The 230,686-nt window shown below is 44.3% G+C and carries 209 protein-coding genes, 9 tRNA genes, 5 pseudogenes and 2 riboswitches (1 of these 225 cut by a window edge); of the genes and pseudogenes, 131 read left to right on the forward strand and 92 right to left on the reverse strand.

The features are described 5' to 3' along the window. The 5 genes from AC3RV5_RS07545 to AC3RV5_RS07565 form a co-directional block, all read left to right on the forward strand. Positions 1 to 664, forward strand: partial view of an ISAs1 family transposase gene (locus tag AC3RV5_RS07545; RefSeq protein WP_489728374.1) — the 3' portion only. 440 nt of this gene lie to the left of the window's left edge; the window shows 664 of its 1,104 coding nt (coding positions 441-1,104); the start codon falls outside the window, past its left edge; it ends in the stop codon at positions 662 to 664. Between the two features lie 42 nt (positions 665 to 706). Then, on the forward strand, positions 707 to 1,072 hold the full coding sequence (locus tag AC3RV5_RS07550) for an energy transducer TonB (RefSeq protein WP_489731327.1): 366 nt from the start codon (positions 707 to 709) through the stop codon (positions 1,070 to 1,072). 645 nt (positions 1,073 to 1,717) lie between these two features. Next, complete coding sequence (gene ltrA / locus AC3RV5_RS07555) at positions 1,718 to 3,007, forward strand: group II intron reverse transcriptase/maturase (RefSeq protein WP_489730469.1); 1,290 nt, start codon at positions 1,718 to 1,720, stop codon at positions 3,005 to 3,007. A gap of 120 nt (positions 3,008 to 3,127) precedes the next feature. After that, positions 3,128 to 3,460, forward strand: a complete 333-nt coding sequence (locus AC3RV5_RS07560; RefSeq protein ID WP_489731328.1) for a hypothetical protein — start codon at positions 3,128 to 3,130, stop codon at positions 3,458 to 3,460. Positions 3,461 to 3,565: 105 nt separating this feature from the next. Beyond that, the gene (locus AC3RV5_RS07565) at positions 3,566 to 4,123 is read left to right on the forward strand and encodes a hypothetical protein (protein ID WP_489731329.1); all 558 of its coding nucleotides are present in this window, start codon (positions 3,566 to 3,568) and stop codon (positions 4,121 to 4,123) included. A 68-nt stretch (positions 4,124 to 4,191) separates the two neighbouring features. Here the strand turns inward: AC3RV5_RS07565 and AC3RV5_RS07570 are convergent. From AC3RV5_RS07570 to AC3RV5_RS07580, 3 genes and pseudogenes are all read right to left on the reverse strand, one after another. Continuing rightward, positions 4,192 to 4,887: pseudogene (locus AC3RV5_RS07570) on the reverse strand (group II intron maturase-specific domain-containing protein); the annotation flags it as partial. Further along, positions 4,862 to 6,550 (reverse strand): recombinase family protein, encoded by a 1,689-nt coding sequence (locus AC3RV5_RS07575; RefSeq protein ID WP_489731330.1) that lies wholly within the window; start codon positions 6,548 to 6,550, stop codon positions 4,862 to 4,864. The pseudogene AC3RV5_RS07570 and the gene AC3RV5_RS07575, both read right to left, overlap by 26 nt. 315 nt (positions 6,551 to 6,865) lie before the next feature. Then, positions 6,866 to 7,546 (reverse strand): reverse transcriptase domain-containing protein, encoded by a 681-nt coding sequence (locus AC3RV5_RS07580; protein WP_489731331.1) that lies wholly within the window; start codon positions 7,544 to 7,546, stop codon positions 6,866 to 6,868. A gap of 662 nt (positions 7,547 to 8,208) precedes the next feature. Here AC3RV5_RS07580 and AC3RV5_RS07585 point away from each other — a divergent pair. The 6 genes from AC3RV5_RS07585 to AC3RV5_RS07610 all read left to right on the forward strand — a co-directional run bounded on the left by AC3RV5_RS07585 (position 8,209) and on the right by AC3RV5_RS07610 (position 11,184). Beyond that, complete coding sequence (locus tag AC3RV5_RS07585; RefSeq protein ID WP_489731332.1) at positions 8,209 to 8,589, forward strand: VOC family protein; 381 nt, start codon at positions 8,209 to 8,211, stop codon at positions 8,587 to 8,589. A gap of 74 nt (positions 8,590 to 8,663) precedes the next feature. Further along, a complete protein-coding gene (gene bla / locus AC3RV5_RS07590; RefSeq protein ID WP_489731333.1) occupies positions 8,664 to 9,377 on the forward strand; it encodes a subclass B1 metallo-beta-lactamase in 714 nt (237 codons plus the stop codon). 142 nt (positions 9,378 to 9,519) lie between these two features. Further along, the gene (locus AC3RV5_RS07595; RefSeq protein WP_489731334.1) at positions 9,520 to 9,810 is read left to right on the forward strand and encodes a type II toxin-antitoxin system RelE/ParE family toxin; all 291 of its coding nucleotides are present in this window, start codon (positions 9,520 to 9,522) and stop codon (positions 9,808 to 9,810) included. A 17-nt stretch (positions 9,811 to 9,827) separates the two neighbouring features. After that, positions 9,828 to 10,118, forward strand: a complete 291-nt coding sequence (locus AC3RV5_RS07600) for a HigA family addiction module antitoxin (RefSeq protein WP_489731335.1) — start codon at positions 9,828 to 9,830, stop codon at positions 10,116 to 10,118. 81 nt (positions 10,119 to 10,199) lie between these two features. Further along, positions 10,200 to 10,655: a GNAT family N-acetyltransferase gene (locus tag AC3RV5_RS07605; RefSeq protein WP_489731336.1), complete on the forward strand. Its 456-nt coding sequence runs from the start codon at positions 10,200 to 10,202 to the stop codon at positions 10,653 to 10,655. 109 nt (positions 10,656 to 10,764) lie between these two features. Next, positions 10,765 to 11,184, forward strand: coding sequence for a glutathione S-transferase family protein (locus tag AC3RV5_RS07610; protein WP_489731337.1), 420 nt, complete (start codon positions 10,765 to 10,767; stop codon positions 11,182 to 11,184). On the opposite strand, the gene AC3RV5_RS07615 is transcribed toward AC3RV5_RS07610, so the two are convergent. Both AC3RV5_RS07615 and AC3RV5_RS07620 read right to left on the reverse strand, forming a co-directional pair. Beyond that, positions 11,181 to 12,676 (reverse strand): IS3 family transposase gene (locus AC3RV5_RS07615; protein ID WP_489732115.1). Its coding sequence is split into 2 segments (ribosomal slippage): positions 11,181 to 12,256 and positions 12,256 to 12,676, totalling 1,497 coding nucleotides; the frame shifts between segments, so codons are not numbered across the junction. The two genes, AC3RV5_RS07610 and AC3RV5_RS07615, sit on opposite strands and share 4 nt — an antisense overlap. Positions 12,677 to 13,092: 416 nt before the next feature. After that, positions 13,093 to 14,049, reverse strand: coding sequence for an IS110 family RNA-guided transposase (locus AC3RV5_RS07620; protein ID WP_489731338.1), 957 nt, complete (start codon positions 14,047 to 14,049; stop codon positions 13,093 to 13,095). 889 nt (positions 14,050 to 14,938) lie between these two features. Here AC3RV5_RS07620 and ltrA (AC3RV5_RS07625) point away from each other — a divergent pair. From ltrA (AC3RV5_RS07625) to AC3RV5_RS07655, 7 genes are all read left to right on the forward strand, one after another. Continuing rightward, positions 14,939 to 16,228, forward strand: coding sequence for a group II intron reverse transcriptase/maturase (gene ltrA / locus AC3RV5_RS07625; RefSeq protein WP_489730469.1), 1,290 nt, complete (start codon positions 14,939 to 14,941; stop codon positions 16,226 to 16,228). Between the two features lie 144 nt (positions 16,229 to 16,372). Further along, a complete protein-coding gene (locus AC3RV5_RS07630) occupies positions 16,373 to 16,738 on the forward strand; it encodes a hypothetical protein (RefSeq protein ID WP_489731339.1) in 366 nt (121 codons plus the stop codon). A gap of 251 nt (positions 16,739 to 16,989) precedes the next feature. Continuing rightward, positions 16,990 to 17,643 carry an HD domain-containing protein gene (locus AC3RV5_RS07635; RefSeq protein WP_489731340.1) on the forward strand — a complete coding sequence of 218 codons (654 nt, stop codon included), beginning with the start codon at positions 16,990 to 16,992 and terminating at the stop codon, positions 17,641 to 17,643. Continuing rightward, complete coding sequence (locus AC3RV5_RS07640) at positions 17,640 to 17,822, forward strand: hypothetical protein (protein WP_489731341.1); 183 nt, start codon at positions 17,640 to 17,642, stop codon at positions 17,820 to 17,822. Before AC3RV5_RS07635 ends, AC3RV5_RS07640 begins: the two co-directional genes overlap by 4 nt. A gap of 11 nt (positions 17,823 to 17,833) precedes the next feature. Then, the gene (locus tag AC3RV5_RS07645) at positions 17,834 to 18,940 is read left to right on the forward strand and encodes a serine hydrolase domain-containing protein (protein WP_489731342.1); all 1,107 of its coding nucleotides are present in this window, start codon (positions 17,834 to 17,836) and stop codon (positions 18,938 to 18,940) included. 208 nt (positions 18,941 to 19,148) lie between these two features. After that, entirely contained in the window at positions 19,149 to 19,703 is a 555-nt protein-coding gene (locus AC3RV5_RS07650; RefSeq protein WP_489731343.1) for a hypothetical protein, read from the forward strand. 44 nt (positions 19,704 to 19,747) lie between these two features. Beyond that, entirely contained in the window at positions 19,748 to 20,731 is a 984-nt protein-coding gene (locus AC3RV5_RS07655) for a transposase (protein WP_489731344.1), read from the forward strand. A gap of 255 nt (positions 20,732 to 20,986) precedes the next feature. Here AC3RV5_RS07655 and AC3RV5_RS07660 read toward each other — a convergent pair whose 3' ends face one another. Then, positions 20,987 to 22,090: an ISAs1 family transposase gene (locus tag AC3RV5_RS07660; RefSeq protein ID WP_489728374.1), complete on the reverse strand. Its 1,104-nt coding sequence runs from the start codon at positions 22,088 to 22,090 to the stop codon at positions 20,987 to 20,989. Between the two features lie 193 nt (positions 22,091 to 22,283). Here AC3RV5_RS07660 and AC3RV5_RS07665 point away from each other — a divergent pair, with 193 nt between their 5' ends. From AC3RV5_RS07665 to AC3RV5_RS07680, 4 genes are all read left to right on the forward strand, one after another. After that, complete coding sequence (locus AC3RV5_RS07665) at positions 22,284 to 23,312, forward strand: IS110 family RNA-guided transposase (protein ID WP_489731345.1); 1,029 nt, start codon at positions 22,284 to 22,286, stop codon at positions 23,310 to 23,312. A 603-nt stretch (positions 23,313 to 23,915) separates the two neighbouring features. Next, positions 23,916 to 24,170: a type II toxin-antitoxin system HicA family toxin gene (locus AC3RV5_RS07670; RefSeq protein ID WP_489731346.1), complete on the forward strand. Its 255-nt coding sequence runs from the start codon at positions 23,916 to 23,918 to the stop codon at positions 24,168 to 24,170. After that, positions 24,167 to 24,508: a type II toxin-antitoxin system HicB family antitoxin gene (locus tag AC3RV5_RS07675; RefSeq protein WP_489731347.1), complete on the forward strand. Its 342-nt coding sequence runs from the start codon at positions 24,167 to 24,169 to the stop codon at positions 24,506 to 24,508. The genes AC3RV5_RS07670 and AC3RV5_RS07675 overlap by 4 nt, the downstream gene beginning before the upstream one ends. A 247-nt stretch (positions 24,509 to 24,755) precedes the next feature. Further along, positions 24,756 to 24,950 carry a hypothetical protein gene (locus tag AC3RV5_RS07680; protein WP_489731348.1) on the forward strand — a complete coding sequence of 65 codons (195 nt, stop codon included), beginning with the start codon at positions 24,756 to 24,758 and terminating at the stop codon, positions 24,948 to 24,950. Positions 24,951 to 25,094: 144 nt separating this feature from the next. On the opposite strand, the pseudogene AC3RV5_RS07685 reads toward AC3RV5_RS07680, so the two are convergent. After that, positions 25,095 to 25,617: pseudogene (locus AC3RV5_RS07685) on the reverse strand (IS110 family transposase); the annotation flags it as partial. A 209-nt stretch (positions 25,618 to 25,826) separates the two neighbouring features. On the opposite strand from AC3RV5_RS07685, the gene AC3RV5_RS07690 reads away from it, so the two are divergent. Beyond that, complete coding sequence (locus tag AC3RV5_RS07690) at positions 25,827 to 26,624, forward strand: PhzF family phenazine biosynthesis protein (protein WP_489731349.1); 798 nt, start codon at positions 25,827 to 25,829, stop codon at positions 26,622 to 26,624. Between the two features lie 103 nt (positions 26,625 to 26,727). Here AC3RV5_RS07690 and AC3RV5_RS07695 read toward each other — a convergent pair whose 3' ends face one another. Both AC3RV5_RS07695 and AC3RV5_RS07700 read right to left on the reverse strand, forming a co-directional pair. Then, positions 26,728 to 27,006, reverse strand: a complete 279-nt coding sequence (locus AC3RV5_RS07695; protein ID WP_489731350.1) for a type II toxin-antitoxin system RelE/ParE family toxin — start codon at positions 27,004 to 27,006, stop codon at positions 26,728 to 26,730. Further along, positions 27,003 to 27,287, reverse strand: a complete 285-nt coding sequence (locus AC3RV5_RS07700) for a damage-inducible protein J (RefSeq protein ID WP_489731351.1) — start codon at positions 27,285 to 27,287, stop codon at positions 27,003 to 27,005. The genes AC3RV5_RS07695 and AC3RV5_RS07700 overlap by 4 nt, the downstream gene beginning before the upstream one ends. A gap of 524 nt (positions 27,288 to 27,811) precedes the next feature. On the opposite strand from AC3RV5_RS07700, the gene AC3RV5_RS07705 reads away from it, so the two are divergent. After that, a complete protein-coding gene (locus tag AC3RV5_RS07705; RefSeq protein ID WP_489731352.1) occupies positions 27,812 to 28,078 on the forward strand; it encodes a ribbon-helix-helix protein, CopG family in 267 nt (88 codons plus the stop codon). Continuing rightward, complete coding sequence (locus AC3RV5_RS07710) at positions 28,075 to 28,362, forward strand: type II toxin-antitoxin system RelE/ParE family toxin (protein WP_489731353.1); 288 nt, start codon at positions 28,075 to 28,077, stop codon at positions 28,360 to 28,362. The genes AC3RV5_RS07705 and AC3RV5_RS07710 overlap by 4 nt, the downstream gene beginning before the upstream one ends. Positions 28,363 to 28,717: 355 nt before the next feature. On the opposite strand, the gene AC3RV5_RS07715 is transcribed toward AC3RV5_RS07710, so the two are convergent. From AC3RV5_RS07715 to AC3RV5_RS07725, 3 genes are all read right to left on the reverse strand, one after another. Then, a complete protein-coding gene (locus AC3RV5_RS07715; protein WP_489731354.1) occupies positions 28,718 to 29,155 on the reverse strand; it encodes a hypothetical protein in 438 nt (145 codons plus the stop codon). A gap of 145 nt (positions 29,156 to 29,300) precedes the next feature. After that, positions 29,301 to 31,037 (reverse strand): sodium:solute symporter family protein, encoded by a 1,737-nt coding sequence (locus AC3RV5_RS07720; protein ID WP_489731355.1) that lies wholly within the window; start codon positions 31,035 to 31,037, stop codon positions 29,301 to 29,303. Beyond that, on the reverse strand, positions 31,037 to 31,291 hold the full coding sequence (locus AC3RV5_RS07725; RefSeq protein WP_489731356.1) for a DUF4212 domain-containing protein: 255 nt from the start codon (positions 31,289 to 31,291) through the stop codon (positions 31,037 to 31,039). Before AC3RV5_RS07725 ends, AC3RV5_RS07720 begins: the two co-directional genes overlap by 1 nt. A gap of 321 nt (positions 31,292 to 31,612) precedes the next feature. On the opposite strand from AC3RV5_RS07725, the gene AC3RV5_RS07730 reads away from it, so the two are divergent. Together AC3RV5_RS07730 and AC3RV5_RS07735 are read left to right on the forward strand one after the other, a co-directional pair. Next, positions 31,613 to 33,490 (forward strand): putative nucleotidyltransferase substrate binding domain-containing protein, encoded by a 1,878-nt coding sequence (locus AC3RV5_RS07730; protein ID WP_489731357.1) that lies wholly within the window; start codon positions 31,613 to 31,615, stop codon positions 33,488 to 33,490. 10 nt (positions 33,491 to 33,500) lie between these two features. Beyond that, positions 33,501 to 34,175 (forward strand): exonuclease domain-containing protein, encoded by a 675-nt coding sequence (locus AC3RV5_RS07735; RefSeq protein WP_489731358.1) that lies wholly within the window; start codon positions 33,501 to 33,503, stop codon positions 34,173 to 34,175. A gap of 721 nt (positions 34,176 to 34,896) precedes the next feature. Here the strand turns inward: AC3RV5_RS07735 and AC3RV5_RS07740 are convergent. Then, positions 34,897 to 35,157, reverse strand: a complete 261-nt coding sequence (locus AC3RV5_RS07740) for a Txe/YoeB family addiction module toxin (RefSeq protein WP_489731359.1) — start codon at positions 35,155 to 35,157, stop codon at positions 34,897 to 34,899. After that, positions 35,154 to 35,405, reverse strand: coding sequence for a type II toxin-antitoxin system Phd/YefM family antitoxin (locus tag AC3RV5_RS07745; protein ID WP_489731360.1), 252 nt, complete (start codon positions 35,403 to 35,405; stop codon positions 35,154 to 35,156). The genes AC3RV5_RS07740 and AC3RV5_RS07745 overlap by 4 nt, the downstream gene beginning before the upstream one ends. Before the next feature lie 165 nt (positions 35,406 to 35,570). Here AC3RV5_RS07745 and AC3RV5_RS07750 point away from each other — a divergent pair, with 165 nt between their 5' ends. The 17 genes from AC3RV5_RS07750 to AC3RV5_RS07830 all read left to right on the forward strand — a co-directional run bounded on the left by AC3RV5_RS07750 (position 35,571) and on the right by AC3RV5_RS07830 (position 48,722). Then, complete coding sequence (locus AC3RV5_RS07750; protein WP_489731361.1) at positions 35,571 to 35,975, forward strand: YybH family protein; 405 nt, start codon at positions 35,571 to 35,573, stop codon at positions 35,973 to 35,975. 391 nt (positions 35,976 to 36,366) lie between these two features. Beyond that, the gene (gene aspS, locus AC3RV5_RS07755) at positions 36,367 to 38,145 is read left to right on the forward strand and encodes an aspartate--tRNA ligase (protein WP_489731362.1); all 1,779 of its coding nucleotides are present in this window, start codon (positions 36,367 to 36,369) and stop codon (positions 38,143 to 38,145) included. Positions 38,146 to 38,159: 14 nt separating this feature from the next. Then, on the forward strand, positions 38,160 to 38,639 hold the full coding sequence (gene nudB / locus AC3RV5_RS07760) for a dihydroneopterin triphosphate diphosphatase (RefSeq protein WP_489731363.1): 480 nt from the start codon (positions 38,160 to 38,162) through the stop codon (positions 38,637 to 38,639). Beyond that, a complete protein-coding gene (gene ruvC / locus AC3RV5_RS07765) occupies positions 38,636 to 39,157 on the forward strand; it encodes a crossover junction endodeoxyribonuclease RuvC (protein WP_489731364.1) in 522 nt (173 codons plus the stop codon). The genes nudB and ruvC overlap by 4 nt, the downstream gene beginning before the upstream one ends. A gap of 32 nt (positions 39,158 to 39,189) precedes the next feature. After that, positions 39,190 to 39,813 (forward strand): Holliday junction branch migration protein RuvA, encoded by a 624-nt coding sequence (gene ruvA / locus AC3RV5_RS07770; RefSeq protein ID WP_489731365.1) that lies wholly within the window; start codon positions 39,190 to 39,192, stop codon positions 39,811 to 39,813. Positions 39,814 to 39,900: 87 nt separating this feature from the next. Continuing rightward, positions 39,901 to 40,911: a Holliday junction branch migration DNA helicase RuvB gene (gene ruvB / locus AC3RV5_RS07775; protein ID WP_489731366.1), complete on the forward strand. Its 1,011-nt coding sequence runs from the start codon at positions 39,901 to 39,903 to the stop codon at positions 40,909 to 40,911. A gap of 610 nt (positions 40,912 to 41,521) precedes the next feature. After that, entirely contained in the window at positions 41,522 to 41,932 is a 411-nt protein-coding gene (gene ybgC, locus AC3RV5_RS07780; RefSeq protein ID WP_489731367.1) for a tol-pal system-associated acyl-CoA thioesterase, read from the forward strand. Further along, complete coding sequence (tolQ, locus tag AC3RV5_RS07785) at positions 41,922 to 42,635, forward strand: protein TolQ (protein WP_489731368.1); 714 nt, start codon at positions 41,922 to 41,924, stop codon at positions 42,633 to 42,635. The genes ybgC and tolQ overlap by 11 nt, the downstream gene beginning before the upstream one ends. Before the next feature lie 13 nt (positions 42,636 to 42,648). After that, on the forward strand, positions 42,649 to 43,071 hold the full coding sequence (tolR, locus tag AC3RV5_RS07790) for a protein TolR (RefSeq protein ID WP_489731369.1): 423 nt from the start codon (positions 42,649 to 42,651) through the stop codon (positions 43,069 to 43,071). Positions 43,072 to 43,081: 10 nt separating this feature from the next. Next, positions 43,082 to 43,975 (forward strand): cell envelope integrity protein TolA, encoded by an 894-nt coding sequence (gene tolA, locus AC3RV5_RS07795; RefSeq protein ID WP_489731370.1) that lies wholly within the window; start codon positions 43,082 to 43,084, stop codon positions 43,973 to 43,975. Between the two features lie 44 nt (positions 43,976 to 44,019). Continuing rightward, positions 44,020 to 45,333 carry a Tol-Pal system beta propeller repeat protein TolB gene (gene tolB, locus AC3RV5_RS07800; RefSeq protein ID WP_489731371.1) on the forward strand — a complete coding sequence of 438 codons (1,314 nt, stop codon included), beginning with the start codon at positions 44,020 to 44,022 and terminating at the stop codon, positions 45,331 to 45,333. Between the two features lie 50 nt (positions 45,334 to 45,383). Further along, on the forward strand, positions 45,384 to 45,941 hold the full coding sequence (gene pal, locus AC3RV5_RS07805; RefSeq protein ID WP_489731372.1) for a peptidoglycan-associated lipoprotein Pal: 558 nt from the start codon (positions 45,384 to 45,386) through the stop codon (positions 45,939 to 45,941). An 11-nt stretch (positions 45,942 to 45,952) separates the two neighbouring features. Continuing rightward, positions 45,953 to 46,687: a tol-pal system protein YbgF gene (ybgF, locus tag AC3RV5_RS07810; RefSeq protein WP_489731373.1), complete on the forward strand. Its 735-nt coding sequence runs from the start codon at positions 45,953 to 45,955 to the stop codon at positions 46,685 to 46,687. 245 nt (positions 46,688 to 46,932) lie between these two features. Next, positions 46,933 to 47,008 (forward strand) — tRNA-Lys (locus AC3RV5_RS07815). A 36-nt stretch (positions 47,009 to 47,044) separates the two neighbouring features. After that, positions 47,045 to 47,147 (forward strand) — tRNA-Lys (locus AC3RV5_RS07820). A 69-nt stretch (positions 47,148 to 47,216) separates the two neighbouring features. After that, positions 47,217 to 47,292 (forward strand) — tRNA-Lys (locus tag AC3RV5_RS07825). Between the two features lie 584 nt (positions 47,293 to 47,876). Then, positions 47,877 to 48,722 carry an HDOD domain-containing protein gene (locus tag AC3RV5_RS07830; protein ID WP_489731374.1) on the forward strand — a complete coding sequence of 282 codons (846 nt, stop codon included), beginning with the start codon at positions 47,877 to 47,879 and terminating at the stop codon, positions 48,720 to 48,722. A 17-nt stretch (positions 48,723 to 48,739) separates the two neighbouring features. Here the strand turns inward: AC3RV5_RS07830 and AC3RV5_RS07835 are convergent, their stop codons facing one another. Beyond that, positions 48,740 to 49,549: an acyl-CoA thioesterase gene (locus tag AC3RV5_RS07835; RefSeq protein WP_489731375.1), complete on the reverse strand. Its 810-nt coding sequence runs from the start codon at positions 49,547 to 49,549 to the stop codon at positions 48,740 to 48,742. Between the two features lie 246 nt (positions 49,550 to 49,795). On the opposite strand from AC3RV5_RS07835, the gene AC3RV5_RS07840 reads away from it, so the two are divergent. Next, positions 49,796 to 51,121: a spinster family MFS transporter gene (locus AC3RV5_RS07840; RefSeq protein WP_489731376.1), complete on the forward strand. Its 1,326-nt coding sequence runs from the start codon at positions 49,796 to 49,798 to the stop codon at positions 51,119 to 51,121. Between the two features lie 164 nt (positions 51,122 to 51,285). After that, positions 51,286 to 52,086, forward strand: coding sequence for an alpha/beta fold hydrolase (locus tag AC3RV5_RS07845; RefSeq protein WP_489731377.1), 801 nt, complete (start codon positions 51,286 to 51,288; stop codon positions 52,084 to 52,086). A gap of 58 nt (positions 52,087 to 52,144) precedes the next feature. Here AC3RV5_RS07845 and glgC read toward each other — a convergent pair whose 3' ends face one another. Beyond that, the gene (glgC, locus tag AC3RV5_RS07850) at positions 52,145 to 53,407 is read right to left on the reverse strand and encodes a glucose-1-phosphate adenylyltransferase (RefSeq protein WP_489731378.1); all 1,263 of its coding nucleotides are present in this window, start codon (positions 53,405 to 53,407) and stop codon (positions 52,145 to 52,147) included. Between the two features lie 236 nt (positions 53,408 to 53,643). On the opposite strand from glgC, the gene AC3RV5_RS07855 reads away from it, so the two are divergent. The 3 genes from AC3RV5_RS07855 (at position 53,644) to AC3RV5_RS07865 (ending at position 55,767) form a co-directional block, all read left to right on the forward strand. After that, the gene (locus tag AC3RV5_RS07855; RefSeq protein ID WP_489731379.1) at positions 53,644 to 54,594 is read left to right on the forward strand and encodes a helix-turn-helix domain-containing protein; all 951 of its coding nucleotides are present in this window, start codon (positions 53,644 to 53,646) and stop codon (positions 54,592 to 54,594) included. Between the two features lie 74 nt (positions 54,595 to 54,668). After that, the gene (locus AC3RV5_RS07860; RefSeq protein WP_489731380.1) at positions 54,669 to 55,211 is read left to right on the forward strand and encodes an SRPBCC family protein; all 543 of its coding nucleotides are present in this window, start codon (positions 54,669 to 54,671) and stop codon (positions 55,209 to 55,211) included. 136 nt (positions 55,212 to 55,347) lie between these two features. Next, a complete protein-coding gene (locus AC3RV5_RS07865) occupies positions 55,348 to 55,767 on the forward strand; it encodes a hypothetical protein (protein WP_489731381.1) in 420 nt (139 codons plus the stop codon). 82 nt (positions 55,768 to 55,849) lie between these two features. Here AC3RV5_RS07865 and AC3RV5_RS07870 read toward each other — a convergent pair whose 3' ends face one another. The 6 genes from AC3RV5_RS07870 to AC3RV5_RS07895 all read right to left on the reverse strand — a co-directional run bounded on the left by AC3RV5_RS07870 (position 55,850) and on the right by AC3RV5_RS07895 (position 62,886). Next, complete coding sequence (locus tag AC3RV5_RS07870) at positions 55,850 to 56,761, reverse strand: hydroxymethylglutaryl-CoA lyase (RefSeq protein WP_489731382.1); 912 nt, start codon at positions 56,759 to 56,761, stop codon at positions 55,850 to 55,852. A 5-nt stretch (positions 56,762 to 56,766) separates the two neighbouring features. Further along, on the reverse strand, positions 56,767 to 58,791 hold the full coding sequence (locus AC3RV5_RS07875; RefSeq protein ID WP_489731383.1) for an acetyl/propionyl/methylcrotonyl-CoA carboxylase subunit alpha: 2,025 nt from the start codon (positions 58,789 to 58,791) through the stop codon (positions 56,767 to 56,769). Further along, on the reverse strand, positions 58,788 to 59,591 hold the full coding sequence (locus AC3RV5_RS07880; protein ID WP_489731384.1) for an enoyl-CoA hydratase/isomerase family protein: 804 nt from the start codon (positions 59,589 to 59,591) through the stop codon (positions 58,788 to 58,790). The genes AC3RV5_RS07875 and AC3RV5_RS07880 overlap by 4 nt, the downstream gene beginning before the upstream one ends. A gap of 13 nt (positions 59,592 to 59,604) precedes the next feature. Continuing rightward, positions 59,605 to 61,212, reverse strand: coding sequence for a carboxyl transferase domain-containing protein (locus AC3RV5_RS07885; RefSeq protein WP_489731385.1), 1,608 nt, complete (start codon positions 61,210 to 61,212; stop codon positions 59,605 to 59,607). A gap of 112 nt (positions 61,213 to 61,324) precedes the next feature. Then, complete coding sequence (locus tag AC3RV5_RS07890; protein WP_489731386.1) at positions 61,325 to 62,494, reverse strand: isovaleryl-CoA dehydrogenase; 1,170 nt, start codon at positions 62,492 to 62,494, stop codon at positions 61,325 to 61,327. Beyond that, positions 62,491 to 62,886 (reverse strand): MerR family transcriptional regulator, encoded by a 396-nt coding sequence (locus tag AC3RV5_RS07895; RefSeq protein WP_489731387.1) that lies wholly within the window; start codon positions 62,884 to 62,886, stop codon positions 62,491 to 62,493. The genes AC3RV5_RS07890 and AC3RV5_RS07895 overlap by 4 nt, the downstream gene beginning before the upstream one ends. A 246-nt stretch (positions 62,887 to 63,132) precedes the next feature. On the opposite strand from AC3RV5_RS07895, the gene AC3RV5_RS07900 reads away from it, so the two are divergent. The 3 genes from AC3RV5_RS07900 (at position 63,133) to kynU (ending at position 66,490) form a co-directional block, all read left to right on the forward strand. Beyond that, positions 63,133 to 64,314 (forward strand): thiolase family protein, encoded by a 1,182-nt coding sequence (locus AC3RV5_RS07900; RefSeq protein WP_489731388.1) that lies wholly within the window; start codon positions 63,133 to 63,135, stop codon positions 64,312 to 64,314. A gap of 65 nt (positions 64,315 to 64,379) precedes the next feature. Continuing rightward, the gene (locus AC3RV5_RS07905) at positions 64,380 to 65,258 is read left to right on the forward strand and encodes an alpha/beta fold hydrolase (RefSeq protein ID WP_489731389.1); all 879 of its coding nucleotides are present in this window, start codon (positions 64,380 to 64,382) and stop codon (positions 65,256 to 65,258) included. Next, on the forward strand, positions 65,255 to 66,490 hold the full coding sequence (gene kynU, locus AC3RV5_RS07910) for a kynureninase (RefSeq protein ID WP_489731390.1): 1,236 nt from the start codon (positions 65,255 to 65,257) through the stop codon (positions 66,488 to 66,490). Before AC3RV5_RS07905 ends, kynU begins: the two co-directional genes overlap by 4 nt. 4 nt (positions 66,491 to 66,494) lie before the next feature. Here kynU and AC3RV5_RS07915 read toward each other — a convergent pair whose 3' ends face one another. The 4 genes from AC3RV5_RS07915 to AC3RV5_RS07930 all read right to left on the reverse strand — a co-directional run bounded on the left by AC3RV5_RS07915 (position 66,495) and on the right by AC3RV5_RS07930 (position 71,912). Then, positions 66,495 to 68,117: a response regulator gene (locus tag AC3RV5_RS07915; protein WP_489731391.1), complete on the reverse strand. Its 1,623-nt coding sequence runs from the start codon at positions 68,115 to 68,117 to the stop codon at positions 66,495 to 66,497. A gap of 275 nt (positions 68,118 to 68,392) precedes the next feature. Beyond that, positions 68,393 to 69,514: an acyl-CoA dehydrogenase family protein gene (locus tag AC3RV5_RS07920; protein ID WP_489731392.1), complete on the reverse strand. Its 1,122-nt coding sequence runs from the start codon at positions 69,512 to 69,514 to the stop codon at positions 68,393 to 68,395. 20 nt (positions 69,515 to 69,534) lie between these two features. Further along, positions 69,535 to 70,734, reverse strand: a complete 1,200-nt coding sequence (locus tag AC3RV5_RS07925; protein ID WP_489731393.1) for an acyl-CoA dehydrogenase family protein — start codon at positions 70,732 to 70,734, stop codon at positions 69,535 to 69,537. A gap of 26 nt (positions 70,735 to 70,760) precedes the next feature. Next, positions 70,761 to 71,912 carry an acyl-CoA dehydrogenase family protein gene (locus AC3RV5_RS07930; RefSeq protein WP_489731394.1) on the reverse strand — a complete coding sequence of 384 codons (1,152 nt, stop codon included), beginning with the start codon at positions 71,910 to 71,912 and terminating at the stop codon, positions 70,761 to 70,763. Between the two features lie 533 nt (positions 71,913 to 72,445). Between AC3RV5_RS07930 and AC3RV5_RS07935 the strand changes: the two genes are divergently transcribed. After that, positions 72,446 to 75,262 carry a TonB-dependent receptor domain-containing protein gene (locus AC3RV5_RS07935; protein WP_489731395.1) on the forward strand — a complete coding sequence of 939 codons (2,817 nt, stop codon included), beginning with the start codon at positions 72,446 to 72,448 and terminating at the stop codon, positions 75,260 to 75,262. 373 nt (positions 75,263 to 75,635) lie between these two features. On the opposite strand, the pseudogene AC3RV5_RS07940 reads toward AC3RV5_RS07935, so the two are convergent. Both AC3RV5_RS07940 and AC3RV5_RS07945 read right to left on the reverse strand, forming a co-directional pair. Continuing rightward, positions 75,636 to 76,010, reverse strand: a pseudogene (locus tag AC3RV5_RS07940) (transposase); the annotation flags it as partial. A 251-nt stretch (positions 76,011 to 76,261) separates the two neighbouring features. Then, a complete protein-coding gene (locus tag AC3RV5_RS07945) occupies positions 76,262 to 77,668 on the reverse strand; it encodes a hypothetical protein (protein ID WP_489731396.1) in 1,407 nt (468 codons plus the stop codon). Between the two features lie 464 nt (positions 77,669 to 78,132). On the opposite strand from AC3RV5_RS07945, the gene AC3RV5_RS07950 reads away from it, so the two are divergent. The 10 genes from AC3RV5_RS07950 (at position 78,133) to AC3RV5_RS07995 (ending at position 89,170) form a co-directional block, all read left to right on the forward strand. Beyond that, entirely contained in the window at positions 78,133 to 79,980 is a 1,848-nt protein-coding gene (locus AC3RV5_RS07950; RefSeq protein WP_489731397.1) for an acyl-CoA synthetase, read from the forward strand. Between the two features lie 9 nt (positions 79,981 to 79,989). Further along, on the forward strand, positions 79,990 to 81,189 hold the full coding sequence (locus AC3RV5_RS07955; RefSeq protein WP_489731398.1) for a 3-oxoadipyl-CoA thiolase: 1,200 nt from the start codon (positions 79,990 to 79,992) through the stop codon (positions 81,187 to 81,189). Between the two features lie 25 nt (positions 81,190 to 81,214). After that, positions 81,215 to 83,311 carry a 3-hydroxyacyl-CoA dehydrogenase NAD-binding domain-containing protein gene (locus tag AC3RV5_RS07960; RefSeq protein WP_489731399.1) on the forward strand — a complete coding sequence of 699 codons (2,097 nt, stop codon included), beginning with the start codon at positions 81,215 to 81,217 and terminating at the stop codon, positions 83,309 to 83,311. Between the two features lie 83 nt (positions 83,312 to 83,394). Further along, complete coding sequence (locus AC3RV5_RS07965; RefSeq protein WP_489731400.1) at positions 83,395 to 84,372, forward strand: NAD(P)H-dependent flavin oxidoreductase; 978 nt, start codon at positions 83,395 to 83,397, stop codon at positions 84,370 to 84,372. Between the two features lie 24 nt (positions 84,373 to 84,396). Next, positions 84,397 to 85,131 carry an enoyl-CoA hydratase-related protein gene (locus AC3RV5_RS07970; protein WP_489731401.1) on the forward strand — a complete coding sequence of 245 codons (735 nt, stop codon included), beginning with the start codon at positions 84,397 to 84,399 and terminating at the stop codon, positions 85,129 to 85,131. Between the two features lie 9 nt (positions 85,132 to 85,140). Further along, positions 85,141 to 85,557: a PaaI family thioesterase gene (locus AC3RV5_RS07975; protein WP_489731402.1), complete on the forward strand. Its 417-nt coding sequence runs from the start codon at positions 85,141 to 85,143 to the stop codon at positions 85,555 to 85,557. Between the two features lie 38 nt (positions 85,558 to 85,595). After that, complete coding sequence (locus tag AC3RV5_RS07980; RefSeq protein WP_489731403.1) at positions 85,596 to 86,033, forward strand: acyl-CoA thioesterase; 438 nt, start codon at positions 85,596 to 85,598, stop codon at positions 86,031 to 86,033. A 59-nt stretch (positions 86,034 to 86,092) separates the two neighbouring features. Beyond that, a complete protein-coding gene (locus AC3RV5_RS07985; protein ID WP_489731404.1) occupies positions 86,093 to 86,845 on the forward strand; it encodes an electron transfer flavoprotein subunit beta/FixA family protein in 753 nt (250 codons plus the stop codon). Beyond that, entirely contained in the window at positions 86,842 to 87,768 is a 927-nt protein-coding gene (locus AC3RV5_RS07990; RefSeq protein ID WP_489731405.1) for an electron transfer flavoprotein subunit alpha/FixB family protein, read from the forward strand. Before AC3RV5_RS07985 ends, AC3RV5_RS07990 begins: the two co-directional genes overlap by 4 nt. 601 nt (positions 87,769 to 88,369) lie before the next feature. Then, the gene (locus AC3RV5_RS07995; protein ID WP_489731406.1) at positions 88,370 to 89,170 is read left to right on the forward strand and encodes an IclR family transcriptional regulator; all 801 of its coding nucleotides are present in this window, start codon (positions 88,370 to 88,372) and stop codon (positions 89,168 to 89,170) included. 282 nt (positions 89,171 to 89,452) lie between these two features. Here the strand turns inward: AC3RV5_RS07995 and AC3RV5_RS08000 are convergent, their stop codons facing one another. The 4 genes from AC3RV5_RS08000 to AC3RV5_RS08015 form a co-directional block, all read right to left on the reverse strand. Next, positions 89,453 to 90,793 (reverse strand): TRAP transporter large permease, encoded by a 1,341-nt coding sequence (locus AC3RV5_RS08000; protein ID WP_489731407.1) that lies wholly within the window; start codon positions 90,791 to 90,793, stop codon positions 89,453 to 89,455. A gap of 3 nt (positions 90,794 to 90,796) precedes the next feature. Continuing rightward, positions 90,797 to 91,327, reverse strand: a complete 531-nt coding sequence (locus tag AC3RV5_RS08005; protein WP_489731408.1) for a TRAP transporter small permease — start codon at positions 91,325 to 91,327, stop codon at positions 90,797 to 90,799. Between the two features lie 24 nt (positions 91,328 to 91,351). Next, a complete protein-coding gene (locus AC3RV5_RS08010; protein ID WP_489731409.1) occupies positions 91,352 to 92,416 on the reverse strand; it encodes a C4-dicarboxylate TRAP transporter substrate-binding protein in 1,065 nt (354 codons plus the stop codon). A 471-nt stretch (positions 92,417 to 92,887) separates the two neighbouring features. Next, positions 92,888 to 93,769, reverse strand: coding sequence for a LysR family transcriptional regulator (locus AC3RV5_RS08015; protein WP_489732116.1), 882 nt, complete (start codon positions 93,767 to 93,769; stop codon positions 92,888 to 92,890). A 127-nt stretch (positions 93,770 to 93,896) separates the two neighbouring features. Here AC3RV5_RS08015 and AC3RV5_RS08020 point away from each other — a divergent pair, with 127 nt between their 5' ends. Next, positions 93,897 to 95,078: an acyl-CoA dehydrogenase gene (locus AC3RV5_RS08020; RefSeq protein WP_489731410.1), complete on the forward strand. Its 1,182-nt coding sequence runs from the start codon at positions 93,897 to 93,899 to the stop codon at positions 95,076 to 95,078. Positions 95,079 to 95,299: 221 nt separating this feature from the next. On the opposite strand, the gene AC3RV5_RS08025 is transcribed toward AC3RV5_RS08020, so the two are convergent. Both AC3RV5_RS08025 and AC3RV5_RS08030 read right to left on the reverse strand, forming a co-directional pair. After that, a tRNA-Val gene (locus AC3RV5_RS08025) sits at positions 95,300 to 95,375 on the reverse strand. 168 nt (positions 95,376 to 95,543) lie between these two features. Next, positions 95,544 to 95,619: transfer RNA gene (locus AC3RV5_RS08030), tRNA-Val, on the reverse strand. A gap of 542 nt (positions 95,620 to 96,161) precedes the next feature. On the opposite strand from AC3RV5_RS08030, the gene gltX reads away from it, so the two are divergent. The 7 genes from gltX to dusC all read left to right on the forward strand — a co-directional run bounded on the left by gltX (position 96,162) and on the right by dusC (position 100,876). Next, on the forward strand, positions 96,162 to 97,571 hold the full coding sequence (gene gltX, locus AC3RV5_RS08035) for a glutamate--tRNA ligase (RefSeq protein ID WP_489731411.1): 1,410 nt from the start codon (positions 96,162 to 96,164) through the stop codon (positions 97,569 to 97,571). 110 nt (positions 97,572 to 97,681) lie between these two features. Then, positions 97,682 to 97,757 (forward strand) — tRNA-Ala (locus AC3RV5_RS08040). Positions 97,758 to 97,912: 155 nt separating this feature from the next. After that, positions 97,913 to 97,988: transfer RNA gene (locus AC3RV5_RS08045), tRNA-Glu, on the forward strand. A gap of 524 nt (positions 97,989 to 98,512) precedes the next feature. Continuing rightward, positions 98,513 to 98,588: transfer RNA gene (locus AC3RV5_RS08050), tRNA-Glu, on the forward strand. Between the two features lie 526 nt (positions 98,589 to 99,114). Continuing rightward, the gene (locus tag AC3RV5_RS08055; RefSeq protein ID WP_489731412.1) at positions 99,115 to 99,492 is read left to right on the forward strand and encodes a hypothetical protein; all 378 of its coding nucleotides are present in this window, start codon (positions 99,115 to 99,117) and stop codon (positions 99,490 to 99,492) included. Positions 99,493 to 99,624: 132 nt separating this feature from the next. After that, the gene (locus AC3RV5_RS08060) at positions 99,625 to 99,837 is read left to right on the forward strand and encodes a DUF1289 domain-containing protein (protein WP_489731413.1); all 213 of its coding nucleotides are present in this window, start codon (positions 99,625 to 99,627) and stop codon (positions 99,835 to 99,837) included. 115 nt (positions 99,838 to 99,952) lie between these two features. After that, complete coding sequence (gene dusC, locus AC3RV5_RS08065; RefSeq protein WP_489731414.1) at positions 99,953 to 100,876, forward strand: tRNA dihydrouridine(16) synthase DusC; 924 nt, start codon at positions 99,953 to 99,955, stop codon at positions 100,874 to 100,876. A gap of 221 nt (positions 100,877 to 101,097) precedes the next feature. Here the strand turns inward: dusC and AC3RV5_RS08070 are convergent, their stop codons facing one another. Beyond that, complete coding sequence (locus AC3RV5_RS08070) at positions 101,098 to 101,274, reverse strand: hypothetical protein (protein ID WP_489731415.1); 177 nt, start codon at positions 101,272 to 101,274, stop codon at positions 101,098 to 101,100. A gap of 35 nt (positions 101,275 to 101,309) precedes the next feature. Continuing rightward, on the reverse strand, positions 101,310 to 101,981 hold the full coding sequence (locus AC3RV5_RS08075; RefSeq protein WP_489732117.1) for an arylesterase: 672 nt from the start codon (positions 101,979 to 101,981) through the stop codon (positions 101,310 to 101,312). Here AC3RV5_RS08075 and AC3RV5_RS08080 point away from each other — a divergent pair. Both AC3RV5_RS08080 and AC3RV5_RS08085 read left to right on the forward strand, forming a co-directional pair. Further along, complete coding sequence (locus AC3RV5_RS08080; protein WP_489731416.1) at positions 101,980 to 102,708, forward strand: ABC transporter ATP-binding protein; 729 nt, start codon at positions 101,980 to 101,982, stop codon at positions 102,706 to 102,708. The two genes, AC3RV5_RS08075 and AC3RV5_RS08080, sit on opposite strands and share 2 nt — an antisense overlap. A 3-nt stretch (positions 102,709 to 102,711) precedes the next feature. After that, positions 102,712 to 105,243, forward strand: coding sequence for an ABC transporter permease (locus tag AC3RV5_RS08085; RefSeq protein WP_489731417.1), 2,532 nt, complete (start codon positions 102,712 to 102,714; stop codon positions 105,241 to 105,243). 16 nt (positions 105,244 to 105,259) lie between these two features. Here AC3RV5_RS08085 and AC3RV5_RS08090 read toward each other — a convergent pair whose 3' ends face one another. Continuing rightward, complete coding sequence (locus AC3RV5_RS08090) at positions 105,260 to 106,162, reverse strand: TIGR01777 family oxidoreductase (RefSeq protein ID WP_489731418.1); 903 nt, start codon at positions 106,160 to 106,162, stop codon at positions 105,260 to 105,262. 19 nt (positions 106,163 to 106,181) lie between these two features. Next, positions 106,182 to 106,547, reverse strand: a complete 366-nt coding sequence (gene folX / locus AC3RV5_RS08095; protein WP_489731419.1) for a dihydroneopterin triphosphate 2'-epimerase — start codon at positions 106,545 to 106,547, stop codon at positions 106,182 to 106,184. A gap of 200 nt (positions 106,548 to 106,747) precedes the next feature. On the opposite strand from folX, the gene AC3RV5_RS08100 reads away from it, so the two are divergent. Beyond that, entirely contained in the window at positions 106,748 to 107,812 is a 1,065-nt protein-coding gene (locus AC3RV5_RS08100) for an AI-2E family transporter (protein WP_489731420.1), read from the forward strand. A 220-nt stretch (positions 107,813 to 108,032) separates the two neighbouring features. Further along, positions 108,033 to 108,362 (forward strand): ion channel, encoded by a 330-nt coding sequence (locus tag AC3RV5_RS08105; RefSeq protein ID WP_489731421.1) that lies wholly within the window; start codon positions 108,033 to 108,035, stop codon positions 108,360 to 108,362. Between the two features lie 146 nt (positions 108,363 to 108,508). Here AC3RV5_RS08105 and AC3RV5_RS08110 read toward each other — a convergent pair whose 3' ends face one another. Together AC3RV5_RS08110 and AC3RV5_RS08115 are read right to left on the reverse strand one after the other, a co-directional pair. Continuing rightward, positions 108,509 to 109,054 carry a hypothetical protein gene (locus AC3RV5_RS08110; RefSeq protein ID WP_489731422.1) on the reverse strand — a complete coding sequence of 182 codons (546 nt, stop codon included), beginning with the start codon at positions 109,052 to 109,054 and terminating at the stop codon, positions 108,509 to 108,511. 19 nt (positions 109,055 to 109,073) lie between these two features. Next, a complete protein-coding gene (locus tag AC3RV5_RS08115; RefSeq protein ID WP_489731423.1) occupies positions 109,074 to 110,081 on the reverse strand; it encodes a YHYH protein in 1,008 nt (335 codons plus the stop codon). A 618-nt stretch (positions 110,082 to 110,699) separates the two neighbouring features. On the opposite strand from AC3RV5_RS08115, the gene AC3RV5_RS08120 reads away from it, so the two are divergent. Further along, entirely contained in the window at positions 110,700 to 111,245 is a 546-nt protein-coding gene (locus tag AC3RV5_RS08120; RefSeq protein ID WP_489731424.1) for a type 1 glutamine amidotransferase domain-containing protein, read from the forward strand. Between the two features lie 61 nt (positions 111,246 to 111,306). Here the strand turns inward: AC3RV5_RS08120 and AC3RV5_RS08125 are convergent, their stop codons facing one another. Beyond that, on the reverse strand, positions 111,307 to 112,686 hold the full coding sequence (locus AC3RV5_RS08125) for a PQQ-dependent sugar dehydrogenase (RefSeq protein WP_489731425.1): 1,380 nt from the start codon (positions 112,684 to 112,686) through the stop codon (positions 111,307 to 111,309). Positions 112,687 to 113,029: 343 nt separating this feature from the next. Between AC3RV5_RS08125 and AC3RV5_RS08130 the strand changes: the two genes are divergently transcribed. Further along, complete coding sequence (locus tag AC3RV5_RS08130; protein ID WP_489731426.1) at positions 113,030 to 113,689, forward strand: YoaK family protein; 660 nt, start codon at positions 113,030 to 113,032, stop codon at positions 113,687 to 113,689. Positions 113,690 to 113,870: 181 nt separating this feature from the next. On the opposite strand, the gene AC3RV5_RS08135 is transcribed toward AC3RV5_RS08130, so the two are convergent. Next, the gene (locus AC3RV5_RS08135) at positions 113,871 to 114,059 is read right to left on the reverse strand and encodes a hypothetical protein (protein ID WP_489731427.1); all 189 of its coding nucleotides are present in this window, start codon (positions 114,057 to 114,059) and stop codon (positions 113,871 to 113,873) included. A gap of 157 nt (positions 114,060 to 114,216) precedes the next feature. Here AC3RV5_RS08135 and AC3RV5_RS08140 point away from each other — a divergent pair, with 157 nt between their 5' ends. Further along, positions 114,217 to 115,812, forward strand: coding sequence for an L-lactate permease (locus tag AC3RV5_RS08140; RefSeq protein WP_489731428.1), 1,596 nt, complete (start codon positions 114,217 to 114,219; stop codon positions 115,810 to 115,812). A 42-nt stretch (positions 115,813 to 115,854) separates the two neighbouring features. Here the strand turns inward: AC3RV5_RS08140 and AC3RV5_RS08145 are convergent, their stop codons facing one another. From AC3RV5_RS08145 to AC3RV5_RS08225, 17 genes are all read right to left on the reverse strand, one after another. After that, positions 115,855 to 116,139, reverse strand: a complete 285-nt coding sequence (locus AC3RV5_RS08145; protein ID WP_489731429.1) for a hypothetical protein — start codon at positions 116,137 to 116,139, stop codon at positions 115,855 to 115,857. A 66-nt stretch (positions 116,140 to 116,205) separates the two neighbouring features. Further along, on the reverse strand, positions 116,206 to 116,742 hold the full coding sequence (locus tag AC3RV5_RS08150; RefSeq protein ID WP_489731430.1) for a peptidylprolyl isomerase: 537 nt from the start codon (positions 116,740 to 116,742) through the stop codon (positions 116,206 to 116,208). 161 nt (positions 116,743 to 116,903) lie between these two features. Next, a complete protein-coding gene (gene lipA, locus AC3RV5_RS08155) occupies positions 116,904 to 117,866 on the reverse strand; it encodes a lipoyl synthase (RefSeq protein ID WP_489731431.1) in 963 nt (320 codons plus the stop codon). After that, positions 117,859 to 118,443 (reverse strand): lipoyl(octanoyl) transferase LipB, encoded by a 585-nt coding sequence (gene lipB, locus AC3RV5_RS08160; protein WP_489732118.1) that lies wholly within the window; start codon positions 118,441 to 118,443, stop codon positions 117,859 to 117,861. Before lipB ends, lipA begins: the two co-directional genes overlap by 8 nt. Positions 118,444 to 118,545: 102 nt before the next feature. Beyond that, the gene (ybeD, locus tag AC3RV5_RS08165) at positions 118,546 to 118,809 is read right to left on the reverse strand and encodes a DUF493 family protein YbeD (protein ID WP_489731432.1); all 264 of its coding nucleotides are present in this window, start codon (positions 118,807 to 118,809) and stop codon (positions 118,546 to 118,548) included. A gap of 19 nt (positions 118,810 to 118,828) precedes the next feature. After that, positions 118,829 to 120,001, reverse strand: coding sequence for a serine hydrolase (locus AC3RV5_RS08170; protein WP_489731433.1), 1,173 nt, complete (start codon positions 119,999 to 120,001; stop codon positions 118,829 to 118,831). A gap of 181 nt (positions 120,002 to 120,182) precedes the next feature. Then, on the reverse strand, positions 120,183 to 121,007 hold the full coding sequence (locus AC3RV5_RS08175; protein ID WP_489731434.1) for a septal ring lytic transglycosylase RlpA family protein: 825 nt from the start codon (positions 121,005 to 121,007) through the stop codon (positions 120,183 to 120,185). Further along, positions 121,004 to 122,038 (reverse strand): lytic murein transglycosylase B, encoded by a 1,035-nt coding sequence (gene mltB / locus AC3RV5_RS08180; RefSeq protein ID WP_489732119.1) that lies wholly within the window; start codon positions 122,036 to 122,038, stop codon positions 121,004 to 121,006. Before mltB ends, AC3RV5_RS08175 begins: the two co-directional genes overlap by 4 nt. Before the next feature lie 91 nt (positions 122,039 to 122,129). After that, positions 122,130 to 123,245, reverse strand: a complete 1,116-nt coding sequence (gene rodA, locus AC3RV5_RS08185) for a rod shape-determining protein RodA (RefSeq protein ID WP_489731435.1) — start codon at positions 123,243 to 123,245, stop codon at positions 122,130 to 122,132. A gap of 7 nt (positions 123,246 to 123,252) precedes the next feature. Further along, complete coding sequence (gene mrdA / locus AC3RV5_RS08190; protein WP_489731436.1) at positions 123,253 to 125,178, reverse strand: penicillin-binding protein 2; 1,926 nt, start codon at positions 125,176 to 125,178, stop codon at positions 123,253 to 123,255. A 2-nt stretch (positions 125,179 to 125,180) separates the two neighbouring features. Next, a complete protein-coding gene (rlmH, locus tag AC3RV5_RS08195) occupies positions 125,181 to 125,651 on the reverse strand; it encodes a 23S rRNA (pseudouridine(1915)-N(3))-methyltransferase RlmH (protein ID WP_489731437.1) in 471 nt (156 codons plus the stop codon). A gap of 59 nt (positions 125,652 to 125,710) precedes the next feature. After that, positions 125,711 to 126,028, reverse strand: a complete 318-nt coding sequence (rsfS, locus tag AC3RV5_RS08200; RefSeq protein ID WP_489731438.1) for a ribosome silencing factor — start codon at positions 126,026 to 126,028, stop codon at positions 125,711 to 125,713. 38 nt (positions 126,029 to 126,066) lie between these two features. Next, positions 126,067 to 126,726: a nicotinate-nucleotide adenylyltransferase gene (gene nadD / locus AC3RV5_RS08205; RefSeq protein ID WP_489731439.1), complete on the reverse strand. Its 660-nt coding sequence runs from the start codon at positions 126,724 to 126,726 to the stop codon at positions 126,067 to 126,069. Further along, a complete protein-coding gene (gene holA, locus AC3RV5_RS08210) occupies positions 126,723 to 127,745 on the reverse strand; it encodes a DNA polymerase III subunit delta (RefSeq protein ID WP_489731440.1) in 1,023 nt (340 codons plus the stop codon). The genes nadD and holA overlap by 4 nt, the downstream gene beginning before the upstream one ends. Next, a complete protein-coding gene (locus AC3RV5_RS08215; protein WP_489731441.1) occupies positions 127,745 to 128,272 on the reverse strand; it encodes an LPS-assembly lipoprotein LptE in 528 nt (175 codons plus the stop codon). Before AC3RV5_RS08215 ends, holA begins: the two co-directional genes overlap by 1 nt. Before the next feature lie 15 nt (positions 128,273 to 128,287). Then, a complete protein-coding gene (gene leuS, locus AC3RV5_RS08220) occupies positions 128,288 to 130,888 on the reverse strand; it encodes a leucine--tRNA ligase (protein ID WP_489731442.1) in 2,601 nt (866 codons plus the stop codon). Between the two features lie 219 nt (positions 130,889 to 131,107). Next, the gene (locus AC3RV5_RS08225) at positions 131,108 to 131,293 is read right to left on the reverse strand and encodes a hypothetical protein (RefSeq protein ID WP_489731443.1); all 186 of its coding nucleotides are present in this window, start codon (positions 131,291 to 131,293) and stop codon (positions 131,108 to 131,110) included. A gap of 206 nt (positions 131,294 to 131,499) precedes the next feature. On the opposite strand from AC3RV5_RS08225, the gene AC3RV5_RS08230 reads away from it, so the two are divergent. Further along, the gene (locus AC3RV5_RS08230; protein ID WP_489731444.1) at positions 131,500 to 133,887 is read left to right on the forward strand and encodes a Lon protease family protein; all 2,388 of its coding nucleotides are present in this window, start codon (positions 131,500 to 131,502) and stop codon (positions 133,885 to 133,887) included. Between the two features lie 70 nt (positions 133,888 to 133,957). Continuing rightward, positions 133,958 to 134,440: an FKBP-type peptidyl-prolyl cis-trans isomerase gene (locus tag AC3RV5_RS08235; RefSeq protein ID WP_489731445.1), complete on the forward strand. Its 483-nt coding sequence runs from the start codon at positions 133,958 to 133,960 to the stop codon at positions 134,438 to 134,440. On the opposite strand, the gene AC3RV5_RS08240 is transcribed toward AC3RV5_RS08235, so the two are convergent. From AC3RV5_RS08240 to yhbY, 4 genes are all read right to left on the reverse strand, one after another. Beyond that, positions 134,437 to 136,191, reverse strand: coding sequence for a GGDEF domain-containing protein (locus tag AC3RV5_RS08240; RefSeq protein ID WP_489731446.1), 1,755 nt, complete (start codon positions 136,189 to 136,191; stop codon positions 134,437 to 134,439). The two genes, AC3RV5_RS08235 and AC3RV5_RS08240, sit on opposite strands and share 4 nt — an antisense overlap. Before the next feature lie 47 nt (positions 136,192 to 136,238). After that, positions 136,239 to 136,436, reverse strand: coding sequence for a hypothetical protein (locus AC3RV5_RS08245; RefSeq protein WP_489731447.1), 198 nt, complete (start codon positions 136,434 to 136,436; stop codon positions 136,239 to 136,241). Between the two features lie 31 nt (positions 136,437 to 136,467). After that, the gene (locus AC3RV5_RS08250; protein ID WP_489731448.1) at positions 136,468 to 137,262 is read right to left on the reverse strand and encodes an SAM-dependent methyltransferase; all 795 of its coding nucleotides are present in this window, start codon (positions 137,260 to 137,262) and stop codon (positions 136,468 to 136,470) included. 233 nt (positions 137,263 to 137,495) lie between these two features. Further along, positions 137,496 to 137,792, reverse strand: coding sequence for a ribosome assembly RNA-binding protein YhbY (yhbY, locus tag AC3RV5_RS08255; protein ID WP_489731449.1), 297 nt, complete (start codon positions 137,790 to 137,792; stop codon positions 137,496 to 137,498). A 95-nt stretch (positions 137,793 to 137,887) separates the two neighbouring features. On the opposite strand from yhbY, the gene rlmE reads away from it, so the two are divergent. From rlmE to speB, 13 genes are all read left to right on the forward strand, one after another. Further along, complete coding sequence (gene rlmE, locus AC3RV5_RS08260) at positions 137,888 to 138,517, forward strand: 23S rRNA (uridine(2552)-2'-O)-methyltransferase RlmE (protein ID WP_489731450.1); 630 nt, start codon at positions 137,888 to 137,890, stop codon at positions 138,515 to 138,517. A gap of 53 nt (positions 138,518 to 138,570) precedes the next feature. Further along, a complete protein-coding gene (gene ftsH, locus AC3RV5_RS08265) occupies positions 138,571 to 140,526 on the forward strand; it encodes an ATP-dependent zinc metalloprotease FtsH (RefSeq protein ID WP_489731451.1) in 1,956 nt (651 codons plus the stop codon). Between the two features lie 99 nt (positions 140,527 to 140,625). Continuing rightward, the gene (gene folP, locus AC3RV5_RS08270; RefSeq protein WP_489731452.1) at positions 140,626 to 141,459 is read left to right on the forward strand and encodes a dihydropteroate synthase; all 834 of its coding nucleotides are present in this window, start codon (positions 140,626 to 140,628) and stop codon (positions 141,457 to 141,459) included. Continuing rightward, positions 141,452 to 142,792 (forward strand): phosphoglucosamine mutase, encoded by a 1,341-nt coding sequence (glmM, locus tag AC3RV5_RS08275; RefSeq protein ID WP_489731453.1) that lies wholly within the window; start codon positions 141,452 to 141,454, stop codon positions 142,790 to 142,792. The genes folP and glmM overlap by 8 nt, the downstream gene beginning before the upstream one ends. Before the next feature lie 96 nt (positions 142,793 to 142,888). Further along, positions 142,889 to 143,638, forward strand: coding sequence for a triose-phosphate isomerase (gene tpiA, locus AC3RV5_RS08280; protein WP_489731454.1), 750 nt, complete (start codon positions 142,889 to 142,891; stop codon positions 143,636 to 143,638). A 9-nt stretch (positions 143,639 to 143,647) separates the two neighbouring features. Further along, the gene (gene secG, locus AC3RV5_RS08285; RefSeq protein WP_489731455.1) at positions 143,648 to 144,019 is read left to right on the forward strand and encodes a preprotein translocase subunit SecG; all 372 of its coding nucleotides are present in this window, start codon (positions 143,648 to 143,650) and stop codon (positions 144,017 to 144,019) included. A gap of 6 nt (positions 144,020 to 144,025) precedes the next feature. Next, positions 144,026 to 144,110, forward strand: a tRNA-Leu gene (locus AC3RV5_RS08290). 102 nt (positions 144,111 to 144,212) lie between these two features. Next, positions 144,213 to 145,289, forward strand: a complete 1,077-nt coding sequence (locus AC3RV5_RS08295) for an ABC transporter ATP-binding protein (protein WP_489731456.1) — start codon at positions 144,213 to 144,215, stop codon at positions 145,287 to 145,289. Positions 145,290 to 145,504: 215 nt separating this feature from the next. Beyond that, positions 145,505 to 145,756, forward strand: coding sequence for a 30S ribosomal protein S16 (gene rpsP / locus AC3RV5_RS08300; protein WP_489731457.1), 252 nt, complete (start codon positions 145,505 to 145,507; stop codon positions 145,754 to 145,756). 31 nt (positions 145,757 to 145,787) lie between these two features. Then, positions 145,788 to 146,318, forward strand: coding sequence for a ribosome maturation factor RimM (rimM, locus tag AC3RV5_RS08305; protein WP_489731458.1), 531 nt, complete (start codon positions 145,788 to 145,790; stop codon positions 146,316 to 146,318). After that, the gene (gene trmD / locus AC3RV5_RS08310; protein ID WP_489731459.1) at positions 146,318 to 147,115 is read left to right on the forward strand and encodes a tRNA (guanosine(37)-N1)-methyltransferase TrmD; all 798 of its coding nucleotides are present in this window, start codon (positions 146,318 to 146,320) and stop codon (positions 147,113 to 147,115) included. Before rimM ends, trmD begins: the two co-directional genes overlap by 1 nt. Then, positions 147,108 to 147,479, forward strand: a complete 372-nt coding sequence (gene rplS / locus AC3RV5_RS08315) for a 50S ribosomal protein L19 (protein ID WP_489732120.1) — start codon at positions 147,108 to 147,110, stop codon at positions 147,477 to 147,479. Before trmD ends, rplS begins: the two co-directional genes overlap by 8 nt. Positions 147,480 to 148,109: 630 nt before the next feature. Then, positions 148,110 to 148,928 (forward strand): agmatinase, encoded by an 819-nt coding sequence (gene speB / locus AC3RV5_RS08320; protein ID WP_489731460.1) that lies wholly within the window; start codon positions 148,110 to 148,112, stop codon positions 148,926 to 148,928. A 16-nt stretch (positions 148,929 to 148,944) separates the two neighbouring features. Here the strand turns inward: speB and AC3RV5_RS08325 are convergent, their stop codons facing one another. Then, positions 148,945 to 149,325 carry a VOC family protein gene (locus tag AC3RV5_RS08325; protein WP_489731461.1) on the reverse strand — a complete coding sequence of 127 codons (381 nt, stop codon included), beginning with the start codon at positions 149,323 to 149,325 and terminating at the stop codon, positions 148,945 to 148,947. A gap of 93 nt (positions 149,326 to 149,418) precedes the next feature. Here AC3RV5_RS08325 and soxR point away from each other — a divergent pair, with 93 nt between their 5' ends. The 3 genes from soxR to AC3RV5_RS08340 all read left to right on the forward strand — a co-directional run bounded on the left by soxR (position 149,419) and on the right by AC3RV5_RS08340 (position 151,553). Further along, the gene (soxR, locus tag AC3RV5_RS08330; protein WP_489731462.1) at positions 149,419 to 149,880 is read left to right on the forward strand and encodes a redox-sensitive transcriptional activator SoxR; all 462 of its coding nucleotides are present in this window, start codon (positions 149,419 to 149,421) and stop codon (positions 149,878 to 149,880) included. Between the two features lie 107 nt (positions 149,881 to 149,987). After that, positions 149,988 to 150,947 (forward strand): 23S rRNA (adenine(1618)-N(6))-methyltransferase RlmF, encoded by a 960-nt coding sequence (rlmF, locus tag AC3RV5_RS08335; protein ID WP_489731463.1) that lies wholly within the window; start codon positions 149,988 to 149,990, stop codon positions 150,945 to 150,947. A gap of 18 nt (positions 150,948 to 150,965) precedes the next feature. Then, entirely contained in the window at positions 150,966 to 151,553 is a 588-nt protein-coding gene (locus AC3RV5_RS08340) for a sugar O-acetyltransferase (protein WP_489731464.1), read from the forward strand. A 37-nt stretch (positions 151,554 to 151,590) separates the two neighbouring features. Here AC3RV5_RS08340 and AC3RV5_RS08345 read toward each other — a convergent pair whose 3' ends face one another. Both AC3RV5_RS08345 and AC3RV5_RS08350 read right to left on the reverse strand, forming a co-directional pair. After that, positions 151,591 to 151,743, reverse strand: coding sequence for an SRPBCC domain-containing protein (locus AC3RV5_RS08345; protein ID WP_489731465.1), 153 nt, complete (start codon positions 151,741 to 151,743; stop codon positions 151,591 to 151,593). 178 nt (positions 151,744 to 151,921) lie between these two features. Further along, on the reverse strand, positions 151,922 to 152,308 hold the full coding sequence (locus tag AC3RV5_RS08350; RefSeq protein WP_489731466.1) for an ArsR/SmtB family transcription factor: 387 nt from the start codon (positions 152,306 to 152,308) through the stop codon (positions 151,922 to 151,924). Between the two features lie 82 nt (positions 152,309 to 152,390). Here AC3RV5_RS08350 and AC3RV5_RS08355 point away from each other — a divergent pair, with 82 nt between their 5' ends. Further along, entirely contained in the window at positions 152,391 to 152,987 is a 597-nt protein-coding gene (locus AC3RV5_RS08355; protein ID WP_489731467.1) for a DNA-J related domain-containing protein, read from the forward strand. Between the two features lie 46 nt (positions 152,988 to 153,033). Here AC3RV5_RS08355 and AC3RV5_RS08360 read toward each other — a convergent pair whose 3' ends face one another. Next, entirely contained in the window at positions 153,034 to 155,238 is a 2,205-nt protein-coding gene (locus tag AC3RV5_RS08360) for a M3 family metallopeptidase (RefSeq protein ID WP_489731468.1), read from the reverse strand. A 509-nt stretch (positions 155,239 to 155,747) separates the two neighbouring features. On the opposite strand from AC3RV5_RS08360, the gene AC3RV5_RS08365 reads away from it, so the two are divergent. Together AC3RV5_RS08365 and tyrA are read left to right on the forward strand one after the other, a co-directional pair. Beyond that, positions 155,748 to 156,839, forward strand: a complete 1,092-nt coding sequence (locus AC3RV5_RS08365) for a 3-deoxy-7-phosphoheptulonate synthase (protein ID WP_489731469.1) — start codon at positions 155,748 to 155,750, stop codon at positions 156,837 to 156,839. A gap of 11 nt (positions 156,840 to 156,850) precedes the next feature. Further along, entirely contained in the window at positions 156,851 to 157,978 is a 1,128-nt protein-coding gene (tyrA, locus tag AC3RV5_RS08370) for a bifunctional chorismate mutase/prephenate dehydrogenase (protein WP_489731470.1), read from the forward strand. Between the two features lie 113 nt (positions 157,979 to 158,091). Here tyrA and pheA read toward each other — a convergent pair whose 3' ends face one another. The 3 genes from pheA to yciH form a co-directional block, all read right to left on the reverse strand. Then, positions 158,092 to 159,276, reverse strand: a complete 1,185-nt coding sequence (pheA, locus tag AC3RV5_RS08375; protein WP_489731471.1) for a prephenate dehydratase — start codon at positions 159,274 to 159,276, stop codon at positions 158,092 to 158,094. A 267-nt stretch (positions 159,277 to 159,543) separates the two neighbouring features. Then, positions 159,544 to 160,344, reverse strand: a complete 801-nt coding sequence (locus AC3RV5_RS08380; protein ID WP_489731472.1) for a response regulator — start codon at positions 160,342 to 160,344, stop codon at positions 159,544 to 159,546. 23 nt (positions 160,345 to 160,367) lie between these two features. Further along, entirely contained in the window at positions 160,368 to 160,688 is a 321-nt protein-coding gene (gene yciH / locus AC3RV5_RS08385) for a stress response translation initiation inhibitor YciH (RefSeq protein ID WP_489731473.1), read from the reverse strand. 136 nt (positions 160,689 to 160,824) lie between these two features. Here yciH and AC3RV5_RS08390 point away from each other — a divergent pair, with 136 nt between their 5' ends. The 14 genes from AC3RV5_RS08390 to purF all read left to right on the forward strand — a co-directional run bounded on the left by AC3RV5_RS08390 (position 160,825) and on the right by purF (position 174,061). Continuing rightward, positions 160,825 to 161,094, forward strand: a complete 270-nt coding sequence (locus AC3RV5_RS08390) for an STAS domain-containing protein (RefSeq protein WP_489731474.1) — start codon at positions 160,825 to 160,827, stop codon at positions 161,092 to 161,094. Positions 161,095 to 161,142: 48 nt separating this feature from the next. Next, positions 161,143 to 162,807 (forward strand): SpoIIE family protein phosphatase, encoded by a 1,665-nt coding sequence (locus AC3RV5_RS08395; protein ID WP_489731475.1) that lies wholly within the window; start codon positions 161,143 to 161,145, stop codon positions 162,805 to 162,807. 8 nt (positions 162,808 to 162,815) lie between these two features. Continuing rightward, complete coding sequence (locus AC3RV5_RS08400; RefSeq protein ID WP_489731476.1) at positions 162,816 to 163,265, forward strand: GNAT family N-acetyltransferase; 450 nt, start codon at positions 162,816 to 162,818, stop codon at positions 163,263 to 163,265. A 202-nt stretch (positions 163,266 to 163,467) separates the two neighbouring features. After that, the gene (locus AC3RV5_RS08405; protein WP_489731477.1) at positions 163,468 to 163,917 is read left to right on the forward strand and encodes a tellurite resistance TerB family protein; all 450 of its coding nucleotides are present in this window, start codon (positions 163,468 to 163,470) and stop codon (positions 163,915 to 163,917) included. 478 nt (positions 163,918 to 164,395) lie between these two features. After that, the gene (locus AC3RV5_RS08410) at positions 164,396 to 164,662 is read left to right on the forward strand and encodes an EF-hand domain-containing protein (protein ID WP_489731478.1); all 267 of its coding nucleotides are present in this window, start codon (positions 164,396 to 164,398) and stop codon (positions 164,660 to 164,662) included. Positions 164,663 to 164,752: 90 nt separating this feature from the next. Beyond that, positions 164,753 to 166,159, forward strand: a complete 1,407-nt coding sequence (locus AC3RV5_RS08415) for a sensor histidine kinase (protein ID WP_489731479.1) — start codon at positions 164,753 to 164,755, stop codon at positions 166,157 to 166,159. Next, complete coding sequence (locus AC3RV5_RS08420) at positions 166,156 to 166,731, forward strand: hypothetical protein (RefSeq protein ID WP_489731480.1); 576 nt, start codon at positions 166,156 to 166,158, stop codon at positions 166,729 to 166,731. Before AC3RV5_RS08415 ends, AC3RV5_RS08420 begins: the two co-directional genes overlap by 4 nt. Then, positions 166,728 to 168,077, forward strand: a complete 1,350-nt coding sequence (locus AC3RV5_RS08425) for a sigma 54-interacting transcriptional regulator (RefSeq protein ID WP_489731481.1) — start codon at positions 166,728 to 166,730, stop codon at positions 168,075 to 168,077. The genes AC3RV5_RS08420 and AC3RV5_RS08425 overlap by 4 nt, the downstream gene beginning before the upstream one ends. A gap of 156 nt (positions 168,078 to 168,233) precedes the next feature. Continuing rightward, positions 168,234 to 169,025, forward strand: a complete 792-nt coding sequence (truA, locus tag AC3RV5_RS08430; protein WP_489731482.1) for a tRNA pseudouridine(38-40) synthase TruA — start codon at positions 168,234 to 168,236, stop codon at positions 169,023 to 169,025. Positions 169,026 to 169,151: 126 nt separating this feature from the next. Beyond that, positions 169,152 to 170,000, forward strand: a complete 849-nt coding sequence (gene accD / locus AC3RV5_RS08435; RefSeq protein ID WP_489731483.1) for an acetyl-CoA carboxylase, carboxyltransferase subunit beta — start codon at positions 169,152 to 169,154, stop codon at positions 169,998 to 170,000. Positions 170,001 to 170,012: 12 nt separating this feature from the next. Next, positions 170,013 to 171,293, forward strand: coding sequence for a bifunctional tetrahydrofolate synthase/dihydrofolate synthase (gene folC, locus AC3RV5_RS08440; protein WP_489731484.1), 1,281 nt, complete (start codon positions 170,013 to 170,015; stop codon positions 171,291 to 171,293). A 1-nt stretch (position 171,294) separates the two neighbouring features. Then, positions 171,295 to 171,906 (forward strand): SPOR domain-containing protein, encoded by a 612-nt coding sequence (locus tag AC3RV5_RS08445; protein WP_489731485.1) that lies wholly within the window; start codon positions 171,295 to 171,297, stop codon positions 171,904 to 171,906. A 135-nt stretch (positions 171,907 to 172,041) separates the two neighbouring features. Continuing rightward, positions 172,042 to 172,530: a CvpA family protein gene (locus AC3RV5_RS08450; protein WP_489731486.1), complete on the forward strand. Its 489-nt coding sequence runs from the start codon at positions 172,042 to 172,044 to the stop codon at positions 172,528 to 172,530. Positions 172,531 to 172,543: 13 nt separating this feature from the next. After that, the gene (gene purF / locus AC3RV5_RS08455; RefSeq protein ID WP_489731487.1) at positions 172,544 to 174,061 is read left to right on the forward strand and encodes an amidophosphoribosyltransferase; all 1,518 of its coding nucleotides are present in this window, start codon (positions 172,544 to 172,546) and stop codon (positions 174,059 to 174,061) included. Positions 174,062 to 174,340: 279 nt separating this feature from the next. On the opposite strand, the gene AC3RV5_RS08460 is transcribed toward purF, so the two are convergent. Beyond that, positions 174,341 to 174,940, reverse strand: coding sequence for a Yip1 family protein (locus AC3RV5_RS08460; RefSeq protein ID WP_489731488.1), 600 nt, complete (start codon positions 174,938 to 174,940; stop codon positions 174,341 to 174,343). A gap of 635 nt (positions 174,941 to 175,575) precedes the next feature. After that, a riboswitch (guanidine-I (ykkC/yxkD leader) is annotated at positions 175,576 to 175,691 on the forward strand. Positions 175,692 to 175,751: 60 nt separating this feature from the next. On the opposite strand from AC3RV5_RS08460, the gene AC3RV5_RS08465 reads away from it, so the two are divergent. Continuing rightward, on the forward strand, positions 175,752 to 176,459 hold the full coding sequence (locus AC3RV5_RS08465) for a TorF family putative porin (RefSeq protein WP_489731489.1): 708 nt from the start codon (positions 175,752 to 175,754) through the stop codon (positions 176,457 to 176,459). A 74-nt stretch (positions 176,460 to 176,533) separates the two neighbouring features. Here the strand turns inward: AC3RV5_RS08465 and atzF are convergent, their stop codons facing one another. From atzF to AC3RV5_RS08500, 7 genes are all read right to left on the reverse strand, one after another. Continuing rightward, complete coding sequence (atzF, locus tag AC3RV5_RS08470) at positions 176,534 to 178,336, reverse strand: allophanate hydrolase (protein WP_489731490.1); 1,803 nt, start codon at positions 178,334 to 178,336, stop codon at positions 176,534 to 176,536. Between the two features lie 2 nt (positions 178,337 to 178,338). Beyond that, entirely contained in the window at positions 178,339 to 181,941 is a 3,603-nt protein-coding gene (uca, locus tag AC3RV5_RS08475) for an urea carboxylase (protein WP_489731491.1), read from the reverse strand. 98 nt (positions 181,942 to 182,039) lie between these two features. Continuing rightward, entirely contained in the window at positions 182,040 to 182,696 is a 657-nt protein-coding gene (locus AC3RV5_RS08480) for an urea amidolyase associated protein UAAP2 (protein WP_489731492.1), read from the reverse strand. 16 nt (positions 182,697 to 182,712) lie between these two features. Next, entirely contained in the window at positions 182,713 to 183,426 is a 714-nt protein-coding gene (locus tag AC3RV5_RS08485) for an urea amidolyase associated protein UAAP1 (protein ID WP_489731493.1), read from the reverse strand. Between the two features lie 7 nt (positions 183,427 to 183,433). Further along, positions 183,434 to 184,216 (reverse strand): ABC transporter ATP-binding protein, encoded by a 783-nt coding sequence (locus AC3RV5_RS08490; protein ID WP_489731494.1) that lies wholly within the window; start codon positions 184,214 to 184,216, stop codon positions 183,434 to 183,436. Then, entirely contained in the window at positions 184,209 to 185,033 is an 825-nt protein-coding gene (locus tag AC3RV5_RS08495; RefSeq protein ID WP_489731495.1) for an ABC transporter permease, read from the reverse strand. Before AC3RV5_RS08495 ends, AC3RV5_RS08490 begins: the two co-directional genes overlap by 8 nt. 52 nt (positions 185,034 to 185,085) lie before the next feature. After that, positions 185,086 to 186,144 (reverse strand): putative urea ABC transporter substrate-binding protein, encoded by a 1,059-nt coding sequence (locus AC3RV5_RS08500; RefSeq protein WP_489731496.1) that lies wholly within the window; start codon positions 186,142 to 186,144, stop codon positions 185,086 to 185,088. Positions 186,145 to 186,198: 54 nt separating this feature from the next. After that, a riboswitch (guanidine-I (ykkC/yxkD leader) is annotated at positions 186,199 to 186,312 on the reverse strand. Between the two features lie 1,009 nt (positions 186,313 to 187,321). Between AC3RV5_RS08500 and AC3RV5_RS08505 the strand changes: the two genes are divergently transcribed. The 3 genes from AC3RV5_RS08505 to AC3RV5_RS08515 all read left to right on the forward strand — a co-directional run bounded on the left by AC3RV5_RS08505 (position 187,322) and on the right by AC3RV5_RS08515 (position 192,531). Then, entirely contained in the window at positions 187,322 to 190,117 is a 2,796-nt protein-coding gene (locus AC3RV5_RS08505) for a TonB-dependent receptor (protein ID WP_489731497.1), read from the forward strand. A gap of 130 nt (positions 190,118 to 190,247) precedes the next feature. Further along, the gene (locus AC3RV5_RS08510; RefSeq protein WP_489731498.1) at positions 190,248 to 191,801 is read left to right on the forward strand and encodes a tryptophan halogenase family protein; all 1,554 of its coding nucleotides are present in this window, start codon (positions 190,248 to 190,250) and stop codon (positions 191,799 to 191,801) included. A 10-nt stretch (positions 191,802 to 191,811) separates the two neighbouring features. Then, positions 191,812 to 192,531 (forward strand): SapC family protein, encoded by a 720-nt coding sequence (locus tag AC3RV5_RS08515; protein ID WP_489731499.1) that lies wholly within the window; start codon positions 191,812 to 191,814, stop codon positions 192,529 to 192,531. 50 nt (positions 192,532 to 192,581) lie between these two features. Here the strand turns inward: AC3RV5_RS08515 and AC3RV5_RS08520 are convergent. The 7 genes and pseudogenes from AC3RV5_RS08520 to AC3RV5_RS08550 all read right to left on the reverse strand — a co-directional run. Then, a pseudogene (locus tag AC3RV5_RS08520) lies at positions 192,582 to 193,055 on the reverse strand (IS3 family transposase); the annotation flags it as partial. A gap of 80 nt (positions 193,056 to 193,135) precedes the next feature. Beyond that, positions 193,136 to 194,659 carry a group II intron reverse transcriptase/maturase gene (ltrA, locus tag AC3RV5_RS08525; RefSeq protein ID WP_489731500.1) on the reverse strand — a complete coding sequence of 508 codons (1,524 nt, stop codon included), beginning with the start codon at positions 194,657 to 194,659 and terminating at the stop codon, positions 193,136 to 193,138. 639 nt (positions 194,660 to 195,298) lie between these two features. Further along, positions 195,299 to 195,667 carry an IS3 family transposase gene (locus AC3RV5_RS08530; protein ID WP_489731501.1) on the reverse strand — a complete coding sequence of 123 codons (369 nt, stop codon included), beginning with the start codon at positions 195,665 to 195,667 and terminating at the stop codon, positions 195,299 to 195,301. Positions 195,668 to 195,763: 96 nt separating this feature from the next. After that, entirely contained in the window at positions 195,764 to 197,116 is a 1,353-nt protein-coding gene (locus tag AC3RV5_RS08535; RefSeq protein WP_489731502.1) for an IS110 family RNA-guided transposase, read from the reverse strand. Positions 197,117 to 197,335: 219 nt separating this feature from the next. Beyond that, positions 197,336 to 197,590, reverse strand: a pseudogene (locus AC3RV5_RS08540) (transposase); the annotation flags it as partial. Positions 197,591 to 197,646: 56 nt separating this feature from the next. Then, the gene (locus AC3RV5_RS08545) at positions 197,647 to 197,841 is read right to left on the reverse strand and encodes a hypothetical protein (protein WP_489731503.1); all 195 of its coding nucleotides are present in this window, start codon (positions 197,839 to 197,841) and stop codon (positions 197,647 to 197,649) included. A 159-nt stretch (positions 197,842 to 198,000) separates the two neighbouring features. Beyond that, positions 198,001 to 200,343: an agarase gene (locus AC3RV5_RS08550; protein WP_489731504.1), complete on the reverse strand. Its 2,343-nt coding sequence runs from the start codon at positions 200,341 to 200,343 to the stop codon at positions 198,001 to 198,003. 550 nt (positions 200,344 to 200,893) lie between these two features. On the opposite strand from AC3RV5_RS08550, the gene AC3RV5_RS08555 reads away from it, so the two are divergent. Genes AC3RV5_RS08555 through aldA form a run of 4 tightly spaced genes read left to right on the forward strand, consistent with a single transcriptional unit; the run spans position 200,894 to position 205,293 of the window. Continuing rightward, on the forward strand, positions 200,894 to 201,997 hold the full coding sequence (locus AC3RV5_RS08555; protein WP_489731505.1) for a mandelate racemase/muconate lactonizing enzyme family protein: 1,104 nt from the start codon (positions 200,894 to 200,896) through the stop codon (positions 201,995 to 201,997). Between the two features lie 10 nt (positions 201,998 to 202,007). Then, positions 202,008 to 203,030, forward strand: a complete 1,023-nt coding sequence (locus AC3RV5_RS08560) for a zinc-dependent alcohol dehydrogenase (RefSeq protein WP_489731506.1) — start codon at positions 202,008 to 202,010, stop codon at positions 203,028 to 203,030. A 29-nt stretch (positions 203,031 to 203,059) separates the two neighbouring features. Continuing rightward, positions 203,060 to 203,824: a 2,5-didehydro-3-deoxy-L-galactonate 5-reductase gene (locus tag AC3RV5_RS08565; protein ID WP_489731507.1), complete on the forward strand. Its 765-nt coding sequence runs from the start codon at positions 203,060 to 203,062 to the stop codon at positions 203,822 to 203,824. Positions 203,825 to 203,829: 5 nt separating this feature from the next. Beyond that, positions 203,830 to 205,293: an aldehyde dehydrogenase gene (aldA, locus tag AC3RV5_RS08570; RefSeq protein ID WP_489731508.1), complete on the forward strand. Its 1,464-nt coding sequence runs from the start codon at positions 203,830 to 203,832 to the stop codon at positions 205,291 to 205,293. 518 nt (positions 205,294 to 205,811) lie between these two features. On the opposite strand, the gene AC3RV5_RS08575 is transcribed toward aldA, so the two are convergent. After that, a complete protein-coding gene (locus tag AC3RV5_RS08575; RefSeq protein ID WP_489731509.1) occupies positions 205,812 to 206,585 on the reverse strand; it encodes a phytanoyl-CoA dioxygenase family protein in 774 nt (257 codons plus the stop codon). A gap of 209 nt (positions 206,586 to 206,794) precedes the next feature. Between AC3RV5_RS08575 and AC3RV5_RS08580 the strand changes: the two genes are divergently transcribed. Next, positions 206,795 to 207,565: an IclR family transcriptional regulator gene (locus AC3RV5_RS08580; RefSeq protein ID WP_489731510.1), complete on the forward strand. Its 771-nt coding sequence runs from the start codon at positions 206,795 to 206,797 to the stop codon at positions 207,563 to 207,565. Between the two features lie 62 nt (positions 207,566 to 207,627). Here AC3RV5_RS08580 and AC3RV5_RS08585 read toward each other — a convergent pair whose 3' ends face one another. The 5 genes from AC3RV5_RS08585 to AC3RV5_RS08605 all read right to left on the reverse strand — a co-directional run bounded on the left by AC3RV5_RS08585 (position 207,628) and on the right by AC3RV5_RS08605 (position 214,823). Continuing rightward, complete coding sequence (locus AC3RV5_RS08585; protein WP_489731511.1) at positions 207,628 to 209,976, reverse strand: alkaline phosphatase D family protein; 2,349 nt, start codon at positions 209,974 to 209,976, stop codon at positions 207,628 to 207,630. 90 nt (positions 209,977 to 210,066) lie between these two features. After that, the gene (locus AC3RV5_RS08590; RefSeq protein WP_489731512.1) at positions 210,067 to 211,152 is read right to left on the reverse strand and encodes an NHL repeat-containing protein; all 1,086 of its coding nucleotides are present in this window, start codon (positions 211,150 to 211,152) and stop codon (positions 210,067 to 210,069) included. A gap of 6 nt (positions 211,153 to 211,158) precedes the next feature. Further along, on the reverse strand, positions 211,159 to 211,539 hold the full coding sequence (locus AC3RV5_RS08595) for a hypothetical protein (protein ID WP_489731513.1): 381 nt from the start codon (positions 211,537 to 211,539) through the stop codon (positions 211,159 to 211,161). Between the two features lie 186 nt (positions 211,540 to 211,725). Then, positions 211,726 to 212,340: a GntR family transcriptional regulator gene (locus AC3RV5_RS08600; RefSeq protein WP_489732121.1), complete on the reverse strand. Its 615-nt coding sequence runs from the start codon at positions 212,338 to 212,340 to the stop codon at positions 211,726 to 211,728. A gap of 176 nt (positions 212,341 to 212,516) precedes the next feature. Then, on the reverse strand, positions 212,517 to 214,823 hold the full coding sequence (locus AC3RV5_RS08605; RefSeq protein ID WP_489731514.1) for an agarase: 2,307 nt from the start codon (positions 214,821 to 214,823) through the stop codon (positions 212,517 to 212,519). A 471-nt stretch (positions 214,824 to 215,294) separates the two neighbouring features. On the opposite strand from AC3RV5_RS08605, the gene AC3RV5_RS08610 reads away from it, so the two are divergent. From AC3RV5_RS08610 to AC3RV5_RS08650, 9 genes are all read left to right on the forward strand, one after another. After that, positions 215,295 to 218,924, forward strand: a complete 3,630-nt coding sequence (locus AC3RV5_RS08610) for a TonB-dependent receptor (protein ID WP_489731515.1) — start codon at positions 215,295 to 215,297, stop codon at positions 218,922 to 218,924. Between the two features lie 59 nt (positions 218,925 to 218,983). Continuing rightward, complete coding sequence (locus AC3RV5_RS08615; RefSeq protein ID WP_489731516.1) at positions 218,984 to 221,119, forward strand: VCBS domain-containing protein; 2,136 nt, start codon at positions 218,984 to 218,986, stop codon at positions 221,117 to 221,119. Positions 221,120 to 221,215: 96 nt separating this feature from the next. Continuing rightward, positions 221,216 to 222,787, forward strand: coding sequence for a tryptophan halogenase family protein (locus AC3RV5_RS08620; protein ID WP_489731517.1), 1,572 nt, complete (start codon positions 221,216 to 221,218; stop codon positions 222,785 to 222,787). A gap of 25 nt (positions 222,788 to 222,812) precedes the next feature. Further along, the gene (locus AC3RV5_RS08625; protein WP_489731518.1) at positions 222,813 to 223,541 is read left to right on the forward strand and encodes a SapC family protein; all 729 of its coding nucleotides are present in this window, start codon (positions 222,813 to 222,815) and stop codon (positions 223,539 to 223,541) included. Then, a complete protein-coding gene (locus AC3RV5_RS08630; RefSeq protein ID WP_489731519.1) occupies positions 223,541 to 224,206 on the forward strand; it encodes a putative glycoside hydrolase in 666 nt (221 codons plus the stop codon). The genes AC3RV5_RS08625 and AC3RV5_RS08630 overlap by 1 nt, the downstream gene beginning before the upstream one ends. A gap of 85 nt (positions 224,207 to 224,291) precedes the next feature. Continuing rightward, positions 224,292 to 225,863 carry an MFS transporter gene (locus AC3RV5_RS08635; protein WP_489731520.1) on the forward strand — a complete coding sequence of 524 codons (1,572 nt, stop codon included), beginning with the start codon at positions 224,292 to 224,294 and terminating at the stop codon, positions 225,861 to 225,863. 27 nt (positions 225,864 to 225,890) lie between these two features. Continuing rightward, positions 225,891 to 226,970 carry a glycoside hydrolase family 117 protein gene (locus AC3RV5_RS08640; protein WP_489731521.1) on the forward strand — a complete coding sequence of 360 codons (1,080 nt, stop codon included), beginning with the start codon at positions 225,891 to 225,893 and terminating at the stop codon, positions 226,968 to 226,970. 12 nt (positions 226,971 to 226,982) lie between these two features. Continuing rightward, on the forward strand, positions 226,983 to 227,927 hold the full coding sequence (locus tag AC3RV5_RS08645; protein ID WP_489731522.1) for a sugar kinase: 945 nt from the start codon (positions 226,983 to 226,985) through the stop codon (positions 227,925 to 227,927). 130 nt (positions 227,928 to 228,057) lie between these two features. Next, entirely contained in the window at positions 228,058 to 228,753 is a 696-nt protein-coding gene (locus tag AC3RV5_RS08650) for an SDR family oxidoreductase (RefSeq protein ID WP_489731523.1), read from the forward strand. Between the two features lie 328 nt (positions 228,754 to 229,081). Here AC3RV5_RS08650 and AC3RV5_RS08655 read toward each other — a convergent pair whose 3' ends face one another. Next, on the reverse strand, positions 229,082 to 230,644 hold the full coding sequence (locus AC3RV5_RS08655) for a sodium/sugar symporter (RefSeq protein ID WP_489731524.1): 1,563 nt from the start codon (positions 230,642 to 230,644) through the stop codon (positions 229,082 to 229,084). Between the last annotated feature and the right edge of the window lie 42 nt (positions 230,645 to 230,686).

Consider the following 230,686-nt stretch of genomic DNA (forward strand, 5'->3'; position numbering starts at 1 on the left):
AATTCAAGCGGTGTGTGATCTGCTTGATGCACTGGATATCCAGGATTGCATTGTGACGATGGATGCACTGCACTGCCAAAGTGACACACTGAGCTTGATCAAAAAACGCGGCGGCGATGCACTCGTACAAGTCAAAAAAAACCAGGACGCCTTATTCAATCAGATAGATGGGGCATTTCAGGCATACTGGCAACAATCTCAAACCCAGGACCACATCGCAGAGGCAAGTGAGAATAAAGGTCATGGCCGGGAAGAGTCTCGTTGTGTATATAGCCTGCCTGCTACTCTTGGCGAGGCACTCAAGATAAAGTGGTCAATGTTAGAAAGCGTTATCGCGGTCGTTAGAACCCGCAAGATAGCGAATAAAGTCAGTCACGAAACCGCTTATTTTGCTTGCACCACCCACCTCCCCTTAGCCCTGGCAGCGGATGCCACACGTCGTCACTGGGACACTGAAAATCGTCAGCACTGGGTGCTAGACGTTGTATTCAGAGAAGATGCTCAAACCATTTACACACGCAAGGCCGCGCAGAATATGGCGACAGTAAGGCGTTTCGTATTGAATTTACTCAGGCGAGACAATGGGAAACAGAGCATGCCACGCAAGATGAACAAGGCGGCATGGGACGAGAACTATCGTCATGATGTGTTGTTTACAAATTAGTTACAAAGTTCGCTCGCGCCCTGGCGTTAGGTGAAAAGAGTAATGAATAAAGTTTGGAGTTTAATTTTAATCATAATATTGTCAGGCTGTGCAAATACAGCGAATGATCATTCTAGTGATTTGGGCGATATATGGACCGACATGAAACCCATTAGTGGGCCTAAAGCTATAATTAAAATAACACCAAGATATCCTGAGGATTTCATTCAAAGAAACTTATCTGGTATTGTTCAGTTGGCGTTTGTTGTGGGTGAAGATGGAAAACCTACGAACATAAAGTCAACTAGCGACGCTAATGATGAATTAATAAAAGAAGCAACTTATACGTTAAGTAAAAACATGTATCATCCTAAGTATTCAGGTCAAAAGGTTGTTGTAGAGGCAATATTTCACCTAACAAGAAATTAAACAGGGACAAAAAACAGTTTGCTGTTTTCGCTCCTCAACATTTTAGCAAACAATTTTTTGCCCGTTAATTGGGCGTTAGTGCGTCAAGGAAGCTTGATGCATCTTGCAGGGTGTAAGTCCCTGTCGGGTAAGGTTTAGCCAGCCACCCGTATCGAGTCTTGCGCATTGCGCGGAGTCTGAGCAAAGGAAGTGCTTTGCTGTGTGAGGACACAATCAGATGAACAACCAATGTGAAGCGTAGACAGAGAATTATATAGGCCATAGGGAATACGTGTTCCTGAAGTGCTGGTATCGCTGGGATAATAAATAAAGTCCTGACTGACGAGGCTTGTAACGCCGTCGAAGTCCACGCAAAGCAACCATTATTCAAGATATTTGAAGCGGCAAGGTTGTGGCGAGTCAGTCCAGTTATCAAGCCGTGGCATGTATAAAGAGATGCATCAGGAACTTGAGAGAGCCAAAGGTGTTCCATAAGGAAATGGTAGGGTAGCTAAGCCACAAGCGAGGCCAACGATGACCCTTCGGCAGTCAGATCAGCCCGTAGTAGTCTGAGCAGGGGAAAGCCTTGTACATGGCGAAGGAGCTGACAGTTATATCAGGTGTTTAGCAGACACATAGGCCGGACAAAGTAGGGCTGGAACCACTATGACAACCGAACTAAACGCCATCACATTTAAATCACAAACCCATCCCCGCCACAGATTTCAGAGCCTATATGGATTGCTAGGTGACGATTTACTGTATCAAAGCTGGGAGCAACTGAATAAACGAGCCGCGCCAGGTGTTGATGGCATTACAGTGCCAACATACCAGCAGTCGCTTGTGGAAAACCTCACACGTTTACGTGTTGCACTGACAACCAAGTGTTATCGTGCGAATGACATTAAACGTGTCTTCATCCCAAAAAGTAATGGCAAGCAACGCCCATTAGGACTTCCAACGGTTGATGACAAGCTTGTGCAGCAAAGCGTAAGCCAGATACTGCAAAGTATCTGGGAAGCGGATTTCTTGCCAAACAGCTATGGATACCGACCGCAGAAAAGTGCTCATCAAGCGGTACACAGCTTGGCGTTAAATCTCCAGTTTAAAGGCTACGGTTATATTGTAGAGGCGGATATTAAAGGCTTCTTCGATAACATTGACCATGACTGGCTGATGATGATGCTCAAGCAGCGCATTGACGATAAAGCACTATTGAGCCTGATTGGACAATGGTTAAAAGCACGGATAAAAGCCCCCGATGGGACATACATCAAACCCCAACGTGGCTCACCTCAGGGCGGTATCATTAGCCCAGTGTTGGCTAATATCTATCTGCATTATGCATTGGATCTATGGTTTGAGAAGAAAGTAAAACCTCGCATGCGAGGCAGAGCCATGCTGATCCGCTACGCGGATGATTTTGTGTGCGCGTTTCAATATGCCAATGATGCAGAGCGATTTTACCGAGTGCTACCAAAACGGCTAAAGAAGTTCAAACTTGATACCGCGGCGGAAAAGACCAGTCTATTAAGATTTAGTCGATTCCAACCAAGTAGTAAGCGGCAGTTTGTCTTCTTGGGCTTTGCATTTTACTGGGGAGTGGATGTAAATGGTAAACCAAGACTACGGCGACGAACTGCAAGCAAAAAGCAGCAAACCAGCCTTAGCGAATTTTACCAGTTCATCAAATCCAAACGCTCGCAAAAGCTAGCGATGTGGTTGCCTCAATTAAAACGTAAACTGACAGGGTTTAGAAATTACTTCGGTCTGCCTGACAATAGCCGCAGTGTGAGCAAGTTGTACAACTATGTATTGCATAGTCTGTACAAATGGCTGAACAGACGCAGTGGTCGTCGGAGTTACAACTGGAGTAATTTTAAGAAGATGCTAGAGTATTTCCAAATACAGAAGCTACGAGTTAGCAAAAGAGTGATCAATGTTGACTGGTACTAAGATGGGCGTGATTTACACGCGTGAACATATAACTGAAGAGCCGGATGCGGTAATTCCGCACGTCCGGATCTGTGTGGGGTCGGCTCAGTAATGGGCCGCTCTACCACGATTGTGTAAATAATGTATAGAAATTTAAATAAAGAAGAGCGGTGGGTAAGTGAATATGAGGCTTTAGTCACGTATATTGCTGAAGGGTATGAAGAAATAATCTATGAATACACTAACGACATGACATGCTGTCTATTTATACAAGAAGCAATTGATGAAAAGAATAATGATATTATTTCAATGATGCCTAGAATTGAAAAAGCAGACTCATTATTGAAAAATATTTTAATTACTACTAAAAAATGCATACATGGCAGCTATCCTAAATCACATTTTTGGTTTTGGGGTATACCAAATAACTCGAAAGAGCTTATGACTGAGGCAGAGTTACAAAAATGGTTGTAGCACATAACAAATCGTTCAAATCGCTGTGCAAAAAACACGCACAGCTCGGACCAAGCAAAAAGCGCTTGGCCGTTTAACTCAGCGTTATAAAACAAGGGAGGTTACGTGCAAGATTTTATACAGCTAATAAAATCACGGTCAGATGAACACGAGATAGCATTTTCTCGTATACATGACCTTCCCGGTTCAATGATGTCAATCCTGAGGCAGGAGCTAGATTCCCTAATTAGGATTCTTTACCTGTTAGCAATTCCAGATCTTGAAGAACGAAAAAGACTCATGGCATGCACCGTTAACGGCGAGCGGTGGAAGATCACAACTCCAAAAGGTAAGCAAGCTGTCGTCACTGATGCAGTGATGGTTGAAGTGTCAGAACAATTTGAAGGGTGGGCGCGCTCTGTTTACAAATTTGGGTGCGCCTTTATTCACCTTTCTAACTTTCATGGTTATAACTCGTCAAATCCGCTTGAAACCTTATCTTCTGAAGAGAAGGCAAACATTCTTGAACATATGCGTTATTACCATCATGGCCCTGAATCTGACAACCCAACGTTCCAGGAGTTGGCGAATTATTTTCCTAGAGTCTTTGAAAAAATTAAAGGCAATCTTGAGTGTTACTTGGAAAATTTAGCTGAAGAGGCTCCGATCGAGCATGTTTTATAATCGGGTAGCCAGAGGTCTCTAACCTCCAGCCCCCACAACACCCTGCATGCGGCTCCGCACAGGGCGTTTCACTTAGGATAGTGAAGCGCAATCCAACCATCACGTAGTGAATAAAGCCCTTCGGATTTTAAGTAATCAAGCGATAATGCTTGGTTGATCCCCGGAGTTTTAGCACTACGCCATGGCCCTTTGCTGGTTATGCCACAAGCAACTGCTGCCTGAACATGCACCCGAGCGTCGGACCGTCCTAATCTCATTAAACTTCTGACTTTGGTGCGTGGCCTTCGCCACTGTCGCCAATAGGCCATTCTCACTCTGCGCCTGATCCAATGATCCAGATCGACACATCGTTGATAGCCATTAGCGATACCAAAGTAGTTTATCCAGCCGCGTAAATATTGGCTGATTTTAAAGAGTTGGTAGCGCATGGACACGCCCCAGTTACGGTTCGTTAACCTTCGGACTTGTTGCTTAAATTTCAGCAATGTCTTTGGGTGCCATTGAATGCGACCTGCCTTGAACGTGAATCCAAGGAACTTGCTTTCACTGGTTTTAACGACGTGACTTTTGACCGTGTTAACGATCAGTTTCAAGCGGTTATTCAGGAATCTGCTGATACTACTCAGCACCCGTTTACCCGCACGGGGACTCTTCACCAGTATGGTAAAATCATCCGCATATCGAGCAAACTGGTGGCCTCGTTTCTCAAGCTCTTTGTCCAATGGGTCAAGCATGATGTTAGCCAGCAAAGGAGACAATACTCCGCTTACAATATTGCATAAGTTTGCCCTTAGTAGTCGATGCACCATTATTACCGCCTAAATTACTCTGCGGCTCTATACGAAATACGATATTAACTTCTTCTTTGTAAACCTCAACGCGTTTCACCAGTGCTCTGATAATTTCTCTCTGACTATTGAAGTCGATGGTACCTAAAGACTCTGCTACCGTTTTTGCAAATTCCTCTAGCCGACTAACGACCAGAAATAGTTCCATTTGGCTGACGCTGTTATGCTGGCAGACTTCAATTTGTTGGTTTATTTGCTGTATCTTACTTTTTAGCTGACGGATCTTGGGTTCAAAATCCTCTTTGTCGATTACACCTTCTGCATAGCTGTCAATGAGCCGAGATTGACCTTTTTCTAAACGGTTCTTTTGCTTTTCCAGCGCTATTGTGTCGTACTTCTCATTGGCTTTTTTATCCTGTTGCAATAAATCCAGACGTCGTTCATGTTCCTTCTCTAATCGCTCTGGATGATTTAATAGATCGACCATCTGCTGCCAAACTATTTCATCTAACCTTTCTGTTCTGATTTGTTTGTTATCGCATATCCGTTGCCCACCAAACCGGTAACCATCCGTTCCAATGCAGCGGTAGTACGCATAGGCTTTCTTACCCCTAGCTGCCGATGGACTGATTTTCTTGCCGTAATACGCATAATGGCAATGCCCGCAAACGACTAGCCCTTGAAGTAAGTGGGCAGCGCCTCTACGGCGTTGTCGGGCTTGCTTCCTGTTTTCTTCCAACTGATCTTGAACCGTTAAAAATAGCGCTTCACTAACAAGCGCAGGTACCGCTATTTCTATCCAGTCTTCTTGATTGGCTTTTGATACTGAATACGGCTTCTTTGGTGTTTCGGCGCTGTGTTTTTGTGGACGAATTCTATCCCTGTACTCTGTGGTTTTGGTCTTACCAAAGGCGGCTCTGCCCATGTAGGCCGGATTTTGTAACATCCCCCAGATCACGCTCCGATCCCAATTTGCTTTTCCTGTTTGAGTCTCTATTCCTGCATCACTTAGACGCCGGCTGACCTCGCCTATGCTCAACCGTTCTTCGCCAATCCACTGAAATATCTGTCGCACCGTCGTGGCCTGGTGTAAATCGATGATGTATTGAGCTGCTTGCCCACCCTGTTGCTTACGGACGTAACGGTAGCCAAAGGGGGCATTGGATAGAACATCGACGCTGCCGCCTTTAGCTCGGTGGAGCTTGCCTCTACGGTTACGCTCCATGATTTTTGCGCGCTCGTATTCAGCAAACATGCCTTGCATCTGAAGCAGCATTTCATCTTCTGGTGTTTTGCCGATATCATGATTCAAAAACCGAACCTTAATGCCTAAGCCTGCAAATTCTTCCATCAATAGCGCCTGATGTGCGTACTTTCGTGATAACCGATCTGGTGCAAGGATATAAAGCAAATCAATCATCCCGATAGAAGCGGCGTCTCTGAGTCTCTCCAGTTGAGGGCGAATTAAGGTAGCTCCACTGATCCCCGCATCGACAAACATCATGTCTTCAATGAGGGTTTCTCCATCGGCTTCAATCTTCGCTTTTAGTAAGTCAATTTGGCTCCCAACATTGTCGTTTTTAGCCTGTTGGTCTGATGATACGCGAGCATAGAGTGCGACCATTTTATTATTGCTCATCCGTTGCCACCCACTTTCGAGGTTTTGGTGATGCAGACTTCATCATTTTTTTGTGTCTTTGTAATAGGATACGACTGGATCTTATTCAATTGCTCATAAACCTTGGTCAGACTATCGGATGAAAAACGATTAGGCTCGAATGCGACTCGGATTTTGAGTGGTGGTGGGTGTTTTTTCATAGCATACACGTCCTGTAGGATGAAATACCGATATCAACGTCAAGGTAAAGACTGATATGGCTATCTGAGATCCCTTTGAACCCCTGCTTCAGGCACACCCGATCAATACGAATTCCATATCTTACACTTGTTTTTGCTATGTTGTTGTTGGAGTTAATGGCCCCCCTTGTGGCACACCTTCTCGACTCTCACTATAAAACTGGTTATCGATAACCCCAGCTCGTAAGTAACGTTTTATCAATCTTAACAAACGCTTGTCCTTCACTTTATAGCCAAGGTGCGTCATGAGTAAATCATGATTAACGCGGTCAAAGAACTGCGACAGATCAACATCGACTGTAAAACGGCGACCCGTTTTAATGATGCTTTGTACCTGTTTTACCGCCTGTTGCCCATTTCGATTTGGCCTGAACCCAAAACTGTTGTCTGAGAAGGTCGGATCGAAAATAGGCGTAAGGACTTGAGCAATAGCTTGTTGGATCACGCGGTCGATGATGGTCGGGATACCCAACTGACGTTTACCGCCATCGGGTTTATCAATTGCCACACGTCGAACGGGTGAAGGTTGGTATTGTCCTGAGCGAAGCTCAGACATAATACGTTTCCAGTTTCCATCCTTTGCCCAAGCGGGGAAGTCATCAATGATCATTCCATCAATGCCAGCAGCCCCCTTATTGGCTCGAACTCGTTTCCATGCAGCCAGAATATTGGCTGGACGAAGAATAAGCCCAAGTAGATCTGCACTAAAGGCTGGCTGCTTATCAATACGCTGAGTCACGTCACTACCGGACGGCATTCGTGTGTTCAAGTCTGACAAGGCTCCTCCTTTGTTCTAAATGTTCGGACCTTCACCGTGTCCCAACCATTACGATGGGCGTTTGGCTACTATGTCGTCTGCTGACTTCTGCATAATCACAGAACGGCTTACACCGTTATGCGCTATCGGTTTTCATCTATTTGCTCTTTCCAGTCGATGACACTGAAAAGCCAAGGCACTTGTATACCAGAGCCTCACTGGTTAGTTACCGATCGCTTGTTAAGCAGATCTCCGGAAGGCCGGCCCCACCCAGATAAGAGCATGAACTGTCTCTGCACTGCTGCATCATTTACGGTGGCCGTTAGATCACATGGTTTCGTCGTCTTGTGCCAACTCACCTTCAGCCTACGCCTCATATGATGTTCTTGTTCATCAGCTCGCAGATTTGCGTCCGGCTTCCTTCAGACCAAACCTCACGGTTTGGCCCTTGCCATTCGCTAGTAGTTAACGTTTAATAACAATAAGTTAAATAAACGGTGACCTTCCTACAGAGGACTTTCACCCGGGGCGGACTCCGCTCATTAGTTCATGCCCATGCTGGGCGTACACAAATAGCTCCAGCGGACAATTCAAAGCGTCACTTGTTTTGCTTTCGCAAAAACGTGCCACTTTGAATTGCCGCTGAGCAAGGCGTTAAGTGAGAAAATTAGGAGATATTGTTGATGCATAAAAGTAAACTCGCTGGATTTATTGTTGATTGCAAAACTGATGACCTGAACGGTGCCGCAGAGTTTTGGGGAAGCGCCCTTGGCATGGCAGTTCAGAAATTACCTGGTGAGGAAGGGGAAAAATACGTTCGTTTAGTTGATTCAACCAACATGATGCATATCGAGGTGCAATCGGTAAATCATCAAAGTCGAGTTCACTTAGATATAGAAACTGACGATGTTGAAGCGGAGATAAAGCGCTTAGAAGGAAACGGCGCAAAGCAAGTAAAACGTACTAACTCTTGGTGCGTTATGGAAGCCCCAACCGGACAAAATTTTTGTGTTGTCCGTAAATGCACCCCAGATTTCGAGAAAAATGCAAATGTGTGGAGCTAGTTATCACTTAACAAAACAATTAAAAACGACGCAGAAGACGCGCGTTTTATTGTGGCGTTAGAGGCCTCCGAAGTATGAGATTCATCATCACCTTTTTGTTCTTAGTGTCAGGTTTTACTTATGCAAACACTGAGAAATTAAAAATCACTAAATTAGCAGATAATGTATATCAACATATTTCTTTCAAAGTAGTTGAACCTTGGGGTAAAGTCGGTGCATCTGGTTTAGTTGTTGTTGATGGAAATGACGCTTATATAATTGATACTCCTTGGGGGCAAGAGCCAACTGAAGAATTAATCAATTGGATCCATTCAAAAGGTTTTGTCATTAAAAGTAGCGTCATTACTCACTTCCATGAAGATGCTAGTAGTGGTATCCCATTATTGAATAAGTCTAATATAAAATCATACGCCACACGTAAAACTAACACTCTACTTAACCTAAAAGATAAACAACAATCTAGCCATGAAATCTCAAGTAATACATTTGAGTTGGTAAAAGGTACGATAGAAATATTCTACCCTGGCAAAGGCCATACAGAAGACAATATTGTTGTTTGGCTCCCAAAGGATAAGATTTTATTTGGTGGCTGTTTCGTCAAGAGTATTCATAGCAAAAATTTAGGCAATATTGAAGATGCTTCAATAGATATATGGCCAGCATCAATAAAAAAGGTTATTAATAAATATCCTAATGTTGAGGTCGTAGTACCGGGACACGGTAAAGTCGGTGATATTAATTTACTTAAGCATACTGTTAAACTTGCCTTAGGTGCAAAAGGCCTCTAACAAGTCACTCAAAAGGACAAATAACAGTTGGTTTTTTCTCCTTCGTCGCTTATTTTGACCAACTATTATTTGCCTCTTAGTGAGGCGTTACATGCTCTAATATCCGTTGCATGGGTACCGTGATTCCGTTAATATATTTTATATGATTATCTCTTTCGGCGACAAAGCAACTTCTGACCTATTTCATGGTGTATCAAGTCGTCAAGTTCGGAAGTTACAAAATCAATTACCTGAGACCGCTCTTTACAAGCTCGATGTACTCAATGCCGCCCAGAACTTAGATGATCTTCGGTCGCCTCCTGGTAATAGACTTGAACCATTGAAGGGCGATTTTAAAGGGTTTCACAGCATTCGCATTAATTCACAATGGCGAATTGTTTTTCGTTGGGATTCCAATGCAGCACATGAAGTCCAAATTGTAGACTATCACTAATATTGAAAAGGTGAATTATGATCCCGTCAAATAGAACAGCCACTCATCCGGGCGTTATCTTACTCAAGGAATTTCTAGAGCCGCTTGAATTAACCCAAAAAGCTCTTGCTACACACGTTGGTGTACCTGTTCAACGGGTTAACGAAATTGTCCGCGGTAAACGAGGAGTTACTCCAGAAACTGCTTGGCTACTTTCTGATGCTTTAAGTACTACTCCAGAATTTTGGCTCAATCTGCAATCTGTTCATGACTTGTCGGCCAATCGGCCAAATCACCATGTTCAGCCATTAATCGCTGTCGGCATGTAACAAAACAATGTTAGCGATGCAAAAAACGCCCGCCAAATTGTGGCGTTAGATAGCAATTCTGGCTTTGGAGCTAAACGAAGTATGATAGCAGCACTTGAAAATTCAAATGACATTATTGCAAAGGAAATACATTCTGTTTTTCAAAACTCTTACCAGATTGAAGCACAACTTGTTGGTGTTGTTGATTTTCCGCCTTTATTAAGAAGTTCTAACGATATAGTAAATTCAAAAACTAATTTTTATGGTTTTAGTTATGAAAGTTGTCTTGCCGCAGTTATTGAAATAAAAATAGATGAAAAGCACTTAGATATTCATAGTTTAACAGTTGACCCAAAGTATTTTAGAAAAGGGATCGCAGACAAATTGATAAATTATGTACTAAATTCATTTGATATATCAAGTGCTACAGTAGAAACTGCTGCTGTAAATAAGCCCGCTATTAATTTATATAAGAAACATGGTTTTCTTGAGTTTAAAAGATGGACTCCATCACACGGTATTAAAAAAGTAGCAATGTCAGTGAAGTTTGCTATCTAACAAGTTGCTCAAACGGACACAAACAGTTGGCTGTGCTCGTTCCTCGCAAATTATAGCCAACTATTTTTAGCCGCTTAGTAAGGCGTTAGGCATCACAGGAGGCACGAAGATGATTCCGACTATTACTGCTTTTGAATCGTCGCCTGATCGCGGTCAGGGGCTCGCGCGAGACATGCCCGTTCGCTGGGCATTTGAAGAAGTCGGCCAGCCGTATGAAGTTCGCCTTGTATCATTCAGTGCTATGAAAGAAAACGCTCATCGCACTCTTCAGCCTTTTGGGCAAATTCCTACATACGAAAAAGGCGATCTCGTCTTATTCGAGTCAGGTTCCATCGTGCTCCATATCGCAGAGCAGCACGCTGGCCTGCTGCCGAACGAGGCAAATGCCCGAGCCCGTGCGATCACCTGGATGTTTACTGCTCTTTCCACTGTGGAGCCCGTCATCGTTCAACGAGAAGTTTCAATATATTTGGAGAGCGATCAGCCGTGGCCGCCATTTTTCAAGGTAGTTGTCGCATTTTGTTGCTAAGCAACGTTCTTACTTTCAGGATTTAAAAACACTTCATCAATATAGTCCCAATTTCTAATATTATTTCGCCATCTAGATGGATTTGCTTGCTGTGCTTTCAAATATGTTTCTTTTCTATTTAGTAGTAACTGGGTATCTAGCCCATTGTGCCGCTGCTCGGGTGTGACGTATTTAATGCCACTATGTTTGTGAATTTTGTTGTACCAGTTAACGAAGTTTGTGACCCACTCCCTTGCTTCTACTAAACTTTTAAAGCCATCTTTAGGCCATGAGTGATGATATTTAGTGGTTCTAAACAGTGATTCAGAATACGGGTTGTCATTGCTTACTCTTGGCCTTGAGTATGAGCTGGCAACGCCTAAATCTCGCATTTTTGCCTGCATAGTAAAACTTCTCATTGGTGCACCGTTATCAGAGTGTAAAACAGTATTTTTGTTGATACATTTCTCACTCCAAATGGTGCGCTGAAGAAAGTCTGCGGCAAGCTCACCCAACTCTTGCTCATATACATCTGCGCCCACAATTTTACGACTAAATATATCGACAATCATATATAAATAGTAATGCTGCCCCCTTGTTTGGGTGGCTAAATAACTAATATCCCAAGTCCACACTTCATTGGGTTTAGTGGCTATCTGAGCACCTGGTTTTGTTCGTTGATGCTGCGATTTAGTCAACGAACGGTCAGCTAGTTGCCCCGCATTCTTAAGTGTTCTATAAAATGTTGATTCAGAGCCAATATAACAACCGTTATCAGCCAGTGTAGGCACAATATAACCTGGTGGGTAACTGGCAAATTCAGCTTCGCTACAGGTCTTAAGGATAAGCGCAGTTTCCTCGGATGATAGTTTATTTGTAGGTGTCGGCCTAATGGCGTTAGGTCTTGCATCTTCAAATAATTGTCCGCTTTTCTCGTGATACCAACGCTGAATAGTGCGCACGGATAATCCAAGCGTTTTGCACGCTATCGCTTTTCTAGCGCCGCTTAATACCGCTGAATCAATCATCTTAATCATTTTATGCCGCTCTAAGGGAGGAGTTAATCTTCCTCGCTGTTGTCCCAGAGGGCATTGTACTTTTCCCGCAGTACCAACAATGCTGCGGTTTCCGCCAGTGCTTTATCTTTTCTATTCAACTCTTTTTCTAACGATTTGATTTTCTTCTTATCAGCTCGTCGAGCAGTATCTAGCTTATATTGGCTATCCTGCGAAGGTTTGTGAGCAGCGATAGATAAAGCCTTCCACGATTTAATTTGCTCTACAAACAAACCATGTTCGCGGCAATAACTTGCTAATTCATGTTCAGACATAACGGCCGTTGCAATGACGGCTGCAAACTTCTGGTCGGCTGAATAACCACTGCCCTCTGATTTATCGCTTTCAAATTGATGTCCATTATCAACCAATTCCTGTCTCCACTTTTGAACCGTACCTAAGCCAACATCTAATTCACTTGCGATTTGCCTAAGTGAATAAGAATAAGGCGGTAACAACCACGTTTGACCTTGTTGTTTAGTGTCCAAGTCTACTGCATGTGCCGGCATTATTGTCTCCATTGATTAAAAAATGAGGCGACAACTACCCTGACATAGCGGGTGGCACGAAGATCGCCTTCGTATTGTCGAAGATCGAATTCGTAGTCGCCTTGACATTCTTTCTGCCCGTCTGGGGAAAGGTGATTGGCTAGATGGATCATTCAGCGCTGGCGATTTATTGATGGTGCAGGTACTACGTAGGCTGAGCGGTTCGGGCATTTTAGAAAGCTATGTAAATCTAGCAGCTTATGTGCGCCGTAGTAAGGCGCGCCCGGCGTACAAACGTGCCTTTAAAGCTCAGTTGGCAGTATTTACTGATAAATCTTCTAGGCAACCGGAAAGTGATGCCTAACAAGAGACTATGGCGTCAATAGTTAATTTGTAGCCTTTGGCGCTTCCCACATAACCCCATCTCTGAGCATTGAATTTAAGATGACGACCATCTTTCTAATGCACGCGATAATAGCCACTTTCTTGGGTTTACCTGCTGCAATTAATCGTTGATACGTTTCCTTAAATACGGGGTTACTTTGTATCGCTGACATCATAGCCATGTACAAAACAGTCCTGACTTGATGTCTGCCTCCTTGGATTTTCCGCAGTCCTTTATAGCGCCCACTTTCTCGATTCATGGGAGCCACACCGACTAGCGCAGAGGCTTGTTTGTTGGTCATGTAACCTAACTCTGGCAAGTTACTGATGATAGAAGCGGAGGCTATTTTTCCTATTCCTTTCATGCTCTGTAAGATGCAGTTCTTCGCTTGATAATCAGGACAAGACTCTATGAGAGCGACGATTTTATTCTCAATTTTGGTTATCTGGTTTTTGAAAGCGGTGAGAACAGGTTTAATGGTCATGGCGAGTTCTTTCGGCAGGATTTGTAGACGGTTCTTTTCCATCGTTTGCATAACCAATAATTGATTTCGTCTTGCAACTAAATCACTCATAGCCTGCATCGTTTCTGGCTTTAACTGAGATAACTTAGGCTGAATAGCCTCACCATAATGAGCAATTAGTTGAGCATCTAGTTTGTCTGTTTTAGCGCGCTGACCTATTGCCCCAGCAAAGCGTTTAATGTGAATAGGATTAGCCACGACGAAAGGCAAATTAGCGTTCGCACAGGCGACAATGAACGGCATTTCTAATCGGCCAGTCGCTTCAATGACAATGCGCCCAGGTGAATGCTGTTGGATTTTTTTAATGGCTTCTTTAATACCCTTTTCATCGTTAGAAACAGTGAAGTAAATATCGAGAGGGCGAATGTAAATATCTAATTGAAACTTGCCTGTATCGACACCGACGTTAACGCTTTGATTTGTTTTTGTATTCATAATAAGCTAACTCTTGCTTGCATAATGCGGGTTGAGACCCAGTAGACTATTCGAGTGTTTTGCTTGGAGTCCTTCGTGGCGTTCTTTCTTGTTATCGGTCTCTCAACTGAGGAGCCATCAATCAATCGAACTACCACAAAAGAAGGCTTTAGTTGCTGCTAAAGCTTGGGTCTCACTTTACCTCACCCCGATTAATATCAGGATAATTTACATGAGTTATTATCCATACAAGAAAATCAACAAGGACACGTAACAGTTGGCTACGTTTCGCTTCGCTACACAATTTTAGCCAACCATTACTTAGCCTGTTATTTAGGCGTTAGTGCGTCAAGGAAGCTTGATGCATCTTGCAGGGTGTAAGTCCCTGTCGGGTAAGGTTTAGCCAGCCACCCGTATCGAGTCTTGCGCATTGCGCGGAGTCTGAGCAAAGGAAGTGCTTTGCTGTGTGAGGACACAATCAGATGAACAACCAATGTGAAGCGTAGACAGAGAATTATATAGGCCATAGGGAATACGTGTTCCTGAAGTGCTGGTATCGCTGGGATAATAAATAAAGTCCTGACTGACGAGGCTTGTAACGCCGTCGAAGTCCACGCAAAGCAACCATTATTCAAGATATTTGAAGCGGCAAGGTTGTGGCGAGTCAGTCCAGTTATCAAGCCGTGGCATGTATAAAGAGATGCATCAGGAACTTGAGAGAGCCAAAGGTGTTCCATAAGGAAATGGTAGGGTAGCTAAGCCACAAGCGAGGCCAACGATGACCCTTCGGCAGTCAGATCAGCCCGTAGTAGTCTGAGCAGGGGAAAGCCTTGTACATGGCGAAGGAGCTGACAGTTATATCAGGTGTTTAGCAGACACATAGGCCGGACAAAGTAGGGCTGGAACCACTATGACAACCGAACTAAACGCCATCACATTTAAATCACAAACCCATCCCCGCCACAGATTTCAGAGCCTATATGGATTGCTAGGTGACGATTTACTGTATCAAAGCTGGGAGCAACTGAATAAACGAGCCGCGCCAGGTGTTGATGGCATTACAGTGCCAACATACCAGCAGTCGCTTGTGGAAAACCTCACACGTTTACGTGTTGCACTGACAACCAAGTGTTATCGTGCGAATGACATTAAACGTGTCTTCATCCCAAAAAGTAATGGCAAGCAACGCCCATTAGGACTTCCAACGGTTGATGACAAGCTTGTGCAGCAAAGCGTAAGCCAGATACTGCAAAGTATCTGGGAAGCGGATTTCTTGCCAAACAGCTATGGATACCGACCGCAGAAAAGTGCTCATCAAGCGGTACACAGCTTGGCGTTAAATCTCCAGTTTAAAGGCTACGGTTATATTGTAGAGGCGGATATTAAAGGCTTCTTCGATAACATTGACCATGACTGGCTGATGATGATGCTCAAGCAGCGCATTGACGATAAAGCACTATTGAGCCTGATTGGACAATGGTTAAAAGCACGGATAAAAGCCCCCGATGGGACATACATCAAACCCCAACGTGGCTCACCTCAGGGCGGTATCATTAGCCCAGTGTTGGCTAATATCTATCTGCATTATGCATTGGATCTATGGTTTGAGAAGAAAGTAAAACCTCGCATGCGAGGCAGAGCCATGCTGATCCGCTACGCGGATGATTTTGTGTGCGCGTTTCAATATGCCAATGATGCAGAGCGATTTTACCGAGTGCTACCAAAACGGCTAAAGAAGTTCAAACTTGATACCGCGGCGGAAAAGACCAGTCTATTAAGATTTAGTCGATTCCAACCAAGTAGTAAGCGGCAGTTTGTCTTCTTGGGCTTTGCATTTTACTGGGGAGTGGATGTAAATGGTAAACCAAGACTACGGCGACGAACTGCAAGCAAAAAGCAGCAAACCAGCCTTAGCGAATTTTACCAGTTCATCAAATCCAAACGCTCGCAAAAGCTAGCGATGTGGTTGCCTCAATTAAAACGTAAACTGACAGGGTTTAGAAATTACTTCGGTCTGCCTGACAATAGCCGCAGTGTGAGCAAGTTGTACAACTATGTATTGCATAGTCTGTACAAATGGCTGAACAGACGCAGTGGTCGTCGGAGTTACAACTGGAGTAATTTTAAGAAGATGCTAGAGTATTTCCAAATACAGAAGCTACGAGTTAGCAAAAGAGTGATCAATGTTGACTGGTACTAAGATGGGCGTGATTTACACGCGTGAACATATAACTGAAGAGCCGGATGCGGTAATTCCGCACGTCCGGATCTGTGTGGGGTCGGCTCAGTAATGGGCCGCTCTACCACGATTGCGTTAAATACAAATTCAAATTAGGAGAGGAATATGTCAGATTGCATCACAACCTTTTTCGACACATGGGAAATTAAGGAAGCTGAGACTCGACTTGCAAAATTAAATAGTTCTGTGACAGAAACTATACGCTACGATGATCCTCGTACACCCGAAACTGTAAATGGCATCGCAGCATTAAATAACTATGTAGGCATGTTTAGCGCAAGTGCTCCGGGTTGGTCAGCAAAAGTTATTAAAACTGATACGGTCGCCGGCGTCACGCGTGTCACCGTCGCTTTCGGCGGAATGGGGCCTGATGGCTCTGAACAAGTTCAACTCGGTCAGTATTTTGTGGAAAAAGACGGTGATCTAGTATCCCGAATGGTGGGGTTTGTTGGTACTGGTGAGCAGAATTAGGTTTGTGCGTCGGCTCACGCATAACAAGCCGCTGCACGCTGACACATACTGCTACGCTCGTTTTTGTGTCTGTCGTTGCGCTTCATTGTCACACAAAAATGCTCTCCGCAGTATGTGCAGGTGAGCGGGGCGTTAGGCAGGAAAAACGGAGAGATTGATGAATAAAATTATAATAGTAATACTAGGGTTAAAGACAATTACTAAGACAGCCATGTTAATTTTGTCGAATTGTTGACCTGAGTTCTTTATCTTTGCGAAACAAAGTAACTGCTGCATGTGTAGGTAGATACCGCGATGAACCAGAATTCGATGAAAAATCATTTGAATTCGAAGGCTACTTTATTGAACTAGTAGCTGTTGACGTTAACGTCGTCAACAATGAGTTCTTTTTAGTCAATTATAAGTCGTACAGTCGTGTCTCTAAAGCATTACAAATGGCATCTAAGGCACACTCACAACAACAGAGAAAAAGCGATAACAGCTCTTACATAAATCATTTGATTGAAGTCATGAATTTACTTTCCAACGTTGGTAACGTAGGTGACGAAGATATAATACTTGCGGGAATTCTTCATGATATTATCGAAGATACAAACATTACAGAACACGAGTTAAAAATAAATTTTGGCAGTCGTGTTGCCAGCATTGTTTCAGCGCTGAGCGACGATAAAACACAAACGCTATTGAATCGACGTGACCTTGTTCTACAAAAATTAAATAGTGCTCCAAGCTCAGTTAAGTCAATAAAATTAGCAGACGCTTGTTCGAACGCCTCGTCAAAACCGGCATCTTGGGCTGAGGACAGAATAGCTGAGTATCTTATATGGCTTGACCAAGTTGCACTTGAATGCCGTGACGCAAACGAAGCGCTTTACCAAGAATACTTAAAGCGAAGGTCAGAATGAGCACCAAAGAGTGGATTTACAGACCAGATTTTGGAGCTGGACTGTACCAAGAATTAAGTCTTGATGAAGATAACAACAATCCGGCGACCATAGAAATAGAAGACCCAACAGACTTTTGTGTCGAGAGAGAAAAATATGCAAATGGTAAATCATACGAATTACGAAGACAGCCATGTTAATTTGGAAAGTCATGATTAAATCTATTTTGATAATATCTGCGGTCGTTTTGGCCAATTTTGTTATTGCGGAAGAAATTACTGATGTGTCTGAACTCACAAGGCGCTTGGACAATGGCATACCGAAGATTTTAGATAAACACAAAGCTCCCGGTGTCGCACTTGCATTCGTCAATGGAAATAGAATCGTTGAATTTCGCTCTTATGGTTTTGCCGACGTAGCAACCGAAGCGGAAATTACCCAAAGCACAATGTTTAACGTAGGATCTATTTCTAAGCTGGTTACTGCTTGGGGAGCAATGCAACTTGTAGCCCAAGGCAAAGTCGATTTAGATGCGCCAATTAATCAATATCTCAAACGCTGGCAGATTCCTAATTCTGAGTTTAACGTAAAAAAAGTAACGTTAAGAAATATCCTATCTCACACTTCAGGCTTGTCGCTGGGACCTTATGTAGGATGGGACTCTCGCGAAAAATTATTATCTATTGTTGATTCACTAAATGGTGATAACAATGGTGCTGGACCCGTTGAACTTATCCATGCGCCCGATACAAAGTGGTCTTATTCTGGTGGTGGGTATTCAGTAGTGCAACTTTTAATTGAAGATGTATCCGGCATGGCATTTGAAGACTATATGCAGCAAAATGTGTTCGAACCTCTAAATATGAAGGATTCTACTTTCAACATTACTGAAAAAGTAATGAATAAGTCGGCAACACCTTATGACGATACCGGCAAAGTAACTGGTATGTTGTACTTCGATGAAAAAGCAGCTGCAGGTTTACAAACAACGTCTATAGATTTAGCTCGCTTTAATATGGCAGTGTTGCGCAACAACGATGGGCATTATAATGGTGTAACGTTGTTGCCAGAAAAACTCATTGATCTGATGATAGAACCAGCTCCGAATACTAACGGGCGCTGGAGCATGAGCTATGTAGTTGACTCAGAAAACAATAGTCTCGGCTTTGCTGGATTTAATCGAGGTTGGATCTCGCTATCACGTTCTATTACTGACCTTAATTTTGGTTATGTGATATTAAATAATAGTAGTATTGGCGCAGTGAATAATGAAATTGATAGCCTCATCCTTTCTATTATCAAACAAAAGCATAACTAAAGTGCGTACAACAAAGCATTTCAGCGGATAAACCGCTGAATGCGAGCGTTATATACACCTCATAAGTTGTTTAACACCGTTAGAAAAAGTCAACTAAAAGTCACTAGAACGCCAGGTATTATGAAGCCAGCTTGGTTAAAACGACCGATTGTTCAATTGTATTTATGCGAAGTTAAATGGTTTGTCGATTTTAAAAAAAGGATAGTTTATGAAACGTATTTGTATTTCAATAACTCTGCTGCTTTCTATCTTTATTATGAGTAGCAAAAGTTATAGTCAAGATGAATCTCCAGTTTTAGAAGATCGCTATTTAGGACAAAAGCCACCAGGCTTAATCCCTGAATTTTTTGCACCAGGTATTGTTTCCACTCAAGAGCATCTTGAAACCGAAGTATTGTTTTTGCCCGATATGAGGGAGCTCTCGTTCACTAGGTCTGGTGGAAAATATAAAGAACCTACATGGTTGGTTATGAAGTACAAAGATAATAGATGGAGTAGGAAATCTATTGGGTCAACTGATATCAGTAAATATAAGGAACGATTCAACCCTAATGTATCAGAGATGAAGAACCTTGAACCTTTCAAAGACATACCTATTGTAGGTTTCTCAGCCTCACCTAAAGGGACATACTATTTTTATGTTTTAGATTTCAAGGATGGTAGCGGGTATATGAGTTATTCACGCCTAATAGATGGCAAGTATGAAGAGCCTCAAAACAATTACGAAGACAGCCATGTTAATTTTGCCTCTTTTTTGAACTGAACTACACTTAACAGGTGTTTCATTCTTAGTCAGGTAGGTGGGTTATGCCCCAGCCTCGCAAAAGCCAAGTCAGTTTACTTGATACGCCCTATTATCATTGTGTGTCCCGCTGCGTTCGCCGCTCATTCCTATGCGGTACAGATAAGTATTCAGGCCAAAGTTATGAGCACCGACGAGGCTGGGTAGAAGACCGTTTGCTGTTTTTATCGACCCTATTCGCTATTGACATATGTGCCTATGCGGTCATGAGCAACCATACTCATGTGGTGGTGCATGTCGATAAGGCCATGGCCGACAATTGGGATACCGAAGAGGTGTTAAGCCGCTATCATAAATTGCACAAAGGCACGCTGTTAACCCAGAAATTTGTAAAGGGAGACACGTTAAGCCTAGGTGAGCTGATTACCTTCGATGAAACCGTTGAGCAGTATCGTCAGCGCTTGTACGACATCAGCTGGTTTATGCGCGACCTCAATGAATACATTGCCCGCGAAGCCAATAAAGAAGATGGCTGCACAGGTCGGTTTTGGGAAGGGCGGTTTAAGTCGCAAGCCTTATTAGATGAAAGTGCGGTACTGGCCTGTATGGCCTACGTAGATTTAAACCCCATTAGAGCGAAAATGGAAAAGACCCCTGAAACCTCAAAGCACACCAGCATCAAAAAACGCACTGAGGCGGTGAAAAACAAACAGCGCCAACCCAAATCCTTAATGCCTTTTGTGGGCAACCCCAGACAAACCATGCCCAAGGGTATTGCGTACCATTTAAAAGATTACTGCGAACTGGTGGACGCCACAGGCCGCTGTATTCGAGACGACAAAGCCGGTCACATCGAAGACCACCTTAGCCCTATTTTGGAACGATTGGGCCTAGACTCACAGCAGTGGTTAACCTTAACCACTGAGTTTGAAAAACACTTTTGTTATGCCGCCGGGGCAGAGCTAATGATGAATGCCTTTAAACGCCATACCCACCATCAACGATTACGGGGGATGGGCAAGGCAAGAGTGTTACTGCAACACGCCTGATAGTCCTTTACCGAAATTAGATAAACCACGCACCCACGCGCAGCGCTATGGCGTATCATGCTGCCTGCAATCTTACTGCAATCCGCTAATTCCTTACATTCTGGTGCCTCACTGAGCAAATCGAGGCGTGACTGACGCTTAAGCCCCCTCATTAACAAAGCATCACTAAAGTGATGTTCCCTGAATATTCGATTTAGTTACTATGGGTGATGAGATGGACACTCCCTAATACCAGGGCGCGAGCGAACTTTGTAACTAATTTGTAAACAACACATCATGACGATAGTTCTCGTCCCATGCCGCCTTGTTCATCTTGCGTGGCATGCTCTGTTTCCCATTGTCTCGCCTGAGTAAATTCAATACGAAACGCCTTACTGTCGCCATATTCTGCGCGGCCTTGCGTGTGTAAATGGTTTGAGCATCTTCTCTGAATACAACGTCTAGCACCCAGTGCTGACGATTTTCAGTGTCCCAGTGACGACGTGTGGCATCCGCTGCCAGGGCTAAGGGGAGGTGGGTGGTGCAAGCAAAATAAGCGGTTTCGTGACTGACTTTATTCGCTATCTTGCGGGTTCTAACGACCGCGATAACGCTTTCTAACATTGACCACTTTATCTTGAGTGCCTCGCCAAGAGTAGCAGGCAGGCTATATACACAACGAGACTCTTCCCGGCCATGACCTTTATTCTCACTTGCCTCTGCGATGTGGTCCTGGGTTTGAGATTGTTGCCAGTATGCCTGAAATGCCCCATCTATCTGATTGAATAAGGCGTCCTGGTTTTTTTTGACTTGTACGAGTGCATCGCCGCCGCGTTTTTTGATCAAGCTCAGTGTGTCACTTTGGCAGTGCAGTGCATCCATCGTCACAATGCAATCCTGGATATCCAGTGCATCAAGCAGATCACACACCGCTTGAATTTCCTGACCTTTGCCTTGTGTGGCACTATGATAGAGCACTAAGCCTTGCTGCACATCAAAGGCTGAGACAATACTCAGGGGCGAGGCTTTACCACTGCGCTCGACACCCCGAATATCTTTCCCATCTAATGCAATTAATGGCTTGCCATGGCGGGTGCGCCGCACATTCGCCCACTTGACTAAGGCACCGACAAAGCTATCCGGCACGACAGCACGGACTATCTTGGCGATGTTATGCCGGGTGGGTATGCCATTCTCATAAGGCAAATAGCGGCGTAACCAGTCAAGATTGCCGTCACCGAAATCTTGTATATCTGACCACCCTTTCTGGCCACAGGCTAAAGCCGCCACCACTAGGAACATGATTTCCAGTAACGGATATGTTTGATTAATATGCGAGCGTGTCTCTTGAACGTCTTTTAAGCAGTCGATGAGTTCCATATGATAATACCGATTGGGGAAAGTTGACGATCTGATCGACCCTCAAGCAAAAAGTTCCAGACTGTTTATATCAATAGGTGATCGATAGATGACTAATTATAACCTAAAGTTTGATCCCGCCCTGTCCCTAATACGGCGTCAATGCGCCAAAATAGTAGTGTTAACCAAACTATTTACATAGGGAGTGTCCACCATGAAGTTTAAAACAATTAGTATCGATTTGGCAAAGAATGTATTCCAAGTATGTGGCGTGAATGAGTACATAAAACCGCAGTTTAATAAGAAGCTTAAACGCAATGAGTTACTTGATTTTATGCGCCAGCAATCGCCGACTGTGGTGGTAATGGAAGCCTGTTATTCATCACATTATTGGGGCAGAGAGTTAAGCAAACTCGGTCATGATGTGAAGCTTATCCCAGCGCAGCATGTCACGCCTTTTGTACGTGGAAATAAGAATGATCATAATGATGCATTTGCCATAGCGGAAGCCAGTCAACGGGCACATATTCGGTTTGTGCCGGTTAAATCAGAGTATCAACAAGAAGTGATGTGTTTACATCGCATTCGAGAGCGCCTGATTAAAAACAAAACGGCGTTGAGCAATCAAATTCGTGGGCTGTTGAGTGAATTTGGTGTGGTATTTCCTTGTGGTCATGCGGCACTACTCGTTGGGTTGGAAAGCGTCATCGATAACCCGCAATACAGTGTCAGGTTGCAACAGATCATGGCAGATATGCTCAATGAGTACAGCGCCATACTCAAACGCGTAAAAAACATTGAACAGCAACTACGAGAGTTTATTGATAGCAGTGAAAGCAGCCAAATCTTACTCAGCATACCGGGTATAGGGATCATCAATGCTTCGGCTTTTCTAGCCGCCATCGACAAAGGCCAGGCGTTCAACAGCCCCAAAGAATTCGCGGTATGGTTAGGGCTCACCCCAAAACAACATGCGTCAGGTAATGTGAGTAAGATGGGGGGGATCACCAAGCGCGGAGATCGCTATCTGCGTAAACAATTAATACACGGTGCCAGGGCATTGGTGAGTCGTGCAGCCAAAAGTACCGACCCCTTATCGGTATGGGCGATGAAACTTCGTGTCAGCAAACCTTTTAATCAAGTTGCAGTGGCTGTTGCCCATCGGCTTGCTCGACTTATGTGGATACTGCTCTCTCGTCAAGAGCACTATCAAGCGATGCCAAATACACACGTTAACGCATAATATGAAACAGTTTACGTTATCCCGGTCTGACTCAAATCCGTCAGAGACAAAGGCACAAAGCCTGTCTGGGTGTTGTGGAAGGCTAGACTCGGGATAACACTTTTTTACCCAACCAGCTTAGTCGACAATGATGAAGAAAACGGTCTACCCTACCTCATCAAAGCCATGACGCGGTCACCGGACAAGGCACGGATATAACAATCCGTATGGGTGAATAAAAAGGCGATAAGGTACCCGGTACCCGGTACCCGGTACGGAGTTCATCAGAGGCCTGGAATAATAAACCTATTCCTATTAAGAGCCTGAATATATGTCAGAACTAAGCCACTTTTAGACTTAACTTCACACGATTAGACGAGCTGGAACAAGAAAAGAAACAAGACTTCATGCTGCTGCGCAGCATGAAAAGATCACGGCTGTGTTGACATAGCGGGAGTGTCTATATATGTCTTTGCATTCTTGCATTCCTTTGTTCCTTTGTTCCTTTGTTCCTTTGTTCCTTTCCTCTTTGCATTCCACTATTTTTCGCCTCTTAATGAGGCGTTGGTGTCCCATTCAGAACCCTGCTTGACGGTACTACTATCTAGTACTATCATATCTCCCATGAAGAAAAAGCATCAGAAAACACTCGCACTCATTTTTGCTAGGCCTGTAAGTGGAAATGTAAAGTGGAATGACATTGAACAGCTATTTATCGAATTAGGTGCAGATATAGTTGAGGGCGAGGGTTCTCGTGTTGGTGTGAGGCTTTTTGGTGAGCGCAGAGTATTTCATCGTCCACATCCATCACCTGATACGGATAAAGGCGCTATGAGTAGTATTCGACGCTGGTTTGAGATGAATGGGGTAAAACCATGAAGAACGTTATGAAAATTGACGGCTACGATGCTGTCATTAATTATGATCCCGAAATCGAAATGTTTAGGGGGGAATTTATTAATTTGAATGGAGGCGCAGATTTTTATGCGTCCGATATTAGCGGACTTCATAAAGAAGGTCAGCTATCACTAAACATGTTTCTTGAAATGTGCAGTGAAGATGGAGTCAACCCTAGAAAGAATTACTCGGGTAAATTCAATGTCCGCATTAGCCCTGAACTACATGAAAACCTAGTTCTCAAAGCCTCTGCAACAGGCAAGAGTATTAATCAGCTTGTTGTCGAATCCATATCAAGTACGGTAGTCAATGGGTTATAACAAACGCATCAAACCTGACTCCGCTAGTGGGCCGGTTTTTTGCAAAACAAACAGCGCAAAAACGCGTCCAACTTGCTCCGCTGTTTATGCTGCATGTTTCGGACGAAACCGATCACCCATTTCGTTTCAATCCGATCGCTGGGGAAACGACTGTCTGTTTTTACCGGAATACGCATATGCGAAGCGTTATGTAAACAGGTAATCTAGTTCTATACTTTTCACATCTAATATTAAAAAGGGAATTACAATGGAATCGATAGAAAATGCAATTGAAGCCGCATACCAAGCTCATATATCATCGCTTTATAAAGTTTTATCTCATTCAATTTTATCTGCTAATGGAGACGCGAGTGAGGTTTCAGCAGCCGAAAGTAGATTTAAAAAAGGATTGGAGTTCGCTGCTATTGTTCGAAGTAAAGCAAGAACAGCTGCCGGTTTGTAAATGTTTACATAACACATATGAGCCTCCGGTCGGTCAATAGGTACTACTCATCTTTTGATCAAAAACATGATCAATCCAAATATCTGAGCTAAGCCGTTCGTTTACTTCGCCTGTCACGTGGACTGTCAGGTCATCGCCTACAGCAAACACTTCTCGCATTTGGTCACGAGATGGCTGATAACGCAGATTCAGTGAATGAGGGCGATAATTGTACTGACTAACGGTATTGGTCACATGCGCTTTTAAATCAGCGCCAAAGCGCACTAATTTAGTACGTCGCCGCAGTTAATCACGCGTAGCACGCAACTCATTGGGATAGTTGTACGCCAACGGGAAATTTCCCTCGCGCAGTAATTTGGCAATCTTAAATGAATCAATTTTGTCATTTTTAGTTTTACCGCCATGTATCGCTTTCATATATAACGGCATGGCCGAGTACGAAATCAATGTTATGCCGGTGACAAAAATCACTGACCCAGTACCAGCAATGCATGCACTCGACCCCTACCACAATATTGCCAAGACAAGGTTGTAGCAACGACAGTAATTGTACAGGCGAGTCTTGTATTTTCTTGTGAACTAGCACTTCACCGTGTTCGTCAATAATACAGACGTAAAGCAGGCGAGCATGTAAATCAATTCCACAATAGTAGGGATGTGTATTAATATAAAAATTCTTTGAGTCTTCTCGGTTGGCTTAAGCACCTTCAGTTTAGACCTTAAAGGTTAAATTGAAGGAGGAGGCTCAATGAGTGAGTATCAAGCCACTCAAGCAGGACAAATAACAGTTGGTTTTTGCTCCTTCGTCGCTTATTTTAGCCAACAATTATTTGCCTCTTAATGGGGCGTTGAAATCATTGGAATTGGGGTAGTCGTATGGAACTCGAAATAACTGTGGTAGATGCTTTTACAGACTCTGTTTTTGGCGGGAATCCAGCAGCAGTAATCATTACGGATGAATGGCTATCCGACGATTTGATGCAGTCTATAGCGGCGGAAAATAACCTTTCTGAAACGGCTTTTTTGGTTTTAGCTGATGCATCAACCTATCAGATCCGATGGTTTTCGCCTCTCGCTGAAATCGCTTTTTGCGGCCATGCAACTTTAGCCTCTGCTTTTGTCTTGTTTAACAAGAGCCCTGAGTTAACCAGCATTAAATTTTCAGCTAAGGCAGTTGGAGAACTATCGGTAGAAAAAACTGAATCAGGTAAGGTTCAGATGGATTTCCCGAATACCAAGCCAGAAAAGATCGAAACTATCCCTGATAACCTAGTAGCCGGCCTCTCTATACCTCCGGTAGATGTCTATTGTAACTCGCAAGCCTATTTCGTGATTTATGAATCTGAATCTGAAGTGTTGTCTGTGCAACGTGATAACGAGATCCTGAAGCAGCTTAGGCCACTTGATGTTGTCGTGACCAGCAGGTCTGAAGCCAAAGATTATGACTTCATATCACGGTACTTTTGGCCTGCGAATGGCGGTGATGAGGATCCTGTAACTGGCTCAATTCACACGGGCCTGGCTCCGCTTTGGGCCGACCGGTTTGGTAAAAATGACCTTGTTGCATATCAAGCCTCAAAGCGAGGTGGTGTGTTGAACTGTTTGGTGTCGGGTGACAGAGTGATTATTTCTGGCAATGCGGTTCTGTACTTAAGCGGAACCATCATAGTGTAGTGCCACAAATTTCTAACAAGGCCAGGCACGGCGTCGCCTTTTCGTTGCGACTTCGCCTTCACTACAAAGCCGCGCATGCTGGCGGCGTTATTAGTTGCCTTTCTTACTCAGGTGGAAATCTCTGCTTTTGGTGTAACACTCGCATAATACGAATAGTTTCTCCATCAACCCAATAAGAAACAATCATTGATACTTCCGGAATAATTAATATTCGTCCCCGAAAAATATGTCGTTGAACGCCCATTAGTGGATGTTCGAGTAAGTGCTCTATTTTCGTCTCTATAATTTGATCGGTTTTTTCAGCGGCACTAGGATTAAAATCAAATAAAAATTCAAATATTTTCTCACGATCATTGAGTGACTCTTCTTCCCAAAAGATCATGTTTTAATTCTATTACGAATCTTCATTTTTCTGGCTTCCATTTGCGCTTTAGCTTCATCATGCTCAATAAATTTAGCTTTACCATTATCAAATTTATCAAATGCAGCATTTATTTGTTCTGTTAACCACAAATCATGTGTCATAGATTTTCGTTGTTCTTCAGCTAACCCAACTGTAAGCTCTCTGCATGCGTCACTTAATGTACGCCCTTGGCTTTCAGTCATTAACTGCGCTAATCGTTTAGTTTCTTCATCAACTCTAAATTGAATGCGAGTGTCCATTATATGATACCTTTAATTCATATTGTGTGCACAAATGTTAGCACTGGCGCCAACCGCAGGCAACTATTAAGTAAGGATAGCTCACGCACAGAGGCGACTTCATCCTATTGTTGGACAAGCCCGGGGCTCGAAGCCCGATGTGAAAGATATCTGCTTATATAGTAGATATGTCGAAGGGCGACTGAGGAATAGCAAGACCTTGTTATGACTTACCTTTTTTATAGCCGAGTTTGGCTGAGACCGCCATTATTAGTACGCTAGCAATCTGTTTTACCGTCCTTTAAATCGTCTTATCCTGTCACCCCCTTGGTTGTTTTTGCACCCGTTAGCGTGGGTGCATCCTGTGCCTAAGCGCAATCCATTGCTGCGTAAGTTCGTATTATCAGCGTCATGGGTTTGTTTCGTTCCTCAAAATTTCTTGCCAACTAAATTTTGCCCATTAACGAGGGCGTTATAAATTTCTATAGCCTATGGTCTACCTTTGTACTAACATGTAATACAAATCACTACGGTTGGATGGATTTATGAGTATTACAAGTATTCGGCTTAATGATGATGTGGATAAGTCCTTGAATTTTCTTGCGAAAAAGCTCGATAGAAGCAAAAATTACCTTATAAATCAGGCGATCAAAGAGTTTTTGGTAAAGCAGTCGCTTGAAGATACTAGATGGCAAGATACGCTTGAAGCTCTAGAGTCTATAAAATCAGGTCAGTCTGTAGACGAAGCAGATGTTAACGCTTGGCTTAACAGCTGGGGCACTGGCGCGAGAACATCTCCTCCTAAACCATGAAGGTTAAATACTCACCAGAATCGATTGAGGATCTTCAGCGGGTTGTCGAATTCGTAGAAAATAAGAATCCATATGCTGCTCGTAGAGTTGCTATCGACATTCAAGAGGGTGTCCAGAAACTTAAACAATTCTTCCTAATTGGTTTACCCGTCTTAAAAGCTTCTGACCCAGAGATAATTCGCGATCTTTATATAGGTCAATATACGGTTCGCTATTTAATCACCGATGAGGTCATTTATATTTTAAGAATTTGGCACGGAAAAGAGAATGAAAAAAATTTATAATAAGTAAGGATAGCTCACGCACAGAGGCGACTTAATCCTAATGTTGGACAAGCCCGATGTTTGGGGGGATTACCGGGGCTTCTGCTTATGTAGTAGATATATCGAAGTGCGGTTGAGGTCGGTCTAGTTTTTTTTGAATGTTGGTAAATTTAGGCGGAGTTGGGCCACGATTGCTATTTTTCACCTCTGCAATCGTCTATTTTACGCTCTGCTTTTTCACTTTATTGTGTTACCCCCTAGGTTTTGACTGGCGTTGTTGGCGTGGGCGCATCCTGTGCCGAGTCACATTCCTTTGCTGTTTAGGTTCGTTCGACCAGTGCAAGCGGTCTGACCTTGCCTGGTTGGTATCGCAATGCTATTTTGTTTTTGTATAAAACTCTGAGATATAACTTCCACCTTTAATATTCAATACAAGTCGAAGTTTGTAACTTTGTCCTGAATTACCGACTAATTCTCTCAAATTAGTTTCTGTATGCCAATAATAAGGGCTTTGTATCATGCCTAATGGATATGGAGTTGGATTATTATTTTTATCAACCAGAAATATTGTGGCGCTGTCTAACGGAAAAGTTGAGTTGACCGTTGTTAAGTTGTTTTTGTCAAAGACATTCACTTCGAAATCGCCCGCTCTCAAAATACACTTTTGATTGATCACATCACAGTCTTCAAATGGAACTAACTGGATGACTTTCTCTTCTTCAGCTTGGCCTTCTTCATAGTAATCTGCAGCAATATATCCAATTACAGCTAAAATTGGTGCCACCATAAATGCAGTTCTTGTATGTTTATTCATTATTTTATCTTTTTTAAGGCTTTAATAACTTTTGATTTAAACATGTAGAAAAATAAAGGCTAAAGAGAAACTCTTTAGCCTTTAATGTTCAATGAATGATTTTTATCAAATCATGTTAACGATCCGTCCAGTAGATAATTTATACCTAGTGATCGCTGATTGCAGCGGTGCCACCTGGGCTACGCATGTTTTCAACCATATCTTGAACATGTTTAGGTGCTGGTCCGGTAAACTGAAGCACTACAAATGCAACGCCAAAGTTAACTAACGCACCCACTGCGCCAAACGCGTTTGGCGAGATACCAAAGAACCAGTTTTCAGGCATACCACCTAAGAAATCGGTACCCGGAATAAACATAATACCTTTATGTTGGAATACATAAAGCATCGTTACCCCAAGACCAGAACACATACCTGCTATTGCTGCTGTGCCACTCATTTTCTTAGAGAAGATCCCCATCATTAGTGCAGGAAATATTGATGATGCTGCCAAACCAAAGGCAAGCGCCACCGTCCCTGCGGCAAATCCAGGCGGATGCAGCCCCAAGTAACCCGACACAAAAATAGCAAGTGTCATCACCACTCGCCCTGCCAGTAACTCGTTTTTCTCAGATAAATCTGGTGTTAATACGCCTTTCATTAAATCATGAGAAATTGAGGATGAAATAGCTAATAATAAACCCGCTGCTGTTGACAGTGCCGCAGCTAAACCACCGGCAGCCACTAATGCAATTACCCAATTAGGCAAGTTAGCAATGGCAGGGTTAGCTAGTACCATAATATCGAGGTCTACTTTAACCATTTCATTGGTTGCTGTGTCTGCTGAATATTGTATTTTGCCGTCACCATTTTTATCTTCAAACTCGAGTAAACCTGTTGTTTCCCAGTCTTTAAACCACTGAGGACGCGCCTCATACTCTAAATATTGACCGGCCGCTGGTTCAATAGTACTCATAAAGTTAAGTCGTGCCATTGCGCCAACAGCTGGAGCAACCGTATATAACAACGAGATGAACACCAATGCATAACCTGCTGAAGAACGGGCAGCTTTAGCTGAAGGAACCGTAAAGAAGCGCATAATAACGTGCGGTAAACCAGCGGTACCAATCATTAGCGACATTGTATATGCGAACATATCTAATGAGCCATTCATGTTATCTGTGGTGTATTCTTTAAAGCCCAATTCAGTTACAACCAAGTCTAATTTATCAAGCAAGTAAACGCCGCTTCCGTCAGCCAGGGTAGAACCTAAACCAATTTGTGGAATAGGATTACCGGTTAATTGTAATGAGATAAAAATTGCAGGAATGGTATAAGCAAAGATTAATACAACGTACTGTGCTATTTGTGTATAAGTAATACCTTTCATACCACCTAGCACAGCGTAGAACCAAACAACGGCCATACCTATACCTAAGCCTAAGCCGTAGTCAACTTCTAAGAAGCGAGAAAATGCAACACCCACACCTTTCATTTGACCTATGATATAGGTTAACGATGCCATGATTAAACAAATAACAGCAACAATTCGAGCCGTTTTTGAATAATAACGATCGAATATAAATTCAGGAACGGTGAACTTACCATGTTTACGCATATACGGTGCTAGCAGCATCGCTAACAATACGTAACCACCGGTCCAACCCATTAAGAATACCGAACCGCCGTATCCTAAAAAGGCAATTAATCCTGCCATTGAAATAAATGACGCAGCACTCATCCAATCGGCACCAATTGCCATGCCGTTTTGCATAGGAGTGACGCCACCACCGGCGACATAAAAGTCACTGGTTGATTTAGCGCGTGCCCACCAAGCTATAGCGAAATACAATGTGAAAGAACCAAAAACCGCTATGTATGTATAAATCTTTAACTCATCCATTATGATCCCTCCTTATCCTCGTATTTTTTATCAAGTTTGTTCATTTTATGGCTATACCAAAAAATTAACCCAACAAAAGTATAAATTGAACCCTGCTGAGCAAACCAGAATCCGAGCTTATATCCACCGAGACGGATCTCGTTTAGTGGTTCTACTAATAACAAGCCAAAGCCAAATGATACGATGAACCAAATGACTAGACATATTGCTATTAAGCGCAGGTTTTCCTGCCAATATGTTGTCTTCTTTTCCACATTATTCTCCTAGCACTGCATGCCATTTTATTTATTACATACGCCGTTTTTTGTTGTAATAACTTTATTTTTCGAGAAAAAGTTTGAGTATAGTTATGCCGCCAAGTGCTTCCATAACAAGTTTGAAAACAACTTGTAACAATTCATATACAACTCTAACTATCTGCAACACTACCAAGCTTTGTTTTTATCAGATATACCACCTTGGTCTTATATCAGCATTTACCAGTTGACTTCATAACTAAGCCATCCAAAATTAGCTATATAGAACTAAAAAGTACTTTTAAAATTGCTTTGAGAAAGTTACCAAAAGGTCTTGATATGGACAATGAACTAGCTGAGGTCACCGCTTTTGTAGGGGCTATTCCACCCTTTGATTTATTACCTGACACCCTACTTGATAAACTAGTAAGAGAAATTAGCATTAGTTATTTAAGGGTGGGTGAACACTTATCACCTGATGATATTGAACAACCTCAATTGTACATATTGCGCAAAGGAGCCTTGCGCTATTTAGCTGCAGATAAAGAACTGACAGGAAAGTATGGTGAAGGTGATATTTGCACAATTTTCTGTCAAAAAAGAAGTCTATTAAATACGGATATTGCCGTCATTGTCGACGAAGATTCGTTAATTTACAGCCTAGATTATAAAACTCTCAAAACATTGCTAGTAGATTCACCTGAGGTTATTGAGTTTTTAGAGCATTCTTCTGAACAACGACTTCATAGCAAAAAAAACAAACTCAATGACGACGCTATTTTATCGTCCTCTATAAGCAATACCTCAGTTGAAGACTTTTATCATCATTCAGTCGCAACAATATCACCTACAGCTTCTATTCAAGACGCTGCCATTAAAATGACCGAACAGGGTTTTTCTTGCTTAGTGGTTGTTGACGAAAATGATTCACATGAGCAGATCGCTGACATGCGATTAGGCATAGTAACCGACAAAGATATTAGACGACGTTGTGTTGCATTAGGTTTGCCTACTTCTACTCCAGTAAACAAGATAATGACTAAGGACATTGCCACCATTGATATAAAGTGCAATGCATATGACGCATTAATTGCCATGACCAGCAACCATATCCATCATTTACCGGTGACCAAATTCGGTAAACTTGCCGGGATGGTAAGCGTTACTGATTTGGTGAATAACGAAGAACATAACACCGTTAACATGACCAGCATTATTCACAAAGCTAGCTATGTTGCCGAGTTAGTTACCATTAGCAAGTTGCTAAATAAATTACAAGTTAAGCTCACCAAGCTTGGTTCAAATGCCGACCATATTGGCAAAAGCATTAGTGCGATTACTATGGCATTTACCATACGCCTAATTGAAATGGCTGAACAAAAGTTGGGACCAGCGCCTGTTCCATATGCTTGGTTAGCAGCAGGTTCACAAGCAAGGCAAGAACAACTTGCGCATTCTGATCAAGACAACGCCTTAATTATTTGTGACACCATGAAACCAGAAGATGATGCGTGGTTTATGCGTCTCGCAACCTTTGTTAGTGACGGTTTAGCCGAATGTGGATTTATTTATTGTCCCGGCGATATTATGGCTACTAACCATAAATGGCGTCAACCACAGAAGATATGGCAACAATATTTTGATAAATGGGTTGATACACCTAGTCCAAAAGCCTTGCTAAATAGCAGCGTATTTTTTGATTTAAGTACCATTCATGGTGATGTCAACTTACTTGAAAAAGTGCGTCAGCACATGCTACAAAAAACCAAAGTCAGTACCTTATTCATTGCACATATGTCATCAAACGCCTTAAGGTCAAGGCCCCCTCTCGGTTTTTTCAGAGATTTTGTGCTCATTCAAGACGGTAAACACAATGCGACACTAGACTTAAAACACAATGGCATTGCTCCAATTGTTGACTTAGCCCGTATTTACGCGTTAAGCGAAGGCGTTTCTGCCGTAAATACAATTGAACGATTACAGCAATGTTCTGGCACCAAATCATTGACAAAAGCCTCTGCAGAAAATTTGATAGATGCGTATGCATTTTTGACTTCTGTGCGTCTAGAGCATCAAGGCAAACTCTTGCGTAAGAAACAATCCGTCGACAACTACATTGATCCTAAACAAATTTCGAAGCTAGAAAGAGAGCATTTAAAAGATGCTTTTAAAGTCATTAAAACAATGCAAGATTATCGCCAATCGGCTGTTATTTAGGGGGGGTACTTTGTTTCTTAATAGTCTATTTGGTTACGAAGCGCGTAGAAAGCGTCTTTTAAAAAAAGTGCCGAAAGGGGCGCTGTACGATTTTTTATCTGTACCGTTTCCTAGCGAAGAAACTTGTTTATCCGACCTACCTATTCTGTCTGTAGATTTTGAAACCACTGGGTTAAATGCCATTACTGACAAACTACTTAGCGTGGGTTTTGTGAGCATTGATAAACGACAAATTAAACTAGGCAGTTGCTACCATCAAATTATTAACACTAAGCACCGCCTTGATGCAGATAATGTGATTATTCATCAAATTACCGACCAACAAAAGTCTCAAGGAAAATCTTTACGAGTTGTAGTCGAGGCGTTATTAAAAGCGCTAGCTGGTAGGGTTATGTTGGTGCATTTTGCTCGAATTGAGAAACAATTTTTAAGGCAAGCTTGTCTAGAATTATATGGTGTGTCCCCACCTTTCATGATCTTGGATACCCTAGCGATTGCGAAACGTAAGCTCGATCAAAGAGACATCGCTTACCACCCGCAAGAATTAAGACTTTCTGCTTTACGGCACAAACATGATTTACCCAATCACTTTGCTCACAACGCGCTTAATGATGCTATTGCTACAGCTGAACTGCTTCTAGCACAGCAAAAAGCAGGAGCGACAAAATTAAAGGATTTATTTTAAAGAACCCAATAGCCGTCAAGCTAGCACAGGTTTTTCGGCAGACTGTGGGTATTTACCAAAACATAGTGGCTTTTGGTAGTGATTAAGGTCACAGTCTTGAGCAGTAAAAAATTATTAACTGTAATATATCGGAAGATAAAGCTTTAGTAATTACTAAAAATACAGATTGTAATGGATTTATAACCGATCATGAGTATCACCTCGAAAAAGAGAAAAAAAGGTGGAAGCTGTTGTCTTTATTATACGTTGATGATGATGGTAAATATGAGTGCTTATAGCGCTGCTAACGTTGGCATCAAGTTATGGCAACGTTATATGCAATGAGTCATTGCGAGTGAAATGTTGGCGTAACTATCAGAATCATATCAGCGCGCAAAGCTACCAAAAATGAACACAAAAATTACGAAGGTGGCAATCGATGAAATCCCATAAGAATCCTTACGCATCAAAGCTTAAAAAGCCTGTGACAATGCGTAATAAGCGAAGATGTAACATCCTTTTTTAGCAAATGGCTGAAGAAGACGGCGTTCCCTACCAAAGTTTAATTAATCTCTATCTTCGTGATTGTGTTGCACAACATCGAAAAATTGATATTTCATGGCACACAAAGCCCTAATAAGTTGATCCATTTGACGCATCGGTCTACATTCATTTTTGTGCATTCGCTGTGTCCATTGTCGCACAAAAATCCACTACAACCGGAGCGCAAGTGAGCAAAACGTTATGTGTTATAGTGATATCGAAGTTGAGCGATAAATATGGTGTCGTCTTTATATGTGTAAACTATTCGGTGTTCATCAGTAATTCGCCTTGACCAATAACCAGCTAAACCGTGTTTTAACGGTTCAGGCTTACCAATCCCCTCATGTGGAGATCGGCTGATGTCCTTGATAAGCAAATTTATCCTTTTTAATACTTTTGTATCAGTACTTTGCCAGTACAGGGAGTTTTCCCATGCTGTCGTTGAAAAGGTCAGTTTCACTCGATAAGCTTTCTTTCGTGCCCACCGCCGGATTCCAATTCGGCAATCGACGCTAATAGTTTTCTGGCGTTTTCAGGAGAACGCAATAAATAGGTGGTTTCTTCCATTGATTGATAGTCTTCCAACGACATCATCACGACGGATGGTTGCATTTTTCTGGTAATAATCACCGGAGCATGGTCATTGCAAACTTGCTCCATAGTAGTTGCCAATTTGGCCCTAGCGGCGGTATAACTTATGGCATCCATAGACTATTCCTGTACTGGTAGTTGTACATAGTGTAATGGCATATAATAATCCAATCAACCGGACAAATACTCACTGGCTCCCCTTCGGGATTTTAGACAGCGAGTATTTGCCGTTTATTAAGACCGTTATACGTCATCCAAACATCTGGGCAGGAGTAGTAATACATGAACTCTGCAAGCGTAAAAGCAATAAAATCCATTCTTACTCAGTGGGTTGAATCAACCCGCCATGATAAGAAAGACCGTATTCTGGAAAACCATCTGCCTAGTAGTGTCATTTTTGATGTTTTGGCACCCATGCAATACCTAGATATACAAGCGTATCGAGAAAGCTTTGATAAATGGCAACCTCCATTTGAAATACCTTGTCTGTTCGAGATTTTGGAACTAACTATAAAGGCCGAAGACGAGATCGGCTTTGCACATTGTCTAATTAACTGCGGTGGCAGGCTTCCTGACGGCAAGGAAGTTAGAGATACTGTCCGTGCAACATTCTGCTTTGTAAAAACAGAAGGTTCGTGGCATTTCGCGCATTATCATGTTTCATCACCAATGGTGGTGGGTGAGTAAACGTTTCAACAAGACCTTGGAATGGCCAAATGGGTGGTGACGAACGTCCGTTTTGCTCGGTTGAACTTACATGGCTTAGCTGCCATAGGACTAGCGTGATTTTTCCATAGAAAATGGAGTTACTGGTGCATATAAGGTCCCTAGGCGTTTAGTTTTGCCAACACATGGATATATATCTAAGCCACTTTAAAACCCGCTGGCACCGCACGTCTGAGGCTGGCTACTTTTGCGTTGTTCCCGCTCTATCGACAGACGACATTCTTTCAAAGGGACGTCTTGAATTGAAGCACGCCAGTCGTTCGGCAATGTGTATTTTGCAGTAACTTGGGTATATACTACGCGGCCATAATTTTTCATCCATTATCAGCTTGGCTCAGAGGCTTTTTTTATCATGCGCACAGACTATTGCGGCAACATCAATGCATCATTCATCGGACAAACAGTCACACTTTGCGGTTGGGTTAATCGCCGTCGAGATTTGGGTGGTGTTATTTTTATCGATCTTCGGGATCGCGAAGGCATAGTGCAGGTTGTGTATGATCCAGATTTAGCCGAAATTTTTGAAACTGCCAATAGCTTACGGAATGAATTTTGTGTACAGCTCACTGGCTTGGTGCGTCCTCGTCCAACTGGCCAAATTAATCAGGACATGGGTACCGGGGAAATTGAAATTCTCGGTAAAGGGTTAACTGTCCTGAATAAATCGGCTCCTTCACCACTGGACAGTAACCAGGAAAATTCCGAAGAGCAGCGTTTGAAATATCGCTATCTGGACTTACGCCGTCCTTTGATGAGCGATCGCCTCAAGTTTCGCGCCAAGGTTACCAGTGCGGTACGAGCGTATTTGGAAAACGACGGCTTTTTGGATATTGAAACGCCTATCTTGACCAAAGCGACGCCCGAAGGTGCCCGGGATTATTTGGTGCCGAGCCGCACACACAAGGGGCAGTTTTTCGCCTTGCCTCAGTCTCCACAATTATTCAAACAACTGCTGATGATGTCGGGCATGGATCGCTATTATCAAATCGTTAAATGTTTTCGGGATGAGGATTTGCGCGCAGACCGTCAACCTGAATTCACCCAGATTGATATCGAAACCACGTTTTTGGACGCCGACGGGGTGATGGCCATTACTGAAGGCATGATCCGTGATTTGTTTCGTAAAATGCTGGATGTGGATTTAGGTGATTTCCCGCAAATGACCTATGCAGAAGCGATGCGTCGCTTCGGTAGCGACAAACCTGATTTACGTAACCCCTTAGAGCTGGTAGATGTAGCTGACCTGCTTAAAGACGTCGAGTTTAAAGTCTTCTCAGGCCCAGCAAATGACCTCAAAGGACGAGTAGCTGTTATACGCGTACCTGGTGGTTCGACTATGACCCGTAAGCAAATTGACGAATATACCAAGTTTGTTGGCATCTACGGAGCTAAGGGGTTGGCATGGATGAAAATCAACGATCTTGATGCGTGCATGGAAGGCTTGCAATCACCCATCTTGAAATTTTTAAGTACAGAAGTCACGCAACAAATATTGGCGCGAACGGCGGCACAAAGCGGCGATATCTTGTTGTTTGGCGCCGACTCGGCAACCGTGGTTACCGAAGCTCTGGGGGCATTGCGTTTGAAACTAGGTGAAGACCTGGACTTGCTGCAAGGCAACTGGAAACCGCTTTGGGTCGTTGATTTCCCCATGTTTGAAGAAGTTGACGGGCAACTTCATGCCTTGCATCACCCTTTTACGGCACCCAGAAACATGACACCCCAGCAGTTGGCCGCCGACCCGGGCAATGCTTTGTCTAATGCTTATGACATGGTGTTAAATGGCTGCGAATTAGGGGGCGGTTCGGTGCGTATCCACAGCCAGGACATGCAAGCTAAAGTCTTTAGTCTGTTGGGGATAAGTGATGAGGAAGCGCAAACAAAATTCGGTTTTTTACTCGAAGCGCTAAAATACGGTGCGCCACCCCACGCAGGTTTAGCGTTTGGCCTAGATCGTCTGGTGATGTTGATGACAGGTGCTACGTCCATTCGCGAGGTGATGGCCTTTCCCAAAACTACCACAGCGGCTTGCCCATTAACCAACGCCCCCGGTGAAGCTAATCCACAGCAGCTCAAAGAACTATCTATTATGACTGTCGCGGCAAAAGAGCCCGTGTCAGGCACCCAGTAATCAATCATTCGGTTATGCCATATCGTCGGCCAGAATCCGCGTTGGTGATCATTTATGATCACCAGTGTCGGGTTCTGGTATTGCAACGCAAGGATGATCCCCAGTTTTGGCAATCTGTCACCGGCACCCTGGAAGTAGGTGAGCTGGCGCAACAAACCGCCATGCGCGAGGTGCAAGAAGAAACCGGCATAGATGTGCTCACGGCTGGCTATCAACTGCGGGACTGTCAGCAGATCAACCGCTATGCCATTCGGCCGATTTGGCAGTATCGTTATCCACCCAATACCCCGTATAATACTGAGCATGTATTTGCCCTTGAAGTGTCAGGACAGGACACCATACAGTTGACTGAGCATCTTGCCTTTAAGTGGTTAACAAAAACCGCAGCCATGGGCAAAGTCTGGTCAGACACCAACCGTGCCGCCATTAGGCATTATGTGCCTGATCAAGTGCCACAATCGGTCGCTTCACCATTAGGTAACAACCCCAAGTGACAATCATTCTAGGTATCGATCCCGGCTCCCGCATCACAGGTTATGGCGTGATCAAGCAACTGGGCAGTAAATATCAATATTTAGGCAGTGGCTGTATTCGTATGCAAGGGGACGAACTGGCGCCCAGGCTGCAACAAATATTTGATGGCGTCACTGAGCTTATCTTACAGTTTCAACCTACTACTTTTGCCATCGAGCAAGTGTTTATGGCTAAAAATCCGGATTCGGCTTTGAAACTGGGACAGGCAAGAGGGGCCGCCATGGTGGCCGCAACCAACCAGAAATTGCCGGTGTCTGAATATTCCGCCCGGCAAATAAAACAGTCAGTGGTGGGTAAAGGTAGCGCAGAAAAAAGCCAGGTTCAGCATATGGTGACTTACTTGCTAAATTTATCCGCCACCCCGCAAGCGGATGCAGCGGACGCGCTGGCGGTCGCTATATGCCACAGCCACACCCAACAAAGCTTGATCCGAATGGCTGGCCAGGCAAGCAAAACTGTGCGCGGCAGACTTCGATAAGCTCCATGCAATTAACGTATTAAAGGTAATCCATGATAGGTAGAATACGCGGCACAGTCGTTGAAAAGCAGCCCCCAGAGGTCTTGATTGATGTGGCAGGGGTGGGGTATGAGATCCAGATCCCCATGACCAGTTTTTACCAACTGCCGGATATAGGCATGGAGGCCTGTGTCTACACACATTTTGTGGTGCGCGAAGATGCCCAGTTACTGTTCGGTTTTGCCGATAAAAACGAGAGAGCGGTATTTAGGGAATTGATTAAAGCCAACGGCGTGGGACCGAAACTCGCCCTCACTATATTATCTGGTATGTCAGGCCAGCAGTTTATGTATTGTGTCGGTAATGAAGATATCACCGCCTTGGTAAAATTGCCTGGTGTGGGTAAAAAAACCGCTGAACGTTTGGTCATAGAGATGCGAGACCGCTTTAAGAAATTAAGTTTAGAGCAAGACTCAACAAGTCTTGGGGGCATAGATGCCGGGCAGGTCATGCAAAATACCTTTATTAGCACTAACGACGCCAAAGACGAAGCCTTAAGTGCATTGCTCGCCTTGGGCTACAAGGCGCCCCAGGCCCTCAAGGTCATCAATTCAGTGTATGTTAAAGATATCACCAGTGAAGAGCTGATCCGTGAATCATTGCGGGCCATGATTTAATTGCCCGTTATAGAAGCTTGAGATTGAGTCGGCAGTGCAATAGACTGTCACTGTATAAATAACCACTATTAATCCCAGACGGACACCATGATAGAAGCCGATCGCCTAATTCAACCTACCGCCAGATGCGAAGATGAAGTTATAGACAGGGCGATCCGTCCAAAAATGTTGGCGGATTATACTGGGCAAGATCATGTTTGTACGCAAATGGATATCTTTATTCAGGCAGCGCGCAAGCGCAATGATGCTCTGGATCACCTGCTTATCTTCGGTCCACCAGGGTTAGGTAAAACTACCTTAGCTAACATAGTGGCTAACGAAATGGGGGTTAACATTAAAGCCACTTCAGGTCCGGTGCTGGAAAAAGCCGGAGATTTGGCCGCACTGCTGACCAACCTGGAAGAAAATGATGTGTTGTTTATTGATGAAATCCATCGTTTGAGCCCGGTGGTAGAAGAGATCCTTTATCCAGCCATGGAAGATTACCAGCTGGATATCATGATAGGCGAGGGGCCGGCTGCTCGTTCGATTAAGTTAGAACTGCCGCCTTTTACCCTAGTGGGAGCAACCACCCGGGCGGGATCGTTAACGTCGCCGTTACGCGACAGGTTCGGCATAGTGCAGCGCCTGGAATTTTATAATGTTAAAGATTTGACTCAGATTGTGAAACGTTCGGCCAGTTATTTAAACCTTGAACTACACCAGGAAGGAGCGGTGGAAATAGCCAAACGTTCCAGGGGCACACCACGTATCAGCAACCGGCTGTTACGCAGAGTCAGAGACTATGCGGAAATAAAAGCGGATGGCAAAATTAGTCTGGAGATCGCTTCGTTGGCCCTGGATATGCTGGACGTGGATAAAGAAGGATTTGATTATATGGATCGTAAATTGCTTACTACCATAATCGAGAAGTTTGGTGGCGGACCTGTGGGGTTAGACAATCTTGCTGCTGCCATTGGCGAAGAGAAAGATACTATTGAAGATGTCATTGAGCCATTTTTAATCCAGCAAGGATTTTTACAACGCACTCCACGTGGGCGACTGGTATCCCAGCGGGCATTTTTGCATTTTGGCTTCGATTACACCGCGCATCTCTAATGGCCCATATTTTTGGGGGAGTCAGTCTAGCAGACAAAAAAAAGCCCGCGGAATACGCGGGCAAAACAACAAATAAAGTTGTAAAGGAATAAATTCCAGGGAACATGTCAGTCAACAGGGAGTCGACTTAGGTATCTGATTAGCAATTGACTGGAAAGTCTTTTGTTACTCAAGAAAACAAGTCTATTGTAGCTTCACAAATCTTTTGTACAATTGAAAAAAATTGTTATTTCAGATTATAAAAACTAATCTATTCGTTTCTATATTTTTTTGTATCCAGAATGTTAATGAATAATATCAAACTATAATTGCATTAAATCAAGGTGTTATGTTTTTTGCCTGATATTTAAACTATTATATTTTTTGTGGTGTAACTTTGGCGTGCGTCTCAAATGGGCAAGTTTTTTGAATTTTTATGCACAGTTTAAATTTGAACCACGCCGGGTAAATGTGTCATGGTAGCGGGAGAATAAGTTAACTTATTGAAATTTTTATAAATTTTCGCTATAAGTGGGGTAAGTGAGCGTTGAGCGCAGGGTTGAACGTAAATAGTTATGCGTCTCCGAGGCCGATTTTGGTTTGAACTTAACAGCAACAGACAGATAGTGAAATGATGGATAGAGTACATAAACATGATGTTCGCGTTTATTATGAAGACACCGATGCAGGGGGTATAGTTTACTACGCTAACTATCTGAAGTTTCTGGAACGGGGCCGAACCGAGTGGTTAAGGGCGTTAGGGTTTGAACAAGATATATTGTTGGAACGAAAACTGGGATTTGTCGTCAAACGAGTCGAAATGGATAATCATGCGCCTGGGCGCTTCAACGAGCTATTGAGTATTCATACTGAAATAGTAGAATTGCGGCGAGCAAGCATGATGTTCAAACAAATAATAACAAGTCCAAACGATACACGTTTGGTTAGTGCGTTAATCAGAGTCGCCTGTGTCAACCTTTCAACTATGAAACCACAGGCTATTCCAGCATTTATACTAGGGGAATTTTCGCGTGTCGTCTGAGCTATCTATATTCGGTCTTTTTTTGGAGGCCAGCTTGCTTGTGCAACTGGTTATGTTGTTGCTGTTGGCAGCATCGGTTGCGTCATGGACCTACATATTTCAACGTTCAAGAGCGTTAAATCGCGCCAAGTCCGAAATGAAAAAATTTGAAGATAAATTTTGGTCCGGAGTAGATTTGAACCGGCTTTATCAAGAGCTGGCCGCACGGCAATCTCTACAGGGTATGGCTAGCTTATTTTGTGCTGGGTTTAAAGAATTTATGCGCCTGCGCAAAGGCTCAGGCACCCCGGCTGATGCCATTATGGATGGCTCATACCGGGCTATGCGTGTATCACTGTCAAGGGAAGTAGATGAGTTGGAAAGCCGACTGCCGTTTTTAGCCACGGTAGGTTCGATCAGTCCTTATATAGGTTTGTTTGGTACAGTTTGGGGCATAATGACCGCCTTTATTGCCTTGGGCCAAGTGCAGCAAGCCACGTTAGCCATGGTTGCCCCTGGTATAGCCGAAGCACTCATCGCCACGGCCATGGGGTTGTTTGCTGCTATTCCAGCCGTTATTGCCTACAATCGCTTCAGCCATCAGGTAGAAAAACTGGAAAATAACTATGGTAATTTCATGGAAGAGTTCTCCAGTATTCTGCATCGTCAGGCGTTAGCTGGCAAAATCGAGCCCGCTGTGCCAGTAGCACAGAATCAGGGTTAAACGGACACTCATTATGTATGTAAGAAAACGCCGCCGCCCCGTTTCGGAAATTAACGTTGTGCCGTACATAGACGTCATGCTGGTATTGCTGATTATCTTTATGGTCACCGCACCGCTGGTTACCCAGGGAGTAAAAGTAGATTTACCCAAAGCTCAGGCCGAACCTCTTGATGAAGATAGTAAGCCGCCTCTGATTGCCACTGTCGATGCCGAGGGTAACTATTATATCAGCATTGGTGATGAACAAGACCAGTCCATGTCGGCTGTGGATTTAGCCACCTTGGTCGCTGCGCATTTAAACCTGGAGCCTGATACCCCCGTGGTGGTCAAAGGAGACGGAGCTGTGCCATACAGCAATGTGATCGAGTTAATGGTGTTGCTGCAGCGTGCGGGCGCCCCCTCGGTTGGTTTGATGACCGATCCTCCTGAAAATTAGGTTGGCATGGATGAATGATTCGTCAATAGCGCTTTTAAAATCAGTGGTTTTTCACCTGTTATTAGGTGTGCTGGTATTTTCTGGAATGGATTTCATCACGCCTAACCAGACTCCCCAGATGAATTCGGCAGAACCTGTTATAGAGGCAGTCGTGCTGGATTCGGCGGCGGTAGACGCCCAGGTTAAACGTATTAAAGATCAGAAAGCCGCACTGCAAAAAGCCCAAGAAGAACGGATCGCTGAGCTAGAAAGCAGGGCTCAAGCGGCGCAAAATAAACGCCAGCAGCAAGAGCAACAAGCTTCTGAAATTGAAAAGCAAACCCAACAGAAGCTGGTCGAGCGACAGCAGGCCGAACAGTCAGCTCTGGCCGCCAGAAAAAAACAGGCGTTGGAAAAAGCCAAAGCCAAGAAACTGGAGGCACAGCGCAAAGTAAAAGAACAGGAGCGTAAAAAGGCTGAAGAGCAAGCCCAAAAAGCCGAAGAAAAACGTAAGAAGGAAGAGAAGGCGCTCAAAGAAGCTCAGCGTAAACGCCAGGAAGATCTAGAAAAAGTGCGCCAGGAAAAAGCCTTACAAGAGCAACTGGAAGCGGAGCAGGCAGTGCGTCAAAAAAGGCGTGGTAAACAAGTACTCAGTGAAGTGCAAAAATATCAGGCGCTGATCCATCAGGCTATCCAACGCAATTTGATCGTGGACAGTTCGATGCGAGGCAAGTCTTGTCAGTTGAATGTGCGCCTGGCATCCAGTGGTTTGGTGATCCAGGTGAAAGTGTTAAGAGGGGATCCTATATTGTGTAGGGCAGCGAATTCAGCAGTGCTTAAAGCCGGCACTTTACCGGTTTCAAAAGAGGCTGATGTGTATGAAAAACTTAGAGATATTAATTTAACCGTAGAGCCAGAATTATAATGTTTAGATTTAGAACAAGCTTAATTGCCGTTTGCGGCTTAGTGATGAGTTTTAACAGCTACAGTGCGCTGGAGATAGTGATAACAGAAGGGACAGATACTGCTCGCCCCGTGGGAGTGGTGCCCTTTAGCTGGAATGGCCCGGGCGCCATGCCTGAGAAGTTGACTGAGGTCATTGCTGCTGATTTACGTCGCAGTGGCAAATTTAACCCCATAGATATTGCTAGCATGCCACAGCAGCCGCACACCGATAAAGAGCTGGATTATAGAGCCTGGGCATCGACCGGCGTAGAAGCAGTATTGGTCGGTTCGGTGGAACCCGCGGGCCCTGATCGTTATCGAGTATCGTTTGAATTGATCGATGTTATACGTGGCCAGATAACAGGTGGACAAGCCCAGATGCTCAGTGCGGGTAAACTGGTCGACAGACAGGATCATATTCTTGACGGTCGGCAGTCGGTGATTGTCAGCAGTGGATTTCGTCAGTACGCCCATCGGATCAGCGACATTGTTTACGAGAAGCTGACTGGGGAGCGGGGCGCATTTTTGACACGTATTGCCTATGTTATTGTCAGAGACAGGAAAACCCATGACTATCCATACCAGCTGGTCGTGGCAGATTATGATGGAGCCAATGAAACCATGCTGCTGCGCTCCAAAGAGCCGCTGATGTCACCCTCTTGGTCGCCTGATGGTACCAAACTGGCCTATGTCAGTTTTGAAAACAAACGCTCACAAATATTCGTCCAGGATTTATATACCATGAGCCGGTCGGGTATCACTGACTTTTCAGGTATTAATAGTGCGCCGAGTTTTTCCCCAGACGGTAAGCAATTGGCCATGGTGTTATCAAAAGACGGTAACCCGGAAATTTACGTGATGACACTGGCCAATAAACAACTCACCAGGATCACCAGAAATAGGGCAATAGATACTGAGCCAAGCTGGGCTGCAGATGGTAAGAGTCTAATATTTAGCTCTGAACGGGGTGGTAAACCGCAAATATATCGCGTAGATTTAGCGTCGGACAAGGTCAGAAGGCTTACTTTCGATGGTGATATGAATCTGGGAGCAACCATGACACCAGACGGTAAACGTATGGTGATGGTCAATCGTACCAGAGGGGATTATCATATAGCGGCTCAAGATTTAGACAATGGGAATATACAGGTGTTGACCAAAACCTATTTGGATGAATCACCCAGTATTGCTCCAAATGGCAGTATGATTATTTACAGTACATTACATCAAGGGAAACAAGTATTGTCATTGGTTTCCTTGGACGGACGATTTAAGGCGCGCTTGCCAGCTTCTGACGGGCAGGTAAAGGCACCTAGTTGGTCCCCATTTTTGTTGTAACTTATCCAACTACAGATTTATAACTTCGATGAAAATAAGGATTTAAAAAAATGCAACTAAACAAAATATTTAAAGGATTAACCTTGGCATTACCCATAGTTACCTTAATGGCCTGTTCTTCGGGCCCCACTGATGAAGAATTAGCCGCTGAACGTAATCGTGCTAGTCAACAACAAGCCGAAGCGGATCGTCAAGCTGCCGAAGCCGACGTTCAAGCAGGGAATATGCAGCCAGTGCTGTCTCCTGAAGAAGTGATGCAACAAGAGCTCAGTGCATTGATGGACGATCAGGTGGTATATTTTGACTTTGACCGCTCAAGTGTGAGTTCGCAGTTTTATCCGCTGCTGGATCAACACGCCGCCTTTCTGAATAAAAACCCAGGGCAATCTGTGGTTATTGAAGGACATTGCGATAATCGCGGCACACCAGAGTATAATATTGCCTTGGGTGAGCGTCGCGCCAAGTCTGTTGTAACCTACTTGCAAAATGCGGGCGTTAGCGCCTCACAAATGTCGGTCGTGTCTTATGGTGAAGAAAAGCCTGTTAACGATTCCGGTACAGATGCCGCCTTTGCTGAAAATCGTCGCGGTATATTGGTTTATCAATAAAAGTTGGTACTATGAATAAACGCATAATTGCGCTTACTCTGTCCACCATACTAGGAGCCGCAGTAAATGCGGCTCCAGCTCCAGTGGCAGACGTGAGTAGTGGCAGTACTGAGAATCGGCTGGCAACCCTTGAACGCATGTTTAATACGCGTACCGATGCACAGCATCGGATGCAGGGACAGCTGGACATATTACAAAACGAAGTCAATGAATTACGTGGTAGTATAGAGACCCATAATTACCAGTTAGAAAAAATTCTGGAGCGTCAACGGGAACTCTATTTAGAAATAGATAAGCGGATTGAAGCGGTTATGTTGCAAAGTCCTGCCCCTGGGGTGGATACTGGCGCCACCGACAATATGCAAACCAGCCTTAACGAAGATCAGGCTTACGATAAAGCGGTCAACTTGATCTTGAAAGACAAACGCTACGACGAGGCGATCCCTGAATTTCAGGCGTTTTTACAGAATTACCCTAATTCCAGTTATGCCTCTAACGCCCATTATTGGTTAGGTCAATTATTGTTTAATAAACAGGATTGGTCCGGAGCAACGACCCAGTTTGAGGCGCTAATCAATCATTTTCCCGATTCCACGAAACGAGCAGATGCTATGTTGAAGTTGGGGATTGCCGAGCAACAGCGCTCAAATATTGCTCGGGCAGAACAATTGTGGAAGAAAGTTATCGTTGAATATCCCACCTCGTCAGCTCGAAAATTAGCCGAAATAAAACTCAAAGATCTGTGATAAAAATAAATAATTATTTATTTTTTAATATTCACTTCAAGGGGTTGTTTAAAAAACAAACCTATTTGGGTGCAATTGTTTGCTTTTTCAGCAAACAGTCTGATTTATCGAAATAAACCTGACTTTTAGGTTGCAGGATGTTTTCAATTGAGTATTATATGCCGCCTCGTTGCAGTGAGGCAGCAAGCAAGGCAAGCAGGACGCACAGGGCACGCCAGTTACAACTGGTAATGAAGATTTGAGATGGGTCGTTAGCTCAGTTGGTAGAGCAGTTGACTTTTAATCAATTGGTCGCTGGTTCGAATCCAGCACGACCCACCACTTAAATCTTTAGGAAGTACACAAGCACAATTAGATGGGTCGTTAGCTCAGTTGGTAGAGCAGTTGACTTTTAATCAATTGGTCGCTGGTTCGACAAATTTGTCGGGAACAAATTTGAACATGCACAGCATGGCCTCCAAAGGAGGTGGAGGACAGGACGTCCGGAATAATCCAGCACAGTAGCTGGGTTTTAAAAATTCAATTAGATGGGTCGTTAGCTCAGTTGGTAGAGCAGTTGACTTTTAATCAATTGGTCGCTGGTTCGAATCCAGCACGACCCACCATCTTCTGTAGAAAATCTTAGTAATTTCCTAAAGCTTAATATTTAGCTATCACCTACTTCACCTTTCTGTGGTGCAGGGTGAGAACCAGCCCGTTCGACAAATTTGTCGGGAACAAATTTGAACATGCGCAGCATGGCCTCCAAAGGAGGTGGAGGACAGGAAGTCCGGAGTAATCCAGCACGACCCACCATCTTCTGTAGAAAATCTTAGTAATTTCCTAAAGCTTAATATTTAGCTATCACCTACTTCACCTTTGTGTGGTGCAGGGTGAAAACCAGGCTTATTCTCTTGAGCGTAAATTTATGCGCAGTCCACAGGCAGACTTTGACCCGCTTCAGTTGCGTCAGTATCAAGCATGATCTGTATGTTTTTATCCCGTCTTCAAACTATTTCCCTTGCCACCTGAGCTTATTCCGTTTCTACTGTCCGAGTCGCACTAGTGTTTGCCTCGCTACACATTAGCCGTGCTATTACTAACAAAGACGGTAAATCTGTTATTGATCAAAGTTTCCCCTTGTACACTAGGAAATTCATCGATTACACTACCACAGCCAGCGACCAAGAGATTAAGGAAATAATTGATTATGAATGCTGTTCAGTACGCAGAAAAAGCAGGCGATCTGTTCGTCTTGCCAGAAGCGGTGACTAAGATCAAACAGCTAATCGATGATGGTTGTGCATCCATAACTGAAGTGGCCGACATCATCAATTATGATCCTATTATTGCGGCGCAGATCCTGAAAATTGCTAATAGTGCGTTATATAAATTTCCCAAGGTTATCACTACGGTTAACAAGGCAATCCAGGTTATTGGTACTGATTCCGTATATGACTTGGTATTAGCCTACGGTATCTCCCACGCTTTTAAAGAAATGGATAATGAAGAAACCGACTTTAGCCAGTATTGGGAGCAAGGTGTCAGCTGTGGCTTATTAGCTAAGTATTTAGCACAAGAGACGTCAGCCAAAAACCCGGATAAACTTTTTGTTTGTGGATTGTTGCATAATATTGGTGAATTGGCCGTGGTTAAACTCGATCCCGTGCGAGCTAAGCTTTGCAGCGAATATACCCACGAACAGCGTCCATTGGCATTGCAACAACGGCATTTGGGATTTGCCTACTCAGATATCAGTACCGAGTTGTTGAAAGCTTGGGGTATACCGGTAGAAATTTACGGTCCTATCAGCAAGCAGCATGATTCACTCTCGGCTCCCCAGAACGAGGAAGAGCGAATTTTGCAGTTAGCCAGAACTCTTTCCTTAAATAATGTGTTTAACGAGATCTATGGGCCACTGGATGACATAGACAAGAGTCAATACCAGTCGTTATCTCTGGATGTAGAAGATTTAGAAGGTGCTCTGGACTTTACCAATATGCAATTGCTCAGTACCCTGGCTATTTTTCGGCCCTCTACCTTCAATATTTATTAATAGTTGCACTCGCCAGACTAATCAAATACCGCAACGGTTTGTCTACTGATGGCTATTAGTTTCCCCTGGGTATCCCAGATATTTGCTTCGGTATTGGCGTAACCGTCTGACGCCTGTCGAGTTCTAACCTGGTATGCGAACCAGTCTAGTGGATCGAACCTTTGGTGCGGGTGAATAAATTCTACGTTCCAACTCATTGTACTAGTCGGCGCTGGCCACTTGAGCATTTGCAGGGTAGTGGGGGGCCATCCGTCTATCAGCGCTATCAGATGGGCATCGCTGACTTCTACGGGCGCTTTGCTAAAGCGCATCCAGCCATCTATTTTACTCTCTTTGCTGCCGGTAAATGGCAATCCACCGGCTTGTTTGGCTAAATCCAAGTGGCGTAAAAATTTGGGGATGATTTTAGGAATTTGCGGCAGGAAATTTGCCTTTGTGGGTTGGGGCATATCGTGGCGGTCCATATTTTCCACGCTGATTTTTGACGGACGAGCCACGCCAAAACAGGCCTGTACCATCACACTGACGCGCCCTTCTTGCACTGCTTTGCCCGTCGCTTGGGTGACATTTTTACCCTGACGCAAAACATCCACCTCAATGTCAAATGGGGTATCAGTGCTGAGCGGACCCACAAAGTTACAATTGAACGAGCGCAGGACCCTATCCGGGGTCACTTTTTCTTTGATAGCAGTGTAGACAAGCGCCCCGGTTATTCCACCGTACGCCGTTCTTCCCTGAGCCCAGTCTTTCGTTATGCTTAACGCGGGTTTATCTGTGGGGGAGGTTATGTAACATTTGGTTAAAGCAATTAAGTCATCGATATGCATGTGATAGTTAATTCCAGGTAAATGACAGGGCACCGCGCTACTGGTCGGATGTCTAAGTTCCATCATTCTAGCATGTATAAATTCTTGTATTCCACAATTGATGCCTACAATTTATGGTGCTTATAAGTGTGTATAAGAGCTTGTTATCTTTACATTTATTTAACAAAATAACTTGTTATTAGGCTAACCCCCGACTTAGTATGGCTATCATTACTACGACCAATCGGCCAACGAGATGGATCAGCTATGACAGTTCAGAGTACCGAATTAGGCAAACAAGAGAGTGAAGATTTTGACCAGGTCAGCAAAGGTTATCGCACCTATGTTTTGACCATTTTAACCTTAGTTTATGCGTTTAATTTCATTGACCGTCAGATCATCGGCATTCTGTCACCGTTTATCCAAAAAGACCTGGATCTGAACGATGCCCAGTTAGGTTGGTTAAAAGGCATTTATTTTGCCCTATTGTATACAGTGCTGGGTATTCCTATCGCCTGGCTTGCTGATCGCTACAGTCGCGTAAACATAGTGGCAGTTTCGTTAACTTTGTGGAGTGGTTTTACCGCATTGTCTGGTATGGCTACTACTTATACCCAACTGGCGCTCGCCAGGGTAGGAGTTGGTATCGGAGAGGCTGGAGGAAGCCCGCCGTCTCATTCTATTATTTCCGATTTGTATCCCAAGGAAAAACGTGCCGGCGCCCTGGCGATCTATTCTTTGGGGATCCCCTTTGGCATCATGCTGGCATTTTTTGCCTCAGCCTTCATTCTTAAAGGCGGTGATGCCAATTGGCGCTTGGTGATGATCAGTGTGGGTATTCCTGGGGTATTGCTCGCGATATTGTTAAAACTCACTGTGCGGGAGCCAAAACGGGGAGGGAATCTATTAACCAACGCCGCAGCGGCGCCTTCATGGACATCCATTAAAACGCTGTTAAGTATTCGTTCGTGGTGGGGCATGTGTATTGCGATCTCCCTAGCTTCCTTTGGCAGTTATGCGATTTCAACCTGGATGATCGATTTTTACCTGCGCGCTCACCCCGGTCTGGATTTGACCAGCCTGTTGATCAAAATCGGCATTATCAACGGAACGGCATATGCCGGTGGAGTGTGGTTAGGGGGGACATTGGCGGATAAATGGGGGAAATCTAACCGAGGTGCTTATGGCTGGATACCTGCAATAGGATTACTGATCGGTGCGCCGGCGTATTTGCTGTCTGTGCATGTGCAGGACTTAAATACCTCCCTGTCTTTATTAACCTTATTGTTGTTTACTAGCGGTTTTTATCTGGGTCCTTCATTTGCCCTGGCTCAAACCCTGGCGCCCGTCAAAGTCCGGGCTATGTCTACGGCTTTATTTTTCTTTGTTTTAAACATTATTGCCTTAGGAGGGGGGCCAACTTTTGTCGGTATACTGAGTAAGTCTTTGACCGCAGAGTATGGGCAAGTAGAGGCACTCAGATTTTCGTTGTCGGCACTGGTGGTGCCTTATGTGATGGCCATTATCGCGTTTGCCTGGACCGCCAAACAAATTCCTCGGGATTGGGCCGCCGCGGAAAAACGCAACGGTTAGCTTGCAAAGTATGGTGTCCTTGGTGACTGCTTAGCCATAGCTAACAACGCAGAGGCATTTGCCCTGTGTCATCCATAGAAACCAAGATATTTTGAATTTTCCGTCCGGCATGCTGTACAGTGTGGGCCGCAGAAATCCTGCATGTAGTTTTAAAGGAGAAATGATTGTCTAAGGACAAAAGTACCACTACCTTGCATTTTGCTCATGCCAATGGCTTTCCCGCCAGTAGTTATAATAAAATTTTTGCGGCCTTACCGAAAAACTATCAAGTATTAGCCGTCAACAAATTTGGTCACGCTGCACGTTTTCCTATTTCCGCAAATTGGACCAATCAGGTAGCAGAGCTGATTGAATATGTGCAGGACAAAAGTGCTGAACCGGTTTTCGCCGTAGGTCATTCGTTTGGTGGGGTGATTTCGTACATGGCGGCTTGTGCCAGACCTGAGTTATTTAAGGGGTTGATCATGTTAGATCCGCCCGTAGTGACAGGTTTGAGTCGTTTGTTGTTTAGAATGTCTAAATCTACCCCTCTTATCGACAAGCTAACCCCTGCAGGAAAGACAGTCAAACGCTGTAATCGATGGGATAAAAACGCCGATATAGTTGCATACTTCAAAGTACGTGCGTTATTTAAAGATATGGATCCGGACTGTATCCAAGATTATGTGAATGGGGTCATGGAACTGCAGGGCAATCATTATCATTTGAATTTCAAACCTGAGGTAGAAGCAAATATTTTTCGTAATGTCCCCCATAACATCAACCGTTTTTATGGACAGCTACAATGCCCGGCTCTGTTGGTCACCGGTCAGCATACGACTGTGTGCACGCCCGAATTGATTGCGCCATTTATTCGTGGTAATAAACTGGAACATCAGGTATTGCCAGGTGGTGGGCATATGTTTCCGTTGGAAAAGCCGAAAGAAACCGCCAATTTAATCCAACATACTATTGAGCAGTGGTAGGCACAGTAAAGAGACATAAAAAAGCCCTCAAATGAGGGCTTGGCGATCTAAAATATCTTTATATGCCTACCGGCAGCCCCAGCATTTCTCGGGTGACTAATACTACCCCCTTGTCGGTCACCCGAAATCCCCGGGCGCGATCATCATCGTGATTATGCCCTATCACGGTTCCTTCGGCGATAATACAGCCCCGGTCGATAATTGCTTTTTTAATCTTGCAGTTACGCATTACTTCCACATCAGGTAGTAAAACCGATTCTTCTACTTCACTAAAAGAATGTACCCTTACGTTAGAAAAACATAAACTTTTACGCACTGTCGCCCCGGAAATAATACAACCACCACTGACCACGGAGTCGATAGCGGCACCACAACGGTTATATTCCTCCCACACAAATTTGGCGGGTGGCAACTGTTCCTGATAGGTCCATATAGGCCATTTTTTATCATACAGATTAAGCGGAGGATTAGGCGATACCAGCTCCATATTTGCTAGCCAAAATGAATCCAGGGTACCTACATCACGCCAATAGGCGCCTTTGTCACCATCTGCCTCAAAAGGGTATGCGTAAACGGGATGGTCCTTGATGATCGAGGGAATGATATCTTTGCCAAAATCTCGTTCTGAACCGGTTTTTTCCGAATCGCGTTTTAAATGTTCGAACAAAAAATCTGTGTCAAAAATATAATTACCCATAGAGGCAAGGCAACGTGTGGGATCATTAGGCAAGGGTACCGGATGTTCAGGTTTTTCTTCAAAACCTAAAATTCGGTAGTTTTCATCAACCGACATCACACCGAACTGACCTGCCGCCTCTTCCAAGGGCACGGGAATACAACTGACCGTCATTTTAGCCCCGGACTCCACATGGTTAGCCAAAATATTAGCGTAATCCATACTGTAAATATGATCACCGGATAGAACCATAACGTATTTGGGAATTTCGTCGCGAATTATATCGATATTTTGAAATACAGCATCGGCCGTACCTTCGTACCAATTGTCGGAAAACCGCTGAGAAGCCGGCAATATTTCAACGGATTCACCAAGCTCCTTTTTGAAGTGTCCCCATCCACGTACCAGATGCCTGATCAGCGAGTGAGATTTGTATTGGGTAACCACTCCAACCCGCTTAATTCCGGAATTGATACAATTTGATAGAGGAAAATCGATGATCCGAAATTTACCGCCAAAATACAGTGCAGGTTTGGCTCTCCAATCAGTCAATTCATGAAGCCTGGAACCTCGACCGCCTGCTAATATGAGTGCGTACGTGTCTCGGGTCAGATTGCTAATATAACGTGGACTTTCATTTGCCATACGATTGACTCCGTTCTTTTATTTTAAAACGTTAGAAGTAGGTGGAAATAAATGTGTCTTGAAGTTACCCGAATTAAATCTCAGTGTGGCATGAGCCCTGAGGAATTTCAATTTCCGATTGGGTTAAATAAAGGTTGAACTTACAATATGTTAACACTTTCATTACAACAACGATTAAATTGGCCTTAGTTAGTTTAACTAATCATAATAATAAGCCACTTTTCGAGGGAGTTTTTATGTATCAGTTAGCTATCTTGGCTTATGAAGGCGTAGCGACTTTCGAATTGGCCTGTGCCATAGAGATTTTCGCCTTACCCAGACCCGAATATCAGGATTGGTACGCTACTCAAATCGTCAGTTTTGAATCCAAGCCCCTTAGCGCAACCGGCGGGCTGCAAATCGAGGTGAATTCAGCTAAGTCTCTGAGTGATTATAATACTTTGGTTATCCCTGGTTGGAATGTTTGTAACCGGCATGTGCGTTTGGATTTAGCCCAACAAATAGTCGATTTTGCCCAGCAGGGTAAACGTATCATCAGCTTTTGTTCAGGGGCTTTTTTGTTGGCTCAGTTAGGATTATTGAACGGCAGACGGACAACCACTCACTGGCGGTACGAGAAAGCTTTTGCTGAACGCTTTCCTCAAGCCACCCTGGTTAAGGATGTTCTTTATACCCAAGATAAAAACATCTTTTGTTCCGCCGGCAGTGCCGCAGCCCTGGATCTGGGCTTGGAGATCGTCAGGCAAGATTTTGGCCATAATATTGCCAATCAAGTGGCACGCAGATTAGTGATTTCCCCTCATCGTAGTGGTGGTCAGGCTCAGTATGTAGAAAGCCCGTTGACAAAAGCGGTCGGCGGGTTTGGCAAAACACTGGATTGGGCTATCACGCATATTAACCAGTCCTTGAGTGTGGATGATTTGGCCAAGCAGGCCAATATGTCCAGACGCAGTTTTGATCGACGTTTTCGACTGTCCTTGGGGATGAGTCCTAAATCTTGGTTAAACCAGCAGCGAGTAGAATTGGCAAAACGATTGATGGAGTCAGAAAATTTGTCCCTGGAATACCTGGCAAGCAGGGTCGGATTTGAAAATAGCATTACCTTGAGGTTTAACTTCAACAAGTATGTGGGAATTTCGCTAAGTCATTATCAGAGTCAATTTTCTCAGAAAATGCCGGCAGCTTAATTAGCATTATCCGTGCAGTTATGTTAATTAATTGTAACGAGCCTGGAACGTTGAAAATAATAAGGACTTTAGCCATGTTTAAGAAAATTTCACTGAGTGTAGTTGGCATTGTCATTCTGGTCATTGGCGTGGGTTTTCTGTTGCCATCGGAATATACCGTCGAACGAGATGTCAGAATTAATGCACCAGCAGAAGCCATTTTTAAACATGTCATCAACCTGCGCCATTGGCCACGTTGGGGGGTTTGGTTTAAAAACGATCCCGATATGCAAGTCAGTTATTCAGGCCCTGGATCTGCAGTCGGTTCGCAATCCACCTGGATAAGTGAAAGCCAAGGAAATGGCCGGATGGAGATCATTGGTATAGAAGAAAATCAACGTTTTATTTATTCGTTATTTTTTATCGACATGGAAATGGGCTCCACGGGAGAGCTGGTGTTCACCCAAAGCGAAGGACAGACTCTGGTGACTTGGCGAGATTACGGCGATGTAGGTGCGAACCCGCTTTACCATTACTTCGCGTTTTTCATGGATAGTATGATAGGCGGTGATTTGCAAACGGGGTTGGATAATTTAAAGGTGATATCTGAAACGGATATTCAGCCTCAGCATAATTAATGGTGTGTTTTAAAATTACGATTTTGCCTTGTTTTGTCTCGGCTGGTATCCTACCGGCCATTATTTTATATGATGATAAAAATTTGAATTATAAATGCTAGATTGGCTCTCTTTTTAGCAGACCTCAAGGAGATATATGAGCAAATTTCCATTGCACGGCAGCATAGATTTAGACGTTGTTGATAATATATTGATAGTGGAAGGATACGGTCCATGGAACCTTGAATCGGTAACCGATTCAGGCTTACGAGTATTGCCGTTGTTAGGCCGTTTAGCACAGGGGCCCTGGGGAGTATTGGTTGTCTTGCATGGAGACCCAATTTACGTGCCGGATGCGGCAAATTTTTTAGCCGAGTCAATCAAAGAACAACGAAAACAGGGCAGGGTGGCAACCGCTATAGTAGTCGAAGAGTCAAATTCCCCAGAGTTTGCCAAGCGTCACCTCAGTTCGCTCTTTGAACAGGCGGGGGAAACCTTTCGTTTCTTTCCAAATAAAGAACAAGGCAAGTGGTGGCTGGTCCAGAAAATCATACGCGAAACGCAAAATGAAAAATAACCCGGTAACAAGCTGATCGTGTACATCGCAGCGCGAACATCGCTTCGCGAAAAACGCCTGTCGTGATCAGTTGTCTCGGGTTTTAATTTGTTTTGTTTAACGCTTGAGCCACCTTTGACTGGGGTGTCCGACCAAGTTGGCGCATAACATGCTGCCCCGCCTCGGCTAGCAAAGCGAGATCTACTCCGGTTTCTATTCCCATGCCGTCAAGCATATAGATGACATCTTCCGTGGCAACATTACCCGCTGCACCTTTGGCATAAGGGCAGCCACCTAAACCTGAAACTGCACTGTCGATAACCGCAATTCCGTGCTGTAGAGCGACCAGAATATTGGACAAGGCCTGGCCGTATGTGTCGTGAAAATGCACTGCCAATTGGTTAGTCGGTACCACTTCCAGTACCGCCTTTAACATACTCTGGGTCGCGACGGGCGTGCCGGTCCCTATCGTATCCCCCAAAGATATTTCATAACAGCCCATATCCAGCAGTGCTTTAGCCACTTTGGCTACTTGCTGGGGAGCAATATATCCCTCGTACGGACAACCCAAAACACAGGACACATAACCTCGCACCTGAATATTGTGTTGTTTGGCCGCCTTGATAACAGGTATAAAACGCGCCAAGCTTTGCTCGATTGAACAGTTGATGTTTTTTTGCGAAAAGGCTTCGGAGGCTGCACCAAATATGGCTACTTCGTCGGCTCCGGCTGCCAATGCAGCTTCGAACCCATGCAAATTAGGCGTTAAAGCCCCATAGGTGACACCGGCTTTACGTTTAATGCTGGTAAATACCTCCTTACTGTCAGCCATCTGTGGCACCCACTTCGGGGACACAAAACTTCCTGATTCAATGAAACGTAATCCCGCATTGGCCAGTTGTTCTATCAACGTGACTTTGGCCTTGAAGTCTATGATTTGTTGCTCATTTTGCAAACCATCTCTGGGGCCGACTTCAACAATTTTTACGCGTTTGGGTAAAACATCCAGGTTCATTTATGTTACTCCTGCTCGCTGCAGTTTTCGAAGGTAAGCAATGCAGCACCGCCGGCCACCAATTCACCAGGCTGGTAGAAAAACTCACTGACATGCCCGGCATGATGGGCTTTGATACTATGTTCCATTTTCATCGCCTCCATAATCATCAAGGCCTGGCCCTTCACTACTTGCTGGGTGGGTTCAACCAGTAACGCCACGATTGTACCGTTCATTGGCGCGCTGAATCCGTGTCCTAAGTCTGCCTCATCATTGATACCCAAATCCGCCTTTATATGGCGAAAACGCAAGGTTCGGTCACCGGTGAATAGGCAGTAGTCATCCAGGTTTTGACTCACGCTTACCGCCTGTTTATGGCCGCCAAGAGTGGCCATAAAATGTTGCCCCGATAAGACGCCGTAACATTGGTAGCGGCAGCCGTTTAATTCGATGATAAAATGCTGCTCTGCATTGTGGGCAGGGTGAGTATGAGTCACCCGTTGAATGGTTAAGCTGTAATGCTGCTGCTCGACCTCTAGGGTCAAAGCTTGGATAAAGGTCTGATTGGGTCGCCAGTCATTACCCGCATTCCACGGCGAAGTGATATCTTGGAGCCGCAGTGGATTACACACTAACTGGTGCATGGCCACATACATCCCTGCTATGGGTAACAAGTCTTCAACGGCAAGCTTGGTATTATGAAAAATTTCCTCGCGATGTTTGTCGATAAATCCGGTGTCTACATCCGCCGCTTTAAAAGCGGCGGTGCTGGCCAAATTACGTAAAAAACCGATATTGGTCACCACACCATCAATTTGATATTGACCTAAAGCTGAGATCAACTTCGCCAAAGCCTTATCGCGATCCTCGTCCCAAACAATGAGTTTGGCGATCATGGGATCATAATAGACGGATACTTCATCTCCTTGAACCACGCCAGAGTCAATCCTGATATGGTTTGACTCGGTCGGCGTGACTAACAAGTTTAACGTGCCCGTTGCAGGTAGAAATTCGTGGTCCGGATCTTCGGCATATATCCTGGCTTCAAACGCATGGCCGTTCACTCGCAAACTATCTTGGGTTAACGGCAGCGTTTCATTGGCGGCGACCCGCAATTGCCACTCCACCAAGTCTTGCCCGGTGATCATTTCGGTTACCGGGTGCTCTACTTGCAAACGGGTATTCATTTCCATGAAATAAAATTGACCATCAACATCGAGCAAAAATTCAACTGTGCCGGCACCCACATAATTAATGGCTTTAGCGGCTTTAAGTGCGGCTTCACCCATTTGTTGGCGCAGGGTATCACTCATCCCAGGGGCAGGAGCCTCTTCGATGATTTTCTGATGACGTCGTTGCACCGAGCAATCTCGCTCAAACAGGTACACGCCATTGTTATGCTGATCGCAAAATACTTGGATCTCAACGTGCCGTGGCTGGGTTAAATATTTTTCAACCAGCATGATATCGTCATTGAAACTAGACATGGCCTCACGCTTCGCAGCGGCCAGCGCATCCATGAATTCCTCCTCTTGCCAAACCTGACGCATGCCTTTCCCGCCACCACCAGCGGCAGCTTTGAGCAACACAGGGTAGCCCATCTTATCGGCATGACTTTTAAGCAGGTCGGCTGACTGATCGTCGCCGTGATAGCCAGGCACCAGAGGAACGTTAGCTTGATACATAATATTTTTGGCGGCAGATTTAGAGCCCATAGCCTCGATGGCCGCCACCGGCGGGCCGACAAAAATAATGTTGTTTTGCGCACACAAGCGAGCAAATTCAGCATTTTCCGATAAAAAGCCGTATCCCGGGTGGATGGCGTCGGCTCCGGTGCGCTTGGCTGCCTCAATAATAGTATCCACTTGCAAATAACTTAATTTGGAAGGGGATGGCCCTATATGGATGGCCTCATCGGCGAGTTTGACATGTAAAGCTTGGGCATCGGCATCAGAATAGACCGCAACTGTGGCGATACCCATGCGTTTGGCTGTTTTGATAACTCGGCAACAAATTTCACCTCTATTGGCGATCAGTAATTTTTTAATCATGAGATAAACCAGTTTGGACGACGTTTGTGTAAAAAGGCACTCAGGCCTTCCTGGCCTTCTTCTGATACCCGGGTTGTGGCGATACGCAAGCTGGTTTTTTCCACCAGTTCCTCATCGGTTTGGCTGCCCTTAACATCGAATATCAGCTGTTTGGCAGCGGCCACTGCCAAAGGTCCATTGGACAGAATATGACTAATTAATGCTTCAATTGTGGAATCTAATTCTTCCTCGGTAACCGCCTCACTGAGCAACCCAAGGCGTCTGGCACGACGAGATGAAAACACCTCTGCGGTGGTGAAATAACGCCTGGCCAGTCGCGCCCCTATGGCATCTATCACATAGGGGCTGATCGTGGCAGGGATCAAACCTAGTTTTACTTCACTCAAACAGAATTTACTGAGCTTGCTACCCACCGCCATGTCACAGCAAGCAATCAGACCCACTGCACCACCAAAGGCCGCTCCTTGCACTCGGGCGATGGTTGGCTTGGGCATAGTATTTAATATGAGCAACATATTGGCCAGGGCGGTGGCGTCCGCCAGGTTTTGTTGATAACTGTAACTGGCCATGCGTTTCATCCAGTTCAGATCTGCACCTGCACAAAAGCTCTTGCCTTTCGCGGCCAACACCATCACTCGCACCTTGTTGTCTTGTGCTAACTGTTTGAAGATTTGGGTCAGACTGGCGATTAATTTATCATCGAAGGCGTTGTGGATCTCGGGACGATTAAGGGTAACGGTGGCCACCCCGCGTTCATCGATATGGCAAAGTACGTTTTCTTCACAAGTGTTGTGGGACATGATCGCTATATCCTTACATTCTGAACACCCCAAACTGGGTGTCCTCAATTGGTTTATTTAGACTGGCTGAAATGGACAAACCCAAAACAAAACGCGTATCGGCAGGATCGATTACCCCGTCATCCCATAAACGTGCTGACGCATAATAGGGGTGACCCTGATGTTCATAGGTATCAATTATAGGCTGTTTGAACGCTTGTTCTTCCTGCTCAGTCCAGTCTTGCCCGGCTCGTTCGTATTGAGCTCGTTTAACTTGCGACAATACGCCGGCTGCTTGTTCACCGCCCATAACCGAGATCCTGGCATTGGGCCACATGAACATAAAACGAGGATCGTAAGCTCGCCCGCACATACCATAGTTGCCGGCACCGAAACTGCCACCTATAAGCACGGTAAATTTTGGCACTTGGGCACATGCTACGGCGGTCACCATCTTGGCACCGTGCTTGGCGATACCACTGGCTTCATATTGTTTGCCAACCATAAAGCCGGTGATATTTTGCAAAAATACCAATGGGATCTTCCGTTGAGCACAGAGCTCGATAAAATGGGCGCCTTTTTGGGCCGACTCCCCGAACAGGATCCCGTTATTGGCGATTATCCCGATGGGGTAGCCAAAAATACGGGCGAAACCACAAATAAGCGTATTGCCATACAGGGCCTTAAATTCATCAAACTCTGAGGCATCGACTATGCGTGCTATGATCTCCCGCACGTCATAGGATTGACGACTGTCTTTGGGCACAATACCGTATATTTCATCGCTGGCATAAACAGGATCCACCGGGGTTTTCATATCCAGTGTTAACGGCTTGGTGCGATTGAGCCTGGTCACCGCATCCCGGGCGATCTGCAAAGCGTGATGGTCGTTATTGGCCAGATGATCCACTACTCCTGAGGTGCGACAATGTACATCTCCACCGCCAAGTTCCTCTGCGGTGACTACTTCACCCGTGGCGGCTTTGACCAGCGGCGGACCCCCTAAGAAAATAGTGCCTTGGTTTTTCACAATAATAGATTCGTCCGCCATGGCAGGAACATAGGCACCACCAGCGGTGCAACTGCCCATGACCACGGCAATTTGCGGAATGTTCTGAGCTGACATGGTTGCCTGATTGAAAAATATACGCCCAAAATGTTCCCGATCCGGAAATACTTCGTCCTGGCGGGGCAGGTTAGCCCCTCCAGAATCAACCAAATAAATGCATGGTAGGTTGTTTTGCTGGGCAATAGTTTGGGCTCGCAGATGTTTTTTTACGGTCAACGGATAATAGGTGCCGCCTTTAACCGTGGCATCATTGGCCACTATCATACATTCCACGCCACAGACCCGGCCAATACCGACAATTACCCCAGCAGCGGGCACATGATCTTCATAGACCTGCCAGGCAGCCATTTGCGACAGTTCCAGAAAAGGCGAGCCGTGGTCTAACAAAGCGTTGATGCGTTCACGGGGTAATAACTTGCCTCGGTCGGTATGGCGTTTGTTGGCTTTTTCGCCGCCACCGAGGGAGATCTCTGCGATTTTTGCTTGCAAATCATCTAATTGCACACGCATGTGGGCAGCGTTATCGACAAACTCTTGGCTTTTTGGATTTATTTTACTAATGATGCGGGGCACGTTGTTGCTCCAATCAAACAGTGTCAGGCTCAGGTACTAAGGGTATTTAAGCCTGACAGCTGTGGGTTGCATATTTATGTCGTTTTAATTTAGTTTTTGTGCGGTGAACAAATTAACTCGACTCTTTGAACAATTCACGGCCAATCAGCATTCTGCGAATTTCCGAGGTGCCGGCACCAATTTCGTATAATTTGGCATCACGTAATAAACGGCCAGTGGGGTATTCATTGATATAGCCATTGCCGCCTAGTAACTGGATCGCATCCAACGCCATTTTAGTCGCCAGTTCGGCGGAATAAAGTATGGCTCCGGCCGCATCTTTGCGGGTGGTTTCACCGCGATCGCACGCACGGGCAACGGCATAAACATAGGCGCGTGCCGCATTCATCTGGGTATACATATCGGCGACTTTGCCTTGCACCAATTGAAATTCTCCGATGGATTGACCGAATTGTTTTCGATCATGAATATAGGGCACCACTATATCCATGCAGGCCTGCATGATACCCAGAGGACCACCGGATAATACCAGCCGTTCATAATCTAGGCCGCTCATCAGTACTTTGACACCTGAGCCTTCCTGGCCGATGATATTATCTGCGGGTACGGCGCAATCTTCAAATACCAACTCACAGGTGTTGGACGAGCGCATACCTAATTTGTCTAGTTTTTGGGCATGGCTAAATCCCGGGGTGCCGCGCTCTACGATAAAGGCCGTCATGCCCTTGGCACCGGCGTAGATATCGGTTTTGGCATAGATGACGAAAGTATGGGCGTCCGGGCCATTGGTGATCCACATCTTGTTGCCATTGAGTATGTATTGGTCACCACGTTTGTCAGCACGCAATTTCATGCTTATCACGTCGGAGCCTGCGTTGGGCTCACTCATTGCCAGCGCACCGATATGTTCTCCACTGACCAACTTGGGTAGGTATTTTTCCTTTTGAGCCTGTGAGCCATTTTTATGGATCTGGTTGACACATAAATTGGAGTGCGCCCCATAGCTAAGACCGATACCGGCTGATGCCCGGCTGACCTCTTCCATGGCTACCACATGGGCCAGATATCCCATATTTGAGCCGCCGTACTGCTCTGCAACTGTCACACCGAGCAAACCCATTTCGCCAAGTTTGGGCCATAATTGGTTAGGAAATGCATTATCCACGTCGGCCTTGTCGGCTAGGGGGGCTATCTCGCCTTGAGCAAAATTATACACATGCTCTCTGAGCATATCGATATCTTCACCTAGGCCAAAATTAAGAGTGGGGTAAGCAGTGTTCATGCGATTTGTCCTCGCTGTAATATGGTTAATTCCTCTTTGCAACGCGCTTCAACTTCATCCAGCTCGTTCATCAAGGCCTTGATGTCTTCCATCTGTTGTAACATGTGTGTGCGTTTTTCGGTGGTCATACTCAACATGGCTTCCAGCTGTATTTTAGAATTTTGATGACTGTCATACAGCTCAAATAAGGTTTTGGTTTCCGCCAGTGAAAATCCCAGGCGTTTGCCTCGCAGTATGAGGTCAAGCCTGACTTTATCCTTTTTACCATACACCCGGTTTTGTCCGTTTCGCTGAGGTGAAAGCAAGCCGGATTCTTCGTAAAAACGAATGGAGCGAGAGGTGATATCCAACTCTTTGGATAACTCCCCAATAGTATAAATTTTATGCGTCATACTGCGGCCTTATTACAATTTTTTGAGTTGTTTGAGCAACAGCTCTTTACGTTAACGTAAAGAGTAAGTTAACGTAAAGGTAAAGTATGGGTAACATCTCGTCAACAACCAGTGTAGATTTAACTCACGCAGGGAAATTGTTAGCGTTAAGGATCCTGTACGTTAAGGGTGTTTATTCAATAGGATAGCAGCGCTATAGTTACCCCCCACATTACTTAAAAATACATTAGAGAGGAGAGATAGAGTATGGAGCAAGATTCAGTGGTTATCGTCAGCGCAAAACGCACCCCTATGGGGGGGTTTATGGGAACCTTGGCCGGTGTTTCCGCTACTGAGCTGGGAGCTTGTGCCCTGCGTTCGGCCTTGGATACCGCGGGCGGTAGCGCGGTGACAGTCGATGAAGTGATCATGGGTTGTGTATTGCCAGCCGGCCTGGGACAAGCCCCTGCTCGCCAAGCGTCACTCAAAGCAGGTTTGCCGCTATCTACCGGGGTGATCACTATCAATAAGGTGTGTGGCTCGGGAATGAAAGCGGTGATGTTAGCTCACGATTTAATTAAAGCCGGTACCGCCCAGACTATATTGGCGGGGGGTATGGAGAGCATGAGTAATGCTCCCTATTTGTTGCCCAAAGCCCGGGGTGGATATCGCATGGGGCACGGTCAAGTGCTGGATCATATGATGTTAGATGGCTTGGAAAACGCTTATGATGGTCAAGCTATGGGGTGTTTCGCCCAGGCCACAGCCGACAGTGAACAGATTGACCGCCAGCAAATGGATGACTTTGCGTTATCGTCTTTGTCTAAAGCCAGCCAGGCTATAGAAAATGGTTTATTTGTTGATGAAATTTGTCCGGTAACGGTGTCTTCACGAAAAGGTGATGTGGTGGTCGAACAGGACGAAGGACCTGGAAACGCCAAGCCAGAAAAAATACCTAGCTTACGTCCGGCTTTTACTAAAGACGGCACAGTTACTGCCGCGAATTCCAGTTCAATTTCAGATGGTGCCGCCGCCTTGTTGGTCATGAGTGCAAGTAGGGCACTGGAACTTGGTTTACAGCCTTTGGCGCGCATCGTGGGGCACAGCTCTCATGCCATAGAGCCGGAAAATTTTACGGTGGCGCCTGTGGGGGCCATGGAAAAGTTGTTCAGCCAAACAGGCTGGCAGAAAGAGGATGTGGATTTATTTGAGATCAACGAAGCGTTCGCCATGGTCACTATGTTGGCTATCCGCAAACTAGGGCTAGATCCAAATAAGGTGAATGTGAAAGGCGGGGCATGTGCATTAGGTCACCCCATAGGGGCGTCCGGCGCACGTATTCTGGTTACCTTGCTGCACGCTTTAAAGCAGAATAAATTGAAAAAAGGGGTCGCCGCGATCTGTATTGGTGGTGGAGAAGCGACCGCTATAGCCGTGGAATTAGTCTAATTTTTATAATCACCCTGTCATCAGGCGTTCCATCTTGGCCTGGTTGACAGTGTTAGGGGATTAACATGCGTTTTTTTGGCCTGGTGTTACTGTGTTTTTTGCTAGGAGCTTGTGCGCAAAGGTCGGGGAAATCAGCTGGCCAACAGGTCAAGGCCGAGGGACTGACTAATGTTAGCTACGCCAGTGTGACTGGCTTAACGTATGAACCGGCCGAGGTGAAGCTGGCTTATGGAGTGGAGCCGTTACAATACGGGTTGTTATGGTTGCCCGAGCATGGCAACGCCAGCGAACCCGCCCCTCTGATTATTTTTGTACACGGCGGTTGCTGGCTAAATGCCTATGATATCAAGCATAGTAATGCCTTTAGTTCAGCGCTTTCCCAAGCAGGTTATGCTGTGTGGTCAATCGAGTATAGACGTAGCGGCGATATAGGGGGGGGCTGGCCTGGCAGTTTAAATGATGTGCTCAAGGGGATAAGCTTTGCCCAGTCGTTCAAGGATTACCCCATTGACCTGACACGGGTAGTGATTACCGGACATTCTGCTGGTGGCCACTTGGCTTTGCTGGCTGGTGCGGCAGACAAACACACCTTTGTGAGCAGCCAGTCGATCAAGGGGGTGATTGGCCTGGCTGCCATCAGCGATATCGGTGTTTATTCTCAGGGTAATAATAGTTGTCAGGCTGCTGTAACTCAGTTTATGGGCACAGACTACTCGGCTAATCCCGATGTTTATCAGCGAGCTTCACCAATTAACCAGGTGTTGCATGGGCATAGCGTTTTGCTGCAAGGTGATAGTGATAATATAGTGCCTGCTAGCCAGGCTACCAATAGCAAGCTTGAACACCTTATCGTACCGGGAGCCGGCCACTTCGATTGGATCCATCCGCAAACTTATGCGTATCAAGTTTTTCTGTTACAACTTCAGGACCTATTAAACCAGTGAAATATGCCCAACAACTCGAGTTAGACCGCGATGATCCTTTAGCAAGTAAAAGAGACGCATTTTTGTTACCCCAGGACGTTATTTATTTAGACGGAAATTCCTTAGGTGCATTACCCAAAGCTGCCGCATTGCGGGTGCAGTCAGTCGTTAAGGCCCAATGGGGGGAAGACCTCATCAAGAGTTGGAACACCCACCAGTGGATTGATTTACCCGTTAAGATTGGTGAGCAAATAGCGCCTTTAATAGGGGCAGGCCCGGGGCAAGTGATCAGCTGCGACTCTACCTCCATCAATCTGTTCAAAGTTCTATGCAGTGCAGTGCAATTGCAGCCAGGACGCAAAGTTGTACTTTCCCAACGTAATAACTTTCCTACCGACCTTTATATGGTCGAAGGTTTAGGGGCCTTACTGGGGGAACAGCGCTTGGAATTGCAACTGGTAGACGAACAGCAAATCGAAAGTGCCCTGAGCGATGAAGTCGCGGTGCTAATGTTGACCCAAGTGGACTTTCGCACTGGCAAGCTGCTGGATATGCAAAGAATCACTCGCTTGGCTCATGCACAGGGCATAGTGGTTATTTGGGATCTGGCGCATAGCGCGGGAGCCCTGCCTATTGCCTTGGATGACTGGGCAGTAGATTTTGCCGTAGGTTGTGGGTATAAATATTTGAATGGTGGGCCGGGTGCCCCGGCTTTTTTGTATGTAGCCCTGCGTCATCAGCCCAACGTAACTCAGCCGTTAACAGGCTGGATGGGGCATAAAGCGCCTTTTACGTTTGCCACTGGTTATCAGCCAGCCGAAGGTGTGGCCCAGTATTTATCCGGTACACCAGCAATCTTATCCATGAGTTGCTTACACGCTGCTTTGGAGGTGTTCGAAGGGATAGATATGCACCTGGTGAGACATAAATCAATTGCCTTAAGTGAATTGTTTATCTGTTTGCTGGAACAGCAACCTTCGTTGTCTGAACTGATTTTGATATCGCCTAGGGATCCACAATTCAGGGGGAGTCAGCTGGCTTATACCCACCCTGATGCGCATGCCATTTGTCAGGCATTGATAGAGCAGGGCGTGATTGCCGATTTTCGGGCCCCAAATGTGTTGCGTTTCGGTTTTGCACCCTTGTACCTTCGATATACAGATATCGGGCATACCATTGAGATATTACATCAGGTCGTGGAAAGTGAGATATATCGCCAGCAGCGGTTTGGGCTGAAACTGAAAGTAACCTAAGTCGTTAAACAGACGTGTCCAGCATGCCCCTTACTTTGTGATAACGAGCTTCCTGCTCTTCGTTTAAACTGCTATTTTCGACGGTGCAAATACAGCGTTTTATGGCGTTGGTTGATGTGTCACTGTGGCCGATTTCTTGAGTTCTGACGGCAAATGCTTGTAACAGGTTTAGGGCAATGGACGGGTTTTTAGGCATAAGCGTAAACGCATGACTGAACACCTGAAAGGCATTTTCCATATCCCCCTGTTTGTAGGAGTCTACGGCAGCGTTGTTTAATTCTTTCGAACTTAGTTTGATGGTATTTTTTTCATGTTTTTCTTGCACAATATATTGGCGAAAGACTTCACCATGCTCTTGATCATTGGTAAAACGTTGTTCAATTTCATTTAAGATGCTTTGGCTGCGTGAATGCAGGCCTAATTCGTGGAATGCTTTGGCCTTGTCCAACAAGGCATCGATACTTTCATTTGTCCAGTGTTCTTCTTCAAGTTGTTCAAGTAACGCTTTGGCATTATCTTTTTCATCCGCTAAGTACAGCAACCGTGCGTTTATCACTTTTATTTGTTCATGCAGTTCTGATTTAGGAAAGGCCAGGCGGAACTGTTTCACATATTCATTAGCCTGTTTGACCAGTTTTTGGGTTTCGGCTTCGTCTGCGGTCATGGCGTAGTCGATACCCGCTCTGGCAACATTCAGGTAATTTTCTGGTTTATCGTGAATGGAGTTTTTGGCGAACTTGACAATTTTTTTTGCCGCCTCGAATTGGGTGGCATAATCGTGAGTGATACGGGATAGATCCATGACCGTTTTATGACGACGAATGTTGCGCGGCGATATCTCTGTAGCCATCAAGACACATTCAAGGGCGGTGTCAAAGTCCTTATGTTTAATTTGCAATGCGCTGAGCAGGTCGTAGGCGGCTAATTGTGAATCGGGTTTAAAGGCCAGGCGCAAAACCAGTTTTTCGGCGGCTTCGTCTTCATCTAATCTTAAATAGGTATTGACCAGACCAAGCTGGGCCCAGGTGAAAGTTTGCACGTTTAATATGGCACTATAAAAATCCTTGGCTTGTTTGAATTGCCCACAGGCTTGCAAAACATCACCCTTGATCTTAAGGGCCAGAGGGAAAAACTCCGAGTTTTTCGGCTCACTGAGGAATAACTCTACTTCTGACAAGGCTTGGGGAAAGTGTTTTTTCTCAATGTATAAGTAGACCTTTTGTAAGGCTCTCTTACGGGTAAGTACGCGGGTTAGCCGCCGATCCAGTTCTTTGACTGTAAAAGGTTTGGCCAGAAAGTCGTCGGGTTGCAGTTCAACAATACTTTGCACTAGATCTGAAGTGGTATCTGAGCTGATAAAAACAAAGGCTGTTCCCGATGGCAACTCACCATTGTTACGTATTTCTTCGTAAAAATAATAGCCATCCTGCTCATGTTTTAAGTTATATGAACATATGATGAGATCATAACGCTGGCGGCGAATTTTATTCAGGGCCAGATTTATTTTGTCCACATAGGTAATGTCACTAAAGCCGAGCTCTTCAAGGGAGTACTTCATATACCCTTTGGCTAATACTTGATCATCAACAATTAGGACTTTGGTTTCTTTAGCTATTAGGGGATTCATTGATACAAGTTAAGTAATTTACTACTTAAGGTTATCGTACCATTTACAAAAATAATAAGGACTAATTCCACGAAACTAAATAACGCAGAGCTACCAGGCGTATAGCGGCGCGAAAAATAGCCACTAAATATTGCTCTATAAACCAACCCAATATACTTTGGGCAATATGCACAACTTAGCTTAAAAGCGACTGAAGCTGGTGGGAGATCAGGAGTATAAACGTCTTAAATGGTACATAATCAATTTAAGACATTTATTAATATTCAATTAGTTTGTTACAAAGACGCAAAGCGTTTTGTATGCACATCAGTGCTACCAAACAAAAACTGAATGGTGGTCAAACGTTTGAATATATGACCTACATCAAGTTCATCGGTCATACCTATAGCACCGTGAATTTGTATTGCTTCACGTCCCACCAAGTTAGCCGCTTTACCGATACGACTTTTTGCCGCTGATAAGGCTTTTGCATCATTGCCATTATTGCTATCCATTTTTAATACGGCCATTAACAGTATAGATTTAGCTTGTTGATGCTCTATAAACATATTAACCATTCGGTGTTGAAGTGCCTGGAAAGAGCCAATAGTACGAGCAAACTGTTTACGTGTTTTTGCGTATTCTAACGTACGCTCATGGGCAATTTGCATGGCACCAACCGCTTCGGCGCAAATCGCCAAGGTGGCTTTGTCGATAATATTATTAATGGCAGGCAAGGCTTTATCTTGCTCGCCTAACAATCCAAGGGTAGGGGTATTATCAAACCAAATGTCGGCCGCTTGGTGACCGTCAACATTCGCATAACCTTCACGTTTAAGACTTGGGTGATTAGCATCAACCAGGAATAAGCTGATACCATTGTGGTCATTGGTATCACCAGACGTACGCGCCGCAACAATTAATGTATCTGCATGATTACCATTTAATACAACTGATTTTTGACCGGTAATAACAAATTCACCATTTGTTTTGCTAGCGCTACACGTTACGTTATTTAAATGATAACGACTTTGAGGCTCTGCATAAGCAAACGCCATTTGTAATTCACCCGCCATGATCTTGGGTAAGTAATCGTCTTTTTGCCCTTGATTGCCTGCTAGGGCAATTAAACCACCCGCCATAACGGCAGTTGCAATAAAAGGTTCAACCACCATGCCTTTGCCAAACTCTTCCATGACCAGCATAAGGTCGGCCATAGAACCCCCTAAGCCGCCATCTTCTTCGCTAAATGGCAGCATTAACCAGCCGAGTTCAGCAAATAGATTCCAATTTTCTTGACTATAACCAACCTTTGAACCCAATATTTTTCGGCGTGTTTCAAAATCGTAATCGTTGAGGATAAACCTCGAGACACTATCTTGGATCATTTTTTGTTCGCTACTTAACGAAAAGTCCATAATAAACTCCTAATGCTAATTTAAAGGCCTAAAACGGCTTTGCTGATGATGTTAGTTTGAATTTCGTTACTGCCACCATAAATAGATGCTTTTCGGTTATTAAAGTAACGTAATGCACTGTTAGCTGCCATATCAGGGCCAATGTGCTGCCCGTCAAAGTCATCATGGAACTGTTCAGGAACAAATGGCATTGAGTAGTAAGCAGCAGCTTCGACATACAACTCATCGATCGCTTGAATAACCTGTGTACCCACAATTTTTAAGATCGAAGATTCTGGCCCTGGAGCTTGACCTGTGCTGATAGCAGAGAGCGTGCGTAATTCAGTATATTCTAAGGCCAGTAAATCAATTTCTACGTTCGCGACTTTTTGCGCAAAAATAACGTCGTCAATCAACTTGTTCGCGCCGTCATCGGATGTCTGGGCCAATGCTTTTAATTGTACTAGGCGATCTTTAGATATAGCCACACGAGCGATACCGGTACGCTCATGAGTTAATAGTACTTTGGCGTATGTCCAGCCTTGGCCCTCGGCACCGATAAGATTTTCTGCTGGAACACGAACATCATCAAAATGCACTTCATTCACCTCATGTCGACCATCAATGGTAATAATCGGTGATACGGTAATTCTAGGATCGTGCATATTAATTAATAGGAAACTGATCGCCTCTTGGTTTTTAGCGCTAGGCTCGCCTGTTCTAACTAAACAAAATATCCAGTCAGCATATTGCCCTAACGTTGTCCATGTTTTGGTGCCGTTAACGACATAGTCATTCCCGTCTTTTACAGCAGTTGTCCTAACGGCTGCCAGGTCAGAACCTGCTCCAGGTTCTGAATAACCCTGACACCACCACACATTACTGGCCAATATATCAGGCAAAAAACGTTGTTTTTGCTCTTCATTACCAAAAGTATAAATAACAGGTGCAACCATTTTTAAACCAAAAGGGATCACATCGGGCCCACCGGCCTTGGCACACTCATTGGCAAAAATATATTTTTGTGTGGGTGTCCAACCCGTTCCTCCATGTTCGACAGGCCAATTGGTAGCGGCCCAACCTTGTGTATGAAGTATTTGTTGCCACTGGATATATTCTTCTTTTGATAGATGTAAGGCCTTTTTGGTCTTTTTAGCGATATCTTTTGGCAATTTTTGTTGCAAAAATTGACGCACTTCTTGTTGAAAGTCTTTTTCTTGGGCGGTGAAATTTAAATTCATTTTACAAATCCTTCGTTGTACTTAAATTATTGAATGTCTCTGATCATATTTCTGGCAATTATCATTTGTTGAATTTGTGTCGTGCCTTCGTATAATCTAAATAATCTGACGTCACGATAAAGTCTTTCTACTGCGTATTCTGAAATGTAGCCAGCACCACCATGGATTTGTACCGCTTTGTCAGCTACTCGCCCTACCATCTCTGTTGCAAATAATTTACAACAAGAGGCTTCTGTACTTATTATTTTGCCTAAATCTTTTTGTCTTGCAGCATCAAGCACCATACATTTAGCAGCGTAAGCTTCGGCTTTGCTATCCGCTAACATGACTTGGATCATTTGGTGTTGGGCAATGGGTTTACCAAATTGGGTTCTGTTTATTGCGTACCTTAAAGCATCGTCAATTAAGCGTTCGGCAATACCCACACTTAACGCTGAAATATGCAGGCGGCCTCTATCTAACACTTTCATTGACGTTATAAAGCCTTTACCTTCAACCCCACCAATAATGTTTTGGGCAGGGACATGACAATTCTCAAAAATCACATCACAGGTATGAGAACCTTGCTGACCCATTTTTTTATCTTTAGGTCCAAGAGTAATACCGGGAGTAGCAGCGTCTACTATAAAAGCAGATATCCCTTTAGCGCCTTTGATCGAGGGGTCTGTTCGCGCCATCACGGTAAATGTGCCTGCTCTGGGTGCATTAGTAATAAAGCGCTTGGTGCCATTGACAATATATTCATCGCCTTTTTTTACTGCGGTTGTTTTTACTGCAGCGGCGTCAGAGCCAACGTCTGGCTCTGTTAAACAAAAAGAACCGATAAGCTCACCTGAGGCATATTTAGGTAAGTAGGTTTGTTTTTGTTTTTCAGTACCGTCAAATACAATAGCGGCAGAGCCGATACCATTGTTAGTGCCAATTAGGGAGCGAAAAGCAGGTGATGTTCTACCTAACTCTATAGCCACAAGCGCTTCTTCTTCCATAGTCAGACCTAGGCCACCATACTCTTCTGGGATCGTCATACCAAACAAGCCCATATCTTTCATCTCTTGAACAATATCATCTGGAATGGCATCCTTTTCCGCCACTTCATTTTCCGCAGGGACTAAACGCTCTCTAACGAATTTTGAAATACTGTCCAAAAATTGATTCAACATTTCTTGATCGCGAATCATTTTCCACTCCTATTTTGGCGAGCACCGTTCCGCACAGTGGAACACATGCCCGGTAAAACATCAAGCTGTAATTGTAATTAATGCCACTAGATCCTCTGGTGGGTTGATTGGAGGTTGTTCTCTCATGTTTGCTTTGCATTATGTTAGGTAAGGTAAGCTCTTAACAAAAACATGGAACTGACCAATCAAAAAAGACTTGCATGTTCCGCTATGCAGTATTATGGTCGCCTGAATTGATCTCATGATGTACTAATTTGTTAATTGTGTTTTTAATTTGTAATTTCAATGTAAGGGAAAAGTGTCTGCGCACTGGAGCGTCACTTAAACACATGCCGATTAATTGTGGCTTACATGCCTTTGTTACCTATGGGGTAGGCAATTTCATGCCGATTTTTCTTGGGGGAGCGCATCAAATGGCAGTAAAAAAAATAGGCACATCCCTTAGTTTAACGGTCGGGATTTTAGGGCTAATAGGGGGGTTATTAAATAACCATTAATTGAAAATATTATAATCATAATAAAAGAGGAAACACATGAAAAATACAGAATTAAAACGAAACGCCATTACCATCGCCATTAGCGCGGTACTTGGGTTAATGGGAAGCAGTGCTTTATTTGCCCAAGAGGTTCAGGGTACCGGAGAGAAAGCAATTGAGAAAATCCGAATTATTGGTTCTCATTTAAAAGGCTCGGCAATGGAAACCGCAGCGCCTGTGCAAACTATTAGCAGAACAGACTTAGAAAAAATTGGTTCTCCATCTATTGTAGAAATGACGCAGAAATTGTCAATCAGTTCTGGTATCCAAGGTACGTCAAATCAATATGGCTCTAATGGAACCGAAGGAACATCCAATATCAACTTGAGAGGGCTAGGAGCGGGTCGCACCTTAGTGTTAATTAATGGTAAAAGACAAACATTTTCTCCTTACCCTATTTTAGACCAACAAATGTTTTATGTTAACACCCAAGACATCCCTTCTATGGCGGTTAATCGAATCGACCTGTTGAAGGAAGGTGCCGCGGCCATATATGGTTCTGATGCAGTAGCTGGTGTGGTTAACTTTTCAACACGAAGTAACTTTGAAGGCTTAGAAGTAAAAGCTGATTTTAAAAGTTTACAAGATAGTGATGGCGATTACGGTTTAGGTTTCATTTGGGGGCTAGGAAATAATGATAGTCACTGGGTAACCTCTGTTAGCTATGATAAAACCAGTACAATAAGCACGGCAGACAAAGATTGGGCGGTACAGGATTATGCGACTAACCCACAAGGTGGTTGGTCATCAATAGGTAATCCACCGTCGATTTTTAATGCAGCTTGGTTGGGTGATAATTCACAACCTAAATATTTCATGGATCCTGGCTGTGAATTATTAGGGGGAACTATAGCGGGTTTATGTAGGCTCCAATATACGCCATTCTCAGCGTTAAATGATGGTGATACCCATCTAAAAGTGTTTAGTGAATTAAGTCATGTATTTAAAAATGATGTTGATTTACATGTTGAAGTTTTATATTCAGAAACTGACGTACCCACCACTTATGGTTCACCATCCTACCCACCACAAAAATTAGTTGATTTTTCAGATCGCTATGTACCGACTTATCACCCAGCATGGCAAGATTTATTGGCTAGTAATCCTGAATTTGCTAGTGCGCCTCATCCAACGTTAGATCGTGTGGCTTATATTGGTCGCACCGTGGGTGTTGAGGGACCTTCCAGTGAAGGTAGTCGAAACTATAAAACTTACCGTGTTGCGGCGGATCTAGAAGGTGCATTTGATAATGGTTATTTCTGGGAAACTGGCTTCGCTTATTCAAATTCAAAACTTGATTTTGTAACTAACCCAGATACACAAATAGTGCCATTGAAGAATGCCCTGTTAGGTTATGGTGGCGATAATTGTGATAGAGATGCTGGTGTCCCAGGTGGAAATGGCTGTTTATTTTTTAACCCGTTTTCTAACGGAATTGAAACATCTGCTTCTAATGGCGTGACTAACCCAAACTACAAAGCTGAACTAGCAAACAGCCAAGAGGTGTTAGATTTCGTTGCGGGAAAGGTAAGACGTTCACAAAAAGCAACCGAATTATTTGTGCTTGATGGCTTACTTTCCGGTGACGTAGATATTGAATTAGACGGTGGCTTTGTTGAGCTTGCAGTAGGTGCCCAGTATCGCTATGAAACTTTTTCAAATGAAGTTAATGATATTGCAAATTTAGCGATAAACCCATGTCCAGTGCCTGGTGAAACAGATTGTGCAAACCCTACCGGTGTTTATCATTTTCGCAGTGGTGAGTTTAACCAAGATTCATCTCAAGGTATTTATGCTGTATTTGGGGAAGTAGGTTTACCCGTATCAGACGATTTAAAAATGAAAGTTGCATTACGGTATGAGAATTACGGAGGAGACGTAGGTGATACGATAGATCCAAAGATATCAGCACAATATACCATCAATGAGAACTTTTCATTACGAGGCTCTGCGAGTACTACATTTAGAGGACCTACATTAAATCAACTAGAAGGCAGTAATACAAGTCTCTCTTATGTGGGGGCTGCTGGCGCTTTTAAAGCCGTCGATACTCAAGGTAATAGTGCGCTGGCGCCTGAATCTGCTGTTGCGTTAAACTTTGGGATTATTGGTGAGTTTTGGGATGACCGACTATTTACAACAATTGATTTTTGGTCATTTGATTTAAGTGATCCCATTATTGTTGAAAATTATAATGCGGTATTATCGGCAGCCGTTGCAGGTAACCAAGATTATATTGACCAAGTTCAATGGACAACACCGGGCGACCCTAAAACAGTGGAACGTATTGAAACTAACATAATCAATGGCGCTGATGTTAAAACAAGTGGTGTTGATGTTCAATTGCGCTTAAATGTTACAGACTACTGGACCCTAAACGTGAATGGAACGTATACCTCTGAATATGAAGTGACTGGCGATAGTTTGTCGGATACGTTTGACGCGGCTGGTTACCTAAATGAGACGAATTCTAATCGTCCAATACCAAAATTTAAAGCCACGATGGTCAATAGCTTCGATTTCGATAAACACAATGTAAGTTTATCTACTTATTATGTAAGTGATTACAAAGATGAGCGAGATACGTTATTTACCGATAACAACAAAGGCCAAACCATCGATAGCCAGATCCAGTTTGATTTAAGTTATAACTATCGCTTTAATGAAGACCAAACCAAGGTTAACTTCACAGTCGGTAATTTAACTGATGAAGAACCACCTTTTGCTCGTCTAGATTTAAACTATGACCCTTTTACACACAGCCCTTTCGGTCGTACATTTAAACTAAGCGTTGTTCATCAATTTGCTGAATAAACATTAACATGTAATAAAAAAGTGAAGTAATGCTCTGATGCAAATCAGTTGAGACATTACAGCTTACTTTATTGATGCATAAGATCAAAATCCGATGACGCTAACCATCGGATTTTTTTATGCCCGTTAGACAAATCTGACTGACGTTCATGTGCCAATTGGAATCACGCTTGCAACGTGAGGATGAGCAAAACGTCACGTTTTATTACAGAGACTATCGTCAACTGTTTATACCCTTGCTCCGCAAGCTCGACTTGGATACGCCTGGCACCATCCCGTTCTTTGCTGTCACCGATTACCGCATGACCTGAGCATCTAGCTTTTGTTGCTGCTGATTGCGTTTACAAGGTTGTTCATACGACTTCATCCATGCATAAAATCCACTTGGCGATACACAAAGTACCTTAGCCATTTTGATAACACTGAATGTATTTCGGTAGCTTTGCATAAATTCAAATCGTGCTATTTTTGATTTTTCGCGAAGTCGGTGGCGGCTTTTTTTAAGATATCTAGCTCCTCTGCTTGTACCGCAAGTTGGCGCTTTAAACGCGCATTCTCGGTGGCTAAAGTGCTTTCTCCATCAGATGTGGACGCTTTTTTTAAGAGCAGCAGTTCGCCAATAATAAAGCTGAGATTCTGCCACACTTAATTCTCTTGCTGCTTGAGCAAAGCCGACTTTACTCGCCAGCTTCAACGCTTCTTCTTTGAATTCTTCTGAATAGGTTTTACGTTTGGTTTTAGTTGTCATGTTTCACCTCTGTGATTTAGCTTACTCACTTAAAGAGGTATCCAAAACTATTGGTTCAGATCACTTCGTTTTCTGCCACCATTTATGCATTTCCTGTAACCATTTATGTAAAGATACGCATAAATGTCGCTATCAAACTCAGCCAGCAAATTGAGGCGTTAATATCTGTTTTAAAGTGATCGCTCAGTCAAAAATTGAGCACCCCCAATCTCTCCTTTTCGCTCGTTCTTGCCTGTCATATCTATTTTAAATTACACCATGACAATAATAAAAAGATCTAATGCCAATAATACTAACGCGCTATATAAGCCATTCCACTTGATCCCCATTTGCATGGGAGAAATTCCGGTGATCTTAGCGCCAATACGAACCGAGGTGGTAGTAGGGGAGCTCCCTATAACCACAGCCCACGTTATCATCATCACTAGCGCAATGGTAACAGGCATATTTTCGACACCAGGTAATTGAGATAAGGCCCCGGCTATCAACGTTACTGAAATCATCGGATTGATAAATAAAAGCGCTGCTAAAAAAATTATCCATGAAGACGAAATTAATATCAGCGCAGCAGATATATTCAAATGTGCTATTTGTTGAGCAAACCAGTCAAGATTAAGCACCGTTAACAATAAGCGTCCAATCAGAACCGAGCCTGCAAAAAAAACTATTTCTGAACGTTGCAACGGCAATCTAAAAAATATGTCTGTGCTAAAACGTTTTAGTGTTAATCGCATTGCACTTAACTTCTTATGTTCGCGATGGTACTGGGTAAATATCCAGGCTGTGCTCACAATCGGCGCACTCACTAACACGGCAGCGATTGGGCGTAGAGGGGTGGTAAATATCAGTAAACCAGATACTACTGCGAACGTGATGACGACAATAACAATGGGGTAACTCACCTTCAAATCTGATAAATTGTTGGAAATGGTTGGCACAAGATGGCTAAGGTTTTTGGGCGCCTGAACATGATCTAGCCAAATTCCAAATAACAGTAGTGCAAGGGTTAGGTATAAACCGTAGGGAATAATATCTATCCACTGTAGCTCATCAATGGTCGTTACTAAAAGAGTAATGGTGACTGATGTAGGAGCCCACAGTGGCACGCTGCAAAATCCTCGCATTACCGCTAGCATCATACGACGCTGCCTTGCGCTGTTGATGCGAGCGTCGACGGTGTCTCTATTGTCATGCAAACTTCTGTGGATCATGGTACCTAATAAATTAATTGCTCCGACACTCATTAATATCCCCAATAAGTGACTGGCAAAGGTGAGCAGTGCATAACGCCTGATAGGTTGTTGTTGTAACAGCGCACGACCAGTTAGGTTAACTGAATTCGAGGTTAAGGCCGCTTCTTTTAACAGGCCCAGGGCAATTAAAAAAAATGCAAAAAAAGCCACACTGCCACATAACATGCTTAACTGATAAAATGATATCTGTGACAACAATAACAATGCTAGCGTCAAGCCAATAGCAATGGTTGCTATGATTTTTGTTGTTAAATCTAAATATTTCCATTCGACGAAAGTAAATAACACCAACACGAGTACGGCCAATAGGGCGGGTGGCTGGTAACCGGTCCATTCTGTTATTAGCGCCGCAAAAAAAATAACGACTAGGCATAGTGGGGACAACCAACCAGAGTCGTTATTCATTTTTCATTGTCAGTTATTGTTGAAGCTGACTCTGGCGCTTGATAGGGAAATTTAATTTTATTCATTTGTGGCTTTATTTAGTATGGCGTTAAATCGTGAGGCTTATCGGTATTGAATAAATGATATCATGCGGTACCGCCTGTCGGAATTTAATTCTATTTATAGTTGTTTGCTCAGTTTTTATCAAATTTAGCCGTCATTCATTGCGTTGTATCCTAACTCGAATGAACCTTTTTACGTTAGCGTGAACTGATCTTATAGCTGAATCTGGGCAAGCAGCAAAATGGGAACAATCCACGCGTAAAATAAGCAATTGGTCGCAGTACAACACGGTCTACATCTATTGTCTCTCAAAAGGCTTGCAAAATGCAATTCCGCATTGCAGAATACGCGAACTGTTTTGCTGCCTGATTAGTGTCGTAGTAATAATAAATAATGACAACTTGTATTAGAGTGAGCGCTTAATGCCCAAACCAACAGAATTAGAGTTACTTGCTGATTTAGAAAAAATAAGCTACCAAGACCGATATCATTGTAAAACAACCTACGATGTGTTTTGCCATGCAGCAGATGAATATTCTGCTGATATAGCAATAGCTGAGCATGTCACGGCTTCTCGAGATGAAGCTGCCAAAGAACTCACTTTTGCTATTTTAGCCAAAAAAATTAATCAAACCGCAAACCTGTATAAATCATTCGGCGTAGAGCGTACAGATGTTGTCTCTATTTTATTACCTAATTTGACCGAAACCCATCTTAGTATGTGGGCTTCCCAAGTTGTGGGCATTGCCAATCCTATTAACTACCTTTTGCAAGTTGATCACATTGTTGAAATATTGAATGAGGTAAAAACGAAAGTATTAGTCACTGTTTCTCTTGATGATTCAACTGAATTAGGTAAAAAAGTGCATGAAATTATTGAGCGCGTGCCATCACTTGAACATCTACTTTTACTTGATAATAGTTGCGCTCAGATCTGTCATAAAAAAGTCACCATCACTGATTTTAATAGTGCGATAGCAATTCAACCTGGTGAAAAGTTGGCGCAATCCTTTCAACCCTCGGGTGACGATATTGCCATGTACTTCCATACAGGCGGAACAACAGGCCGCCCTAAAATAGCCAAACTATCTCATGACAATATTAGTTTTGTGGTGCAAGTTTATGCCCAGTTTAATGCTTGTCATGGTAAATCTGCGGTATTAAATGCATTACCCTTGTTTCATGTGTTTGGTGTTATTGCCGCTAGTTTGTCCATGTTCATTGTGGGTCGTACGGTGGTTATTATGACGCCAGAAGGATTTAGAAACCCTAATACAGTCAAGAACTGGTGGTATTTTGTTAATAAATATCAAGTGTGTTGGTTCCCTACTGTACCCACCATCATGTCTGTTTTACTACAGCAACCAGATGAAAAAATTGATCTCAGTTGTTTTGAACATGCTGCTTGTGGCTCAGCACCTTTGCCTCTTGAACTGAAATTATCCTTTGGGCAAAGATTTAATTGCAATGTGACCAATGGTTACGGCATGACAGAATCATCTTGTTTGATTGCTAGAGTATTGCCTGGCTATGATGTTAGTGGGGTTTCAGTGGGCAATGGCATACCTTATACCCAGGTGATTGCTGCCGAACTCATAGGTAATAAAATTAGTCGTATTTGTGCAACTAATGAGCCCGGCGTTATTTTGGTGAAAGGTCCAAATATCTTTCAAGGCTATTTGAACGAGAGTGACAATGCGGGGGCTTGGGTCGACGGTCACTGGTTCAATACCGGTGATTTAGGGGTGATTAATGCGTTAGGGCATATTCAGCTGACTGGCCGAGCGAAGGATTTGATTATCCGTGGAGGTCATAATATTGACCCTCAAATCATTGAAGATGCATTAATGGCCCATGCTAACGTCGTTCAATCAGTGGCTATTGGTCAACCTGATGTGCATTCAGGCGAGATACCCGTTGCCTATGTGGTAGTAAAAGATAAACAGCAAACTTCGCCATCTGAATTACTTGAACATTGCCAAAAGCACATTAGCGAAAGGGCGGCCATTCCTAAACGTATCGAAATACTCGATAGCATACCCTTAACGGCTGTCGGCAAAGTATTCAAACCATTATTACGTAATAAAGCCACAGAATTTAGCGTCAAAACTTTGCTCAAAACACATGATATCACTGCGCAGGTTGGATCAGAATTTGACCCAGAAAGAGGTCAGGTTGTAAACATTCAGTTAGCAAACACACAAGACCAACACAAAGCCGCTAAATTACTTGTCGCTTTTCCCGTCTTAGTTAATTACATCAATTTATAAGGAAACATTATGCAAGATGCCTATATATACGATGCCGCAAGAACAGCATTTGGACGACATGCAGGCATTTTATCTTCTGTTCGACCGGATGACATGCTGGCGCACCTTATAAAAACCTTAGTACAACGCAACAACTTTGATTTAAGCCTTTATGAAGATGTGATTGCCGGTAATACTAATCAGGCTGGTGAAGACAGCCGAAACGTAGCGCGCACTGCAGGACTATTAGCTGGCTTGCCGATAGAGACGGGGGGGTTAACCGTAAACCGTTTGTGTGGTTCAAGTTTAGCCGCGGCGTTAGATGCAGCTAGGTGCGTAAAAGCCAATGAAGGTGAGTTATTTGTTGCTTGTGGTGTTGAATCTATGAGCCGTGCTCCTTTTGTTTTAGCTAAAGCAACTTCAGCTTTTGCCCGGCAGCAAGAAATGTTTGATACCACTATGGGGGCGCGTTTTACTAATCCAGAGATTATTAAACAATTTGGCGGTCATTCAATGCCTGAAACGGCAGACAACATTGCCAGTGATTTAAATATTAGCAGAGAAGAATGTGATGTATTTGCGGCCGCTTCTCAAGCGAAATACGAAGCGGCTAAAGTAGCGGGGTATTTTAACGATGAAATCATTCCCATTGAAGTGTCACAAGGTCGTAACAAGCCAGCACTTTGTGTGACAACTGATGAACATCCACGTCCATCTTCAACCGTAGACGCACTAGGTAAATTAAGACCATTATTTGAAGGTGTTGTTACCGCGGGTAATGCGTCAGGCATTAACGATGGTGCGTCTGCCATGATTATTGGTAGTAAAGAAGTGGGTGAAAAAGCGGGTATCAAACCTCGCGGTAGAATTATAGCCGGCGCCATTGCAGGTGTACCCCCACGAGTAATGGGCTTAGGGCCAGTACCTGCTTCACAAAAAGCATTAGCCAGAGCGGGCTTAACCCTGGCGGATATGGATGTTTTAGAATTTAACGAGGCATTTGCAGTGCAAGCCTTAGGTTGCATGAAACAACTCGGTATTGCTTTTGATGATCCTCGTGTCAATCAAAATGGTGGTGCGATTGCTATTGGTCATCCCTTGGGCGCCAGTGGTACCCGTATTATGCTGACCGCATTACGTCAATTAGAAAAAACCGGTGGTCGATATGCATTAGCGACAATGTGTATTGGTATTGGTCAAGGTATCGCTGTCGTCATTGAGCGTGTTTAACTTTCTAAAAGTAAGGAATTAGTTTATGTCAGTTGTTAGTTATCAATTAGACGGTGATATCGGCGTTATTCGTTTAAATAACCCACCAGTTAATGCGCTTTCACATGCCTTACGTACGGGTATTCAAGATGCGGTAACACAAGCACAAGATGATGCCTCTTTAGCCTTGGTTTTGATTTGTGAAGGGCGTACGTTTATTGCTGGGGCAGACATCTCAGAGTTCGGTAAACCACCCATGTTGCCGTCATTACCAGAGTTGCTTGATGTAATCGAAGCGTCGCAAAAACCAGTCATTGCGGCAATCCATGGCACCGCACTGGGTGGTGGCTTAGAGACGGCTTTGGCTTGCCACTATCGTTGTGCATTGTCTACAGCTCAAGTTGGTTTACCTGAAGTTAAATTAGGTTTGTTGCCTGGTGCTGGTGGAACACAAAGAGTACCCAGGTTAGTAGGTGTTAAAGCCGCACTTGATTTAATGACTACCGGCACACCCATTGCTGCAGCTCAAGCACTCAGTATTGGTTTACTTGATAAAGTAGTTGAAGGTGATTTACTCGCCGCAGCAATAGCTTTTGCCAAAGAAGTCATTGCGCAAGGTGCCGTGCTTAAAAGAGTCAGCGAATTAGAGGTTGATAAAGCAGGCGCATCAACTGAATTTTTCGCTGAATATAGAAAAACATTAAGTAAACGTTTTCGCGGGCAAGAAGCACCACATCGTATTGTTGAATGTATTGAAGCGGCATTGAATACACCTTTTGATGAAGGTTTAAAGGTTGAAAGACGTCTATTTGTAGAGTGCATGCAATCAGTGCAGTCTGGGGCATTACGTCATATGTTTTTTGCCGAAAGAATGTCTTCGAAAATTAAAGGCTTACCCAAAGACACTCAACTAAAAGATGTCAAACGAGTGGGCATTATTGGTGGCGGTTTAATGGGCGGAGGCATTGCAATGAATTTTGTGAATGTGGGTGTCCCTGTTACTTTGCTGGAAATTAACGACGAAGCATTGCAACGCGGTAAAGATCTTATCGCTAAAAATTATGCTATGACGGTGAGTAAAGGTAAATTGACTGCTGAGCTGGCCGCGCAGCGTCAAAAACTGATTACTGGTACCACTGATTACCATGATTTAGCTGATATGGATTTGGTTATTGAAGCGGTGTTTGAAAATATAGACATCAAAAAACAAGTATTCACTAAGCTGGATAAAGTGTGTAAACAAGGCGCTATCTTAGCCAGTAACACGTCTTATCAAGACGTTAATTTAATTGCTCAGGCAACCTCTCGACCACAAGATGTGATTGGTCTGCATTTCTTTAGCCCTGCTAATGTGATGAAATTACTTGAAATTGTGCGTGGTGATAAAACCTCTGATCAAGTATTAGCCACATCCATGGCCGTCGCTAAAAGCATTAAAAAAATCCCCGCATTGTCTCGAGTTTGTTATGGGTTTATTGGTAACCGTATGTTGCGCCAATATGCCCGTGAAGCCCAATTATGTTTGCTTGAAGGGTCAACCCCGCAACATATAGACACAGTCATGCAAAATTTTGGTATGGCAATGGGGCCGTTAGCGGTTGCCGATTTAGCGGGAATAGACATTGGTTATAAAGCCCGTGAAGGCTTAACTGATGCAGAAAAAGGTGATGTCAGAACCTATTGTATTGCCGATGCTTTATATGAAATGGGTCGTTTAGGTCAAAAAACAGGTGCAGGGTATTACCAATATGATCCCGACACTAGGCAGCGTATTGCGGATCCCGTAGTACTTGAGGTTATCAAAGCACAAGCCAAGAAAAGAGGAGTCGAGCGCAAAAATATAAGTGACGCGACTATTTTAGAACGTCTGACTTTTGCTTTGATCAACGAAGGCTTTAAAATCCTTGAAGAAGGCATTGCCCAACGTCCTAGCGATATTGATGTGGTTTACGCATTCGGTTATGGATTTCCAGCTTATCGAGGTGGCCCCATGTTTTATGCTGATACCATTGGTTTAGGTAAAATCTATCAAACCATTTGTGAATTTGGCAGCACATACGGTGAAGAGTTTTGGCAACCAGCAGCGTTATTAAAACAACTTGTCACACAAGGCAAAACCTTAACTCAGTGGGCCAATAGCTAAACGAGTTATAAAATTAGTTATGTCAGTTTTTTGGTATAGCTACTGTTATTCCATTACATCGAAGTTATTTCAGGGACATCAAGATGTCAATTCCAACGACGTTACAAAATAAATTATCTTTGCCTGTCATTAGTGCGCCTATGTTTATTATCTCGGGCCCTGAATTAGTCATCGCCCAATGTAAAGCGGGTATCGTCGGGTCGTTTCCGGCACTTAATGCCCGTCCACAATCACTACTGGGTGAGTGGCTAAAAACCATCATTGCTGAGCTAGATACGTATCAGGCGGCCAACCCTAACGCTATCGTTTCGCCCTATGCAGTTAATTTAATTGTACATAAGAGCAATGACCGTTTAGAGGATGATGTGAACACCTGTATTGAATATAAGGTGCCAATCATTATTACCAGCTTACGCGCGCTGGATCCTAAATTGGTCAAACGTATTCACGCTTATGGTGGCATTATTTTTCACGATGTTATTAATATTCGTCATGCCCAAAAAGCCATAGAAGCGGGTGTTGATGGTTTAGTTTTGGTGTGTGCTGGCGCAGGTGGCCATGCGGGTACCTTAAGTCCTTTTGCATTAGTCAGTGAAATCAAACAATTTTTTGATGGCCCTATTGCGTTGTCAGGCTCCATTGCTAATGGTGCCTCAATACTGTCAGCGCAAGCATTAGGTGCTGACTTTGCCTATATAGGCACGCGTTTTATTGCCAGCAAAGAAGCAAATGCTGATCAAGAATATAAAAACATGTTGGTTGAGCATAGCGCCAAAGATATTGTTTATAGCTCGTTATTTACCGGCGTGCATGGAAATTATCTCAAACCAAGTATTTCTAATGCGGGCTTAGATCCTGATAATTTAGAACAGGGCGATAGAAGCAAAATGAAATTTGGCTCTGAAGGTGGCAGTAAATCTAAAGCTTGGAAAGACATTTGGGGGGCAGGCCAAGGATTAGGCAGTATTGCAGATATTACTGATGTATCTACTATCGTTGAACGCTTTAAAACAGAATACGATCTGGCTCTAGCTCGGTTAAATCGTCTGAACCATCAATAGGCCCAATAAATAGGTGCAATCAATATGAAATCTCCAGAAAATATATTAATTCACAAAGATAATGGTGTTTTACACATAGGTATTTATCGCCCTGAGAAAAAAAATGCGTTAACCCACTTAATGTATAACGCTATGGCTAACGCACTGAGAGACAGTGTTTCTGATGAAAGTATTAAAGTAGTACTGATACACGGTACTCAAGATGCGTTTTCAGCGGGTAATGATTTAAACGATTTCGATGATCGTGATGTTAATCAACCATCACCCGCGTCAATTTTATTATATGAATTACATAACTACCCTAAGCCAATCGTCGGAGCAGTATCTGGGGTTGCCATTGGTATTGGTGTAACCATGTTACTGCATTTTGATTTTGTTTATGCATCAGAAACGGTTTTTAAAATGCCTTTTGTCGATTTAGGCGTTTGCCCCGAAGGAGGATCAAGCCTGCTTATTCCTCAATTAGCAGGTCACCGTAAAGCCGCTGAAATATTAATGCTGGGTGATGCTTTTAACACCCAAACGGCTATTAATATCGGTATAGTCAATCAACAAATAGACAAATCTGAAGTATTTGACTTTGCCTTAAGCAAAGCCAAAGCATTAGCACTCAAACCTCAAAATGCTTTGCGTACGACTAAAAGACTCCTTAAAGCACCGCAGCAGGCAATACTTAATAATATTATTGAACGTGAGTTAGTGGTTTTTTCTGAGTTACTGCAAAGTGAAGAATCTCACGCCGCTAGAAAAAGAAAATAAGAGTTTGAAATGAAACCTTGGGCACATAAACCAATGCCGCCATTTAATAACCATTTAGGTTTTGTGGTTGAGCAATGGCGAGAAAATCATATAAAAATGAGTGCCGAGCTAAAGCCTGAACATCTAAATCGTTCAGGTATCCCCCATGGTGGGTTTATTTCGGCTTTATTAGATGCAGCCACTGCCCTGTCTGGGGCATACAGTGACGACCCGCTTGACTACAGAAAAGCACTGACTCTATCGTTAAACATCAACTTTTTAGGGCAAGCGCAATCCAACAAGCTTTATGCCATTGGAAAAGTGACGGCTTCTGGTCGAAACATCTATTACGGCTCTGGAGAAGTATACGATTCTTTGCATAATCTGATTGCTTCAGGGCAAGGCGTATTTCGATATAGAAAAGAAGAATCTAACTCTAACGTATAGCAACGCAGCGAACACTTAACAATTGAAGTGGAAAAATTTTGAACAATCAATTACAGCATTATCCTAATCAACTCAAACATCCCGTTAGGTGGGGAGATATGGATGTATTAGGACATGTAAATAACAGCAATTATTTTCGTTACTGTGAAGAGGGCAGGGTGAAGTTTTTCACTGATAGTAAAATTAGAGCCGCGCTTGGGCATGCCAGGCTTGGTTTTGTTGTTGCTTATATCGATTGTAAGTTTAAGTTTCCGGTTACTTATCCTGATAATCTTATCATTGGGACCAAAGTCGAGAAAATAGGTAAAGATAGGTTTACTTTAAGTCAAATTATTTATAGTGAAATACATCAAAAGGTTGCGGCTAAAAGTGAAAGCATTATTGTTTCTTATAGTCATGAAATGCAAAGTAAGATTAATCTTCCTAGCGCGGCCCTTGCTTTGTTAGAAAAAGAATTAACACATGAAAATGAATGAATTTAAAACGAATACACAAAAAATCTTGCCAGTTAATGCATCCAGGAGAAGTAAATTTAATGAAAGTATTAGTCCCCATTAAACGTGTCATCGACTATAACGTCAAAGTACGCGTTAAATCTGATAACTCAAACGTTGATTTAGCTAACATTAAAATGTCAATCAACCCATTTTGTGAAATTGCCGTAGAAGAAGCGGTTCGCCTTAAAGAAGCGGGCTCAGCAACTGAAGTTATTGCGATTTCTATTGGTAATAAAAGCTGCCAAGAACAACTTCGGACAGCACTTGCTCTTGGCGCCGACCGCGCGATACACATTGAAACAGATCAAAATTTAGACGCGTTAAACATTGCCAAATTGTTGCAAAAAGTGGTTGAAGAAGAGCAACCTCAATTGATTATTTTAGGTAAACAATCTATCGATAGCGATAATAACCAAACAGGTCAAATGCTTGCAGCATTAACAGGGTTAGCACAAGGCACTTTCGCCTCCCAAGTGAAGGTTGAAGGCGACAAAGTTAACGTAACACGTGAAGTAGACGGTGGTTTACAAACGATTTCCCTTAATTTACCCGCGATTGTGACGACTGACTTACGGTTAAATGAGCCCCGTTACGCATCTTTACCAAACATCATGAAAGCTAAACGTAAGCCATTAGAGGTAAAATCGGCTGACGATTTTGGTATTGATTTAACTGCACGTACCCATTTATTAAAAGTGACACCACCTAGAGAGCGTCAAGCAGGCATTATTGTTGAATCAATCGATGAGTTAGTTGAAAAATTAAGAAATGAAGCAAAGGTGATCTCATGAGCATTTTAGTTTACGCAGAACACGATAACAGCACATTAAAAGCGGATACCTTAAAAACAGTTGCTGGGGCACAACAAATGGGTGGTGATATCACTATTTTAGTTGCGGGTCATAACTGTCAAGCCGTTGCAGAGCAAGCAGCAAAAGTTAATGGTGTGGCAAAAGTAGTTGTTGCAGACAATGCAGCATATGAACATCAACTCGCTGAAAACGTCAGTTTATTAGTCACTGAATTAGCGGCTGATTACGACGTTATTTTGGCTAGCGCATTAACCACAGGCAAAAACTTTATGCCTCGCGTTGCTGCCTTATTAGATGTGGCGCAAATTTCAGATATTATTGCGGTAGAAAGTGCCGATACATTTGTGCGTCCTATCTACGCAGGTAATGCCATTGCAACCGTACAAAGTTTAGATGCCAAACAAGTTATCACCGTGCGTTCAACAGGATTCGACGCTGTTGCAACTGATGGCTGTGCAGAGATCACAAGCCTAGATAATGTGACAGACGCGGGTATCTCAAGCCATATAAGTGATGAATTAACGGTTTCACAACGTCCAGACTTAGGCTCTGCAAGGGTAGTTATTTCAGGTGGTCGTGGTATGCAAAATGGTGATAACTTTAGGTTATTAGAAGGTATTGCTGACAAGTTAGGTGCTGCGATTGGTGCTTCACGGGCCGCGGTAGACGCTGGCTTTGTGCCTAATGACATGCAAGTAGGCCAAACAGGTAAAATTGTAGCGCCAGACTTATACCTTGCGGTAGGTATTTCTGGTGCAATCCAACATCTTGCGGGTATGAAAGACTCGAAAGTGATTGTTGCGATCAACAAAGACCCTGAAGCGCCTATTTTCCAAGTCGCTGACTACGGTATTGTTGCAGATTTGTTTGAGGCTTTACCTGAATTAGAAAATGCGTTGTAAGTGCTGATAACGCTATTGTGAACTTGATGTTCATTACATTATAACAACAGCCAAGCTCTTTACATTATTCTTGGCTTTTAATGTTAGTTAGCGAAAATATTGAGGACTTATTCCAGCCTGTATATTAGCTGGGATAGGTCGTGAGTTTGTATCTTCCGTTTCAAAAATATTATCAATAGTCCTCGATAATTTTAATTTTTTGATGTCAGAATAAACGCAATAAATAATGACAAACATTATATTCAATACAACCTATATATTCGATCTAAACTAAAGAATCTGAAAATTCAACATTAAGTCGTTGCGAAATTCAAAATATGCTTTTTGGATGATGACATCTTGCCTAACGGTTATTTTTTACCTGACAGTACGTTAGCAGATGCTAATTAAATTCGTGGGATTCCCGGTGGTTTAGAGCACAGTAATAGATCAAATCAGTAAATCTGGATAACGTACTTTTAATGCGATGGTCTTAAACTGATGTATATAATGTTTGTTTTTATAGAGAATAATGCGATTATAATATCCATAATTTTATAAACGTATCGGCAGTAACAACAAGCCAATACGCCTAGTGTGATAGACAATTGAGTAGTTCAAAATGAATAGACTGACGGGTATGCCAAGAGATATAAATGGGGAAGTGGATCGAAAGTTTGTCGAAGCGCTTGCCAGAGGATTAGATATATTACGGGCATTCAACCCAGGAGACGGATTTCTGGGCAATCAGGAGATTGCTCAACGAACCGGATTGCCCAAATCAAGTATATCTCGGTTAACCTATACCTTGACAAACCTGGGCTACCTTACTTATTCGAAACGGTTAGAAAAATACCAGCTTGGGGCTGGCGTGTTAGCATTGGGTTATGCATTTGTATCTAACCTTGCCATTCGTCAAGTGGCGAACTCCTTAATGAAAGAACTTTCAACTGAAACGGGCACATCGATCGGCCTGGCAGACAGAGACCGGTTGGATATGATTTATCTTGATCATTGCGCCCCAAAAGACATTGTCACCTTTAAGAAAGATATAGGTGATAAAATTCCTATGGCAACTACGGCGGCTGGACGAGCTTATTTAGTGGCATTATCAGAAGAAGAACGAGACTTCTTTTTGAGGCATTTCAAAGAAAAAATGGGCGATAAGTTCGACGCTATCAAAGCGGGTATTGATCAAGCTTTACAAAGCTATCAAGAATACGGTTATTGCTATTCCTGGGGGGATTGGGAGCGGGATACCAGTGCCATTGCTGTTCCGTTGAAACTCACGCAAGGACAAATCTATGTATTCAATGCCGGCGGACCCGCTTTTCGATTGTCCAAAGAGTTCTTGAGTGACGAAGTCGCGCCACAACTAAAGAGTATGGTGCGCAATATCGAAGCAACCTTAATTCGGTTTTAGCACTTTATCTTAGTTTAATCATTTCTCAGAGTATATAAAAAGGCTTTTTTGTAATCGGAATATCATTCTTTTCTGCTCACTTGGGTATGAGGGAAGGTATTTGAATAAACAACTACTAATTTCAACAATTTGGGGAAAGTGAAAGCGCTGCTTGGTAACTACTTTGATTGGGATGAGGTGTGATTATAGAGTGAGAAATATAGTATGACAGCAATGTATGTCTTGGTAGGTCGGTATTATTCGCGGTAGGCTCCATTTTGGCTAAACCGCGAATAATAAGGGCTACATCATAAGGTTAGGCAATAGCAATGACAGTATAGGGAAGGCGATAATCGCAATTAGTACTATGATATCCATCATTAGAAATCGTGCCACTCCCATAAAAATGTCATATACCGCAACCGAAGGTTTAGTCACACTGGCGATGACAAAAACGTTTAATCCTACAGGCGGGGTGATCAAGCTTATTTCAAGCAATTTTATCACCACCACACCAAACCAGATCAAGTCTAATCCATAACCTTCTACCATAGGGATCAAGAAAGGTAGGGTAAGAACCATAATACCTAGTGGGTCAAGAAACATACCCAATAGGAAGTATACGCCTGCGATCATTATCATCAATAACCATAGAGATACATCTGCATCCTCGACGAGTCCAACCAGTGCGGGTGCCATACCTGTTAACGCAACAAACCCGACAAAAATCTTGGCACCAGCAGCGATAAAGAAGATAGAAGTGGTCTGCGTACAAGTTTCCTTAATGGATAAGATAAACTGCTGCCAATTAAGCCTTTTTTGCAACCAACCAATGATGATTACCGAAAATGCACTGATCGCTGCGGCCTCGGTAGCGGTGAATAGTCCTCCATAAATACCACCAATGATAATAGTAAAGAGCAACAGTGCTGGCCAACACCTTTTTGCGGCTTCTCGGCGATCTCCCTTAGCAAGGATTGTGTTATCGACGGGCGCAGCCTCTGGATTACGTTTTACCCATAGGTAAATAACCACTAAAAAACCGACCAGCGATAACAGGCCTGGGATCACACCTGCCATGAAGAGGCGGCTGACTGACATTTCGGTAAAAATACCGTAAACAATAAATAACACACTTGGCGGGATCAACGAACCAAGCGTGCCGCCTACGGCCACGGTAGAAGTAGCCAGACGCTTATCGTAACCCATACGTAGCATTTCTGGCACGCAGATTTTACCCATCGCCGAAGCGCAAGCGATGCTCGAGCCGGTAATAGCGGAGAATCCCCCACAACCAAAAACAGAGGCCATAGCAACACCGCCAGGTAAGCGTTTTAGCCAAACTCGCGCAGCATGATAGATATCAGTAGTGATACCAGTATGGTATGCGATATGCCCTAAAAGCACGAATAGCGGTATCATACTTAGATCATATGAATGCACCAAATCGAAGACGTTGGCTGATATCATCGATAGGGTTGGTGCCACTGCACTGGCAATGTCAAAACCGCCGTTTCGCATGGCAAAAAATAAAAATATAAATGCAGATGACGCACCAGCCAAACTGAATGCGATTGGCACACGAAACACAAGCAAAAGCAACGCACAGGCAAACCCTACGAGCCCAAGAATCAATGGATCCACAGATTAACCCTCTTCAATTATATCGTGTTCAGCGTCTGTTCGCTGCACGAGATATTCAGTATTACCACAGATAGCCGCTCGAATATCTGCAACGAAAATTAGCGATAAACGTACAATAAATAGTGCCGCTCCGGCGAAAAAGGCAAATCGACCCGGCCATTCAGGCAGCTCTAACTCGCCAAAAAAATAGGCGCCACTACTTGCCGCATGGAACAACCCCTGCCAAGCGGAGAATGCAAGTGGCAGCAATATCAATAGACTTATGAGAGAACCAATGGCTAACATCCATAACTTGGCGTGTTTACCCACCCGTTTAAATAAGAAATCTATGGTGATGTGGCTATAATCTGCGGTGACATAAGCTAAGGGCAGAAAAATCGCTCCCACCATTAGTTCTCGGACGATCACCACGTCGTCAGTCACTCCCCAACCAAAAAGGTTACGTGTCATAACTGTTAGGGTGATCATTAGTCCGAGAGTGACAATGCACACGCCAGCGATTATCAATGCCCCCAGTTCAATTTTTTTCAACATAACAATAAACTCTACGGTGTTAAATTAACGTGCCCAAGGGTAGCCTTTAAGATCTCGTTCTTGGCTGTATTTAGTCAGGGAGGTTTTGTAGTTTTCAACCATGGCTTTTCCATCAAGGCCGCTTTTTCTGGCTTCGTTTTCCCATTTGGTAATGTGAAATTGACTAGCTGAATATAATTTAGCTGAATCTGAAGCAGAGAGACTAATCATTTCCAACTTGCGACCATCAATCCCTTGCGTAAACCGTTGCTCTGCAGCATTGTCAGATGTCAGCACATTTTGACCAAGGTAATCGATAAAGTCGGCGCCCACTTCATTAAGCACCTTCCTCTGAGACGGACTCAATCTGTTCAGTGCATCTTTATTGATAAAAATTCCCAAGCCGGTATAAATTCCCCAATTAAGTTTGGTTAAACTGTCAGCCACTTCATGGTGCTTCAGGGCAAGTGAGGCGTTCATGTAACCCTGACTGCAATCGAGCAAACCGTTATCTAGCCCCTGATAAGCCTTATAGATGTTCATACCAACCAAATTTGCCCCTAAGTCGCCAAATATTTTCCCGAAGGTGCCCACCCCACGTATCTTTTTACCTTTTATGTCATCAAGTGAACGAACCGCGTCACCTTTGCATAACATGATAACGTTGGAGAGCATATATGAAGTGACGAAGACTAAATTTTGTTTGGCCAAACTACGGGATACTTCAGGGGACTGCATGTGCTCAAAGTTGGCTTTTAAACCAACCCAGGGGTCTAAATTTTCAAAGGGCAAGTTAGTCAGTGAAAAAGAGACCATCTCTTTAAGAAAGTAATCCGGAATAATTGTGCCTATGTCTACTACCCCCGCAGCAATAGATTGTCGCGATGCATTTGCCTTAAATAATGCACCACCCCACATAATATGAATTTTTAAATCACCGCCAGAACGCTTCTCAACTTCCTCTGCAAACCATTTAGTGGCTTCAGCACGGGCGCCGCGGTTTGGCCCCGGCTCACCATAGGTGAGAACCGTTGCTGCGACAGCAGGGATTGCACTCAAAGTAATGGCTATTAATGTTGCGGGCCCGAAAAATTTGCTAATTATGTTCATTGTTTTGATTTCTCATAAGAGCTGCGAGTATTTCGCTTGGCGGAACTGGTGAGCCACTAATGTTTGTTACTTTACATTAACAAACATAGTGCTGCAAGTAGAAAAATAGCGCTTTAAGAATTAAATCAAGAGTATTAACGGGTGAGTTGCTATCAAGTTGTATTGCATAATTATCAATGAGAAATGTGTTAAATATATTAGAAGCGTTTTTAGCGTAGAGTTTTATCTATAATATTTTCTAGGGCATTGTGTAATCCTCACTTAAAATCAGAATTACCAAAGTAGAGTTTTCCCTTTACATTAACGCTAATGGAGAACAGCAATGAAAAAATGCGTTTTAGCGAAAGCCAAATAATTAATATTCTTAAATATTTTATCGGTTTAGTTAATACAAGTCGGTAAGGTCGAATTACTTAAAAAAACGGTTACTACTGCTTTCAATATAAATGAAGCAATATAACTCATTTAAACTTAGACCATAGGGTCAACCGTTGAGCTTAAATAAGCCATGAAAGCTTTACTGGCTTTAGAAAGGTAATGATTTTTTTTCCATGCCAAACTCAACGTAAATTCAATTTTTGGCTCAAAGGGGGTTGATGTCATCTGCTGTTCGTTTTGTAAAATACGCGATAGACAAGTAGTAATACCCACCTCATTGCGAACCAATGACTTTTGCAGCTCAATAAGATTAGTTTCCATACGGATATCTAATGCTAAGTGATGTTTTTTTGAATATTGACTCACTACTTCACGTAAAAAATAACCTTCATGAAATAACACTAGCGGCTGCTGGCAAAATTGCGCCAGTGATATGGTTTTTTCAGCCGCTAGCGGATGTGAGCTGACCATGCCTGCTACTATTTCCTCATTAATAAGTTCAGTGTAACGCAGTTGTGGATTTTCTAAATCACCACGTACTAAGGCTAAATCAAGTTCGCCATTAAGTAACATTTTCTCAAGTGCTGCGGTGCCTTGGTCAACTAAGTGTATTTTTATTTTGGGATGTTTTTGCTTAAATTCCGTTAATACTTTCGGAAAGTAATAAGAGCCCATCATTGCGGAAACGCCAAAACGAATGGTGCCTCTGTCTAGATCTTTTAGCTCTTCTAACTCTAATTCAACTTGCTTTGCTTGGCTTAATAGTTGGGTGGCCAGTTTATACAGGACTTCACCTTCAGCTGTTAATAAGGAATTTTTGTCAGCACGATTAATCAACTTTAGCCCAACTTCTTGTTCTAGCTTTTGAATAGCAATGGTTAATGCCGGTTGAGCAATGCCTATTTTATGTGCTGCCCGAGTAAAGTTGCCCTGCACAACTAATTGACAAAAATATTCAAGACGTTTCAAATTCATAGCTAACACCAAGTATAAGTAAAGGATATTAAAAATATAAAAACTATATATTATATTTATTTTTATTTTAAGGATAGAGTAAAACGATAAACCATTACCCATAACAGCATATAAACGGAGTCACCCTATGAGCCAAAAACTCACCCCCTTTAACTGGCAAGATCCAATGTTTCTTGATAATCAACTCAGCGAAGAAGAGCGCATGATCCGTGATACGGCTTATGATTATTGCCAACAAAAACTTCTGCCACGAGTGCTTGAAGCTAATAGACACGAACATTTTGATCGCGAAATAATGCGTGAATTAGGTCAGTTAGGGCTGTTGGGTGCGACTTTGCCTGCTCAATATGGTGGCAGTGAAGTCAATTATGTCAGTTATGGGTTGATCGCTCGTGAAGTAGAACGCGTGGACAGTGGTTATCGTAGCGCCATGAGTGTGCAATCGTCACTCGTTATGCACCCTATATATGCTTATGGCACTGAAGAACAACGCATGAAGTATTTGCCTAAACTTGCTTCTGGTGAATGGGTGGGTTGTTTTGGTTTGACTGAGCCTAACTCAGGTAGTGATCCAGCCTCTATGACCACTCACGCAAAAAAAGTAGATGGTGGTTATTGTTTAACGGGCAACAAAATGTGGATCACTAATTCACCCATAGCCGATGTTTTTGTTGTTTGGGCAAAACTCGAAGGCAAAATTCGGGGTTTCGTGCTTGAAAAAGAAATGCAGGGTTTATCTGCACCAAAAATTGAAGGTAAATTCTCTTTGCGTGCCTCAATAACGGGCGAAATTGTTATGGATAACGTTTTTGTGCCAGATGAAAATATGTTCCCTGAAGTTAAAGGATTAGCAGGGCCTTTCGGTTGTTTAAATAAAGCTCGTTATGGTATTGCTTGGGGTTCATTGGGGGCTGCAGAGTTTTGCTTTAATGCCGCTAGAACTTATACCTTAGATCGCGAGCAATTTGGTCGCCCTTTGGCGGCAAATCAGTTAATTCAAAAGAAACTGGCTGATATGCAAACTGAGATAGCTCTTGGCTTACAGGGCTGCTTACAAATGGGACGTTTAATGGATACGGATCAATGTCCAGTCGAATTAATTTCTTTATTGAAACGTAATAATTGTGGTAAGTCTCTTGATATTGCACGTGTTGCCCGTGATATGCATGGTGGTAATGGTATCAGTGATGAATTTGGCGTAATTCGTCATGTAATGAATCTTGAAGCAGTCAATACATACGAAGGTACTCATGATGTTCATGCCCTAATTTTAGGTCGCGGCATCACCGGTATTCAAGCCTTCTGCTAACGACTAACGCATTAGGAAACGCTAAAGTTATCAATTTAAGGCGTATATTGGCGAGGCTTTGGGCCTCGTAAATATTAGCCGACATGGGCTACTGGGCTTGATTTAGCGCGCCTAGGCCCTTGTAACGAACGGCGATGCTCTTTAAATCGCAGATACGCAAAAAACCAGCTATGAAAGTTGGAGCAGGTATGACAATTATTCGGATTGTTCAACTAAAGAAGTGGTGGTCGCTACTGGGCTTGAACCAGTGACCCTCGCCTTGTAAGGGCGATGCTCTCCCAACTGAGCTAAGCGACCATATTGAAATGTTACTGCTTACACCGGCTTGAACCAGTGACCCTCGACCATCTCTTGTAAAGGGTGGCGATGCTCTTCTCTTTTTCCAACTGAGCTAAGCGACCATATTGAAATGTTACTGCTTACACCGGCTTGAACCAGTGACCCTCGACCATCTCTTGTAAAGGGTGGTGGTCGCTACTGGGCTTGAACCAGTGACCCTCGCCTTGTAAGGGCGATGCTCTCCCAACTGAGCTAAGCGACCATATTGAAATGTTACTGCTTACACCGGCTTGAACCAGTGACCCTCGACCATCTCTTGTAAAGGGTGGCGATGCTCTTCTCTTTTTCCAACTGAGCTAAGCGACCATATTGAAATGTTACTACTTACACCGGCTTGAACCAGTGACCCTCGACCATCTCTTGTAAAGGGTGGCGATGCTCTTCTCTTTTTCTAACTGAGCTAAGCGACCTTCTTTTCTTTACCTTACTGGGTTGCCTCAGTAAGTGGAGCGCTATTATAGGTATGCGTTTTAAACTGTCAACTGTAAATTTAAAAATAGTGTTCAAGCGCCTGAAAAACAACCTATGGGTTCAATGTTTGAGCAAATTAAGAATGTATTACTTGTTGAACTACAATCAAACCAGGTTATTTCTGCATATAAAAATGTTGGTTTATCAGCCGATCCTTGCATGTGTGTTTTTTTTTGCGCCAGCCTAGTTGTCGATTAAATTGGTTAAGCCTTTCTAATATGTCTCATTGGCTGATAAAATGCCGGCAATTTAGTTAATAGGATGATGTATAGCATGACAGTAGTTACGCGTTTTGCCCCAAGTCCAACAGGTTTTTTGCACGTTGGTGGTGCCCGTACGGCACTTTATTCCTGGTTGTATGCCAAAAGCCAAGGCGGCAAGTTTGTGCTGCGCATCGAAGACACGGATATAGAGCGTTCTACGCAAGAAGCGATAGATGCAATATTGGAAGGCATGCAGTGGCTTGGTCTGGATTGGGACGACGGCCCCTATTATCAAACCCAGCGTTTCGTTCGTTATAAGGCGCTTATCCAGCAACTTATTGATGAAGGTAAAGCCTATAAATGTTTTATGACTTCACAAGAGTTGGACGATATTCGTGAACAGCAAAAAGCCAACGGTGAAAAACCCCGTTATCCTGGCACTTGGCGAGAGCGCCTGGATCATCCGGTAGGTCAGCCATTTGCAGTGCGTTTTAAAAATCCCCAGGAGGGAAGCGTAAAAATCAAAGACCATATTCGCGGCGAAATACTCATCGCTAACAGTGAGCTTGATGATGTCATTATTTTACGTAGTGACGGTTCGCCAACTTATAATTTTTGTGTGGTAGTGGATGATTGGGATATGGGCATTACCCATGTGGTGCGTGGAGAGGACCATATTAACAATACCCCAAGACAGATTAATATATTGCAAGCTCTAGGGGCACCGGTACCTGAGTACGCCCACGTATCGATGATTTTGGGGGATGATGGTAAAAAACTATCTAAACGTCATGGTGCTGTCGGTGTGATGCAGTACCGTGATGACGGTTATTTACCTCAGGCGTTGTTGAACTATCTAGTCCGTTTGGGTTGGTCACACGGTGATCAGGAAATATTTTCTGTAGAGGAAATGATCGAAATGTTCAGCTTGGATGATATCGGGCAGTCCGCTTCGGCGTTCAATACCGATAAATTGATTTGGTTAAATCAGCATTATATTAAAGAGCTGCCGGTTGCTGAGGTTGCACCCTATGCTAAATGGCATTTCGACCAACAAGGCATAGATTTGAGTTCGGGGCCTTCATTAGAGGAGGTGATAAAAGTACAAGCCGACCGGGTGAAGACGCTCAAGGAATTGGCTCAAATCAGTCGTTATTTTTATGAAGACTTTGCCGAGTTTGATGCCAATGCGGCCAAAAAACATTTGCGTCCCGTGGCCAAAGAAGCATTAGAGGCCGTTAAAGTGTCCTTAATGGCATTGGAGAGCTGGAATATTGAATCGATACAAAATGCCATCAATCAAACTGCAGAAAATTTGGGTGTGGGTATGGGCAAAGTGGGTATGCCCTTAAGAGTGGCTGCTACAGGGTCTGGTAATTCACCTGCGCTGGATGTGACGCTTAATTTGCTTAAACCCGAACAAATTGTTCAGCGTATAGACAAAGCGCTTAAATATATAGCAAACAGAGAGAATTCCTAAAAAATTCCTCAAAAAATCGTTGACATAAAAAGGGAGGGTGCCTAGAATGCGCCCCGCTGTCACGGAACGACAGCTACTTATAAAAGCAAGTTGCTGATTAAATAAGTATTGGGGCCATAGCTCAGCTGGGAGAGCGCTTGCATGGCATGCAAGAGGTCGGCGGTTCGATCCCGCCTGGCTCCACCAATATCAAGGATCATTTACGGCATACCTAGGCCAGTAAATGAAAAGATTAGATAAGATAGAATTCTGATTTTTGTAAAGGAAAAGGCCGCTCGGTTCGCCGGCTTACCTCACCCTACAAAAAATCTCGAAAGCTTGCTTTCGAAAACCGATTTTCTGTCCCCATCGTCTAGAGGCCTAGGACACCGCCCTTTCACGGCGGTAACAGGGGTTCGAATCCCCTTGGGGACGCCATTATAAAAAAGAACGAAGTGATAGCATTTTATGCGTTCACAAGGGGTGAGAACCCCGTAGTTCGACAAAAATGTCTGGAACATTTTTGAACATCGCTCGCGATGGCCGCGAAGCGGTAAAATACAGGACGTATTTTATAATCCCCTTGGGGACGCCATTATAAAAAAGAACGAAGTGATAGCATTTTATGCGTTCACAAGGGGTGAGAGCCCCGTAGTTCGACAAAAATGTCTGGAACATTTTTGAACATCGCTTGCGATGGCCGCGAAGCGGTAAAATACAGGACGTATTTTATAATCCCCTTGGGGACGCCATAAAAAATTAGGTCAACGGATTTTGACTTAAGTGCTAAAACAAGGATTATTCACTACCACCTAGGCCAGTGAATAATAGTTTAGACAAGATAGAATTTTGGTTTTTGTAAGGTAATGCTGCCTAAGACCGACTATAAAGGTCGCTCAGTTCGCAGGCTCACCTCACCTTACAGAAACTTATCGAAGCTTGCTTCGATGTACAAAGTTTCTGTCCCCATCGTCTAGAGGCCTAGGACACCGCCCTTTCACGGCGGTAACAGGGGTTCGAATCCCCTTGGGGACGCCATTATAAAAAAGAACGAAGTGATAGCATTTTATGCGTTCACAAGGGGTGAGAGCCCCGTAGTTCGACAAAAATGTCTGGAACATTTTTGAACATCGCTCGCGATGGCCGCGAAGCGGTAAAATACAGGACGTATTTTATAATCCCCTTGGGGACGCCATTATAAAAAAGAACGAAGTGATAGCATTTTATGCGTTCACAAGGGGTGAGAGCCCCGTAGTTCGACAAAAATGTCTGGAACATTTTTGAACATCGCTTGCGATGGCCGCGAAGCGGTAAAATACAGGACGTATTTTATAATCCCCTTGGGGACGCCAAATAAAAAAAACCGCACAGTTACCTGTGCGGTTTTTTTGTATATGCAAAATAGCTATTTAGGGCTTTAAGGTGTATGGATCGTTAAACGAAAATCATCATACTTCCTAATTAATATGTGAGTCTAATGTCAGTAAATTATTCCGCACCAGCACATTATAGAATCAAGGTCGTGGGGCGACTTATTATCGTGACGCTCAGAGGTGTGTGGACAGTGCAGACAGATCTCGCCTATTTATCTGAACTGGGCGAAGCCATGAGCAAAATGCGTGGTAATACCTGGGCGATATTGGTGGATATGCGTGGCTGGGTGGTGCCTACGAGCGTGCGCGATTCACCGCTTAGACCTCAGTTAACGTTAGACAGGCGGAATCAAAAACTTGAATACTGGTTAGTTGATGAGCGTTCTCAAGGTGAATACTTATTGCCTTATTTTGCCCAGTCTGGCTTGGTGCCCGAGCGTTTTTTAACAGTCTCTGAGGTGTATCAGTCTTTGCTTGATACAGACTATGTTGTTAAAAGCACCCGGTTGGACGAAATTGTTAGTGCTGTTCCCGGTACACCCATCACTGTTGAGCAAAGCAAATCCTAGGTTGCAAGGACTACATAAGGCTGCGCAACGCTGCAAAAATCAGAGCTCCAGGTTGTGTTCGTTTATGCTAACGCAAGTTATGCCGACTGGTATTATGTTATTATCGCCCGCTAAATGACTCATGGACTTCGCATGTCAGGTAAAACCTCATCATCCAATCACATTGCTTCGCCCTGTGTCAGGAATTGCTGCCTGGATGAACAGGATATGTGTATTGGGTGTTTTCGTTTGATAAATGAGATCATTGCCTGGGGGAATGCTTGCGGGCAAGAAAGAGAAGTGATTTTGCAGAATTGCCAATTACGCCAGCAACAGCACAAAAAGGAACTCCCCACGTTTCGTTAATTCGCGTTTGCAGGCGTCCATTTACAGGCGTCCATTTACAGGCGTCATAGTACAGAGATTTATTTTATCGGTTTTTCCGCCTTTCGGGCAGTAGACAACTAAGGCATTACTTAGCATGCAAATAATATTAGCTCCTATGGAGGGGGTGGTGGATCACCTGATGCGCGATATGTTAACCCGGGTAGGGGGTTTTGATCTGTGTGTTACTGAATTCATACGGGTAGTTAATCAGTTGCTCCCCAAAAAAGTATTTTATCGCTTTTGTCCAGAGTTACATACCCACGGTAAAACCCCAATTGGCACACCCGTGCGGGTTCAATTATTAGGTCAGCACCCGCAATGGTTGGCCGAAAATGCGGTGCGTGCTATTGAATTAGGCTCTCATGGGGTGGATCTGAATTTCGGTTGTCCGGCTAAAACCGTAAATAAAAGTATGGGCGGTGCAATATTGCTGCGGGAGCCCGAAACCTTATTTAAAATAGTGTCTGCGGTACGTAAAGCCGTACCCGCTGAGCATAAAGTAACGGCTAAAATGCGTTTGGGCTTTGATGATAAAAGTCTCGCGTTTGAAAATGCAGCGGCCATTAATGATGCAGGTGCTGATCTGCTGGTGATCCACGCTCGGACAAAAGTCGAAGGTTACAAACCTCCAGCTCATTGGCCTTGGATTGCCGATATCAAACAAAAAGTTAAAGTCCCTATCATTGCCAACGGCGAAATCTGGTCGAAACAGGATGCTCTCGACTGCCAACTGCAATCCAACTGCCAGAATATCATGCTGGGACGCGGGGCATTGGCCATGCCCAATTTAGCCCAGGTGATACGTGGCGAAGAAGAAATCATGCCTTGGCAAGGGGTCAACCAATTGTTGTTGGATTATTCCGGATACGAATTATACGGTGATAAAGGACGATATTTCCCCAACCGCCTAAAACAGTGGTTAGGCTATTTGAGTCGTCAATACCAGGAAGCTGGAACGCTCTTCGGACAGATTAAAACCTTGCGTGAATCACAGGAGATTGTCGCTCAGTTATCTTAGTCGTTTACCTGACGACAAAGCCTGGTGTGTAGTTGTAGTCATTTTACAATAAAAACTAAAATCAGGGAATTAATGGTGCATATGAATCGCACCGTCATGTTGTTCGCCTTGGGTGTTAGCAGCGGGAAAGGGGGCGCATTGAAAACGCTGCTATTATCGTTATAAACTTGATGGTGACAGCTGGTAGCTGCTCCAGGCTATTCACCAGAGTTGGTTGAAGGTCAGACCGCAGTATCGATAATCGAACCCACTCTTTGGTTGGGATCCACGCCAATAGGTGGGGTCGGCGCGGACTCAAGTTCTACTTGGTGTGGAGATGTTTCCCGGCGACTGATTTCCTGGCGAGTATCAGCTTGATTGGGTTGCACCTGAGGGTTGCTTTGGGGACTTATTTGCATCATCTTGTCCGGACGTTAAATGCTAACCGGGCACTTTACTCAGACAATTTGCCAAGTAGCAAGGGGGTTAATTTTTTTCGCATATCCCGAGCAATAATGCTCTGTGCCTGGGCATTCGGGTGTATACCGTCAGATTGCATCAAATCTTGATTTAATGCAATTTCAGACAAGAAAAAGGGTAATAATACTACCTTATATTCCTCGGCCAAAGATTGAAACGTTTGGCTAAATAGTTCGGTATAGCGGCGGCCATAGTTAGTGGGGATCTGCATCTGTTGTAATATTACCTCACTGCCTGCGGCCTGACTGGTGCTAATGATTTGTGCCAAGTTGGCGCGCATTTTCGAGACAGGGTGACCCTGTAACCCGTCGTTACCCCCTAGTTCTATATAAATATGGCTTGGCTGATGCTGAACCAATAAACGGGGCAGTCTGGCTAAGGCACCATCTGTGGTTTCGCCGCTGATCGCTGCATTAACCACACTTATGCTCGTATTATGCCACGCATCTTGTAACAAACTTACCCAGCTTTGCTCTTGCGTCAGCCCGTAACCAGCGCTTAGGCTGTCTCCTAATATGAGTAATTTCGTGCTTTTTGCCCATAACTGATCTGAAAACAGTAATATGGGTACAAGTAATAATAACAAACTTGCGCGTTTTCGAATTAAATGGGTATTAAAAAATAACACTATGGCTCCAGCTATCATGATCAAAACATCTGCGATTAGTAAAACGGTGAATACGTCTCAAGGCGACTTACAGATCCTCCAGCCTATCAGTTTCGAAGTCAAGGCTGGTGAGTCAGTTGCCATAGTAGGAGCGTCGGGTTCCGGAAAATCCACGTTGTTGAGTCTGCTCGCTGGCCTGGATGAAGTAACAGCAGGGGAAATTTACCTGGATCAGCAAGCGTTGCATACCATGAATGAAGAGCAGCGAGCCCAATTGCGGGGTGCCAAGGTTGGTTTCATCTTTCAGAGCTTTATGCTGATCCAAAGCCTGACGGCCCTGGAAAATATTATGTTGCCGGCAGAAATTGCCGGGCTGAGCAATGCCAGAGCACTGGGTGAAGAAATTTTGCAACTTGTTGGCCTGGGACATCGCGGTAATCACTATCCTAATCAGTTGTCCGGCGGGGAGCAACAAAGGGTGGCTATTGCCCGGGCCTTCATTACGCGCCCCAAGATCCTGTTCGCAGATGAGCCAACAGGTAATCTGGATGCGGCCAACAGTGACAAAGTCGAACGTTTGTTGTTTGAACTAAATCACGATGCTAATACAACTCTGATATTAGTTACCCATGACGTTGTACTGGCTGGCAAATGCCAACGTCAGCTGAGCATGCAGGCCGGGGAGTTACGGGAATTAACTGCACCTGAAGCTGGGCCTAACAGCAATCAACCTGATTCAGCAACGATCAAACAACAGGTAGGTTGATTGATGGCTAATCAAGTAACAAGTTTAGCCTGGCGATTATTTCGCCACGAAGCCAAACGGGGTGAGTTAACCATTATTTTACTGGCAATTGTGTTGTCAGTGGCCTCGGTATTGTCCTTGTCACTCTTTAGTGAACGTTTGCAATCGGCTTTGACCGCCAAAAGTGCCGAGTTTATCGCTGCCGATCGGGTACTGGATTCCAAAAAACCGGTTGACCCGGCCTGGCTGGAACGGGCCCAAGATCAGGGATTACGCACAGCACATCAGGTTTATACCCGTTCCATGGCGTTTGCCAACCAGCAGATGACCCTGGTCGACTTGCGCGCCGCCACGCCAGGGTATCCTCTCAAAGGTGTGGTAAAAGTTGCACAACAGCCATTTGGCCTGGGCCAGGTCACAGATAAATTGCCCCAGTCCGGTGAAGCCTGGATAGAGTCGAGACTGTTTCAAAACTTAGGCCTGACTATCGGCCAGTCAATCGAGATTGGCGAGCAAACTTTTGTCGTCAAAAAAGTGTTAAGTGAAGTGCCTGATGCTGGTTTTAGTGTTTTTGGTGGCGATCCCAAGGTGCTGATAAGGGAGCAGGATTTAGCGGCCACCCAGGTAATAGGCCCTGGGAGCCGGGCGACCTTTAGCTATTTTTTCACCGGCAAAGAGCAAGATTTGGAAACCTATTATGAATGGCTTGCCCCGCAACTGGACGGGGAAATACAACGTTGGCTATCGGTCAGCGATGATGATTCCGCCATAGGCCGCTCGATTGCCACAGCAGAACAATATTTTTTGTTAGCCAGTTTGCTAGCCATAGTGCTAGCAGCGGTGTCCATTGCGGTAGCGGCCCAGCGTTATAGCCAAAGACACTATGATCCCGTGGCAATCATGAAAACCCTGGGGGCCAAAAAAAGCATGGTGCAACAGGTGTACCTGTTACAAATCACCTTTATTACGCTGCTGGGCATAGTCATTGGTGTCGTTCTAGGATATGTGCTCCAGCAAGTTGTAGTGTGGGCCCTGGCCGACAGGATCCAGGTTTCGCTGGATGTCTGGCACTGGCGGCCACTGGTTATCGCGGTATTTACCGGTGCGGTATGTGCGATGCTTTTTTCATTATATCCGCTATTAAAATTGTTTTCGGTTTCCCCCCTTCGAGTACTGAGACGAGATCTGGGTGCAGGGCTGAGCTCTCGGGTGATCCAATTTCTAGCTTCGGGGGGCGCTGTTTTCATCTTGATGTGGGCCTATAGTCGTAATCTGTGGATCAGTACCATATTGTTTGTTTCGGGGCTATTGTTGGTCGCCAGTTTGTTGCTGGTCACCTATGGCCTGATTTGGCTTGGGCGCAAGTTAGGCCAGGGCAAGATCGGTGCCTGGCAGCTGGCCTGGGCCCGCATTCGTCGCAGAGCCATGGACAACAGTGTGCAACTGATCAGTTTTGCCCTGACTATTATGTTATTGCTGATCGTACTGGTGATGCGTAATGACATGGTCCAGCAATGGCAGGACCAACTGCCCCAGGGTACACCAAATTATTTTCTGGTTAATATTACCCAGCAGCAGCTACCGGAACTGCAACAGCACTTTGCTGACAGTCACATCCCCATCGAGGATTTTTATCCCGTAGTGCGGGGTCGTTTTGTGGCCATTAACGACGAACAAATTCGTACTTCGGTTTCCAAGGAAGACGATGACGAACAAGGACAATCCCGTGGCAGAGACGGTTTGGGTCGTGAGGCCAATCTGACCTGGGGTGACAGCCTGCAAAAAGAAAACAAGATAATCTCAGGCCAATGGTTTGTGCCCGGTGAAACGTTTAAAAACGGGTTGTACGGGGTGTCGGTGGAAGCACGCCTGGCCGAGCGCCTGGATATCAAGTTGGGTGATAAGCTGACCTTTAACGTGGGCAGTGAAATTATTAGTGTCACCGTCAGCAGCCTGCGGGAAGTGAATTGGCAAACTATGCAGCCGAACTTCTTTTTTGTGCTCCAGCCCCAAGTCATGCAAGGTTATCTGCCCACCTACCTGTCGAGCTTTTACTTGCCCAGTGAGCGTAAAGCTGAAATCACTCCGCTAATGCAACCTTTTGCCAGTGTTACTTTATTTGATGTGGACGCCAGAATTAATCAACTGCGGGGCATAGTGCAACAGGTATCACTGGCGGTAGAGTTTATATTGGTACTGGTGCTGGCTGCCGGCTCATTGGTGCTTATTGCCCAGGTGCAAGCTAGTATGGATGAACGTCAGCAGGAATTAGCTATCTTGCGCACCTTAGGGGCAAAGGGGCGGCTCATTCGCGCTAGTGTGTTATGTGAATTTATTATTATCGGTCTGGTCGCCGGGGCCATGGCCGCCATCGCCAATGAGCTGAGTTTATATCTACTCCAGACCCAAGTTTTTCAAATGGAAGCCTCTTTGCACTGGCAGTACTGGTTAATTGCACCTTTGGCTGGGGCTTTAGTCGTTGGGGCGCTCGGGGTAATAGGTTGCTGGCGGTTACTGACCCTCAATACCGCCCATCTGCTAAAACAAATGGTTTAGCAGATAGCGGGGTTACTTAAATTGACGTGAGACTCAAACAATCCAGGGCGTGTTCCAGTTCCGGATACTGAAATTCGAAACCGCTTTGTTGCAGGCGTTTGGGGATCACCCGTTGACCGTACAATAACAAATCCGCCATTTCTCCCATCATCAGGCGCATGGCAAACGTGGGTATGCGCAATATACAAGGGCGATGTAAAAGCGAGGCCAGAGTGTGGCTAAATTCGTTATTGGTTACAGGATTGGGTGAGGTGAAATTATAAACCCCCTGGCATTCGCCATTTTTAATCAGGTGGATGATCCCATTTAACATGTCTTCCAGGTGGATCCACGACATATATTGTTCACCGTCACCAATCCGGCCTCCCAGGCCCATGCGAAACATTGGCACCATTTTCATCAAAGCACCACCCCTGCGGGTGACCACTATACCGGTACGTAATATACAGACCCGGGTTGAATCTGAGGCAGCTTTTAGTGCCAGTTCTTCCCAGCGTTGGCATAGCTGGTGGCTGAATTCATCAAAGGGTTGGTTGAAGTCTTCATCAATCGGCTCGTCACCTTGGCGTCCGTAATAACCAATGGCCGAACCACTGATAAATAATTCCGGGGGAAATTCACTGGCGTGAAATAACGATACCAACTGTTCAGTTAACTCCCAGCGACTCTGTTCGATAATGGCTTTTTGTTTGCTAGTCCATTTTTTATTGGCTATAGGTTCCCCCGCGAGGTTGATCACGGCATCAAATTCGTTCAGGTTGTGCAAATCATCCAGGCTGGATATTAACGTAACCTTGTTACCCAGTTCACGCTCAGCCATAGACACATTACGGGTTAAAACAGTTATCTCATTCGGTTTCAACTTCGGGATAAGGTTCGCCCCGATTAGCCCCGTACCACCGGTGATCAATATATGCATTTTGCTCTCATTTATAGGATTAAGCCTTACTACAAGAAAGGCGTAAAGAAACTGAATCGGAAAAACGCAGGGCGTGAGGTTTATCAACTTCAGCTTCTGCGTGAATAACCCAGGGATGCTCGGCGGCTATGGCCAGCACCTCGGCGGTAAGTTTTTCTAATAGCGAAAAGCGATTATCTTCAACCAACTTGATAATGCGCTTGGTTATGGTCTTGTAATTTAGGGCATCATCCATTTTGTCCGAACCGGACGCCTGGTCTGCCTGGTAATCTATCTTCACATTGATGATAACATCTTGTTTGTTGATTATTTCATCCTGATTAATACCTATATAGGTACGAAGTCGTAAATTCTTGATACGAATTGTCGCCGGGTTTAGTTTCATCGTTGCTGTCTTTCCTGTCCTGCGATCACCTTGAAACCATTTTAAATATCAAGGTTTTAGAGTTTTACTAGTCCACAGTGGAACAAATAATCTGTGGTGTGTCGAGCTTCAGTCAATTTAGCCTAATTCTATTGAAGTTACTGTAAAATACGATACAGATCTGATAGTTTGCTCACAAGCTTTTCCAGTAGAAATTCAGTATGCAAGTCAAACCCTCAGCCCCAGTAAAAGTTTTATTAATTTTGGCCTCGTTAGTGGTGGTGTTGGCAGGTGTAAAAGCCGCCAGTAGCATAGTAGTCCCTTTTTTATTGTCGGTCTTTATCGCCATGGCCTGCAGTCCGATAATCAGTTGGGCTAACAAATATAAAGTGCCCAAAGTCGTGTCAGTGCTCCTGGTAATAATGCTAATTGTCGTTATTGGTTTTATGCTGGCCGGTTTGGTTGGCCAGTCTATGACCAATTTTAGCGAGAATGTACCCCAATATCGCCAGCAACTGAAAGATGAACTCGCCTGGGGAATAGGACAGCTTGAGGCTTTTAATATTCATATCAATTCAGCCCAATTGTTATCCTATTTTGATCCAGGTGTAGCTATGAATATGGCCACCAATGTGCTCACCAGCTTGGGAAGCGTATTGACCAACTTCTTGCTGATCTTGTTAATTGTGGTCTTTATGCTGTTTGAAGCTGAATCCTTTCCGCGCAAAATCCATATTGCCCTGGATGATCCCGATATGAAAATGCGTCAAGTCGACAAATTTTTAGTTTCGGTCAAGAACTATCTGGTGATCAAAACTCTGGTCAGTTTAGGCACCGGGATGATCATCGGTTTATGGCTGTATGTCTTGGGTGTGGATTACGTATTGCTGTGGGCCTTGCTCGCTTTTTTGCTTAACTATATTCCCAATATTGGCTCGATTATCGCGGCCATACCCGCAGTATTACTGGCTTTGGTACAGCTTGGGCCCGCAGTCGCCGGGTTAACGGCATTGGGGTTTGTGCTCACCAACACGGTAATGGGCAATATGGTGGAGCCACGCTTTTTGGGACGAGGATTAGGTCTGTCTACTCTAGTGGTATTTTTATCCCTGATATTCTGGGGGTGGCTGTTAGGTACCGTGGGCATGCTGCTTTCTGTGCCGTTGACCATGATAGTGAAAATTGCTCTGGAGGCGAACGAGGATACTCGCTGGATCGCCCTGTTGCTGGCCAGTGAAGATGCAGCCTTAGAGCCTCAGACATCCGCTCAAAACGAAGTAATATAACTGACAAGGTTTCCCTTACATTACTAACCCCGAAAATGACTTAGCCTGTGGAGTCCTGGCCAAGCCCAGGACCACGTTGCCTGGAGTTGGGGGTTGTTAAAAAACAAAATATCGGTAGGTCTATATGTTTTATGTGGTGTTGGTCAATATTTTGATAGTAGCGCTCATTGTAATAGTTCATTACCAATGCCTGTATCTGCTAATCTCGTACCTGCCCAAAATGACAATCAAACATAGTTACAGGATAGTCTTTGGTGTGTTTGGCGCCTTAATAGCCCACACCTTTGAAATCTGGATCTTTGCAGTGGCCTACTATTTTATGAATCAATCAGAAGGCTGGGGCCACTTGACGGGAAACTTCAACGGCAGTTTAATGGATTGCGCCTACTTCTCATTCACTGTGTTTAGCACCGTCGGTTTTGGTGACATTGAACCCTTTGGGGACTTGCGTTATTTGACCGGGATTGAATCCTTGACCGGTCTCGTACTTATCACTTGGACAGCATCCTTTTTGTTTTTTGAAATGCAAAGACACTGGAATACCAAGTAAAGGAAACCCCAGAGCCCGCCGTTAAAGCAACGTCAATAAAGTGGTGGACTTATGACCGGTAAAATAATTAACGTGGGGGGAGGAGGTGTCATACAAAAACAGGCGTTTGCTCCTGTTTTTATGCAATGCATTTACGTCGGCCAGTCTTATTCTGATGTGGATGTAAACAGTGCTTTAGATATCGTTTGTGGAGTAAGATCAAACGATTGACTTCGATTATTACTTTTATCGTTAATACTCATTTTCATTATTTTTTCATCGCTGCGTGTTCCAAACAAGTCCAATGTAAGGTGCATTAAATCGTCGGTATCTTGTAACGCAAACCTTCCCATTACAATCACGTGAGAGGCCGGCGCATTTGGTGTCTCGTGGGATACCACTGGCGAGAGCAGAATGCCTTGCAATGGTAAGTTACCTTGGGCACCACTTAGGGTTACGTGTGTGGCCACTTGCTTGATAATATCAGCTCGGTGGGCGTTAAGCTCATGCACTGATAACAGCGAGTCATTGTTGTCATCCGTACCAAAAAACGCCGAGACAGGTAGAGACAACACCATAAAAGCGCCTTCACCGACTACATTAAGCGTGCCGTGTTGGGCAACCATCATATGTGCTTGGGAAACAGGCATTTGCGTAGCGCTGAGCGCCAAAGCGCTCAACGTAACAGCCATAAATTTTCTAATAATGTTCATATCACTCGTCTCCGCCAGTTTATTGTGGTGGGGGAGGCAAATTGCCAGATGCTTCGACTTCGCCTTTTACACAGCGCTGAAAATAAGGATAGGTGTCAGTGGCAAAATAATGATAAATCCCATTTGGAAATTCAGGTGTACTGCCAAAACGACCGTTACATTCATCTAAATCCCCGAGCCCAGCAATATACTCCCAGTCTTGGCTGAACGTACCTAAGGGGTACATTTCAACTTCTGGCCTGGAATCACTTACCGTGTCAACTAGTTGGTAACTACCCGTCATCGATTTGAGCTCAGAGCTGGCATCGTCAGCCTGGCTATAGCCATACCGAGCGTAGATAGGAAAGCCGTCCGCCGCCCAAGCAATCAAGGTCATTGATGATGAATTTCCACCACGTAAAGTAACGAAGCCTTCTGGTAAACCGTGATAGTGATATTCACCATTTGGTTGCACATGAGCATTATTTTCATCGGTTCCAAAATCAAAGCTTGATTGGCCTAACGCTTCAATACTCCAGGTGCCGACCATCATTCCCGGATCGCATATCAAACCAGTGTCATCACAAGTGCCACCCGTTCCAGGGTCGATTTTTATACCGTTTAATACATAACCGATAGCACCGCGCGGACCACCTAGTTCGGTAGCTGTGCCCTCAACAGGTGTGAGGGTATAACTCTTCTCAATTGATTGTGGCGAAATTAAATTCGGATTTCCATCATTGGGGAATGTGCCTGTTTCGTGATCAGGTATTCCGTTAGCCGTTAACTCCCGGGCGTCATCGGTACAAGTCCACTGGGCATTGCTGTAATAATTTACCGAAGGGGAATCATTGAACTCGTTATATTCATAATCGCACAACACACCCGTTGTCGATTCGGTTCCGTTGAGAGCGGCAACAGACGAGTCTGAAGTGGTGGCGTTGTCTATGCTATCGCTACTATCATTGCAGGCAGCTATTGAGCTTGCCAGCAATAAGGTTGTAATGAACTGTGCTAAGTAACGTCGCTGGATAGATGTTTGTTTCATGGTTTTGAGTTCCTAAAATATTGCACCGTTAAACGTTAAGATCGAACGTTCCACTGGATTGATTTGAACTCTAGCGAATAAATGTGCAGGAAACGTGCAGAAAACTGACAAGAGTGAAGGAGATTGCAGAGCAAAATAACAAAGCAGTGGCGTCGTCAAGATCGAGTTGACTCAAAACATGTTAAAAGAATTTACTCTGACTTTAGATTTACTAGATACAATTGTTTTTGTAATGGCGCTAGCCAACTATCGCCAACCATTTAACCAGGAGCTATTACAACGTAAGTGTGACTAGTTGTATTTAGTAAAGTTGATCCCACTGAGAGCCAGAGTTCTCAGCTACGACTGAATTTACGATTACCACTTGGCTTTCAACTTGTATTTAGTAAATGTAAATTGGAAAGTTCAATTTTAATAACTCAGTAAAATCTTCACAGCCATTTTGACAAGTCTACAACTCTTCCCATGCTAAATTAGAACTCATGGACCAAGTCTATATAAATAGGGTAAGGCATCTGGAGGGTATAAAAACATCCTTGGCACATCATCTGCATTCAGTTGATACGACTTAGCGGCTTTGAGCACATTGCTTAGGCCACAAACCCTAGGAGAAAGTGTATGTCTACTACTAAATTGCAAGGTAACAAAATCGCTATTTTAGCGACGGACGGTTTTGAACAAAGTGAACTTATTGAACCTAAAGATCAACTCACAAAATGGGGCGCCGTGGTTGAAATTATTTCCCTTGAAGCTGGAGAAATTAAAGGCTGGGATGAAGATCAATGGGGTGGATCGGTAGAAGTGGACAAAACGCTCGATGATGCTAATCCAGCAGACTATGATGCATTGGTGCTGCCCGGCGGGTTGTTCAACCCTGACACATTGAGAAATAGCCCAAAAGCGGTGAGCTTTATCAAACAATTCCACAGCGAAAATAATAATGCCCCCATTGCCGCTGTTTGCCATGGGCCATGGCTATTGATTGAAGCCGGGTTGGTCAAAAATTGTAAATTGACATCTTACCCCAGTATCAAAACTGACCTACTTAATGCAGGTGCACAGTGGGTGGATCAGGAAGTGGTTGTTGATAACCGCATCATCACAAGCAGAAAACCCGCAGATCTACCGGCATTTGTCGAAGCCATAGCTGCTCACCTGAACTAGCCCCCAGTTCCAGCCTAAGAGGGAGCCACCGAGGTGGCGCCCTATCTAACAAATATTTTGTTTAGCGCCCACTTACGCGCCAAATTACGTTACCCACATCATCAGCTACTAACAGATCGCCAGACTGGTTGAAAATCACCCCTACTGGCCGGCCTTGTGCCTGGCCTTTGTCATCTACAAATCCGCTTAAGACATCTTGCGGCAACCCTTTGGGTTGTCCTTGGGTGAAGGGCACAAACACCACTTTATAGCCGCTGAGCGGTTTGCGATTCCATGAACCATGTTGACCTATGTACATGCCTGTTGTTAATGGACCTAAGGCATCTGTTGCATTTGCATACAATAGTCCTAAGGAAGCCGTGTGGGCGCCTAGGGCATAATCCGGTTTGATGGCCTGTTCGACCAATTCAGGATGCTCTTGTTCGACTCGCTTATCGATATTGTGTCCAAAATAACTAAAAGGCCAACCATAAAAACCACCTTGTTGCACAGAGGTCATGTAATCCGGTACCAGATTGTCGCCCAGCTCATCTCGCTCATTTACCACCGCCCAAAGTTGATCGTCCACCCAGGCCATACCGACTGGATTGCGCAAGCCCGAGGCAAATAATTTTGTATCACCGCTGGCGATATCGACGGTTAAAATAGCCGCCCGTTGGGTTTCTTTATCCAAGCCATTTTCAGCCACGTTACTGTTTGAGCCCACAGCCACATAAAGCGTTTTACCATCATCACTGGCTAACAGATTTTTTGTCCAATGATGATTAATTGTTCCAGCGGGCAACAAGGCAAGTGTGCGCCCAGGAGTCTTAAGCTGGGTTACATCTGGCTGGTAATCAAATGCCACTATGGCATCGGTATTGGCCACATAGAGTGTATCGCCCACCAAGGCCATACCAAATGGTGAATGCAAATTTTGCAAAAATACCTTTTGCAGGTCGGAAACGCCGTCTTTATTGGTATCGCGCAATAAAGTAATGCGATCTGCGCTTGGTACCCCGGCGCCCGCAGCAGCCATCACTTTACCTTGTGCCCAGGCGACTACCCCGCCATTTTCGTCATGCTTTTGGGGTTTGTTACTTTCTGCTACTAAAATATCGCCATTTGGCAGACGGTAAAGCCAGCGTGGGTGATCCAGGTCAGCGGCAAACTTATTTACTTTTAAGCCTTTAATGGGACTAGTAGGCATATGGTCATCTTGCCAACCCACGGCTTTAGCAATATTGATTGTGGGAATGAGCGACGTGTCTGGCTCGACTAGCTGGGGATCCTGACCATAAGAAATGGCTTCGACCGATGATTCAGGCTGGCTTACGCCGTGGTCTGATTGACAAGCTGTTAGTAACGAAAAACTCAGCAAAGCTACCGCTATTTTCCTGGAGTTGTGACTAATACATGAGCAGGATGAACACTGAACAGGCTTAAACAGTAACGTCGGCATAAGTGGCTCCTTGGGTAATACTTAGTAGCTAAAGATTGTAGTTAACGCACAACGGTAAACATTTTATATCATGGCATCACAATTACATTAGCATTAGTTAATTTTCAGCCAAGATAAATATGTACAATTTGTTGTCACTGGGTTTGCTAGCTGAATAAGAATAGCCCATAGGGGAGGCATATCAAAAAACTATCTGCCTATGCTTTTTACTTTTACTGGTTTTGATTGTTGTACTGCCCGTTCAATAATTATTTGATATGCATACATAATTTGTGACAACCCATATACTACTGCACCAGGTTCATGTTCAGTAATACGCATTTAACTGTCCGGAGAATGATTTTTGTTATCTAAGTTACCAAGGTGGGTAGAGTACGGTGCATTCATTCTTGCGTTTGTTGCCGGTTGTGTAAATGCGGTTGGCCTGATGGGATTCGAACACCAGTCAGTTTCGCACCTATCTGGTACCGCTACTTTACTTGGCGCTCATATTCTAGACTCTTCATTGACGAGTGTTTTTCATTTAGTGGGTATCTTGGTTTCATTTTTTTTTGGTGCGGCCTTATCGGGCTTTTTGGTGCATGGAAATACGTTGAAACTGGGTCGTCACTATGACACTGCGTTAATGGTGGAGGCTATGTTCATATTTTCAGCTTTCTATTTATTATCCAAGGGTTCATCTTATGGTCATTATACCGCATCGGCAGCATGTGGTATCCAAAACGCTCTGGCGACCGCATACAGCGGTGCAGTTATACGTACGACTCATCTGACGGGGATAGTTACTGATTTGGGCATTATGTTTGGCAGGGTAATAAGAGGTAAAACCTTTGATAAAAGAAAAGCAATTCTCTTCCTACTTATCATTACTGGATTTATACTGGGGGGAACATTTGGAGCCTATCTTTTCAGTCTTTATAAGTTTAAAGCGTTGTTAGTGCCGGGTTGTATTTGTGTGGCATTGGCCGTCATCTATCGCGTACATTACAAAAGACATAGTTGATCATTTCGCTAATAGGACGCTGTAGTTTCCAGGTACCAGTTTTCGCCTCTATTAGTCGCGATACTTTACGGCTGACGCAAAGAATATCGAGATAATACTACCTTTACGTTAGAAATAGGGAACATACCGCATATAGGTAAATAACAACGTGCCAGGTGTGCATCTACGGTACACCTAAACATCACGGGGTTATGTTAACACTACCCTCCAAGGTCACCGTCTTGGTATCAATGCTTTCAATGATATTGGTGATGGTGGTTTGCACCGTTTCATCTTGATGAATATCATTGAAGCTGTTAAAGGTTTCTAGCAAAGGTTCGGCCTTCTCCTGCTCGATAAATCCCACTTCCACATGAACTTTTTCAAGCATAGGAGTGCTATAACTTCTTACGTAAAGCAACGTTTGATAGTTGCATTTTCCTGGTTATTGATGACCGGAAGTGTTTAATTTAATGCAGTGTTTTTAGCGTGGCTATCTTTGTAATACCTATGATGAATTTGTATTCACACGATAAGTTGGAACCTTTATGACCTTTCTGCAATTTACTTGCGCAATCACCCCGGTTTTAACGGTTTTTATCTTGCTCGTTATGCTAAGAATACCTGCAAGTAAAGCCATGCCACTCAGTTTGATGGCTACGGCAGTAACCGCTTTTTTTATATGGCAGGTGCCTTTAATCCAATTAATCGCTTCGGTGCTCGAAGGTTGGGTCATTGCGTTAACCATTGTTTGGATCGTTTTTGGTGCCATTCTTTTGTTAAATACGCTGCAGTTTAGCGGAGCTATTGGGGTGGTTAGGGCTGGTTTTACCCAAATTACTCCAGACCGTCGTATTCAAGTTGTCATTATTGGTTGGCTTTTTGTGTCTTTCTTGGAAGGGGCTGCTGGTTTTGGAACACCTGCTGCGATAGTTGCGCCCTTGTTGGTTGCGCTTGGGTTCCCAGCATTGGCCGCGGTGGTTATGACGTTGATCGCCGACAGCTCTGCAGTCTCATTTGGAGCCGTTGGTACACCTGTTACGGTTGGCATTGCTCAAGGTGTAGGAGGTCTCTCTGAAGAAACATTGTGGGCAATTTCAGTGCAAGCTATTGGGTTGGATATATTGGTTGCCTCTTTTTTACCGTTGATCATGGTCGTAATATTGACTCGGTTTTTTGGACCAAACAAGTCTTTCACAGAGGGCGGGGCTGTCTGGGCATTTGCACTTTTTGGTGGACTGTCGTTTACCCTGCCAGCTTGGTTGGTAGCCAAGTTTCTTGGTCCAGAATTTCCTTCGATTTTTGGTGCGTTATTTGGTTTGCTGCTAACAACTTTGGCAGCCAAAAAAGGTTTTTTGATGCCCAAAAAAATATGGTTGTTTGACAGTGATCATCAACAGGCCGAATCAACTTTATATGAAGCGCATCTGATGCCGTTATGGATGGCGTGGGTACCTTATTTGTTGGTCGTCATGTTGTTGGTGCTGACACGTCTGGATTTCTTACCGCTGAAAGGTTGGTTGATGTCTACCGCTTTTTCCTGGAAGAGTATTTTAGGAACGAATGTGAGCGTGACGGCCCATACTTTATACTTGCCCGGCAGTATTTTCGTATTGGTTTCGCTAGTGACTATCTTTTTGCATAAAAAAGACGCTAGGAGGGTTAAATTAGCTTGGCGCAATTCTATTAAGTCTCTGGCTCCAACTGTCATTGCGTTGGCTGCATCAGTTCCTATGGTGCGAATTTTTTTGAACTCGAGCACAAATACCGCTGCGCTAGGCAGTATGCCAATTGAATTAGCCACTCTGGCAGCGGGTAGCTTTTCAGCCGCTTGGCCATTGTTTGCACCGCTAGTAGGGGCTTTAGGCTCATTTATCGCAGGCAGTGCCACGTTTTCAAACATGATGTTTGCCGGCTTGCAGCAATCTATTGCGGTGGAATTAGGGCTCAATGAACGGGTTATGTTAGCGTTACAGATGATAGGTGCGAACGCGGGAAATATGATTTGCGTGGTAAATGTTGTTGCAGCTGCTTCGGTAGTAAATTTAGTTGGTAAAGAAGGACAAATTATTCGATTCACCCTTGTTCCTATGCTGTATTACAGTTTTTTTTCTGGTTTGATTGCATTGATGTTTTTGGCATAAAGAGCCGACCTCCAGTGGCACAGCAAAGAGCGCTATCAGGCATCAAGGGGTTATGTTAACACTGTCCTCCAAAGTTACCGTCTTGGCGTCAACTCTATCAATGATTTTGATGATGGTGGTTTGCACCGTTTCATCCTGACGAATATCATTGATGCTGTTAAAGGTTTCTACCATAGGTCCGGCGTCTTCCTGCTCGATAAAACTCACTTCGACTTTAGTGGCTAACTTTTCACTGGGGCCAAAATAGTTAATGCAGATCATGGGATAACCCTGAAATCCGCGTTTTACGCGTTTGGCAATACGTTTTTGTGACTTGTCTAAATTCATGTTTTCTTCACTGGTAAATGGGATTGAGCGTACAATAAGTGGTAATCATTTCATAATCTAGAATAACTAGCCAGACGAATTGTGAGGGGGGCCGAGAGCTTCTTCAACAACTCGGGTTTTGCAGTTGCAATAACCAATATCCAAGTTACCGTTACCTTTGAAGTGGAAGAATTCGTTGTTCAGGCCCCAGGCGCTGGTTAGACGTTGCGCCCCATGGCGACCACCCCCAGGGCAGCGCAATAGCCATTTCTGATTAGTTTCAGGCTCGCGACCAGCGGCAAAGCCCTGTAGAAATCCGGTTTGAGGGGCGATAAGAACCGGGGTCTGCATAAGCATAAAAGGGGAGTGAAAGGGTGCCTTACGGCTAAATTCCGCCGGCAGTTTAGCGTTGACCACACTGACTTTTTGTTTGCTGATATCGCCGCTCTGAGCCACAAAACTATCTAATAGCCGGTAAAAATCCAGGGCGTCATAAAACCCTTCCTTAACCCGAGCTCGAAACTGGGTTACGTTTTTGGGTGCCATAAAAGGTGTTAATTCGATAATTACGGTACCGGTTGTCAAACGCAGGTAAATCAACCGGTCAGGAGTGGGGGGCGTCATTGGCCTGCAGGTTTGGTTGCCCCCGCTGATAGGACGACTAAAAAGACAGGACTAGGTAGATAATTTTACTTACATTGATGAGCTGTGCTTCTATTAATATTTAATAATAGAAACAAAAAACTCGCCCGTTGGCGAGTTATGTTTCTGGTTAATATTCCAGCCTATTTAACTTCCTCTCCGGCGGCTTGTTTATCCGCATGATAGCTAGAGCGCACCATGGGGCCACAAGCAGCATGACTAAAACCAAGGTCTTTGGCAATAACCCCCAGTTCGTCAAATTCATCTGGGTGCACATAACGCTTAAGAGGAAAGTGGTGTTTGCTGGGTTGTAAGTACTGGCCCAGAGTGAGCATTTCTACATCGTGGGCGCGCAGATCCTTGAGGACTTCAGCGATTTCGTGTTTGTCTTCCCCCATGCCCATCATCAAACCGGACTTGGTAGGGATCTCAGGGTGTTGCTGTTTGAATTTCTTTAGGAGATCCATCGACCACTGGTAATTGGCCCCTGGGCGACATTCCCGGTACAAACGCGGGATAGTTTCCAGATTGTGATTAAATACGTCAGGCAAACCTTGCTTCAAAATCTCCAGAGCAGTGTCCATGCGGCCACGAAAATCCGGCACCAATACTTCAATCTTGGTACTGGGGCTGTGCTCGCGTATAGCATTGATACAATCCACAAAATGCTGGGCGCCGCCATCGCGCAGATCATCCCGGTCAACAGAGGTGATCACCACGTATTTGAGGCCCATTTCAGCAATAGTTTTGGCGAGCTTAATCGGCTCTTCAGCGCTCGGTGGTAAGGGTTTACCATGGGCCACGTCGCAAAACGGACATCGTCTGGTGCAGATATCGCCCAAAATCATGAACGTCGCAGTACCATGATTGAAACATTCTGCCAAATTCGGACAGCTGGCTTCTTCACAGACCGAATGCAGGTTGTTTTTACGCAAGGTCTGCTTGATATGGTCGATTTTATCTGTGGTGCGCGGCAGCTTGATCTTTATCCACTCGGGCTTGCGCAACATTTGCGCCTTTTCTGTGGGCATAATGGTGATAGGGATATGTTTAACTTTTTCATCATCCCGAAGTTTAACTCCGGCTTGTGGACGCGCGTTACTCATCAAAACCTTCTTTGTTTGTTATGCGGGAAATACCCAACAATGAACATAATTTTTCGGCGATAGCAGGCCCTGCTTGTGACAAACTTTGTGGCCCGCCTAGTTGTGTGCAATCTACCATTTCCAGACCAGCATAACCACAGGGATTGATCCGTAAAAAAGGCGATAAGTCCATATTCACATTCAGCGCCAGGCCATGGAAAGAACAGCCACGGCGAATGCGTAAACCGATGGAGCAGATTTTTTTACCCTCAACATAAACTCCTGGTGCATCTTTGCGGGGATAAGCCTGTATGCCAAAAGGTTGTAAACTTTGTACCACGCAATTTTCCAAGGCGCTAACTAAAGTGCGTACCCCAAGACCATTGCGTTTTAAATTGAGCAATACATACATCATTTGTTGGCCCGGCCCGTGGTACGTGACCTGACCGCCCCGGTCGACTTTGACCACAGGAATATCACCTGGATCAAGCACATGTTCCGCCTTACCCGCCTGACCTTGAGTGAATACAGGATCGTGCTCCACTAACCAGATTTCATCGCCACTGGTATCGTCACGAATAGCGGTATAGTCCTGCATGGCCTGCCAAATAGGTTGGTAAGCTTGGCGTCCAAGCTGGCGAATGACTAAAGTATGAACGCTCACCTGCCGGTTTTTCCGGTTCTGCTTGGCAAGGGGGCGTTAAAGCACTACCCGAACCAGCTCTAGCTTGGCCAGCTCGGTGTAAATGGTTTCCATATGTTCTTTACTGGTCACGCGCACACTCAAAGACACAGAATGGTAGGCGCCCTTTGAACTCGGCTTAACACGCGGGTTGTAATCCCCTGGGGCATGGATTTGCAGGCAACTGACGACATGCTCTGTTAGCATGTCGTCGGCCACACCCAATATCTTGAATGTTTGGTGGCAGGGGAAGTCCAATAACTGATCAAAATTTGTGTTCATCTTTTTTCGCTCAATAAACCTAGTTATCAAAACCAAGTTGTAATTTAACAAAATCTACCAGCTGGTCGATCAACCCGCCTTCTTGCACTTCTTGCAGGGTAACCAGCGGGTATTCGGCGATATCGTCACCGTCGAGTTGTAAAAATAATTTACCCACTACTTCGCCTTTGGCCAAAGGCGCTTCAAGTTTTTTGTCAAGCTTGAAGTTTGCTTCCAGATTTTTACTTTGGCCACGGGGAATATTAATGGGCGTATCTTGCAAAATACCTAGATCGACGGTTTCTTTGTCACCCATGAAAATACGGTGCGACACAAAGCTGTCGCCTGCTTTGTACGGGGTAATAGTTTCGTAGAATCTAAAGCCATATTTTAATAGTTTTTTGTTTTCAACCTTGCGGGACCGCTCACTTTCAGCACCCATGACCACGGCGATTAACCGCATGTCGCCTTGGGTGGCAGAGGAAACCAGGCTATAACCTGCGTCTGAGGTGTGGCCGGTTTTGATGCCGTCTACATTCAAACTTTTGTCCCACAATAAGCCATTGCGGTTGTATTGTTTAATGCTGTTATAGGTGAATTCTTTTTCGCTGTAAACATCGTATTCTTTAGGTACATCTCGCACAAGGGCTGCAGCAAGTTTAGCCATATCTCGTGGCGTAGTGTAATGATCCGCATCATGCAAACCGTGGCTATTAACGAAGTGAGTTGAGGTCATGCCGAGCTTTTCGGCATGCATATTCATCATGCTGGCAAAAGCATCTTCACTACCCGCTATGTGTTCAGCCATGGCTACACAAGCATCATTGCCGGATTGCACTATAATGCCGCGGTTTAGGTCGGCGACGGAGATTTGGGTACCCACTTCGATAAACATTTTGGATGAGTCAGGAAAATTTTTGGCCCAGGCGTTTTCCGATATAGTCACCATATCGGTTAATTTTATATTGCCGTTGGCGATTTCTTTGCCTATCACGTAGCTGGTCATCATCTTGGTTAAACTAGCCGGGGGGATCTGAATATCAGAATTTTGCTCGGCGATCACATTACCTGTCTGGAAATCAGTTAAAATATATCCCTTAGCCGCAACCGAAGGGGCAGGCGGGATTACAACAGCCGCTGTTACAGCCAAGCTGCTAAGCGAAAGAGTGACACTGCTAAAAATAGCAACAATAAGATTTTTGGTGTTTCGCATGGACCTACCGTAAATTGAAATTTGTTAAGGAATGTTAGATGAGTGTTATGTCGAAAAAACGACGCTTAATATATCAGTATTTCATTTGCTTTACTGCCGTAGCTACAAAATTTGTTACATAAAGGAAAATCTAAAAATCAAGGATTAGACTCACAATAAGGCATAAAGTTTTATTGCGCTATTATTCTGCGGTATTGAGCTTGTAAGCATCGGAATATCCAGATTTTCGTAGTTCGCTGAGCATGCCATCGGCATGTTCATCATCGTTAAAGGGACCAAGTTGTAGGCGGTATAGACCTTTTTCAAAAGGTGCCATATAGCCAATTTGATATAAAGAGACCAAACCATTGGCGATTTTTTTGAGTCTTTGCTGGTTTTGTAATGCAGCCACCTGGATAAATATCCCGCTATCCAGGGGCGCCACCACTGGCATACTAGTGGGCTCAATAGTCGGCCCGGCGCCTACCGTTATGGCGCCGTCTTCATCCACATGGATAACGTCGAGTTTCACATTAGTGGAGCCTGAACTAAGCATGCCCAGCTTGAGAGCTGCCGCATAAGATAAGTCGATGAGTCTGGCGTCATGAAAGGGCCCTCTGTCATTTACCCGCACCACTGCCTGTTTACCGTTGGCTAGATTGGTCACCCGGACATAAGAAGGCAAGGGTAGGGTTTTATGCGCCGCCGACATGGCATACATATCGTAACGCTCGCCATTGGACGTTAAATGCCCGTGGAATTTTTGGCCGTACCAGGAAGCACCGCCCGTCGCACTGTAACCTTGGCCGGTTTTAATCGGGGTATAGGAGCGCCCTAATACGTGGTAACTGCGCTGATTAGCCGGGGCATAAGGCTCATATTTTGGCACCGCATCATTAAGACCAATTCCGGTCTTGACCACAGTGGGGGCGGAATCATGGCGCTGCTGGTAACGACTGGCAGGCGGCGTTTGGGCGCAGGCGCTGACCAAACTCACCAGAATAACGGTAACGAGAAACTTGTTCATGGTCGCATTTCTGTACTAAGTGAGGCCTTTGGTGCGTCAACTTGCAAGCGCCGAGCATGGCTGAGCTGCAGGCTAAACTGGTATACAGCCATGGCGTAAAGTGGACTATGATTGTAACGGGTAATAACATAAAAATTCTTCAATCCCAGCCAGTGTTCTGCCTCAGTGGGTTGCTCGAATTCAAATAACTTGGCACCACTGGCGCCAGCTATCTGTGCCCAACGGTCTATTGGCCGTTCCATGGAAAATTGCAAGGCGGCCTCTTGGTCTAACTGTATGCCCGCCGTTTCGAGTTGCTCAAAGGTATTTTTATATTTAAGGCCTTTGGCGATAAACTTCTGATATTGGCTATCTGCAACATTGACCGGAAACGCTACAGGTTGATCTTTTTGCCAACCGTGACGATGAAAATAATTGGCTACACTGCCAATGGCATCCACCGGATTATTCAATAAATCCCGACGCCCATCAGCATCAAAATCTATGGCATAGTGGCGGTAACTCGACGGGATAAACTGTCCCCAGCCCAAAGCACCAGCGTAGGAACTGGTTAGTTCGCTTAACAAAAACTGTTCTTCTCTGGCCAGTAAAAATAGTTCAGATAATTCCTTACGAAAAAACGTGCCTCGAGGCGGATAGTGGAAGCCCAGAGTATACAAGGCATCCAGTGCCGAGTAGGTCCCGGTGTATGTGCCATAAAAAGTTTCAACGCCTATTATGGCCACAATAATTTCTGCGGGAATGCCAAATTGCTGCTCTGCACGCTCTAATGTCTGCTGGTGGGTTTGCCAAAATTCCAGGCCTTTGGCCAGGCGCTTATCAGTCAGGAATATTGGCCGGTACTTAAACCAAGGTTTGGCTTCCCAGGGGCGAACGATCGCCGATAGGATATCTTCATTTTTGCTGGCGAGACTTAACTGCTGACGTACCTCATCGGCAGAAAATCCATATTCTTGCACCAGCATAGTGGTAAAAGTTTGCTCGGCACTTTGTGGCTGATGTTCATCGGCATATACCGTTGACACCCCCATCAATGCAGAGAAACTTAGGATGTAAATTAATGATTTTACGGCGCGCACTGGCTCTCCTATGTTGTTTGCTGGTGATTTTATTTCTAAGCGTTTAGCGAGATAACAACCGCTTTTGGGTACTGATCGCCATCAGGATGCCAAAGCCAGCCAATAATGTCACCATAGACGTACCGCCATAACTAATTAACGGTAGCGGTACCCCCACCACGGGCAAGATCCCCGATACCATGCCCATATTGACAAAAACATAGACAAAAAAGGTGAGGGTAATACTGCCTGCAAGTATTTTGCTAAAAGCGTCCTGGGCGCGATTGGCAATGAGCATGCCCCGGATCACGATAAACGTATAAATGGCCAACAGGCCAACCACCCCCCAGAAGCCGAATTCCTCGCTAAACACGGCAAAGATAAAGTCGGTGTGGCGTTCGGGTAAAAATTCCAGTTGGGATTGGGTGCCCAGCAACCAGCCTTTGCCGTTAAGGCCCCCTGAGCCTATAGCGATTTGTGACTGGATGATGTGATAACCCGAGCCTAGAGGGTCACTTTCAGGATTCAAAAACGTTAGCACTCGCTGTTTTTGATAATCCTGCATCAAAAAATTCCACATGATGGGACTAAAAATAGACACAAAAATTGCGATTGCGCCAATAAAACGCCAACTCATACCGGCCAAAAAAAGGGCAAACACACCAGAACTGGCGATAAGTAACGAAGTACCTAAGTCAGGTTGCTGGGCGATCAGCAGGGTAGGTATCCCCACCAACAAAAAACCTATCAGAATTTGGCTAAGTTTAGGGGGAAGATTGAAGCGGCTGATATACCAGGCGACCATCATAGGCACGGCTAATTTCATGATCTCAGAGGGCTGAAAGCGTAACCCACCTAAGTCCAGCCAGCGCTGGGCTCCTTTTCCCACTACTCCAAAACCCATCACCGCAATTAGCATGACCACGCCCAAGCCATAGAAATAGATGGACAGCTTGTGATAGGCCAAAAGGGGGATTTGTGCCACAACCATCATCACACCTATGGCCAATCCAAGACGAATTAGCTGGCGCTGAATTAACTCGAGCTCTTGGCCGCCGGCGGAATATATAGTGAACAGACCCACAGCCATCAATATTAAGAGTCCGGCCATAAGCGGGCCATCACAGTGAATACGGTTTAGCAAGGAGCGTTGGTTGGAATTGAGTTTAGTTCTTAGCATTTTGCCACTAGGGATGTGTATGGGGAGATTGGGTACTGGCGACAGCCTTTTGCGGCACTGTGTCGTCAACGGGAGTCAAAGGTTTGTTGGCAAAAAATTCATCCATCATTTTTCTGGCCAAAGGAGCCGCTTGGGAGCTGCCACCTCCAGCGTTTTCCAGCACCACAGTGACCGCAATTTGTGGATGATCAAAAGGCGCGAAGGCCACATACATGGCATTGTCCCGCAGGTTTTCTGCCAGATTGTCGGCATCATATTTAGCATCCTGGGCAATAGCGACCAATTGGGCTGTACCACTTTTACCGGCCGATACGTAGGGGGTGTCGATAAAGGCGTTGCGGGCGGTGCCTTTTTCTCGGTTAACCACGCCATACATGGCGTCCAGTACAACATCCCAATTTTTGTCGTTGATTACCTCTATGGGGCGCCGCTCTTTACTGCCCTCCAGTTGCAAAGTGTTATCCACCAGTCTGCCGCGCAAAAGTTGGGGGATAAAACGCTTACCATGGTTGACCAAGGTCGAGATCGACTGGGTGAGCTGAATAGGTGTGGCCGTCCAGTAACTTTGACCTATGCCAACCGGGATAGTATCCCCTATGTACCAAGGCTGATTGTAACGCGCGCGTTTCCAGCCCCGGCTGGGCATATTTGCATCCGATTCTTCGTGTAAATCGATGCCACTGTAGTCCCCGAAGCCAAATTCGTGCATATGTTCGCTAATTTTGTCTATGCCTAAACGAAAGGCGAGATCATAGAAAAAAATGTCGCACGATTGCTCGATAGAGCTGGTTACATCCACCCAGCCATGGCCCCATCTTTTCCAATCACGCCATACATGTTCCACATTTTTCAACTGGTACTTACCACTATCAAATATACGAGTGTCTGTGGTAATGACTTTTTCTTCTAGACCGGCCAATGCTAACAGTGGTTTGACCGTTGACGCCGGAGGATATTGCCCTTGAGTGGCACGGTTGATCAAGGGGCGGTCTTTGGAATTAAGCAGCCGGTTATAATTTTTACTGCTGATACCGTGCACAAAAAGATTGGGATCGTAACTGGGACTGCTAAACAGGGCCAGTATCCCGCCGTTTTGCGAGTCGAGCATAACTATCGTGCCTTTGTCTGAGTCCATTATTCGCTGGGCTTCGAGTTGCAGACGAATATCAATATTCAACACCAAGTCTTGACCGGGCACCGGGGGGCTAAAATTGAGGGTGCGAATAATACGCCCCTGATTGTTCACTTCTACTTCTTGATAACCCACCTGGCCATGCAACAATTCTTCGTGATATTTTTCGACACCGAGTTTGCCAATATTGTGAGTCGCGGCATAGTTAGCGTCCAACCCCGCTTCGGTTAATTTTTGCAAATCGTTTTTATTGATCCGGGCTACGTAGCCTAAAACGTGGGTCAGTGTCTTGTTATAGGGGTAATGACGGGTAAGCCTGGCCTCGACCGTTATACCAGGAAACCGGTGTTGATTGGCGGAAAAAATTGCCACCTCTTCCGACGACAACCGTTTACGTAAAGCCACGGGTTTAAAGCGCCTATTACGCTTTATTTCGCGATAAAAATCGGTAATTTCATCTTCATCAATATCCAGCAATACGCTGAGTAAACCTAGGGTTTGCTCCAGATTTTCCACTTGTTCAGGTATGACTTCTAGGCTATAAACGGGACGATTTTCAGCCAGCAACACCCCATTGCGATCATAGATCAGCCCGCGGTTGGGGGCGACGGGTAATACTTTAATGCGGTTGCCGTTGGAGCGAGTCTGATAATCCTCATGGCGCTGCACTTGCAAATAATATAAGTTACTTAACACCATGACTAACATCATTAAGATCACTAAAAGCGAAATAACGGTGCGTCTGGTAAACAGGTTAGCCTCAGCAGTATGGTCTTTTATGGCAATGCGTTTAGGAGGCACCGCTATTCCCTATGGTATGGGTGATTGGTCGTCACCGACCAGGCACGATACAGACTTTCAGCTACGACTATTCGAACTAACGGATGGGGTAGAGTTAGGGCCGACAGTGACCATTTTTGTTCGGATAGGGCGATACATTGGGGCGCCAGCCCCTCAGGTCCGCCTATGAGTAAGCTGATATCCCGACCATCCATTTGCCAATTTTGCATATTCTGAGCAAGTTTTGGCGTGTCCCAGGGTTGGCCCGTTACTTCTAAGGTAACGATACGGTTGCCTTTAGGGATAACGGCTAAAGTCTGCTGCCCTTCTTTATGCAAGATCCGGTTGATATCGGCATTTTTACCTCTTTTACCCGCGGGTATTTCGGTCAAAGACAGGGGCATATCACTGGGAAAACGTCGGGCATATTCCTGATAGCCTTGCTCAACCCAACCTGGCATTTTGCTGCCAACAGCAATTAGTTGAATGCGCATACTCTCACTTAAGGCCTAATGCCGACACGTTGTATTTCTTAAAATGCAGATGAGTTAATTCAGCCCCAAAGTTTTTCCAGTTGATAAAAATCTCGAGCTTCATCTTGCATAACGTGCAGTACCACATCCCCTAAGTCAACTAACACCCAATCCCCGGTCTCGCGACCTTCGATGCCTAACGGCGGGTTACCCGCTTGTTTGGCTTCGATAACCACATTCTCGGCAATGGAAATTACATGGCGTTTGGAGTTACCCGAGCATACCAACATGGTGTCTGTTACGGTTGATTTGTCTGATACGTCTAAATCGATGATATCGCGACCTTTTAAGTTTTCTATTTTGTCTACTACAAAGGCTTTTAACTGTTCGTGATCCAAAGGGATTCCTTTTAGTGAGTGGGCTGAGCTTAAGTTTATCAGAAATTAGCCATCGGCTGATATAACTTATGTTGTTGAATATATGCCAATACCGATGCTGGCAACATTCTTTCTGTCGATAATCCTCTGGCCAGACGCTGACGTAAGTCTGTGGAAGAGATATCAAGCATAGCGGTTTGGGTTAAATATATACAACCTGCGAGCTGCTGATGCAACACTTTTGGGTCCAATATTTGCCGTTTGTGCAAAGTAGCTACCAGTTCAGGTGTTAGCTGTGAAGCTTGTCCAGGACGACCGCAAACCACGAGATGGCTATAGTCGAATAAGGCTTGCCACTCGTGCCAGGAGGGTAAACTCATGAGGGAATCCATACCAATAAAAAAACACAGGGGAGCCTGTGGGTATTCAACACGCAATTCTCGTAGTGTATCTATGCTATAGGATGGTCTGTTACGTTTAATTTCTCGGTCATCTGCATATAACTGAGGGTAGGGCTTTATGGCTAATTCGACCATAGCCAGACGGTGTTCGCTGCTGGTCTCTGGCCCTTGTTTATGTACCGGAATATGGCAAGGGATAACCCCTATATGCGCAATCGAGGTTTGTTTGGCTGCCTGCACCAGCGGCGTAATGTGCCCATTGTGCACAGGATCAAAGGTGCCGCCAAAAAGTCCCTGGGCAGGAGCGAGTTTGTTCACTGTAAGGGATAGTGTTCAAGTGGCATGGGCATAAAAAGCAGACACAAATGACACAGTTCTACATAAGGGCGAGGCACCATGGATTGTTTAAGTGCCTGATCCATTACCGCCAGTTTTTGTTGCAATTGGCTAAGGTGGGTCAGATTTAAACGTCCCATGGCGCTGAGGTATAATGTCTGGCGATTTTTCCAAATACGGTGCTGATTCCAGTTGATTGGCTGGCCCTGCTGGTGACTAAATACCAAAGTTTGCAGTATTTGCCACTCCCGGGTCAGGGCCCAAAGAATAATGTTTGGCTCGACGCCTTCGCTCTCAAGGCGATACAGCATTTTCACCGCTTTTTGCGCGTCACCGGCCAGTAATACATCAACCAGTTGAAATACGTTAAAGCGGGATTGATCAACTACTGCCTGTTCGACCTGTTGAAGACTAGGTTTACCATCGGGATAGAGCAACACTAATTTCTCTATCTCCTGTTTTGCCGCCAGCAAATTTCCTTCACAAAACTCGGTTAACAGCCGGCAATTGTCAGGGGTGGGATCAAGTCCCTGGTGGCGCATCTGGGCCGTTAGCCACTGGTATAACTGTTTAGCATCCAGAGGATAGCAGGGCACATACACGCCGAATTTATCCAGGCTCTTAAACCATTTGCTGCTTTGAACATCTTTGCCTATCTTGGCACCATGGATCACCAACAATATATCAGGGTTTGCGGGTTGGCTAAGTGCGGTGAGTATTTTACTGCCTTCAGTACCCGGCTTGCCTGTTGGCAGCTCGAGCTCAATATATTGACGGCTGGAAAACAGTGACAGGGTTTGGGTCGCTTCTAGCAGACTGTTCCAACTAAACTGGTTATCGACTACCAGGGACTGGCGCTCGTCAAAACCCTGTTGTTTGGCATAGCTGCGTATATCAGCAATGGCTTGCATTTTTTGCTGTGGTTCGTCACCAAAAATCATATAAAAGGGCTGTAAGCCTTGTTGTAATGATGCGTCAAAGCGGTTGGGGTAAACTTGCATCAGGGATTGCTTGGCTCAAGCTTGGCTAGTTTTGCATGGGTCACCGATATTTGGTGGATCATGCGATCTGCGGCCTGGCGACGCATTTCTCCTAACACCAGTTCCAACTCCCGAGATTTGGCCAAAACCGCATCAGGGTCATCCTGGTATTCTCGTCTAATCTCAAAGTCTAATACCTGTGCATCCTTATCGGGGAATTGCAATTGGTAGCGTACCGAATAAATCAGCTCATATTCCGCCACCTGCCCGGTGGGAAACAACGACAGTAATCGCCTGTCCAGGGAATCTGCCACTATAAACAGGCTTAGGGCATCATCTTGTCCGGCAGTGGAGCGGTCAATGAGCTGAACAGTATAGGGTTTTAGCTGTTTCTCCAGGGTACGTTTAAGCGCCGAATGGGGCTGGGCAGCAGCGATTCGCATGACCGTGATATTTTCCGGTAATTCATAATTACCGCGCAGGGAAAAACCACAGCCGTTGACCATGAGTAACAAAAGTAAACTGACACTGCTTGTGGATAATTTCATGCTTAGGTCTGCTTGTTAGTTGGCGACAATATTGAGCAATTTGCCCGGTATATAAATTATTTTGCGCACCGTTTTGTCTTGCAAAAACTGTTGCACATTGGGTTCGCTGACCCCTAAAGTTTTTACCTGTTCATCAGATGTGGTTGCAGATACCGTGAGCTTGGCTCGCACCTTACCGTTGACCTGTACCACGATTAGTTTTTCATCTTCGATCATGGCGGTTTCGTCGGCTTGCGGCCAGCTGGCGGTTTCGACCTCATCCTGATGCCCCAAATCTTGCCACAACACATGACAAATATGCGGCGCCACGGGCGTCAGTAACAGTACTATGGCCTCGATGCCTTCACGCATCACCGCCAAGTCTTGTGGGCTTTCCTGAGGGGCCTTTTGTAAGTGATTCAGCAACTCCATGATCGCCGCCACAGCCGTGTTAAAAGTCTGACGACGCCCTAGGTCGTCACTAACCTTGGCGATGGTGCGATGCACGAGTCGGCGCAGCACTTTTTGAGGTTGGTTTAAATTGGTAACCTCTAATGCCTCTACCCCACCTGATTCAAGGTGTTCTTGCACCAGTTTCCACAGACGCTTGATAAACCGATTGGCGCCTTCTACCCCAGAATCAATCCATTCCAGGGTTTGTTCCGGCGGCGCGGCAAACATGGTAAATACTCGTATAGTGTCGGCTCCGTAAACATCGATAACCTGTTGGGGGTCAATGCCATTGTTCTTGGATTTTGACATTTTGGTCATGCCACCGTGTTGCACAGGCTGACCGTCGGCGCTAAGCACGGATTCGATTATCCGACCCTTGTCATCCTTAACGGTTTGCACATCGGCGGGGGAATACCAAACTTTTTTACCGGTTTGGTCTTCACGGAAAAACGAGTCGGCCAGGACCATGCCCTGACATAACAAACGTTTGTAGGGTTCGTCGGAATTTACCAGGCCCTCATCACGCATGAGTTTATGAAAGAAACGCGAATACAGCAGATGTAAAATGGCGTGTTCGATGCCCCCCACGTACTGGTCCACCGGCAGCCAATAGTTGGCTTGGGCAGGGTCGAGCATAGCTTCGGTGTTTTGCGCACTGCAATAGCGGGCGTAATACCAAGACGATTCCATGAAGGTGTCGAAAGTGTCGGTTTCGCGCTGTGCAGGTTGGCCGTTGTATTCGGTTTTTGCCCATTGGGGATCAGCCTTTATAGGCGAGATAACGCCGTTCATCTGCACATCTTCTGGCAATACCACGGGTAATTGGTCTACAGGCACGGGTACAGATTCGCCGTTTTCCAATTTAAGCATAGGGATAGGGGATCCCCAATATCGCTGCCGGGATACACCCCAGTCACGCAGCCGGTAATTAACGGTTTTCTTTCCTTTACCTTGTTGTTCGAGTACGGCAGCAATGGCGTCAAAAGCTGCTTGGAATTCCAGACCATCAAATTCGGCAGAATTGAAAAGCTGACCTTTTTCGGTATAGGCCCCGGTGCCAATATCCCATGGCTGGTCAGTAGCCAAGGGTTGGATCACGTGTTTGATGCGTAAACCGTATTTATGGGCAAACTCCCAATCCCGCTGATCATGGCCAGGTACGGCCATCACTGCCCCTGAGCCGTAACCCATGAGCACGAAGTTGGCGACCCATACTGGCACTTTTTCACCGGTCAAGGGATGCACGGCATACAAACCCGTAGCGCAGCCTTTTTTCTCCATGGTCGCCAGTTCGGCTTCTGCGGTTTTGGTATTTTTACAAGCTTCAACAAAATCCGCTAATTGAGGATTACTTTTGGCTGCATGCAGGGCTAGTGGATGTTGGGCTGCCACGGCCACATACGTCACCCCATACAGGGTATCAGGGCGTGTGGTATATACACTAAAGTTATCTATATCAGCTGCGGCTTCGGTTAACTTGAAGGTGATATCGACACCTTCAGAGCGACCTATCCAGTTTTTTTGCATGGCTTTGACTTGTTCGGGCCAGTCTTCGAGCTGTTCTAAATCTGTCAGCAATTCTTCGGCATAATCAGTGATCTTAACAAACCACTGGGGGATTTCTTTTTGTTCGACCAGTGCACCTGATCGCCAGCCACGGCCATCGATCACTTGTTCGTTGGCTAAAACTGTATGATCCACCGGATCCCAGTTAACAGTCGAATTCTTTTTATACACCAGTCCTTTTTCAAACAAACGAGTAAAAAACCACTGCTCCCAACGATAATATTCTTGTTTGCAGGTGGTGACTTCTCTGTCCCAGTCATAACCAAAACCTAATGACTTGAGCTGAGTTTTCATGTAATCAATATTTTGGTAAGTCCAATTGGCTGGGGCGGTGTTGTTGTTCAAAGCGGCATTTTCTGCGGGTAAGCCGAAGGCATCCCAGCCCATGGGCTGCAATACATTTTTGCCATTCATACGCTGGAAGCGGCTGATCACATCCCCAATGGTGTAATTACGCACATGACCCATGTGCAAGCGACCGCTTGGATAGGGAAACATTGATAGACAGTAGAATTTTTCTTTATCCGCTTGTTCTGTCGCTTTGAATGTCTGGTTGGTTTCCCAGTGTGCTTGCACCTCTTGTTCGATTTTCTGAGGGTGATAGAGTTTTTCGGCCATTAAAAAGAGTTTCCGCGACTGATGTATGATTGAATGCTTAGCCGAGTAGAATACCCCAGCGCGTCCGTGGGGAACAAGGGCAGAACGCGGATTTCCGGTTTTTTGCTGAAATTTTCATCAGCAAAACATATATTGCCAAGAGCTGCCGGACGCTAAATCCATGGCTTGGCTAACAAAATTAGGCTAAGGACGGGAAGGCGTGTTTATCCATATAGATTGTTAATGGGACCAGCTGTAATTTTGCACGTGGGCGACTACAGGGGCCAGCTTGGTAAAACCATCTTTGGACACACCGCTGACATTATAGGTCAGGACCACCTTAGGGCCATTTTCAATTTCCTCAATAGACCCATTTAATGCGCCATACCAACCCTTACCCTGAAATGGGCCAAGTCCCCCGGTCATTCGCAAGAGTTTTTGTGGTAGCGGGGAGCTTTCATATTTTGTGAACCTTATTTTACTAAATAGCCACGAATGATAGTCTGATCTGTCTTCGAGTCGCAGTAAAATTGTTTTGCATGCCATAACAAACGCGCTTTCTTTGCGTATCTGTTTGACAGCATAAGCGAATCGGGTTTCACTACCCAAAAAAGGAAAAGTCCATTTCTATTATGCACAGTAAATACGCGTTGAGTTTGCAGCAAATCACTGCTAAACCAAGTCGTCGTTTGATTAATCACTCGTTAAAAGATGAAAAAGCGCTAAATTCGACCTTTATCGGCCAGGATCGCGCCCGAGATGCCCTGGAATTTGGCCTGGGTATCAACTCAAAGGGTTACAACCTGTATGTGATGGGAGAACAGGCTACCGGCCGTTCCACATTGGTGCATGAATACCTCGGCAAATATGTGAGCAAGGTGTTAACCCCGGATGACTGGTGTTATATCAATAATTTCGAAGACGAGCGGGAGCCCTTTGCGCTGCGTTTACCTCCGGGCGAGAGTAAACGCCTAGTTAAAGAAATGGATAACTTGATTGATGAACTGCTGGACACGTTTCCCGCGGCTTTCGATAATCCCGGTTATCAGCGTAAAAAAGCTGCCATTACCCGAGGCTTCGATCAGCGTTATGATCAGGCAATTGACGATGTTGAGCAACTGGCGCAAAAACAAAATGTGGCACTGTATGAAGATAACGGTAGTATTACCTTTTCGCCGATTGTAAACGGTAAACCCATTACCGATGCGGAGTTTACCAAACTTAGCGACGAAGCCCGCCAGCAATATTATCAACTGATAGACGATTTGGAAAACCGTCTCAGCGAAGCATTGATCGAGTTACCGAAGTGGAAGCGAGCTTCTTCTGAGCAACTAAGGGCGCTCAAAAAAGACACGGCCGAACAGGGCATCAAACCTTTGCTCAAAGATCTGGAACATAAATATGCCGGGGATCTGGGGATATTAAAGTTTCTGCGCCAATTGAAACCGCATTTAGTGGAAACCATAGTCGAAATACTGGCGGATGAGAAAAAAGACGACAAACAGGACGAATACGACCGCCGTTCGATACTCGAAGAGCAGTATTTACCCAATGTTCTGGTTACTCATCAACTCAACAGTGGCGCACCGGTAATTTACGAGCCTAACCCAACCCATCAAAATCTGTTTGGCCGGGTTGAATATACCAATGTCTCAGGCTCTGTTTTTACCAACTATCGGATGATCCGCCCTGGGGCGTTGCACAAGGCTAACGGTGGTTATTTACTGCTGGATGTGGATAAGTTAATTGAACAACCATTTGCCTGGGAGACCCTCAAGTTAGTGCTAAAGTTTGGCACCCTGAAGATGGATCTTCCCCAGCCAGATGTTGGCATGGTTAATTCCATCACCTTAAACCCGCAACAGATCCCGATCAATGTCAAAGTGGTATTGTTGGGTTCCCGGGATTTATATTACAACCTGCAAGATTACGACGATGAATTCTACGAGCTATTTCGGGTGCTGGTAGATTTTGATCATGAAATTCCTTTAAACAAAACCACCTTATTTGATTTTGTTGGCCGGGTGCGCAATGAAGTAGCCCAACTGGGATTAAAGAGTCTTTCCCCTAAGGCCATGTATCGCCTGGTTGAATACAGTTTGCGCCTGGCGGAACATCAACAGCGACTCTCTGCGCGTTTCTCCGATGTGATTGAGCTGCTGCATGAGAGTATGTATTTTTGTCGCAAGGAACAGGTGTTAGATTTGGATGTGCGCCATATAGAATCGGCCCTGGCAGCCAAAACACACCGCACGGGCAGGGTCAGCGAAGCCGTGCTGGATGACATCAAACAAGGGCAAATACTTATTGCCACCGATGGGGTGGATGTGGGTAAGGTAAACGGTTTAACCGTGCTGGAAATTGGCGACAGCATGTTTGGTACCCCGGCTCGTATTACATCAACCGTATACGCCGGTGCTAACGGCGTAGTGGATATCGAACGGGAAGTCGAGCTGGGCCAACCGATCCACTCTAAAGGTGTGATGTTATTAACCGGTTATCTGGGGCACAAATACGCCCAATTATTTCCCTTGACCTTGTCAGCCAATATCGCCATCGAACAGTCTTATGGGCATATCGACGGGGATAGCGCTTCCCTTGCTGAATTAATTGCCTTGATTTCCGCCTTAACCAATGTGCCTACTCGTCAGGATTTAGCTATTACTGGCTCTATCAACCAGTATGGTCAGGTGCAGTCGGTCGGCGGGGTGAACGAAAAAATCGAGGGCTTTTTCAAATTGTGTCAACACCGTGGTTTAACTGGCCAACAAGGGGTGATTATCCCCAAATCCAACCAAATCAATTTGATGTTAGACAAAGAAGTGGTCGCAGCGGTTAAACTGCAAAAATTCCATATTTACGTGGCCGAAACGGTGGATCAGGCTCTTGAGTTAATTATGGATAAAGAAGTCGGTAAACTGAACAGTCGGGGTCGATACCCTAAAGGAACCATCAATTATCTGGCGGTCAGTAGTCTGCTCAATATTGCCAACGTGGTTAATGGCAGTGAAGAGGATTAGTAGAGGTTTACCCTACATGTGCAGCTCGCCGCTATTGCGGCGCGTAAAATTAATGATAACGAGGTAATAGATGCAAATAACCAAAGATACCGTAGTGCAGTTTAAGTATCGAATTTATGAGCTTGATGGCACTGAGCTGGAGAATAACCACGATAATGAACCTGTTGCCTATTTACATGGCCACAGCAACATGATGCCAGGGGTAGAAGGGGCCTTAGAAGGCAAGGCCGTGGGTGACAATTTTACGGTAGAGCTAGAACCCGCTCAAACTTACGGTGAAATTCAGGCCGATAGCCATCAGCGAATCCCCGTCAAGCATCTGCAAGGGGCTAAGAAATGGAAAGCTGGCATGACGGCTGTGGTTAATACCGACCAGGGCCAGCGTGAAGTGACCATACTAAAGATAGGCAAATTCATGGTCACGGTGGATATTAATCATCCTTTGGCGGGTAAAACCCTGAAGTTCGAACTCGAAGTAACCGACGTGCGCCAAGCTACCGCAGAAGAAGTTGAACACGGCCACGCCCATGGTGTGGGCGGACATCACCACTAACCGTTGGTAACCTGGCTGTTGGGCAATTCTAAAGCCAGCTGATTGGCTTCGAAGCAATAAATACGATTGCGGCCCAAGTCTTTGGATTGATACAGGGCTGAGTCGGCGCCGGCAAAAAGTTTTTCCAAGTGATAGCCACAAGTTTTTGCGTCACTTACCCCAAAGCTGGCGCTGAGGGAAAATTGATGGCCACAGCCCTGGCTGTCAATTTTCTCTATCGCTTGGCGGCACTGTTCTGCTAATAACAAAGCTTTGTCTACCGAGCAATTGGGTAATAATATGCCAAATTCTTCGCCGCCTAAGCGCCCCACATAATCATTTCCTCGGCAGCTATCTTGTGTGGCTGCTACCACTTCCTTTAAGGCCCAGTCGCCTGTTTGATGGCCAAAGTTATCGTTAATTTTTTTAAAAAAATCCAAATCGAATAAAATAAAACTAATCTGCTGGTGGTTTTTACAGCAATAGGTTACGGCATCAGCGGCTTGTTGATTAAAGTGGCGGCGATTAGCCAACCCGGTTAGTTCATCGGTTTGGGCCATGACCCGTAATTTAAGATGATTGCGCCGGTTTTTATAGGCCCATAAAAACATGACGATCATTACCAGCCCAATCAAGCTCATAAACAAACGGTCATTTTCCGCGGAAGTTTTGCCCAACGCAGCCTGAGTTTTCAGCAGGGCGTTTTCTTTGTCCAGCAAGTTGATTTGGGTGATTTTTGCCACAGAGTCTAATTTAGCTTTTTGAATAGCCAGTTGTTTGGCATAATCTTGCTCAAATTTCAATTTCTCAGCAACAAACACCCGCTTGTAAAACTCCAAGGCTCGCGAACTAAGTCCGTTCATCTCTGAGATGTCAGCCAAAATCTTTAACGCTGTGAGGATCGGTGGCTGGTACTGCTCATCGGTGCTGAGTATCTTGCTCGCATAGTATTCTGCTTGAGTTGTATTGCCCATCGCCATGTATGTCTGGGCCAGTAATTCGAAATACGAAGTAACCATAGGTAGATATTGCGTTTCCTCAACTTCGTCTAGTGTTTCAAGCAGGAGAGTTAAAGCTTCCTGAGGTTTATTTTTCTGCAATAAAAATGTACTTAGATAGGAAATAGAGTTCTGTTTAATGATTAATGCGTTTGCATCATTACATTGGGCAATATTTCGGTCGAAGTCGTTAATAGTTAACGTATCAGGGTTGCTCTTTAAATGTGCATACAGGTATTCGGATTTTGCATTACATTTAGTGCGTTGTGATGTAGCACGTTCATCCAAATTCTGTGCTATTTCCATAGCCTGTTGGTAGTCCCCCATCTGATTGAAAAAAAACAACATACTAAGATATGGCTGATCCACAATTATTGCGTTACTTGACTGCGATAGTTTTTGCTGGAGGTGGTTAACCGTAGTGAGTCCTTTTTGCCACTGCTGAGTACCTGTGTACCAAGTCACCAATGACGCAAGTAGTCTTAATTCAATTTTTTCTGAAGTCACCTTTCTGCGCAATATTTCGAGCTCTTCAATGGCTTTTAACAAATTGCCTGTCATGGAAATATTAAAGGCTAAAAGATAATCATACCTATCTTGTTCGGTGACGGAGAGATCTTCGCGTTGAATCTTTAATAGGTAAACTTTTGATTGTGACGCGGATGTACTTCTTAGTTCATCTGCTAATTTTAATAAGTCGTGGGGAGTCGCAGCATTAACCTTTAACGATAATGCTGCTATCAAGACAGCAATAATGCATCCGAAAGCTTTCACTATCAGCTACAACACAACAAAGTCATTTAAGAAAGTTGCTTACCTTTTTATTCACTTTTATCAGGTTCATCGCTATCAGGTTCGTCGCTATCGGGTTCTTCTGCTGGTGAATTTGACATACCAGCAAAAAAAGTGGGATGTAGGTTAATAATATTGGCGATATTTGCTAATTCATCTTCTTTAACGTGTTCTTTCGAAAATTGGGTATCTGCACCTAATTTTTCCAAAATTTGTAATGCATTCATTATGTTACATACTCCATGACTGTTGTTTTTATTAAAGGGTATTATCGAGTTCTTCGAGTTTAGCTAAAACGGCGGTGTTTTTAACCATTTTTTTGCTAGGGGGTAGTAACATTGTGGTTATCATCGAAATATCCGCATTGATAAAGTCACCTAATGTAATCCACTCTATTCTGGGTTTGTCAATAGGCAACGTGGGACATTCATATAAAGCAACTAGATGGTTTGCAGGATAATATTGTATTAGAAGATCGACTAGCAATTGTCGATAAGCTTGGCCAGTTTCTGAACGGGCGATGGATTTATCCCCAGCTATGGCTACTTGCCACAAAATAAGATAAGCCGAGGGGTCAATATTGCGCTGATAAAACATAAACTGGCTGGCTTCAAAGTTTTGGCTGCCCACCTTACCCGGGTCAACCCCCAAATGGGCATATAAACAATCTTCGGCAGAGATACCTGGCTCCATGTGCGCCGAAAAACCTGCGTCGCGGGCCTCTTCAATGACTTTGTGGGGTGACCAGGCAAATACTCCAGGGTGGCCATAAAAAGCGCCCACGACTTTTTTACCCTTACGCACTTCAGTTAACAGCACATCCACCATTTCACGGTAGGTTATGCGCCTGTCTTTACCCTCGCCGTACAAACCTTGTAAGCTATGTACGTCCGGGTTCATTTCTTTAAGCCACAGCTCGATCATGGGGTGGGCGCTGCAAAAGACCACGTCAGCCTGTTCGATATAACTTCTGCTGCGGGGGGTAATGTGGGCACCCAGGGTCATGCCGGTGCCTACGCAAACTATGCTGCCTGCTGGTTTTGTTTCATGCATAGATAGTTCAGTTCTCGTGTTGGTTAGTGGTTTTCTTTACACACGTAAATAAATGAAGCAGATTCAACAGCATACAACTGAAGCCATTAATATTGCAAAGAAAAATTGGTTGGAACAGGGACTATTTTAGTGGGGGCAATTATGTTTACCTTGCAGCCGCGCAGCTCAAAGGTATGGATAATAGAACAGCCAATCGCTTACAGGTAGAATGATTGGCTTGTTCGAAAACTGTGCTATTTTCTAGGCAGGTCGATTTTTTTCTCGTCGCTTTGCCTGAATAATACCAGCACATGGCCAATAGTCTGCAATTTTTCTGCGCCGGTTTCGCGAATGATGGCCTCCATGATCAACGCTTTTTCTGCTCTGTCATCAGTGGGCACTTTCACCTTGATTAATTCGTGGTGACTTAACGCACCCTCGATTTCGGCTAATACGCCTTCGGTCAGACCGTTACCCCCCAGTTGTACCACGGGTTTAAGAGAATGGGCCAAGCCCTTGAGATGTTGAATTTGTTTGTTAGATAGCGTCATTGAGTAATATTTCTTACAAATTTATTGAATATGAACAGTTGAAAAGCAGTATTCTAGCGCCATCTTCCAAGTATTCCTAATCACAAACGAAGTCAATGGTAAAAAAGAAGCAGTCTGCTAGCAGTAAGCGTTGGCTTAAAGAACATTTTGACGATAAATATGTCCAGCAAGCCCAGAAACAAGGATTACGTTCACGGGCTGTATTTAAGCTTGAAGAGATCCAGCTTAAAGACCAACTTATCAAGCCGACAATGACAGTGGTGGACTTAGGCGCTGCGCCAGGAGGGTGGTCACAATTAGCCAGTCAGTTGGTTGGCACCGATGGTCAAGTCATTGCCTGTGACATTTTACCCATGGATACCCTTGCTGGAGTGGATTTCTTGCAAGGCGATTTTCGCGAAGAGGCGGTGCTCGATGCCCTAATGAACAAAATTGGTGGCAAGACCGTAGATGTAGTGATGTCAGATATGGCACCCAACATGACGGGTAATGATGCTGTGGACCAGGCTAAATCCATTTATTTGGTAGAACTGTCATTAGATATGTGCCGACAAGTTCTTAAACCAAACGGCAGTTATGTGGTCAAAGTGTTTATGGGCGAAGGTTTCGATAATTTTTTCACTGAGGTGAAAAAAGCCTTTAAAAACGTGAAAACCCGCAAGCCATCATCATCCAGAGCCAGATCCAGAGAGGTTTATCTGGTGGCTACAGGATGTAAATTATAGTACTCTCACAAGTGAGAGACGCAATAGAATAGAATTTAACAGAGGTCAAAAACTTGAGCGACATGGCAAAAAATTTAATCTTATGGTTGGTCATAGCTGTCGTATTGATGTCGGTGTTCCAGAGTTTTTCTCCGGGTGAGTCGACAAAGGTACAAACGGATTACACCACGTTTTTAAAAGAAGCGAATCAAGGCTTAATTCGTGAGGTACGCATAGACAGTGAATCCAGAGAGATTAAGGGTACAAAACGTTCTGGCGAGAGCTTTTCAACTTTTATTCCCTATTTTGATGATCATTTAATTTCAGATTTGGTTAAACAAGATGTGAAAATTCTGGGTGAACCACCTGAAGAACCTTCTTTATTGACTTCAATCTTTATCTCCTGGTTCCCGATGTTACTGCTTATTGGCGTATGGATATTTTTTATGCGTCAGATGCAAGGTGGCGGTGGCAAGGGTGCCATGTCATTTGGCAAAAGTAAGGCCCGTTTGATGGGTGAAGATCAGATTAAAACTACCTTTGGTGATGTGGCAGGCTGTGATGAAGCCAAAGAAGACGTCGCTGAACTGGTAGACTTTTTGCGTGATCCTAGCAAGTTCCAAAAACTGGGTGGCAGGATCCCCACCGGGGTGTTATTAGTCGGCCCTCCAGGAACGGGTAAAACCTTGCTGGCCAAAGCCATAGCCGGTGAAGCTAAAGTGCCCTTTTTCTCGATTTCCGGTTCTGATTTTGTCGAGATGTTTGTGGGTGTGGGTGCTTCTCGGGTTCGGGATATGTTCGAACAGGCCAAAAAGGCAGCCCCTTGTATCATCTTCATCGATGAAATTGATGCCGTAGGTCGCCAACGTGGTGCTGGTATGGGTGGAGGGCATGATGAGCGCGAACAGACCCTAAATCAGATGTTGGTGGAAATGGACGGCTTTGGTGGTAATGAAGGTGTTATTGTTATTGCCGCCACTAACCGTCCAGATGTGCTCGACCCAGCCTTGTTGCGCCCAGGTCGGTTCGATCGCCAGGTACACGTTGGTTTGCCTGATATTCGTGGACGTGAACAAATACTCAAAGTACATATGCGTAAAGTGCCACTAGGCGACAATGTAGAAGCATCTTTCATTGCACGTGGTACGCCTGGGTTCTCAGGTGCCGATCTGGCTAACCTGGTCAACGAAGCCGCCTTATTTGCCGCTCGTTCAGGTAAACGTACGGTATCTATGGAAGAGTTTGATAAAGCCAAAGACAAAATCATGATGGGCTCAGAGCGCAAAAACATGGTGATGTCAGAAGAAGAAAAAACCAATACTGCTTACCACGAGGCTGGCCACGCTATAGTTGGGCGCTTGGTGCCGGAACACGATCCTGTGTACAAGGTATCGATCATTCCTCGGGGGCGTGCCCTGGGCGTGACTATGTATTTGCCAGAACAAGACAGGTACAGCCATAGCAAACAACACCTTGAAAGCATGATATCCAGTTTGTTTGGTGGGCGAATTGCAGAAGCTTTAACCTTGGGTGAAGACCGCGTTACCACAGGGGCTTCGAATGATATTGAACGGGCCACAGATATTGCCCGTAAGATGGTCACGCAGTGGGGATTGTCAACTAAGATGGGCCCTATGCTGTATGCTGACGAAGAAGGTGAAGTCTTCCTGGGCCGCAGCATGGCGAAATCCAAACATATGTCTGACGACACTGCCCGTGCCATTGACGCAGAAATAAAAGCATTAATCGATCGTAACTATGAGCGGGCTCAGAAAATCCTCACCGAGAACATAGATATTCTGCACTCTATGAAAGATTGTTTGATGAAGTATGAAACCATAGATGCAAAACAGATTGACGATTTAATGGCCCGGACTGACGTTCGTCCTCCGGCAGATTGGATTGAAGACAGTAAAAACGATGATACCCCCCCTACAGGTGGTGCCACCGTTGATGAAGCTCCTTCTGATAATAAAGATAAAAAGCCCAGTAAGCCTAGCGTAGGCAAACCAGGTGATGTGACTAATTAATTGACGATTAGCGAGTTTAAAACGCTTTGTTGGGAAATCAGCAAAGCGTTTTTTTATAGCAGTTAATTGCTGATCCCCTCTATTTTTTGTTGTAAGCAAATGATTTTTAAAAATAAAAATTTATCGTTAAACGTGTCCAGAGTAATGGGCATATTAAATGTCACTCCTGACTCTTTTTCCGATGGCGGGGCATTTAAGGGACTCGATTCAGCGCTGAGACAGGCTGAGCGGATGGTCCAAGAAGGCGCAGATTTTATCGATGTGGGCGGCGAATCAACCCGCCCCGGTGCCAAAGACGTGTCAGCGCAAGAAGAGCTGGATAGGGTTGTACCGGTAATAGAAGCTATTCACACGCGTTTCGATACGATCATTTCTATCGATACCAGTAAAGCCGAAGTGATGATCCAGGCGGTAAACGCCGGCGCCGCTCTGATTAACGATGTTCGGGCACTTCGCGAACCCAATGCCCTGGCCGCAGCCGTTGCCGCCAACGTACCGATTTGTTTAATGCATATGGCAGGTCAGCCGATAAGCATGCAACTTGCCCCAGACTACAACGATGTAGTTAAACAGGTGGAGGATTTCCTGCAATTGCGAATTACTGCCTGTATCGAGGCGGGTATTGACCGGGCAAATATTTTGATTGATCCGGGTTTTGGCTTTGGTAAAGGCCTGGCGCATAATTACCAGTTATTGGATAAGTTAGAGCACTTCCATCAACTGAACGTGCCTCTTTTGGTGGGCATGTCACGTAAGTCAATGTTGGGTGATTTACTACTGCGAGACGTGAACAACAGGTTGGCAGGCAGTATAGCTGTAGCCACCATTGCAGCCCTTAAAGGCGCACAAATCATACGTGTACATGATGTAAAAGAAACAGTGGATGCGATCAAGGTCGTAGCTATGTTACCTAAGGATAATAATAATGAGTGACAGAAAGTATTTTGGAACAGACGGTATTCGCGGCAAAGTTGGCGAAAATCTGATCAATCCTGAATTTGTAATGAAGTTAGGTTGGGCTGCGGGCAAAGTATTGGCAGGTCAAGGCACCAATAAAGTGTTAATCGGCAAGGATACCCGTATTTCCGGGTACATGCTGGAGTCTGCGTTAGAGGCAGGTTTATCCGCCGCCGGCATCAATATTGGTTTGTTGGGTCCGATGCCTACCCCTGCGATTGCTTATTTAACCAAGACTTTTCGCTCAGAAGCTGGAATTGTTATTAGCGCCTCCCATAATCCCTACTATGATAACGGGATTAAGTTTTTTTCCGCCGATGGCATGAAACTCGATGATGATATCGAGATGGCCATCGAGGCCCAGATGGACAAACCGATGCAATGTGTCGCTTCAGATAAACTGGGTAAGGCGAGTCGGATTAGTGATGCGGCTGGGCGTTATATTGAATTTTGCAAAGGTAACTTCCCATCATATTTATCCCTTAATGGACTTAAGATAGTGGTGGATTGTGCCCATGGAGCGACCTACCATATAGCGCCTAACGTACTGAGTGAATTGGGGGCTGAGGTCATCGAAATCGGTACCCAACCTGATGGACTGAATATCAATCGTAAAGTAGGCGCTACGTCTATGAAAGCGATCACTGAAAGTGTATTGAAAAATAATGCCGATCTTGGTTTTGCCTTGGACGGTGACGGTGACCGTCTGATGATGGTTGACCATAAAGGCAATGTGATTGATGGCGACCAGATTGTTTATATCATCGCTCGGGATGCCCTTAAATCAGGCAAACTAAACGGTGGGGTAGTGGGTACGGTAATGAGTAACCTGGGGCTGGAAGTTGCGCTTAATTCCTTAGGCGTGCAATTTGAACGCAGCAAGGTCGGTGATCGGTACGTGATGGAACTGCTCAGGCGCAAAGGTTGGTCTATTGGCGGAGAAAGCTCTGGTCATGTGCTGAATCTGTCCGCCGCATCTACGGGGGATGGCATAGTGGCAGGTTTGCAGGTATTGGCAGCCATGTTGCACTCTAATATGAGCTTGGCCGAATTAAGCCGTGGTATGGTCAAGTTTCCGCAAACTTTGATAAATGTCAGGTTTACACAAGGCGACACGCCTTTAGCGTCGACAGCTGTGCAAGCTTCGGTCAAAGAAGCCGAGGCAGCGCTGGAGGAAAGAGGACGCGTTTTGTTGCGTAAAAGTGGTACTGAGCCGTTAATTCGGGTGATGGTTGAAGCAAACGACGCTCAGGATTCAATTAAATGGGCGGAACATATCGCGGATGCTGTGCGTAAAGTAACTAGCTAAACTAAAAACTGGATGATTTTCAGCGATGTCACTTGTATATTAGTGGCATCTTGGTTAATATCTCGCGCGCTTTTTATTGGCGCTTAAGGAAAGATGATGCAAGCAAATAGTCGGCGACCTGTGGTAGTAGGAAATTGGAAAATGAACGGCAATCTGCAACTTATAGAGCAGTTTGAAAAGGTTTTCAGCGCGGTAGATTTAGCTTCTGTGGATGTAGTGATTTGCCCTCCGTTTCCATATTTAGGCAAATTCAACACACAATATTTTGCCTTAGGTGCACAAAACCTCAGCCAGTTTGACAGTGGTGCGCATACCGGCGAGATTGCTGGTAACATGCTCAAAGAGCTAGGTTGTGAGTATGTTATTGTAGGTCATTCAGAAAGACGAGCCGATAATAACGAATCCAATGAATTGGTAGCCAGTAAAGTAGAGCAAAGTTTGCAAGAGCAGTTGCTGCCCATTTTATGTGTGGGTGAGCCAGAAGATATTCGTGAAAATGGTCAGTTGTTTGATTTTATTGCGGCCCAACTCGACGCGGTGGTAGCCCAAGTCGGCATAGCAGCATTTAAAGATATTATAGTGGCTTATGAGCCTGTATGGGCAATAGGTACAGGCAAAACGGCCAGCCCGCAGCAAGCCCAGGAAGTGCATGCTTTTATACGGGAGCATCTGGCGAAACAAGATGAAAATATTGCGGCTAAAATTGTGATTTTATACGGCGGCAGTGTCAAAGGTAGTAACGCGGCGGAATTGTTTTCCCAAGCGGATGTGGATGGCGGTTTGATTGGCGGAGCCAGTTTGAATCCGGAAGATTTTTTAAGCATTTGTCAGGCGGCAAAGCGATAGAGGCAACACATGTTTTACGAAGTATTGATAATAGTGTATTTAATTGTAGCCCTTATGTTGATTGGCTTTGTGTTGATTCAGCAGGGTAAAGGCGCAGACATGGGGGCCTCATTTGGTAGTGGCGGTTCTAATACGGTTTTCGGTTCTTCCGGTTCAGGCAATTTCCTCACACGTTCTACCGCAATTTTGGCTACCTTATTTTTCGTGATCAGCTTAATATTGGGTAATCAGACTGCTGACAAAGAAAAAGCCGTAGACGATTGGCAAAGTATTGAAGTGCCAGTTTTGGAAGACGAGCCGGTGCAAGAAGACCCGCTGGTTGAGTCAGATGTGCCCGTTAGTAATACTCCTAACGAAAGTGATGTACCTCAAGTTAATTAGTAAAACGCGGATATGGTGGAATTGGTAGACACGCAGCCTTGAGGGGGCTGTGGCTTAGGCCGTGGGAGTTCGAGTCTCCCTATCCGCACCAATTACAAAAAAGGGCTGTAACCGAAGGTTACAGCCCTTTTTTCTTGTGTGCTGTTGGTTACACTAGCGATGCAATTCAATTACCGGATGATTGTTACGGAATATGACTACTATCAGCTTACAAGGTGTAAACGTAAAATTAGGCGTGGGTAATGGTAGTTTTTCTTTGCCTGAGCTTAACCTGGATGTATATCAGGGGGAATTTATTGCTGTGGTAGGGCCTTCAGGTGTGGGTAAGTCAACCTTGCTCAGAGTCATAGCGGGTTTGGAGCCCATTGAGTCGGGTCAGATCCTGATTAATGAAAAACGGGTTGACACCTTGCCTAGTGCCGATAGGAACATCGCAATGGTGTTTCAAAACTATGCTCTGTATCCGCATATGACAGTGGCGCAAAATATCGGCTTCAGTCAAAAGCTAAAGGGAATTGAACGTAAAATCAGTCAGGCCAAGATAATGGACGTGGCCAGACGTCTCAAAGTCGATAATTTGCTTAATAGTTTACCGGCTCAACTTTCCGGGGGCCAGAAACAACGGGTGGCGATCGGTCGGGCGATGATGTGTGAGCCCTGGGTGTTTTTATTCGATGAACCTTTTTCAAATCTTGACCCGGCACTCAGAGCGCACATGCGCCTGGAGCTAAAAGCCTTACATCAAAGCTTAGGCACGACCAGTATCTTTGTGACCCATGATCAACAAGAATCCATGGCGTTGGCGGATCGCATCATTTTGATGAGTCCCAGGGGCATCGAACAGATTGATACCCCGCAAAATATCTTTGAGCGACCAGTGAATCTTTACGCTGCCCAGTTCTTTGGAGAGCCCGAGATCAATTTGTTTATGGCAAGGGTGACAACTGCTGGCCTGCAACTTAGCCCGAATTACACTTTGCCCTGGCAGGGCCCGGTCTCAATGCTTGATACTCAGGTCACAGTAGGGATCAGGCCCAGGGCGTTTACCTATGATGACAAACATGGTTTGGCGATGCAGGTAACCTTGATAGAGAATTTGGGAGACGAGTCTTATGTGCATTTGCGGCCCATTGACGCTGAAGCCCAAAGTATAGTGGTAGTGGGTTTGCATAATGCGATAGTGGGACAGGTCGTGCATTTAAGTGTGGCGCCTCACAAGGTGCTGGTGTTTAACCGGGCCCAGGAGCGAATTGAAACCGCGGACTATTAAGCGTGCCCGGCAGCTAAGTTACCGGCCATCTACAAACTGCCGCGATGGACCCCCGATAACCAACCAGCAATATGTTTTCACTACACTTTCGCATTGCCCCTTGCTTTCATAGCTGAATTCCGTACAATATCGCGGCCTTTTATCTGGCTGGAGACGGTCGGAAATCTAAAGGTAAAATAAGTTAACGTTAACGCTATTACGAGTTTGAGGCATTTATGGTTACTATTCGTTTACAGCGTGGTGGCGCTAAAAAGCGTCCATTTTATCAAGTAGTGGTTGCTGACAGCCGTCGTTCACGCGATGGTCGTTTTATTGAAAACATCGGTTTCTTTAATCCAACAGCACAAGGTCAAGAAGAGCGTTTACGTCTTGATCTTAGCCGCGTAGAGCATTGGGTAGGACACGGCGCAAGCCTGTCTGACCGTGTTGCTCGCTTGGTTAAAGATGTACAAAAAACAGCTGCTTAATTGCACATGTTTTTACACTATAGAGGTATAGATGAGTCACGCGTCTGACACATTAGTGATGGGCAAGGTCGGGGCACCTTTTGGTGTCAAGGGTTGGGTCAAAATCACTTCTTATACCAATGAATTAGATGGTATTTTTAGTTATTCTCCCTGGTTATTAGACCAGGCAGGGGAAAGTAAAGAAATCGTCGTTGACCAGTGGCGAACCCACAATAAAGGTCTGGTTGCCAAACTGGTTGGGGTAGAAAACAGAGATGATGCTGAAAGTATCAAAAATCTCGATATTTCTATTAAAGCACAACAGCTACCTCAATTGGATGGTGATGAGTTTTATTGGCGTGAGTTGGTTGGCATGCAGGTGATAACCGAAAAGGGTTATAGCTTGGGTGTGGTGAAAGAGTTATTTGAGACAGGTGCTAATGACGTTATGTTAATTAAAGCCAATCTCAATGATGCTTTCGGTCAAAAAGAACGCATGGTTCCCTACCTGCCTGAACAAGTTGTCAAGCAGGTGGACCGTGAGGCGAAAACCATACAGGTGGACTGGGACCCGGCTTTTTAATGGCTGTAGATCCCCAGCGTTGGTTTGGTGTAATAAGTCTGTTTCCAGAAATGTTTCAGGCTTTTACCGAACAGGGCGTCACAGGACGAGCCGTTAAAAACGGCATGTTGCAAGTTGAGTTCTTTAATCCAAGGGACTTTACCCACGACAAACATCGGACTGTCGATGACCGACCATACGGTGGGGGCCCAGGTATGCTGATGATGGTTCAGCCATTAACAGACGCAATTCGTGCCGCTAAACAGGCGGCCGGAAAAAAAACTAAGGTGATTTACCTCTCACCTCAGGGAAAAAAATTAGATCAGCGTGGTGTGAAGCAACTTTCACAAAATGAAAGTTTGATTCTAGTTGCCGGTCGGTACGAAGGTATTGACGAACGTGTCATAGGATCCGAGATAGACGAGGAATGGTCTATTGGTGACTATGTGTTAAGTGGCGGTGAATTACCGGCGATGATCTTAATGGACGCAGTAGCGAGATTTGTACCCGGTGTGTTAGGGCATAAACAGTCTGCAGAGCAAGATTCGTTTAGCGACGGCTTGTTAGATTGTCCCCATTATACCCGGCCAGAAAACTTGCTAGGCAATTTGGTTCCCCCTGTGTTGTTGAGCGGTGATCATCAAAAAATCAAGCAGTGGCGCACAAAGCAGTCGTTAGGTAGAACCTGGCAACGACGCCCTGAATTACTAAACGATCTAGCTCTGACTGAGGAGCAGCAACGTTTGTTAGATGAATATCAACAAGAGTTGTTGCAGCAAAATGACAGTTATTCTGGGATGAGAGGATATGATGAGTAAAGTCAATCAAGATATCATCAAGCGCATCGAAGAAGCACAGTTAAAAACTGATGTTCCTGCGTTTGGCCCTGGTGATACAGTAGTTGTTCAAGTACGCGTTAAGGAAGGCGAAAAAGAGCGTCTTCAGGCATACGAAGGTGTTGTAATCGCTATACGTAACCGTGGCCTACACTCTGCTTTTACAGTTCGTAAGATTTCTAACGGCGAAGGTGTTGAGCGTACGTTCCAAACACACAGCCCGGCAATTGGTTCAATTGAAGTGAAACGTCGTGGCGATGTTCGTCGTGCTAAGCTTTATTACTTGCGTGACCGTTCAGGTCGCTCTGCACGTATCAAAGAAAAGCTTAATATCAAAAAAGCTTAACTAAATATTAATTTTTGCGTTACCGTTAACTTATAAGAAAAGCCCGCATGTGCGGGCTTTTTGCTAACTAGCCTATGGCTCAATTATTAGCGCACCATTTAGTACATCCTTTGGTTGAATCTCCACAATTGTAACCGTGACAGGCTAATTTCCTGGTCTTGCTGGTACAGCAATAAGGAATGGATGAGAGCGTTGTCTCACCGGTTTTAAAATCGATGGTTTCAAGATCGACAAAAACGGTTTGGTGTGCAGTGGTACATGCTGACATGGTGCAGGCGAGCGCTATTAAAAGCGCAAATCGCAACATACTTTGTTTAAGCTTGATCATTATAAACCTCCAGTAAATATTGCATCAAAGCGTACAGCAAGCTTTCTAAGTAGTATTTTCACTCATATTTCTATTCCATATCTTGGTACTGCAAACATACGAGTGTAATAAGTATAGATGATTGAAAACAGTCACCCTAACTGGTATCCATACCCCTTTTAAGTTAAGCATAAGCGTTGTGATCGGGATGATCGTTTATTTGCTGTGCAGAAATAACAGCCGGGCTTGTGGTAGTGGGCTTTTTGCTTTCCTGCACTTGCTATCTATATACTAAGTCCAAAGTTAGTTAGAGATACGGCAAGATGCGAAACAAACTTAAACAAGTGGGGCTTCTAGGGCTGCCTTTTGATCACAATTCTTCCTTTACCCCCGGATCCGCCAAAGCCCCAGAGGTGATTCGGCGTATTTTGACTACTGGCTCATTAAATAGTGGAACTGAAAACGCAATTGAGCTGAAAAATAATCCGCGTTGGATTGATTGTGGGGACGTCATCAGCGACCAACCAAGCCAATTTGTCAAAAATATTCAAACTAGCTGTAATGCATTTCTCACAAATGGCATAGGCTTGTTGTCACTAGGGGGAGATCATAGCGTTAGCTACCCAATTTTACGCGCATATGCCCAACATTTTGACGAACTCAATATTTTGCATATAGACGCGCATTCTGATCTTTATGATTCCTTTAAAGGCAACCGACTGTCAAATGCTTGTCCGTTTGCGCGAATTATGGAAGAGGGCTTGTGTAAACGGCTGGTACAAATTGGCATCAGAACCCTGAATACTCATCAGCGTGATCAGGCCACCAAATTTGGGGTTGAAATGATCCAGATGAAAGACTGGGATCCTATGCAACGACCAAAATTTTCAGGACCCGTTTATCTTTCCATAGACCTGGATGCCCTTGATCCTGCCTTTGCGCCTGGTGTATCGCACAGAGAGCCCGGAGGCTTGACGAGCAGAGAGGTGATCAACATCATTTATCACCTTAATAGTCCTCTGGTTGGCGCGGATATAGTCGAATTTAATCCGTTAAAAGATATTGACGATATGACGGCACAATTGGCCGCCAAATTGGTAAAAGAAGTGGCTGGCAAGATGTTGCACAGCCTTGCTCAATAGACGTGATACAACATTGCTATTTATAACTTATCACTTCAATTTCAATCTCATCGCTAAGCATAAAATAAAAACGCTTACCTGGCTCATAATCAGCGTGATTAAAGGGAGTATAACCTTGCTTGATAATTCTTTCCTCCGCTAACAGCAAATCATCAACCATTATGCCAATGTGGTTTAAATGGCCGATATGTTTATAAGATCCTGTGCCCTTAAATAGGCTCGTCGCAGCGTAAAGAGCCAAATATGATGATGTGCTACCCACATGTACAGTATAGCCTTGATCTTTAGCTGGCCCGGCCCAGCGAATATGCCAGTCAAATAACTGACAAAACAGAGTAGCGGTTTTATCGGGATCGCTAACGGTAAGATTTATATGCTCGAGCATGGCGGTTTGCATAAATAGACTCCAAATAGTTGCTGGTGATTAATGTTCATGCAGTCTAATATCTAAAGCTAACTTTAGATCAAGAGATTATTTAAAAGTATTTTTATGCCTAAAGATAATTATGTCAGTATTGGTTTTGTGGCGAAACGCACAGGTAATGCGGTGTCGCTTATTCGCTATTACGCCAATGTAGGTTTGATACCTTCCATTCGTACCAGCGGTGGAAGCAGGATGTTTATGCGCTCTGTTATCAGGCGTGTATCCTTTATTCTGATCGCACAGAACCTGGGCTATTCGTTGAAAGAAATTCAGCAGTTATTGGGTTCGTTGCCAGACAGCCGCACACCTACCAAAGATGATTGGGCACGCTTGAGCAAGGTGTTCAATCTCGGTATTGAAAAGCAGATCGAACAACTGCAAAGATTGCAGAGCTCACTTGATGGTTGTATTGGCTGCGGCTGTTTATCCCTGGATAAATGCCGTTTGTATAACCGAGATGATAAAATAAACCAGCTCGGCGCCGGTCCTCGATTTTTGTTGGGGGATAATTCCGTTGATGTCACGTAAACTGTGGCCTGACATCAGCGAGGAATGCAACGTCCAGGCATTTTCTGTTATTTTGCTAATATGGGCTGGCTTGCTGATTTTCCTTGGCTCACTTAGGGGATAGATATTTGACTACTGCCATTCAATCCTGCTCCCGCTCACTGCACCCCAGAAACCTTCATCATGGGGATTATCCCATGCAGGCTTTGGTGAGCAGTTCGCCGAACTTACGAAATTTTTTGATCCCTGCCAAAAGCGGTAACAATAGCATTAACTTTGCAGATCCTGCCGCTGTTAAAGCCTTGAACGCTGCTTTACTTGCCCATTATTATGGTATCGCCGTTTGGGATATCCCTGCTGGCTATTTATGCCCACCCGTACCGGGTAGAGCAGATTATATCCATGGCATAGCGGATTTATTGGCCGCAGATAATACTGGGCAAATTCCCTGTGGGGAACAGGTTGTCGGGCTAGATATAGGGGTAGGGGCCAACGCCATCTACCCTATAATAGGCAGTCAGAGTTATGGCTGGAGGTTTATCGGCAGCGATGTGGATCCAGTTGCGGTTAAATCTGCGACTATGCTTGCCAAAGCCAACGCCAATTTGCAGCCTTTACTCAAGGTTCGCCAGCAAACTCGCTTAGACAGTATTTTTGCAGGAATAATTACCCCCCAGGATAACTTCAGTTTTAGTATGTGTAATCCGCCCTTTCATCGTTCTGCGGCAGAGGCGGCCGAAGGTAGCCAGCGAAAAGTGAACAATTTGGCCAGGCACACAAAAAAGCGCAATGCCCAACGGCAGTCAAACCAACATCAGTGCAAACTGAATTTTGCAGGTACACACAATGAGCTATGGTGTGAGGGTGGTGAACTGGGTTTTATGCGCAAGATGATTGCACAAAGTGTCAACTATGCACACCAGGTGGGGTGGTTTACCTCTTTGGTTTCCAAAAAAGAAAACCTGCCGCTTATTGCGAAATGTTTTGCTCAGTTGGGGATCACCAATACCAAAACTATAGATATGTACCAAGGGCAAAAACACAGTCGTTTTATTGCCTGGACATTTACCCATACCAGCCATATATAAAAATTTGGGGTAGCTAAAATGGAAAAATTGACAGAAAAACAAAAGATGCTTGCTGGAGTGGAATATTTTCCCAGCAACAAGTTGTTGCAGCAGGAACGGGCTCATGCAAAACAACTGTGCCATCAGTTTAACCACAGTGATCCAAACCAGCCTAAAGCGGGCCGCAAGCTATTACAAACCTTATTGGGTGCTTCACCTAATCCCTGGGTCGAACCTAATTTCTACTGTGATTACGGATACAATATCAGTACCGGCAAGAACTTTTACGCAAACCACAATGTGGTGATCCTCGACGCCGCCCCCGTTACTTTTGGTGATGATGTGATGCTCGCTCCAGGTGTGTTGATTTCTACCGCATCCCATCCCCTGGATGGGCAAAAACGTAAAAAAGGTCTCGAGCACGCGTTGCCTATTAACATAGGTAACAACGTATGGATAGGTATGGGGGCCAAAATACTCGATGGTGTAACTATTGGTGACAATGCCGTGGTGGCGGCCGGGGCGGTTGTGACCAAAGATGTGGCAGCTAACACTGTAGTAGCAGGGGTACCCGCCACTGTTATCCGGCATTTGTGTGTTGAGGCCAGTGACTTGTCAGCAATTTAAGTCTGGCATAAAGTTACCTAGCGCTGTATTCGATATGCTAGCTGCCGACATTGAGATAATGACGCAAATCCCCTAGCTCAGCAGTCCAGCCTTGTTCGTTCATTTGGCGTTGTTTAGCCTCTGCAAAGCCCGACTCGGTCATCACCAGCCTGGTGCCATTAGATTCGGTGGCCGTGAGGCGCCATTTCACTAACGTTGCTACACTGGGGTCAAAAGGCATATCTTTTTTTGGCCATCCAGCGCCAGGCAAAATAACTGGGTGGTGCGATCGTCTCGATGCGCATGGCAAATTTACCTTCGCATTCTTCAAACCACTCAAAATAACCTAAACTCCCTTCGATAAGTTCAAGTTCGGCACTGGAACCAAACTACTGCGCTAGAGCCTGAGGAACGGTGATATCCTGCCGTACCTGATTGATAGGGGCATCAAAGTTGAGTTCGCGGACGATGGAATCTATGCTGTCAATCATGTTTTCTCCTAAATGTTGTTGTAAGCCGCTCAGCCGAGTATCCCATTGTTGGGCGTAGGGCTGTAGCCAATCTGCCAGCTTTTGTATAGGCTTGGCATTGAGTTTATGGATACGTTTTTTGCCGACAAATTCGGCGCTCACCAGCTTTGCTTTCACCAATATATTTAAGTGTTTGGTGATGGCCTGACGACTGATATTTGCATCCAGGCTCAATTGCTTGATCGATTGAGCGCCGCGATTGTGGAGCAATTCTATCAAGTGACGTCTGTTGGGATCTGCCAGCACTGCGAAAATATCCCTAACATTAATATGTGCAACTCAATGGTTGCATGTCAAGGTCAATAATTATTTTTAAGAGGTAACATCATTGCAAAAAACGCCTTTACTCCAGGCACTGCTGACAATATTACCCCAGCGAGCCAGTGGCATAAGTGAATTCGAGCTGCTTAAAATACTGCAAAACCCACCTTATAAGCTGTTTGATAGTGAGGCTCTGGGGGAGCCACTGCTGCTATTTCAGACTCATTTTGTATTATTCAATGCCTTATATCAGCTCAAAGATCACTGGTATCAACAACAATCGTATTGTATGGATATAGTGCTGACGCATATTCGATTGTTGCCTTATCATCCTGGCGCGGCGGGGTTAATCTCCAGCGATAAATTGCGTAACTATTATCTGGACTGGCAGAATTTCAGTGATACCGATAAAGATGATGTAACGGCTCTGATTGATAATTTTTGGCGGCGCATACAGGGTGAAGTAGTCAAGTCCACCATAACTGCCAAGGAAGTGATAGACGCCTATGCAACGTTGGGGGTGGGGCAAGATAGCGCTTTTTTGTTGGTAAAACAGCGCTACCGTAAACTGCTATATCAGAATCATCCGGACAAGGGTGGTGACACTGCCCAGGCCCAAATAATTGAACAAGCCTACCGCCTACTCAAAGACCATTTAGCATAAAGCCCTGATGATCAGGGCTCCACTTAATCGCGCTGAGTAATAATTGTTACTGAATTTTGTTGTCTTTGAGCTCCTGCTCTGACAACAAACCACGGCGTTCTAATAGAGGCCATACTTCTGGATCTTTACCCCGGAAACGTCGGTACATGATCATAGGGTCTTCTGTTCCACCGGTTTGTAATACATTTTCACGATAAGACTTAGCGGTGTCCTGGTCAAAGATGCCGTTGTGACTAAAGACCTGCCACGTATCGGCATCGTAAATATTTGACCAGATATAACCATAGTATCCGGCTGAATAACCGCCGGCAAAAATATGTGAGAAATAACCGGTGCGATAACGAGGTGAAATTTGTGGGATCAAACCAATTTCATCCAAAATTGCCTTTTCAAAGGTATCTGCATCTTGCAATTCGTCGGTTTCCAAGGTGTGCCATTTCATGTCCAGTAGAGCAGCAGCCAAGTATTCAGTGGTAGCAAAACCCTGATTGAATTTACCCGCCGCCTGGATCTTTTCGACCATTTCTTTGGGGATCACCTCACCGGTTTTATAGTGTTTAGCAAATTGACTTAATACCTCTGGTTCCATCATCCAGTTTTCCATAACCTGTGACGGGTATTCCACGTAGTCTCGGGGCAAGGCGGTACCGGTTTGGGACAAATAATAACCATCAGACAGCAAACCCTGGATGGCATGACCAAATTCGTGAAATAGAGTGGAAGCCTGATCAAAGGTTAAGAGGGTTGGGGTATCGCCCACCGGACGGGGAAAGTTAAGTACGTTGTAAATTATAGGTTTTACGTGCTCACCAAACATTTTTTGTTGCTTGCGGAACGAACTCATCCAGGCGCCCCCGCGTTTGCTTTCCCGTACATAGTAGTCAGTCATGTACAAACCGACTGACGAGCCATCTTTATCAAACACTTCGAAGGTGCGCACATCAGGATGGTACTTAGGAATATCCATACGTTCCTTGAACGTCACCCCCCATAAGCGATTTGCGGTATAAAATACGCCGTCTCGGGTCGCATCTAGTGAAAAATAGGGTTTAGTCGCTTGTGCATCCAGGTCGTAACGCACCTGACGGATCTTCTCTGCGTAATACCACCAATCCGAACCTTCCAGCTGGAATTTCCCCCCCTGTTCATCGACCATTTTTTGCATGTCAGCCGCTTCTTCCTTAGCCCGGGCCAAGGCCGCAGGCCAAACTTGTTCCAACAGCCCATATACATTTCCCGGGGTCTTGGCCATAGCATTTTCCAGCACGAAATGGGCGTGGGTCTTATAACCGAGCAATTGGGCTTTTTGATAGCGCAGAGAAGCTATCTTGGCTGCGATTTGTTTGTTATCGTTTTTATTGTCATTGTCGCCACGCTGCACGTAGCCTTGATAGAGCTGCTTGCGTAAGTCACGGTTATCGGCGTAAGTGAGAAAGGGGTTTTTGCTGGGGCGATGGGTGGTAAATACCCATTTCCCCTCATGTCCACGCTGGGCAGCGGTTTCCGCTGCCGCCGCAATGATATCCTGGGGTAAACCAGACAAGTCTTTTTCATTTTCTATGACCAGCTCGAATTCATTCGTTTCGGCCAGTAGATTTTCCGCGAACTGCAAACCTAACTTGGATAAGGCATCATTGAGTGAACGCAGTTTGGTTTTATCAGTTTCGCTGAGGTTGGCACCGCCGCGTACAAAGGCCTTATAGGTATTTTCCAGTAGAGTTTGTTGGTCGGAGCGTAATTCCAGTTGTTCTTTTTGTTGGTATACCTGGTTAACTCTCGCAAACAAATCTGGATTTAAGTAGATGTCATCATTTAATGCAGACAGGAGAGGAGATACATCTTTGGCGATGGTCTGCATTTCGTCGTTAGTGTCGGTACCATTTATTGCAAAAAAGATGGTGCTAACCTTGTTCAAAACCTGTCCGGATTTTTCCATGGCGACGATGGTATTTTCAAAGGTGGCCGCTTGTGTATTGTTGGCGATTGCGGCAATTTCTTGCTCGTTTTGCTTGATCCCCTGGGAGAAGGCAGGAAGATAGTTACCGCTCGTGATTTTAGCAAAGGGAGGAACGCCAAAGGGAGTCTGATAGTCTCCTAAAAGTGGGTTAGACTGACTGTCAGCCGAATATTTATCAATACTGTGCTGTGTCTTATCAGAAGCAGCTACAGTCTGCTCTTCGGTGGCTGTATTGGGTTGGCAGGCCAACAGGAGTAAAGCCAGAGCGATGGGGCTGAGTACATGTTTTTTCATTAATTTCCCTGTGTTTTTTTGCAGATAAAAATACTGCTAGTTTTTATTATTTAGCGATGATTACCATCGCAGTCCTTAAGGGTATACTGATTGACTCAGTCATCGCAAATATGTCGCGAGACAGTTTGCTAACAAATAGTGGCTGCATTTTGCAATTTTGTGCAGAACATAAGTAAGGCTACCCTTGATGTGCAAAATAATTCTAAACTTCAATGTAACTAAGCTAGGGTTGGATAGGCAATAAATGCTCTGAGATAGTCTAGAATTAACGGATGTTAAATAGTACAGATAACAAACAAACAGGTACATTAATCGACCCAAAGCAGCATATAGCGAAATAGGGCTTGCGAAAAAAATAACAGAATGTTAAAAAGTCAATAAAATTGCAATAAATAGTGATTATCAAAGCGTAAATAAATAAATACATTGTCGATTTTTGCTTATTTCGAATTTCCTTTACAGCTGTTAGCAGTATGTAGTTTTTCTACCTTAATAAATGTGAGCCAAATATGTTACGCGATAACATCAACAATATTAATATCTCTTCCGAACAAGTTCTAATTACCCCTGAAGCCCTTAAAAGTGAGCTGCCGGCCAGTGAACACGCGCTGTCTGTGATCCAGTCTTCGCGAAATATTATTTCAGATATTATCCATCGACGGGATCATCGCTTTCTTGTCATTTGTGGGCCTTGTTCCATTCACGATATTGAAGCGGCCAAAGAATATGCCTTAAAGCTCAAAGAGCTGCATGAATCATGTAAAGATACGTTGTATTTAGTCATGCGGGTCTATTTTGAAAAGCCGCGCACCACAGTGGGCTGGAAAGGCCTGATCAACGATCCACATATCGATGATTCGTTTGATATTGAAACCGGGATCCGTAAAGCTCGTGAGTTACTCATTTGGCTGGCCGAGCTTGAGATACCTGTGGCTACCGAGGCGTTAGACCCTATTAGTCCACAATATTTGGCAGAATTATTTAGCTGGTCGGCGATAGGGGCCAGAACCTCTGAATCCCAAACGCACCGTGAAATGGCCAGTGGATTGTCCATGCCTGTGGGTTTTAAAAACGGCACAGACGGCAGTTTGGATATTGCCATCAATGCTTTGCAATCTGCAGCATCCGGCCACAGCTTTATGGGCATTAACTCCCAGGGCCAGGTGAGCATTATCAAAACTCAAGGCAATCCTGATGGACATATAATATTGCGCGGAGGCAAGCAGCCAAATTACGATTCGGTGTGTGTGGCTGACTGCGAATATGAAGTCAACGAAGCTAAACTTACCGCCGGTCTGGTGGTAGATTGCAGCCATGCTAATTCGAGCAAAGATTATCGTCGCCAGCCAATGGTGGCCAAAAACGTGGTTAACCAGATTTTAGAAGGCAACCAGTCGGTCATTGGCATCATGCTTGAAAGCCACTTACATGCCGGCAATCAGAGCAACAAGGGATTAGCCGCACATGAGTTGAAATACGGGGTATCGATAACCGATGGTTGCATTGATTGGCAAACCAGTGAAGACTTGGTAAATCATATGCGTGACAAATTGATAACCGTTTTACCGTTACGCTTAAACAAATTACGCGATCCCAATTAAAAGGAAGTAGCATGTCAACCGAACTTGACCAATTGCGCCTGCAAATCGACGAAGTGGATAGTCAATTGGTTGAGCTTCTGGCAAAACGTGCCGCACTGACCGCCGAAGTAGGCGTGTATAAAAGTAAGGTTGGTTTACCCATTTATGTGCCGTCCCGCGAAGCTGAGCTGATCGCCAGTCGCTGTAGCCAAGCACGGGCCATAGGGGTGCCACCGGCGCTTGTTGAAGACCTGTTACGCCGCATAATGCGCGAGTCGTATCACACTCAAAACAAACAGTATTTGTGTACCAATCCTGGCCTTAAAAAAGTGGTGGTGATAGGTGGAGCGGGCGCACTGGGCCGCATCTTTGTTGATATATTTAGTCGCAGTGGTTATACAGTGCAAACCCTGGAAAAAAATGATTGGCCCCGGGCTGAGCAGATATTTAACGGTGCAGGCCTGGTGATGGTAGCTGTGCCCATCAAACTAACAGAACAAGTTGTAGCTAAGCTGGATAATCTGCCAAGGGACTGTGTATTGGTGGATATTACCAGTACCAAACAGAAACCATTAACAGCTATGTTGCAGGCCCATGCAGGGCCAGTAGTAGGTTTGCACCCCATGTTTGGCCCGGATGTACCCAGTTTAGTCAAGCAAGTGGTAGTGGTCTGCCATGGGCGCGATGAGCGCCAATATGACTGGCTATTGCAACAGATGCGTATCTGGGGTGCTGTGTTGCAACATACTTCAGCGCAAGAGCATGACGATGCCATGGTTTTTATTCAGGTCATGCGCCATTTCACCAGCTTTGTATTTGGTGCCCATCTAGCGGCAGAAAACCCGCCACTGGATCAGCTTATTTCCCTTAGTTCGCCTATATACCGACTGGAGCTGGCGATGGTAGGGCGGTTATTTGCCCAGGATCCGGTGCTTTATGCAGATATTATCTTTAACAACAAAGACAGTATTGCCGTATTAACTAGCTTTAGAGACAGGTTCGATCAAGCCCTGGAGCTGGTCAAACAAGGTAACAAAGCCGAGTTCATCAAACAATTTTTCAAGATTGGCGCCTGGTTTGGCAGCTATTCGAAACAGTCTCTGGTGGACAGTAAAAAGTTGTTATTAAAAGCTGACGATGATCGCACCATTAGCGAGTAACGCCGCTTAGCAGCAGCTCTGAACAGTTCGAACACCCGCAAAAAAAGGCGCTTAAGTTAGTGCCTTTTTTGTATTTTAATATCGGGTATCGAATATCGGGTAGCGACGCCTGATTAATTCTGTGTCAGGGCATTCACCGCGGCTATTTTAGTGGGGTTGATTTCATCATTGGGATAACACCCCAAGATCTTGAAGTAGCGAGTCGTGGCCTTTAACTCTTCGAGGGCGCTTTGCATCGGCCCGTCCTGAATATTGCCTTCTACATCTATATAAAACATTTCTTCCCAAGGATTACCGGTTATGGGCCGGGATTCCAGTTTAGTCATGTTGATCTTGTTATCCCGCAGTATCAACAAGGCTTCAACCAAGGCCCCGGGTTTTTGTACTGTAGACATCACCAGGGTAGTCTTTGCTGGCACTTGTAGGGGCACGTTGACGTTTTGCCGGGCAACCACGATAAACCGGCTGTGGTTTTCTTTTTGATTTGCCAAGTTCGACTTGATGGCATGCAAACCATACAGGGCGCCGCCAGCTTCACTACCAATGGCGGCGATAGTGTCAAGTTGCAACTCGTTGACCAACATCATGGCTGCCGAGGTGCTGTCACAGGTTTTTACTTGCACGTTACCCAGTTCAGCTAAAAAATGACTACATTGGGCAAAAACCTGGGGGTGAGCATACAGGGTCTTTATTTTGCTAAGCTCACTGTCTTTGGCGACCAATAACGCATGTTTTATGGGGTGGGTCAACTCACCGATGATAGACAAGTGGGTGTGTTGTAATTGATCGTAAACTTCGTTGATACTGCCAGAGGAGGTATTCTCAATAGGTAATACCGCATAATCTGCTTCGTTGGTTTCAACTTTTTTGATGATTTCCGCAAAGCTTTGACAGCCTAATTCCAACAGTTCCCCTGGGCGACGGGAGAAATATTTTTGGGTGGCGAGGTAGCTATAAGAGCCTTTGTCCCCTAAAAAAGCCACTCTGTTGAGGGGCAAACTGCTGCCTGGGTTGGCACGCTCTGCTAGCAAGGCTTGCTGGTTTAATACTGAATCCTCAATGACCACATGAAATAATTGCGTCACATAATGGGGATCCAGGCCATGTTTTTGACCGTGTTTGATCAAACCCACTAATAGTTGTTCCTCCCGTTGATGATCTCTGACCGGGATATGGTGGGTGATCTTGGTCTCTGCTACCTGATTAGTGCATTTTTGACGCTGTGCCAGTAATTCAAGCAACTGCTGATCGATTGACGTTATTTGTTCTCTTAATTTTGCTAGCTCATCTACCGACATTTTACTCACTTCTTTGACATGGTTACAAAACCTCCACTTCAGGAGGCCTACACTGTTTTAGCGTATAATTTGGGAATGTACCTGGTGAATTGGTCTCAATTGCCGCAAAAGCACACAGACTACTAATAATCTTTATTGAATCTATTAATTCGGACTTTGCTTGTCAATCTTTACCTTATGCGAAAAAGTCTGATTATTCAGCCATTAGCAATAACCAGATAACTGATGCAAAGGTGAAACGCTGGTCTGTTTATACTCACTGACAAGTTACTCCTCCAGCAGAGACATCAGTAACATCTTCACCTCTGCCACTTCAAAAGGTTTATCACACAAAGCGTTGACGCCTGTTTGGTGAATATTGGCCATATGTAGGCTGTCAGCCGCTTCAGATGTGACCATAATAATAGGGATATGTGCAGTGGCACTATTAAAACGGATAAATTCCGATAGCTCCCTACCGTCCATTTCCGGCATGTTATAGTCGGTCACGACTAAATCGAAGGTGTTCTCCTTGAGCATGGTTAACGCCATGGCACCATTTTCCGCCTCAATAATACGGGCGATGCCTAAGCCTTCTAACACACGGCGAATATGGTTACGGGCCAACTTACTATCATCCACTAGCAAAACTCGGACTTGTTTAACATCAAACAACTCTAAATCCATTTCTTCGGTGTTGATCAAGTCAAGTGACGCTTTTAATGCTCTAGATAAATTTTGGGTGCTAAAGGGTTTAGGCAATATTGCGGCGACTCCGGCCTGCTTAAACTCCTCCAGTTTTTCCGGCCGGTTTTCACTGGATACCAACATAAAAGGAATGTCTGCGCTAGAAGGGGTGTTTTTCATCTTGGTCAGTATTTCCAGAGCCGTGCCATCTTCCAGATACAAGGCGCTTACTACCAGGTCTGCGCCATCTTTGCTAATGGTACTTATGGCCTCCTTAACATTGCTCACGGCAACCACATTTTTAACGTTTTCCTGATTTAATAAACCGGTAATTATTTTACGTTGAGTATCTGATGGCTCAATCAATACGATGCTCAAATCTGACAACACAATTTTATGCATTTTCAATCCTCAAATATTGGCCATTAACCACCGGCCAATTTAACTTTGAACCCCCGTTTTTCTAACGTGAGTTTTATTTTGTCCCTATTATCGCCCTGAATTTCGATAATACCATTTTTTACTGCTCCACCTGTGCCACACATCTTTTTTAGCTCGCTGCACAATTGCTTAATTTCGACATCGTTCATTGGCATACCAGACATAGACGTAACGCCTTTGCCTTTTCGGCCTTTAGTTTCCCGGCGAATGCGAATTATACCATCTGTCTGGGAGGGCGTTTGGGCTGCTTTTTTAGCCGTTATGCGCCCCATATCTGTACTATAGACTAAATCGTTTTGGCTCATTGTCTTAGGTAATCCAATCTGAACATTCGAACTAGCTAGGGATTCTAATAAAAAAGTTGGGATCTTTATAGGCAAAGTGTAAAAACTACTATTTAATATGTCGCATATAATGACCGTTATTTGATCGGGGATGCAGATGAGTTTAGAGTGTATCTTTTCTATAGATGCACAGCAGCTAACCGTTAGTGTTGATGAAATATTTGATTTTGGCAAAGTGCAGAACTTCTGCGTTGCTTTTTCCGGAGACATTGAAAATGTAAATTCAATCGTGATAGATTTAGGTAAAACCGAATATATGGATAGTTCAGCACTAGGTATGTTATTGAATATGCAAAAATTACTGTCCCCCCAGGTCACAACACTCAATATTGTTAATTGTCGGCCTCAAGTTGTTAAAATACTGTAGATTGCCCGTTTTGATAAAAAATTTACTATCAGCTAAGTTCTGACTAATATGCAAATGCGGATTTTGGTAGTCGATGATGATTCATTGAATCGCTTTTTGTTGATAAATATTCTCGAACAAGAAGGTTATGTTGATTGCTACGAAGCCGAAAGTGGCCATGAAGCTGTCTCCCTGGCACAGCGCATTAACCCTGATCTGATCCTGTTAGGTACCTTGATGCGGGACTTAAATGGCTATGATGTGGCGCCTATTTTGAAAGATATGGCAGGGGATATTTACCTGCCGATTATATTTATCACTGGATTGGAAGACGAGCAAAGTTTAGTGCGCTTTCTAGAATTAGGCGGGGACGATTTTGTTGCCAAGCCCTTTAACAAAATTATACTCGCCGCCAAAATCCGCGCTCATGAGCGAACTCGCCTACTGAGCAAAAAATCCCATGAGCAAACTCAGCAACTTATCTATTACCGTAACGCCATAGAGCGCGAACATGAAATTGTTGAGCATATCTTTGCCAATGCGTTAGGTGTTGATAAGAGAGTTTTGCCCTTTTTTGATTACCGACTTAAACCCGCAAGTGATTTTAATGGTGATTTGTTACTCTTTAGTGCCAGTCCGACTGGGGGACTATATTTCTTGATCGGCGACTTCACTGGTCACGGTCTGGCATCGGCAATAGGTGCTTTACCCATATCAAAAGCCTTTCAAACCATGTCCACGAAAGGCTTGTCGATCAAGGAAATGGCCACCACTTTCAATAGTACTTTATTAACCTTGTTGCCCGATGACATGTTTTTTGCCGCTGCTTTGGTCGAGATAAGCGCCTGTGGCACTCATTTCGATATATGGAATGGTGGCATGCCCACATTGCTGACTATCGATCGGTCGGGGGAAATAACGCATCGTTTTGGCTCACAACATATGGCCTTGGGCATTTTGACTGAAGACGAATTTAGTACTGATGTACAACGTTTCAAAGCAAAGATCGGCGATCGGTTAATTGGTTTTTCAGATGGCGTAGTTGAAATCACCAATCAACACAATGAAATGTTGTCTGAACAGCGGATAATCAATTGGCTCAGGCACCAGCCAAATATCACAGTGGATGAATTATTCGGTAAAATCTTTGCTTTTAGTGAAGGCCTTGAAGCAAACGATGATTTAACCTTTGTATCTTTCACAAGTCAGTCGTTGGAAACGCTGGAAAAATCCCAGCACACTTCCGGCATGCCCTTTGCGATTGACATAACACTCGACGCCACCTTCATGCAGACCGGTGACCCAATACTGGGTATTGTTGATATGGTATGCAGTCAAACGGGTATGCACGCCCTGCATTCACGTTTATTCACGGTATTAAGTGAGCTATATAACAATGCCTTGGATCACGGGGTGTTACAGCTGAATTCAGACTTAAAACACAGCGAACAAGGATTTGATCACTACTTCGCTACGCGCTCTGCCCAGCTAGTCGCGCTGGAAGAGACAATGATTAACTTTTCTATCCGTTTTACACCCCAGCAACGCCAGTTAAAGGTTATTGTCACTGATTCTGGTTCGGGCTTTGATTTTCAACGTCAACGTCAACGTCAACAGCATAATCATGATAACGACCAATATTTTGGGCGAGGGATAACCCTGGTGCGGGAATTGTGTGATGGCGTTGTATATTTGGAGAAAGGTAATTCGGTTGAAGTAACATTTATTATATGAGGACAGCAATGCAAGCCATTATTCGAAAAGCGCAAGTAGAAGATATAGCGGCCTTAGTCAGTTTTAATCAGTTGATGGCCAAAGAAACAGAAGACAAACAACTCGATGCACAAGTATTGCAGCTGGGTGTCAGTGCTCTGGTCAACGATAGTAACAAGGGGTTTTATCTGGTGGCCCAGGTAGATCAGAAGGTGGTTGGCAGTTTGATGGTGACCAAGGAATGGAGTGATTGGCGCAATGCTGATTTTTGGTGGATCCAGAGTGTCTACATTATTCCCCAATATAGACGTAAAGGTCTATATAGCGGTCTGTATCACCATGTTAAGGAACTAGCTGAGCAATCGACAAAGGTTTGTGGTTATCGCTTGTACGTTGAAAACGATAACAGGGTTGCCCAACGTACCTACGAATCTTTAGGGATGCACCCGAGTCATTATCTCATGTACGAAAGCAAATAAGCACGTTTATTTTCGTGTAAGCCAGCAGAATAAGAGGCTTAGAGAACGTATCGGAAAGGGAGACAAGTTTAACTTTCCCTGAAAATTTCCAAGTAGCGTTAGGTCTTTTTACGAATAATTTGCCTAGGCAACTTGTATTAGGACGATTTGCCACTAAGTAATATAGAGCTTACCTTCAGGGCAAGCAGCAGACGGAGAAAATATGTTATCGAAGTTAATCACTTGGTTTGAGGATGTCACCGGACAGGTCGACGACCAACAACCTGCACACAAAGTTGAATTGGCAACGGCGGTATTGTTATATGAAATTATGCGCGCCGACGGTACGTTTGGGGATGAAGAAAAGCAGGTGTACCACAGGTTGCTGACGCAACACTTTGCCTTAGATGCGCAGGAGTTAACGACCCTGACATCATTGACTCAAGAGCAGGTCGAAAAGGCAACTGATTTTGCCCAGTTTACCCGAGTAATAAATGATGTGTGTGATGCCCAAGAAAAGCGCAAGATCCTAGATGGATTATGGCATGTGGCCTATGCTGATGACTCTCTGGACCCTGAAGAAGAGTACCTTATACGCAAGATAGCTGATTTATTGTATATTCCTCACAGCCAATTTATTCAAAGTAAACTGGCCGCCTCTTCCCAGCTATAAGACAATGAATCGTTAAAGGTGAGACGTCTGTCGCTAGATACAGACAGGTTGCATGCGGTGTCACACCTCAAAGGACCGGGGATCTGTCTGTTTTGTCAGCTATTCCCGGTTATCTGCGTACAGTTGTATTTTTATTGCGACACTATTTTCTAGCTCTCTCACTTTTGTTGCCCTATTTTACATTTAACTAATTGAAATATAAAGGGTTATAAAACATGGCGTAAAACTTGTTATAGCCCCAATAGTAATCGTATCTAATCCGACTGGTTCTTCGGATTAAAAACATGCATAGCGGTACGGTAAAAACTCTTGTGACGTTAAGTTAGATTATTATTGGTTGCGATGGCGTTTGCTTCTGATGGCACTGAGAGTTTTTTAGCGGCGTATTTACGCCGCTATGTTTTTGGCACGGATGCTAACCCACCTTTTATACAGGTTCTATTGGTTAATTATTTCAAACAGGTTTATAACAAAATAAATGAAAATACTCGCTTACTTCAAGGGTATATTATTGGTCGCCATGTCCGGTAATATAGGTTTGTTATCCGCCGCCCAGGCCTTTGACGACACTATGAGGCGTCTGGACCGCAACGCCGATGGCCAAATTTCGATTAAAGAAGCGGTGGCGGATCCAGTAGTGTTAGAATTGTTTAGCCGCATAGATACCGATGGTAATGGCATCATTAGTGCTGCTGAATTAGCCAACAGCAGACAACGGGGAGTAAGAGCGCGTACTAAGAGTTAATAATTGGGTGCGGATTTTTTACTGCTCACTAGGTGAGCTTTTGCTATCATACTGGCGACCTAGGAAAGATAAATATTGATAGGACTTCCAATGCAACTTGGATCGTTACGCCAACTGACCCTTGTTAGTTTTGCATTAGTGTTGGTGCCGCTTGCCGTGCTGTTATGGCACAGTCAAATTACCCTGCGTAAAACCGGAGAAATCGCCACCAACGAGGCGGAGTTTTCTGTCGCTATGGTCAGGGGGGTGAATAATCTTGAGAGTTTCGCCGTGGATATTGAACGTTTGTTACGCCAGTATCATGTGTTAGATAAAATCGAGTTGAAAACCCTGTCCGATAAATATATTGAACGCTTCAGCGAATCATTGACTTCACTATGCGATAAACTTGAACCTTCAATAGAATGTCGGGTGTTAAAGGAACGCCTGGCGTGGTTTATCCGTTACGATAGGCTGGGTGATCAGCTGTTATTGGATGCTCAACTAGCCGAGTTTCGCCGTTCGTTAGACGACTTGGGTGAAGGTGTGGATAATTTGCTCGACATGCGAATAAAGAAACGCCAGTCTTATGTTACTTCGGTTCAACAAACTCAAGCCTGGTTAACGGCACTGTTAGTCAGTATATCGCTGTTACTTATTATGATCGGCAGCCAGCTTATATTGCGTCCGGTTCGTAAGCTCGAGCGAGTTATTCAAGCTATTTCCCAACAGGATGATACCTTACCCGCAATATCCCGTTCTGGGCCTAAAGAGTTGATCTTGGTTGAACGCAAGCTACACCGTTTGGCTGATCGCCTGACTCAGCTTGAGCATTTACGTCATGCTTTGTTACGTCATGCTTCCCATGAACTGAAAACCCCATTAGCCAGTATTAAAGAAGGTTGTTCATTGTTAACTGAACAGGTAGTGGGCAGGCTAAATGAACAACAAAAAGAAGTGCTGTCATTGCTAAATAGTAGTACGGACAGGCTCAATACCCTGATCATGCAGTTGCTGGACTACAATTTACTGTTGCAACAAGCCAAACCCGATCTTCAATGGTTAAAAACCCAGCCACTATTTGATAGTTTTATAACTGATAATAGTTTGGTGTTACAACAACATAAACATCAACTTGAAACCACTATAGTATTAAAACAGGTTTATGCCGACGGCAATCTTTTCAGGCGTATACTGGATAATTTGCTGTCTAATGCCATTGCACATGGTAGCAAAGGTCGACCTATTAATATCAAGTTGTATCAGGAGAAGAACGTGCAAATATTGGATGTTGCTAACCGAGGGCCAAAAATATCACAAGAACAGCGTGCAATGTTGTTTGAACCTTTTAATCGAGGCAGTGGCAAGCGCAATGATCGCATCATAGGTTCCGGGCTGGGTTTGTCTATCGTGGCCGACTGTGCACGAATGATGGGCGGTAAAGTAGGAATAATAGATGTTGATTATGCCGACGTATGTTTCCGTGTCTCTATTCCGCTAAGTGAGAATAAAACATGAAAATTTTGAGCATAGGCCTGCTGCTTGTTGCGCTATCCGGCTGTCAATTAGTGGCTTCGCTCCCAGAACAAGAGCACAAAGCAGAGGAGGTAAATGTGACCGCCAATTCGTTTTGTCTATACCTGGATCCTCAGAGGGAAAATGAATATAACTGCCATTTAACCTATTGGCTGCGTTATTGGCTAGATGCCGATGACATGACGTGGGAACAGCGTAAAGCGGAGATAGATTTGTTGACTGACAGTGACCAGGACAATCTGCGCAAGATACTGCTGTGCCAAGGAAAGGACACGCCTTATCAGGATCGTTTGCGCTCACAGGTGTGGGCAGCCGACCTGATCAAAAAATTTGATGGGAGAATGCAGGAGATGTTAGCCGTGATGATTTATCAACCCAGCCAAGCCTTGCTGGAGTCGGAATCTGCCTTAGTGACGTTGAGTAAAATCAATGGCGCACAATCGACTCGTATTGAAGAACAGCAAGAATTGGTTGACCAGCAGCGCAGTCAAATAGAACAATTATTAAAAATCGAAGCGTCGATTATGGATAATACTAAAGGGGATCCTAAGTGAGTAAAACAGAAGCGTCTTTAAAGCCACAAATATTGCTCGTCGACGATGACGAGAGTTTATTGCGCTTGATGGCGATACGCTTGGAAGGTGAAGGATATAGTGTGCAAAGTGCCGAAGGCGGCAAAGATGCATTGCGTTTAATGAACACCCAGAATTTTGACGTAGTGCTCAGCGACCTCCGTATGCCTGGATTAGACGGCTTGAGCTTGTTTGAAGAGATCATGTCTTTGGGCAAGGATATTCCTGTGATCCTGATGACGGCACATGGCACTATTCAGGATGCGGTAGAAGCGACTCAACGTGGCGTATTTGGCTTTTTAACCAAACCAATTGATCATGTCGAGTTGCGAGATTTGTTGGACAAAGCAGTCAGCCAGAGCCAGGGCTCGCAATCTGGTGTCTGGCGTGAGCAAATTATCACCCGTTCCATGCAGATGGAACAACTACTCGACCAAGCACACAGGGTCGCGCAGCGCGATGTCAGCGTACTCGTAAGCGGCGCCAGCGGCACGGGCAAAGAACTGCTTGCCAGTGCTATCCACAAGGCTAGTAAACGGGCCAACAAGCCCTTTGTGGCAATTAACTGTGGTGCGTTGCCGGAAAACCTACTTGAGTCTGAACTATTCGGTCACGCCAAGGGCTCTTTTACCGGTGCGGTGAATGAACATCAGGGCCTGTTTCGTGAAGCGGACGGGGGCACCTTATTTCTCGATGAAATTGGTGATATGCCGACTCAGCTGCAGGTCAAGTTACTTAGGGCATTGCAGGAACAAGTGATCCGTCCTGTTGGCAGTACCAAGCAGATCCCGGTTGACGTGCGTATAATTTCTGCCACGCACAAAAACTTGTCTAATGAGATGGCTGAAGGCAATTTCCGCGAAGATCTATATTATCGTTTAAATGTGGTTAATTTGACTTTGCCCACCTTGCGTGAACGATCCGAAGATATTCCCTTGCTGGCTAGATATTTGTTAAAGAAAAGCGCGGAACGTCATGAGGTAAAAGTCAGTCGTTTCTCTGATGATGCCATGCAGTTGTTAACCACAGAGTTATGGCCAGGCAATGTTCGTCAGTTGGTCAATGTGGTGGAGCAATGTGTGGCATTAACCCAGACCTCGGTTATTGCCGTGCATCTGGTTGAACAAGCTTTGTCCAGTTCTGAGCAGAAATGGCCGACCCTGACTGAAGCTAGAGATGCGTTTGAACAAAGCTATTTACTTAAACTGCTGAAAATGACCGATGGAAATGTCACCCGAGCGGCGGAAATTGCCGGTCGTAACCGCACAGATTTGCATAAGTTAATGAAAAAACACAGCTTGCACTCCACTGATTTTAAACATGAATAGCGAGACGGCGGGCTGCGAAAAACAGGTACCCCAGGCATCAGAGTTTAAAACAAGCGCATAACTGCACGGGTATTAGGCCAGGGTAGCTTTATTACTACACATTTTTATTTACTGCCTTACAATACTGGGCATTGTTGACAGGGTAGCGGGAAATAAATGCGGGTAGCGCTTGGCATCGAATACGACGGATCCAGTTTTCACGGCTGGCAAATACAAAATGAAGTAGTGAGCGTACAGCAACACTTGGAGGAAGCATTAAGCCGGGTGGCGAATGAGCCCATTAAAGTGATATGTGCCGGTAGAACTGATGCTGGAGTACATGCGACCGGTCAAGTAGTTCATTTTGATACCCAATGCTATCGCCCAGACAGATCCTGGACCTTAGGTATCAACACTTATTTGCCTAAAACAGTTGCGGTGCGTTGGGTGAGGGCAGTGGACGAGGCGTTTCACGCCCGTTTCTCTGCGACTGCCAGGCGTTATCGCTATCTTATTTACAACAATAATTTCCGCAGTGGCATTTTACCCCAGGGGGTTACGCATGTTCACGGCCCTTTGGATCATGATTTAATGCACGAAGCTGCTCAACACCTCGTGGGAAAACACGATTTCAGTTCCTTTCGGGCGGTTGGTTGTCAGGCCAAGACTGCCATCCGTACTTTGTCGCATATCCGTGTTATACGCATGGGCGATTACATCATGATAGATGTGCAGGCCAATGCATTTTTGCACCACATGGTGCGTAATATTACTGGCACGTTACTGACTATAGGTCGAAAAGAGAAGCCGACAGATTGGACGGCACAACTACTCGAAACAAAAGATCGTACCCAAGCGGGAGCCAAAGCGAAACCAAATGGATTATATTTGGTTCATGTTCGCTACCCGGCCCAATTCGATATTCCTATTTTGAATATGGGGCCGCTATTTTTAGCTGACGACTTCTAAGACCAGTTTTGCTTTCGTAACTTTTGCGAACTGTGTTTTAATACCGAACATGCGAACAAATTAATAAGGCACTGTTATCGTTTATTATGCCAATCAATGATAACAGCGCCAGACAAGGTTGATGAAATGAGCTGGATTGAAAAAATATTACCGCGTACCAAGTCACCTACTAAAAGTAATGTGCCAGAAGGGATTTGGACTAAATGTACTAAATGTGATGCGGTATTGTATAAAACCGAGTTGGAAAAGCAGCTCGGGGTGTGCCCCAAGTGTGAGCATCATATGCGCATATCTGCCAGAGTCAGAATTAACCAATTTTTAGATCAAAATGATCGGATTGAGTTAGGGGCTGAACTGGAGCCAAAAGACATACTCAAATTCAAAGATTCCAAAAAATATAAAGATCGGCTCTTGGCGGCGCAAAAAGCTACCAAGGAAAAGGATGCACTAGTCGCTATGCAAGGTAAACTTAAAGGCATGCCTGTTGCGGTTGTGGCCTTTGAATTTGCTTTTATGGGGGGCTCAATGGCGTCGGTAGTCGGAGCACGGTTTGTCAAAGCTGTAGAGGCCTGTCTGGAACACAATATGCCGCTTATTTGCTTCTCGACCAGTGGTGGTGCCCGCATGCAAGAGGCCTTATTGTCGCTGATGCAAATGGCTAAAACCAGCGCCGCCTTGGCCAAGATGAGTGAAAAAGGCTTACCTTATATCTCGGTAATGACCGATCCGACTATGGGCGGCGTGTCAGCCAGTTTGGCGATGTTGGGGGATGTTAATGTGGCAGAACCTAAAGCGTTAATTGGTTTTGCTGGCCCACGGGTGATTGAGCAAACCGTGCGAGAGACCTTACCTGAGGGCTTTCAGCGCAGCGAGTTTTTGCTTGAAAAAGGGGCGATAGACATGATTGTTGATCGCCGGGATATGCGTGATAAAATATTCGGCATCTTATCAAAGCTACATCATCAGCATCATTAGTTAATCATTTCAATGACATCTTTGCATAGTTCACCGGCCTCAGCCCCAGAGGCCCGTACTTTAGCCGATTGGCTTGAGCATCTAAGTGTGCTTCATCCCAAAAATATTGAACTGGGTTTAGAGCGCGTGGCCCTCGTCTATCAACAGCTTCAGCTGGATTTTTCTGCCACTACCGTGGTGACCGTTGCCGGTACTAATGGCAAGGGGACAACCTGCGTGATGCTAGAACAAGCCTGTCTATTCGCTGGAAAAAGTGTGGCCGTGTACAGTTCTCCGCATTTGCTCGATTACCGGGAAAGAGTCAGAGTGAACGCCACCATGCTGGATGAAGCGGCACATTGTCGGGCGTTTGCGAAAGTCGAGCAGGCAAGGGGAGAGGTAGCCTTGACCTATTTCGAGTTTGGGACCTTGGCGGCGTTGCAACTCATGCATGACGCCAGAGCCGATGTGCTGTTGTTAGAAGTGGGACTAGGTGGCAGACTGGATGCGGTGAATGTGCTCGACCCGGATATTGCGGTGATCACCAGCATTGATTTAGATCACCAGGATTGGCTGGGAACCACTAAAGAACAGATTGCCCGGGAAAAAGCCGGTATCCTCAGAAAAAAAGGGGTGGCGGTTATTGGTGAGCCCGAACCTTTGCAAGCTTTGATTGAGGCGGTAGATGAACTACAGGTGCAGGCGAGCTGGCAAGGCAAGGATTTTCATTTTAGCCTTACCCAACGCGGGTTCGACTGGTCCAATGGCGTTATTCAATTGATTAACTTGCCTCTTCCTCACATACCTTTGCAAAATGTTTCTACCGCTTTACAAGTCATTCAATTGCTGAAATTGGAGCTTGATCCACAAAAGCTGGTCCAGGTGTTAGCACACAGTCATTTGCCCGGCCGGCTACAGTTGTTACAACGTGCACCTGATGTGCTGCTGGATGTGGCGCATAATCCCCATGCCACCCGATATTTACTCAGTCAACTTGCCTCCCGCAACTTTCGCGATATATACCTGGTAACCGGGATGTTAAAAGATAAAGACATTGCCTCAACCCTTGAACCCTTTTACACGCTAAATGCCACCTGGCTGCTTGGTTCGTTAGATGTGCCCCGTGGCGCCAGCTCCGGAGAGCTTAAAATAGTATTAGCCCAGGGGCAAAAGGTGCTAGAATTTGCCACTATTAGCCAAGCTTATCGACATGCCTTAGACACAGCCGGCAAGCAAGATCTAATCGTCGTATTCGGTTCTTTTTTCACTGTTTCCGAAGTTCTTAAGTTAACTCAAGCGTCAAGGATAAAGTAGAGTGACATCTGCGCTGCAAAATAGATTAATGGGTACCGTCATCATAGTAGCAATCGCGGTTATATTTTTACCGGATTTACTAAATGGCAAAAAACAATCAAATAAAGACTTGTTTGTGGAATTGCCTGCGCGCCCTGCGGTAAAAACGGTTCAGCGTCCTGCGTCTTTTTCAACCCAGGAAGTAAAGGCTGCCGCATCCCGCAATATCGAAATTGTTAACGAAACTGCCTTGGATGAGCCTCCGGTCAAAAGCCAGACCCAAGAGACTCAAAACCCAGAAAATTCTGCCCCGGTAACCGAGAAAGTCCCCCGGACGAACAGCCTGGAGCAGGGCACTGTGGTAGAAAATGATCAACAGCGTCTGTTGGCTGGAGCTGGATGGGTAGTGCAGCTTGGTACGTTTCGCCACCAGAAGAACGTTAAAGAGTTACTGGCCAAATTAGAAGCAGGCGGATATCGAGCCTTTAGCCGCCCGGTAAAGACGAGTTCTGGCATCTTGACCAAAGTATTTGTTGGCCCTGATTTACAGAAAAAGCGACTTGAGAAAGCATTAGAACATTTAAAGGAATTAACCAGTCTGCAGGGAAGAGTCACCCCCTTTACCGTGCAATAAGGCCCTTGGTTTTTAGACTGAAATTAGCATGATTTTCGAGCTGGATTTTGATAAGATGCGCGCGAAATTATCCCATGACGTAATATCGCTATTTATGATCACGTTATGCCCCATCAGTGGATTTAAACGAAATTTATGAACTGGATAGACTACGCTATTGTTGGCGTGATATTGCTTTCCTCCATTATCAGCTTGATCCGTGGCTTCGTGAAAGAGGCTATTTCCCTGGCAATTTGGTTTAGTGCTTTTTTCATTGCCAGTCACTTTTATGCCGACTTGGCGACGTTTCTTACTAGTATAGACGATCAGACGATCCGCAACGGTGTGGCGATAGCAATCTTGTTTGTGATCACCCTTATTCTTGGTGGATTACTCAATTATTTAATTGGGCAACTGGTGCAATATACCGGTTTGTCAGGCACAGACCGCGCCTTAGGGGCGGTTTTCGGTGTATTACGCGGGGTACTTATCGTCAGCGCGATGTTATTTTTTCTCGACACTTTCACACCCATGGCCGGTGCTGACTGGTGGCGAACATCAATGCTTATTCCCGAATTTAGTTTAGTTATCGAGTGGTTCTTCCAATATTTGCAAGGCAACTCAAGCTTTATCAAACCCGTCTAAAAAGGTAATTCTTATGTGTGGTATCGTCGGAATCGTTGGTAAAAGTCCAGTTAATCAAGCGTTGTATGACGCCTTGACCGTGCTGCAACACAGGGGGCAGGACGCCGCAGGTATCGTCACTATAGATGATGGGGTCTTTCATCTACGTAAAGACAATGGCTTGGTCCGTGACGTGTTTCATACACGGCACATGAAACGCCTGACCGGACAATTTGGCATTGGCCATGTGCGCTACCCCACGGCCGGTAGTTCCAGCTCAGCCGAGGCGCAACCCTTTTATGTCAATTCCCCCTTTGGTATCGCTTTTGCTCATAACGGCAATATAACTAATGCCCATGAATTAAAAGATGACGTATTTCGTATTGCCAAGCGACATATCAATACCACCTCAGATTCCGAATTATTATTGAACATTATTGCCCATGAATTACTTGGCTGCGAGGGTTTGACGCTTACCCCGGCAGAAGTATTTAAGGCGGTCAGTACGGTGCACCAAAAAGTGCGCGGTGCCTATGCTGTTGTGGCAGCAATCATCGGCAACGGCATGCTGGCCTTTCGAGATCCCTTTGGCATCCGCCCCTTAGCCTTAGGTAAACGCAAAACCGAGTTTGGTGACGAATATATGGTCGCCTCGGAAAGTGTGGCGTTGGATGCGGTGGGATTTACTTTTATACGTGATGTGGCGCCAGGTGAGGCGATTTATGTCACACAAAGCGGTGTACTACATACTCACCAATGTGCACACAACCCAATCAATGCGCCTTGTATTTTCGAGTTTGTGTATTTTGCACGCCCTGATTCATTTATTGACGGTATTTCCGTGTACGCATCTCGCGTGAATATGGGGCGAAAACTTGGTAGAAAAATAGCCCAAGAATGGGCTGATGTGGACATAGACGTGGTGATCCCTATTCCGGAAACATCAACGGATGTGGCCTTGCAAATTGCCATTGAGCTGGATTTGCCCTATCGTCAAGGTTTTGTTAAAAATCGCTATATAGGCCGTACCTTTATTATGCCCGGTCAAACCCTGAGGCGTAAATCTGTGCGGCGCAAGCTCAATGCCATTCCCTCAGAATTTAACGGCAAGAGTGTGCTGCTGGTGGATGATTCTATCGTTCGTGGTACCACCTCCGAACAAATCATCGAGATGGCGCGTGAATCCGGTGCCAAGAAAGTTTACTTTGCCTCTGCCGCGCCAGAAATCCGCTTTCCCAATGTTTATGGTATCGATATGCCGTCGGTTAATGAGTTGATTGCCTATGGCCGGGAAATTGAAGAAATCAGTGATCTTATTCGCGCAGATGGTCTTATCTTTCAGGACATTAGCGATCTGGTTGAGGCCGTATCCGAGCTTAACCCCGAGATTAGCCGTTTTGAAACCTCGGTATTTGATGGTAATTATATTACTGGTGATATTGATCAGAGCTACTTGGAACGAATAGACAGATTACGTAACGAAGGGGCGAAAAATGCTGGCATTCAAACCGAGCTAAGCAACCTTGAAATGCACAACATGGATGAGGACTAACGGTTTATTAAAGCATTAAAAAAGCGCTGATATTGTCAGCGCTTTTTTATTACGCGCTATCCCTGCGCTCCACCTACGGCCGTCCTTCGGACGTTCAAATAGGCTCCCGACTTATTTGTATTGCGCGCTATCCCTGCGCTCCACCTGCGGCCGTCCTTCGGACGTTCAAATAGGCTCCCGACTTATTTGTATTGCGCGCTATCCCTGCGCTCCACCTTAAGGCCGTCCTCTGGACGTTCTAATAGACTCCCGGCCTATTAGTATGAGTAAATTTAAACGTTAACCGCTAAATACCGGGCCCATGCCCATGCTCCACAAAATTACCGACGCTGCCATCAGGATAGTTAACAGCACCAAGCCACAGGTCACGACCGAGCTGGCATAGATAAAGCCTTTTTCTGCCGGTATGTGCATCATAATAGGCGTGCCTGCATAAAGCAGGTAAATAGAGTAGGTCAGACCAACCAGACCTATTAGCATCACAAACCACAGCACAGGATAAAAAGCAGCTACAGCTACCATAAATAAGGGCGTCGCAGTATAAGCAGCAAGTTCCAGTGATTGGGTGTAAGTAGGCTGTGAATCAAATGCTTTGGCCAGTTCGTGGATCAGTACCGCTAAAGCCAGTACCCCGATAACTAAACCGAAATACATGCCGATGCTCATTAACATAGCACTTTGTTGGGTCAGTTTAATGACATCTCCCACACCTATGCTCCAGCCGAGATGGGCGGCAGAATAAAATGCCATAACGGCAGGAATTAATGCAATCAGTGCGATGTGGCTCAGACTATAAAAAAAGCTTTCGTGGCGGTTATCAATACTTTTCCATTCTTCCTTGGGGTGGGCATATAAGCCCCATAGATGGTTCAAAATCATATTCTGCTCGCTCTTGGCTTTTTGGTAACAGGGATGTTACAAGTATTTAACATTATTTTGTTTGACCTCGTCTATTTAATCAACACATTTATGGCTTTTTATGCGGAAAACTCGCGCTAGAGTGCCCATTTCCTTAGTTATTATGTAAGTTACAGGCATGTTAGCTCAGGCTAAACCGATCTTGTTATACGTATTGCCTGGGGCTGGCAGGATTGGTCTACCCCCATCAGCTCGACAAATCATCGACTGTTGACATTCCGGTCAAGGGGGACAATGCGATTGGACAGTATTTACAAGTGGGTGCATGACGGCAAGCCCGACAACTTTACCAACCTACTTATCGATCATGCTAGCTGTAAGCTGACGCGCGCAACCCAGCAAAAATTAGATTAGCTTATCTGAGCCAACATTAAGTAAATTTTCTAGAATATTGAATTCGCCCAAAACGAACTGGTGATCTCTATAGGTGCAAGCGGTCTATTGCGGTGCATTTAATCTTGTGCAAACCAAATTGATACTCGTCAAATAATATTTATTCTATTGATTTGTAAGTGAAAAATAAAAAATAAAAAGTTGGCTAAGATAATGCAGTATCCAACCTGTCCGTACCCTTAGCTGTCGCGGATCTACAATTTGAAATAGTGAACTAGGGTTCCGACGATGTAAAAAGTCGTGTCTGGACCGAGAGCTCACGACCTTAGTTAATGACTATTAGTATAGGGTTACACGGCGGGATAAAAGCCCGGGAGATTTGATTGGCGTTGCCAGGGGTACTCTCCGTGTAAACCTAAAAATATGAGATCATTAAACTATGTCTATAACATTCAAACGTTCTGCTTTTAACTCTGTACTGTTAGGCTTATCGCTGGTTTTCGCCGCCCATGCAAACGCAGAATTCGATGCTAGCGTAACACTAGCAACCGATTATCGTTTATATGGTGTTTCACAAACTTTGCAAGATCCGACTCTTCAATTTACCGGGGTGTACATCGATGGATCAGGTTTTTCTGCCGGTACTTTTTTATCAAACGTTGATTTTGTTGAAGATTCAGATCCTGGTGATTTAGATGCATCGATTGAGATGGATTTATTCGTTGGCTATGAAAAAGAAGTGACCACTGGTCATATGTTATCTGCAACTTTAATCCGCTATATCTACCCGGGTACTGAAGTCGATTTGGATTACAACGAACTGATCATTAGCTACGGATTTGCATATGGTGCGCTAACCGTTGGCTATTCAAATGATGCATTTGCTGCTGATGAAATGGGCATTCGCTACGAATACAGTCATGGTTTTGATATCAATGATGAGTTTAGCGTTGGTTTTATGGTCGGTCATTACGACTTAGGCGATGTCTTTGGTGATAGCTATAACTATTACGACGTGGGTGTCACATACACTTACGAGTCTTTTGCTTTTACTTTGTCTTACAATGATTCCTCCAGCGCAGGTGAAGAATTGTTTGGCCCAGCGGCAGATGCGGCAGTAGTCGGCGCAGTGAGTTATAGCTTTTAAGCGAGTGGTTGACACGTCATGTACATGTTAATAAGAAGCGCCATACAGGCGCTTCCTTACTATTTTTGTCGTAATTAATTACTTAAACTCTGCTGATAATTTCGCCATCCTCCAAGCGAGGTAATGTCTGTTGCACCTTGCAAACCATAGGGCTCGCAAATAAAACCACTGACCATCCGGCCATCCTCGAGCTGCACCTTCCCTATGCCCAGAGGAGAAGGAATATCAGCCACAAAACTACCGAATTCGCTGGATGGTATTTGCCAAATTTCTACTTCAATATGTGCGCCCCTTTGGTGATCAGCGACTAAACCAGGTTTACCTTGCGCTGTACCCGATAGGGCGTAAAGACGGTAAATAGCTGCGGTGCGAGTGGTGTGTTTCAATTTAGCTCCGCGCTCAGTTAGTTGCCAGTTTAGCGGCATTGCGCTTAAATGGGCGCCACATACCAGCACCTCGATTGTGTCAGTTTGCTTGACTATTTTTTGGCTAGCTAGCTCACCAGGTTGTAGGATAGGTTTTATTCGTTCTGCGATGGATAACAACGCCCTGTCAGTAAAAGCATTGCTGGCCAGCGTGATACCAAAAGGTAAACCAGCTTCGGTTTTACTAGTGGGTACAGCGAGTGCGGCCATGTCTAACAAATTCATAAAATTGGTGTAATAACCCAATTGACTATTGTATTCGATCGGTTTTTCCAGCATCTCGGCAACGGTGAATAAACGGCCAGCAGTAGGGGTGAGTAAGCAATCAATTTTACATAGTTGCTGATCACACTTTTGCTTTAATGCCGCCAAACGGTATTGCGCCTTGAACAACTCTGTAGCGCGAGGAGCTTGACCTTGACTGACAATATCTTTCACCACGGGATGCATCGCATCTGGATAATTAATTAATATAGATTCGGTGGCAATATACCTTTCTGACACCCAAGGTCCTTCGTATAATAAAAGTGCCGCTTCATTAAAGGGGGCATAATCAATTTCAACCAGCTCAACATCTGATCCTGCCAAGCGGGTAATACACTGTTGATAGGCCCGTTTATATTGTTCATCGCCGAAAAAACGCAATTGCTGTTCCGGAATAAGGCCAATAGTGAGCGGACCTTGGCGCCGACCAAAATAACGACTGCTATTGGAAAATGTATTGGTTCGGCTAAAGGGATCTGCTTCATCAAAGCCTTCAGCGCAGGCCAAAACTGTATTGGCATCTGTGCCCGTTTTTGTGAAAATACTAGCCGTATCCAGACTTTTACAGGCAGGCACCACACCGGCCGCCGACAACAATCCGCAGGTCGGTTTTAAACCTACTAGATGGTTAAATGCTGCGGGCACACGGCCCGAACCGGCCGTATCTGTACCCAAGCTAAAGCTGGCTAGACCCAGCGCTACGGCTACCGCCGAGCCAGAGCTTGAACCACCACTGATGTATTTCGCATCAACACTGTTTCCGCAGGCTCCCCAGGCAGAGCGCGTGCCGTTGAGTCCGGTGGCGAATTGGTCTAAATTGGTTTTACCCACAGGCACAGCACCGGCATCGATCAGTTTTTGCACGATAGTTGCCGAGGTTTCGGCGACATAAGAGAAGGGTTCACATCCTGCAGTGGTGCGAATACCGGCTAAATCAATATTGTCTTTGATGGCAAAGGGAATGCCCCACAATGGGTAATTAGCGGGATCCATCGTTGCCAATCTGGCAAAATAGGGCTGTAATTGCTCAGAACTTAAGCGGTAGATCCAGATATTCAAATGTTTATGTTGTTCTGCCTGTTGGGCAATTTGCCTAAAAACCGCTTCAGGGGTTAATTCACCCTGCAGGTATGCTTGGCGCAGTGTACTAATTTCCATATTCGGGGGGATATTTGAGGATATATTCATTGTTATTTCTCTATCACAAATAAAGCTTGGCCTTGCTGGATTCGCTGGCCGTCTTTTAACAATATATGGGTGACAGTGCCAGTGCAGGGAGCCGATACTGGAATTTCCATTTTCATCGATTCCAAAATAGCCAGTGCCTGACCTTTTTCGACTTTTTGCCCAAGACTAATGTCGGTTTGCCATAAACTTCCCGCTACAGGACTTTCGATTACCTGGCTATCGTCTGGCCACTTTAGAGTGGTTTCCACATGTAAATCTTCAGGGGGGGCGAAGTTAAACTGTCCAGTGGCATGCCATTGAGCCAATTCATCGGCAAAAGCTTGATCTCTAGCACAGATAAACTCATCAATAGACTCAGCATTGTCCTGTTTAAACTGTATATACTTACTCAGGCTAAATTCCGTTTGTTCTATTTTTAACGGGTATTGACCTTTGGGAAAGTCGTTGCGTATGACTTCAAGTTCGTCATGGCTAACTTCGTAAAAGTGCACCTGATCAAAAAACCGTAATAACCAGGGTTGATTAAACTCTTTGGTTTTTTGGTAACGGTTCCACATTTGCAAAGTTCGACCCACAAACTGATAACCACCTGGGCCTTCCATGCCGTATACACACATGTAAGCACCGCCTATACCCACTGAATTTTCAGCGGTCCAGGTGCGTGCGGGATTATATTTTGTGGTAACCAGTCTATGCCGGGGATCAACCGGAACCGCCACGGGCGCACCCAAATACACATCTCCCAATCCCATCACTAAATACGAAGCATCAAATACAATTTTTTTCACTGCAGCTATATTTTCTAATCCATTGGTACGGCGAATAAACTCAAGGTTGGAGGGGCACCAAGGGGCGTTTTCGCGCACTGATTTGGTATATTTCTCGATCGCTTGGTGACACACTTCATCGTCCCAGGACAAGGGAATATGTACGATGCGAGAGGGCACGGTTAATTGGTTTAATTCCTTGTTGAGCTGTTTTTCAGCGACGATCAGATGGGTAATAATTTGCCAGTGATCCAATTGATTTGAGTCAAAATGAATTTGTAACGAACGAATGCCTGGAGTGAGTTCTCTTAATCCGGGTAGTGGATGTAGTTGCAACCAATTTAACAAGGCATGTACCCGAAAACGCAGGGCTAAATCCAGTTTAAGCTCGCCGTACTCCACCAACAAAAATTGGTCGCCGGCAGCACGATAAACAATGTCATCGCCAAAGTCGCATGCGGCCAGGGTTTGTAAAATTGGGCTGGTGATTTCGCTGCTATGCCAGTCAAGCGTGCTAGCAACCAGAGTTTTAAGACTCTGTTGTTGCGCCAGGTCCAATTTATGGGCCATGTCTAAGTCGACATTGATAAAGCGAATGGTATCGCCTGCCTTAAGCTGGCCTAACTTCCAAAGATCAGCTTTGATAACGGTAGCAGGGCAAACAAACCCACCTAATGATGGTCCGTCTGGACCAAGGATCACCGGCATATCACCGGTAAAATCAATGGTGCCAAAGGCATAGGCGTTATCATGAATATTCGATGGGTGCAGGCCAGCTTCTCCACCAGTTTTCCGTGCCCATTGAGGTTTAGGGCCATTTAATCTGACCCCGGTGCGGCTAGAATTGTAATGCACTTGCCAATCAACGCCAAAAAAACTCTTGATATCTTCTGCGGTAAAAAAGTCGGGGGCACCATGGGGGCCGTAAATCACCCGGACCTGCCACTGATTGGAGATGGCAGGAAGTAGCTCGGGGGAAATCTCTTGTTGTGCTTCGATAACAGGGAAATCTGTATCAGCAGCCAGCATTAACGCGTCTCCAGTGCGCAAGGCTCTGCCGTTGTGACCACCAAACTGACCTAAAGTGAAGGTGGCTCGCGAACCCAGATATTCAGGACATTGCACGCCCCCCTGAATGCATAGGTATGCTCTGGCACCTGCTTGGATGATCTTGCCAATACTCAAGGTTTGTCCAGCTGCAATGGGGATCACTTGCCATTGCAAAATAGCGATACCGTCTAGTTTGACATGCACAGGTGCGCCGCCCAGCACGATAAAGGTTTTGCAGCTAAACAGAAGATCAGGGCCATCTAAGGTTATTTCCAAACCTGCGGCGTTATCTTCGTTACCCAATAACCGGTTTGCTAAGGCAAATGAGTAACTGTCAAACGGCCCCGATGGTGGAACGCCTACATCCCAATAACCCTGTCGACCAGGTAAATCTTGCACCGTGGTCATGGTGCCGCCTTTTTTAACGTCAATACGTTTAGGACAAAAACGGAAATCGTTTAAATAACGGGTAGTGATTTTTCCATCCCGTAATTTACTATCGCGACACAGTGCAAGCAAGTAACTAAGATTGGTTTGGTTGCCGTACAAGTGGGTGTTTAACAACGCCTTTTCAAGATGAGCAAGGGCAGCATTTCGATCAGTTCCGTAGCTGATCAGTTTGGCTAACATGGGGTCAAAATAGCTAGCAACTTCGATCCCGGGAATAAGCCAGTGTTCAACACGAATATGTTTAGCTATGGGGAATTCAACCTGAGTGAATATGCCAGGACAGGGAGTAAAGTTTAAATACGGATCTTCTGCATATATTCGTACCTGAATAGCGTGGCCTTTTGGGCTCAGTGTTTTACCAAGTTTTGGCAGGTCACCTAAGGTCCCAGCCGCTTGTTTTACCATCCACTCGACCAGGTCGACTTGATACACTTCTTCGGTTACGCCATGTTCTACCTGCAGTCGTGTATTAACTTCCAGAAAATAGAAGGCTTGTGTTTGAACATCTAGAATAAATTCAACTGTGCCGGCATTTCTGTAACCTACAGATGAAAGTAAAGCTTCGGCGGTTTTATGTAATTGTTGGCGAATATTCTGGTTTAAATTAGGTGCAGGACACTCTTCTAACACTTTTTGGTTACGTCTTTGACTCGAGCAGTCACGTTCGCCCAAGGATATAACCTGGCCAGTGCCATCGCCAAAGGCCTGCACTTCAATGTGTCTAGCCTGTCCAATATATTTTTCTAAAAAAACGCCGTCGTCGGAAAAATTACTTTGTCCCAGACGTTTAACCGAATCAAAGGATTGGGTTAATTCTTCTACATCGTGACAAAGCTGCATGCCAATGCCACCGCCGCCCGCTGTGCTTTTTAACATCACGGGATAGCCAATTATCTCTGCTTGCTGAGAGGCGTCGTTTACGCATCCCAATAAGCCAGTGCCAGGTAACAAGGGCACATTCGCCGCTTGGGCTATTTCACGTGCACTGTGTTTTAAACCGAAGTCCAGCATCTGCGCTGGGGTAGGGCCAATAAATACAATATTTTCCCGTTCGCAACGTCTTACAAAATCGGGGTTTTCACTCAGAAAACCATAACCTGGATGAATGGCATCAACATCATTTTTCCTGGCTATATCAATTATTTTGTCCATATCAAGGTAGGTGCTGGTTGCTGTTCCGTCACCCAAGCAAAATGCCTGGTCAGCCATAGACACGTGCAAGCTGTCTGCATCAACAGTGGCATAAACAGCGACACTTTGGATTTGCATTTTTCTCAACGTGCGCATTATGCGGGTAGCAATCGATCCTCGATTGGCAATAAGTACTTTTTTAAACATTATAAAATCCTGAAAAATGACCATTCTGGTTGGATAAATTAAGGAGCTCAGGTGACGTAAAAAAACACAGTGGGCGCACGACTTGTGTCTTTGATAAGTCAGTTATCCCATATCAATAATTCCACCGGTGTAGGGTTGTAGCCGTTGCATGGATTGTTCAACTGTGGACAATTGGATATCAATACCACTACATCCATTAATGCCGTAAATTCAACATATTTTCCAGACCCTGAGATGCCGTCTTCAAAGGTTAATCCACCTTCTTCTGTAACCGGAACATTCATAAAAAAGTTAATGTTGTGACTGATGTCCCTTTTGCTTATCCCATATTCGGGATGTTCGGCAATGGCCAACATCCAACTGTCTCGACAGGCATGCATGCAGCGTTTATCAAGGCTATAGCGCACAGTATTACTTTCTGTGGCACAGGCACCTCCAAGGGTGTCGTGACGACCACACGTATCGGCCACTATCTCAAGCATAGGTCGATTGCGATTTGACATTAGCGTCGAGCCCGTAGTCAGATAAACATTCTGCTGCGCGCGGATAGTGTCAGTGGCACTATAGCGTTGGGCGGGATCTGCTTGAGAAAAAAACAATGTATCAGCGGCTTGATTGCCCTCTAAGTCCAAGATACGCATAGTTTGGCCTTGTAATAGTGCACCAATGTAATAATCACCGGCATGCACTACTGTTTTTGTCATGGCTTGTTCGCTGAGTTTGGCGCTTTGAATTAATTGCATGGGTTTAGGCATGTTATTCTCCCAGTTGTTAAAGCAAATAAAGTGCATTGTTAGTAAAGCCACGTTGATTTTCATCACAGTGATTCAAGCACTTGTCATCAGCGGCAATCGGCGCACTTTTGCTTAACGTTATTTCCACGGGATTGCGTGGGTATACATCACTTGTGTTTAATGGGTGGGGGCAGGTGTGCAGCACCACGAGGGTATCCATCTCAAAACGTAAGGTAAGCTGGTCTCCCTCCTTGCTGTGGTCTGGATGAAATTGCATCCGGCCGACATTATCAACTGAAACCTTGCTAAACCAGTTAATGTTGGCTGCTATGTCTGCTTCCCCAAGGCCATATTTCGCCAATTCCACTAAAAAGGCATCATTGCCATTTTGATGCCACCGATTGCGGTGAGTTTGGTAGTCTCTTTTCCCCCATTTTTTGCTTACTAACGCCGCATCACTGTTGCCACACACCGTTTCATGCCAACCCAATGAATCTTCAATTACAGAGGCGAAAATTCGCCCCATGTCAGAGTAAAGACAATTGCTCGAAGTAAGTTTGAATGTGTGTTGGCATTTCAAGGTATCTGGCGCGTTATAGCGTTCTAACAGATTTTGCGGGTTGTAAAACAGCATACCCACATTAGCGCCGCCACAGATATCCGTTAAACGCATATTGGTGCCACGACGTACCTGCAAAGACCAATGACCAGCACCGTCTATGGTGGTGCTATAGTTAATTAATGGATCCATAAATATTTTATTCCTGAGGTAAAACAGACTTAGTCATATTCAGGCTATTTTTTATATCCTGATATGCTTTGTTCTCGGACTGACCAATGGGTAAATCAAAGGTGATGTTAGCGCCAAAGGCGTTGGGTGCAGTGGGATCACGCCGCACTTTATCTAAGACCCAAAGTCGTGTACCCAAGTAAAAACCTTCTTTAAGATCATGGGTGACCATGAAAACGGTAAGATTGTGAGCTTTCCATAGTGACAACACCAATTCATGCATTTCAGCGCGAATGCCGGGGTCCAACGCACCAAATGGTTCATCCAGCAGCAAAATACGAGGGTTACCAAGCAAGGTTTGTGCGATCGCCAAACGCTGACGCATTCCACCCGACAACTCATGTGGATAGCGATTGAGAACGTGTTTTAAGCCCACTTGTTCGAGCATTGCTTGCGCTTCCAGTAACGCCTTGCGTTTTTTTGCTCCAAATAGGTAACCGGTTATTCCACTTTGTTGAAATCCTCGTGTTGCCAACACATTCTCCAGTACGGTCATATGCGGGAATACTGAGTATTGTTGAAACACTATACCCCTGTCTGCATTGGGCTGGTCGGGTATAGCTTGACCGTCCAGCAGCAATTCACCTTTGCTCGTTGTCGCTGTGCCCAGTAACATATTTAACAAGGTGCTTTTGCCGCAACCAGATGTGCCAACCATAGTGACAAATTCACCCTTGTTCACCTTAAAATTTAAGCGTTCTAAAATGATGTCATTGCCGAAGGATTTCCAGATGTTGCGTGCTTCAATCATGTTTCCCCCCATCGTCAAACCAGGGGAATAGCGTTTGATTCAACTTGATTAACAGCCAGTCAATGATAAATGCCAACAGCGTGATCCAGGCGACATACGGTAAAATTAAATCCATTGATAGATATCGTCTTACTAAAAAAATCCGGTAACCTAAGCCGTCAGTTGACGCTATAGCCTCTGCAGCAATCAAAAACAACCAGGCCGCGCCCATTGCCATACGTAAGGCGTTGAGTAGCTGAGGCAGTAGTTGTGGCAAAAATACTCGGATAATAATTTGCATACTATTAGCCCCAAGAGTCAGTGCTTTTACCAGTTGCTGCTTGGGTATTTCTTGGGCCCTGCGGTTTATATCTCTGGCTATCATAGGAGCAATGCCGATGGTTATTAGCGCGACTTTAGACACTTCCCCTAAGCCCATTACAATGAATAATATGGGCAACAACGCAAGGGGAGGCACGAGGGATATCACTGTAATGAGTGGGGCAAAGGCTGAGTTAAACAATGGCAATGCACCGGTTAATATGCCCAGCAGTAGTCCAATGCTTGCAGCAATGAGTACACCCAATCCTAAGCGCTGCAAACTGCTTGCCGTATCTGTCCATAGAATATATTCACCGGTTCGCTTACTCGGCTCCATTGCCACACGATGAATTGTGTCGCCCATAGTAGAAAAACTCGGTAGCAGCTTGTCATTGGGGTTTTCTGCTAAACGGCCATTAGAACTGGCCATATACAGCAGAACCAGCAAAATAAAGGGCAACAAACCTAGAAACAAATTGGCCGATGCTGCAGGTTCATAGGTTGTCAGTCTTTTCAATTCATTTTCCCCTTATGTATACTAATGTGCGTAAACGACGAAATATATTTGATTACAGTTTGCCGTCAGTCGCCATTTGCATATAGGTAGGGTCAAAACGCAGCTTGATGTTACCTTTGTCACCAAAAATACCAGCAGGGGTTTGGATACCGATAAAGCCAGCACTTGGGGCTCCTTCACCTAATAAACCATGCTTAAAAGAGAATTCGGCAACGGATTTCATGGTAGTGATTAGCTTTTTACTATTTACCAGTTCAAGGGCTTGGTCGGGGGTATAGAACATCTCGGTACTGGCAAGTTGCTCATCGTAGCCTTTTAGATCAGTTCCCGAAGCGAGACCCATATAAGTGCGAGTAGCAATAGATTCAGGACTGTTTGATTGCATATTCTCCATGATTTCATACCATGCACCTACCAAAGCTTTACCGAGTTTAGGGTTGGCTTTTAAGGTGTCAGTATTAACCATTAAGGTATCGATAATTTCACCTGGGATCTGTGAAGAGTCGAAGATTTTGGATGCGCCTGGCATAGCAGTGATTTCATTCAGCATGGGATTCCAGGTGACCAATGAGCTAATTTCACCTGAAGAATAGGCGGCAACCATATCGGCATCTGAGGTGTTAACCACTTTAATATCAGATTCTTGCAGACCAACGGTTTCAAGTCCACGGGCCAGCAGATAATGGGAAACACTCAACTCAACCAAGTTGACGTTTTTGCCTTTTAAGGATGATAAGTCGCCGTTACCTTTGAGGATCACGCCATCATTTCCGTTAGAAAAATCACCTACTATTAAAGCCGTTGTATCTATGCCTCCTGCAGACGGAATGGTCAATGCGTCCATGTTTGTCATGGTGCACCCATCAAATGCGCCAGCCGTGAATTGGTTGATAGACTCGATATAGTCGTTTATTTGCACAACGTCGATTTCGATATCATATTTATCTGCCCATTTCTTGACTATGCCTTTTTCAACGCCATACGCCCAAGGCATCCATCCCACATAGATAGACCAACATATTTTAAAGTTTTGTTTAGTTTGGGCAGCAGCTTGTGTCGGAACTAACACGCTACATAAAAGAAGTAGTACTGGAATAAATTTTATCATCATAACCCTCAAGAACGTTGTTGTTACACATTGAGTACCCTTGGCTGCGCCAATCAAGTCTCCCGGGCTTTTATCCCGCCGTGTAACCTACGTTAATGAGGATATTAACTGAGGTCGTGAGCTCTCGGTCCAGACGTGGTGTTTACCACCGGAACCCTAGTCCACTATTTCAAATTGTAGATCCGCGACAGTTAAGGGTACGGATATATGTGAATAAGCACAAAGTTTGCCAACATTAGAAGTTATTTATATGTAACTACAAATCAATGGGATAGGAGGCAGGTTTGTAGATAATGGAACAGAATATATGCTGCTGCATTACAAATGTGCACCAGAATGTTTCAAATCGCACCAAAATAGCCATTTTAGTGCATGCTATGTTTATCGAACCCACTGACAATGAGCATTATATTTTGAAAGAGTAAACTATCATCAAAGATATCGTTTAATATTTTCGTAATACACCCTTGCGACTCAATGAAGTTGAACAAATTATCAATAATGTTTCGTTTGAATTCAATAACACTTCATTGTCAAGTTCATCGGCGGTTATCGAACAGTAAAGCTAGCAATAAGCGGGGCAATCGTAAATGGCGTTATTGGTGACACTAAAATCGTAAGTTCTGACCGCGCTATTGAGATGAATGATGTTTCGTATTTTGACCTAAGAGACTCGATACGCTCGGTAAAGACAATGGGTATGTTTACGCGAGAAACGTTAAGTAACTTAGCCAACGCGATGTGACTCAATCGGTTTGCGATCCACTGCTTGAACGGCTTAATTTGCCTAAGCAAAAGTCTCATTAAACCAGTCACACCGCACCGACACTATTGTTTGCCTCTGGCGAAAGTCCAGGACGGCTCACTTTTAGACGCAATTTACATCCTAGTTTATTACGCAAACAGCTGCCAACCGTTTAATTTCGTAAAAAATTTAAGTTTACAAAAATCTACTAAAATATTGATATTTAAATGGTTTTTTAGTTGATTACATTGGTGATCTCAATATTTGTTAACTTTTTTAACAAAGCGGTGGAAATTTATCAAAAAAAGATTGAGAATATGTAGCATTGTAAACAATCTATAATCTACAATTTACAGGGAGCTGTTTGCAATGCATGTTTGATTAAACGCACACAATAAATAAATTGCTAGCCGCTAGACGGTTAAAGAGGGTCATATGAAAATCGAAAAATTTAAACTCAATACTATCGCTCTAGCTATAGTAGTTGCTAGTGGTGGCGTCTCTGTAACAGGAAATGCATTTGCGCAAGAAGATGCTTCTGCTAACGATAATCTAGAAGTCATCAACGTTAGCGGAATACGCGGTTCTTTAGCCAGTTCAGCAAACATAAAACGAGAATCATCTGGCGTTGTAGATGCCATTACTGCAGAAGATATTGGTAAATTTCCTGATACCAACTTAGCAGAATCCTTGCAGCGGATAACTGGTGTTTCCATTGACCGAGCAAATAACGAAGGTAGCCAAGTTACTGTGCGCGGTTTTGGTCCAGAATTTAACTTGGTAACCTTGAATGGACGGCAAATGCCGAGTTCTTCTGTAATAGGCCCTCGTAGAAGTTTTAACTTTAGAGAAATTGCTTCTGAGTCCGTTACCGGTGTGGAAGTATATAAAACAGGTAAAGCCAATATTTCCTCTGGCGGTATAGGCGCAAACATTAATATTCAAACTGCCAAACCTTTTGACTATGGTGATTTTAAAGCGTTTGTTAGTGCGCAAGGAGTTATTGACACGAGTGTTGAAAAAGGTAGCAACATCACACCAGAAGTATCCGGCATGGTGAGTAACGTATTCATGGACGGGAAACTTGGCGTGTTGTTTTCTGCATCCCATGCTGAGCGTGATTCCGGTCGAGATCGGGTAGGCACAGATGGATGGGTACGCAACCGTGGTAATCGTTCACAAATTGACACGTCTGCGATAGATACATCGAAAAATCCAACCCAGGCATTTTGGAACCCTTGGACAGCAGTTGTTGAACGCTTTGATACTGAGCGTGAACGTCAAAATGCACAGTTAGTCCTACAATTTGCACCCACTGACGAGATCGTTATTTCCGCTGACTATACGCTTTCTCGTTTCGAAGAATCCAGTACCACAAACCGTTCTGCATATTGGTTTGACGACCCCTTTGGAACAGCTGATACGAATGGTACGGTTATCGACCCATTTGATCCTGATGATGAATTAAACTTTTGGGCATGGGAATACTTTGAGAAAAAAGAAAATGACTCCCTTGGGATTAACATTGAGTGGCAAGCTACTGAAAGCTTAAGTTTTACGCTAGATGCTCATGATTCTACTTCTCACGCTAATCCAGACGGCATATATGAAAGAATAGCAAACCTAAAGAACCCTAAGTTTGGTGATGACAATGATATTGGCGTAGATATTGGTGCCAATTTCTCTGGTGAAATCCCCTCTATCACTGTTGATGACAGCCGCATTCCTGGCTCAGCCTATGACAAGGCTAATCTTGTATCTGATTTGTATCAGGAACGCGGATTAGAAATGGAAAATAATGTTAAGCAAATCCATCTTGCCGGTAACTGGGAAAATAGCGAAAGTGGTGCATTAACGAATATTCACTTTGGTTTTCAATCGACTGAATATGAAGTCATTACTGATAACAGTGGGTCGTTTTTCTTCGTGGATATTCCGCTCACAAATTTGGATTTGAACTTTGTCCCTCTTGGCGACACAGCGGACCAATTTTCAGGTCAAGGCAACCTGTTTCCATTGCTCCCGCAATACAGTGCTAATCAATTTATTGATATAGTGCGTGCTGAAGGCCAGTTTGGTGCCCCAAATGTATCAACAAATGGTGTTACCGAAGAAACAAATTCACTTTATGTGAAGTTTGATTTTGAAACTGAATTTAACGGCATGGATGTTGACCTTAATGTTGGCGTTCGTTATGAAAAGACTGATGTCACAGCGTTTACCGTACAAGAAGGCATAACTGCGCTTAACTTTAGGAACGTAGAAGAGCTGGCAATTGTATTTGATGGCACACCAGCGGCACAAAACGTGACAGGTAGTTATACGCGTATCTTGCCGAATTTTGACTTTTCTTTAAACGTCACCGAAGAAATTGTAACTCGTTTCTCCTACTCTCGCACCATTGGCCGTCCTGGCATTGGTTCATTGTTTCCCGGCACTAACCTACTTGCACCTCGGCCTGAAGGTCCATTCAGGGCTTCTCAAGGTAATCCTAGTTTGTTGCCGCTTACATCCGATAACTTCGATTTAACTTTCGAGTGGTATGCAGACAATGGTAGTACCGCATCGGTTTCTTACTTTAAAAAGTACACTGACAACTTTATTGGTAGTGGTTCAGAAAATCGTGTAATTAACGATGTAAATGGTAATCCTATTACCGATCCAAGTGCAAACCCGAGAACTGATGGCGTTTGTCCAGACGATAGCGCAACACCTAATCCCGTATGTCTTGGTGCCTCAGGCGATCCGATCATTACCTGGGAAGTAACAACGCCTTTAAACCTAGAAAAACGAGTTATTGATGGTTGGGAACTTAATGCACAATACTTCCTTGGTGAGACGGGCTATGGCGCGGTTGCGAATTATACACTCGTCAACAGCGACGAAACGTTCGACGTGTTTAACTTTGATCAAAGTGCGGCACTCACAGGCTTGAGTGATTCAGCCAACTTAGTTGGTTTTTATGAAAACGACCAGTTTCAGGTGCGTTTAGCCTATAATTGGCGTGACGATTTCTTACAGTCATTAGGTAGTGAGCCGACATTTGTTGAGGCTTATGGTCAATGGGATGTAAGCTTAAGTTACGATATCAATAAGACAGTGTCTGTATCTTTTGATGGGCTTAACATAACTAATGAAACCGTTCGTCGTCATGGTCGTTTTCAAGAACAAGTTCTTGACGCAGAGCAATATGGACCTCGCTTTAACATAGGGGTGAGTGCCAAGTTTTAATTATCAACGAGTGGTTTTGGTAATAGTTAATGTGAAAATTGTAAAAGCCGCCGATTATATGGCGGCTTTTACAATTGACTAGTTGTTAATCAATGTAGCAGACTATATTTTCTTGTTGGAGTGTATCAGTATGCAAAAAGCGCTTAGGGATATTGTTATTGTTGGTGGTGGAACTGCTGGTTGGCTTACTGCTGGTGTTATAGCGGCAAAACTTAAAAAGAACAATAAGTCTGGATTCACTATTACGCTTATAGAATCTCCCGACGTGCCCATTATTGGCGTGGGGGAGGGTACCTGGCCAACTATGCGTAAGACCTTAAAAATGATAGGGGTACGTGAAACTGATTTTATTAAAGAATGCCATGTTTCATTTAAACAAGGCGCTAAATTTGCAAAATGGGTAACCGGCAAAGAGGATGATTTTTATTATCATCCATTGGTGTTACCGCAAGATTTCGACAATATTAATTTAGCAGAGCATTGGTTAGTCAATCACCCAGAATTATCATTTTCTGAATCAGTGTGTTATCAACAATATTTGTGTGAACGGGGCTTAGCACCCAAACAAATTGCCACAGCAGAATACGCTGCAATCTCTAATTATGCATACCACTTGGATGCGGGAACTTTCTCTACATTTATTCAAAAGCATTGTGTCGCAAACCTTGGCGTCCGACATGTGCTTGACCACGTTTCCCAGGTGAATAATTCTGGTTGCGGTGATATTGAGTCAGTATCAACTAAATCTCATGGGGAAATAAGAGGGGACTTATTTATTGATTGCACGGGGTTTAAGTCGCTTTTGCTTGGTGATAATCAACTAGTTCCGTTCAAATCTTGTCAAGATGTGTTGTTTGTAGATAAAGCATTGGCTGTGCATGTACCTTACGAACACCCGAATAGCCCTATTGCTTCACATACTATTTCTACCGCACAAACAGCAGGTTGGATTTGGGATATAGGTTTATCAACTCGTCGCGGAGTAGGGCATGTTTATGCGAGTAAATATATAGATAGTGACACTGCTCGCCAACAACTCCTCGATTACATTCGTTCAAACCACGATAACCCAGAAGCCCTATCAATGAGAGAAATTGATATAAAAGCCGGTCATCGTGAAGTTTTTTGGAAACGAAACTGTGTCGCGGTTGGTATGTCGGCAGGTTTCTTAGAGCCTCTAGAAGCATCAGCATTATTACTTGTCGAAATTTCAGCGGAAATGATTTCCGAGCAAATGCCGGCAAATAGATCGTCGATGGATATCGTATCAAAACGCTTCAACAAAACATTTTTATATCGCTGGGCTTGCATTATTGATTTCTTAAAACTTCATTATATGCTCAACAAACGCGAAGATAACCGGTTTTGGATTGATCACAGGGATCCCTGCACTATTCCCGATAGTCTAAAAGAGTTGTTAACGTTATGGCAGTATAAAACACCGTGGCATGAAGACTTTGAGCTCGCCAGAGAAGTATTCCCTGCTGCCAGTTATCAATACGTTTTGTATGGCATGGGCTTTGAAACTGAACCTTGTCATTTAGGTCTATCTGAAGAAAATACTGAACGTGCCAAATTATTGTTTAAACAAAATGCACAGCAAAGCTCCAAATTATTGGCCGCCATGCCAACTAATAGAGAATTATTAAACAAGATTTATCAATTCGGACTACAGCCGATATAAGGAGTTACCCTTGTCGACCTATACGTTGTTAAACCCTGCTGAACATAAAAACATTCGTGTTATTACCTCGCGTGGCGAAAAATTTGGTGAAAATGTCAATACTATTCCAGTGATTGCTGATGAACTTCGATCGCTAGTGACTGAGTACCCAGTCTGTTTTTTAAAAAATCCAAATACTGGCCGATTTGGCTTGTATGCTTTGAGTGGTTTAGAGTCAGGTATAAATTTGTATTTACAAAATGACCAATGGAACGCCAATTACCTGCCTTTGCATATAAGGCGACACCCTTTTTTAATGGGGGTAACAGGCGATGCCGGTGCTCAGCCAAGTCCAAACAATACAGTGGTCACAATCCAGTTAGAGCACAAACGAGTGACAGAAGAAGGCGGCGAAGCCTTATTTGATGAACAAGGTAGCGCGACAGACTATCTTAAAAACATCAGCGGCTTATTGGCTCGCTTATTACAAGGCTTACCAAAAACTGATAGCTTTATTGATGCTTTGATTAAACAAGGTTTAGTTGAACAATTGCAATTAAAAGTGTCCCTAGCTAAAGGTAATCAAAAAGTCCTTCAAGGGTTTTATGGTATTAACGAAGAGAAATTAGCTGCCATGAAAGGCGATATGTTAGTGAGTTTTTATAGCAAAGGGTATATTCAAGCTTGCTATATGATTATTGCTTCAGTTGGACATATTCAAAAATTAATTAATTGGGCAAATAAAAGGTAAGTAGACTCAAATTGCCATCTTGTTGCAATTGCTATTAAATAGTGTTCTGGTCAACTACAACCGGACACTTTCTTTTGAGATATTTCATATTTAATCGGTGACATATTGCCATTGGCCGTATGTAGTCGATCTTGATTGTAATATTTCATATAGGCAGCCACGTCTTGCTTCATATGTTCACGAGTTGGTTGAGCAATTTTGAATATCCAATCGTGCTTTAAACTCCCGAAGAACCGCTCGACTACCGCGTTATCCCAGCACGCCCCAACATCGCCCATCGATGCGCGAATACCATATCCTTTAAGCAATTTGCTGAATCGCCTGCTGGTGTACTGTGAGCCTCTATCACTATGAAACACAAGACCAGCCCTGGGTTGCCTCAGATTCACGGCCTTAATGAGCGCCTTACTGATTAAATCTGTGGTCATGCGTTTTTCTATTTGCCATCCCACAATCCGTCGGGAATATAAATCCATTACGATAGCCAGATACATCCAACCCTCAGCCGTTTTTAGTAGAGTAAGAGGCCAAGCGTAGTCGAACTATCTCTCAGCCTCTCCTCTCCGAACCGTACGTGCACCTTTCAGCGCATACGGCTCTCCATTTAATTATGGCTGACAGCCATAGCAACATCTTTGTAGCGAGACGTTATCGTATTTCTTTCTTCCAGCCGTAGATATGGATTCGTTTCTGGCAATCGCCACATGAACCGCATTTTGGGGCTGCTCACTAAGCGAAATAGTGAAGCCCCACATACAATTCCATTATTGGATTTACCATACACTACCCATGTCGTTGCCTGACCAGCAGAAGGTCGCCTTATCCACTTCATCAATAAAGATTTGATAGAGCAGCGATACTTTCTGCCCAGCCACTTGGCTAGTTTCCAAAATACAACACGGTCGATTTTACTATACACCTTGGCAGTAAAATCGGTATGCCGATAAAACTGTGCCCAGCCTTTGAGTTTACGGCTAATCTGCTCAACTTTATCGACCTTGCTACACGAGTAATCGCTCGACAAGGCTTGGCTAAGCGAATGTGAAAACGCTTTTGCTTTACCATGAGGAATACCCGACACCACGCGCATACTGCCCTTTGGCCCTCGCTTTCTAATGATCCGGTGGCCAAGGAAGATAAATCCATCGTTAACATGCGTAACATGAGTTTTATCCATGTTTAATGTCAGTTTGAGTTTACCTTCTAGGAAGTCTCGACACTGATCACGTATCGCAGTTGCTTGTGCTTTGCTGCCTTTGACGATGACAACAAAGTCATCGGCATAACGACAGTAAGCAACAGCTGGTTTCCATTGTCGATTTTCCTTAACAGCAACTGGGCGCTCATCTTGGATAGTACGATTCCAATACCAGCGGTCTTTTCGCGCTTTCTTTGACAGGTAGTGTTGATCTAAATATTGGTCAAATTCATTAAGCATAATATTTGACAGCAATGGCGAGATAACTCCACCTTGTGGCACTCCTTGGCTCGTTGCACAGAATAAATTGCGTTCGATATGACCGGCTTTCATAAAACGCCAAAGCAAGGTGTTAAATCGCTCACAATTAATGCGCTTGCGCACACAACTCATCAGTAATTTATGATGCACAGTATCAAAATAACTTGATAAATCACCTTCAATTACCCAGCGTCCTCTTGGCACATCTGCACCGTTCAGTTGTAACTGCACAGTTCGGATCGCATGATGAACACTCCGCTCCGGTCTAAAACCATAGGATAATGAGTGAAAATCATTTTCCCATATTGGCTCCATCGCCATGAGCATGGCACGTTGCACAATTCTGTCTTTCAAGGTAGGAATACCCAGTGGGCGCTGCTTGCCGTTGGATTTTGGAATGTACACACGCCTTGCAGGCATGGGTTGATAATCGCCCGACAGTAGTGCTTGCCTAATGTCTTCGAGGTGAATATCAAGGCTAGCCTGCATGTGTGACTTAGTCATTCCATCAACGCCAGCGGTTTTCGCGCCTGCTGATGAAAGCGTGATATTAGCTGCATGTTGCAGCCATACTGGATGACTGATAACTCTTAGCAGCCGATTGACTCGGCGAGTTTTATCAGTCGATGTCCATGTTGCCAATTTACGTTGCATTTCACTGATTATCAAAGGTCTTCACCTTGTTAAGGTCAGGTAATTTACTCGCGCAAATCAATTAAACTGTGTCCCTTCGCCATGTAATAGGTTTTCCCCATCTCAGACTACTACGGACGCTCCGCCAACCTGTTTGTCATCGGGGTCTGCTCCCTTAGCATTCAAAACAAGCCTTCCTCGGTTCACCTATTTGAACTCAAACATATTGGGGTGGATGCCGATCGCAGTCTTTAACCTTATCGTGCTGTAAGGTGATGGTGCTCAAGCGCAGAATTGTGATATTGCGCTTGTCCCTTGCTGAGCTCATATATTTAACTCATCAATTTGGTAATTCTGTCCATACCTATAACAGTCTTACTGCACCATACTGCCTGTTAATTCGTGTAGGCAGTGGCGACATTTCAGCCCATAGATGCGGGTTAATCGGTTCATGTTCTTCATCCGTCCAATACTTAGCCTAGAAGAGCATCTTGGCGTAACGAATTCGCCTCACTCCCCGTTGTCAGCGAGTTACATCACCTTATTAGCATACAATAAGTCACTGTCGCCCAGACTCTGCCACCTGCACAACCAGATGGCGTCATAAATAAGCTGGCTCCTGCCATTTCATTTATGAATTTCAAATAGACTCGTGGTTCATTTAAGCATTCCATGCTAGTGCTGAACTCCGAGCACACGATAGGTAATATCACCGGCCCAGACCTCGTCAGAACCGAGCGGATTAAAATTCTGGTTCAACAAATTATTAGCGACTTTATCGCTGTGTTTGCGCTTAGTCGTGACTTTGTAAGCGACTCGCTGTGTCACCTCAAGCCCCAACTGTTTCATCAGTTTGATGGTACGGTATCGGCTGATTGTATAACCTGTTTCATTAAGCTTTTTGGCCAATTCTCGGCTTCCTAAGCTCTCTCGGCTGGCTTTGAACCGCGCCTTGGCCTCACGGTAAAGCGCTAGCTCATCTGCCGTAATCAACTTGCCAGGACGAATGCACCAAGCGTAAAAGGCTGACTTACTGACCTTCATCACGCGACACAAGATACGTACCGGATAGTATGTAGCTTGTGTCTTTATAAAACGAAATTTTACTTCATTTCTTTCGCGAAGAAGGCACTGGCCTTCCTAAGAAACACATTCTGCTTTGAGGTGTAATTCCCAGCCAAATTCTTCAGCCTTTCGCTTTAGGTTTTTAATCACTCTATCTCGATAGTCCTTTTCATATTGATCTGCACCGGGATCTTGGTATTGCATGCCGTAACGCATTGCATTGTAAAAAAGCACGGCTATCTTCCTAGCAGTGGCAGTCACCGCCTTGGCTTTACCAATTCTAGCGGACAAACGTCGATAAAATGCACCTAGCGCTGTACTGGAGCGACCCACGGTCGTAGCGGCTAACCGCAGATGTGCCACAATGCGATTGTTACTTTTTCGAGAGTGTGATGACAATTTTTTACCGCCACTTATTTTGGAGCCTGGGCACAGGGTGAGCCAAGAGGTAAAATGTTTGGCCGTTGGCCACCTTGTCATATCGGTTCCACACTCAGAAATCATCCTTAACGCCAAATAAGGGCCCAGTCCATGAATTTGGGTCAAATCCGAGCCGACTAAATGATAAAGAGATGTTCGCACATCAAAGTGCAATTGATTGGGTTGCTTTGTACGATGTTTAGGCTTGGGTAAAGGGGCAACTGGTTTTTCTAAACCGATGGATAGTTTCGCTAGTACGGCTTCGATTTCAACGTCGCATTCATGGACTTGCACTTGATAAGCGTCGTACATAATCAGGGCTTGCTTTAACGCAAATATATGCTCAGCCTGGTAATTTCCTTTTAGGGCCTCTTCGATTGTTTTCTGACTCGACTTACAACGATTATCTCGATAAGCAGCGAGTATGCCGGGTGTGCGTTCTCCGGCGACTATTGCGCGAATAATACGCATACCAGTCACACCTGTGATATCCGACACTACAAGATTCAGCTGTATATTCATAAACGTCAGGGCTTTCTGCATATGTTGTATATGCGCGGCGGCGTAATCCGACAATCGCTCACGTACTCGCAGGTAACTTCTCAACTCCACAACTAAGGTCGTCGGACGAAAACTGGCTTTTAATAATCCACAGGCATGCAGTCTTTGGATCCACTGAGCATCATTCACATCTGTTTTACGCCCAGGAACTGACCGCGTATCACGTGCATTTGAAAGCACTGCTTCAAGCCCATACTCTTCAAGAATTTCATATACTGGAACCCAATACACGCCCGTTGACTCCATCGCTACAGTCGTAATTCCATGACTAACCAACCACTTGGCCATGTTGTGTAAGTCTGTTGTAAAGGCATTGAAGGTTCTGACTGGCTCATCAGCTTTATCGGGCGGAATAGCCACCACATGAAAGCTTGCACCGATATCAATACCTGCCGAGTCCGGATGGATGACAGGCAAAGATTGGGATTTCTTGGATTGTGTACTCATGATGCACCTCATCTCGTTAGATGTCCGGACGGGGCGCGGATTACATCACTTTCCTAAACGGGGTCTATAAAGCCACCAACATCGGGTCCGCTACTCCCCTGGATCAGGTTTTTTGACGGGATTTTTCATCTCCAAAAGGCGAACGACCATTTCCGGAACATTCGAAGTATAGCTGGGTGTTTCTAATCAGATGGGGGAAAGCGGGGTATCTAGGCTGTTTTTTAAAATCTCTTTCTCCATGCGCAATTCTTTATTTTCTTTGCGCAGGCGTTTTAACTCTTCACGCTCATCTTCAGCAAGCACTTTCCCCTGGACTTGCTGCTCGTGAAGCTCTTTCCAGCGGTAGAGCATATTGGTGGCTATATCCAATGATTTAGCTGCTTCTGGGACGGAATAGCCTTGTTCTAATATCAGCGCAACTGCCTCTTCTTTAAACTCTTTTGGGTACTGCTTATAACTACGTTTTTGTGTCATGTTCACTCCTTAATATTGGACGGTTAATTGTCTCTTATTAAAGTGTCCGGTGCCATTTAACCAGAACATAGCTTACCTGAATCTTCGATTGATAGCCTTTCATTAATATCAGTTGGTTTAGGTTCTATTTGCTCTCTTGTATCGATTGCATGCTGGCTGCCCATATCAGAGTGCACCCAGTCAAGGTTTATCGCAACAACAATAATATAGCTTGATGATGCCAGCGTTAATGTTAATTTATTGGTGAGCATTTTCTGGTTAGGCCCTAGTTCCCTATAAATGTCTTAGCTTTAACTGGACTGGGGTTAAATTAAAGCGCAACCCGAAATTTTGTTGTTTTCAAAATTAACCGGAACACAACCTGATCTAGATCATGCTCCTGTTGGAAAATAAAAAACGAAATATAATTGCTATTTGTCGCTTTTGTATCTTGTTGGATAAACGCTGGCGTTAAACTTTTTGGCCGCCGTTATCATCTCTGGGTAGGGAATATCCGTTGCAGAAACGAAACCCACATTGTAATTTTCACCGTCAAATGCACGACCAGAAATAGGCGAGTCTACGTATTGAAACCAATGTGCTCCTACCATGGTGGGTATCGCTAATACACTTTGCATGTAGTCTAAGTACATTTGTGCTCTGTCTGCTTGTCCATCAGCCTGCACGAGGCCGGGGTGATATAGGCCGGTTTCTCGCGTAGCACCAATATGATATTCACCGATGATCGTGGGTAAGTCGATATCCTGTAAAAAAGCCCATTCTTTGGGTTGTAAGCCTTCTTCATAAATATTAAAACTCAGTACATCAGAGTATTTAACAGAGGCTTTAATCGTTTCTTTAGGCATGCCCCAGTTAGCCATTCGCACCCCCATATAGAGATGCTGAGGCATGGCTTTGGCTAATGCATCGTGTACCACTCTAAAGTATTCTTCTGATAACATTTCCAACATATAGGAAAGGTCAGTGACCATTGCGTCAGGATATGCAGTTACATTAACGCCCTTGGCTAAGGTTATCCACGAATCAAAACTGGTTTGCCATGCCTGATTTAGGTCATTGATGGATTCATACCTTAGTTGTAATTGTTGGGTAAAGGCGGCTTTTGCCGGGCTTTGTTGGGCATTTTTAGTGAGGGCGTCAAGAATTAATCCATAGCGGTGTTCAGTACCACCCTCACTTAATCCCCAACTCTTTTCATTGTCAACGAAAACGCCCACACACCAGGGAGATTTCTGTACTTCTTCAGCTATGGTATCGATGGTGATTTGTGCTCGGCGGACAAATTCAGGATCAAATGCATCAGGCATAGGAGCCCAAACGTCATATTTTGAGCTTAAGGTTTTGTAGTCACCGATGATCCAACCATTAGCAAAATACGGGATTTTTTCATTGGGATAAAATGCCGGATCAACCCAGTTACCCATAGAAGTGAAACCCCAGTTTTGAAATCTTGCAAGGGTGACATCTTGCCATTTCGTAATGAAGGATTCAGGATATTGCTGACCATAGCGGCGCTCCAGGTTAGCTCTATAAAAGCTGTAAGTCTCACCTGACTTTTGAGGGCCAGATAAAACCGTGCGGCGATAACTATAGTGTTCCGCAAGGTCGTCATCATAGTCCGGTAACCAGTTAAACATATCGTGCCGGACATCAGAGGCGACAAAGCGAGATCCCCTTACTTTATCTGATACTTTTACGATACCTATCGAGTCTTCAGGCGTAACGGCTTCTGGATCGACGTAGCGCACAGAGTCATCTTTGAAATCAATGCCTGTAATCGTGGTTAAATTAGCCATCCTTACATTTGCTAGACCGTGAGAGAAAAATAAATAGCCTTCAGGATCAACCATCCACCATTTCCCATTTACCTTTTCAGTACGAAAATAGCCTGTTGCCTCCAAACGTGGACCCTCTTTCCATCCGCCAAAACGCGAGCGATCGGGCATTAATCCTGATTGACTCAATTCTGCTAATTCTTGATCTGCGGCCTGTTTTAGCTCCGCTTCTGAATGAATTTTAATGGGAAAATCTAATTTGGCATTTTGTCCAAATTGATCAACATATGCTTTTCGATAAGAATCGTCATAACTCGGATTTGAGCGCAAGCGAAAGTTATCTACCATTATATTTTTTCCAGAGAGGTTACCTCTAATTGATAGGGTAATATCAGTAACACTATTCAGATCAACTTTGATTGAGCCATGGCGAAAAAAAGCCATCTCATCATTACTTTGCCAAGCAGGCACACCTGTCTTCTTAAATCCTAAATCTGTGTCATGGGCTTTTCCGTTGAGCAGAACATAATACGTGCCCCGTTCTTGAGCCGCAATGTTGACACTATGATGGGAAATTAGACCCTCACCACTGGTAATCGAAATATAAAGTTGTACTGATTCTGATCCGGTATTTACCGCATCCAAGGCAAAATTAACTTCGTCTTCACCAGACCAGTTCCATGACTGTGTTGGTTTGAACGTGACTTTGGCTTGGTATAGGTCCGGCTGAAAAGTGATTGCTAGGGCGTTATTAGTCAGAGATGAATCTTTTATGATATGACTTTTTGCACCGTCTTCCATGATAGATAAATCATCTCGATCGGAGTCAAAATTTACTAAAGATTGTAGCACAAAATTATCTGAATTTTGTGTATTACTGTGTTTGTCCAACTGTGGGTCAGTACTACAAGCTATCAGTGTTGTTAATGAAATCATATAAAGTACTGTTTTAATTGTTTTACTGTGGGATGAAAACATAGTTTTTCCTTTCTAAATGGGTGTTTAGGATGAGGTAAAATACTAACTAATCACAAAACATTTTCACCTAGCCCATTGGAACCTATAGTCGAGGTAAATGGTCATGGTATGACTTAAATGGTTTTAATCACTACTACCTGATAAATGGTTCCTGCCGACTTAAAAGCTAATAGTTCACTCAATAATGTTATCTGACGGTCACGCTTCTAACAGGTACAACTGCACATAAAAATACAACAGTACTCCATTATGTCAACATGTAATTGTTGACAATGAACTATATTGTTAGTGTTTTCCCATAGTTATTTACATTGGAACTCATTGAATATAAAAGTTTATTTAGCAAGTCGCTAAATGCTTTCGATGAGGCAAATAGCCTGACATATCTCGTTATATTACTTGCCAATTTCCAGGATATATAAGGGTAAATTTAGAACACTACCGATCGAACTATCGTATTGGTCATTATTTTTCTTTACAATCCACATCATATTGATGTAGATTGTTAACAATAGACTGTAGCCGATTGGATTTATTGGATCTCTAGATAATGAATATAAATGAAATTGTTGCAATAGATACTGAGTATTACAAAGTGCCTTTACCTGAAGTGTTGTCTGATGCTAAGCATGGAGATCATACGCACTTTGAATTATTGCTTTGCCGTATTACTTGTGCAGATGGTATGCAGGGGGTTGGTTATACCTATACCGGTGGCAAAGGTGGACGGGCGATTTATTCGTTGTTGCATGACGAGATGCGGCCGTTACTATTGGGTAAAGATGCTCAAAATATCGATGGGATTTGGCACAAGTTACAGTGGGAATACCACTATGTAGGTCGTGGTGGTTTACTTAGCTTTGCAATTTCAGCAGTCGATATAGCCCTATGGGATATCAAGTGTAAACGCGCTGACCTTCCACTGTACAAAGTGGCGGGTGGAGCTAGTAATACAACCAAGTGTTATGCAGGGGGAATTGATCTTAATTTCTCTGAAACAAAGTTACTCGCCAACATTCAAGGTTACTTAGACCGCGGTTTTGCAGCAGTCAAAATCAAAGTAGGTAAAGAAGATTATCTCGAAGACGTGCAACGTGTAGAAGCGGTACGTTCTTTAATTGGCCCAAACCGAGTGTTTATGGTTGATGCAAACTATTCGATGTCAGTAGAAGAGGCGATTCGCTTTGGTAACGCCATTGAGCACTGTGATATTACTTGGTTTGAAGAACCGACCATACCAGACAATTATTTAGGTTTTGGAGAGATCGCAGATGCTATTAGTATCCCCTTAGCCATGGGAGAAAATTTACACACTATTCATGAATTTGAATATGCCATAGCCCAATCAAAATTGAGCTTTTTACAACCAGACGCGTCAAATATCGGTGGCATTACCGGTTTTTTACAGATTGCGAAGTTGGCAGCTAAACATCATCTGCCCCTATGCAGCCACGGCATGCATGAACTGCACGTATCATTGCTAGCCTCACAAACACATGCTGGTTATTTGGAAGTGCATTCTTTTCCTATCGATCAATATACCACCCACCCATTACAACTTTCTGATGGTTTAGCTGTAGCACCTGATGTCGCCGGTACAGGGGTTATTTTCGATCAGGCGTTATTAACCCCCCATTTAATAAAACTCTATTGAGGTAAAAATTATGCAAGCTGCACAATACATTGGTAATAAATCATTTAAAGTCGTTGAAGGACATGCGATTGCTCCAAAAGCTGGAGAAGTCAGGCTAAATGTGGGTTATGTGGGTATTTGTGGCACTGATATGCACATTTATCATGGTGTGATGGATAAGCGTGTTTCTATCCCACAAACCATTGGCCATGAAATTTCGGGTGTTGTTGCCGAAATAGGTGAAGATGTTGAAGGTTTTACGGTTGGTGAAAAAGTTGTTGTTCGCCCACTTGATTGGTGTGGCGATTGCCCAACCTGCAAAACGGGTTTAACCCATATTTGTCAAAATCTTAAATTCATGGGTATCGATACCCCTGGCGCTTTTCAATCTAGCTGGACGGTTAAAGCGCGCACGTTGCACAAATTACCTGCCGGTGTTGACTTAAAGCAAGGTGCGTTAGTTGAGCCATTATCGGTTGCTTGTCATGATGTGCGCCGTTCACGTTTAAAAGCCGGTGAAAAAGCGGTGATTTTAGGTGGTGGCCCAATTGGTCAATTAGTGGCTGCCGTTGCTAAAAGTGTTGGCGCTGAAGTGTTAGTGTCTGAGCCAAATGAAAGCCGTCGTGCGTTTGCTGATGAGTTAGGTGTTAAATCTGTTAACCCAATTGACACCGATTTAGCTGCTTATGTTGAACAGTGGACCTGCAGCAAAGGTGCTGACGTAGTGTTTGAAGTATCAGGCGTATTACCTGCTATTGAAGCAATGACACAAATTGCTGGCCGTCGTGGTCGTATCGTCATGGTGGCGATTCACTCAACACAACCGCCGGTTGATTTATTCCAATTCTTCTGGAAAGAACTTGAATTATTAGGCGCTCGTGTTTATGAAGCGGCAGATTTCGATTGGGCGATAGAATTAATTGCTACCGGTCAAATTGACTTAAAACCGTTTATCAGCTCAGTGAGCCCGCTTGCGGATATAGGTAGTGCCTTTGCCAATATGGATGGTAATCCACAAGGCATGAAAGCGCTTGTTGAGTGTAACGCCCAGTAGTCACGACCGATAAATAGGAAAGAATTGATATGTTGGAAAAATTTAGTTTAGAAGGCAAAGTTGCTTTAGTTACCGGCTGTAAACGCGGCATCGGTAAAGGCATTGCATTAGGTTTAGCTGAAGCAGGTGCTGATATAATCGGTGTTTCAGCAAGCTTAGAATTGCAAGGCTCAGAAGTAGAAAAAGAAGTAAAAGCGCTAGGTCGCAACTTTAAAGGTTACCAATGTGACTTTTCTGACCGTGATGCGTTATACGCCTTTATAAAAGAAGTAAAAGCTAACTTCCCTAAAATCGATATTCTAGTGAATAATGCTGGAACCATATTACGTGCGCCAGCAGCTGAGCACGGCGATGATTTGTGGGACAAGGTTATTGACGTAAACTTGAATTCACAATTTATTCTGAGTCGTGAAATTGGTAAAGAAATGGTTGCCTGTGGAGCCGGTAAAATTATTTTTACCGCGTCTTTACTGACTTTCCAGGGTGGTATTACGGTACCCGGTTACGCAGCCAGTAAAGGTGCGATTGGTCAACTTGTTATGGCGTTGTCCAATGAATGGGCAGGAAAAGGCGTGAACGTAAATGCCATTGCACCTGGTTACATTGACACAGACAATACCCAAGCATTGCGTAATGATCCCGAGCGGTCTGCCGCTATACTAGGGCGCATTCCACAAGGTCGCTGGGGTAACCCTGAAGACTTCAAAGGTCCCGCGGTGTTCTTAGCTTCTGAAGCGGCAAGTTATGTTAATGGTGCTATTTTATTGGTCGATGGCGGCTGGATGGGGAGGTAATTTCAATGAGTGTTCAAAATTTTCAATTTCAAAACAATGTTAATTTTATTGGTGGGCAATATATTGCATCTAAAGCCGACGGCATTATTGAAATACTAAGCCCGTCAACTGGCAAGGTTATTGGTGAAATTCCTCAGGGCTGTGCACAAGATGCACAACACGCCCTAAAGGTTGCAAATACAGCGCAAAAATCTTGGGCAAAATTAACCGCACGCTCTCGACAAAATATTCTGCGTGCGTTTGCCAATAAGATCCGTGAAAACAAGCATATTCTTGCGCCCATGTTAGTGGCGGAACAAGGTAAATTGCTGTCTGTTGCTGAAATGGAAGTGGATGTGACCGCGACCTTTATTGACTATGCTTGCGATCATGCTTTGACGATCGAAGGTGATATTCTTCCTTCAGATAATGTAGACGAAAAGATATATATTCATAAAATGCCCAGAGGTGTTGTTGTCGGTATTACTGCTTGGAACTTTCCGCTAGCGCTGGCTGGTCGCAAGATTGGACCTGCGTTAATAACGGGTAACGCCATAGTCCTGAAACCAACCCAAGAAACGCCGTTGGCGACCACTGAACTTGGCCGTTTGGCAAATGAAGCCGGTATTCCAGCAGGGGTATTAAATGTTATTAATGGTAGTGGTTCGGTCGTAGGTCAGGCATTGTGCGAAAGCCCGATCACCAAAATGATAACCATGACTGGCTCAACTGCTGCCGGTAAACAAATCTATAAAACCAGTGCACAATATATGACACCAGTCATGCTCGAACTTGGTGGCAAAGCGCCCATGGTGGTGATGGATGATGCTGATCTTGAGCAAGCCGTTGAAGGTGCGCTCTGGGGACGTTTTGCTAACTGTGGTCAGGTGTGTACTTGTGTTGAACGTTTGTATGTTCATGAAGCGATTTACGAGCAATTCTTGGCTAAGTTGTTGCCACTGGTTAAGGGCTTAAAAGTCGGTGATCCTATGGCTCCAGAAACACAAATGGGCCCCAAGTGTAACCAGCGTGAAATCGCTAATATTGACCACATTGTGCAAGAGAGTGTCAAACAGGGGGCGAGAATTGCCACAGGTGGCAAGACCGCCAAAGTAACAGGTTTTGAAGGCGGATGTTGGTATGAGCCCACAGTTTTAGTTGATGTAAAACAAGATAACATCGTGGTACATGAAGAAACCTTTGGTCCAATTCTACCTGTCATTAAAGTCAGTAGTATGGAGCAAGCCATTGAATTCTGTAACGACAGTATTTATGGATTGAGTGCCTATGTATACACGCAAAATTTTTTCAACATTAATAAAGCCATTAATGACCTCGAAGTGGGTGAGGTGTATATCAATCGCGGTATGGGTGAGCAACATCAGGGTTTCCATAATGGCTGGAAACAGAGCGGATTTGGTGGTGAAGACGGCAAGTTTGGTCTTGAACAATACCTTGAAAAGAAAACCGTGTATTTGAAAGAAGTCTGAAAAATTATGGTGGCGGAATAGCATTTCGCTAATGGTTTCAAAGTTGTGTGTCCTAGGGCAGTCAAGGTAAATCTTACTGCCCTTTTTTATTACTGACTTATTTTACTGATAGTGTTGCAGGGGAAAAGGGTAAGACTTTTTTGCTCTCTTTACGTCTGGCGTGAAAATGTTTTCTTACGGCATACTGTGTAGCCGACATTAGCCTTTGGCATAATTGATTTTGAGGAAAAATAGTCAATAAAGATGAGCTCACATTAATCGATATAGCGAGTGATGCCTCATTAATGGAAAGGCAGTATGTACCTAAAACACTAAACGATGGACAGCTTTGCTCTAAAAACTATTCGGGCGGTTATTTGAGATGGTGGTTTAACATTCGCTGTGCTGATGAAACTATTCTTTAGCAGCCGAAAATAACGTACAGAAATGCAGGTTGCTTGGAAATTATGCAGATGATTAACCACAATAAAGCACGGAATGTGCTTTATTTTGGTAGGAAGTATTTAAAAATAGCAATGCTAAGCGTTAACCGGCTCCTGCCATTTTAAGATAGCATCATCTTCAACCCGTTCTAATGGGTAATAAAGAGCTTCGTTTTCTTTGAACGGTTTATTACTTTCGGCGTTATATGCCATGATCATTGACCAGCGAGGTTCAGATGAGCAGTTTTGGTTCGACTTATGCAGTAAATTGCAGTGAAAGAACAGGGTATCGCCCGGCTCAAGTTCTACGTTAACTAGCTCCAAATGCTTCATGGCTTCTTCAACAAATTGCAGTTCAGCCCCTTTTTGATCACCGGTTTTGTTGTGGTTAATACGGCCAATGTGGTGCGAGCCCTTCAATACTTGCAAACAGCCATTTTCGATTGTGGCTTTATTGATGGCAATCATACAGCTTACTAACTTGGGGTAGAGCATGATGTTGTCATTGTGCCAATAACCATAATCCTGATGCCATTCCCAAGCACCTCCCACAAAAGGTTCTTTCATCATAATTTTGCTGCTGGTGTGGTAGACCGGCTCGCCTAGTAACAAGTCCACTGAGTCAGATAAACGGCGACTACGGGAGAACATGCTATACAGGTCATCGCCCAACTCTTGCCATAAACAGACTTTACTTACCGTGCCGTTGGCGTCTTTTTTGTCCCATGCGCGCTCATATAATGAATCGTCATTGAATGCTTTGTCTTGCAACCGCGCTATTTCTGCTTGATTGTAAAAGCCGCGAGCAATTACAAAACCGTCTCTGTGGAAGTCGCTAATTTGAGTTTCTGATAATATTTGATTTGCCATTGGATCACCTCTATTGATGTTAAATAAAGTTTCGTTATTGAATTAAACAAACTTAAGGTATATGTTATTATTTTTATATGAATGAATTATTCTCTTGAGAATAATGGTATATGATTAATGTAAATTGTCAACAATTCATTGAGGTTGTCGTCTTTTTTTAACAGACCGTTAACGTATATTTCTCAAACAGATGTGAAGAGAGGCAATCGGTGGCAGAAATCACTAAAAGCAAGTATGCCGTACCTGCGTTGGATAAAGCGTTGGATGTTTTAGAATATCTAGTCGAACAGGAGTTAGCAAAGTCGCAGACCGAAATTGCAACGGCGCTAGGGCGCAGTGCTAACGAGATTTATCGGGTATTAATTAATTTAGAATACAGAGGCTATTTAGTTCGCGATGCAGTATCTGGACTCTATCGCTCTTCACTAAAAATGTATAATTTGTCGCGGCGCATATCGCCTATTGATCAGTTGCGGCAATGCGCCTTACCGCATATGGAGGATCTGGCGGTTAGAATAGGCCATTCATGCCATTTAACCATGCTCTATCAAAGTCAGACTATGGTCATAGTGCAAGCACGTAGCCAAGTGCCTATGTCGGTCAATATAACTGAGGGCGCGCTATTCCCAACCTTATCCACTACATCAGGTAAGGTGTTGTTGGCAAACAGTAATCTTGAGGTTAGAGATATGATCTTACATCGAAGTGAGGAATATGAATCTCTTGCTGTTAAGGATAAATCAAAGTTGCTCATTGATATGGAGGCAATACGTGAAGAAGGACATCTGATCGCAGACAACCCCTTTATCGAAGGGGTAACGGATCATGCTGTGTTGGTGGGGTCAGTTGAAGGTAAAATTATCGCCTGCTTAGTGGTATCCAGATTAAGGATGAAAAATAGGCAGGAAAGTAGTGATGACAATATCATTCAGCAATTACTGCAAACCGCTAATAAAATCACTCGACACTTGGGTTGCTAAGTCGTTTCAATGGCTGAGTGATCACTTAGAAGGGGCGCATAAAGTACGCGCCCCGATTTACGTTAAGATACGTTCGTTTTAGGGAAAGGCTGGATCACGGGCCACCCATCAAACTGCTTGTTGTTGCCGGGCTTCGCATTCCAATGCCAACATTCGAGCTCAAAATTCTGCTGTTGATGGTTCACTCGAATTAATCCATATCCTTCAGTTTTTAACGCATTGTCGGCTAAAAACATGCCCCAGGATTTATTCCCAGCGGCAAAGTCAGCGTAGTTAATTTGCGGGTTGGCAACGGCTATAACACGCATTTTATTACCAAAGGTATCAACAAAGTCCCCTGTGTTTGGCTTGCCAGGAATACTGTTGGCTAAGCTTCCGTCACTTTCAAACCAGCGTTGCCAAAACGCGGCTGCTGCTGGACCCGCAAAAAACAGCGCTCCGTCATCAAAACGATCAACACCTTGATGGGCTACCATCGCTAAATGTTGATCACCTGCAAGTACTAGGGCTTTAGCATCGGCGACTAATTTGATCGCGCGAGTCCTGCCATCTCCTGGATAGCCATTGGCATCGTAATCTAGGAGTGGTTTATTCACGCCTTTGGTTTGTGGAGAGCCCCACATCGATGCGGTTAAGCATATTTTGGGTAAGCCAGGCGCGCTGCTTTTCCATTTTCTTAGAAAGTCTTCCTGGCGTTTCCCTAACAATTCCCCCGTGGTCTTTAAAGGGTTTATTTTATAATCGGGTGGAGATTTAAATTTTCTGTCTTCAACGATAGCAAAGTTAACCCCACCGTATATAAAAGAGCCATATGTGACGGGAATTCCATGGGCTATTGGTGTTGGATCATCGGCATCTGGGTTATGCCCGTGCTGCATGCGATAAATCATTCGCACCAGACTTTTACCGTGTTTATAGCCACCATCTTCTTCTTTAGATGTGCCAGAATCTTTGCCACTATTGCCCCATAAATTTCCTTGTAGAACATCATGATCATCAGCCAGTACAATCGCGGGACGATTGCGGATGGAATCGCGAAATGCCCAATACCAAAGATACCAGCGATAAAGGGTATCTAACTTGGCGTCTGGTGTATCGCGACCGTAACGGGTGGGGTAGGTTTCGTAATATTGATCACCCGCAAAAACGTATAAGTCTGGTTGATGGCCATCGCAGTTTTCAACTAAGCTTTTATGGGGAAACAAAATATTGTTTGAGGTATAACGCCCTAGCAATTGTTCCTGTGGTACCAGCCTGCTGTAGACATCCTGATCTAAACTCTTAGCCGTGGGTATTATGCATGAGTACAGGGCTATTTTAAGTGTTCGGGCATTGCCCTTATCTTCGACGATTTCACCGCTAAATAAGGTTTCTTTATTATCAACATAGCGAACTCTATAACGTGCAGAACGTGAAGGATCCCAATTGCTTATGCGAAATAAGGCGACATAGCCATCTTCAATATTGGCGATGGGACCAGATGTCCAATCCTGGTTGCCATGATACTGATACTCAAACTGGACGTGTTGTTTATGGCTTAAATCGATAGGCATAAATTGGCTGGTGAGTTTAAGTACACTCTGATTAAGGCTGTACATGCAGCCCATCACTTCCCCTAAACCCCGCTCATTATGCTGCTCAATTTTGTCGCCCGCAGTTTGAATATCTTTAAACCACCAGCGAGCACCGGATTTTTTGACTTCGGGGGATGAAATTAATGAAATTCCACCTTGCAGCAGATAAGGATCGACATTGTGGCACTGAGCTTGGCCCAATTCTTCTTCGGTTTGTGCATCAATAGCCGTTAATTGCAGGTGATATTCACCATCCGTTTGTGGTGTCAGTATACAATCAAGGATGATGCTTCGTTCGCCGACATCGCCAATATTACCTTGTTGCGTGCCTGCTAAGCTGGCAAAACCTAAGGGCTTAGCCTGGTCAGAGAAATCATTGAAACTGAGTACCCCATGGCTATCAAGACGAGCCATAATGCCACCGTGCATGCCAGCATAGCGCTGAACTAATGCGGCTCCACGATAATCCAGTCGATTTCCCGCGCCCAATAAAAAGCCACAAAAACCATGTTGGTCTGGCGTGATATTACCGACTGTCATTCGCAAGTGAGCAGAGCCTTTGCGGCTGGCTAAGGCTCTGGTTAACAATGAAACAGTGCGAACTTCAAAGTGTTGTTCGCCGCGCAAACATTCTAAGCGTCCTTGGTGTAAACGCCAGTCCTGTAATCTGTTACCCCAAAAATCTGTCCCGAGCCAATAACGCGTTTGATCCTTCGGCCAAGTTGTTAATGCCGTTAATGGATGGTCGCTGGCATGGGTTTGGTGCGTTTTACAACTAGTGACGGTGGTGGTGGCAGCTAGGGCCGCTGAAAATTTAATAAATTGACGACGATGCATTTGCTTATTTCCTCACTTTGATTGGTTAATTCGATCTTAGGTCTTCCAAAGTTTTAGATCATTCATCTTGGTATCTAACAGAAATTCTATCTATGCTGTTAATCTTTCCAATTTCATGGGGTAACTTTGGTTGGCACGCCATTGGCCAACATAAAGATTTTGTTCATCATCAACACATATGCCATGGCAGTGCTGAAATACATCTCCTGTGCTGCGCATTGGCTGTAATTGACCATCGATATAGGTCGGTTCGGTGCCACCTAAATTAGCAACAACTTTATTATGTTTGTCCATAATACTAATGAAGCCAGAATTTTCACCCGGGCCACCATCCACGTGGGACCAACAAACCGGTGCGTAACCAAACTCTCCTTTTAAGACAGGTGCGCCAATATAAGCACCTGGAGTAGGAATGGTTTTCAAATATTGACCATTTAACGAAAAGTGTTTTAAGGCCATTTCACCACGGGAACTGACAATGAGGTGTGGTTCACCGGAGTGGCGATTAGCCAGAGTAATACCGTGGGTGTTGATCAAGTTCAGGTTTGTATCTTTATTGTCTTGCCCACCCCAACAGCGAATAAAACGTCCTTGATTGTCGTACTGTAATACATAGTCAGAACCATAACCGTCGGTAATATATAAATCACCATTGTCAGCGATTTCAATATCGGTTGGCCTAAAGGGTTGCTCAGGACGGTAAACACCAATGGTCTGAGGATGGCCAATGGTGTAAATCAGGCGTCCATCAATCGTGAGTTTGGAAATAAAGCCACTCTGGGCGATGACTTTATTAAACGGAGAATCCCAATCATCGGTGGATTTTCCATCCCACTTAGGATTGAGGATCCAGCCGCTATCAACCAGGTAAATGACATCTTCACCATTCTCATTAACAATTTTAATTGCATGGGCGCCAGGATATTGGGTTCCCCATGCATCAAGTAATTTTCCATCTTTGTTGTACACAATAACGTTATTTTTAACGTTATCGGTGACCATGAATATGCGTCCTTGTGAATTCATATCCAAGTCGTGACAATTTTCGACAGGGTGCAGGGTAGGGTCCAATTGTCCCCATAATGCATTGATTCGGTACTTAAAATCACCTTGGCCTATCACGCGGCCATGAAGGTCACTGGTAGCTGGTGGAGTGCGGGCGTAAGAACTCATCATATTCTCCTACATGCTGCTTTTCAGCACTGTGGTGTTAAATAAATATTGCAAACTCATCGAAGAAGGGAACCCGCCATTGATGCTAAATGCGACCTCTATTTTTTTATTTGTATATGATGCAGATAAGGGGACAGGAATTTCAATCAGCCCAAAAAAGTTGTCACGACCTGCGTCGTGTTTGAACTGTTCATAACCGCGAAAACCTTCTTGTATAGCAACATATATACCATTAACGCCGAAGTTTGTTGCCGTGTTAATTCCGCTAATGGTACTGGTTTTAGGCGGTGTAGGGAGTTCGTCAGCGCTACCAGCACAAGCAAAAATGACAAAACAAAGCGATAAAACAAATAATCGACTTACATGTTGTTTTGAGGAAAATATTGGCATTCGTGGCAATACTCTTAAAAAATATTGAAAGTGAATTGTAACAAGTTTCAAATAAATAGTAAATTGTTGACAATATACTGAAGGTTAAAATGATGATATGAAATTGATAGGTTGGTTAAAAAAAGAAGTGAAAATTGCGTTTAACCAATAATGGTTAAACGCAAATATCAGAATAGGAGATACTTTTTATCGAATGTTTGCTTTGAGTGCTTTAGTGGCTTTGGAGGTGTTACCACTTTTGAGAGCATCTAAAATATGTTGGTGTTCATCGACGCACTCAATGCCTGAAGTGATACGTTTGTAATTTAAACGCATACGCATAACAAAGGGATACCATACATTTACCAACTCATCACCACCGGCTTTATAAATTAAATAACGATGAAAGGAAATATCAATTTTTGTGACTTCAGTAAAATCTTGACGCTCAAATGCTCCTTGGAGATCTGTTAAGATTTTTTGCAGTTCCACGAAGTCTTTTTCAGTCAATGAATCATGCAGTTGCTCAACGGCAAAAACTTCAATATTGCGTCTTAAACTGATCATGAGTTTTTGCATTTTGGTATCTAGTACACTATTAACTGAGGCACCGACATTATTTTTTGAAATTAACAATCCTTCTTTGGTTAATTGCAAAATCACATCACGTATTGGGCCACGTGAAAGACCAAAACGATCTGCTAGTTCTTTTTCATTCAATTTGGTATTAGGGGCTAAATCCCCAGAAATGATATCAGAACGCAATTGCTCGGCAATTTGGTCTTTTACTGACAAAATTTTAGTCGGCCTTGAGCCTGTCATTCTATTTCCTTTTTTAACTATAATTGTCAATTGTACGACAAATTCATTGGTTGATTCAATTGATTAATCTTTCATTGTCTACAAGTTACAATTACTGCGTGGTTTTATTATTTAAACAAGTTACTTATCACTTAATGATAATGGTTCCCATATATCAAAGGTGGGTACAACACAGATCATTCTTGATATCTGGCTTTGTAAATCTTGCTATTAATGGATTTTGCTGAGTCAACCATGAGTGGATAGGGGGTATCGGTGACACTGACAAATCCTACATTGTAGTTTTCACCGTCGTACGCGCGCCCAGTAATCGGAGAGTCCATATATTGAAACCAGTGCGCACCCACAAAGTATGGGTTATCGATAACGGATTGCATGTAATCTTCAAACATCTTGGCCCGGTCTTCCTGATTGGCTGCATGAACCAATCCTGGATGGAATAAACCGGAGTCAGAAGCACCAATGTGAAACTCGCCAATAATGCTTGGTTTGTCAATGTCTTTTAAAAATTCCCATTTGTCTTTGCGTAGCCCTTCTTTATACGCATTGTAACTCACAACATCGGCATATTCAGCCGCTGCCTTAACCACTTCCATTGGCATTCCCCAGTCAGGAAATCTTGAGCCCAAATACATATGGTTAGGTAGGTGTTTCTGCACTGCATCATGAACAGTCTTAAAGTACTTATCGGCGTATGCGCCTAAAAGAAGTCCATAGTCTTGAAGTTGTAGATCATTATTAATGTCAGAGTTAATCCCTGAATCAAAGTTGATCCAATCCGCGATGTTTTTACCCCAGGCGGCATTTAATGCAGAAATATCACCATACTTCTGTTTTATTAAACGCGTAAATTCAGCTTTTGTTGGTACATCAGCGCCATTTCTTCTGAGTGTATGTAATACGATGCCATAGTGGGAAGTGACAGAGTCTGGTCGCCCAAAACTCTTTTCATTATCAATGAAAATGCCAACACACCATGGGTTATTCTTTACTTCACTGGCAACGACACTGGCAGTCATATTGGCACGTGATTCAAATTCCGGGTCGAATACGTCTGGCATCGGCGCCCAAAAGTCATCGCCACTCGAGACTGTTTTATAGTCACCGGTAATCCAACCATTGGCAAAGTAGGGTATAAGATCATTTTGATAAAACGACGGATCTGTCCAGTTGCCTAAAGAGGTGAACCCCCAATCTAACATGCGTTCAACGGTAACTTCACTCCATTTATCCATGTAGTGTTCGCCATACTTTCTGTCTAAATTGGCGGAATAAAAACTAAAGGTTTCACCATGTTTAAGGGGGCCTGAGTGCACACTGCGTCGATAACCAAAATGCTTACCTAAGGGCTCTTCATAGCTTGGTAACCATGAAAACATGTTTTGACGCTTTTCAGACGCAACATACCGTGTTGTGACGGCTTTATTGCTGACTCTATTCAAACCTTGAGAATCTTCTGGTGTAAGGTCATCTTTATCTTTCTCTTTGATCAGCTCTTTATCAAAGTCATAACCGGTAATGGTTGTTGAATTTGATAAACGAATAATGTCCAGGCCTGTGGCAAAATACAAATAACCTTCCGGATCCACCAACCACCACTTTCCATTCACTTTCTGTGTTCTAAAATAACCGCTAGCAGCGAGCTTAGGGCCTTGCTTCCAGCCATTATATTTACTGCGTTCCAGTTGTCTGGTAGAGGAAAACGCCGCAAGCTCTTTGGCTGTGACACTCTGTAACTGTTCATCTGAATGGATCTTTGTTGGGAAATCTAGCTTAGCATTCTGCCCGTATTGATCGACTATTCCGGTGAGAAAATCAGGATTTTTGGGAGGGTTTTTACGCAAGCGTACATTGCTTAGGGTGATGGATTTGTTATGTAGGGCGTCCTGCACGCTAAGTGAAATGCTTTTTATGCCAGAAAGATTCAGTAGTTTGGAGCCCCACATGGAAATAAATTGGTTTTCATCTCTGTCCCAAGTTGCCGGATTCGAGCGTAAACCAGAGGCAAAGTTAAGTTCAATACTTTCATCACCTTCTGGCTTGATTAAATCATGCCCGGACATTTTGCCGTAATAGGTTTGCTTGGCGCCCACGGGAACACTAATGCTACGTGTGTAGTTTTTACCGTCAATATCAGTGATATCAAACTTAAGTTGAGTGGAATGTTGGCCATGATTTGCCATATCAAAGGCAATATTGAAGTTCTGATATTCACTCCAGTCAAAAGGGTGCTTGGGAATGATGGAAACAGATGAGTAGGCATGACGCTCAGACTCAAAATTAATTTCTAAGCCTTCATCGGTCATTTTACCTTCAGCGTTCATCAATTTGATATTTGATGGTATATCGTTGCCTTTGAATGTGACTAATGGGGTTATCTGCGATGCTGAGTTATTTTGTATAGAAGAATTTACGTTATCTTGCTGACAACCATATAGGCAACTTAGTAGCCCCACTAGGTAAAATTGTGACCGCTTAAACATTATAGTTATCCTCATAAGGATTAGTAGGAAAATGGTGTTTTGACGGTATCATTAAACTAACATTCCATTGTCATTGTCAAATAAAAATTGTTAACAATGGCTTGCGGTGATTTGTTTCTAGTTTCAGATGTTCAATATTTCCACATCATATTTAATTCTTTTTAATTGATACATATTTGACTTCTAGTCTGCTAGTCATAAGCCTTACGTGCACAATCGGGTTCAAAAATTTAGGTTTGAAACCGTCGATATAATTGACGTTAATTTGCGATGGTCCAACTAATAGACGTTGTCATAAATGTTAATCTTTCTGAGATAGTTAACTGAAGATTGTTAACAAAAATGTGTTGACAAATAAAACTCTTGAGATCTAAAGTGTCTATATATTACGCAGAATGACTTGGTTTTATTCTTCAAACTATATCGTTTTCGTGCAATGACACTCAAAACACAAAGGCTTGGGACAAAGAAATGAAAAAGGTTAAGCAGAACTTTAAGCTGAGCACGATATGCCTAGCGGTGATAGCCGCTACCAGCGTAAGTGCTTTTGCTCAACAACAAGAATCAAAAGATGATGTAGAAGTGATTGAAGTTACTGGGCTTAAGTCCAGTTTAAAGAAGTCTATCAATGATAAACGATTCTCAGACAACCTCGTCGATACGATCAATGCTGAAGATATCGGCAAATCAACGGATCAAAACGTAGCCGACGCATTAAGTCGAGTTACCGGGGTGTCGTTGGTTACACGGGATGGCGAAGGCACGCAAGTCACCGTGCGTGGTGCAACCGCTAATCAGAACAATATCACTATCAATGGTCAGCAGTTGACCTCAACTGATTTCAGCCAGGCTGTAGATTTAAGTTCATTTTCTGCCGATATTTTGTCAAAACTAGAAGTGGTTAAAACATCAAGTGCCGACCAAGACGAAGGCTCATTGGGTGCAAACATAAATTTAGTCACGTTAAAACCGCTCGATCAGTCTAAAAATATTCGGTCTCTAACCGCACAAGGTAGATACAACGATTTTGTCGATAAAGAAGACTACAAATTACAGTTTACATTCACTGAGAAATTCTTAGACGATACGTTTGGCATTGCGTTTTCCGCTTATGATGAAACCAGCAGCATTCGCCGTGATCAATATCGCGTTGAGCGATTTGAAGCTTCTAATTTGATAGATATTGCTAGCGATCTTAACGGCGAGGCGATTTCTGGGGTTAAAGCGATTCGTCATTCATCTACCCGTTACGAACTTCACCAGAACTCGACAGATCGTCAGGGTTTGACCTTAGGCCTACAACTTTTACCTGATGATGTATCTGAAATGACCTTGGATATTACCTATTCAACCCAGGAATACGCCAATCAACAAGATGCGGTGATCACCCGTTTTACTAACAACAAAAACTTTGTGGAAGGAGAGAAACCACTAGGTGAATTGCGTCCTGCCGCGCCCTTTAGCGATCCTCAGCAAGACTGGTACGTAATCGACACCAATAACAATACCCTAGTGAAACAAATTGATCGTTTTGGTGCAGGTGACTTACAAAGCTCACAAGGCGGTAACGACCAAACCAATGGCAGCGTGTCGTTTACCTACAAACGGGAACTGACCGATTTGTTCCGTATGTCGAGCCAAATTGGTTACTCAAAAAGTGAGTCAGAAAGCTTACCCAGTGCATTTGCCGCAATGCAAAACTTCCCTCAGGTACCCGCCATTAAACTCTACGATGCAGGCCGGGATATCGAACCTGTTGGATATGACTGTTCAACTGGCGTTTGCCAAATGGTATTTGGCAGCAGTTTTGTTGACTTAGGCGAGCAAATTGTCAATGAAGTAGACCCTGATACCGGCTTTTTCACCCCAGGTTACGACGATAACGTTGCCTTAACGGGTTACAACCCAGCTGATATTGGCGCTCAGCACCTAAGCTTTTTAAGCGAAAATGACGTGACCGTTAGCGATGAGTTGGCAAATGCCCAGTTTGACTTTGAATACGATTACGAAGGCTATGGAATAACCTCTGTCGAGTTTGGCGCCAAAGCCACCAAACGTACAAAAGATGTAGACAACCAACAGTATCGCTTCAATACGGTAACGGCCACAGAAGTTATCGAAGATGAATTTGGCAATCCAGTGGCAATCCCCGGAGGTTCTTTGCTTGATATTCGCGCTAACTTGATTGCTCGTGAGGGCGGTCTACCTTATGACGATTTCATGGAATCATTAGGTTACGCTCGTAATGAGGCGACCACAGGTTGGACACCCGTTGATGCCGCTCGCGCCGTGAATATGCTACTTGACGACGAAAATACAGTACGCACACCTAACAATTCTGAATCGCGCATCACCGATATTGACTCCCAGGCATTTTATGTTAAAGGCAACTTTGATTTATTTGACGGGCGCTTGACAGGTAATATCGGCTTGCGGTATGTGAAAACCGACATTGAAGCAGATGGTTACTCTGGAGCCGACTTCTGGCAGTTCTCTGAAACCTTAGAACGCGAGTTTGACCGTGTGACGCTGCGAGACCTACGTGATACCAGTTTACCTGAATGCCGCGCACCTATCTTTTCAGACCCTAACCAATCGAGGGGATACGAAGAAAAGTATCAACGTGTTGATGGCCAAGGTTGGGACACCAGCAGTGGCCCTGAACCATCTGGTTGGACACGTATTGCCGACCAAGGCCCTTGTCATGATCCGGCGTTTGCACAATGGGCAGCATTTCAGCAAGACCCTACCCAACCTGAGCCAACTGCTAATATTAACTGGTTGAATATGTGGCGCTATGCGGATGTATCAACTACACGTAACAATGGTTGGGCTGGCGATATCGTGTGGGATGGCACTACCCCCCTTGAAAATAACAATGCCAATCAGTTTTCAACTACGTCCGAACGCAATCGAGAACTGCAATCTTTCCGCTCGTCTGACAAGCATAGCTATACCAATGTATTGCCTAGTTTGAACCTAAACTATGCCATATCGGATGAGATGGTGGGTCGTTTCTCAGTGTCTAAGACCATGACACGTCCTGAAATTGATCAGCTTCGCCCCGGCTTTCAGCTAGTCGAAAACGGCTATTGGGGTTCAGGTAACTCAAACTCAGGCAGTCGTGTTTCATTGTTCAATACACGCTTAGCGCCACTGGAGTCCAAAAACCTCGATGTATCGTTCGAGTGGTACTTTAATGAATCTTCTATGCTCAGCGTCGCGCTATTTCACAAAAATATGTCGAATTTCACCACAGTTGAGAACGCCGTTACCTATCTTAAAGATGTACGTAACGTGGATACGCCAGTCAGTGGTAGCGAAATCGTATTATTAGAGAACGAAGACGCTAGCAGCGACTATGGTTTAGATGGCTGTATGCCACTACGTGCCACCGCCGATTTTGGTTGGTCGCCGTCTGATCCTACTCGTTTCAGTGATGATTTACGTGACTTATGTGCACAGTACAGTGTGAGTAAAATTGTTAACGGTAAAGGTGCCAAAATTACCGGATTAGAGCTAGGTTATGTGCAAACTTATGACTTCTTACCCGGTTTCTTATCTGGCTTAGGTGTGTCAGCTAACTATACCTATCAAGACAGTAAATATGATCCGGACCGTTCGAGCATCGACCCAAGCAAAACTTTACCGTCATTCCCTGTAGCCGATACACCTGAGCACAGCTATAACGGGACCATTTTTTGGGAACAAGACGGCCACCAAATTCGCTTAGCTTACCGCGGTACCAGTGACTCATTAGTAGGGACGGATTACAACACAGGTTTACAGGGGCGTACTTGGAATCAAGGTTCTTTATGGAATGAAGGAAGAGGCAACCTCGACCTTTCTGCATCTTACAAACTGAACGACAACGTGACCTTCTCGCTTCAAGCAATCAACTTGTTAGATGACGAATTTAGAACCTACTACACCAGCCGCGAATTAGAAGTACAACGCGCGTTTGCTGACAATGATGTGGGCTATCAATTCGTTGCCTTTGAAGAAGGAAACCCGTTAGACGGCGACGCAACTCGTTCGAGAACGTACACACGATATAAAGTCGGCACGACTTATCGCTTAGGTGTGAACGTTACGTTTTAAGATCAGTTAAGCAAGATGCGTATTTTCACGCACCTTGCTTAAAGCAACGGTATAAAATTATGAAATCAATTCAAACATCAAAATTTTTATTGGCAGGCTTAGCATGTTCAGTCATCACCGCCTGTGGTGGCAGTGATAGCAACAATTCAGCACCTGCAGCATCAAGCGCAGCACCCACACACGGCGGTGATATTGTATTAAGCTACGTAGAGAAAGACCCATTCAAACGAGTGTTTTTATTAGGCACCCCAGCGGGTGAAAATAGCGGAGAAGGTGTGGCAATCGACACCGACGGTGACATTCTGCGCGTACGTAATATCACGTCAAACTTGGCTGATATGACAGGCTTTGAACTCGATGGACAATACCTAGGTGTGCGTCCAGAGGCGATTGCCCCTTCGTTAGATACGGGCCAAACCTTAACGTTAGAGCTGACCTACGACATCACCGACGGCACTAATACCGTGGCGCGTTCAGTCACGGTAACTATTACAGGTGAAGATATCGCCCCGATCGCCGAAGGCGAGCTTGTGGCTAACTTTACCCGAGATACAGGCACAGCCGTTATTGATTTAATGAAAAACGTCACCGATGGCGATGATGAGCCACTGACCGCGTTTGGCGTCACAGCCGATCCCAATAATCCGTTTTCTATTCCATTTACAATAAACGATGATCACGAGTTAGAACTTGACATAAGCGCGGTTGAAGCGCAGATCCCCGATGGGGAAAAAGTGACATTCAATTACACCTATAAAGTCAAAGACCATCGCTTTGAAATAGACAGAAACTTAGTCGTCAACGTGTTGGGTGTGCAGGATATTGCTGGCGCCCCATTAATTTTGAATTATTTTCTACAAGCCAGTGCTAATGAAACTGACACCATTCAAACCTACGATTTAGTCCAAGAGGTGGTTGAACGCGAAGGAGATGCCATTGTCATTAGCAATCTAAGGGTCGATGGTCAATCCGAATTACCATACGGAATTGAACTTGAGGGCAATATGCTTTCTGTTGACCCCCATGCCTATTTTAATGATGTGGCAAAGGGACAAATTAAAAGCTTGGAATTCTTATTCAATGTCTCTGATGATTCTGGCAATACGTCTGATGGTGAAAGAAGCTTGGTTGTCATGATTAACGGCGAAGAAACCAACCTTGTGGCTGCTTCTGGATTCAGTGCAGATTTTGAAGACACTGCTTATGTAGGCCCCTTGGATCAAACAACCAACCCTGCAGGTTTTACTTGGGGCTGGGCGGGCTGGGCTTGTCCTATTAAAGAAATTCGCAGCAGCGCTGCGCGTACGGGCGATTACGGCCTGTTTATAGAAGGCAGCTTTTGTCATTTTGAAGTGCAAAACATCATTGCATCCTTAGAGGACGATCAAAAATATGCCATGTCATATTGGCTGAATAACGAATCGTCTAACGGCGTGAACGGCAACCCTTATGTTCCGCTATTCACCACCACCCCTGAAGGCTCGACCTTAGATAATAAATTTTGGTTAGGTGGTCGTTACTTTGACCAGTCGTTAAATATTTGGATGGAGCACGTGCAACTCATCAACACTGGAGAGTCTGGAAATTGGGATGGTTACGAAACCTCGCCAGTGCACTTTGGACTGCTGAAGTATGATGATTCTTATGCAGGCGGCCAACACAACATTGACGATTTAAATATGGTTAAATATGGCCATTACAACACGGCCGCGCATGACATGCTGGTAGATGCAATTGGCTTATTCGACAACGCTGAAACCATCGAAAGTGTTGGAGGTACGGTTGAAATTCGCGATGTAGAAGGTATGCAAAAACTCTTTGTTGATACTAGCGGTGCAACCGACGGCGTGACGATTAGTTTGCCAATTAAAACTGGTGCGATCAGAGCCGGTGGCCGTTATGCTGTCGTTATGGATGCGCAACTGATCAATCACGATACCTTGTATACCGCGGGCGAGAACACGGCAGCACCTTATAGCCTAAGCTTGTCTAACGGCACTGAATCTATTGTATCTAGCGGCAGTGGTTACACTAAGGGAGCGGAGAACGCGTCTAGTGATATCATTATTACTGAAGAATCTGGGCGCAGTGCTGCTGTTAATTGGTCACAAGAAGCAATGACGCTAAATATTGCCTTGGATGTGGCTAATGCCCAATACTATATTGATAATGTGCGTTTAATCGCCATACCGTAACGAGTATGACGTTATGATGTAAAAGCCCTTTGGAATCATTTTTATAGGGCTTTTTTGTTTATATTGTTAGTTAGCACACGGCGAAACGGGGCATGAGTGAATAATACAATAAACAATATTGTCATTGTCGGTGGGGGCACCGCGGGCTGGTTAACGGCCGGCTTAATTTCTGCTCGGCATGCATCGCGCATACAAAGCGGTGAATTGGCTATTACGTTATGTGAATCCCCCACTGTTCCAACTGTGGGTGTGGGTGAAGGCAGTTGGCCCACCCTACGGAACACCTTGCAAACGCTCGGCGTATCAGAAACCGACTTTATCCGCCAGTGCAATGTGTCATTCAAACAAGGCTCGCGCTTTACCAACTGGGAAAGTGAACAAGCCAGCCAATATGACCATCCCTTTGATGTGCCCAATAACGCCTTTAACGGGGCCGAGGCACAGTACTGGTTGTACCGCAAATGCCCTACGCCTTTTAGTCAGACGTATACCATACAAAGTGAGCTAGCCAATCAACAATTAGCTCCCAAGCTAATTACCACAGCCGAATACGCAGGCTTTGCTAACTACGGTTATCACTTAGATGCCGGGTTGTTTTCCGCATTTTTACTCGACCATTGCACTCAAACCTTAAGGGTAAAATATGTGCTGGCAGATGTACAGCAAGTACATCGAGATGAAGCTGGTGATATCACCGCACTGCAAGTAACCAGCACAGGATCAGGCGGCGACTCACAAAGTAGACTAATTAAAGGTGACTTATTCGTAGATTGTAGCGGGTTTCGCTCAGTGCTATTGGGCGATGCATTAGGCGTACAAAACATTCATGTCGATAACGTGCTGTTTGCCAATAATGCCATTGCCACCCAAGTACCGTACGCCACGCCGGATAGTCCCATATCGTCGTTTACCCAATCAACGGCGCAAAATAGCGGTTGGATCTGGGATATAGGCCTGCCTAATAGGCGCGGTGTGGGTTATGTGTACAGCGACCGTTACACCAATGACGAAGATGCCAAGTGCACACTGATAGAATACATTCAAAAAAGTCACAGAGGTGCAGACGAACTAAATTTGAAACATATTCGTTTTACCCCAGGTTACAAGCAGCAATTTTGGAAACACAACTGCGTAGCTATAGGCCTGTCAGCTGGCTTTATTGAGCCCCTAGAAGCGTCGGCTATCGTATTGATTGAGATGTCAGCTACCATGTTGGCCGAACAACTTCCCGCCACGCGCCAGTGTATGGATGTTATCGCCAAACGCTTTAACCAAACGTTTACCTATCGCTGGCAACGTATTATCGACTTTTTAAAATTGCATTATGTCCTTAGCCGACGTACATCCGCATTCTGGCGAGATAATCGGTCTGATGCGTCAATTCCCGACTCATTAAAAGAACAATTGGCGTTGTGGCGCTGTAAAGTACCTAGCTACGCTGATTTCCCTGCCAAAGATGAGGTATTTCAGGCAGCCAGTTATCAGTTTGTGCTTTACGGCGCCGGCTTTGCTACCGAGTTACCCTTTGCGCCTGAGCCCCAATCCCTTGAAAACGCCGCGCAGCTTGCTGGGTTAATTCAATCGCAAAAAGCCCAGATAACAGCCCAGGCCATCAGTAATCGAGACTTACTCAACAAAATTCAACAATTTGGACTTAGCACTATCTAATTTGAGCAATACCTTAGAGGTAACTATGACATCGTCAATTGAGCTGTTAAACAGCGAACAACACCGGCATGTACGGATTAATAATCAGCTAATGGATACGAAGATAAACAATGTCAACGTAGCTTCAGTGACCGTGGGTGAATTACGTACGTTGGTTCACGAGTACGCCATATTAATCAGCAAAAGTTCGTCTACAGGACAATTCCAGTTAGCGGCGATTTTAGGCTTTGATCCTGGCGAGAATTTGTATCTTAAAGACAATCAGTGGCGGGCAACCTATCTGCCGTTGGATATATTAAGGCGACCTTTTCAAGCTTACATTCCTGACCCAAATAAGTTCAACGCAGGTCATATCGCTATCGATGTTGCCAATGAACAAGTGAGCGAACTAAACGGTGAATTATTATTTGATCAACAGGGTAACGCCACCGAGTATTTACAAAAAGTACAAAAAACATTCTCAGAATTAATGGCCGGAACGGAGCAGACTCGCATGCTGTTAGCGCAAGCACATCAGCTTGACCTCATTGAACCTATCACCTTAAAGATCGATATTCCGGACCATAATAGTAAGTCATTAAACGGTTTTTATGGCTTTAATAAGGACGCGTTAACTAAGCTCAGCGGGGCAGAGCTAGAGCAAGCTCATCAATCCGGTGTATTGCAGGTGAGCCACCTGATACTGAGTTCTACATTGCATTTACAAAAGTTGATTAATTGGTCGAGTCAAACTAATGAAAATAAGGGGAAATAATGACGAAGAAATATGGGATTAAAAGAAGCTTGTTAGGCGGTATTATCTTAACACTATCTACATTGCTACATGCGCAGTATTTAGATCCTACTATTAATTATTTCATAAAAGGGCGCATTGTTAGTCCTTGGGAGCTGAGCTTACAATTTGGTCAGGTAAAGCTTGATGGTAATCACGGTAAAACTGCTAAAGGCAGTTTAGTTATTGAACCAGCTACCCGTACTACCGAAAATGACGTCGTTGCCTTGACATGGAAACCAAAAGGTATAAAAACAGCATGGGGTAGTGACGATCTCAATGTAATGACCATGAATATAACCAATACGCAAGGTGTCATTGATTTGTCTAGTGTTAAAGAAGATGTTGCACTCACCTTCGATATTAAAGTTATTAAGGGGCCAAACGAACTTGTTACCTTAACCATGGAAAGTAATTGGGATTGGCAAACGCGCAGCGCATTTTCGCTTAAACAGGTTTTAAACCGTTTGCCAGACGATAAGTGGCTCACGGTCCCAATTCCCTTAAGCTGTTTTGACAATGGTAAATTGGACTTTGAAAAGCTAACCACCATATTTATGTTACATACCTCAGGTAAGATGAAAATTGAATTAGGTGATATCCGGTTGACAGCTTTTGTAACCGACAAAGTCAACTGTCCGGGTTAATTTGTATTGTTTTAAATTAATTGTTAACAAAATAGTGGTATTAGTTTAGTATAAGTCCATGCATTTGTTAACAGAGTAGAATGTAATGGGTCAAAAATTTCACAGCGTCTATTATTGCGCCATTGTTGTCTCCTTCGGTGCATTTATTTTAGGGCTGGATGCCGCACTGATCTCGGGTACGATTAAGTTCGTTTCTGCTGAATTTGGCTTAACCGATATGCAAATTGGTACTATGGTCAGTGCACCGGGACTGGCTGTATTATTTGCATTAATGTTCACCGGTTATTTATGCAATCGAATCGGCCGTAAGAAAACCCTTATTGGCATTTCTTTTATTTACATCTTTTCTGCTATCGCTTCAACCTTTGCGCCTAACTACGAAACACTGGTTATTGCACGTTTTGTCGGTGGATTCGCATTTACTTCATTGTCTGTTGCTGCAATGTATATTGGTGAGATAGCCCCGCCTGCTTTACGCGGGCGTTTAGTCGCAATGGTACAGATTAGTATCGTTGTAGGCTTTTCTGCCGCGTATTTTATTAATTATGGAATGTTACAGTTATCACATAGCACTACGCAGTGGGTAATTGATATTGGTTTAGTTGATCACACCTGGCGTTGGATGTTGGCCATTGAAATTGTGCCTGCAATTGTGTGGTTTGTGCTGTTATTTACTATTCCAAAAAGTCCACGTTGGTTAGTCTTGCGCGGTCATGTGGATGAAGCCAAAGAGGTGCTGCATGCTTTTGGCAAAGGACCTAAAGTCGATGAAGAGTTAGTACAAATTCAGGACAGCCTCAAAGGCACGGATGAAAATATCTCGTTTCTGAAGTCGTTTAAATATTTGTTTGAAAAACGCGTACGCATGGCAGTTATCATCGCGTTTGTTTTTGGTGTGGTGCAGCAAGTAACAGGCATTAATGCCATTTTGTTTTACGCGCCAACGGTATTCGAACAGTTAGGTGTTGGTACCGATGCAGCGTTCCTCAATGCGGTTATTGTAGGTTTTACCGGGATGATTTTTACCGTGTTGGGGGTTCTACTAATCGATAAAATTGGCCGCCGCCCCTTAGCTATATGGGGTTTGGCGTGGGTAACTTTAAGTTTATTTATTTGTCATTACGGGTTTGCTCAAGCCACTTACAGTCTATCTGCTGACTTCGTGGCACAGCTTTATAGCCAACATCAAATTCAGGGCTTGGATAGCCTAATCGGACAAGTTTTCCATAGCGATTTTGCGTTTAAGGCGGCTGTAATTAATGTGTTAGGTGAAGGTACTTTTAGACAGGTCGAAGGTGAAATGTTACAAAGTGCTGGCACTATACCGGTGGCTATTATAATGACGGGTATCATCAGTTTCATCATGGCATTTCATATGACAATCGGCCCAGTGTTGTGGGTCCTGTTTTCTGAACTTTTCCCCACTCATGTGCGTGGTATTGCTATCCCAACTTTTGCGTTCATTTCGAGTATGGTTAGCTATTTTGTCCAGCAGTTCTTCCCATGGTTATTAACTAACTTAGGCGCATCTCAGATTTTCTTGTTCTATGCAGGAAGCGGTTTGATTGGTTATTTCTTGATGCTTAAATTTATGCCGGAAACCAAAAATAAAACCATCGAAGAAATCGAGTTAATGTTAAACAAAGGTGTGGCTTAAAGCCCCCTAGAACTAGAGGTTGAAAAGATGTCACAATCCAAATTGAGCCTTGCCAGCAAGCGTGCTATCGAGCGTGGTTATGATCAACAAGGTCCTGAGTGGCTAACAGAATTTGATGTTATGGAACTAAAAGGTGATTTTGCTTTTGAACAAGGCATTATTCGTCGCGATCCAACATCCGTTGTATTGGTCGATGGGGTTTATCACTGCTGGTATACCAAAGGCGAGGGGGAAACTGTTGGTTTTGGTTCAGATAACCCACAAGACAAGGTTTTTCCGTGGGATTTGACCGAGGTTTGGCATGCAACGTCGACAGATACCATCACCTGGAAAGAACAAGGCTCGGCTATAAAACGTGGTGAAGCCGGTGATTTTGATGATAGAGCGGTATTTACGCCAGAGATCCTAGTACATGAGGACAAATACTACCTGGTTTATCAAACCGTGCAGTTTCCCTATACCAATCGTCAGTACGAACATATCGCTATCGCCTGGGCTGATTCACCTGCTGGGCCGTGGCATAAAAGTGCTGCGCCCATTTTAAGTCCATCTAAGGATGGGCAGTGGCATGGCGAAATAGACAATCGATTCCATGTTAAATCGAAAGGCAGTTTTGACAGTCACAAAGTACACGATCCTTGTTTATTATTTTTTAACACCAAGTTCTACCTCTATTACAAAGGTGAAACCATGGGCGAGGGCATGAACATGGGAGGGCGCGAGATCAAACATGGCGTAGCGATTGCCGACAATATTCTTGGACCCTATATCAAGTCAGAATACAACCCGATTTCTAATAGTGGTCATGAAGTTGTAGTGTGGAATTACCAAGGAGGCGTGGCTTCTTTAATAACCACCGATGGCCCAGAAAAAAATACTATTCAGTTTGCTCCCGATGGCATTAACTTTGGCATTAAATCTCATGTAAAAGGTGCGCCAGAGGCAGTTGGTTTATTCAGAGAGTGTAAAGAAAATACCTTGCCTGCGCCGGGGATCCCTTGGGGGCTTACCCATAAGTACGATGCCAGTTGGAACTGGAATTACATTTGTAAATTTGTGCCGCGCAAACAGATACTAAACGCTGGAACCTTCCAGAATAAACATTAGAGTGCCACTGCTATGACTTCATTACTTTGTATTGGCGAGGGAATGTTGGAGCTACGCAACAGTGTAGCGGGCCAACTTAACTGCGGTTATGCCGGTGATACTTTAAATGCTGCAATATATGCTAAGCGGGTTAATCCTGAACTGGAAGTGAGCTTTTTAAGTGGAATTGGCACCGATCCCTATAGCCAGGGGTTTGTTGATTTTTGTCAAAAGGAATCACTTGATACCACTCTATTACTTAAGTCAAAAACCGCAAATTTAGGTATTTATGCCATTGATGTTGATGATAAAGGAGAGCGGTCTTTCTATTATTGGCGCAGAGATTCAGCGGCAACTCAACTTATTCAACTCGTTGAAGAATACCGGTTAAAACAAAAACTCCAAACTCCTACAATGGTGTTTTTTAGTGGTTTAAGCTTGGGTATTTTGCATGTCGATGACAGACAGGGATTGTTGAACCTCATCCAATATTTTAAGGCTCAGGGCAGTAAAATTGCCTTTGATCCAAATTATCGTCCTCGAATGTGGACAAGTAAAGCTAATACACTGAAATGGCTGCAGCAGGCCTATGAGCTGAGTGATGTAATATTACCCGGTTTAGATGAACATCAGGAATTGTTTGGCCATACTAGTGCCCAAGGTGTAGCTGACTATTTTCAGTCCATAGGCTTTGACGAACTGATTGTTAAATGCGGTTTAGATGGGGTAGTCGCTTTTGACCAAAGCGGACAAATACATCACCAGCCTTTTAATCCAGCGCCTATCCAAGTCGACAGCACTGCCGCTGGCGATTCATTCGCTGGTACTTATTTAGCTGCTAGGCTGCGCCACGATAGTATCCCTCAAGCCATTAAACAAGCCGACAATGTCGCCCGTTTTGTGGTGCAACATCCGGGGGCCATTGTTGAAAAAGCAAGCTTTAAAAGGTTTTTACACAAAAATCAGCAGCACAACTAGTAATTTTAATTGTCAGTGAAAATGTGGGACTCGATCGTTTTATTGCTTAACACTAAACGGAGGTAAATGTCGTCATTTATACCTCTATGTCACAGCTGTAATTCAGACATACGCAACTAAATGAAGAAATATGATGACTCAAAATGTACTTATCACCGGCGCCAGTCGCGGGATTGGTTTAGGTTTAGTGCGCTTTTACTTAAATTCAGCTTGCCATGTTTTTGCTGTTTACCGCAAACCTAACGACGATTTGCAAACCTTGGCCGCACAACATACTAATTTAAGCCTTATTCAGCTAGATCTTGCTGATGAGCAAGCCATTAACTCGCTGACCAGACAGTTTGCTGAGTATCAGGTAAAACTGGATCTGCTTGTTCATAATGCGGGTTTAAACTTTGAGCAGGGACTGGGTGAGTGGAGCCAAGCTGCTTTTATCAATAATTTTAATATCAACGCCATTGCGCCAGCATTGTTGAGTCAGAGTCTGGCGACTCACTTATCCGCGCTATGTAAAAGTATCTACCTAAGCTCTGGCGTCGCATCATTGCTTAACAGTTCGGATACTGCAGCATTACCCTTTGATAGTTACGCCATGAGTAAGGTGGCATTGAACATGTTAGTCAAGCGATTGGCGGTTAAAAATAAAGATAATCAACAGATTTTCTGCGCGCTAAGCCCTGGCTGGGTGCGCACCGATATGGGGAGTGAACAAGCGCCATTTAGTATCGAACAAGCTGTTGAATTGCTCAGTACAACTATTAGCTCATTAACTAAAATGCACAGTGGTGCATTTTTAGATGAACAGGGTAAACCTATTCCTTGGTAGTGGGTGTTGCTTGCGCTTTTTAAATAGATTTTTCGTCGTAATGCGCTAAATTTGCGGTTGCTGGTTAGCCGCGGTGTTTGCGACCCGATGATATGGCATTATCTTATGTCAATCGTCCTTCCCATGGTTTTTCACAAACAGGTGAGTATTTGGATAGTTATTGGCAATAAAATTTGCATTTATGTAGTGGGCAGTCTTGTGGTGATACATCAAGATGAAAATATTGGAATGAATAGACTGCTGTAGTAACCGACTTTGATTTTCGGTTAAAAAAACAACAATAAAAATGGCGCAAATTTAAATCAATTCACGCCATTTTTTAGTTTATTTACCACCAAGTGCCATAAAGAATAACTAAGGTAATCACCACCACTATTGCGGAAATATTAAAACTACGTTCAGTATCAAAGGTAATTTCATCTAAACTAACCGAGCTATCTGTGGCAGGATTTTTACCGAGCAGAGATACTACTGCCGACAATGCAATACACATTAAAAACACTAAGCCGATACGATCCATAAAGGGCAATTCTGGCCATAAGAATTTAAAGGCCACTGAAAATGCTGCCGAGCCTAATGCTGCCGCTAATGCACCGGTTGACGTGGTGCGCTTCCAAAACATACCCATTAAAAATATCGCTGTAATACCCGGTGAAAACAGGCCGGTAAATTCTTGAATATATTGAAAGGCTTGATCAAATTTACCTAGTAGTGGCTCTGCTGTAACAAGGGCAATACACAATGAAACAACTGTTGCAATACGACCGATATGTACATAGTGACGCTGACTTTTATCTGGCAGAATGTTTTTGTATATATCCATGGTAAATATGGTTGAGATACTGTTGGTCATAGAGGCAAGAGACGAAACAATTGCTGCCACTAATGCCGCAAAAACTAAACCTTTAATACCCACCGGCATTAAACCCATCATTGATGGATAGGCTTGGTCTGGCGAAGTTAAATTAGGATATAAAATAAGCGCCGCAATACCGGGAAGTACCACAATAATAGGCATCAAAAGTTTTAGAAAAGCCGCAAAGACAATACCTTTCTGTGCTTCTTGGATACTTTTAGCCGCTAATGCTCGTTGGATAATGTATTGGTTAAATCCCCAGTAACCAATGTTCATCACCCATAGGCCGCCTAGCAACACAGATATCCCAGGTAGGCTCATATAATCAGGGTTATCACTTGCTAATATCATGTCGAAATGACCAGGTACTGTTTCAGTAAGAATACTAAAACCGGCCATAAAACCCATGCCATTGGCAACTTTATCGAGTGCAAGGTAACTTAACAATAGACCACCAAAAACCAGTAATACCACTTGGATAATATCGGTGTAAGCAACGGCTTTTAAACCTCCGTACAGTGAGTAGGCTACTGAAAACAGTGCCAAAAAAATCATGCCATACATCCAATCAACCCCGGCAACGGTTTGAATTGCCAAACCGCCTAACCACAACACCGACGTTAGGTTCACAAAAATAAATACCGCTAACCAAAAAAGGGCTAGGGTGGTTTTCACTCGACTATCAAAACGTTGCTCAAGATATTGAGGCATCGTAAAAATGTTATTTTTCAAAAAGATAGGCAGAAGATATTTGCCTACAATAACCAGTGTGATGGCTGCCATCCACTCGTAAGAGGCGATGGCTAAACCAATAGCGTAACCGGAACCAGACATGCCAATAATTTGTTCGGCTGATATATTAGCCGCGATAAGAGATGCACCAATTGCCCACCAAGGCAGGGATTTACTAGCGAGAAAATAATCCTCAGTATTACGATCACCTTTGTGATCATTACGGGATATCCATAATGCAATGCATAAAAGCCCGATAACATAGGCAATAAAAACGGTTAAATCGAGTTGTTCCAATTTCATCTAGCACACCTTTTTGATATTTATTGAGTCAGGTTTTACTTT

Source organism: Paraglaciecola sp. IT1134 (assembly GCF_058068185.1).

Coding starts and splice junctions, on each gene's coding strand:
- AC3RV5_RS07550 (WP_489731327.1), top strand. CDS start 707: ATGAATAAAGTTTGGAGTTTAATTTTAATCATAATATTGTCAGGCTGT.
- ltrA (WP_489730469.1), top strand. CDS start 1,718: ATGACAACCGAACTAAACGCCATCACATTTAAATCACAAACCCATCCC.
- AC3RV5_RS07560 (WP_489731328.1), top strand. CDS start 3,128: ATGTATAGAAATTTAAATAAAGAAGAGCGGTGGGTAAGTGAATATGAG.
- AC3RV5_RS07575 (WP_489731330.1), bottom strand. CDS start 6,550: ATGAGCAATAATAAAATGGTCGCACTCTATGCTCGCGTATCATCAGAC.
- AC3RV5_RS07585 (WP_489731332.1), top strand. CDS start 8,209: ATGCATAAAAGTAAACTCGCTGGATTTATTGTTGATTGCAAAACTGAT.
- bla (WP_489731333.1), top strand. CDS start 8,664: ATGAGATTCATCATCACCTTTTTGTTCTTAGTGTCAGGTTTTACTTAT.
- AC3RV5_RS07595 (WP_489731334.1), top strand. CDS start 9,520: ATGATTATCTCTTTCGGCGACAAAGCAACTTCTGACCTATTTCATGGT.
- AC3RV5_RS07600 (WP_489731335.1), top strand. CDS start 9,828: ATGATCCCGTCAAATAGAACAGCCACTCATCCGGGCGTTATCTTACTC.
- AC3RV5_RS07605 (WP_489731336.1), top strand. CDS start 10,200: ATGATAGCAGCACTTGAAAATTCAAATGACATTATTGCAAAGGAAATA.
- AC3RV5_RS07610 (WP_489731337.1), top strand. CDS start 10,765: ATGATTCCGACTATTACTGCTTTTGAATCGTCGCCTGATCGCGGTCAG.
- AC3RV5_RS07620 (WP_489731338.1), bottom strand. CDS start 14,049: ATGAATACAAAAACAAATCAAAGCGTTAACGTCGGTGTCGATACAGGC.
- ltrA (WP_489730469.1), top strand. CDS start 14,939: ATGACAACCGAACTAAACGCCATCACATTTAAATCACAAACCCATCCC.
- AC3RV5_RS07630 (WP_489731339.1), top strand. CDS start 16,373: ATGTCAGATTGCATCACAACCTTTTTCGACACATGGGAAATTAAGGAA.
- AC3RV5_RS07640 (WP_489731341.1), top strand. CDS start 17,640: ATGAGCACCAAAGAGTGGATTTACAGACCAGATTTTGGAGCTGGACTG.
- AC3RV5_RS07645 (WP_489731342.1), top strand. CDS start 17,834: ATGATTAAATCTATTTTGATAATATCTGCGGTCGTTTTGGCCAATTTT.
- AC3RV5_RS07650 (WP_489731343.1), top strand. CDS start 19,149: ATGAAACGTATTTGTATTTCAATAACTCTGCTGCTTTCTATCTTTATT.
- AC3RV5_RS07655 (WP_489731344.1), top strand. CDS start 19,748: ATGCCCCAGCCTCGCAAAAGCCAAGTCAGTTTACTTGATACGCCCTAT.
- AC3RV5_RS07660 (WP_489728374.1), bottom strand. CDS start 22,090: ATGGAACTCATCGACTGCTTAAAAGACGTTCAAGAGACACGCTCGCAT.
- AC3RV5_RS07665 (WP_489731345.1), top strand. CDS start 22,284: ATGAAGTTTAAAACAATTAGTATCGATTTGGCAAAGAATGTATTCCAA.
- AC3RV5_RS07670 (WP_489731346.1), top strand. CDS start 23,916: ATGAAGAAAAAGCATCAGAAAACACTCGCACTCATTTTTGCTAGGCCT.
- AC3RV5_RS07675 (WP_489731347.1), top strand. CDS start 24,167: ATGAAGAACGTTATGAAAATTGACGGCTACGATGCTGTCATTAATTAT.
- AC3RV5_RS07680 (WP_489731348.1), top strand. CDS start 24,756: ATGGAATCGATAGAAAATGCAATTGAAGCCGCATACCAAGCTCATATA.
- AC3RV5_RS07690 (WP_489731349.1), top strand. CDS start 25,827: ATGGAACTCGAAATAACTGTGGTAGATGCTTTTACAGACTCTGTTTTT.
- AC3RV5_RS07695 (WP_489731350.1), bottom strand. CDS start 27,006: ATGATCTTTTGGGAAGAAGAGTCACTCAATGATCGTGAGAAAATATTT.
- AC3RV5_RS07700 (WP_489731351.1), bottom strand. CDS start 27,287: ATGGACACTCGCATTCAATTTAGAGTTGATGAAGAAACTAAACGATTA.
- AC3RV5_RS07705 (WP_489731352.1), top strand. CDS start 27,812: ATGAGTATTACAAGTATTCGGCTTAATGATGATGTGGATAAGTCCTTG.
- AC3RV5_RS07710 (WP_489731353.1), top strand. CDS start 28,075: ATGAAGGTTAAATACTCACCAGAATCGATTGAGGATCTTCAGCGGGTT.
- AC3RV5_RS07715 (WP_489731354.1), bottom strand. CDS start 29,155: ATGAATAAACATACAAGAACTGCATTTATGGTGGCACCAATTTTAGCT.
- AC3RV5_RS07720 (WP_489731355.1), bottom strand. CDS start 31,037: ATGGATGAGTTAAAGATTTATACATACATAGCGGTTTTTGGTTCTTTC.
- AC3RV5_RS07730 (WP_489731357.1), top strand. CDS start 31,613: ATGGACAATGAACTAGCTGAGGTCACCGCTTTTGTAGGGGCTATTCCA.
- AC3RV5_RS07745 (WP_489731360.1), bottom strand. CDS start 35,405: ATGGATGCCATAAGTTATACCGCCGCTAGGGCCAAATTGGCAACTACT.
- AC3RV5_RS07750 (WP_489731361.1), top strand. CDS start 35,571: ATGAACTCTGCAAGCGTAAAAGCAATAAAATCCATTCTTACTCAGTGG.
- aspS (WP_489731362.1), top strand. CDS start 36,367: ATGCGCACAGACTATTGCGGCAACATCAATGCATCATTCATCGGACAA.
- nudB (WP_489731363.1), top strand. CDS start 38,160: ATGCCATATCGTCGGCCAGAATCCGCGTTGGTGATCATTTATGATCAC.
- ruvA (WP_489731365.1), top strand. CDS start 39,190: ATGATAGGTAGAATACGCGGCACAGTCGTTGAAAAGCAGCCCCCAGAG.
- ruvB (WP_489731366.1), top strand. CDS start 39,901: ATGATAGAAGCCGATCGCCTAATTCAACCTACCGCCAGATGCGAAGAT.
- ybgC (WP_489731367.1), top strand. CDS start 41,522: ATGATGGATAGAGTACATAAACATGATGTTCGCGTTTATTATGAAGAC.
- tolR (WP_489731369.1), top strand. CDS start 42,649: ATGTATGTAAGAAAACGCCGCCGCCCCGTTTCGGAAATTAACGTTGTG.
- tolA (WP_489731370.1), top strand. CDS start 43,082: ATGAATGATTCGTCAATAGCGCTTTTAAAATCAGTGGTTTTTCACCTG.
- tolB (WP_489731371.1), top strand. CDS start 44,020: ATGAGTTTTAACAGCTACAGTGCGCTGGAGATAGTGATAACAGAAGGG.
- pal (WP_489731372.1), top strand. CDS start 45,384: ATGCAACTAAACAAAATATTTAAAGGATTAACCTTGGCATTACCCATA.
- ybgF (WP_489731373.1), top strand. CDS start 45,953: ATGAATAAACGCATAATTGCGCTTACTCTGTCCACCATACTAGGAGCC.
- AC3RV5_RS07830 (WP_489731374.1), top strand. CDS start 47,877: ATGAATGCTGTTCAGTACGCAGAAAAAGCAGGCGATCTGTTCGTCTTG.
- AC3RV5_RS07835 (WP_489731375.1), bottom strand. CDS start 49,549: ATGCATATCGATGACTTAATTGCTTTAACCAAATGTTACATAACCTCC.
- AC3RV5_RS07840 (WP_489731376.1), top strand. CDS start 49,796: ATGACAGTTCAGAGTACCGAATTAGGCAAACAAGAGAGTGAAGATTTT.
- glgC (WP_489731378.1), bottom strand. CDS start 53,407: ATGGCAAATGAAAGTCCACGTTATATTAGCAATCTGACCCGAGACACG.
- AC3RV5_RS07855 (WP_489731379.1), top strand. CDS start 53,644: ATGTATCAGTTAGCTATCTTGGCTTATGAAGGCGTAGCGACTTTCGAA.
- AC3RV5_RS07860 (WP_489731380.1), top strand. CDS start 54,669: ATGTTTAAGAAAATTTCACTGAGTGTAGTTGGCATTGTCATTCTGGTC.
- AC3RV5_RS07865 (WP_489731381.1), top strand. CDS start 55,348: ATGAGCAAATTTCCATTGCACGGCAGCATAGATTTAGACGTTGTTGAT.
- AC3RV5_RS07870 (WP_489731382.1), bottom strand. CDS start 56,761: ATGAACCTGGATGTTTTACCCAAACGCGTAAAAATTGTTGAAGTCGGC.
- AC3RV5_RS07875 (WP_489731383.1), bottom strand. CDS start 58,791: ATGATTAAAAAATTACTGATCGCCAATAGAGGTGAAATTTGTTGCCGA.
- AC3RV5_RS07880 (WP_489731384.1), bottom strand. CDS start 59,591: ATGTCCCACAACACTTGTGAAGAAAACGTACTTTGCCATATCGATGAA.
- AC3RV5_RS07890 (WP_489731386.1), bottom strand. CDS start 62,494: ATGAACACTGCTTACCCCACTCTTAATTTTGGCCTAGGTGAAGATATC.
- AC3RV5_RS07895 (WP_489731387.1), bottom strand. CDS start 62,886: ATGACGCATAAAATTTATACTATTGGGGAGTTATCCAAAGAGTTGGAT.
- AC3RV5_RS07900 (WP_489731388.1), top strand. CDS start 63,133: ATGGAGCAAGATTCAGTGGTTATCGTCAGCGCAAAACGCACCCCTATG.
- AC3RV5_RS07905 (WP_489731389.1), top strand. CDS start 64,380: ATGCGTTTTTTTGGCCTGGTGTTACTGTGTTTTTTGCTAGGAGCTTGT.
- AC3RV5_RS07915 (WP_489731391.1), bottom strand. CDS start 68,117: ATGAATCCCCTAATAGCTAAAGAAACCAAAGTCCTAATTGTTGATGAT.
- AC3RV5_RS07920 (WP_489731392.1), bottom strand. CDS start 69,514: ATGGACTTTTCGTTAAGTAGCGAACAAAAAATGATCCAAGATAGTGTC.
- AC3RV5_RS07925 (WP_489731393.1), bottom strand. CDS start 70,734: ATGAATTTAAATTTCACCGCCCAAGAAAAAGACTTTCAACAAGAAGTG.
- AC3RV5_RS07930 (WP_489731394.1), bottom strand. CDS start 71,912: ATGATTCGCGATCAAGAAATGTTGAATCAATTTTTGGACAGTATTTCA.
- AC3RV5_RS07935 (WP_489731395.1), top strand. CDS start 72,446: ATGAAAAATACAGAATTAAAACGAAACGCCATTACCATCGCCATTAGC.
- AC3RV5_RS07945 (WP_489731396.1), bottom strand. CDS start 77,668: ATGAATAACGACTCTGGTTGGTTGTCCCCACTATGCCTAGTCGTTATT.
- AC3RV5_RS07950 (WP_489731397.1), top strand. CDS start 78,133: ATGCCCAAACCAACAGAATTAGAGTTACTTGCTGATTTAGAAAAAATA.
- AC3RV5_RS07955 (WP_489731398.1), top strand. CDS start 79,990: ATGCAAGATGCCTATATATACGATGCCGCAAGAACAGCATTTGGACGA.
- AC3RV5_RS07960 (WP_489731399.1), top strand. CDS start 81,215: ATGTCAGTTGTTAGTTATCAATTAGACGGTGATATCGGCGTTATTCGT.
- AC3RV5_RS07965 (WP_489731400.1), top strand. CDS start 83,395: ATGTCAATTCCAACGACGTTACAAAATAAATTATCTTTGCCTGTCATT.
- AC3RV5_RS07970 (WP_489731401.1), top strand. CDS start 84,397: ATGAAATCTCCAGAAAATATATTAATTCACAAAGATAATGGTGTTTTA.
- AC3RV5_RS07975 (WP_489731402.1), top strand. CDS start 85,141: ATGAAACCTTGGGCACATAAACCAATGCCGCCATTTAATAACCATTTA.
- AC3RV5_RS07985 (WP_489731404.1), top strand. CDS start 86,093: ATGAAAGTATTAGTCCCCATTAAACGTGTCATCGACTATAACGTCAAA.
- AC3RV5_RS07990 (WP_489731405.1), top strand. CDS start 86,842: ATGAGCATTTTAGTTTACGCAGAACACGATAACAGCACATTAAAAGCG.
- AC3RV5_RS07995 (WP_489731406.1), top strand. CDS start 88,370: ATGAATAGACTGACGGGTATGCCAAGAGATATAAATGGGGAAGTGGAT.
- AC3RV5_RS08005 (WP_489731408.1), bottom strand. CDS start 91,327: ATGTTGAAAAAAATTGAACTGGGGGCATTGATAATCGCTGGCGTGTGC.
- AC3RV5_RS08010 (WP_489731409.1), bottom strand. CDS start 92,416: ATGAACATAATTAGCAAATTTTTCGGGCCCGCAACATTAATAGCCATT.
- AC3RV5_RS08015 (WP_489732116.1), bottom strand. CDS start 93,769: ATGAATTTGAAACGTCTTGAATATTTTTGTCAATTAGTTGTGCAGGGC.
- AC3RV5_RS08020 (WP_489731410.1), top strand. CDS start 93,897: ATGAGCCAAAAACTCACCCCCTTTAACTGGCAAGATCCAATGTTTCTT.
- gltX (WP_489731411.1), top strand. CDS start 96,162: ATGACAGTAGTTACGCGTTTTGCCCCAAGTCCAACAGGTTTTTTGCAC.
- AC3RV5_RS08060 (WP_489731413.1), top strand. CDS start 99,625: ATGTCAGGTAAAACCTCATCATCCAATCACATTGCTTCGCCCTGTGTC.
- dusC (WP_489731414.1), top strand. CDS start 99,953: ATGCAAATAATATTAGCTCCTATGGAGGGGGTGGTGGATCACCTGATG.
- AC3RV5_RS08070 (WP_489731415.1), bottom strand. CDS start 101,274: ATGCAAATAAGTCCCCAAAGCAACCCTCAGGTGCAACCCAATCAAGCT.
- AC3RV5_RS08080 (WP_489731416.1), top strand. CDS start 101,980: ATGATCAAAACATCTGCGATTAGTAAAACGGTGAATACGTCTCAAGGC.
- AC3RV5_RS08075 (WP_489732117.1), bottom strand. CDS start 101,981: ATGATAGCTGGAGCCATAGTGTTATTTTTTAATACCCATTTAATTCGA.
- AC3RV5_RS08085 (WP_489731417.1), top strand. CDS start 102,712: ATGGCTAATCAAGTAACAAGTTTAGCCTGGCGATTATTTCGCCACGAA.
- AC3RV5_RS08090 (WP_489731418.1), bottom strand. CDS start 106,162: ATGCATATATTGATCACCGGTGGTACGGGGCTAATCGGGGCGAACCTT.
- folX (WP_489731419.1), bottom strand. CDS start 106,547: ATGAAACTAAACCCGGCGACAATTCGTATCAAGAATTTACGACTTCGT.
- AC3RV5_RS08100 (WP_489731420.1), top strand. CDS start 106,748: ATGCAAGTCAAACCCTCAGCCCCAGTAAAAGTTTTATTAATTTTGGCC.
- AC3RV5_RS08105 (WP_489731421.1), top strand. CDS start 108,033: ATGACAATCAAACATAGTTACAGGATAGTCTTTGGTGTGTTTGGCGCC.
- AC3RV5_RS08110 (WP_489731422.1), bottom strand. CDS start 109,054: ATGAACATTATTAGAAAATTTATGGCTGTTACGTTGAGCGCTTTGGCG.
- AC3RV5_RS08115 (WP_489731423.1), bottom strand. CDS start 110,081: ATGAAACAAACATCTATCCAGCGACGTTACTTAGCACAGTTCATTACA.
- AC3RV5_RS08120 (WP_489731424.1), top strand. CDS start 110,700: ATGTCTACTACTAAATTGCAAGGTAACAAAATCGCTATTTTAGCGACG.
- AC3RV5_RS08125 (WP_489731425.1), bottom strand. CDS start 112,686: ATGCCGACGTTACTGTTTAAGCCTGTTCAGTGTTCATCCTGCTCATGT.
- AC3RV5_RS08135 (WP_489731427.1), bottom strand. CDS start 114,059: ATGCTTGAAAAAGTTCATGTGGAAGTGGGATTTATCGAGCAGGAGAAG.
- AC3RV5_RS08140 (WP_489731428.1), top strand. CDS start 114,217: ATGACCTTTCTGCAATTTACTTGCGCAATCACCCCGGTTTTAACGGTT.
- AC3RV5_RS08145 (WP_489731429.1), bottom strand. CDS start 116,139: ATGAATTTAGACAAGTCACAAAAACGTATTGCCAAACGCGTAAAACGC.
- AC3RV5_RS08150 (WP_489731430.1), bottom strand. CDS start 116,742: ATGACGCCCCCCACTCCTGACCGGTTGATTTACCTGCGTTTGACAACC.
- lipA (WP_489731431.1), bottom strand. CDS start 117,866: ATGAGTAACGCGCGTCCACAAGCCGGAGTTAAACTTCGGGATGATGAA.
- lipB (WP_489732118.1), bottom strand. CDS start 118,443: ATGCAGGACTATACCGCTATTCGTGACGATACCAGTGGCGATGAAATC.
- ybeD (WP_489731432.1), bottom strand. CDS start 118,809: ATGAACACAAATTTTGATCAGTTATTGGACTTCCCCTGCCACCAAACA.
- AC3RV5_RS08170 (WP_489731433.1), bottom strand. CDS start 120,001: ATGCGAAACACCAAAAATCTTATTGTTGCTATTTTTAGCAGTGTCACT.
- AC3RV5_RS08175 (WP_489731434.1), bottom strand. CDS start 121,007: ATGAACAAGTTTCTCGTTACCGTTATTCTGGTGAGTTTGGTCAGCGCC.
- mltB (WP_489732119.1), bottom strand. CDS start 122,038: ATGGGGGTGTCAACGGTATATGCCGATGAACATCAGCCACAAAGTGCC.
- rodA (WP_489731435.1), bottom strand. CDS start 123,245: ATGCTAAGAACTAAACTCAATTCCAACCAACGCTCCTTGCTAAACCGT.
- rlmH (WP_489731437.1), bottom strand. CDS start 125,651: ATGCGCATTCAACTAATTGCTGTTGGCAGCAAAATGCCAGGTTGGGTT.
- holA (WP_489731440.1), bottom strand. CDS start 127,745: ATGCAAGTTTACCCCAACCGCTTTGACGCATCATTACAACAAGGCTTA.
- AC3RV5_RS08215 (WP_489731441.1), bottom strand. CDS start 128,272: ATGAAATTATCCACAAGCAGTGTCAGTTTACTTTTGTTACTCATGGTC.
- leuS (WP_489731442.1), bottom strand. CDS start 130,888: ATGGCCGAAAAACTCTATCACCCTCAGAAAATCGAACAAGAGGTGCAA.
- AC3RV5_RS08225 (WP_489731443.1), bottom strand. CDS start 131,293: ATGACCGGGGGACTTGGCCCATTTCAGGGTAAGGGTTGGTATGGCGCA.
- AC3RV5_RS08230 (WP_489731444.1), top strand. CDS start 131,500: ATGCACAGTAAATACGCGTTGAGTTTGCAGCAAATCACTGCTAAACCA.
- AC3RV5_RS08235 (WP_489731445.1), top strand. CDS start 133,958: ATGCAAATAACCAAAGATACCGTAGTGCAGTTTAAGTATCGAATTTAT.
- AC3RV5_RS08245 (WP_489731447.1), bottom strand. CDS start 136,436: ATGAATGCATTACAAATTTTGGAAAAATTAGGTGCAGATACCCAATTT.
- AC3RV5_RS08250 (WP_489731448.1), bottom strand. CDS start 137,262: ATGCATGAAACAAAACCAGCAGGCAGCATAGTTTGCGTAGGCACCGGC.
- yhbY (WP_489731449.1), bottom strand. CDS start 137,792: ATGACGCTATCTAACAAACAAATTCAACATCTCAAGGGCTTGGCCCAT.
- rlmE (WP_489731450.1), top strand. CDS start 137,888: ATGGTAAAAAAGAAGCAGTCTGCTAGCAGTAAGCGTTGGCTTAAAGAA.
- folP (WP_489731452.1), top strand. CDS start 140,626: ATGATTTTTAAAAATAAAAATTTATCGTTAAACGTGTCCAGAGTAATG.
- glmM (WP_489731453.1), top strand. CDS start 141,452: ATGAGTGACAGAAAGTATTTTGGAACAGACGGTATTCGCGGCAAAGTT.
- tpiA (WP_489731454.1), top strand. CDS start 142,889: ATGCAAGCAAATAGTCGGCGACCTGTGGTAGTAGGAAATTGGAAAATG.
- secG (WP_489731455.1), top strand. CDS start 143,648: ATGTTTTACGAAGTATTGATAATAGTGTATTTAATTGTAGCCCTTATG.
- AC3RV5_RS08295 (WP_489731456.1), top strand. CDS start 144,213: ATGACTACTATCAGCTTACAAGGTGTAAACGTAAAATTAGGCGTGGGT.
- rpsP (WP_489731457.1), top strand. CDS start 145,505: ATGGTTACTATTCGTTTACAGCGTGGTGGCGCTAAAAAGCGTCCATTT.
- rimM (WP_489731458.1), top strand. CDS start 145,788: ATGAGTCACGCGTCTGACACATTAGTGATGGGCAAGGTCGGGGCACCT.
- trmD (WP_489731459.1), top strand. CDS start 146,318: ATGGCTGTAGATCCCCAGCGTTGGTTTGGTGTAATAAGTCTGTTTCCA.
- rplS (WP_489732120.1), top strand. CDS start 147,108: ATGAGTAAAGTCAATCAAGATATCATCAAGCGCATCGAAGAAGCACAG.
- speB (WP_489731460.1), top strand. CDS start 148,110: ATGCGAAACAAACTTAAACAAGTGGGGCTTCTAGGGCTGCCTTTTGAT.
- AC3RV5_RS08325 (WP_489731461.1), bottom strand. CDS start 149,325: ATGCAAACCGCCATGCTCGAGCATATAAATCTTACCGTTAGCGATCCC.
- soxR (WP_489731462.1), top strand. CDS start 149,419: ATGCCTAAAGATAATTATGTCAGTATTGGTTTTGTGGCGAAACGCACA.
- AC3RV5_RS08340 (WP_489731464.1), top strand. CDS start 150,966: ATGGAAAAATTGACAGAAAAACAAAAGATGCTTGCTGGAGTGGAATAT.
- AC3RV5_RS08360 (WP_489731468.1), bottom strand. CDS start 155,238: ATGAAAAAACATGTACTCAGCCCCATCGCTCTGGCTTTACTCCTGTTG.
- AC3RV5_RS08365 (WP_489731469.1), top strand. CDS start 155,748: ATGTTACGCGATAACATCAACAATATTAATATCTCTTCCGAACAAGTT.
- tyrA (WP_489731470.1), top strand. CDS start 156,851: ATGTCAACCGAACTTGACCAATTGCGCCTGCAAATCGACGAAGTGGAT.
- pheA (WP_489731471.1), bottom strand. CDS start 159,276: ATGTCGGTAGATGAGCTAGCAAAATTAAGAGAACAAATAACGTCAATC.
- AC3RV5_RS08380 (WP_489731472.1), bottom strand. CDS start 160,344: ATGCATAAAATTGTGTTGTCAGATTTGAGCATCGTATTGATTGAGCCA.
- yciH (WP_489731473.1), bottom strand. CDS start 160,688: ATGAGCCAAAACGATTTAGTCTATAGTACAGATATGGGGCGCATAACG.
- AC3RV5_RS08390 (WP_489731474.1), top strand. CDS start 160,825: ATGAGTTTAGAGTGTATCTTTTCTATAGATGCACAGCAGCTAACCGTT.
- AC3RV5_RS08395 (WP_489731475.1), top strand. CDS start 161,143: ATGCAAATGCGGATTTTGGTAGTCGATGATGATTCATTGAATCGCTTT.
- AC3RV5_RS08400 (WP_489731476.1), top strand. CDS start 162,816: ATGCAAGCCATTATTCGAAAAGCGCAAGTAGAAGATATAGCGGCCTTA.
- AC3RV5_RS08405 (WP_489731477.1), top strand. CDS start 163,468: ATGTTATCGAAGTTAATCACTTGGTTTGAGGATGTCACCGGACAGGTC.
- AC3RV5_RS08410 (WP_489731478.1), top strand. CDS start 164,396: ATGAAAATACTCGCTTACTTCAAGGGTATATTATTGGTCGCCATGTCC.
- AC3RV5_RS08415 (WP_489731479.1), top strand. CDS start 164,753: ATGCAACTTGGATCGTTACGCCAACTGACCCTTGTTAGTTTTGCATTA.
- AC3RV5_RS08420 (WP_489731480.1), top strand. CDS start 166,156: ATGAAAATTTTGAGCATAGGCCTGCTGCTTGTTGCGCTATCCGGCTGT.
- truA (WP_489731482.1), top strand. CDS start 168,234: ATGCGGGTAGCGCTTGGCATCGAATACGACGGATCCAGTTTTCACGGC.
- accD (WP_489731483.1), top strand. CDS start 169,152: ATGAGCTGGATTGAAAAAATATTACCGCGTACCAAGTCACCTACTAAA.
- folC (WP_489731484.1), top strand. CDS start 170,013: ATGACATCTTTGCATAGTTCACCGGCCTCAGCCCCAGAGGCCCGTACT.
- AC3RV5_RS08450 (WP_489731486.1), top strand. CDS start 172,042: ATGAACTGGATAGACTACGCTATTGTTGGCGTGATATTGCTTTCCTCC.
- purF (WP_489731487.1), top strand. CDS start 172,544: ATGTGTGGTATCGTCGGAATCGTTGGTAAAAGTCCAGTTAATCAAGCG.
- AC3RV5_RS08460 (WP_489731488.1), bottom strand. CDS start 174,940: ATGATTTTGAACCATCTATGGGGCTTATATGCCCACCCCAAGGAAGAA.
- AC3RV5_RS08465 (WP_489731489.1), top strand. CDS start 175,752: ATGTCTATAACATTCAAACGTTCTGCTTTTAACTCTGTACTGTTAGGC.
- atzF (WP_489731490.1), bottom strand. CDS start 178,336: ATGAATATATCCTCAAATATCCCCCCGAATATGGAAATTAGTACACTG.
- uca (WP_489731491.1), bottom strand. CDS start 181,941: ATGTTTAAAAAAGTACTTATTGCCAATCGAGGATCGATTGCTACCCGC.
- AC3RV5_RS08480 (WP_489731492.1), bottom strand. CDS start 182,696: ATGCCTAAACCCATGCAATTAATTCAAAGCGCCAAACTCAGCGAACAA.
- AC3RV5_RS08485 (WP_489731493.1), bottom strand. CDS start 183,426: ATGGATCCATTAATTAACTATAGCACCACCATAGACGGTGCTGGTCAT.
- AC3RV5_RS08490 (WP_489731494.1), bottom strand. CDS start 184,216: ATGATTGAAGCACGCAACATCTGGAAATCCTTCGGCAATGACATCATT.
- AC3RV5_RS08500 (WP_489731496.1), bottom strand. CDS start 186,144: ATGATGATAAAATTTATTCCAGTACTACTTCTTTTATGTAGCGTGTTA.
- AC3RV5_RS08505 (WP_489731497.1), top strand. CDS start 187,322: ATGAAAATCGAAAAATTTAAACTCAATACTATCGCTCTAGCTATAGTA.
- AC3RV5_RS08510 (WP_489731498.1), top strand. CDS start 190,248: ATGCAAAAAGCGCTTAGGGATATTGTTATTGTTGGTGGTGGAACTGCT.
- AC3RV5_RS08530 (WP_489731501.1), bottom strand. CDS start 195,667: ATGAAGGTCAGTAAGTCAGCCTTTTACGCTTGGTGCATTCGTCCTGGC.
- AC3RV5_RS08535 (WP_489731502.1), bottom strand. CDS start 197,116: ATGAGTACACAATCCAAGAAATCCCAATCTTTGCCTGTCATCCATCCG.
- AC3RV5_RS08545 (WP_489731503.1), bottom strand. CDS start 197,841: ATGCTCACCAATAAATTAACATTAACGCTGGCATCATCAAGCTATATT.
- AC3RV5_RS08550 (WP_489731504.1), bottom strand. CDS start 200,343: ATGTTTTCATCCCACAGTAAAACAATTAAAACAGTACTTTATATGATT.
- AC3RV5_RS08555 (WP_489731505.1), top strand. CDS start 200,894: ATGAATATAAATGAAATTGTTGCAATAGATACTGAGTATTACAAAGTG.
- AC3RV5_RS08560 (WP_489731506.1), top strand. CDS start 202,008: ATGCAAGCTGCACAATACATTGGTAATAAATCATTTAAAGTCGTTGAA.
- AC3RV5_RS08565 (WP_489731507.1), top strand. CDS start 203,060: ATGTTGGAAAAATTTAGTTTAGAAGGCAAAGTTGCTTTAGTTACCGGC.
- aldA (WP_489731508.1), top strand. CDS start 203,830: ATGAGTGTTCAAAATTTTCAATTTCAAAACAATGTTAATTTTATTGGT.
- AC3RV5_RS08575 (WP_489731509.1), bottom strand. CDS start 206,585: ATGGCAAATCAAATATTATCAGAAACTCAAATTAGCGACTTCCACAGA.
- AC3RV5_RS08585 (WP_489731511.1), bottom strand. CDS start 209,976: ATGCATCGTCGTCAATTTATTAAATTTTCAGCGGCCCTAGCTGCCACC.
- AC3RV5_RS08590 (WP_489731512.1), bottom strand. CDS start 211,152: ATGATGAGTTCTTACGCCCGCACTCCACCAGCTACCAGTGACCTTCAT.
- AC3RV5_RS08595 (WP_489731513.1), bottom strand. CDS start 211,539: ATGCCAATATTTTCCTCAAAACAACATGTAAGTCGATTATTTGTTTTA.
- AC3RV5_RS08600 (WP_489732121.1), bottom strand. CDS start 212,340: ATGACAGGCTCAAGGCCGACTAAAATTTTGTCAGTAAAAGACCAAATT.
- AC3RV5_RS08605 (WP_489731514.1), bottom strand. CDS start 214,823: ATGTTTAAGCGGTCACAATTTTACCTAGTGGGGCTACTAAGTTGCCTA.
- AC3RV5_RS08610 (WP_489731515.1), top strand. CDS start 215,295: ATGAAAAAGGTTAAGCAGAACTTTAAGCTGAGCACGATATGCCTAGCG.
- AC3RV5_RS08615 (WP_489731516.1), top strand. CDS start 218,984: ATGAAATCAATTCAAACATCAAAATTTTTATTGGCAGGCTTAGCATGT.
- AC3RV5_RS08625 (WP_489731518.1), top strand. CDS start 222,813: ATGACATCGTCAATTGAGCTGTTAAACAGCGAACAACACCGGCATGTA.
- AC3RV5_RS08630 (WP_489731519.1), top strand. CDS start 223,541: ATGACGAAGAAATATGGGATTAAAAGAAGCTTGTTAGGCGGTATTATC.
- AC3RV5_RS08635 (WP_489731520.1), top strand. CDS start 224,292: ATGGGTCAAAAATTTCACAGCGTCTATTATTGCGCCATTGTTGTCTCC.
- AC3RV5_RS08640 (WP_489731521.1), top strand. CDS start 225,891: ATGTCACAATCCAAATTGAGCCTTGCCAGCAAGCGTGCTATCGAGCGT.
- AC3RV5_RS08645 (WP_489731522.1), top strand. CDS start 226,983: ATGACTTCATTACTTTGTATTGGCGAGGGAATGTTGGAGCTACGCAAC.
- AC3RV5_RS08650 (WP_489731523.1), top strand. CDS start 228,058: ATGATGACTCAAAATGTACTTATCACCGGCGCCAGTCGCGGGATTGGT.
- AC3RV5_RS08655 (WP_489731524.1), bottom strand. CDS start 230,644: ATGAAATTGGAACAACTCGATTTAACCGTTTTTATTGCCTATGTTATC.